General features: G+C 65.5%; 210 protein-coding genes, 3 tRNA genes, 1 other RNA gene and 2 pseudogenes (2 of these 216 only partly in view). 99 read left to right on the top strand and 117 right to left on the bottom strand.

What is annotated here, in order from left to right:
* Together CRO50_RS04320 and alaE are read left to right on the top strand one after the other, a co-directional pair.
* A protein-coding gene (locus CRO50_RS04320) for a universal stress protein (RefSeq protein ID WP_097144615.1) crosses the window boundary here: on the top strand, nucleotides 1-301 show its end. Its footprint begins 539 nt before the window's first position; only the last 301 of its 840 coding nucleotides appear in the window; its start codon lies beyond the left edge, outside the window; its stop codon occupies nucleotides 299-301.
* Between the two features lie 94 nt (nucleotides 302-395).
* A complete protein-coding gene (gene alaE / locus CRO50_RS04315; RefSeq protein ID WP_232617696.1) occupies nucleotides 396-854 on the top strand; it encodes an L-alanine exporter AlaE in 459 nt (152 codons plus the stop codon).
* A 7-nt stretch (nucleotides 855-861) separates the two neighbouring features.
* On the opposite strand, the gene fnrL is transcribed toward alaE, so the two are convergent.
* Nucleotides 862-1,608 (bottom strand): transcriptional regulator FnrL, encoded by a 747-nt coding sequence (gene fnrL, locus CRO50_RS04310; protein WP_097144613.1) that lies wholly within the window; start codon nucleotides 1,606-1,608, stop codon nucleotides 862-864.
* Between the two features lie 63 nt (nucleotides 1,609-1,671).
* On the opposite strand from fnrL, the gene hemN reads away from it, so the two are divergent.
* On the top strand, nucleotides 1,672-3,027 hold the full coding sequence (gene hemN, locus CRO50_RS04305) for an oxygen-independent coproporphyrinogen III oxidase (protein WP_097144612.1): 1,356 nt from the start codon (nucleotides 1,672-1,674) through the stop codon (nucleotides 3,025-3,027).
* A gap of 93 nt (nucleotides 3,028-3,120) precedes the next feature.
* On the opposite strand, the gene CRO50_RS04300 is transcribed toward hemN, so the two are convergent.
* From CRO50_RS04300 to CRO50_RS04280, 5 genes are all read right to left on the bottom strand, one after another.
* Nucleotides 3,121-4,977, bottom strand: a complete 1,857-nt coding sequence (locus CRO50_RS04300; RefSeq protein ID WP_097144611.1) for an ABC transporter ATP-binding protein — start codon at nucleotides 4,975-4,977, stop codon at nucleotides 3,121-3,123.
* A complete protein-coding gene (locus CRO50_RS04295; protein WP_179747202.1) occupies nucleotides 4,974-6,104 on the bottom strand; it encodes an ABC transporter permease in 1,131 nt (376 codons plus the stop codon). The genes CRO50_RS04300 and CRO50_RS04295 overlap by 4 nt, the downstream gene beginning before the upstream one ends.
* Nucleotides 6,105-6,161: 57 nt before the next feature.
* Nucleotides 6,162-7,250 (bottom strand): microcin C ABC transporter permease YejB, encoded by a 1,089-nt coding sequence (locus CRO50_RS04290; protein ID WP_097144610.1) that lies wholly within the window; start codon nucleotides 7,248-7,250, stop codon nucleotides 6,162-6,164.
* Nucleotides 7,251-7,256: 6 nt separating this feature from the next.
* Entirely contained in the window at nucleotides 7,257-9,149 is a 1,893-nt protein-coding gene (locus tag CRO50_RS04285) for an extracellular solute-binding protein (RefSeq protein WP_332835687.1), read from the bottom strand.
* Nucleotides 9,150-9,511: 362 nt separating this feature from the next.
* Nucleotides 9,512-10,033 carry a c-type cytochrome gene (locus CRO50_RS04280; protein WP_097144608.1) on the bottom strand — a complete coding sequence of 174 codons (522 nt, stop codon included), beginning with the start codon at nucleotides 10,031-10,033 and terminating at the stop codon, nucleotides 9,512-9,514.
* 140 nt (nucleotides 10,034-10,173) lie between these two features.
* Here CRO50_RS04280 and CRO50_RS04275 point away from each other — a divergent pair, with 140 nt between their 5' ends.
* A complete protein-coding gene (locus CRO50_RS04275; protein WP_097144607.1) occupies nucleotides 10,174-11,007 on the top strand; it encodes a prephenate dehydratase in 834 nt (277 codons plus the stop codon).
* Nucleotides 11,008-11,114: 107 nt separating this feature from the next.
* On the opposite strand, the gene CRO50_RS04270 is transcribed toward CRO50_RS04275, so the two are convergent.
* Both CRO50_RS04270 and nudC read right to left on the bottom strand, forming a co-directional pair.
* Nucleotides 11,115-11,582, bottom strand: a complete 468-nt coding sequence (locus tag CRO50_RS04270) for an SRPBCC family protein (protein ID WP_097144606.1) — start codon at nucleotides 11,580-11,582, stop codon at nucleotides 11,115-11,117.
* A gap of 49 nt (nucleotides 11,583-11,631) precedes the next feature.
* On the bottom strand, nucleotides 11,632-12,585 hold the full coding sequence (gene nudC, locus CRO50_RS04265; RefSeq protein WP_232617697.1) for an NAD(+) diphosphatase: 954 nt from the start codon (nucleotides 12,583-12,585) through the stop codon (nucleotides 11,632-11,634).
* Nucleotides 12,586-12,828: 243 nt separating this feature from the next.
* On the opposite strand from nudC, the gene CRO50_RS04260 reads away from it, so the two are divergent.
* The 6 genes from CRO50_RS04260 to recR all read left to right on the top strand — a co-directional run bounded on the left by CRO50_RS04260 (nucleotide 12,829) and on the right by recR (nucleotide 18,852).
* Nucleotides 12,829-14,805, top strand: coding sequence for a bifunctional 2',3'-cyclic-nucleotide 2'-phosphodiesterase/3'-nucleotidase (locus tag CRO50_RS04260; RefSeq protein ID WP_097144604.1), 1,977 nt, complete (start codon nucleotides 12,829-12,831; stop codon nucleotides 14,803-14,805).
* A 161-nt stretch (nucleotides 14,806-14,966) separates the two neighbouring features.
* Nucleotides 14,967-15,296, top strand: coding sequence for a hypothetical protein (locus CRO50_RS04255; protein WP_097144603.1), 330 nt, complete (start codon nucleotides 14,967-14,969; stop codon nucleotides 15,294-15,296).
* Nucleotides 15,297-15,640: 344 nt separating this feature from the next.
* Nucleotides 15,641-15,739, top strand: an RNA gene (gene ffs / locus CRO50_RS04245) — signal recognition particle sRNA small type.
* A gap of 247 nt (nucleotides 15,740-15,986) precedes the next feature.
* Nucleotides 15,987-17,798, top strand: coding sequence for a DNA polymerase III subunit gamma/tau (locus CRO50_RS04240; RefSeq protein ID WP_416061085.1), 1,812 nt, complete (start codon nucleotides 15,987-15,989; stop codon nucleotides 17,796-17,798).
* 102 nt (nucleotides 17,799-17,900) lie between these two features.
* Nucleotides 17,901-18,245 carry a YbaB/EbfC family nucleoid-associated protein gene (locus CRO50_RS04235; protein WP_097144601.1) on the top strand — a complete coding sequence of 115 codons (345 nt, stop codon included), beginning with the start codon at nucleotides 17,901-17,903 and terminating at the stop codon, nucleotides 18,243-18,245.
* A 13-nt stretch (nucleotides 18,246-18,258) separates the two neighbouring features.
* The gene (recR, locus tag CRO50_RS04230; protein WP_097144600.1) at nucleotides 18,259-18,852 is read left to right on the top strand and encodes a recombination mediator RecR; all 594 of its coding nucleotides are present in this window, start codon (nucleotides 18,259-18,261) and stop codon (nucleotides 18,850-18,852) included.
* A gap of 265 nt (nucleotides 18,853-19,117) precedes the next feature.
* Here recR and CRO50_RS04225 read toward each other — a convergent pair whose 3' ends face one another.
* Together CRO50_RS04225 and CRO50_RS04220 are read right to left on the bottom strand one after the other, a co-directional pair.
* Nucleotides 19,118-20,269, bottom strand: a complete 1,152-nt coding sequence (locus tag CRO50_RS04225; RefSeq protein WP_097144599.1) for an NAD(P)/FAD-dependent oxidoreductase — start codon at nucleotides 20,267-20,269, stop codon at nucleotides 19,118-19,120.
* A gap of 181 nt (nucleotides 20,270-20,450) precedes the next feature.
* A complete protein-coding gene (locus CRO50_RS04220) occupies nucleotides 20,451-21,203 on the bottom strand; it encodes a DUF1013 domain-containing protein (RefSeq protein WP_097144598.1) in 753 nt (250 codons plus the stop codon).
* A gap of 161 nt (nucleotides 21,204-21,364) precedes the next feature.
* Between CRO50_RS04220 and CRO50_RS04215 the strand changes: the two genes are divergently transcribed.
* The gene (locus CRO50_RS04215; protein ID WP_097144597.1) at nucleotides 21,365-22,021 is read left to right on the top strand and encodes a ribonuclease T2 family protein; all 657 of its coding nucleotides are present in this window, start codon (nucleotides 21,365-21,367) and stop codon (nucleotides 22,019-22,021) included.
* 10 nt (nucleotides 22,022-22,031) lie between these two features.
* Here CRO50_RS04215 and CRO50_RS04210 read toward each other — a convergent pair whose 3' ends face one another.
* Both CRO50_RS04210 and CRO50_RS04205 read right to left on the bottom strand, forming a co-directional pair.
* Nucleotides 22,032-23,009 carry an NAD(P)H-quinone oxidoreductase gene (locus CRO50_RS04210; RefSeq protein ID WP_097144596.1) on the bottom strand — a complete coding sequence of 326 codons (978 nt, stop codon included), beginning with the start codon at nucleotides 23,007-23,009 and terminating at the stop codon, nucleotides 22,032-22,034.
* A 123-nt stretch (nucleotides 23,010-23,132) separates the two neighbouring features.
* The gene (locus CRO50_RS04205) at nucleotides 23,133-23,846 is read right to left on the bottom strand and encodes a COQ9 family protein (protein ID WP_097144595.1); all 714 of its coding nucleotides are present in this window, start codon (nucleotides 23,844-23,846) and stop codon (nucleotides 23,133-23,135) included.
* A 190-nt stretch (nucleotides 23,847-24,036) separates the two neighbouring features.
* Here CRO50_RS04205 and rpsU point away from each other — a divergent pair, with 190 nt between their 5' ends.
* On the top strand, nucleotides 24,037-24,243 hold the full coding sequence (gene rpsU / locus CRO50_RS04200) for a 30S ribosomal protein S21 (protein ID WP_005614280.1): 207 nt from the start codon (nucleotides 24,037-24,039) through the stop codon (nucleotides 24,241-24,243).
* Between the two features lie 93 nt (nucleotides 24,244-24,336).
* Here rpsU and CRO50_RS04195 read toward each other — a convergent pair whose 3' ends face one another.
* From CRO50_RS04195 to mscL, 3 genes are all read right to left on the bottom strand, one after another.
* The gene (locus tag CRO50_RS04195) at nucleotides 24,337-24,885 is read right to left on the bottom strand and encodes a flavodoxin family protein (RefSeq protein ID WP_097144594.1); all 549 of its coding nucleotides are present in this window, start codon (nucleotides 24,883-24,885) and stop codon (nucleotides 24,337-24,339) included.
* A gap of 19 nt (nucleotides 24,886-24,904) precedes the next feature.
* Entirely contained in the window at nucleotides 24,905-25,363 is a 459-nt protein-coding gene (locus CRO50_RS04190) for an Lrp/AsnC family transcriptional regulator (RefSeq protein ID WP_097144593.1), read from the bottom strand.
* 281 nt (nucleotides 25,364-25,644) lie between these two features.
* Complete coding sequence (gene mscL / locus CRO50_RS04185) at nucleotides 25,645-26,085, bottom strand: large conductance mechanosensitive channel protein MscL (RefSeq protein ID WP_097144592.1); 441 nt, start codon at nucleotides 26,083-26,085, stop codon at nucleotides 25,645-25,647.
* 137 nt (nucleotides 26,086-26,222) lie between these two features.
* Here mscL and CRO50_RS04180 point away from each other — a divergent pair, with 137 nt between their 5' ends.
* Nucleotides 26,223-26,921, top strand: coding sequence for a glutathione S-transferase family protein (locus CRO50_RS04180; RefSeq protein WP_097144591.1), 699 nt, complete (start codon nucleotides 26,223-26,225; stop codon nucleotides 26,919-26,921).
* Between the two features lie 246 nt (nucleotides 26,922-27,167).
* On the opposite strand, the gene CRO50_RS04175 is transcribed toward CRO50_RS04180, so the two are convergent.
* From CRO50_RS04175 to pyk, 12 genes are all read right to left on the bottom strand, one after another.
* Nucleotides 27,168-27,614, bottom strand: coding sequence for a YtoQ family protein (locus CRO50_RS04175; RefSeq protein ID WP_097144590.1), 447 nt, complete (start codon nucleotides 27,612-27,614; stop codon nucleotides 27,168-27,170).
* Nucleotides 27,615-27,618: 4 nt separating this feature from the next.
* Entirely contained in the window at nucleotides 27,619-27,912 is a 294-nt protein-coding gene (locus tag CRO50_RS04170) for an alkylphosphonate utilization protein (RefSeq protein WP_097144589.1), read from the bottom strand.
* A gap of 79 nt (nucleotides 27,913-27,991) precedes the next feature.
* Nucleotides 27,992-30,391 carry a phenylalanine--tRNA ligase subunit beta gene (gene pheT, locus CRO50_RS04165; RefSeq protein ID WP_097144588.1) on the bottom strand — a complete coding sequence of 800 codons (2,400 nt, stop codon included), beginning with the start codon at nucleotides 30,389-30,391 and terminating at the stop codon, nucleotides 27,992-27,994.
* Nucleotides 30,392-30,515: 124 nt separating this feature from the next.
* The gene (locus CRO50_RS04160) at nucleotides 30,516-31,373 is read right to left on the bottom strand and encodes an ATP-grasp domain-containing protein (RefSeq protein ID WP_097144587.1); all 858 of its coding nucleotides are present in this window, start codon (nucleotides 31,371-31,373) and stop codon (nucleotides 30,516-30,518) included.
* Between the two features lie 196 nt (nucleotides 31,374-31,569).
* On the bottom strand, nucleotides 31,570-31,854 hold the full coding sequence (locus CRO50_RS04155) for a YrhK family protein (protein WP_097144586.1): 285 nt from the start codon (nucleotides 31,852-31,854) through the stop codon (nucleotides 31,570-31,572).
* Nucleotides 31,832-32,254 carry an ASCH domain-containing protein gene (locus tag CRO50_RS04150; protein ID WP_097144711.1) on the bottom strand — a complete coding sequence of 141 codons (423 nt, stop codon included), beginning with the start codon at nucleotides 32,252-32,254 and terminating at the stop codon, nucleotides 31,832-31,834. The genes CRO50_RS04155 and CRO50_RS04150 overlap by 23 nt, the downstream gene beginning before the upstream one ends.
* Nucleotides 32,255-32,483: 229 nt before the next feature.
* Nucleotides 32,484-33,104, bottom strand: coding sequence for a hypothetical protein (locus CRO50_RS04145; protein ID WP_097144585.1), 621 nt, complete (start codon nucleotides 33,102-33,104; stop codon nucleotides 32,484-32,486).
* A gap of 3 nt (nucleotides 33,105-33,107) precedes the next feature.
* On the bottom strand, nucleotides 33,108-34,172 hold the full coding sequence (gene pheS / locus CRO50_RS04140) for a phenylalanine--tRNA ligase subunit alpha (protein ID WP_097144584.1): 1,065 nt from the start codon (nucleotides 34,170-34,172) through the stop codon (nucleotides 33,108-33,110).
* A gap of 161 nt (nucleotides 34,173-34,333) precedes the next feature.
* Nucleotides 34,334-34,699: a 50S ribosomal protein L20 gene (gene rplT / locus CRO50_RS04135; RefSeq protein WP_097144583.1), complete on the bottom strand. Its 366-nt coding sequence runs from the start codon at nucleotides 34,697-34,699 to the stop codon at nucleotides 34,334-34,336.
* Nucleotides 34,700-34,711: 12 nt separating this feature from the next.
* Nucleotides 34,712-34,918 (bottom strand): 50S ribosomal protein L35, encoded by a 207-nt coding sequence (gene rpmI / locus CRO50_RS04130; protein ID WP_097144582.1) that lies wholly within the window; start codon nucleotides 34,916-34,918, stop codon nucleotides 34,712-34,714.
* Nucleotides 34,919-35,056: 138 nt separating this feature from the next.
* Nucleotides 35,057-35,287: a hypothetical protein gene (locus tag CRO50_RS04125; RefSeq protein WP_097144581.1), complete on the bottom strand. Its 231-nt coding sequence runs from the start codon at nucleotides 35,285-35,287 to the stop codon at nucleotides 35,057-35,059.
* A 50-nt stretch (nucleotides 35,288-35,337) separates the two neighbouring features.
* Nucleotides 35,338-36,792, bottom strand: coding sequence for a pyruvate kinase (gene pyk / locus CRO50_RS04120; RefSeq protein WP_097144580.1), 1,455 nt, complete (start codon nucleotides 36,790-36,792; stop codon nucleotides 35,338-35,340).
* Between the two features lie 122 nt (nucleotides 36,793-36,914).
* Here pyk and CRO50_RS04115 point away from each other — a divergent pair, with 122 nt between their 5' ends.
* From CRO50_RS04115 to nhaA, 5 genes are all read left to right on the top strand, one after another.
* Entirely contained in the window at nucleotides 36,915-37,655 is a 741-nt protein-coding gene (locus CRO50_RS04115; protein WP_097144579.1) for an N-formylglutamate amidohydrolase, read from the top strand.
* Nucleotides 37,652-37,951 carry a hypothetical protein gene (locus tag CRO50_RS04110; protein ID WP_097144578.1) on the top strand — a complete coding sequence of 100 codons (300 nt, stop codon included), beginning with the start codon at nucleotides 37,652-37,654 and terminating at the stop codon, nucleotides 37,949-37,951. Before CRO50_RS04115 ends, CRO50_RS04110 begins: the two co-directional genes overlap by 4 nt.
* Nucleotides 37,952-37,967: 16 nt before the next feature.
* Nucleotides 37,968-38,309, top strand: a complete 342-nt coding sequence (locus tag CRO50_RS04105; RefSeq protein ID WP_097144577.1) for a 5-carboxymethyl-2-hydroxymuconate Delta-isomerase — start codon at nucleotides 37,968-37,970, stop codon at nucleotides 38,307-38,309.
* Nucleotides 38,310-38,323: 14 nt separating this feature from the next.
* Nucleotides 38,324-38,635, top strand: a complete 312-nt coding sequence (locus tag CRO50_RS04100) for a DUF1244 domain-containing protein (RefSeq protein WP_097144576.1) — start codon at nucleotides 38,324-38,326, stop codon at nucleotides 38,633-38,635.
* Between the two features lie 132 nt (nucleotides 38,636-38,767).
* Nucleotides 38,768-39,973, top strand: a complete 1,206-nt coding sequence (gene nhaA, locus CRO50_RS04095; protein WP_097144575.1) for a Na+/H+ antiporter NhaA — start codon at nucleotides 38,768-38,770, stop codon at nucleotides 39,971-39,973.
* A gap of 82 nt (nucleotides 39,974-40,055) precedes the next feature.
* On the opposite strand, the gene CRO50_RS04090 is transcribed toward nhaA, so the two are convergent.
* The 4 genes from CRO50_RS04090 to dgcN all read right to left on the bottom strand — a co-directional run bounded on the left by CRO50_RS04090 (nucleotide 40,056) and on the right by dgcN (nucleotide 44,190).
* A complete protein-coding gene (locus CRO50_RS04090) occupies nucleotides 40,056-40,784 on the bottom strand; it encodes a hypothetical protein (RefSeq protein WP_097144574.1) in 729 nt (242 codons plus the stop codon).
* A 158-nt stretch (nucleotides 40,785-40,942) separates the two neighbouring features.
* A complete protein-coding gene (locus CRO50_RS04085) occupies nucleotides 40,943-41,806 on the bottom strand; it encodes a D-amino-acid transaminase (RefSeq protein ID WP_097144573.1) in 864 nt (287 codons plus the stop codon).
* Between the two features lie 341 nt (nucleotides 41,807-42,147).
* Nucleotides 42,148-43,113 (bottom strand): N-acetyl-D-Glu racemase DgcA, encoded by a 966-nt coding sequence (gene dgcA / locus CRO50_RS04080; RefSeq protein ID WP_097144710.1) that lies wholly within the window; start codon nucleotides 43,111-43,113, stop codon nucleotides 42,148-42,150.
* A gap of 72 nt (nucleotides 43,114-43,185) precedes the next feature.
* A complete protein-coding gene (gene dgcN, locus CRO50_RS04075; protein ID WP_097144572.1) occupies nucleotides 43,186-44,190 on the bottom strand; it encodes an N-acetyltransferase DgcN in 1,005 nt (334 codons plus the stop codon).
* 242 nt (nucleotides 44,191-44,432) lie between these two features.
* On the opposite strand from dgcN, the gene CRO50_RS04070 reads away from it, so the two are divergent.
* A complete protein-coding gene (locus tag CRO50_RS04070) occupies nucleotides 44,433-45,395 on the top strand; it encodes an L-malyl-CoA/beta-methylmalyl-CoA lyase (RefSeq protein WP_097144571.1) in 963 nt (320 codons plus the stop codon).
* A 262-nt stretch (nucleotides 45,396-45,657) separates the two neighbouring features.
* Entirely contained in the window at nucleotides 45,658-46,164 is a 507-nt protein-coding gene (locus tag CRO50_RS04065; RefSeq protein ID WP_097144570.1) for a hypothetical protein, read from the top strand.
* 7 nt (nucleotides 46,165-46,171) lie between these two features.
* Here the strand turns inward: CRO50_RS04065 and CRO50_RS04060 are convergent, their stop codons facing one another.
* Nucleotides 46,172-46,624, bottom strand: a complete 453-nt coding sequence (locus CRO50_RS04060; RefSeq protein ID WP_097144569.1) for an Lrp/AsnC family transcriptional regulator — start codon at nucleotides 46,622-46,624, stop codon at nucleotides 46,172-46,174.
* A 118-nt stretch (nucleotides 46,625-46,742) separates the two neighbouring features.
* On the opposite strand from CRO50_RS04060, the gene CRO50_RS04055 reads away from it, so the two are divergent.
* The 10 genes from CRO50_RS04055 (at nucleotide 46,743) to CRO50_RS04010 (ending at nucleotide 56,690) form a co-directional block, all read left to right on the top strand.
* On the top strand, nucleotides 46,743-47,339 hold the full coding sequence (locus tag CRO50_RS04055) for a LysE family translocator (RefSeq protein WP_097144568.1): 597 nt from the start codon (nucleotides 46,743-46,745) through the stop codon (nucleotides 47,337-47,339).
* 3 nt (nucleotides 47,340-47,342) lie between these two features.
* The gene (locus CRO50_RS04050; protein WP_097144567.1) at nucleotides 47,343-47,942 is read left to right on the top strand and encodes a hypothetical protein; all 600 of its coding nucleotides are present in this window, start codon (nucleotides 47,343-47,345) and stop codon (nucleotides 47,940-47,942) included.
* 166 nt (nucleotides 47,943-48,108) lie between these two features.
* Nucleotides 48,109-49,071: an acetyl-CoA carboxylase carboxyltransferase subunit alpha gene (locus CRO50_RS04045; protein WP_097144566.1), complete on the top strand. Its 963-nt coding sequence runs from the start codon at nucleotides 48,109-48,111 to the stop codon at nucleotides 49,069-49,071.
* Nucleotides 49,072-49,275: 204 nt separating this feature from the next.
* Nucleotides 49,276-50,289 carry a LacI family DNA-binding transcriptional regulator gene (locus CRO50_RS04040; RefSeq protein ID WP_097144565.1) on the top strand — a complete coding sequence of 338 codons (1,014 nt, stop codon included), beginning with the start codon at nucleotides 49,276-49,278 and terminating at the stop codon, nucleotides 50,287-50,289.
* On the top strand, nucleotides 50,289-51,314 hold the full coding sequence (locus CRO50_RS04035) for an ABC transporter substrate-binding protein (protein WP_097144564.1): 1,026 nt from the start codon (nucleotides 50,289-50,291) through the stop codon (nucleotides 51,312-51,314). The genes CRO50_RS04040 and CRO50_RS04035 overlap by 1 nt, the downstream gene beginning before the upstream one ends.
* 111 nt (nucleotides 51,315-51,425) lie before the next feature.
* The gene (locus CRO50_RS04030) at nucleotides 51,426-52,247 is read left to right on the top strand and encodes an ABC transporter permease (protein ID WP_097144563.1); all 822 of its coding nucleotides are present in this window, start codon (nucleotides 51,426-51,428) and stop codon (nucleotides 52,245-52,247) included.
* A 5-nt stretch (nucleotides 52,248-52,252) separates the two neighbouring features.
* Nucleotides 52,253-53,041, top strand: coding sequence for an ABC transporter permease (locus CRO50_RS04025; RefSeq protein WP_097144562.1), 789 nt, complete (start codon nucleotides 52,253-52,255; stop codon nucleotides 53,039-53,041).
* Nucleotides 53,034-54,047: an ABC transporter ATP-binding protein gene (locus CRO50_RS04020; protein WP_097144561.1), complete on the top strand. Its 1,014-nt coding sequence runs from the start codon at nucleotides 53,034-53,036 to the stop codon at nucleotides 54,045-54,047. Before CRO50_RS04025 ends, CRO50_RS04020 begins: the two co-directional genes overlap by 8 nt.
* Nucleotides 54,044-54,925, top strand: coding sequence for a nucleoside hydrolase (locus CRO50_RS04015; RefSeq protein ID WP_097144560.1), 882 nt, complete (start codon nucleotides 54,044-54,046; stop codon nucleotides 54,923-54,925). The genes CRO50_RS04020 and CRO50_RS04015 overlap by 4 nt, the downstream gene beginning before the upstream one ends.
* A gap of 1 nt (nucleotide 54,926) precedes the next feature.
* Nucleotides 54,927-56,690: an adenine deaminase gene (locus CRO50_RS04010; RefSeq protein ID WP_097144559.1), complete on the top strand. Its 1,764-nt coding sequence runs from the start codon at nucleotides 54,927-54,929 to the stop codon at nucleotides 56,688-56,690.
* A 77-nt stretch (nucleotides 56,691-56,767) separates the two neighbouring features.
* On the opposite strand, the gene CRO50_RS04005 is transcribed toward CRO50_RS04010, so the two are convergent.
* Genes CRO50_RS04005 through CRO50_RS03985 form a run of 5 tightly spaced genes read right to left on the bottom strand, consistent with a single transcriptional unit; the run spans nucleotide 56,768 to nucleotide 60,834 of the window.
* Nucleotides 56,768-57,268, bottom strand: coding sequence for a GAF domain-containing protein (locus CRO50_RS04005; RefSeq protein WP_097144558.1), 501 nt, complete (start codon nucleotides 57,266-57,268; stop codon nucleotides 56,768-56,770).
* Nucleotides 57,265-58,071: an ABC transporter ATP-binding protein gene (locus CRO50_RS04000; protein ID WP_097144557.1), complete on the bottom strand. Its 807-nt coding sequence runs from the start codon at nucleotides 58,069-58,071 to the stop codon at nucleotides 57,265-57,267. Before CRO50_RS04000 ends, CRO50_RS04005 begins: the two co-directional genes overlap by 4 nt.
* The gene (locus CRO50_RS03995; protein WP_097144556.1) at nucleotides 58,068-58,910 is read right to left on the bottom strand and encodes an ABC transporter ATP-binding protein; all 843 of its coding nucleotides are present in this window, start codon (nucleotides 58,908-58,910) and stop codon (nucleotides 58,068-58,070) included. Before CRO50_RS03995 ends, CRO50_RS04000 begins: the two co-directional genes overlap by 4 nt.
* Nucleotides 58,907-59,809: a nickel transporter permease gene (gene nikC / locus CRO50_RS03990; protein WP_198431776.1), complete on the bottom strand. Its 903-nt coding sequence runs from the start codon at nucleotides 59,807-59,809 to the stop codon at nucleotides 58,907-58,909. The genes CRO50_RS03995 and nikC overlap by 4 nt, the downstream gene beginning before the upstream one ends.
* Complete coding sequence (locus CRO50_RS03985) at nucleotides 59,809-60,834, bottom strand: ABC transporter permease (RefSeq protein ID WP_097144554.1); 1,026 nt, start codon at nucleotides 60,832-60,834, stop codon at nucleotides 59,809-59,811. Before CRO50_RS03985 ends, nikC begins: the two co-directional genes overlap by 1 nt.
* Before the next feature lie 136 nt (nucleotides 60,835-60,970).
* Here CRO50_RS03985 and CRO50_RS03980 point away from each other — a divergent pair, with 136 nt between their 5' ends.
* The 4 genes and pseudogenes from CRO50_RS03980 to CRO50_RS03960 all read left to right on the top strand — a co-directional run.
* Nucleotides 60,971-61,582: a helix-turn-helix domain-containing protein gene (locus CRO50_RS03980; protein ID WP_097144553.1), complete on the top strand. Its 612-nt coding sequence runs from the start codon at nucleotides 60,971-60,973 to the stop codon at nucleotides 61,580-61,582.
* Nucleotides 61,583-61,624: 42 nt separating this feature from the next.
* Nucleotides 61,625-63,214, top strand: coding sequence for an ABC transporter substrate-binding protein (locus tag CRO50_RS03975; protein WP_097144552.1), 1,590 nt, complete (start codon nucleotides 61,625-61,627; stop codon nucleotides 63,212-63,214).
* A gap of 70 nt (nucleotides 63,215-63,284) precedes the next feature.
* On the top strand, nucleotides 63,285-64,379 hold the full coding sequence (locus CRO50_RS03970; RefSeq protein ID WP_097144551.1) for a M24 family metallopeptidase: 1,095 nt from the start codon (nucleotides 63,285-63,287) through the stop codon (nucleotides 64,377-64,379).
* Nucleotides 64,380-65,150: 771 nt separating this feature from the next.
* Nucleotides 65,151-65,524 (top strand): annotated as a pseudogene (locus tag CRO50_RS03960) (transposase); the annotation flags it as partial.
* A 74-nt stretch (nucleotides 65,525-65,598) separates the two neighbouring features.
* On the opposite strand, the gene CRO50_RS03955 reads toward CRO50_RS03960, so the two are convergent.
* Entirely contained in the window at nucleotides 65,599-65,838 is a 240-nt protein-coding gene (locus tag CRO50_RS03955) for a hypothetical protein (RefSeq protein WP_097144550.1), read from the bottom strand.
* Between the two features lie 276 nt (nucleotides 65,839-66,114).
* Entirely contained in the window at nucleotides 66,115-67,221 is a 1,107-nt protein-coding gene (locus CRO50_RS03945; protein ID WP_097144548.1) for a tyrosine-type recombinase/integrase, read from the bottom strand.
* A gap of 538 nt (nucleotides 67,222-67,759) precedes the next feature.
* On the opposite strand from CRO50_RS03945, the gene CRO50_RS03940 reads away from it, so the two are divergent.
* The 3 genes from CRO50_RS03940 (at nucleotide 67,760) to CRO50_RS03930 (ending at nucleotide 70,411) form a co-directional block, all read left to right on the top strand.
* Complete coding sequence (locus CRO50_RS03940) at nucleotides 67,760-68,533, top strand: helix-turn-helix domain-containing protein (protein ID WP_097144547.1); 774 nt, start codon at nucleotides 67,760-67,762, stop codon at nucleotides 68,531-68,533.
* Between the two features lie 214 nt (nucleotides 68,534-68,747).
* On the top strand, nucleotides 68,748-69,338 hold the full coding sequence (locus tag CRO50_RS03935; RefSeq protein ID WP_097144546.1) for a hypothetical protein: 591 nt from the start codon (nucleotides 68,748-68,750) through the stop codon (nucleotides 69,336-69,338).
* A complete protein-coding gene (locus tag CRO50_RS03930; RefSeq protein WP_097144545.1) occupies nucleotides 69,338-70,411 on the top strand; it encodes a helix-turn-helix domain-containing protein in 1,074 nt (357 codons plus the stop codon). Before CRO50_RS03935 ends, CRO50_RS03930 begins: the two co-directional genes overlap by 1 nt.
* A gap of 51 nt (nucleotides 70,412-70,462) precedes the next feature.
* On the opposite strand, the gene CRO50_RS19875 is transcribed toward CRO50_RS03930, so the two are convergent.
* Nucleotides 70,463-71,002, bottom strand: a complete 540-nt coding sequence (locus tag CRO50_RS19875; protein ID WP_143516854.1) for a hypothetical protein — start codon at nucleotides 71,000-71,002, stop codon at nucleotides 70,463-70,465.
* Nucleotides 71,003-71,004: 2 nt separating this feature from the next.
* Entirely contained in the window at nucleotides 71,005-72,654 is a 1,650-nt protein-coding gene (locus CRO50_RS03925) for an anti-phage dCTP deaminase (RefSeq protein ID WP_097144544.1), read from the bottom strand.
* 454 nt (nucleotides 72,655-73,108) lie between these two features.
* Here CRO50_RS03925 and CRO50_RS03920 point away from each other — a divergent pair, with 454 nt between their 5' ends.
* A complete protein-coding gene (locus CRO50_RS03920; protein ID WP_232617699.1) occupies nucleotides 73,109-75,841 on the top strand; it encodes a DUF3427 domain-containing protein in 2,733 nt (910 codons plus the stop codon).
* Nucleotides 75,842-75,846: 5 nt separating this feature from the next.
* Here the strand turns inward: CRO50_RS03920 and CRO50_RS03915 are convergent, their stop codons facing one another.
* The 7 genes from CRO50_RS03915 to CRO50_RS03890 form a co-directional block, all read right to left on the bottom strand.
* On the bottom strand, nucleotides 75,847-76,413 hold the full coding sequence (locus tag CRO50_RS03915; protein ID WP_097144542.1) for a metallophosphoesterase: 567 nt from the start codon (nucleotides 76,411-76,413) through the stop codon (nucleotides 75,847-75,849).
* Entirely contained in the window at nucleotides 76,413-76,688 is a 276-nt protein-coding gene (locus CRO50_RS03910) for a hypothetical protein (protein WP_097144541.1), read from the bottom strand. The genes CRO50_RS03915 and CRO50_RS03910 overlap by 1 nt, the downstream gene beginning before the upstream one ends.
* A gap of 118 nt (nucleotides 76,689-76,806) precedes the next feature.
* Nucleotides 76,807-77,043, bottom strand: coding sequence for a hypothetical protein (locus tag CRO50_RS20355; protein ID WP_232617700.1), 237 nt, complete (start codon nucleotides 77,041-77,043; stop codon nucleotides 76,807-76,809).
* A gap of 6 nt (nucleotides 77,044-77,049) precedes the next feature.
* Nucleotides 77,050-77,604, bottom strand: coding sequence for a hypothetical protein (locus CRO50_RS20350; RefSeq protein ID WP_232617701.1), 555 nt, complete (start codon nucleotides 77,602-77,604; stop codon nucleotides 77,050-77,052).
* 750 nt (nucleotides 77,605-78,354) lie between these two features.
* Nucleotides 78,355-78,636 carry a hypothetical protein gene (locus CRO50_RS03900; protein WP_143516852.1) on the bottom strand — a complete coding sequence of 94 codons (282 nt, stop codon included), beginning with the start codon at nucleotides 78,634-78,636 and terminating at the stop codon, nucleotides 78,355-78,357.
* A 161-nt stretch (nucleotides 78,637-78,797) separates the two neighbouring features.
* Nucleotides 78,798-80,027, bottom strand: a complete 1,230-nt coding sequence (locus CRO50_RS03895; RefSeq protein WP_097144538.1) for a helix-turn-helix domain-containing protein — start codon at nucleotides 80,025-80,027, stop codon at nucleotides 78,798-78,800.
* A gap of 302 nt (nucleotides 80,028-80,329) precedes the next feature.
* Nucleotides 80,330-80,406, bottom strand: a tRNA-Arg gene (locus CRO50_RS03890).
* A gap of 316 nt (nucleotides 80,407-80,722) precedes the next feature.
* On the opposite strand from CRO50_RS03890, the gene CRO50_RS03885 reads away from it, so the two are divergent.
* The 3 genes from CRO50_RS03885 to CRO50_RS03875 all read left to right on the top strand — a co-directional run bounded on the left by CRO50_RS03885 (nucleotide 80,723) and on the right by CRO50_RS03875 (nucleotide 85,409).
* Entirely contained in the window at nucleotides 80,723-83,014 is a 2,292-nt protein-coding gene (locus tag CRO50_RS03885; RefSeq protein WP_179747194.1) for a methyl-accepting chemotaxis protein, read from the top strand.
* Between the two features lie 170 nt (nucleotides 83,015-83,184).
* On the top strand, nucleotides 83,185-84,210 hold the full coding sequence (locus CRO50_RS03880) for a LacI family DNA-binding transcriptional regulator (RefSeq protein WP_097144536.1): 1,026 nt from the start codon (nucleotides 83,185-83,187) through the stop codon (nucleotides 84,208-84,210).
* The gene (locus tag CRO50_RS03875) at nucleotides 84,210-85,409 is read left to right on the top strand and encodes a winged helix-turn-helix domain-containing protein (protein WP_097144709.1); all 1,200 of its coding nucleotides are present in this window, start codon (nucleotides 84,210-84,212) and stop codon (nucleotides 85,407-85,409) included. The genes CRO50_RS03880 and CRO50_RS03875 overlap by 1 nt, the downstream gene beginning before the upstream one ends.
* 45 nt (nucleotides 85,410-85,454) lie before the next feature.
* On the opposite strand, the gene CRO50_RS03870 is transcribed toward CRO50_RS03875, so the two are convergent.
* Nucleotides 85,455-86,240: an FAD binding domain-containing protein gene (locus CRO50_RS03870; protein ID WP_097144535.1), complete on the bottom strand. Its 786-nt coding sequence runs from the start codon at nucleotides 86,238-86,240 to the stop codon at nucleotides 85,455-85,457.
* Nucleotides 86,241-86,595: 355 nt separating this feature from the next.
* Here CRO50_RS03870 and CRO50_RS03865 point away from each other — a divergent pair, with 355 nt between their 5' ends.
* The 3 genes from CRO50_RS03865 to CRO50_RS03855 all read left to right on the top strand — a co-directional run bounded on the left by CRO50_RS03865 (nucleotide 86,596) and on the right by CRO50_RS03855 (nucleotide 90,311).
* Complete coding sequence (locus CRO50_RS03865; protein ID WP_097144534.1) at nucleotides 86,596-87,273, top strand: response regulator; 678 nt, start codon at nucleotides 86,596-86,598, stop codon at nucleotides 87,271-87,273.
* A 66-nt stretch (nucleotides 87,274-87,339) separates the two neighbouring features.
* Nucleotides 87,340-88,521: an FIST signal transduction protein gene (locus tag CRO50_RS03860; RefSeq protein ID WP_179747193.1), complete on the top strand. Its 1,182-nt coding sequence runs from the start codon at nucleotides 87,340-87,342 to the stop codon at nucleotides 88,519-88,521.
* Nucleotides 88,521-90,311 (top strand): sensor histidine kinase, encoded by a 1,791-nt coding sequence (locus CRO50_RS03855; RefSeq protein WP_097144532.1) that lies wholly within the window; start codon nucleotides 88,521-88,523, stop codon nucleotides 90,309-90,311. Before CRO50_RS03860 ends, CRO50_RS03855 begins: the two co-directional genes overlap by 1 nt.
* Before the next feature lie 16 nt (nucleotides 90,312-90,327).
* On the opposite strand, the gene CRO50_RS03850 is transcribed toward CRO50_RS03855, so the two are convergent.
* Together CRO50_RS03850 and CRO50_RS03845 are read right to left on the bottom strand one after the other, a co-directional pair.
* Entirely contained in the window at nucleotides 90,328-91,599 is a 1,272-nt protein-coding gene (locus CRO50_RS03850) for a glycosyltransferase family 4 protein (protein ID WP_097144531.1), read from the bottom strand.
* Between the two features lie 13 nt (nucleotides 91,600-91,612).
* Complete coding sequence (locus tag CRO50_RS03845) at nucleotides 91,613-92,533, bottom strand: glycosyltransferase (protein ID WP_157791707.1); 921 nt, start codon at nucleotides 92,531-92,533, stop codon at nucleotides 91,613-91,615.
* A gap of 166 nt (nucleotides 92,534-92,699) precedes the next feature.
* Here CRO50_RS03845 and CRO50_RS03840 point away from each other — a divergent pair, with 166 nt between their 5' ends.
* A complete protein-coding gene (locus tag CRO50_RS03840) occupies nucleotides 92,700-94,004 on the top strand; it encodes a glycosyltransferase (protein WP_097144529.1) in 1,305 nt (434 codons plus the stop codon).
* A 2-nt stretch (nucleotides 94,005-94,006) separates the two neighbouring features.
* Complete coding sequence (locus CRO50_RS03835) at nucleotides 94,007-95,263, top strand: glycosyltransferase (protein WP_143516851.1); 1,257 nt, start codon at nucleotides 94,007-94,009, stop codon at nucleotides 95,261-95,263.
* A 63-nt stretch (nucleotides 95,264-95,326) separates the two neighbouring features.
* On the opposite strand, the gene CRO50_RS03830 is transcribed toward CRO50_RS03835, so the two are convergent.
* Nucleotides 95,327-96,202: a sulfotransferase family protein gene (locus CRO50_RS03830; protein ID WP_097144527.1), complete on the bottom strand. Its 876-nt coding sequence runs from the start codon at nucleotides 96,200-96,202 to the stop codon at nucleotides 95,327-95,329.
* A 79-nt stretch (nucleotides 96,203-96,281) separates the two neighbouring features.
* Nucleotides 96,282-98,894, bottom strand: a complete 2,613-nt coding sequence (locus CRO50_RS03825; RefSeq protein WP_097144526.1) for a calcium-binding protein — start codon at nucleotides 98,892-98,894, stop codon at nucleotides 96,282-96,284.
* A 258-nt stretch (nucleotides 98,895-99,152) separates the two neighbouring features.
* On the opposite strand from CRO50_RS03825, the gene CRO50_RS03820 reads away from it, so the two are divergent.
* Nucleotides 99,153-102,107, top strand: a complete 2,955-nt coding sequence (locus tag CRO50_RS03820; RefSeq protein ID WP_097144525.1) for a S8 family serine peptidase — start codon at nucleotides 99,153-99,155, stop codon at nucleotides 102,105-102,107.
* Here CRO50_RS03820 and CRO50_RS03815 read toward each other — a convergent pair.
* Complete coding sequence (locus CRO50_RS03815; protein ID WP_097144524.1) at nucleotides 102,104-104,692, bottom strand: CheR family methyltransferase; 2,589 nt, start codon at nucleotides 104,690-104,692, stop codon at nucleotides 102,104-102,106. The two genes, CRO50_RS03820 and CRO50_RS03815, sit on opposite strands and share 4 nt — an antisense overlap.
* Before the next feature lie 87 nt (nucleotides 104,693-104,779).
* Here CRO50_RS03815 and CRO50_RS03810 point away from each other — a divergent pair, with 87 nt between their 5' ends.
* Entirely contained in the window at nucleotides 104,780-105,151 is a 372-nt protein-coding gene (locus CRO50_RS03810; RefSeq protein WP_097144523.1) for a response regulator, read from the top strand.
* Nucleotides 105,152-105,191: 40 nt separating this feature from the next.
* The gene (locus tag CRO50_RS03805; protein WP_097144522.1) at nucleotides 105,192-106,739 is read left to right on the top strand and encodes an ATP-binding protein; all 1,548 of its coding nucleotides are present in this window, start codon (nucleotides 105,192-105,194) and stop codon (nucleotides 106,737-106,739) included.
* Here the strand turns inward: CRO50_RS03805 and CRO50_RS03800 are convergent.
* The 3 genes from CRO50_RS03800 to CRO50_RS03790 all read right to left on the bottom strand — a co-directional run bounded on the left by CRO50_RS03800 (nucleotide 106,736) and on the right by CRO50_RS03790 (nucleotide 109,566).
* Nucleotides 106,736-108,664 carry a putative bifunctional diguanylate cyclase/phosphodiesterase gene (locus tag CRO50_RS03800; protein WP_097144521.1) on the bottom strand — a complete coding sequence of 643 codons (1,929 nt, stop codon included), beginning with the start codon at nucleotides 108,662-108,664 and terminating at the stop codon, nucleotides 106,736-106,738. The genes CRO50_RS03805 and CRO50_RS03800 overlap by 4 nt on opposite strands.
* A 329-nt stretch (nucleotides 108,665-108,993) precedes the next feature.
* A tRNA-Ala gene (locus CRO50_RS03795) sits at nucleotides 108,994-109,069 on the bottom strand.
* 173 nt (nucleotides 109,070-109,242) lie between these two features.
* Nucleotides 109,243-109,566 carry a TIGR02300 family protein gene (locus CRO50_RS03790; RefSeq protein WP_097144520.1) on the bottom strand — a complete coding sequence of 108 codons (324 nt, stop codon included), beginning with the start codon at nucleotides 109,564-109,566 and terminating at the stop codon, nucleotides 109,243-109,245.
* Between the two features lie 119 nt (nucleotides 109,567-109,685).
* On the opposite strand from CRO50_RS03790, the gene CRO50_RS03785 reads away from it, so the two are divergent.
* Nucleotides 109,686-110,372: a M48 family metallopeptidase gene (locus CRO50_RS03785; RefSeq protein ID WP_097144519.1), complete on the top strand. Its 687-nt coding sequence runs from the start codon at nucleotides 109,686-109,688 to the stop codon at nucleotides 110,370-110,372.
* Between the two features lie 105 nt (nucleotides 110,373-110,477).
* Complete coding sequence (locus CRO50_RS03780) at nucleotides 110,478-111,125, top strand: GntR family transcriptional regulator (RefSeq protein WP_097144518.1); 648 nt, start codon at nucleotides 110,478-110,480, stop codon at nucleotides 111,123-111,125.
* Between the two features lie 168 nt (nucleotides 111,126-111,293).
* Here the strand turns inward: CRO50_RS03780 and CRO50_RS03775 are convergent, their stop codons facing one another.
* The 11 genes from CRO50_RS03775 to CRO50_RS03730 form a co-directional block, all read right to left on the bottom strand.
* Nucleotides 111,294-112,568 carry a glycerate kinase type-2 family protein gene (locus tag CRO50_RS03775; protein WP_097144517.1) on the bottom strand — a complete coding sequence of 425 codons (1,275 nt, stop codon included), beginning with the start codon at nucleotides 112,566-112,568 and terminating at the stop codon, nucleotides 111,294-111,296.
* Between the two features lie 88 nt (nucleotides 112,569-112,656).
* Nucleotides 112,657-113,496 carry a metallophosphoesterase family protein gene (locus tag CRO50_RS03770; protein ID WP_097144516.1) on the bottom strand — a complete coding sequence of 280 codons (840 nt, stop codon included), beginning with the start codon at nucleotides 113,494-113,496 and terminating at the stop codon, nucleotides 112,657-112,659.
* Nucleotides 113,493-114,452, bottom strand: coding sequence for a diacylglycerol/lipid kinase family protein (locus tag CRO50_RS03765; protein ID WP_097144515.1), 960 nt, complete (start codon nucleotides 114,450-114,452; stop codon nucleotides 113,493-113,495). The genes CRO50_RS03770 and CRO50_RS03765 overlap by 4 nt, the downstream gene beginning before the upstream one ends.
* A 73-nt stretch (nucleotides 114,453-114,525) precedes the next feature.
* Nucleotides 114,526-115,152 carry a DUF1523 family protein gene (locus CRO50_RS03760; protein ID WP_097144514.1) on the bottom strand — a complete coding sequence of 209 codons (627 nt, stop codon included), beginning with the start codon at nucleotides 115,150-115,152 and terminating at the stop codon, nucleotides 114,526-114,528.
* A 10-nt stretch (nucleotides 115,153-115,162) separates the two neighbouring features.
* Nucleotides 115,163-115,432, bottom strand: coding sequence for a hypothetical protein (locus CRO50_RS03755; protein WP_232617703.1), 270 nt, complete (start codon nucleotides 115,430-115,432; stop codon nucleotides 115,163-115,165).
* Between the two features lies 1 nt (nucleotide 115,433).
* Nucleotides 115,434-116,813 carry a DUF6638 family protein gene (locus CRO50_RS03750; RefSeq protein WP_097144513.1) on the bottom strand — a complete coding sequence of 460 codons (1,380 nt, stop codon included), beginning with the start codon at nucleotides 116,811-116,813 and terminating at the stop codon, nucleotides 115,434-115,436.
* A complete protein-coding gene (locus CRO50_RS19870) occupies nucleotides 116,810-117,535 on the bottom strand; it encodes a hypothetical protein (RefSeq protein ID WP_143516850.1) in 726 nt (241 codons plus the stop codon). The genes CRO50_RS03750 and CRO50_RS19870 overlap by 4 nt, the downstream gene beginning before the upstream one ends.
* A gap of 334 nt (nucleotides 117,536-117,869) precedes the next feature.
* Nucleotides 117,870-119,816, bottom strand: coding sequence for an AAA family ATPase (locus tag CRO50_RS03745; protein WP_097144512.1), 1,947 nt, complete (start codon nucleotides 119,814-119,816; stop codon nucleotides 117,870-117,872).
* A gap of 59 nt (nucleotides 119,817-119,875) precedes the next feature.
* Nucleotides 119,876-120,997: a hypothetical protein gene (locus tag CRO50_RS03740; protein WP_097144511.1), complete on the bottom strand. Its 1,122-nt coding sequence runs from the start codon at nucleotides 120,995-120,997 to the stop codon at nucleotides 119,876-119,878.
* 14 nt (nucleotides 120,998-121,011) lie between these two features.
* Entirely contained in the window at nucleotides 121,012-121,275 is a 264-nt protein-coding gene (locus CRO50_RS03735) for a hypothetical protein (RefSeq protein ID WP_097144510.1), read from the bottom strand.
* Between the two features lie 2 nt (nucleotides 121,276-121,277).
* A complete protein-coding gene (locus CRO50_RS03730) occupies nucleotides 121,278-122,354 on the bottom strand; it encodes a hypothetical protein (protein WP_097144509.1) in 1,077 nt (358 codons plus the stop codon).
* Nucleotides 122,355-122,537: 183 nt separating this feature from the next.
* On the opposite strand from CRO50_RS03730, the gene CRO50_RS03725 reads away from it, so the two are divergent.
* Nucleotides 122,538-123,518: a P1 family peptidase gene (locus CRO50_RS03725; RefSeq protein WP_097144508.1), complete on the top strand. Its 981-nt coding sequence runs from the start codon at nucleotides 122,538-122,540 to the stop codon at nucleotides 123,516-123,518.
* Between the two features lie 157 nt (nucleotides 123,519-123,675).
* Here the strand turns inward: CRO50_RS03725 and rlmN are convergent, their stop codons facing one another.
* On the bottom strand, nucleotides 123,676-124,860 hold the full coding sequence (gene rlmN / locus CRO50_RS03720) for a dual-specificity RNA methyltransferase RlmN (RefSeq protein ID WP_097144507.1): 1,185 nt from the start codon (nucleotides 124,858-124,860) through the stop codon (nucleotides 123,676-123,678).
* A gap of 140 nt (nucleotides 124,861-125,000) precedes the next feature.
* Nucleotides 125,001-125,525: an invasion associated locus B family protein gene (locus CRO50_RS03715; RefSeq protein WP_097144506.1), complete on the bottom strand. Its 525-nt coding sequence runs from the start codon at nucleotides 125,523-125,525 to the stop codon at nucleotides 125,001-125,003.
* A 214-nt stretch (nucleotides 125,526-125,739) separates the two neighbouring features.
* Between CRO50_RS03715 and CRO50_RS03710 the strand changes: the two genes are divergently transcribed.
* Complete coding sequence (locus CRO50_RS03710) at nucleotides 125,740-126,750, top strand: asparaginase (RefSeq protein WP_232617706.1); 1,011 nt, start codon at nucleotides 125,740-125,742, stop codon at nucleotides 126,748-126,750.
* A gap of 155 nt (nucleotides 126,751-126,905) precedes the next feature.
* On the opposite strand, the gene polA is transcribed toward CRO50_RS03710, so the two are convergent.
* The 3 genes from polA to CRO50_RS03695 all read right to left on the bottom strand — a co-directional run bounded on the left by polA (nucleotide 126,906) and on the right by CRO50_RS03695 (nucleotide 137,295).
* Nucleotides 126,906-129,716 (bottom strand): DNA polymerase I, encoded by a 2,811-nt coding sequence (polA, locus tag CRO50_RS03705; RefSeq protein ID WP_097144504.1) that lies wholly within the window; start codon nucleotides 129,714-129,716, stop codon nucleotides 126,906-126,908.
* A 77-nt stretch (nucleotides 129,717-129,793) separates the two neighbouring features.
* Nucleotides 129,794-131,839 (bottom strand): penicillin-binding protein 1C, encoded by a 2,046-nt coding sequence (pbpC, locus tag CRO50_RS03700; protein ID WP_097144503.1) that lies wholly within the window; start codon nucleotides 131,837-131,839, stop codon nucleotides 129,794-129,796.
* Nucleotides 131,836-137,295 carry an alpha-2-macroglobulin family protein gene (locus CRO50_RS03695; protein ID WP_097144502.1) on the bottom strand — a complete coding sequence of 1,820 codons (5,460 nt, stop codon included), beginning with the start codon at nucleotides 137,293-137,295 and terminating at the stop codon, nucleotides 131,836-131,838. The genes pbpC and CRO50_RS03695 overlap by 4 nt, the downstream gene beginning before the upstream one ends.
* A 154-nt stretch (nucleotides 137,296-137,449) precedes the next feature.
* Here CRO50_RS03695 and CRO50_RS03690 point away from each other — a divergent pair, with 154 nt between their 5' ends.
* Nucleotides 137,450-139,690, top strand: a complete 2,241-nt coding sequence (locus CRO50_RS03690) for a response regulator (protein ID WP_097144501.1) — start codon at nucleotides 137,450-137,452, stop codon at nucleotides 139,688-139,690.
* Between the two features lie 142 nt (nucleotides 139,691-139,832).
* Here the strand turns inward: CRO50_RS03690 and yaaA are convergent, their stop codons facing one another.
* The 3 genes from yaaA to CRO50_RS03675 all read right to left on the bottom strand — a co-directional run bounded on the left by yaaA (nucleotide 139,833) and on the right by CRO50_RS03675 (nucleotide 143,110).
* Entirely contained in the window at nucleotides 139,833-140,612 is a 780-nt protein-coding gene (gene yaaA / locus CRO50_RS03685; RefSeq protein WP_097144500.1) for a peroxide stress protein YaaA, read from the bottom strand.
* Nucleotides 140,613-140,686: 74 nt separating this feature from the next.
* On the bottom strand, nucleotides 140,687-142,732 hold the full coding sequence (gene recQ / locus CRO50_RS03680; RefSeq protein ID WP_097144499.1) for a DNA helicase RecQ: 2,046 nt from the start codon (nucleotides 142,730-142,732) through the stop codon (nucleotides 140,687-140,689).
* A gap of 93 nt (nucleotides 142,733-142,825) precedes the next feature.
* Nucleotides 142,826-143,110: a YggT family protein gene (locus CRO50_RS03675; RefSeq protein ID WP_097144498.1), complete on the bottom strand. Its 285-nt coding sequence runs from the start codon at nucleotides 143,108-143,110 to the stop codon at nucleotides 142,826-142,828.
* A gap of 125 nt (nucleotides 143,111-143,235) precedes the next feature.
* Here CRO50_RS03675 and CRO50_RS03670 point away from each other — a divergent pair, with 125 nt between their 5' ends.
* On the top strand, nucleotides 143,236-143,766 hold the full coding sequence (locus tag CRO50_RS03670; protein ID WP_097144497.1) for an acyl-CoA thioesterase: 531 nt from the start codon (nucleotides 143,236-143,238) through the stop codon (nucleotides 143,764-143,766).
* Nucleotides 143,767-143,788: 22 nt separating this feature from the next.
* Here the strand turns inward: CRO50_RS03670 and CRO50_RS03665 are convergent, their stop codons facing one another.
* The 3 genes from CRO50_RS03665 to CRO50_RS03655 all read right to left on the bottom strand — a co-directional run bounded on the left by CRO50_RS03665 (nucleotide 143,789) and on the right by CRO50_RS03655 (nucleotide 146,027).
* On the bottom strand, nucleotides 143,789-143,968 hold the full coding sequence (locus tag CRO50_RS03665) for a zinc-finger domain-containing protein (RefSeq protein WP_097144496.1): 180 nt from the start codon (nucleotides 143,966-143,968) through the stop codon (nucleotides 143,789-143,791).
* Nucleotides 143,969-144,061: 93 nt separating this feature from the next.
* Nucleotides 144,062-144,442, bottom strand: a complete 381-nt coding sequence (locus tag CRO50_RS03660; protein WP_097144495.1) for an HIT domain-containing protein — start codon at nucleotides 144,440-144,442, stop codon at nucleotides 144,062-144,064.
* A 7-nt stretch (nucleotides 144,443-144,449) separates the two neighbouring features.
* Nucleotides 144,450-146,027, bottom strand: a complete 1,578-nt coding sequence (locus tag CRO50_RS03655; protein ID WP_097144494.1) for a DUF5928 domain-containing protein — start codon at nucleotides 146,025-146,027, stop codon at nucleotides 144,450-144,452.
* Nucleotides 146,028-146,185: 158 nt separating this feature from the next.
* On the opposite strand from CRO50_RS03655, the gene CRO50_RS03650 reads away from it, so the two are divergent.
* A complete protein-coding gene (locus CRO50_RS03650; RefSeq protein ID WP_097144493.1) occupies nucleotides 146,186-147,004 on the top strand; it encodes a sulfotransferase family protein in 819 nt (272 codons plus the stop codon).
* On the opposite strand, the gene CRO50_RS03645 is transcribed toward CRO50_RS03650, so the two are convergent.
* Nucleotides 147,005-147,604, bottom strand: a complete 600-nt coding sequence (locus tag CRO50_RS03645; protein WP_157791708.1) for a TetR/AcrR family transcriptional regulator — start codon at nucleotides 147,602-147,604, stop codon at nucleotides 147,005-147,007.
* Between the two features lie 84 nt (nucleotides 147,605-147,688).
* Here CRO50_RS03645 and CRO50_RS20060 point away from each other — a divergent pair, with 84 nt between their 5' ends.
* Nucleotides 147,689-148,000, top strand: coding sequence for a hypothetical protein (locus CRO50_RS20060; RefSeq protein ID WP_179747192.1), 312 nt, complete (start codon nucleotides 147,689-147,691; stop codon nucleotides 147,998-148,000).
* Nucleotides 148,000-148,707 (top strand): SDR family NAD(P)-dependent oxidoreductase, encoded by a 708-nt coding sequence (locus CRO50_RS03635; RefSeq protein WP_097144491.1) that lies wholly within the window; start codon nucleotides 148,000-148,002, stop codon nucleotides 148,705-148,707. Before CRO50_RS20060 ends, CRO50_RS03635 begins: the two co-directional genes overlap by 1 nt.
* Before the next feature lie 86 nt (nucleotides 148,708-148,793).
* On the opposite strand, the gene CRO50_RS03630 is transcribed toward CRO50_RS03635, so the two are convergent.
* From CRO50_RS03630 to CRO50_RS03620, 3 genes are all read right to left on the bottom strand, one after another.
* Nucleotides 148,794-149,897 carry a site-specific DNA-methyltransferase gene (locus CRO50_RS03630; RefSeq protein ID WP_416061086.1) on the bottom strand — a complete coding sequence of 368 codons (1,104 nt, stop codon included), beginning with the start codon at nucleotides 149,895-149,897 and terminating at the stop codon, nucleotides 148,794-148,796.
* Between the two features lie 100 nt (nucleotides 149,898-149,997).
* Nucleotides 149,998-150,618, bottom strand: coding sequence for a ribonuclease HII (locus CRO50_RS03625; protein ID WP_097144490.1), 621 nt, complete (start codon nucleotides 150,616-150,618; stop codon nucleotides 149,998-150,000).
* Nucleotides 150,619-150,739: 121 nt separating this feature from the next.
* The gene (locus tag CRO50_RS03620; protein ID WP_097144489.1) at nucleotides 150,740-151,198 is read right to left on the bottom strand and encodes a hypothetical protein; all 459 of its coding nucleotides are present in this window, start codon (nucleotides 151,196-151,198) and stop codon (nucleotides 150,740-150,742) included.
* Between the two features lie 271 nt (nucleotides 151,199-151,469).
* Here CRO50_RS03620 and CRO50_RS03615 point away from each other — a divergent pair, with 271 nt between their 5' ends.
* Genes CRO50_RS03615 through CRO50_RS03605 form a run of 3 tightly spaced genes read left to right on the top strand, consistent with a single transcriptional unit; the run spans nucleotide 151,470 to nucleotide 153,206 of the window.
* Complete coding sequence (locus CRO50_RS03615) at nucleotides 151,470-151,757, top strand: hypothetical protein (RefSeq protein WP_097144488.1); 288 nt, start codon at nucleotides 151,470-151,472, stop codon at nucleotides 151,755-151,757.
* Nucleotides 151,729-152,430, top strand: coding sequence for a hypothetical protein (locus CRO50_RS03610; RefSeq protein WP_097144487.1), 702 nt, complete (start codon nucleotides 151,729-151,731; stop codon nucleotides 152,428-152,430). Before CRO50_RS03615 ends, CRO50_RS03610 begins: the two co-directional genes overlap by 29 nt.
* Nucleotides 152,431-152,450: 20 nt before the next feature.
* A complete protein-coding gene (locus CRO50_RS03605) occupies nucleotides 152,451-153,206 on the top strand; it encodes a LamB/YcsF family protein (RefSeq protein WP_097144486.1) in 756 nt (251 codons plus the stop codon).
* A gap of 164 nt (nucleotides 153,207-153,370) precedes the next feature.
* Here the strand turns inward: CRO50_RS03605 and CRO50_RS03600 are convergent, their stop codons facing one another.
* The 4 genes from CRO50_RS03600 to CRO50_RS03585 all read right to left on the bottom strand — a co-directional run bounded on the left by CRO50_RS03600 (nucleotide 153,371) and on the right by CRO50_RS03585 (nucleotide 158,641).
* Nucleotides 153,371-154,549, bottom strand: coding sequence for an ABC transporter permease (locus tag CRO50_RS03600; RefSeq protein ID WP_097144485.1), 1,179 nt, complete (start codon nucleotides 154,547-154,549; stop codon nucleotides 153,371-153,373).
* Nucleotides 154,550-154,562: 13 nt separating this feature from the next.
* On the bottom strand, nucleotides 154,563-156,221 hold the full coding sequence (locus CRO50_RS03595; protein WP_097144705.1) for an ABC transporter permease: 1,659 nt from the start codon (nucleotides 156,219-156,221) through the stop codon (nucleotides 154,563-154,565).
* A gap of 103 nt (nucleotides 156,222-156,324) precedes the next feature.
* Nucleotides 156,325-157,425, bottom strand: coding sequence for an extracellular solute-binding protein (locus tag CRO50_RS03590; RefSeq protein WP_097144484.1), 1,101 nt, complete (start codon nucleotides 157,423-157,425; stop codon nucleotides 156,325-156,327).
* 115 nt (nucleotides 157,426-157,540) lie between these two features.
* Entirely contained in the window at nucleotides 157,541-158,641 is a 1,101-nt protein-coding gene (locus CRO50_RS03585) for an ABC transporter ATP-binding protein (RefSeq protein ID WP_097144483.1), read from the bottom strand.
* Nucleotides 158,642-159,040: 399 nt separating this feature from the next.
* Here CRO50_RS03585 and CRO50_RS03580 point away from each other — a divergent pair, with 399 nt between their 5' ends.
* Nucleotides 159,041-159,721, top strand: coding sequence for a TetR/AcrR family transcriptional regulator (locus tag CRO50_RS03580; protein ID WP_097144482.1), 681 nt, complete (start codon nucleotides 159,041-159,043; stop codon nucleotides 159,719-159,721).
* A 124-nt stretch (nucleotides 159,722-159,845) separates the two neighbouring features.
* On the opposite strand, the gene hglS is transcribed toward CRO50_RS03580, so the two are convergent.
* The 3 genes from hglS to amaB are packed head-to-tail and all read right to left on the bottom strand — an operon-like array spanning nucleotide 159,846 to nucleotide 164,034.
* On the bottom strand, nucleotides 159,846-161,237 hold the full coding sequence (gene hglS / locus CRO50_RS03575; RefSeq protein WP_097144481.1) for a 2-oxoadipate dioxygenase/decarboxylase HglS: 1,392 nt from the start codon (nucleotides 161,235-161,237) through the stop codon (nucleotides 159,846-159,848).
* A gap of 21 nt (nucleotides 161,238-161,258) precedes the next feature.
* On the bottom strand, nucleotides 161,259-162,551 hold the full coding sequence (locus CRO50_RS03570; RefSeq protein WP_097144480.1) for an NAD(P)/FAD-dependent oxidoreductase: 1,293 nt from the start codon (nucleotides 162,549-162,551) through the stop codon (nucleotides 161,259-161,261).
* Nucleotides 162,541-164,034, bottom strand: a complete 1,494-nt coding sequence (gene amaB, locus CRO50_RS03565) for an L-piperidine-6-carboxylate dehydrogenase (RefSeq protein ID WP_097144479.1) — start codon at nucleotides 164,032-164,034, stop codon at nucleotides 162,541-162,543. Before amaB ends, CRO50_RS03570 begins: the two co-directional genes overlap by 11 nt.
* 167 nt (nucleotides 164,035-164,201) lie before the next feature.
* Here amaB and CRO50_RS03560 point away from each other — a divergent pair, with 167 nt between their 5' ends.
* The gene (locus CRO50_RS03560) at nucleotides 164,202-165,092 is read left to right on the top strand and encodes a LysR substrate-binding domain-containing protein (protein ID WP_097144478.1); all 891 of its coding nucleotides are present in this window, start codon (nucleotides 164,202-164,204) and stop codon (nucleotides 165,090-165,092) included.
* Here the strand turns inward: CRO50_RS03560 and CRO50_RS03555 are convergent.
* The 7 genes from CRO50_RS03555 to CRO50_RS03525 all read right to left on the bottom strand — a co-directional run bounded on the left by CRO50_RS03555 (nucleotide 165,089) and on the right by CRO50_RS03525 (nucleotide 172,218).
* The gene (locus CRO50_RS03555) at nucleotides 165,089-166,444 is read right to left on the bottom strand and encodes an FGGY-family carbohydrate kinase (RefSeq protein WP_097144477.1); all 1,356 of its coding nucleotides are present in this window, start codon (nucleotides 166,442-166,444) and stop codon (nucleotides 165,089-165,091) included. The genes CRO50_RS03560 and CRO50_RS03555 overlap by 4 nt on opposite strands.
* Nucleotides 166,441-166,755 carry an L-rhamnose mutarotase gene (gene rhaM, locus CRO50_RS03550; protein WP_097144476.1) on the bottom strand — a complete coding sequence of 105 codons (315 nt, stop codon included), beginning with the start codon at nucleotides 166,753-166,755 and terminating at the stop codon, nucleotides 166,441-166,443. Before rhaM ends, CRO50_RS03555 begins: the two co-directional genes overlap by 4 nt.
* A gap of 23 nt (nucleotides 166,756-166,778) precedes the next feature.
* Nucleotides 166,779-167,798 (bottom strand): ABC transporter permease, encoded by a 1,020-nt coding sequence (locus CRO50_RS03545; RefSeq protein ID WP_097144475.1) that lies wholly within the window; start codon nucleotides 167,796-167,798, stop codon nucleotides 166,779-166,781.
* The gene (locus CRO50_RS03540; RefSeq protein ID WP_097144474.1) at nucleotides 167,795-168,772 is read right to left on the bottom strand and encodes an ABC transporter permease; all 978 of its coding nucleotides are present in this window, start codon (nucleotides 168,770-168,772) and stop codon (nucleotides 167,795-167,797) included. Before CRO50_RS03540 ends, CRO50_RS03545 begins: the two co-directional genes overlap by 4 nt.
* Nucleotides 168,769-170,304 carry a sugar ABC transporter ATP-binding protein gene (locus CRO50_RS03535; RefSeq protein WP_097144704.1) on the bottom strand — a complete coding sequence of 512 codons (1,536 nt, stop codon included), beginning with the start codon at nucleotides 170,302-170,304 and terminating at the stop codon, nucleotides 168,769-168,771. The genes CRO50_RS03540 and CRO50_RS03535 overlap by 4 nt, the downstream gene beginning before the upstream one ends.
* Nucleotides 170,305-170,381: 77 nt before the next feature.
* The gene (gene rhaS / locus CRO50_RS03530) at nucleotides 170,382-171,371 is read right to left on the bottom strand and encodes a rhamnose ABC transporter substrate-binding protein (protein ID WP_097144473.1); all 990 of its coding nucleotides are present in this window, start codon (nucleotides 171,369-171,371) and stop codon (nucleotides 170,382-170,384) included.
* A gap of 46 nt (nucleotides 171,372-171,417) precedes the next feature.
* Entirely contained in the window at nucleotides 171,418-172,218 is an 801-nt protein-coding gene (locus CRO50_RS03525; protein ID WP_097144472.1) for a DeoR/GlpR family DNA-binding transcription regulator, read from the bottom strand.
* Between the two features lie 192 nt (nucleotides 172,219-172,410).
* Here CRO50_RS03525 and CRO50_RS03520 point away from each other — a divergent pair, with 192 nt between their 5' ends.
* Nucleotides 172,411-174,507: a bifunctional rhamnulose-1-phosphate aldolase/short-chain dehydrogenase gene (locus CRO50_RS03520; protein ID WP_097144471.1), complete on the top strand. Its 2,097-nt coding sequence runs from the start codon at nucleotides 172,411-172,413 to the stop codon at nucleotides 174,505-174,507.
* A 130-nt stretch (nucleotides 174,508-174,637) separates the two neighbouring features.
* A complete protein-coding gene (gene rhaI / locus CRO50_RS03515) occupies nucleotides 174,638-175,912 on the top strand; it encodes an L-rhamnose catabolism isomerase (protein WP_097144470.1) in 1,275 nt (424 codons plus the stop codon).
* A gap of 50 nt (nucleotides 175,913-175,962) precedes the next feature.
* On the opposite strand, the gene CRO50_RS03510 is transcribed toward rhaI, so the two are convergent.
* The gene (locus tag CRO50_RS03510; protein ID WP_097144469.1) at nucleotides 175,963-176,799 is read right to left on the bottom strand and encodes a M48 family metalloprotease; all 837 of its coding nucleotides are present in this window, start codon (nucleotides 176,797-176,799) and stop codon (nucleotides 175,963-175,965) included.
* A gap of 462 nt (nucleotides 176,800-177,261) precedes the next feature.
* Between CRO50_RS03510 and CRO50_RS03505 the strand changes: the two genes are divergently transcribed.
* The 8 genes and pseudogenes from CRO50_RS03505 to CRO50_RS19865 all read left to right on the top strand — a co-directional run bounded on the left by CRO50_RS03505 (nucleotide 177,262) and on the right by CRO50_RS19865 (nucleotide 183,186).
* A complete protein-coding gene (locus CRO50_RS03505; RefSeq protein WP_097144468.1) occupies nucleotides 177,262-178,455 on the top strand; it encodes a site-specific integrase in 1,194 nt (397 codons plus the stop codon).
* 144 nt (nucleotides 178,456-178,599) lie between these two features.
* Nucleotides 178,600-179,337: a hypothetical protein gene (locus CRO50_RS03500; RefSeq protein WP_143516849.1), complete on the top strand. Its 738-nt coding sequence runs from the start codon at nucleotides 178,600-178,602 to the stop codon at nucleotides 179,335-179,337.
* A gap of 89 nt (nucleotides 179,338-179,426) precedes the next feature.
* Nucleotides 179,427-179,657 carry a helix-turn-helix domain-containing protein gene (locus CRO50_RS03495; RefSeq protein ID WP_097144703.1) on the top strand — a complete coding sequence of 77 codons (231 nt, stop codon included), beginning with the start codon at nucleotides 179,427-179,429 and terminating at the stop codon, nucleotides 179,655-179,657.
* A 134-nt stretch (nucleotides 179,658-179,791) separates the two neighbouring features.
* Entirely contained in the window at nucleotides 179,792-180,010 is a 219-nt protein-coding gene (locus CRO50_RS03490) for a hypothetical protein (protein ID WP_097144466.1), read from the top strand.
* Between the two features lie 220 nt (nucleotides 180,011-180,230).
* A complete protein-coding gene (locus CRO50_RS03485) occupies nucleotides 180,231-181,337 on the top strand; it encodes a hypothetical protein (RefSeq protein WP_143516848.1) in 1,107 nt (368 codons plus the stop codon).
* 787 nt (nucleotides 181,338-182,124) lie between these two features.
* Nucleotides 182,125-182,604 (top strand): RHS repeat-associated core domain-containing protein, encoded by a 480-nt coding sequence (locus tag CRO50_RS03480; RefSeq protein ID WP_097144464.1) that lies wholly within the window; start codon nucleotides 182,125-182,127, stop codon nucleotides 182,602-182,604.
* A gap of 12 nt (nucleotides 182,605-182,616) precedes the next feature.
* Nucleotides 182,617-182,940, top strand: a pseudogene (locus CRO50_RS20520) (toxin glutamine deamidase domain-containing protein); the annotation flags it as partial.
* A 9-nt stretch (nucleotides 182,941-182,949) separates the two neighbouring features.
* Nucleotides 182,950-183,186 (top strand): hypothetical protein, encoded by a 237-nt coding sequence (locus CRO50_RS19865; protein ID WP_143516847.1) that lies wholly within the window; start codon nucleotides 182,950-182,952, stop codon nucleotides 183,184-183,186.
* Nucleotides 183,187-183,585: 399 nt separating this feature from the next.
* Here the strand turns inward: CRO50_RS19865 and CRO50_RS19860 are convergent, their stop codons facing one another.
* Both CRO50_RS19860 and CRO50_RS03470 read right to left on the bottom strand, forming a co-directional pair.
* Nucleotides 183,586-184,092, bottom strand: a complete 507-nt coding sequence (locus CRO50_RS19860; protein WP_143516846.1) for a hypothetical protein — start codon at nucleotides 184,090-184,092, stop codon at nucleotides 183,586-183,588.
* Between the two features lie 244 nt (nucleotides 184,093-184,336).
* Nucleotides 184,337-184,412 (bottom strand) — tRNA-Lys (locus tag CRO50_RS03470).
* A gap of 139 nt (nucleotides 184,413-184,551) precedes the next feature.
* Between CRO50_RS03470 and dapF the strand changes: the two genes are divergently transcribed.
* The 4 genes from dapF to CRO50_RS03450 all read left to right on the top strand — a co-directional run bounded on the left by dapF (nucleotide 184,552) and on the right by CRO50_RS03450 (nucleotide 187,963).
* A complete protein-coding gene (dapF, locus tag CRO50_RS03465) occupies nucleotides 184,552-185,391 on the top strand; it encodes a diaminopimelate epimerase (RefSeq protein WP_097144462.1) in 840 nt (279 codons plus the stop codon).
* On the top strand, nucleotides 185,392-186,651 hold the full coding sequence (gene mtaB / locus CRO50_RS03460; RefSeq protein WP_097144461.1) for a tRNA (N(6)-L-threonylcarbamoyladenosine(37)-C(2))-methylthiotransferase MtaB: 1,260 nt from the start codon (nucleotides 185,392-185,394) through the stop codon (nucleotides 186,649-186,651).
* A gap of 79 nt (nucleotides 186,652-186,730) precedes the next feature.
* A complete protein-coding gene (locus CRO50_RS03455; RefSeq protein ID WP_097144460.1) occupies nucleotides 186,731-187,339 on the top strand; it encodes an FMN-binding negative transcriptional regulator in 609 nt (202 codons plus the stop codon).
* Between the two features lie 15 nt (nucleotides 187,340-187,354).
* Nucleotides 187,355-187,963, top strand: coding sequence for a glutathione S-transferase family protein (locus CRO50_RS03450; RefSeq protein ID WP_097144459.1), 609 nt, complete (start codon nucleotides 187,355-187,357; stop codon nucleotides 187,961-187,963).
* A 302-nt stretch (nucleotides 187,964-188,265) separates the two neighbouring features.
* Here the strand turns inward: CRO50_RS03450 and CRO50_RS03445 are convergent, their stop codons facing one another.
* On the bottom strand, nucleotides 188,266-188,952 hold the full coding sequence (locus CRO50_RS03445; protein WP_097144458.1) for an outer membrane protein: 687 nt from the start codon (nucleotides 188,950-188,952) through the stop codon (nucleotides 188,266-188,268).
* 219 nt (nucleotides 188,953-189,171) lie between these two features.
* On the opposite strand from CRO50_RS03445, the gene petA reads away from it, so the two are divergent.
* The 9 genes from petA (at nucleotide 189,172) to CRO50_RS03400 (ending at nucleotide 198,476) form a co-directional block, all read left to right on the top strand.
* Entirely contained in the window at nucleotides 189,172-189,756 is a 585-nt protein-coding gene (gene petA, locus CRO50_RS03440) for a ubiquinol-cytochrome c reductase iron-sulfur subunit (protein ID WP_097144457.1), read from the top strand.
* A 13-nt stretch (nucleotides 189,757-189,769) separates the two neighbouring features.
* The gene (gene petB / locus CRO50_RS03435) at nucleotides 189,770-191,092 is read left to right on the top strand and encodes a cytochrome b (protein ID WP_097144456.1); all 1,323 of its coding nucleotides are present in this window, start codon (nucleotides 189,770-189,772) and stop codon (nucleotides 191,090-191,092) included.
* 17 nt (nucleotides 191,093-191,109) lie between these two features.
* Nucleotides 191,110-191,910 carry a cytochrome c1 gene (locus tag CRO50_RS03430; RefSeq protein ID WP_097144455.1) on the top strand — a complete coding sequence of 267 codons (801 nt, stop codon included), beginning with the start codon at nucleotides 191,110-191,112 and terminating at the stop codon, nucleotides 191,908-191,910.
* Between the two features lie 185 nt (nucleotides 191,911-192,095).
* Nucleotides 192,096-193,439 carry an MFS transporter gene (locus CRO50_RS03425; RefSeq protein ID WP_097144454.1) on the top strand — a complete coding sequence of 448 codons (1,344 nt, stop codon included), beginning with the start codon at nucleotides 192,096-192,098 and terminating at the stop codon, nucleotides 193,437-193,439.
* Between the two features lie 29 nt (nucleotides 193,440-193,468).
* Nucleotides 193,469-194,317, top strand: coding sequence for a penicillin-insensitive murein endopeptidase (mepA, locus tag CRO50_RS03420; protein ID WP_097144702.1), 849 nt, complete (start codon nucleotides 193,469-193,471; stop codon nucleotides 194,315-194,317).
* The gene (locus tag CRO50_RS03415; RefSeq protein ID WP_097144453.1) at nucleotides 194,290-195,141 is read left to right on the top strand and encodes an esterase-like activity of phytase family protein; all 852 of its coding nucleotides are present in this window, start codon (nucleotides 194,290-194,292) and stop codon (nucleotides 195,139-195,141) included. The genes mepA and CRO50_RS03415 overlap by 28 nt, the downstream gene beginning before the upstream one ends.
* Before the next feature lie 69 nt (nucleotides 195,142-195,210).
* Nucleotides 195,211-195,855 carry a queuosine precursor transporter gene (locus tag CRO50_RS03410; protein WP_097144452.1) on the top strand — a complete coding sequence of 215 codons (645 nt, stop codon included), beginning with the start codon at nucleotides 195,211-195,213 and terminating at the stop codon, nucleotides 195,853-195,855.
* 457 nt (nucleotides 195,856-196,312) lie between these two features.
* Complete coding sequence (arfB, locus tag CRO50_RS03405) at nucleotides 196,313-196,726, top strand: alternative ribosome rescue aminoacyl-tRNA hydrolase ArfB (RefSeq protein ID WP_097144451.1); 414 nt, start codon at nucleotides 196,313-196,315, stop codon at nucleotides 196,724-196,726.
* A gap of 196 nt (nucleotides 196,727-196,922) precedes the next feature.
* The gene (locus tag CRO50_RS03400; RefSeq protein WP_097144450.1) at nucleotides 196,923-198,476 is read left to right on the top strand and encodes an RNA-directed DNA polymerase; all 1,554 of its coding nucleotides are present in this window, start codon (nucleotides 196,923-196,925) and stop codon (nucleotides 198,474-198,476) included.
* Here CRO50_RS03400 and pncB read toward each other — a convergent pair.
* Nucleotides 198,473-199,765, bottom strand: a complete 1,293-nt coding sequence (gene pncB, locus CRO50_RS03395) for a nicotinate phosphoribosyltransferase (protein WP_097144449.1) — start codon at nucleotides 199,763-199,765, stop codon at nucleotides 198,473-198,475. The two genes, CRO50_RS03400 and pncB, sit on opposite strands and share 4 nt — an antisense overlap.
* 266 nt (nucleotides 199,766-200,031) lie before the next feature.
* Between pncB and CRO50_RS03390 the strand changes: the two genes are divergently transcribed.
* The gene (locus CRO50_RS03390; protein WP_143516845.1) at nucleotides 200,032-200,622 is read left to right on the top strand and encodes a hypothetical protein; all 591 of its coding nucleotides are present in this window, start codon (nucleotides 200,032-200,034) and stop codon (nucleotides 200,620-200,622) included.
* Here CRO50_RS03390 and pncA read toward each other — a convergent pair.
* Entirely contained in the window at nucleotides 200,619-201,215 is a 597-nt protein-coding gene (gene pncA / locus CRO50_RS03385) for a bifunctional nicotinamidase/pyrazinamidase (protein ID WP_097144701.1), read from the bottom strand. The two genes, CRO50_RS03390 and pncA, sit on opposite strands and share 4 nt — an antisense overlap.
* Nucleotides 201,216-201,393: 178 nt before the next feature.
* Between pncA and CRO50_RS03380 the strand changes: the two genes are divergently transcribed.
* Together CRO50_RS03380 and trhO are read left to right on the top strand one after the other, a co-directional pair.
* Nucleotides 201,394-201,942, top strand: coding sequence for an NADPH-dependent FMN reductase (locus tag CRO50_RS03380; protein ID WP_157791741.1), 549 nt, complete (start codon nucleotides 201,394-201,396; stop codon nucleotides 201,940-201,942).
* A 65-nt stretch (nucleotides 201,943-202,007) separates the two neighbouring features.
* Nucleotides 202,008-202,919: an oxygen-dependent tRNA uridine(34) hydroxylase TrhO gene (trhO, locus tag CRO50_RS03375; RefSeq protein ID WP_097144447.1), complete on the top strand. Its 912-nt coding sequence runs from the start codon at nucleotides 202,008-202,010 to the stop codon at nucleotides 202,917-202,919.
* 411 nt (nucleotides 202,920-203,330) lie between these two features.
* Here the strand turns inward: trhO and fliP are convergent, their stop codons facing one another.
* The 4 genes from fliP to fliF are packed head-to-tail and all read right to left on the bottom strand — an operon-like array spanning nucleotide 203,331 to nucleotide 206,597.
* Nucleotides 203,331-204,074, bottom strand: a complete 744-nt coding sequence (fliP, locus tag CRO50_RS03370) for a flagellar type III secretion system pore protein FliP (RefSeq protein ID WP_097144446.1) — start codon at nucleotides 204,072-204,074, stop codon at nucleotides 203,331-203,333.
* Nucleotides 204,075-204,122: 48 nt separating this feature from the next.
* On the bottom strand, nucleotides 204,123-204,407 hold the full coding sequence (locus CRO50_RS03365; protein ID WP_097144445.1) for a FliM/FliN family flagellar motor switch protein: 285 nt from the start codon (nucleotides 204,405-204,407) through the stop codon (nucleotides 204,123-204,125).
* Nucleotides 204,400-204,996, bottom strand: a complete 597-nt coding sequence (locus tag CRO50_RS03360) for a FliH/SctL family protein (RefSeq protein WP_097144444.1) — start codon at nucleotides 204,994-204,996, stop codon at nucleotides 204,400-204,402. The genes CRO50_RS03365 and CRO50_RS03360 overlap by 8 nt, the downstream gene beginning before the upstream one ends.
* Nucleotides 204,993-206,597 carry a flagellar basal-body MS-ring/collar protein FliF gene (fliF, locus tag CRO50_RS03355; protein WP_097144443.1) on the bottom strand — a complete coding sequence of 535 codons (1,605 nt, stop codon included), beginning with the start codon at nucleotides 206,595-206,597 and terminating at the stop codon, nucleotides 204,993-204,995. Before fliF ends, CRO50_RS03360 begins: the two co-directional genes overlap by 4 nt.
* A gap of 131 nt (nucleotides 206,598-206,728) precedes the next feature.
* Between fliF and CRO50_RS03350 the strand changes: the two genes are divergently transcribed.
* From CRO50_RS03350 to CRO50_RS03310, 9 genes are all read left to right on the top strand, one after another.
* On the top strand, nucleotides 206,729-207,223 hold the full coding sequence (locus tag CRO50_RS03350) for a flagellar basal body-associated FliL family protein (RefSeq protein ID WP_097144442.1): 495 nt from the start codon (nucleotides 206,729-206,731) through the stop codon (nucleotides 207,221-207,223).
* A 12-nt stretch (nucleotides 207,224-207,235) separates the two neighbouring features.
* Nucleotides 207,236-207,592 (top strand): hypothetical protein, encoded by a 357-nt coding sequence (locus tag CRO50_RS03345; RefSeq protein WP_097144441.1) that lies wholly within the window; start codon nucleotides 207,236-207,238, stop codon nucleotides 207,590-207,592.
* Nucleotides 207,593-207,601: 9 nt separating this feature from the next.
* On the top strand, nucleotides 207,602-208,246 hold the full coding sequence (locus CRO50_RS03340; protein WP_097144440.1) for a MotE family protein: 645 nt from the start codon (nucleotides 207,602-207,604) through the stop codon (nucleotides 208,244-208,246).
* 43 nt (nucleotides 208,247-208,289) lie between these two features.
* On the top strand, nucleotides 208,290-209,162 hold the full coding sequence (motA, locus tag CRO50_RS03335; RefSeq protein WP_097144439.1) for a flagellar motor stator protein MotA: 873 nt from the start codon (nucleotides 208,290-208,292) through the stop codon (nucleotides 209,160-209,162).
* Nucleotides 209,162-211,690, top strand: a complete 2,529-nt coding sequence (locus CRO50_RS03330) for a hypothetical protein (protein WP_097144438.1) — start codon at nucleotides 209,162-209,164, stop codon at nucleotides 211,688-211,690. The genes motA and CRO50_RS03330 overlap by 1 nt, the downstream gene beginning before the upstream one ends.
* Before the next feature lie 88 nt (nucleotides 211,691-211,778).
* Nucleotides 211,779-213,863 (top strand): flagellar biosynthesis protein FlhA, encoded by a 2,085-nt coding sequence (gene flhA / locus CRO50_RS03325; RefSeq protein WP_097144437.1) that lies wholly within the window; start codon nucleotides 211,779-211,781, stop codon nucleotides 213,861-213,863.
* Nucleotides 213,856-214,620, top strand: coding sequence for a flagellar biosynthetic protein FliR (locus CRO50_RS03320; RefSeq protein WP_097144436.1), 765 nt, complete (start codon nucleotides 213,856-213,858; stop codon nucleotides 214,618-214,620). Before flhA ends, CRO50_RS03320 begins: the two co-directional genes overlap by 8 nt.
* Before the next feature lie 7 nt (nucleotides 214,621-214,627).
* Nucleotides 214,628-215,713: an EscU/YscU/HrcU family type III secretion system export apparatus switch protein gene (locus CRO50_RS03315; protein WP_097144435.1), complete on the top strand. Its 1,086-nt coding sequence runs from the start codon at nucleotides 214,628-214,630 to the stop codon at nucleotides 215,711-215,713.
* Entirely contained in the window at nucleotides 215,713-216,177 is a 465-nt protein-coding gene (locus CRO50_RS03310) for a hypothetical protein (RefSeq protein ID WP_143516844.1), read from the top strand. The genes CRO50_RS03315 and CRO50_RS03310 overlap by 1 nt, the downstream gene beginning before the upstream one ends.
* Nucleotides 216,178-216,290: 113 nt before the next feature.
* Here CRO50_RS03310 and CRO50_RS03305 read toward each other — a convergent pair whose 3' ends face one another.
* The 9 genes from CRO50_RS03305 to CRO50_RS03265 are packed head-to-tail and all read right to left on the bottom strand — an operon-like array spanning nucleotide 216,291 to nucleotide 220,807.
* Entirely contained in the window at nucleotides 216,291-216,803 is a 513-nt protein-coding gene (locus CRO50_RS03305) for a flagellar basal body-associated FliL family protein (protein WP_097144433.1), read from the bottom strand.
* A gap of 9 nt (nucleotides 216,804-216,812) precedes the next feature.
* Nucleotides 216,813-217,541 (bottom strand): flagellar basal body L-ring protein FlgH, encoded by a 729-nt coding sequence (gene flgH / locus CRO50_RS03300; RefSeq protein ID WP_097144432.1) that lies wholly within the window; start codon nucleotides 217,539-217,541, stop codon nucleotides 216,813-216,815.
* The gene (gene flgA, locus CRO50_RS03295; RefSeq protein WP_097144431.1) at nucleotides 217,538-217,951 is read right to left on the bottom strand and encodes a flagellar basal body P-ring formation chaperone FlgA; all 414 of its coding nucleotides are present in this window, start codon (nucleotides 217,949-217,951) and stop codon (nucleotides 217,538-217,540) included. The genes flgH and flgA overlap by 4 nt, the downstream gene beginning before the upstream one ends.
* Nucleotides 217,951-218,736, bottom strand: coding sequence for a flagellar basal-body rod protein FlgG (gene flgG, locus CRO50_RS03290; protein WP_097144430.1), 786 nt, complete (start codon nucleotides 218,734-218,736; stop codon nucleotides 217,951-217,953). The genes flgA and flgG overlap by 1 nt, the downstream gene beginning before the upstream one ends.
* Before the next feature lie 33 nt (nucleotides 218,737-218,769).
* On the bottom strand, nucleotides 218,770-219,477 hold the full coding sequence (locus CRO50_RS03285; protein ID WP_097144429.1) for a flagellar hook-basal body complex protein: 708 nt from the start codon (nucleotides 219,475-219,477) through the stop codon (nucleotides 218,770-218,772).
* A gap of 2 nt (nucleotides 219,478-219,479) precedes the next feature.
* A complete protein-coding gene (locus tag CRO50_RS03280; RefSeq protein ID WP_097144428.1) occupies nucleotides 219,480-219,746 on the bottom strand; it encodes a flagellar biosynthetic protein FliQ in 267 nt (88 codons plus the stop codon).
* 3 nt (nucleotides 219,747-219,749) lie between these two features.
* Nucleotides 219,750-220,052, bottom strand: coding sequence for a flagellar hook-basal body complex protein FliE (gene fliE / locus CRO50_RS03275; protein WP_097144427.1), 303 nt, complete (start codon nucleotides 220,050-220,052; stop codon nucleotides 219,750-219,752).
* Nucleotides 220,053-220,064: 12 nt separating this feature from the next.
* Complete coding sequence (gene flgC / locus CRO50_RS03270; RefSeq protein WP_097144426.1) at nucleotides 220,065-220,454, bottom strand: flagellar basal body rod protein FlgC; 390 nt, start codon at nucleotides 220,452-220,454, stop codon at nucleotides 220,065-220,067.
* A 2-nt stretch (nucleotides 220,455-220,456) separates the two neighbouring features.
* Nucleotides 220,457-220,807 (bottom strand): FlgB family protein, encoded by a 351-nt coding sequence (locus tag CRO50_RS03265; RefSeq protein ID WP_232617768.1) that lies wholly within the window; start codon nucleotides 220,805-220,807, stop codon nucleotides 220,457-220,459.
* 124 nt (nucleotides 220,808-220,931) lie between these two features.
* Here CRO50_RS03265 and CRO50_RS03260 point away from each other — a divergent pair, with 124 nt between their 5' ends.
* Nucleotides 220,932-222,341 carry a FliI/YscN family ATPase gene (locus tag CRO50_RS03260; protein ID WP_097144425.1) on the top strand — a complete coding sequence of 470 codons (1,410 nt, stop codon included), beginning with the start codon at nucleotides 220,932-220,934 and terminating at the stop codon, nucleotides 222,339-222,341.
* Here the strand turns inward: CRO50_RS03260 and CRO50_RS03255 are convergent.
* A protein-coding gene (locus tag CRO50_RS03255) for a DUF1217 domain-containing protein (protein WP_097144424.1) crosses the window boundary here: on the bottom strand, nucleotides 222,338-223,097 show its 3' portion. It continues 56 nt past the right edge of the window; 760 of the gene's 816 nt are visible here — the last part of the coding sequence; its start codon lies off the right edge, out of view; the stop codon is at nucleotides 222,338-222,340. The genes CRO50_RS03260 and CRO50_RS03255 overlap by 4 nt on opposite strands.

Raw genomic sequence — 223,097 nt, 5'->3', positions numbered from 1 at the left:
GAAGGCGGGCTCGGCCCATGTGGTCATCATCGACCCGCCGGTGCATGGCCCGAATCGCTCTGATCCGGGCGGCATGCTGGCCACCTGGCTGGCCCGCCACGGGGTCACCGCAGAGATCGACGTGATCTCGAAGACCCTGCCCCGCGTCTCCGAGGTGATCCGCCGCCACGCCACCGACATCGGCGCGGACATGATCATCATGGGCGCCTATGGCCATTCGCGCTTCCGCGAAGCGATCCTGGGCGGGGCCACGCGGCACATGCTGGAAGATACGGATCTGCCGATCTTCATGGCCCACTGAGCCACGCCCTGGCCGAAACCCGACGCCCGCCCTTGCTCTGCAAGCGGCGGGCGCTACGGTTTTGAGTCTCGCGTGTGATCAGGAAGGGCCTGCGGTGACCAACACAAACAGCAGCACGACGCGGGAATTCATCGCCGACACCCTGGCACTGGTCCTTTTCTTCACGCTGGCGGGCGCACTCAACGAACGGTTCATCGTCGGCATGTCCTGGGAAGAGGTCCTGCGGGCCCGGTTGATCGGAGCGCCGCTGATGGTGCTGACGGCGCGGCCCTACGGCATCTGGCGCAGCTGGCTGATGGCCCGTTTTGCAGGCGACGGGCGGGTCTCTCAGGGTCTCTGGGACTCGCTGGCCCTGCTGCTGTTCCAGGTGCCGATCTACGTGTCGATCATCTGGACCAGCGGCGCGCGCGGAGGCGAACTGCTGCTCGGCGCGCTCGGCGCCGTGGCCTACATGTTCCTGTTGGGGCGCCCCTACGGGATGTTCCTGGATTGGGTGCGGGCGCTCTTCTCTCTGCCGCCCGGCGGGCAGAAACCGATGTCACCCGGCGGCTGAGGTCCGTTTAGACCAGCAGACCGCCGTCCTGGTCGTCGCCCGCCTCTTCCAGCAGGCGCGAGAAATCGGGCACGGTCACATGGCGCTTGCCCTGCAGCTCGATCACCCCATCCTTCTTCAGCGCCGAGACCTGGCGGCTGACCGTTTCCAGCGTCAGGCCCAGGTAATCGGCCATGGCCTCGCGGGTCAGCGGCAGATCGAAGACCACCCTGTCGGCGACGCTCACCGATTGGATCGAGGCATTGCGCCGCCCGATGATCGCCAAGAGCGAGGCGATCTTTTCGCGCGCGGTCTTGCGGCCCAGCACCAGCATCCATTCGCGCGCGGCGTCGAGCTCGTCCAGGGTCATCTGCAGCAGGCGCTGCGCGATATGGGGCGTGGTCTCCATCATCTGCTCGAAGGGCTTCTTGCGGAAGCAGCACATCACCAGGTCAGAGGTCGCCACCACGTCATAGGCGGCCCCGTCCCGACCCGGACGGCCGACGAAATCGCTGGGCAGCAGCAGGCCCACCATCTGGGTGCGGCCGTCTTCCATGGTCTGGGTCAGCGTGGCGATCCCCGAGACCACAGAGCCCACGAAGTCCATCCGGTCACCGGACCAGATCACGGTCTGACCGGCCTCGAAGCTACGGTAATACTTGATTTCCTCCAGCCGGGCGAGCTCATCCCCGTCACAGCGAGCGCAAACGGCGCGGTGGCGGATCGGACAGCCGCTGCAGTCCGGGGTCGCGAAGGAGAGAGTGTCCTGAAGCATGAAGTCCGGCCAGGTTGATCTGCGTCAAAGCGCAGGGGAAAACTATGAATAAATCCTAGTCCCATGGTCACCAAAACGCAACTTGAAGCCCTGGGACTGTTTGACGCGAAAGTACCGCGCTACACCAGTTACCCGACGGCCCCGCATTTCTCCGATGCCGTCGGCTCGGAGCTTCATGGCAACTGGATCGAGGCGCTGCCCGAAGGCGCGCGGATCTCGCTATATGTGCACGTGCCCTTCTGCCGCAGGCTCTGCTGGTTCTGCGCCTGCCGCACCCAGGGCACCCAGAGCGAGGCGCCGGTGCGCGCCTACCTGGACACATTGCTGGCGGAACTCGACATGCTGGCGCAGCGCCTGCCGGCGGGTGTCCGCCTGTCGCGGCTGCACTGGGGCGGGGGCACGCCCACCCTGCTGGCCCCCGACATGATGGAGACCCTGGCCGGTCGAATCGCGGAGATCCTTCCCTTCGCCGAGGGGGCCGAGTTCTCGGTCGAGATCGACCCCAACGAGGTCGACGAGATGCGGCTGGCGATGCTGAAGGCCGCCGGCATGAACCGCGCCTCGATCGGGGTGCAGGACTTCGACCCCGAGATCCAGAAGTGCATCGGCCGTGACCAGAGCTACGAAGTCACCCGCGACGTGATTGCCGCGATCCGCGCCCATGGGGTGGAAAGCCTGAATGCCGATATCCTCTTCGGCCTGCCGCACCAGACCCGAGGCAAGATCACCGAGAGCGTGCAGAAGCTGCTCTCGCTCTCGCCCGACCGGGTGGCGCTTTACGGCTATGCCCATGTGCCCTGGATGGCACGGCGGCAGGGCATGCTGCCCTCGGACGCGCTGCCAACCCCCGCCGAGCGGCTCGAGCTCTTCGCCACCGCCCGCAAGCTCTTCCTCTGGGACGGCTATGCGGAGATCGGCATCGACCATTTCGCCCTGCCCGAGGATGGCCTGGCCCGCGCCCAGACCGAGGGGCGGCTGAAGCGCAATTTCCAGGGCTACACGGATGACCAGGCCGTGGCGCTGATCGGGATCGGCGCCTCGTCGATCTCGCGTTTCCCGCAGGGTTTCACCCAGAACGCCCCGGCCACCGGCGCCCATACCCAGGCGATCCGCGAGGGGCACTTCTCGACCGCCAAGGGCCATGCCTTCGCCGGAGAGGACCGCCTGCGCGCCCGGCTGATCGAGGCGGTGATGTGCGATTTCCGCATCCGCAGCGCCGAGATCCGGCAGGACTTCGGTCTCTCCGACGCCGCGCTTCAGGCCATGTTCCAGGAGGTCGCCGCCCGTTTCGACGGGTTGGTGCAGGTCACGGCAGAGGGGCTTTTCATCCCCGAGGAGGCCCGCCCCCTGACCCGCCTCGTGGCCCGTGCCTTCGACGCCTATGACGGCAGCCGGGCGCGGCATTCTTCGGCGATCTGAGCTTTCACGGCAGCCTTGCCCGCCTTCCTCCCCTGGGGGTCCGGCCCATCCGGGCCGGGCCTCCGGCGGGAGTATTTTCAGCCTGGTGATGGGCTAGTGGTCCATCGCGGCGGCGAAGAGCTCCTTCGTGTAGGCGGCTTGCGGGGCCTCGAAGATCTGCTCGGCCGCGCCTTCCTCGATCACGTCGCCATGGCGCATGACCATGACCCGGTGGGACATGGCGCGGACCACCTTCAGATCGTGGCTGATGAAGAGATAGGCCAGCCCGTACTTCTTCTGCAACTTGCGCAGCAGGTCGACGATCTGCACCTGCACGGTCATGTCCAGCGCCGAGGTCGGCTCGTCCAGCACCACCAGCTTGGGGCGCAGGATCATCGCGCGGGCGATGGCGATGCGCTGGCGCTGCCCGCCGGAGAATTCATGCGGGTAGCGGTCCATCATGGCGGGGTCGAGCCCCACCTCTGCCATGACCTCGGCCACCTGCTGGCGCACCGGGCGGTCGTCGTCGGTGCGGTGGATCGTCAGGCCTTCCGAGATGATCTGTTCGGCCGTCATGCGAGGCGAGAGAGAGCCGAAGGGATCCTGGAAGACGATCTGCATGTCCTTGCGCAGGCTGCGCAGCTCGCCGGTCGAGAGCGCATGGATATCCTGCCCCTCGAAGCGCACCACCCCTTCCGAGCCGATGAGCCGCATCAGCGCCAGCGCCAGGGTCGTCTTGCCCGAACCGGATTCGCCCACGATGCCAAGGGTTTCGCCCGCGTGCAGGGTCAGGTTCGCATCGTTGACCGCGCGCACGTGGCCGACGGTGCGTTTCATCAGCCCCTGCTGGATCGGGAACCAGATGCGCAGTTTCTCGGCCTCGAGCACGGCGGGCGCATCGCCGGCGGGCGCCTCGGGCTGACCCACCGTGGCCGCCGAGAGCAGCATCTTGGTGTAGAAATGTTGCGGATCGGAGAAGATGCGGTCGGTCGGCCCCTCTTCGACGATCAGCCCGTCCTTCATCACGCAGACCCGGTCGGCGATGCGGCGCACGATGCCCAGATCGTGGGTGATGAAGAGCAGCCCCATGCCGGTCTCATCCTTCAGCTTCGCCAGAAGCTCCAGGATCTGCGCCTGGATGGTGACATCCAGCGCCGTGGTCGGCTCATCCGCGATCAGCAGCTGAGGGCTGTTGGCCAGGGCCATGGCGATCATCACCCTCTGGCGCTGCCCGCCCGAAAGCTCGTGCGGATAGGCGGTCAGCCTTTCCTCTGCGTCGCGGATGCCCACCTGCTTCAGCAGCGCCAGCGAGCGTTCCCGCGTTTCGCTGGCCATGATCCAGTCCGAATAGCGGCTGTTCAGCACCATCTTCCCGAGCATCAGCAGCGCCGTCAGGCCAAGCGCCCAGAGCACAGCTCGGAAAAGCCTTTGCACAGCCTCGATGCCGAAGGCGCCCAGGAAATCGAAGGACGGCACATCGGGCGCCGTAGCCATGAAGGCGCCATAGGCGGCAAGGAAGGCGAAGAAGGCCAGCAGACCCACCAGCACCGGCGCGGGCTTCAGCCGCGACCAGCCCTCGAGCCAGCGCTTGACCCATCCGCGCCCGGCAAGCCCCTGGTGCAGGGCCATGCTCTCGGCCAGCTGCTTTTCGATGGTATGCAGCGGGTTGAGCGAGGTCATCGGCTCCTGGAAGATGAAGGAGATCTCGTTGCCGCGCAGCTGGCGCAGGCGCTTGGCGCTGGCGCCGACCATCTCCTGGCCCTCGAAGGTGACAGAGCCCGAGACCTCTGCGTTGTCGCCCAGGAGCGAAACGGTCGAAAGCGCCGAGACGGACTTGCCCGAACCCGATTCGCCGACCAGCGCCACGGTTTCTCCGCGTTCGACATGGAAGGAGACGCCCTTCACGGCTTCCACCTTCTGGCCGTCCTGGGCAAAGGCGACGCGCAGGTCGCTGACCTGTAACATACTCATTTGAAGGTCTTTCTGGGATCGAAGGCGTCGCGCACGCCTTCAAAGATGAAGACCAGCAGCGACAGCATCACCGCGAAGACGGTGAAGGAGGTGAAGCCCAGCCAGGGCGCCTGCAGGTTCTCTTTCGCCTGCAGCGTCATCTCGCCCAGCGAGGGCGAGGAGCTGGGCAGGCCGAAGCCGAGGAAGTCGAGGCTGGCCAGCGTCGAAATCGTGCCGGTGACGATGAAGGGCATCATGGTCAGGGTCGCCACCATGGCGTTCGGCAGCATGTGGCGGAACATGATGGTGCGGTTCGGCACGCCAAGCGCCTTGGCCGCGCGGACATATTCCAGGTTGCGGGCGCGCAGGAACTCGGCCCGGACCACACCCACCAGGGACATCCAGCCGAAGAGCACCGTCAGGATCACCAGCAGCCAGAAGCTGCGGCCGAGGATCGCGAAGAGGATGATGATGATGTAGAGCGAGGGGGTCGAGGCCCATATCTCGATAAGGCGTTGGAAGATAAGGTCTATCTTGCCGCCGAAGTAGCCCTGCACAGCACCCGCCGCGATCCCGATGGCCGAGGAGAGCGCGGTGACGATCAGGGTGAAGACGATCGAGAGCCGGAAGCCGTAGATCACACGCGCCAGCAGGTCGCGCTTGGTATCATCGGTGCCAAGCCAGTTCTGGCCATTGGGCGGCAGCGGCGCGGCGCCCGGGCGCTCGACCGGGCTGTCGTAGGAATAGGGGATGGGCGGCCAGAGGGTCCAACCCTTCTCGATCTGCTCGCCGCCGATCTCGCCGTCGGCGGCATCTTCGATCAGCCCTTCGGGATCGTCGAAGCAGGCGTCCAGGCCGCCGGTCTCGATCAGGCATTGCACCTCGGGGTCGCGGTAGACGGCCTCGGTGCGGAAGTCGCCGCCGAACTCGGTCTCGGGATAGAAGGAGAAGATCGGCGTGTAGTAGCTGCCCCGGTATTGCACCAGGATCGGGCGGTCATTGGCCAGGAACTCGGCAAAGAGCGACAGGCCGAAGAGCACGCAGAAGACCACAAGCGACCAGAAGGCGCGGCGGTTGCGGCGGAAATTGCGCCAGCGCCGCTGGTTGAGCGGCGACAGACAGCCACGCTTCTCGGGCGGGGCCGTCACGGCGGTCGGGGCGTCAGGGCCCTTTTCGGGCGGGTTCACGGCGGGATCAGCCAAGGCTCAGCCCTCGCGTTTTTCAAAGTCGATCCGGGGATCGACGAAGACATACATCAGGTCCGACAGGATGCCGACCACGAGGCCGATGAGGCCGAAGATGAAGAGCGTGCCGAAGATCACCGGATAGTCCCGTTGCAGCGCCGCCTCGAAGCCGAGCCGCCCGAGGCCGTCGAGCGAGAAGAGCGTCTCGATGATCAGCGAGCCCGAGAAGAAGACCCCGATGAAGACCGAGGGGAAGCCCGCGATGACGATCAGCATGGCATTGCGGAACACGTGGCCGTAGAGGACCTTGCGTTCCGTCTGGCCCTTGGCGCGGGCCGTGATCACGTATTGCTTCTTGATCTCGTCGAGGAAGGAATTCTTGGTCAGCAGGGTCAGCGTGGCAAAGGCCGAAATGGTCGATGCCAGCACCGGCAGGGTGATGTGCCAGAAGTAATCGGCGATCTTGCCGAGAATCGAAAGCTCTTCCCAGTTGTCCGAGACAAGGCCCCGCAGCGGGAAGATCTGCCAGTAGGAGCCGCCGGCGAAGAGCACCAGCAGCAGCACGGCAAAGAGGAAACCGGGGATCGCATAGGCGACGATGATGATGCCCGAGGTCACGTTGTCGAAGCGCGAGCCGTCGCGCACCGCCTTGCGGATGCCCAGCGGGATCGAGACCAGGTAGGCGATCAGCGTCGACCACAGCCCCAGCGTGATCGAGACCGGCATCTTGTCGATGACCAATTCGATCACCGTTCCGGCGCCAAAGTAGCTGTCTCCGAAATCCAGCCGCACGTAGTTCCACAGCATCAGCATGAAACGGGTCAGCGGCGGCTTGTCGAAGCCGAACTCCTTTTCCAGCTTCTCGATGAATTCAGGCGGCAGGCCACGGGCGCCGGCATAGTCCGAGTTGCTGGCCTCCTCGAACATGTTGGCGGTGTCGGGCCCGTTGCCGGTGAAGCCCGCGGTGACATCGCCCTGCCCCTGGAGGTTGGCGATGATCTGCTCGATCGGGCCACCGGGCACGAACTGGGTCAGGGCGAAGTTGATCACCATGATCCCAAGAAGGGTCGGGATGACCAGGGCCAGGCGGCGGAGAATATAGGCTCCCATCGGGGTTTACCGCAGTGCTCCGCTTGCTTTCAGCTGGGCCTCCGCCTCGGGGTCGACCCACCAGAAGTCCAGGTAGCCCAACCCGTAGGGCGGCATCTTGTCCGCCGTGGGGTGGCGGTACATGTCGTAATAGGCAACCCAGTAATCCGCGATGTAGCCGGTCGGCACGATGAAGAACTCGTAGCGCAGGGCGCGGTCCAGCGCGGTCAGCGCCACGTCGGTCTCTTCCTGGCTCTGCGCCTCGAAGGAGGCCTCGAGGATGGCATCGACCAGCGGGCTGGCAAGGCCTGCGGGGTTGAACAGGCTGAACTCGGATTCCTTGGAGCCATACATCTGCGTCAGCCCGCCACCCGTCGACAGGAAGGCGCCGTACTGCGTGGAATAGAGCATGTCGTAATCCCGCTCGCGCCGGCGCAGGGTGTATTGCGAGGGGTCGATCTTCTCGAAGGAGGCATCGACGCCGATCTGGCGCAGGTTCTGCACGAAGGTGTCCTGCATCCCCTCGACCGAGGACTGGATGTTGGAGGGGATCAGCATGTTGACCTTCAGCGTCTCGCCATCGGCATTGCGGCGGATACCGTCATCGCCCACTTCCCAGCCCGCTTCGGTCAGCAGCCCCGAGGCGCGACGCAGGTTGCCGCGGTCGTTCAGCCGCTCTGCATCCGAGACGTGCATCTGGTAGGGTTCGGTCGTCATCAGATCTTCCGGCACCACGTCGCCGAGCCCTTCCAGGAAGGCCTTTTCCGCGCCCTCGGGCAGGCCCATGGCCTCGACCGGGGTGCCTTCGACGAAGGAACTGCGCGGCGAATAGAGGCCGAAGAGCAGGGAATCGTTGGTCCATTCGAAATTGTAGGCCAGCGCGATGGCCTGGCGGACGCGCTTGTCGGCCAGCTGCGGGCGGGCCAGGTTGAAGACGAAGCCGGTGGGGTTCGGCGGGCTGCCATCCGGCACTTCCTCAAGCACCACGGCGCCGCTTTCAACCTTCGGGAAGCGGTAGCCGGTGGACCACTGCTTGGGATCGCTTTCGACCTTCAGGGTGTATTCGCCGGCCTTGAAGGCCTCGAAGGAGGTCGTCTGGTCCGAGAAATACTCGACCCGGATGGTGTCGTAGTTGTTGCGGCCCCGGTTGATCGGCAGGTCCTTGCCCCAGTAGTCGTCGCGGCGCTTGTAGACGATGCGGCGGTTCACCTCGAAGCTGTCGAGCTCATAGGGGCCCGAACCGGGGGCCACTTCCATGCGCGGCTCGTCGAGACGGCGGTTCTCGGGGTCTGCCTCGAACCAGGATTTCTGGAAGATCGGCGTATTGCCCACCGTCTCGATCCGCGAGCGCTTGGAAAGCTCGGGGTTGAAGGTGAATTTCACCGTATGCTCATCCAGCGCCTCGGCGCCGGTCACCATCTCGCCCACGGCCTGGGCGTAAGAGGGCAAGCCTTGCGTGATAAAGAGCTTGTGAGAGAACACCACGTCCTCGGCGGTGACGGGGCTGCCGTCGAAGAACTTCGCCTCGGGGCGCATGTGGAAGATCACCCAGTCGCGGCTTTCGGGGTATTCCAGGCTTTCGCAGACCACGCAGTAATACTGGCCGACGCTGTCATCGAGGCTGCTCAGCAGGCTGTCGTACTGGATCGAGGTCAGGACACCGGAGCGGCCCTTGCGGGAATAGGGGTTGAGGCTGTCGAAGGTGCCCGTGGCGCCGATGGCGATCTCACCGCCCTTCGGCGCATCGGGGTTCACGTAGTCGAGGCTTTCGTAATCCGCCGGGTAGTCGAGATTGCCGAAGTAGGAATAACCGTGGCTCACGGTGATCGCGTCTTCGGCCTCCTGGGCCGGGGCGGGGGAAACGAAGGCAAGGACGGCAATGCCCAGCCCTGCCAGCAGCGCCAGCGCGGCGCCCTGCATCCCGGATGACTGGGTTCGGACAGCGGTTCGAGCGACAGACCGGGGGGCGGCAGGGGAATCTGGACGATGCATCGGAAACTCCTCGACTTCCTTCTGGAACCTGGCCTTCAACATGGCACGAATGCGGGACAGGTCCACCGAAGTTTCCCGATGAAGAATGTCCACAGCCTGCGCGCCAAGCCAGCCTTCTTGTCGAGGACAGGCTAATCAGCGCGGTCAATCATGTTCAAGACGAGAATGCGTGAGAAGTGGTTACCAGCTGCTTACCAACGCAAAAGGTCGCCGGCATTTCCTGCCGACGACCCGAATTTCAGCCCGGTTTCCGGGCAGATGGCGCCTCTGCGCCCGGCGGTGCCGCTGCCTCAGCCGTCCAGCGAGGCGAGGTAGGCGATCACGTCCGCGCGGTCTTCCATGTCCTTGAGGCCCGAGAAGGACATCTTGGTGCCCGGCGCTGCGGAGCGCGGGTTTTCCAGGAAGGCCTGAAGGTTTTCCGGCGTCCAGACGTCGAAGTGCTCTTCCAGTGCGCCCGAGTAGGAGAAGCCGGCGACTGCGTCGACCTCGCGTCCCACCACACCATTCAGGTGCGGGCCGGTGCCGTCGGTCCCGTCGACCTTGTGGCAAGCCTTGCACTTGTTGAAGACGCGCTCACCCGCACCGGCATCGGCCTGGGCAAAGAGCTCTTCGAAGGAGGGACCCTCCTCCTCGACCGCGCCGCCTTCGGCTTCGTCGGTCTCAATAACATAACCGCGGGCATGTTCTTCGCCGCCATGGCCCCCGGCGCTCGTATCATAGAGCTCGTCCGCAGCCCAATTGGCCAGCAGGAAAATCAACAGCGTGCCGCAGAAGCCGCCAATGATCTTCGTTCCCGTCATCGTGTCAAACATATGCGCTGCGTCCCTGATGAATCCGTAGCCAGTTCTCGGCGGGTATGTATCCGCTTCCCCTCACCCAAGGCAAGGTGTAGTTACCGCGACCAAACGCCCTCCTGGGCGGATTTGTCGGAAACAACACGGAAATCCCCAGAATGACACGCCGAATTGCCTTCCAGGGAGAGCTGGGTGCCTATTCGCACCAGGCCTGTGTCGAAGCCTGCCCGGAACTGGAACCCCTCCCCTGCCGTACCTTCGAAGATGCCATCGCCGCGGTCAAGGACGGGCTGGCCGATAAAGCCATGCTTCCGGTCGATAATTCGACCTTCGGGCGGGTCGCCGACATTCACTACCTCCTGCCCGGCTCGGGGCTGCATATCGTGGGCGAGGCCTTCGTGCGCGTGCACATCAACCTGATGGGCCTGCCCGGCACCCAGCTTGCCGAGATCAAGACGGCCACCTCGCACTCGATGTTGCTGGGCCAGTGCCGCGGTTTCCTGGCCGAACATGGAATCGAGCGCATCACCGGCGCCGATACCGCCGGTTCGGCGCATCTGATCTCGCAGCAGAGCGACCGCACGCGCGGCGCCCTGGCAAGCGAGCTGGCGGCCGAGGTCTATGGCCTCGACGTGCTGGCCCGCCACATTGAGGACCAGGCCAACAACACCACCCGCTTCCTCGAGATGTCGACCTCTCCCGATTACACGCGGCGCGGCGACAGCGGCATGATCACCACGCTGATCTTCCAGGTCCGCAATATTCCGGCGGCGCTCTACAAGGCCATGGGCGGCTTTGCCACCAATGGCGTCAACATGACCAAGCTGGAAAGCTACATGGTGGGCGGCAGCTTCACCGCGACCCAGTTCTACGCCGATATCGAGGGCCACCCAGAGGACGACAACGTCAAGCTGGCGCTCGACGAGCTGAGCTATTTCTCTTCGATGATGGAGATCATCGGGGTCTATCCGGCCGACGCCCGGCGACATTGAGCCGCAGGTAGGCGCGCAGCGGCAACCCGCTGCGCGCCGAACGGCAGGGCGAAAGCCTGGCCGTATCGGGCCGGGTATGGTGGCTTGGCAGCCACCTTACGCGGGGCTCAGCCGTGGGAGCTTGGGGGTTTCTCGAGCGCTGCGGCGAACTCCGCCATACGCTCGGCCAGGCGTTTCTCGATGGTGCCCCGCGCCAGCCGCAGGGACTGGATCAGCAGGCGGGCCGAGAGGGTCTTGGGCTTGATCTCTGTCTCGATGCGGATGCGGGTGCGCGAGCGCGACAGCGCCACAAGATCCACCAGCACATGCCCCTTCACGCCCTCCGAACGCAGCTTCAGCTGCATCCGCTCGGGGCCGTCGAACTCGGTGACTTCCAAGCCGATGTCGCGGCGCTTGCCGCGCATGTCGAAACGCACGTCCCAGGCGGCGCCCTCACCGTTGACCGGAGGGCTGTCCCGCCGCGTCACCTCGGCCCCGCGCCGAATCGCCGAACGCTCGAACGCATGGAAATCGCTGACCTTCGAGAAAACCGCGTCGATCGGGGCCCCGATGTCTTCCTTGGTCACGAATTTCATGAAGTAACGACCACCGTTTCCGCCTTGGTTTACAGGGCCGACATTCGCGTCAATCCACCCGGTCCGCAAGCCAATTGCGCAGAAGATACTCTGCAATTGCCCCCCTGCGGGGGCGACGGATTGCCGGATGATCACCTGCAAAGACCTGCACCAGATCCTCGCGCGACAGCCAGAGCGCATCCTCCAGCTCGACGGGGTCCAGGGTGATCTCTTCCGAGAGCGCCTCGCCCTCACAGCCGAACATCAACGAGTTGGGGAAGGGCCAGGGCTGGCAGCCCAGGTAGCGCACCGGGCCGACTGCGACGCCGGTCTCTTCGCGGATCTCCCGGCGGGCGGCGGCCTCGATGGTCTCGCCCGGTTCGACGAAGCCCGCGGGCAGCGAATACATCCCCTCGGGCCAGGCCGGCGAGCGGCCCAGCAGGACCCTGTCGCCCGAGGTGATGAGCATGATGACCACCGGATCGGTGCGCGGGAAATGCTGCCCTCCGCAGGCGGGGCAGGAGCGCTGCCAGCCCGCCTGCACGATCTCGGAGGCCGCGCCGCAGCGGGCGCAGAACCCATGGGTATGATGCCAGGAAAAGAGCGCCCGCGCCGTGGCGGTCAGCTCTCCGTCTTCCGGGGTCAGCCCGAACATCACCGCTCGCAGGTCGGTCAGCGCCTGGGTCTCGGTGAAGGCGGGGTGGCGGGGCGGCTCCTCTGCGCCCTCTGGCGGCCGCCAGCCCGAGATATCCTGCGCGAAGACCGGCCCCGATGCGGCCTGGCCCAACAGGATCAACGGCTGGTCCGAGAGCGCCAGCAACGGGTGGTCCAGCCCGAGCCGCGCCGGGTGTTCGCCATCGACCAGCAGGGCGCCGCGCCAGAACAGCAGGCAGCGCGCGGCGGGATCGGCGGCCAGCGCCGAGATATCGCCCCGCGCCTCGGCCAGCCGGTCGATACCGCTGTCCCCGAAGGTCAGCCCGCGTGCCTTTTCCCGAATGATCCCGTCCATCTGCAGCCCTTTCATCGCTTGCCCCCAGCTTGCCCGCGCGCCCCGGCAAGCACAATGGCGCTTGCCACGCGGGCCTGGGCGGCGCCATGCTCGAATGGACGGACGCGATGCTCATTACGCTGGCAGCGCCGCAAGGTCAGCGGTGGCATATCGCCTGTCTGAAACCGGACATGACTTACCCGACGGCGCTAACAGACCGTAATGATACTGTTACGGGATAGCGAGATGTTGACGCCCGAACCCTGAAGGAGTCCAATTATGACCTTGAAACAATCCACCAGCCTGTCCCGCCGAGGCTTCCTCGCAGGGACCATCGCCGGAGCTTCCTTGCTCAGCCTGCATCCCTTCTCGGCGCGTGCCGCCGGCACCCAGGCGCATCTGCGCATCATGGAAACGACGGACCTGCACGTTCACGTCTTCCCCTACAATTATTACGCCGACAAGCCCGATGACACCGTTGGCCTGGCCCGTACCGCAGCCCGTATCGAGGCGCTGCGTGCCGAGGCTACCAACACCATGCTGATCGACAACGGCGACTTCCTTCAGGGCAACCCCATGGGCGATTACATCGCCTACGAGCGGGGCATGGCAGAGGGTGACATCCACCCGGTCATCGCCGCCATGAACACCCTGGGCTACGACGCCTCCACCCTGGGCAACCACGAATTCAACTACGGCCTCGACTTCCTGATGAAGTCCGTCGCCGGCGCCGAATTCCCCATCATCTCGGCCAACGTGGTCAAGGAGATGGCCGCCTCGCCAACGGGCGACACCACCCTGCTGCCCCCCTACGTGATCCTGGACCGCACCGTCACCCTGGGCGACGGCACCGAGGCGCCGATCAAGGTGGGCCTGATCGGCTTCGTGCCGCCGCAGATCATGACCTGGGACCGCAAGCACCTGGAAGGCTCGGTGCAGGCGCGCGACATCGTCGAGACCGCCCGCGCCTACGTGCCCGAGATGAAGGAAAAGGGCGCCGAGATCATCATCGCGCTCAGCCACTCGGGCATCGGTTCGGCCAACCACGAAGACGGCATGGAGAACGCCTCGGTTCCGCTGGCAGAGGTCGAGGGCATCGATGCGCTGATGACCGGCCACAGCCACCTGGTCTTCCCCTCTCCCACCTATGCCGACTACGCCGCCGTCGATGTCGAGAGCGGCAAGATCCACGGCAAGCCCGCCGTCATGGGCGGCTTCTGGGGATCGCACATGGGTCTCATCGACCTGCTGATCGAGCGCGAGGGCAACGAGTGGCGCGTCGTCGCCTCGGAAACCGAGGCCCGGCCGATCTACGAACGCGGCGAGGATCGCAAGATCGTCCCCCTGGTCGAGCCGGTCCCGGCCGTGCTGGCCGCCGTGCAGCAGGAGCATGACGAAACGCTCGCCTATGTCCGCCGCGCCGTCGGCAAGACCGCGGCACCGCTGCACTCCTACTTCGCACTGGTGGCCGATGACCCCTCGGTGCAGATCGTTTCGAATGCCCAGAAGTGGTACATGACCGAGATGCTGAAGGGCACCGAGTACGAGGCCCTGCCGCTGCTCTCGGCCGCCGCGCCCTTCAAGGCCGGTGGCCGTGGCGGACCGGAATACTACACCGAGGTGCCCGTGGGCGACGTGGCGATCAAGCATGTCGCCGACCTCTACCTCTACCCGAACACCATCCGGGCGGTGAAGATCAACGGCGCGCAGCTGCGGGGCTGGCTGAACCGCTCTGCGGGCATGTTCAACCAGGTCGAGCCGGGCTCTTCGGATGCGTTGCTGCTGAACCCCGACTTCCCCAGCTACAACTTCGACGTGATCGACGGCGTGAGCTACAAGATCGACCTGTCGAAGCCGATGATGTTCAACCGCGACGGAGAGGTCATCTCGGACGAGAACCGCATCGTCGACCTGACCTATGACGGCCAGCCGGTGACCGACGACATGGAATTCGTCGTGGCCACCAACAACTACCGCGCAGGCGGCGGCGGCCACTTCCCCGGCGCCGATGGCTCGACCGTGATCTTCGAGGGTCCGGACACCAACCGCGACATCATCGTGCGCTACATCGTCGAGAAGGGCACCGTCGATCCCAAGGCCGACGCCAACTGGACCTTCGCGCCCATGGACGGCACCACCGTGCTGTTCGAGACCGGCCCGGCAGCGGCGAAATACGCCGAAAGCGTCGAGGGCGTCTCGATCGAGGAAGCCGGTGCGGGTGAAGGCGGCTTCGCGCTGTTCCGCATCACGCTCTGACCGGGTGCAGATCGTCGGGAGGGGTCGCCGGTGGCGGCCCCTTCTGCTTTCCGGCCCTGGCCTGTCACACGACCGGACCTGCGCAGAGGCCACCCGGCGGGCTTGCCCTCAGAGGGGGCCGGGGCCAGACTGACGCCAGCCTCGACAGCACCGGACGCCGCATGTTCCTCGCCCACCTTCCCGCCGGATATCTTCTTGCCCGCCAGCTTGCGAAACTACGGCCCGAACGGCGGGCGCTGATCCTGACCGGCTGCGCCGCCTCGCTGCTGCACATGGTGCTTGATTCCCTTACCGGGGGCATCGCTTGGCTGGCCCCGCTTTCGGATCTCGAGCTGCGTCTGGTCGAGGTCCTTGCCCGCCACGGCTGGTGGGTCTGGAACTTCGTGCTGCACTGGACCATGCTGATCGAAGTGCTAATCCTTTCGGCCTTCGCCATCGCCCTGTGCCGGGACCTGCGCCGCCCGTCACCGGGCGCAGGTGTCGCGCCGTGACCATGCCTCCCGCCGCCTTCGAGTTGCGCCGCGCCCTCGACGGGCTGGTCTACCGGTTCGATCTTGCCCGCGATTCAAGGGGCCGCCCTGGCTACCGCCGGGCCGACCGCGACCTCTGGATCCGGCGCCATCCCCGCCTTGGCTGGATCGCCGGCAGTCCCGAGGCGGACGAGGTCTTCGGCCGTCCCTGGGACGTTCCACCGAAGACCAGGGAGAGGCCCCGCCCGAGGGCACCTGGGTCAGCCGCAAGGGGGACAAGTCCTATGTCTACGCGCTCGTCTGGCTGTAGCGGGGGTTTTGTCCCCGGGCTTGCAAAGCCCCGCCCCATTTCCTATATGCGGCCTTGAGAGGTTGGCGCGGGCAGGCGCCTCGCCAACCCGGTCAGGTCCGGAAGGAAGCAGCCGTAACGAGTCCCGCTTGGGTCGTTGTCCAATCTCTCACCCAAGCGCTTTTGCAAAGCAAAAGCGCGAAGCCCGGCAGCGTATTTCAAAGAAATGCGCGAGAGGGCCCCTCCCCCCAGGAAATTCCAGAAGAAACACGCCGATACGGCCCCCATTTCCGCCCCCATGCGGGACGGCGGGCGGGGCGATGCGCAAAGCGCGAGCGCCGATCCGTCCGGTCGCGCCCCTCCCGCTGGACGCTGCCCGCCCGGCCCTTTAGTCTGCCGCGCAGACGACCCCAGAAAGGCGCATGATGTCCGAGTCCGAGCAGACACAATCCGGCCCCTACCAGGTCCTGGCGCGGAAATACCGCCCCGAGACCTTCGCCGATCTCGTCGGCCAGGACGCCATGGTGCGCACCCTGAAGAACGCCTTCGCCGCCGATCGCATCGCCCAGGCCTTCATCATGACCGGCATCCGCGGCACGGGTAAGACCACCACGGCCCGGATCATCGCCAAGGGCATGAACTGCATCGGCCCCGATGGCGAGGGCGGCCCCACCACCGAACCCTGCGGCCAGTGCGAACATTGCCGCGCGATCATGGAAGGCCGCCACGTCGACGTGATGGAGATGGACGCGGCCTCCAACACCTCGGTCAATGACATCCGCGAGATCATCGACAGCGTGAACTACCGGGCCGCCTCGGCGCGCTACAAGATCTACATCATCGACGAGGTCCACATGCTCTCGACCAGCGCCTTCAACGCGCTGCTCAAGACGCTCGAGGAACCGCCGGCGCATGTGAAGTTCATCTTCGCCACCACCGAGATCCGCAAGGTCCCGGTGACGGTGCTGTCGCGCTGCCAGCGCTTCGACCTGCGCCGGATCGAACCCGAGGTGATGATCGCGCTCCTGCGCAAGATCGCCACCCGCGAGAACGCCGAGATCAACGATGACGCGCTGGCGCTGATCACCCGCGCCGCCGAGGGCTCGGCCCGTGACGCGACCTCGCTGCTGGACCAGGCCATCAGCCATGGCGCCGGAGAGACCACCGCCGAGCAGGTCCGCGCCATGCTGGGCCTGGCGGATCGCGGCCGGGTCATGGACCTCTACGAGATGATCATGAAGGGCGACGCGGCCGCGGCCCTGACCGAGCTTTCGGCCCAATACGCCGATGGCGCCGATCCGCTGGCGGTGCTGCGCGACCTGGCAGAGATCACCCACTGGATCTCGGTGGTGAAGATCACGCCCGATGCCGCCGAGGACCCGACCATCGCGCCCGACGAGCGCGCCCGCGGCATCTCACTGGCCGAACGGCTGCCGATGCGGGCGATGACCCGCATGTGGCAGATGCTGCTGAAGGCGCTGGAAGAGGTCTCTGCCGCGCCGAACGCGATGATGGCCGCCGAGATGGCGGTGATCCGCCTGACCCATGTGGCCGAACTGCCCTCGCCGGAAGAACTGGTGAAGCGGCTGAAAGATGCCCCGCGTCCGCCGGATGGTCCCGGCGCCGGACCCAATGGGGGACCCAATGGCGGCGGCGGGATGCCTGCGCGGGGCGCAGGCGCGCCTGCGGCGGGCGGAGGGGGGGCCTCGGCTTACGCCTCGGCCCCGCAGGGCGGCGGCGGCGGAGCGCCCTCAGGCGCCGGGCACTCCATGCTGGCCCAGGAGGTGGAGCAGGCCCTGGCCCGTTATCCCACCTTCGAGCACGTGGTCGAGCTGATCCGCGCCAACCGCGACGTGAAGCTTCTGGTCGAGGTCGAGACGGGCGTGCGGCTGATCTCCTACCGGCCCGGCCGGATCGAGTTCGCCCCCGCCTCCGGCACCCCCAAGGACCTCGCACAACGCCTTGGCGCGACGCTTCAGCGCTGGACGGGCAACCGCTGGGTAGTCACCATCGGCAACGAAGAGGGCGCCGAAACGGTCTCGGAGAAGCGCGACGCCAAGACCCGCGAGATGCATGAGGAAGCCTCGGCGCATCCGCTGGTACAGGCGGTGCTGCTGGCCTTCCCCAAGGCAAAGATCACCAAGGTCACCAGCCGCCAGGAGCTGGCCGCCCAGGCCGAGGCCGAGGCCCTGCCCGAGGTCGAAGACGAATGGGACCCCTTCGAGGACGAGTGACCCCTCGCGCCCCGCGCCAGGACGCACTATCTGACACGGCAGAGACCAGCCTACTTTAGTACAGGGGGCGCCCAGGGCGCCCGACACCACAGGAGAGACAAGATGTTCAAGGGCCTTGGCCAGATGGGCGACATGGCAAAGATGATGAAGACCGCCAAGGAGATGCAGGACAAGGTCCAGCAGCTCCAGGAGGATCTGCACGAGATCATGGTCACCGGCGAAAGCGGCGCGGGCCTGGTAAAGGCCGTGGCCTCGGCCAAGGGTGAGCTGAAGAGCCTGGATATCGACCCCTCGATCTTCGACCCGAACGAGAAGGAAGTGGTCGAGGACCTGATCCTTGCCGCGATCAAGGACGCCCAGGCCCGCGCCGCCGAGCGCAGCCAGCAGGAGATGTCCAAGATCACCGAGGGCCTCGGCCTGCCCGCCGACTTCAAGATGCCCTTCTGATCGGCCGCCGCGCATGTCCGGTGGCCGCGATATCGACGCGCTGATCGAGATGATGGCGAAGCTGCCCGGCCTGGGCCCCCGCTCGGCCCGCCGGGCGGTGCTGCAGCTCGTGCGCAAGCGCGAGCTGCTGCTGATGCCGCTGGCGGACCTGATGCAGCAGGTGGCGATCACCACCCGCGAATGCACCCGCTGCGGCAACCTGGGCGAAGGCCCGCTCTGCCTGATCTGCCTGGACATGAAGCGCAACGGCTCCGAGCTCTGCGTGGTCGAGGACGTGGCCGACCTCTGGGCCATGGAGCGCTCCGGCACCTTCAAGGGCCGCTACCACGTGCTGGGCGGCACGCTCTCGGCGCTGGATGCCATTGGCCCCGAGGAGCTGCGCATTCCCGAGCTGGTGAACCGCGTGGCGGAGGAAGGCACCGAAGAGGTGATCCTCGCGCTCAACGCCACGGTGGATGGGCAGACTACGGCCCATTACATCGCCGAGCAGCTGGAAGGCAGCGTGCGCCTGACCTCGCTGGCCCAGGGCGTGCCCATCGGGGGAGAGCTGGACTACCTCGACGACGGCACGATCACCGCCGCCCTGCGGGCGCGCAAGGATATCTGAAGCCCTCTGCCCGCAGCGCAGGCCAGCGCGCAAAGGGGGCCCTGCCCCCCTTGAGCCAGAGGCTCAATTCCCCCCGGAGTATTTCCAGCCTGGTGATGGAACAGGTTCCGAGCAGCAGGCTCCCTCCTTCTGGACTTGGAGCGTGCACCGGCTTGGTGGCCAAGGGCGGGTGCCAAGCCAGGCGATGTCCCGCATCATCACCAGGCTGGAAATACTCCGGGGGGAATCCGCGCAGCGGATGGGGGGCAGCGCCCCCCTCCCCCCTCTACGTCGCCGCGACAGCGGCTTCCGATGCCCACTCCGGCAGGGCCTCGCCCGCGACCCGCAGCGCCCCGAGGCGCCCCAGCTCATCCGAGTTCTTCGCCCCGCGTCCGCTATCGGCGAAGGCGGTGAAGACGTGCTCGGAGACCGCCTCGAAATGCGGGACGTTGCTGGGTGTATAGGTCGTCACGCAGGCACCCGAAGAGGTCGAGAGAATGTCGAGCGAGGGCATCCGCGCGCGCATCATGCTCTCGACATAACTCGCGACCTCGGGATCTCCGGTGGAGCGGAACCACTCGGTGAGCTCTTCCGGGGTGGTGACGGCGTTGTCGACACGGTCCCCGCCCATCTTCAGGTAGAGCTTGCCATCGGGATAGCGGACCGGCGGCAGCATGTAGGGGTCCTCGCCATTGGGCAGCAGGGTGATCAGCGTCGGCATGCCGGTGATCCGCTCAGCCTCGGCCTCGGAGATCTCGAAGAAGACCACGGTGCGGCGGTAGACCGAGAAGGGCAGCACATCGCCCAGAAGCTTGCGGGTGAAACCGCCGGTGGCCACCAGCGCCCGGTCAGCCGCGAGCGTCTCACCCGAACCTAGGCGCAGGGTGACACCCGAGGCGCCGTCGTCGATGCCCTCGACCGTATCGCGCACAAGCCGCGCCCCGCCAGCCGTCGCGCAGGTGATCTGGGCGCTGACCATTCCGCGGGGGTTCACCACCCCCGCCATGGCGGGCTCGTAGAGACCCAGCATGCCCGGCTCGAAGTCGAAGAAGGGGAAGCGTTCGGCAAGCGCCGCACCGCGCAGGGTCTCGCAGGGGACACCGTCGCGGTCGCGGGTCGCTTCCAGCCGGTTCATCTGCTCCGAGCCATCGGGCCCCGCCATGAGCGATCCGACTTCTGAGAAGAACTCCACGCCCGAGGCCTTTTCCAGCGCGCGGTAGCGCCCGATGGAGGCACGCGAGACGCGGGAATAGAAGAGATAGGGGTCGAGCTGGCGGGTGATCCGACCGGCGTCGTAGTGCGAGGCGTAGGGGCCCGTCCAGGTGGCGAGATCGGCGGGTTCGGCAGGGCCGACCAGGGTCACCTGGTGGCCCATGTCAGTCAGGTGACGGGCGGCGGCAGAGCCGATCATCCCGGCTCCGATTACGGCAATATGCATGTGGCGCAGTCCAATTCAAATAATGTCGGCGCCAGCTTTGCGACCCCATCTTCCGCATTGCAAGAAACAGCGGGACCTGAGTCGCCGCCCATGGAGAAGTGCTTAACTCGCAGGCGCAGGGCATTAAAAAACCCGCCCTGGACAGACCGGGGCGGGTTCAATTCTGCGCGTCTGGAGGGGATCAATCCTCGTCTTCGTCCTCGTCGCCGCCCTTGGGCAGGTTGAAGAAGCTGTCCGCGTCCGGCACATCGTCCGACACCAGGGTGTCCTCGTCGTCACCGGAGAGCGAGAAGGTCTCGAGCCCCTCGATGGCGGTCGGGATGCGCGGCTCGGCCTCCATGCCCAGGCTCTGCTCGGTCGAGAGCAGCTTGCGGCGCTCGTCGTCGGTCATCGCCTCGCCACGCTTGGCTTTCTCGGCAGCGGCCTTCTGCACGGCGGCGTCCAGCTCGGACTGCTTGCAGAGGCCCAGGGCAACCGGGTCGATCGGCTGCATGTTGGCGATGTTCCAGTGGGTGCGCTCGCGGATCGACTGGATCGTCGGCTTGGTGGTGCCGACCAGCTTCGAGATCTGGCTGTCGGAGAGCTCGGGGTGGAACTTCACCAGCCACAGGATCGAGTTCGGACGGTCCTGGCGCTTGGACAGGGGGGTGTAGCGCGGGCCACGGCGCTTTTCCTCGCCGACGGCGGCGGCGTTGAACTTCAGCTTCAGCTTGTGAAGCGGGTCCTTCTCGGCCTTGTCGATCTCTTCCTGGGTCAGCTGGTTGTTGGTGATCGGGTCGAAGCCCTTCACGCCCTGTGCCACTTCGCCATCGGCGATACCCTGGATCTCGAGCTCGTGCATGCCGGTGAAATCGGCGATCTGCTTGAACGAGAGAGTGGTGTTGTCCACCAGCCAGACGGCGGTGGCCTTGGCCATGATCGGTTTGCCCTGCATGTCTCAACTCCTGAACAAATGCGACAACGGGCCAGCCGGAAGATACGTCTCTACCGGGCCCTGGCCTTTCGGCCGGGGCGCATTGCCGGGGCAATGCAGGTTTCCGTTGTCGGGGAACTTGGCCGCTATATAGTCGGCCACGTGCGAAAATGGAAGAGCCTATGCGTCGCAGCCCACACCTGTTGAGTCAGGCCCTGCTGATCCTTGTCCTGCTGTGCCCGCTGCTGACGGCCCGCGCCCTGCGCGCCGAGGATCGTGCGGGCGTGTTCGACTACTACGTCATGGCGCTGAGCTGGTCGCCCTCCTATTGCGCCACCAACGAAAACCCCGAGCAATGCGCGCCCGAGCGGAAGCTGGGCTGGATCCTGCACGGGCTCTGGCCGCAGTACGAGACCGGCTATCCGCGCGACTGCCGCAGCAGCGCCGCCGCGCCCTCGCGGGCGCAGACCGGCGCCATGGCCGATATCATGGGCACCTCGGGGCTGGCCTGGCATGAGTGGAAGGCCCATGGCACCTGCTCGGGGCTGTCGTCAGAGCGCTATTTCGCGCTCTCGCGGCAGGCCTTTGAAAGCGTCACCCGCCCGCAGGTGCTGCGCCTTCTCGGTGAAGACGTGACCCTGCCCGCCTCGCTGATCGAGGAAGCCTTCCTGGAGGTAAACCCGGACCTGGACGCGCGCGGTCTGACCGTCACCTGCAAGGACAACCGCATCCGCGAGGTGCGCATCTGCCTGACCAAGGACCTGGAGCCCCGCGCCTGCGGTGCCGACGTGGCGCGCGATTGCAGCGCCACGCAGGCCCTTTTCGAGGCGATCGACTGACCGCTAGGGGCTAGCCCCCGGCGACTTCCAGAACGATCTTGCCGATATGCTCCGAGCTCTCCATCCGCGCGTGTGCCGCGGCAGCCTCGGCCAGCGGGAAGGCGCTGTCCATTACAGGCGCAATGCGGCCGGCGGAGAGCAGTGGCCAGACGTGTTCCCGCAGGCCCTCGGCGATCTCGGCCTTGGCCTGGTCCGACTGCGCCCGCAGGGTCGAGCCAGTCACCGACAGGCGCTTCATCATCAGCTGGGCAAAGTTGACCTCGGCCTTGGGGCCACCCAGGAAGGCGATCAGCACCAGCCTCCCTTCAATCTTCAACGCCTTGATATCACGCGGAATATAGCTGCCGCCCACCATGTCGAGGATCAAGTCCGCGCCGCCGGCCTCTTTCAGCACCTGGGCGAAATCCTCGGTCCGGTAGTTGATCGCCCGCTCGGCACCAAGATCCAGACAGGCCTGGCATTTGGCGTCGCTGCCGGCGGTGGCGAAGACCCGCGCGCCGAAGGCCCGCACCATCTGGATCGCCGTGGTGCCGATGCCGGAAGAGCCTCCATGCACCAGGAAGACCTCACCTGCCTTCAGCCGGCCGCGGCGGAACACGTTCTCCCAGACGGTAAAGTAGTTCTCGGGCAGGCAGGCGGCCTCTTTCAGGCTCATGCCATCGGGCACGGGCAGGCAATGGGCATAGGGGGTGACCACTTCTTCGGCGTAGCCGCCACCGGGCAGCAGGGCACAGACCCTGGCGCCAAGGGCGTCTTCCGGCACGCCTGCGCCGATGGCCACGATCTCGCCCGAGGCCTCGAGGCCGGGAAGGTCGGAGGCACCGGGGGGCGGATCGTAGCTGCCGGCGCGCTGCGCCACGTCGGGGCGATTCACCCCGGCCCAGGCCACGCGGATACGCACCGCACCCGGCCCCGGCTCGGGCAGGGCCCGCTCGGCCGTCACCAGCACCTCGGGCCCGCCGGGCCCCGCAATCTCGATCACCCGCATCTCAGGCGCTCCCCTTCATCGTCATTCTGTCGGGATACTCCCGCCGCAGGCCGCAAGCTGCAAGCCCAGCCTGAAAGGCCGCCGCAGCTACGGCGCACCTGCCGGGACTTGAGCCAAGGTGGCTCAGGCCTTCTGGTGGCCGGGCAGGTCCGCGTCCCGCTGCGGCGCGCGCACGCGTCCCAGCACCGACAGCGGCCCCTTCTCGAGCAGCTTGCCAAGCGGAGAGGCCAGCACCTGCCCCTTCACCTTCTCGAAGCGCATCACGTCGCCGATCCGGCGGTCGAGGAACTCCCAGCTGGCCTGGTGGCCCAGCGAATCATCGCCCAGCCAGAACAGCACCACCGCGCCATAGACGCCCGAGAGCGTGGCCCGCTTCGAGTACCAGTTGATATCGTCGGAGGTATCGCCGAGCGCATTCCAGATCGCATCGGCAGAGCCCCAGACCGCGCCGGCCCCGTCGCTGGCATGTTGCGGCAGCGAGAAGAGCGCGGCACCACGGCGCACCAGCTCCTTGTCCGCGATCTCGAGCCGCAGCTGCACGGCTCGGGCCACCTTTTCGGAATAGCGCAGCGCCTCGTGGGCACCGGACGCGGCCTCCTCGGCGAAGAGGCGGGCCATCTCGGCATCGCCCGCGCGGTGGTAGGCCAGCGCCAGGTCCACCGCACCGCGCGGATAGAGCGCGCGGGCCAGAGCGGGGGAAATACCGACCTCCTCTGCGGCGGCGCGCAGGGTGGTTTCGCTCCAGCCATCGAAGGGGACATGGGCGCAGGCCGCTTCCAGAAGCCGTTCGGCGGCGGACGGATCCGATTCGCCGGGGGACGCAAAAGTCTCTGTCATCGTGCTCTCCTTTCCAGGCGCCGGGGGCGCTTTGGGCCCCGGATCAGGCCCGATCTGACGAAACCGGGTCCGGGCACCAGTCTGGAGGACCGCTTCGGCCCTCTCCTTCTGGACAAATAGGGCGGGCCTTGCTAAGAGGCCACCTCCTGCAACTTATGCAACTTTAACTTAGGAAGGTGGTGACAACCACATGCAGGTTAGTGTTCGCGACAACAATGTCGATCAGGCGCTCCGTGCCCTGAAGAAGAAGCTGCAGCGCGAAGGCGTTTTCCGCGAAATGAAGCTCAAGCAACATTTCGAGAAGCCGTCCGAGAAAAAAGCGCGCGAGAAAGCTGAAGCTATCCGTCGTGCCCGCAAGCTGGCGCGTAAGAAAGCACAGCGCGAAGGCCTCCTCTGAGGACTTTGCCTTAGGCTTCGTCTTCCCACGGAAGACCCGACACGAGAATACGACCCCCGAGGCCCAGCCACGGGGGTTTTTCTTTGTCCCGGCTCAGCCCCAGCGGTTGAGCGCGCCCGCGACCCTTGCGCCGTAGAGCCGCGCCGAGGCGTCGCAGCCGGCGCTCAGCTGCCCGTCCAGGGCACGTTCGACCGCCAGCCCAAGGAAGGTGCCTGAGCTGTTCAGCCCGACGCGCTCGGGGAAGACCGGGGCGCCGATGGCCTCCTGCCCGACCCAGAGCATGGCGTGTTGCGCGGCAAAGACCGACAGCGCCTGCAGGGTGGCCAGCTTGTCGCCCGCCTGCTGAATGCCGCAGGTGAAGCCGCCCGCCAGCTTGTCCTTCCAGCGGCGCTCGGACCAGATGGTCTCTCCGCTGATGTCCATGAAGGCTTTGAAGCCCGCCGCCACGCCGCCCATGTAGGTCGGAGAGCCCATGAGGATCGCCCCCGCCTCTTCCAGCAGCGCCCAGTCCACCGCGCCCAGGTCCGAGACATCGACCAGGTAGGGTTCGGCCCCCGCCTCGGCGGCGCCACCGGCGATGGCACGGGCGACGAGGGTGATGGTGCCGGAGCCGCCCCAGTAGGTGATCGCTAGCTTGCTCATGAGGGGCCTCTCGGTGGGGTCAGACGGGAAGGGCGGTGGTCTTGAAGACCGTGCGCAGGGCGAAGGAGCTTTGCATCCGCTGCACGCCGGGCAGCCGGGCCAGGCTCTGGCGGTGGATGCGGGCGAAGTCCTCCGAGCTTTCGGCAACCACCTTCAGCAGGTAATCCGCCGTGCCGGCCATCAGGTGGCATTCCAGCACCTCGGGAACACGGCTGACGGCGGTCTCGAAGGCCTCGAGCAGCTCATCCGCCTGCCCCGACAGGCCGATTTCGACGAAGACCGTGGTGGCGAACTGCATCTTGCGGGCATTCAGCAGGGCCACGTAGTCGCGGATATAGCCCTCGGCCTCGAGCCGTTGCACCCGCCTGTGGCAGGCGGATTGCGACAGGCCGACCTTTTCGGCCAGCTCGGCATTGGAGACCCGGCCGCTTCGTTGAAGCACCCGCAAAATGGAACGGTCCAGCTGATCGAGCGCCATGGCTGCTCCCGGCTTGAAGACCCGCGCAGAGCCAATCCCCGGCAGGGCCGGCCCCCAAGAACCACAGGACGAGAGAAAGGAAAAGACCGGGGCTGCATTCGCGACCGAGGTTTCGCACGGGATTCGATCGTCCGACTGGCTGTCGGCGGCCTTCTGGGGGCCTGGAGGCGCGCCCAATCGGGGGGAGGCAAGGCCATGCGCCCTCGGCCCCGCACGCAAGAAAGGCCCGCCGGTCCGAAGGGCCTTTCCTTGAGCGAAGCTATCCGGCGGCTTGCGCCGCCTCAGCCGGTCTTCTTCAGCGTATCCCGGATCTCCAGCAGCACATCCAGCTGGGTGGGGCCGGCGGGCTTGGCCTCGGCGGGGGTCTCGGGCTCGGCCTCGCGGGTCAGGCGGTCCTTCACCCGGTTCACATAGCGCACCAGCATGAAGACCACGAAGGCCACGATGAGGAAATTGATCACCGCCGAGATGAAGGCGCCATAGGCGAAGACGGCGGCCCCGGCCTCGCGCGCGGCGGCCAGGCTGTCGTAGCTTCCCTCGCCCGAGAGGACGATGAAGTTGTTGGTAAAGTCGAGCCCGCCGACGATCAGCCCGAGCAACGGGTTGAGCAGGTCCTTGACCATGGATTGCACGATCGCGGTAAAGGCCGCGCCGATGATGATGCCGACGGCCATGTCCATGACATTGCCCTTGGCGATGAAGGCCTGAAACTCTTTTAACATCACTGTCCTCGCATTCTCACTACATGCGGGTTCATTCTGCGCTGATGCACAGGGAAATCCATGTTTTCCGGCGCCGTGGCGGTTCTTTGACCTCGGGTAGGCTCTATATCGGGGTAACTGCGCAACAGGAGAGAGACATGTTTCCCGAGGATTTCCCGATCAATACCCGCTGGCCCGCCGAAAACCCGGAGGTGATCCAGCTCTATTCCTTCCCCACACCGAACGGCGTGAAAGTGTCCATCGCGCTTGAAGAGCTGGGCCTGCCTTACGAGGCGCACAAGGTCACCCTCGCCGATGCCGACGTGAAGAGCCCCGAGTTCCTCTCGCTCAACCCCAACAACAAGATCCCGGCGATCATCGACCCGAACGGCCCCGACGGCAAACCCATCGGTCTTTTCGAAAGCGGTGCCATCCTGGTCTACCTGGCCGAGAAGACCGGCAAGCTGATGCCAGCGGAGGGCCCCGGCAAATACGAGGTCCAGAAGTGGCTGTTCTGGCAGATGGGTGGTCTCGGCCCGATGCTGGGTCAGCTCGGCTTCTTCTACAAGTTCGCCGGCGCCGAGATCGAGGACCCGCGCCCGCGTGAGCGCTACATCAACGAGGCCAAGCGCCTGCTCGGCGTGCTGAACGGTGCACTGGAAGGCCGCGACTGGGTGGCGGGGGATTATTCCATCGCCGATATCGCGATCGTTCCCTGGCTGAACGGGATCGAGTTCTACGGCGCCCGCGAGGTTCTGGAATGGGACAGCTTCCCGAACCTGCAGCCCTACCTCGACCGCTTCTATGCCCGTCCCGCGGTAGAGAAGGGCAAGAACATCCCGGCGCGCGACGGCTGAAACGTCACGCGGTGACGGAGAGCGGGGCGGAGGGGGCTCTGCCCCCTCTTGAGCCTTCGGCTCAATTCACCCCCGGAGTACTTTCAGCCTGGTGATGATAGTTGCGAGGGTGCCTGCAAGGCTCCCTCCTTCTCTATCAGGAGCGTGCCATGCCCTCGGCGGGAAAGGAGGGAGCCCCTCCGGGCACCGCCCCCAAGTTCATCACAAGGCCGGAAATACTCCCGCCGGAGGCGTTCGTCGGCTGCCTCAGGCGGGGAGCTTGCCGGTCAGCACGTAGCGCAGGATCTGCACGACCTGTTCAGGCGTCTCGGCCACGGCGAGGGCTGCACCGTCGACTTCCTTCAGCGCGTGACGATGCTCCGGCGCGTGCAGCACGATCAGGGACTTGCCGAGCGCCGCCGCATAGCCCGCGTCGAAAGCCGCGTTCCACTGCTTATACTTCTCGCCGAAGCGCACGACGACCACATCGGCCTGCTCGATCCCCATGCGGGTGCGGATCGCGTTGACCTTGGCCCCCTTGTGATCATGCCAGAAGGGGTTTTCTTCCGCGCCCAGGATCGCAACGCCGCAATCGTCCGAGGCGCCGTGGTCGGTGACCGGGCCGTCGAAGCTGATGGGCAGATCCGAGGCGCCCTCGGTAATCTGTTCGCGCCAGTCGGTGTGAATCTCGCCGGACAGGTAGACGTTCAGCATGGGCTTACCTCTTCTTCACGAACTCGGTCCGCAGCACGAGGCCGCGGATTTCGGGGTGGCGGCAGTCGATTTCCTCGGGGTTGTCGGTCAGGCGGATGGTCTTGATCAGGGTGCCCTGCTTCAGCGTCGTGCCCGCGCCCTTCACCTTGAGGTCCTTCACCAGCACCACCGCATCGCCATCGGCAAGCGGCGTGCCCTGGGCGTCCACCACCTGCACCGCGTCGCGGGCCGCCAGTTCCGAGGCCGGCATCCATTCACCGGACACTTCGTCGTAGACGTATTCTTCATCGGCGCTCATGGCGCGTCCCTTCTGATCAGTTGGACGGGACGGCGGGCGGGGCGTCTCTCCCCCGCAGGGGAGAGCGCGCCGCACACCGTCAGCCGCGCAGGGTGCCGCCGGTGGCCTTCTGGACCTTCTCGACGATCTTAGCAGAGATCGCCTCGATCTCCTTTTCCTTCAGAGTCGCGTCCTTCGGCTGGATGCGCACGGTCATCGCCAGGCTCTTCTTGCCCTCACCGAGGCTGCCGCCGATGAACTCGTCGAAGATCCGCACGTCCTCGATCAGCGCCTTGTCGGCACCGGAGGCGGCGTTGACCAGGGCCAGCGCCTCGACGCTTTCGTCAACGACGAAGGCGAAGTCACGCTCGACCGCCTGCAGGTCGTTGAGGATCAGCGCGCCCTTGGAGGCATCCGCATTGCGCGGCAGGGGCACTTCGGCGGGCCAGATAGTGAAGCCCACGACGGGGCCCTTCACGTCCATTGCGGCCAGCACCTTGGGGTGCAGCTCTCCGAAGACGGCCAGCATCTTCTTCGGGCCAAGGCAGATGCGGCCGTGGCGACCGGGGTGCCACCACTCACGCGCCTCGCGCAGGATCTGCACCTTGGCCGGGGCACCGATGGCCGACAGGATCGCCTCGCAATCGGCCTTGGCGTCGAAGACATCGACGGGACGGGACGCGCCATGGACATCCTTGGGGCCGGTCTGACCGACGAGGATGCCCGAGACCTGCAAATGCTGCTCGCCCGGCTCACCGCCGTGCCAGGCCGCGCCCACTTCAAAGAGCGCCATGTCGGTCATGCCGCGCGCCTGGTTGCGGGCCGCGGCCTGCAGCAGGCCGGGCAGCAGCGCGGGGCGCATGTGGCTCATCTCGGAGGAGATCGGGTTCGCCACCATGGTCGCGTCATCGCCGCCGTTGAAGAGTTCGGCCGAGGCCTTGTCGATGAAGCTGTAGGTCACGCATTCGTTGTATCCCAGGGCCGCCGCCGTGCGCCGTGCCACCTGCTCGCGCTTCTGCAAGGGCGTCAGGATCGGCTTCGGCACACCGGGGGCCACACGGGCCAGGGGCTTGGGCTCGAGCTTGGTCAGCGAGGCAATGCGGGCCACTTCTTCCACCAGGTCGGCCTCGCCCTGCACATCGGGGCGCCAGGAGGGCACATGGGCCATGTCGCCTTCCATCACGAAGCCCAGGCGCTCCAGCGTCGCGCGCTGCTCTTCCGCCGGGATATCCATGCCGACGAGGGACGAACACCGCGCGGTATCCAGCTTGTAGGCACGGGAGACGTCGGGGGCTTCGCCTGCCACCACGGCCTCGCAGGCTTCACCGCCGCAGAGCTCGAGGATCAGCGCCGTGGCGCGGTCCAGGGCTTCACGGTTGAAGGCCGGGTCGATGCCGCGTTCGTTGCGGTAGCGCGCGTCCGAATTGATCTTCAGCGCCCGGCCGCCCTCGGCGATCGAGATGAAGTCCCAGAAGGCCGCTTCCAGGAAGACATCGGTGGTTTCCTCGGTGCAGCCGCTCTCTTCACCGCCCATGATGCCGCCGATGCTCTCGACGCCCTTGTCGTCCGAGATCACCAGCACGCCGGCGGGGATGGTGTAGGTCTTTTCGTCCAGCGCCAGCAGCTCTTCTCCGCCCCTGGCGCGGTGAACCACCAGGTCGCCCGAGACCTTGGCCGCGTCGAAGACGTGCAGCGGGCGGTTCAGGTCGTAGGTGAAGTAATTGGTGATATCGACCAGGGTCGAGATCGGGCGCAGCCCGATGGCGCGCAGCTTGTCCTGCAGCCAGGCGGGCGAGGGCCCGTTCTTCACGCCCTTGATCAGGCGACCGGCGAAGGTGTGGCAGCCGTCCCTGGCGCTCTCGTCGATGGTGACCTTGATCGGCGACGGGCCGGCGGTTTCGGCCACCGAGACCTCGGCCAGGGGCTTCAGCGTGCCAAGGCCACGGGCCGCGAGGTCACGGGCCACGCCGTGCACGCCAAGCGCATCGGGACGGTTCGGGGTGATGGCGATCTCGATCACCGGATCGACCTTCACCGGATCGTTCTGGGCCAGCCAGTCGGCGAACTCCTGTCCGACTTCACCGCCCTCGAGCTCGATGATGCCGTTGTGCTCGTCCGAGAGCTCCAGCTCGCGCTCCGAGGCCATCATGCCGTGGCTTTCGACGCCGCGGATCTTGCCGACCGAGATGGTGATGTCGAGACCGGGGATATACATGCCCGGCTTGGCCAGCACGGCGGTGATGCCGGCGCGCGCATTGGGGGCGCCGCAGACGATCTGGGTTTCGCCCTCGTCGGTCTGCACGCGGCAGACGCGCAGCTTGTCGGCATCGGGATGCTGTTCGGCTTCCAGGACCTTGACCAGCTTGAAGCCCTTCAGCTTGGCGGCCGGATCCGCGACTTCTTCGACCTCGAGACCGAGGTCGGTGAGTGCCTCCAGGATCTCGTCCAGGGACGCCTGGGTGTCGAGGTGCTCCTTGAGCCAGGAGAGGGTGAATTTCATCGCGGGTCCCCTTTGTTCCTTGCGCTCAGCAGACTGAGCCGTCGGTGGGCTTGTTGCGCATCAGCGGGGATTTGTCGAGAGCCACGCGCCGGGAACGCCCGGCGCCGCGGCAATCGGGTGGCGCTCAGACCGGCTGCCCGGCGGGCTGGTGTCGGCGCAGCCGCGCAAGCCGGTCGCGCAGGCGAACATTCTGGCGGACCTGCGCGGGCCAGACCGGCGCCGGCCAGGCCGCGGTGGCTGCGGGATCGAGCGCCTGAAGGTAGGCTTGCGCCATGGGTCCCGCCATGCGCATCAGCGAAGCGCCGATGCGGCCGTTGATCTCCAGCACCAGCGGCGCACCCTCCTCGACGAAGTAGTCGATGCAGCAGAAACCGCGAAAGCCGATGTGGCGCAGCATGGCGGCGAAGACCGCCGCATGGGCCTGCGGCAGCGCCTGCACTTGGCCCTGGCCGTCGCGCAGGCCGCGGCGGATCAGTCCGGGCCGATGCGCATAGCGCACCTGGCGGGCCATGCGGATCTCGCCCGCGGCATCGACCAGCATATGCGCTGCATATTCACTGTCGGTCTCGACCCGGCGCTGCCAGGCCCATTGGTCGCCCTGCCCCACCTCGTCGAAGCTGCACTCCGTCGCGTGCTTCCCGCCAGTGCCGATCCGCGGCTTGCGCAGCACCGGCGCGTCCTCGCGCGGCAGGGGCAGGTAGGCGCCGAAGCCCGCCTCGGCCAGATGCTCGACCAGGGCGCGCTTGTCCTCGCAAAGCCGGTAGGTCGCGGGATCAGGGGCCAGGTACTTCTTGCCGGAGAGCTCGGGGTAGACCGTGTTCAGGTAGCAGATCTCGGCCCCCTCGGTGGGCAGCAGCGCATCGGCATCCGCCACCAGGTCCGAAGAGAACCCCCGCGCATCCAGCGTCACGCCGAGCGGCGCCAGGTGCCTTTGCATGTCAAGAGAGCGGCCGCGTCGCTGGCCGGAGGTCAGAAGGATCATGCCGCCCTCCACCCGGTGCCGAAGACCGGGATAGGCCCAGAGGCCGTGGCCCCGCCTGCAAGCCGCTCGAATATGCCCCGCGCCAGAGACTCCCTGCGCATTGCCGTCACCTGTCTTAAATACTTATCCGTAATAAGACGGTTTCTTCACCCATACAGGTACACAAGCAAGCGAAAAGCGCGCGCGGGTGCCGGCCTCACTCTCCGTGCAGCCGCTCCGCCAGGGTCTCTTGCTTGCCCATGCGCCAGAGCTTGATTTCCCGCGCCAGGCGCAGGGTGGGCTTGGCGGCAAAGAGGAAGGAGCCCACCAGGAAGAGCCAGGTGCCCGCCCTCATCAGGCTGTCGTAGAAGAACATCACAGAACCAATGATGAAGCAGATCGCGGCCATGAAATCGACCAGCGTGTAGACGATCTCGAAGAGCGCATAGATGCGCCGGGTCTCTGCATTACGTTCGCGGTTACTGTGGTGGAAGAGCGGCATCGGGGTCTCCTTCGGCAAGGTCGCGGACCACGCGGAAGCGTTCGCAGACCAGCATCATGTCGGGGGAGAACCCCCCGTTGCGGGTGAAATAAGCCTCATGCCCGGCGCGCCAACCCGCGAGGCTCTCGTCCTCGCCCTCGGCCAGGGCGAAATCCTCGCTCACCTCGTCGAAGCGGCAGGTGAAGACCTCGACGGTCTCGATCTCGAGCGCCGGGGTGCCATCCCAGTTGAGCGCGATGTCCCGCCGCCCGACCACGGGCATCGCCTCGCCACCCTCACCGAAGTCGCGCAATGCGCCGCAGGTCGCGGTCTTGGCGCCCGAGCGCACTAAGGCGATCAGTTCAGAACAGAGCGCTTCGCTGTCACCGAAGGTGAAGCTGATCTGGGGAGGGTTGGAAATGGGACGGCTCCCGGTTGTGTCGCGGTCAGATTGACCCGTTTGGCGGGGAGGGCGCAAGGTGGCGTGGTTTGTGGGGGTGTCTCCCGGAGTTCCCCCCTTGGGCAGAAGCGCGCAGGAACGGGGGCTCAGAGCAGGGAGAGTGGAACGTCGAACTTATGCCCCAGCCGGGACGCTTGAGGCCCGGCCAGCCCCCGACCGCCCCCCCGCGTTAGGAGGTTGGCCTTGGGAGTCATCGAGACGGCCTGTGCTGACTTAGGCCATATTCAGCTCTGACAGCTTCAATAAACCCGTCAAAATCGTCTCCCCAACCACTAAATGCTGAAGACGCGAGTGCTCTCATCAAGACCTGCGCCTCGACCTCGCTGGCTAGACTGAGCACCTTTTTGTTAGCCTGGAGCCCAATTGAAAACTTCCAGAAGCGGTCAAACAGGAGGCTCCCTGCTGCGACAACTCGAGCGGAAGCGACCACTTTCAGCTGGGAGAAAGCGAAGTCCGCCTCTATCTGAATTTCTTCCACGACACGTTCAACTTCCTGTCGAAGGTCGCGGAACTCTCCTGACTTATTGCCTAAAGGGCTCGAAGGGCGCCCTAAAAGGAAGATCCTCTTGTGCAGGTCATAGTAGCTTTGATGCACTAGCAGACAAACGGTGCGAGCCTCTCGCGCAGCTTCAAGCTTTTGATCCAGTGACTTCTGACGGGGATAGACGCAAATAGCGATGTAGAGAGCGGTAAGAGAAGCAATAAGCGCCGCAAGAAGCGTCAGCAGCGCCTGAAAGGGCTTGGGCTCTAAGAACCAAATCAGCGAGAAATCACGGCAGATGCTCTCGCAAACCGTGATTGCCTCGCCCATGGGTCAAACCCCGCCGCGGATCGTCGGCACCTGCAGCGCGCTGAACCCGTAGTGCCTCAGCCAGCGCAGGTCGCTGTCGAAGAACGCCCGCAGGTCCGGGATGCCGTATTTCAGCATGGCGATCCGGTCGATGCCCATGCCGAAGGCGAAGCCCTGCCACTCGTTCGGGTCGATCCCGCCTGCCTGAAGCACCTTGGGGTGCACCATGCCGGAGCCCAGGACTTCCAGCCAGCCGTCGCCCTCGCCCACCTTCACGGTGCCGTTCTCCCAGGAGCACTGGATGTCGACCTCGGCCGAAGGCTCGGTGAAGGGGAAGTGGGAGGCGCGGAAGCGGGTCTTCACCTTGGTGCCGAAATAGGCCGAGAAGAACTCCTCCAGCACCCATTTCAGGTTCGCCATCGAGATATCGCGGTCGATGGCCAGGCCCTCGACCTGGTGGAACATCGGCGTGTGGGTCTGGTCGTAATCGGCGCGGTAGACGCGGCCGGGGCAGATGATCCGCGTCGGCGCGCCAGTGGCCTCCAGCGAGCGGATCTGCACGGGCGAGGTATGGGTGCGCAGCACGTGGGGCGGACGGTCGTCGCCCTCTGCGCGGTGCATGTAGAAGGTGTCCATCTCGGCCCGCGCGGGGTGGTGGCCGGGGATGTTCAGGGCGTCGAAGTTGTACCAGTCGGTCTCGATCTGCGGCCCTTCGGCCACGGCAAAGCCCATGTCGGCGAAGATCGCGGTGCATTCTTCCCAGACCTGGCTGACCGGGTGGATCGAGCCCTGGCGCTGCGTCCGGGTCGGCAGGGTGACGTCCAGCCATTCGGCCTTCAGGCGCTCATCCAGCGCCGCATCGGCCAGGCCGGCCTTCTTGGCGGCAAGGGCGGAGTTGATCTCGTCCTTGAGGGCGTTGAGCTTCGGGCCCATCACCTGGCGCTCTTCCGGGGTCATCTTGCCCAGTTCGCGCATCTTGAGGGAAATCTCGCCCTTCTTGCCCACGGCCTGAACGCGCAGCTCTTCCAATGCGGATTCGCTCTCCGCGCCGGAAATGAGCCCAAGATATTTCGCCTTCAGATCGTCCATCACCGCCTCCGTTCGCAGACCGCGACGGGGTTACCACAGGTGGACGGGAATGCAAGGATCATGGGCCGGCGGCGCGGGCTGGGCAGAGGCCATGGCGCGGGCACGAAAAAACCCCGCTCCGATGGGAGCGGGGTTTCCTGTCTCTCGGAAGGTCCGGTCGCTTAGGCGGCCAGGGCTTCCTTGGCCTGGTCGACGATCGCGGCGAAAGCTGCGGGTTCGTTGACGGCCAGGTCGGCGAGAACCTTACGGTCCACTTCGATGCCGGCCAGGGTCAGACCGTTGATGAAACGCGAGTAGGTCATGGCTTCGTCATGCGCACGCACACCTGCGTTGATCCGCTGGATCCACAGGGCGCGGAAATTGCGCTTGCGGTTCTTGCGGTCACGGGTTGCGTACTGGTTGGCCTTGTCGACGGCCTGACGGGCGACCTTGAAGGTATTCTTGCGGCGGCCGTAGTAGCCTTTTGCTGCCTTGATGACCTTCTTGTGACGGGCGTGGGTCGTGGTACCACCTTTAACACGGGACATACTGCGACCTCCTTATTTCTTGCGGGCGTAGGGCATCATCGGCTTGATGATCTGCTCATCAGCCTTCGACAGGGTGGTCGTGCCGCGTGCGGTACGGATGAACTTGGTGGAGCGCTTGATCATGCCGTGGCGCTTGCCGGCCTGACCAGCCAGGATCTTGCCGGTCCCGGTCACCTTGAAGCGCTTCTTGGCGCTCGACTTGGTCTTCATCTTGGGCATTTTCGTCTCCTCTTATGAGAATTACACGCGACTCGGCATGCCTCGTCGGCCGGCCGCGCAGGTAGAGATCGGGCGTATATGGGCGGATTCGCCTTTTGGCAAGGGGTAAGCGGGGCAAATGGCCCGCTGCCCGCGACGTCAAATGGCGCGCAGCACCTCGGCCAGAACGCGGATGAAGACATCCGGCAGATTGCGCGGCGCATAGCGCTCGGGGTCGTCGAGGTAGGCCCAGGCCACCATTCCCGCGCCACAGCAGATGGAGAAGGCCGAGACCGAGGGCAGACGCCGGTCCGCCCAGGCCGAGACCAGGGCGGGGATGGCGAGCAGGCAGAGCAGGACTCCGCCTGCATAGATCATGTCGAAGTTCATGCCCCCGGCCTATCCCATCCGGGCGCCGGGGGGCAAAGCCTAATCCGCGCTTACTCGGGGTCGGCTGCGAAGATCAGGCGCTCTTCACAGGGGGCGACGCGCAGGATGTTGGTGGTGCCCGAGGTGTTGAAGGGCACACCGGCGGTCACGACGATCGAGTCGTTCTCTCCGGCCAGGCCGGTGGTGCGGGCGCCACGGGCGGCATTGACCACGGCCTGCTTGAAGCGCGACAACTCGCCGACGACCAGGTTCATAACGCCCCAGGACAGGGTCAGACGCCGCGCGGTGCCGCGCAGCGAGGTCAGCGCCAGGATCGGCACGCGGGGCTTTTCACGGCTGACCAGAAGCGCGGTGGTGCCGGACTGGGTGAAACAGCAGATGGCGCAGATGTTGGTCGTCTCGGCGATCTCGCGCGAGGCGGCCACGATGCCTTCTGCCACCGAGCCCACGCCCGAGATGGACGACCGCTGCGCCTCGATCACCTCGCGGTAGAGCTTGTCGCCCTCGACCTCCTGGGCCACGTTGTCCATCGTCTTGACCGCTTCGACCGGGTACTGACCGGCGGCCGATTCCGCCGAGAGCATCACGGCGTCGGTGCCCTCGTAGATGGCGGCGGCCACGTCCGAGACCTCGGCCCGCGTGGGCATCGGGCTCTCGATCATGGATTCCAGCATCTGGGTGGCGACGATCACCGGCTTGGCCGCGGCGCGGCACTTGCGGATCAGGCGCTTCTGGATCGGCGGCACCGCGTGGACGGGCAGTTCGACGCCCAGGTCACCACGGGCGACCATGATACCGTCGGACACCTCGAGGATCTCGTCGAAGCTCTTCACCGCGGCGGGTTTCTCGATCTTGGCCAGGACGGCGGCGCGGCCATCGACCAGCTTGCGGGCCTCGTGCATGTCCTCGGGGCGCTGCACGAAGCTGAGCGCGATCCAGTCGACACCCAGCTGACAGGTGAACTCCAGGTCCTTGCGGTCCTTCTCCGACAGCGCGGCCAGCGGCAGCACCACGTCGGGGACGTTCACGCCCTTGCGGTTGGAAATCGTGCCGCCGACGGTGACTTCGCAATCGGCGAAATCGGGGCCGCAGTCCTTCACCTTGAGGCGGATCTTGCCGTCGTTGACCAGCAGGGAGGAGCCGGGCTCGAGCGCCGCGAAGATCTCGGGGTGGGGCAGGTTCACCCGCTCGGAGGTGCCGGGCGTCGTGTCCAGGTCGAGGCGGAAGTCCTGGCCCTCGACCAGATCCTCACCGTCTTCCGAGGCGAAGGTGCCAACGCGCAGCTTCGGGCCCTGAAGGTCGGCGAGGATGCCGATCACCGAGTCCAGGTCCCGCTCGATGCGGCGGATGATGCGGTGGCGTTCGCGGATCTCGTCATGGCTGCCGTGGGACATGTTCAGACGGAAGACATCCGCCCCGGCTTCATGAAGCGCGCGGATCGTCTCGTAGTCCGAGGACGCCGGGCCCAGGGTGGCGACGATTTTCGTGTTGCGCTGACGTCTCATTAAGGTCATCCCCGTTGTCGCTTCCCGGCCCCGCCGGGAATGTTAGCGTTCACATCTACACTAAAGCGCGGCGTTGCGATTGCCAATGGCGCCTATATGTCTCGAATAGAGGTGACAGCCGGATGACATATGTCCCTTACCAAATCCTTGGACAGGAGCGTCCGTCCCGCTGGCTTGTCACCTGCGATCATGCTGCCAACACCGTACCGGGATTCGTCGGCGACGGTAGTCTTGGGCTGTCCCAAAGCGAGATGTCCCGCCATATCGCCTATGATCCGGGCGCGGCGGGGGTCACCGCGGCGCTTGGCGAAGTGCTTGATGCGCCTGCGATCCTGTCGAACTTCTCGCGCCTGGTGATCGACCCGAACCGCGGCGAGGACGATCCGACGCTGCTGATGAAGCTCTATGACGGTACGATCATCCCCGGCAACCGCCACGCCGGCCCGGCAGAGCTGGAGGCGCGGCTGGAGGCCTGCTACCGGCCCTACCACGCCGCCCTCGGTCAGCTGGTCGCCGCCCGCGCGGATCGCGTCTACCTGTCGATCCATTCCTTCACGCCGCAGCTGAAGGGCCGCCCGCCGCGCCCCTGGCAGATCGGCGTGCTCTATGCCGCCGACGAACGCCTCTCGGCGCCGCTGATCGCGCGCCTCGCGCAGGAGCCCGACCTCTGCGTCGGTGCCAACGAGCCCTATGGTGGCCACCTGCCCGGCGATGCGGTCGACCGCCACGCCATCGCCCATGGCTTGCCCAATGTGCTGATCGAGCTGCGCAACGACCTGATCGCCACGCCCGAGCAGCAGCGCGCCTGGGCCGAGCGCCTGGCGCCGATCCTGGAAGAGGTGCTGGCGGAGACCGGGCTATGAGCGAAGACGTTGCCAGCGGCACCCGCCTGATCATCGACTTCCACGGGCTGGAGGTGCCCTACCGGGCCCTCGTCGGCATCCTCTCGGGCCTTGCGCCCTACATGGAAGAGATGGACGACTTCGGCCTGCTGGCCGAAGAGCAGCCGCTGCCCGAAGACGGGTTGCCGCTGGTCGAGCTACGCCTCGACGGCCCTGTCGATGCCGATATCCTGCAACTGACCCATGCCGCGGGCGAGGCCCTGGCCGCCGAGCTGCCGCGCGGCACCCGCATCGCCCTGCCCGACTACCCAGCCTGACCAGACCGGAGGCCCCATGCCCCATATCGTGATCGAATTCGGCGGCCTCGCCCTGCCCCCGGCCCTGCCCGACGCGCTCTGCGCCGCCATGGCGGCCCACCCCGAGGTCCCCGAAAGCGCCGTGAAGCTGCGCGCCCACGAAGTCAGCGCCTTCCGCCTGCTCTCGGGCGAACCGGGCTTCGTCAATGTCTGCCTGCGCCTGATGGACTCGCGTCCTGAAAGCCAGCACGTCGAGCTGGCGGATGCGGTGATGACGGTGCTCGAGGCGCATCTGCCGCCCGAGATCGCCCTCGGCGTCGAGACCGCCCGCATCCCCAGGGCTTCCTTCCGCAAGCGCGGCGGCCTATCTCAGGGATGACACAGGAGGACATCATGGACGACCAGACCCGCATCGAACTGGAGGCAGCCGCCTTCCGCACCCTGCGCGCGCACCTGATGGAAAAGCGCACCGATGTGCAGAACATCGACCTGATGAACCTGGCCGGGTTCTGCCGCAACTGCCTCAGCCGCTGGTACATGGAAGCCGCGCAGGAGCGTGGCATCGACATGGACAAGGAAGAGGCGCGAGAGATCTTCTACGGCATGCCCTATGACCAGTGGAAGTCGCAGCACCAGTCCGAGGCCAGCGACGCGCAGCAGGAAGCTTTCAGCAAGGCTTTCAAAGAGAACGTCAACGAAAAGTAACCGATAGGGTCACTTTTCGGTTAACTGGCTCTTGAGCCGGGCACCGGAGACCCCATCTGCATCATGATGCCTTGAGGTTCGCCCCCGAGGCAAAAAGCATGTTCAAGACCTGGAATAGACGAGGAGACGGGAATGGGGCTACGGCGCGAGTTGGACAGATTTTTTTCGAGTGATGCTTCGGGCGGGATATTCCTGATCCTGGCAACTGCCCTGGCGCTGATCGTCGCCAATTCCTCTCTGGGGCCGGCCTATGACGACTGGCTGCACACCTATCTAAAGATCTCCTTCGGGGAGAGCGAGCTGAAGAACTCGCTGCTGCATTGGATCAACGACGGTCTGATGGCGATCTTCTTCTTCCTGGTCGGGCTCGAACTGAAATACGAGCTGCTGGAAGGCAAGCTGAAGAACCCGGCGGACGTGGTGATGCCCGGCGTGGCGGCGATTGCCGGCATGGCCTGCCCGGCGATCGTCTATGTCTCTCTGAACCTCGGCAATTCCGCGACCCTGGGTGGCTGGGCCATCCCGGCGGCGACCGACATTGCCTTCGCGCTCGGCGTGCTGGCGCTTGTCGGCCCCAAGGTGCCCTCGTCGCTTAAGATCTTCCTGCTGACGCTGGCGATCCTGGATGACATGGGCGCCATCGTGGTGATCGCGCTCTTCTACACGGCCGATCTGCAGATCGACTACCTGTTCCTGGCGCTGATCCCGCTGGCCGGCATGTACATCCAGCTGCGCCGCAAGGCGCACCGGATCGCGCCGACCCTGCTGCTGGCGGTGGTGCTGTGGTTCCTGGTGCTGAAGTCCGGCGTCCACGCGACCCTGGCGGGCGTGCTGGCGGCCTTCTTCATCCCGATCAAGGACCGCTACGGCAAGTCGCCCCTGCACGCGCTCGAGCATGGTCTCTCGCCCTATGTGCTGTTCTTCATCGTGCCGCTCTTTGCCTTCGGCAACGCGGGCGTGAACCTGACCGGGCTGACCTTCGCCGACCTGCTGGACCCGCTGGCGCTCGGCATCGCGGGTGGCCTTGTGCTGGGCAAGCAGGTGGGTGTCTTCGGCGTGGTCTGGGTGATGGTGAAGACCGGCATCGCCCGCATGCCCACGGGGGCCAACTGGGCGCATATCTACGGTGTCGCCTGCCTTGCCGGTATCGGCTTCACCATGTCGCTCTTCATCGGCACGCTCAGCTTCGCCGATCCCACGCTGATGAACTCGGTCCGCCTCGGCGTGCTGACCGGCTCTGCCATCTCGGCGGTGCTGGGCTTCACTGTGCTCAAGATCGCCTCCCGCGATGGCGACGTGCACAAGCACGAGCCTGAGCCCAAGACCGAGCTGGCCTGAACGCCACGCCCCTGAAACGCGAAAAGGCCCGAGCTCTGCTCGGGCCTTTTTCAGTTGCGGCTGCCGTCATTCCTGCCCGGCGTCAGTTCTGCATGGGCGGTGCGGGCTTCACCGTCTTGGGCCGCGCGACCGGTCCCTCGGGCAGCGGCGGCGGTCCCGGAGGCAGCGGCGCCACCGAGACATCGGGCAGCGGTGCCGGGCCCTCGGGCATCTCCAGGCGGTAGGGCTCATCGCCCAGTATCAGGGTTTCGGCGGGCATGCGGAAGGTGACCTTGCCCAGCACTCGGTTGCGACCGAGGCGGCGCTCGCGCAGCTCGCCGTCTACGATCTCGAGGTCGCTGACCGTGTAGTCCCGTGCCACGCCCTCGGGATCGATCAGGCGCAGCACCGCCGCCTCCGGCCCCCTGTCGGCGTCCAGCAGGACAAAGCGGGCGGGGTCGGCGTCTTCCGCCATGTAGAGCAGGACATCCAGCACCGCGGCGCTGTCGCTGCGCCGCGCCTCGCGCAGGGAACAGACGCCCTCGAAGGCCGAGATGCCGATGACCCCCGCGACCACCGAGACCGGGGCCGAGACCGCGGCGGCGACGACGCCCGTGACCTCGGCGATCCGGTTGCCGTCGGGGCTGGGGCTCAGCAGGTTGGCACCCGAGGCCACGTCAGACAGGTCGAAGCCCGCGCCGCTGCGGATCGCATCGCCCAGCATCGAGCCGCCGACATCCGACAGCACCTCGCCGGGACGATAGCGGCAAAGGTCCGCGGCGGCGGGGGTGGCAAGGCAAAGCAGCGGGGCTAGGAACAGGGCGGCGCGCATGGGGCTCTCTCGGACAATCGGCGCAGCCTTGGCACGGCGCGGGGGATTCGCACAGCCCCGCCACGTCCCGGCCCGCCAAACGGCAGAAAGGCGCGGGCTTTCGCCCGCGCCTCGCCAAATCCATAGGGTGGGAGCCATCCCACCTTCCACGTCCCGCCTCAGACGGCGGCCTTGCGCATTTCGTCCAGGTAGATCTCGCGCAGGCGCAGGGCGGTCTTGCCCGGCGTGCCGTCGCCCAGCTGGGTGCCGTCGATCTCGACCACCGGCATGACGAAGGCAGAGGCGGAGGTCGTGAAGGCCTCATCCGCCTGCTGGGCTTCCTCGATGGTGAAGTTGCGCTCTTCGACTTCCATCTGCGCCTCGGCGGCCAGCTTCAGCACCGCGGCGCGGGTGATGCCGTGCAGGATGTCGGTCGACAGCTCACGGGTGATGATCTTGTTGCCCTTGACGATATAGGCGTTGTTCGACGAGCCCTCGGTGACGAAACCGTCCTCGACCAGCCAGGCGTCGTCGCAGCCGGCCTTCTTGGCCATCATCTTGGCCATGGAGGGGTAGAGCAGCTGCACGGTCTTGATGTCGCGGCGGTGCCAGCGGATGTCCGGGACCGAGAGGATCTTGGCACCTTTCTTGGCCGCCGGGCTGTCGGCCAGGCCGGGTTTGTTCTGCGTGAACAGCACCAGGGTCGGCTTGGTGGTCTCGGGGTCGGGGAAGACGAAATCGCGGTCGCCGTCCGAGCCACGAGTGACCTGCAGGTAGACCAGGCCTTCGTCGATGTCGTTCTTCTCGACCAGCTGGCGGTGGATCTCCAGCAGCTCGTCCATGGTGCAGGGGGCGGGCATGTCGAGCTCGTTCAGCGAGCGCTCGAGGCGCTTGGCGTGGCCCGCGAAGTCGATCAGCTTGCCGCCCAGCACCGAGGTCACCTCGTAGACGCCATCGGCCATCAGGAAACCACGGTCGAAGATCGAAACCTTGGCCTCTGCCTCGGGGATATACTCACCATTCACGTAGACGATGCGGCTCATGGGCCTTTCTCCTGTCGCTGGCGGGGCTGGCCCGCGTCTCTCGTTGTCCTGTTAGCCCCCGGACTGCGTCGAGGCCAGAGATTTAGCTGGCAGACCGCCGGAAGGGAAATCAACGGTCTGCCGGATGCCGGTGGCGATAGGGCCTCCGGCATGTTCGATTGCGCGCGGGCGGGCGGTGAAAGCAGGGGGCGGAAGGTGGATTTGCATCCACCCTGCACCTGCCGGACAGGCCTGCGCCAAGGGCGCAGGGCGGGAGTGATCCCAACGTCCGGTCCACCGACCGTTCGCCACACGAGAGGTCCGCCGGACCTCACGCCGGGCGCAGGCGCCCGGACAGCGGCTCAGCCCCAGAGCACGGCCGTCGACGGATGCACTCCGGCCTCGTCGTATTGCAGCGCCGCATCGCGGTCCTTCGCCATCAGCAGCGGGCCATCCAGATCGGTGATCATCGCCCCCTGCGCCACCAGCACGGCGGGTGCCATGGCCAGAGAGGAGCCGACCATGCAGCCGACCATCACCTTGTAGCCCTCGGCCAGCGCGGCTTTCCGCAGCTCGAGCGCCTCGGTCAGGCCGCCGGTCTTGTCGAGCTTGATGTTCACCACGTCGTACTTGCCCTTCAGATCGGGCAGGCTGGCGCGGTCATGGCAGCTTTCGTCGGCGCAGACGGGCACCGGACGCTCCATGCCGATCAGCGCCTCGTCCAGCCCTGCCGGCAGCGGCTGCTCGACCAGCGCCACGCCAAGGCGCACCAGATGCGGCGCGAGATCAGCGTAGACCTCGGCGGACCAGCCTTCGTTGGCATCGACGATGATCGTCGACTTGGGCGCGCCGCGCCGCACGGCTTCCAGCCGGGGCATGTCGTCGGGGGTGCCGAGCTTGATCTTCAGCAGCGGCCGCCAGGCGTTCTTCGCGGCCTGGGCCTCCATCGCCGCCGGTTCGTCCAGCGACAGGGTATAGGCGGTGACCTCGGGCTTGGGCGCCTCGAGGCCGGCCAGTTCCCAGACGCGCTTGCCGGCGCGTTTGGCCTCGAGATCCCAGAGCGCGCAGTCCACGGCATTGCGCGCGGCACCGGCTTCCAGCAGATCCTGCAGGCCCTTGCGTGTGATGTCCGGCGGCAGCGCGGCGATCTGCGCCTCGACCGAAGCCAGGGTCTCGTTGTAGCGGGCATAGGGCACGCATTCGCCCCGGCCCTGGTGGGTGCCATCATCCAGCGTGACGGTCAGCACCTCCGCCTCGGTCCGGGCGCCGCGACTGATGCGGAACACCTGGGCCAGGGGAAAGGTATCGCGGGTCACCTCGATCTTCATCGAAAGCCCCTCCTTCATCTTGCCGAGAATTTGCCCGCCGGAGACATCCATGCCCCCGGCGGGTCGATCCGATCAGCCGAGCGCAGCCAGCGCGTCGACCAGCGGGCCGGCGCCGTAGCGGTAGGGGTCGGTTGCGGGCAGGCCCATCTCTTCCTCGACCTTCGCCAGGTAGGCGCGGGCGTCCTCTTCGGACATGTGCTGCGTGTTCACCGAGATGCCCACGACCTTAACGTCCGGGTTCACCCAGGAGGCCAGGCCCATGGCCATGTCCCGCACCTGCTGCAGCGAGGGCAGCTTGTAGTCGGGCAGGCCGCGCATGTGTTCGCGGGTCGGCTCGTGGCAGAGCACCAGCGCGTCCGGTTGGCCGCCGTGGATCAGCGCCATGGTCACGCCCGAGTAGGAGGCGTGGAAGAGCGAGCCCTGGCCCTCGATCATGTCCCAGTGGTCATCATCGTTGTCGGGCGTCAGGTACTCGATGGAGCCCGCCATGAAGTCGGCGATTACCGCGTCAAGCGGCACACCGTCGCCGGTGATCAGGATGCCGGTCTGGCCGGTGGCGCGGAAGCTGGACTTCAGCCCGCGTTCCTTCATTTCCTTGTCCATGCACAGGGCGGTGTACATCTTGCCGACCGAGCAGTCGGTGCCGACGGCCAGGCAACGCTTGCCCTTGCGCTTCACGCCGGTGGCGATCGGATACTGGACCGAGGGGATACGCACGTCGTGCAGGGTGCGGCCGCAGGCCTTGGCAACGGCGACGAGGTCTTCCTCGTTGCGCAGCAGGTTGTGCAGGCCAGAGGCGATGTCGAAGCCCTCTTCCAGCGCCGCGATCAGCACCTTCTTCCAGGCCGGAGAGATCACGCCGCCGCGGTTGGCGACACCGATCACCAGCGTCTTGGCGCCGGCGGCCTTGGCCTCGGCCAGGGTCATGTCGGTCAGCTTCATGTCGGCCTTGCAGCCTTCCATGCGGAACTGGCCAACGCAGTTGCCGGGGCGCCAGTCCTTGATGCCCTGAGCCACTTTCGCAGCCAGAGCGTCGGGGGCGTCGCCGAGGAACAGAAGATACGGGGTCTCGATCATGTCTATGGTCTCCCTGAGGATATTTGCCCCCAGCTTGCGTGGTTTTCCCATCAAGGTGCTTGCGAATTGCGCGCGCCTGGCGGGAATCCCGCCAGTATCTCCCGGATTCTGAGCGCTCTTTCGAAGATCCTGCCGCCGCGACGCAGAACCATGCTGCGGCGCAAAATCCGCCTTGCAATCCATCGCGCAACTTAATAACCCTACAAGCAGTCTATGTGTAATTTCCTTTCAAGGAGGCCGAAATGTCCTTCCGCGTTCAGCCCCAACCCCCGGCGCGGCCGAATCGCTGCCAGCTCTTCGGCCCCGGCTCCAACACCAAGCTCTTCGCCAAGATGGCGGCCTCGGCGGCCGATGTGATCAACCTGGACCTCGAGGACGCCGTGGCGCCCGACGACAAGGCACAGGCCCGCGCCAATGTGATCGAGGCCATCGGCGCGGTCGATTGGGGCAACAAGACGCTTTCGGTGCGAATCAACGGGCTGGATACGCCCTGGTGGTACCGCGACGTGGTCGACCTGCTGGAGCAATGCGGCGACCGGCTGGACCAGATCATGATCCCCAAGGTGGGCTGCGCCGCCGACATCTACGCCGTCGACGCGCTGGTCAGCGCCATCGAGACCGCGAAGGGCCGGAGCAAGCGCATCGGCTTAGAGGTGATCATCGAAAGCGCCGCCGGCCTGGCCCATGTGGAAGAAATCGCCGCCGCCTCACCCCGGATGCAGGCCATGAGCCTGGGCGCCGCGGATTTCGCCGCCTCCATGGGGATGCAGACCACAGGCATCGGCGGCACCCAGGAAGACTACTACATGCTGCGCGAGGGGCAGAAATACTGGGGCGATCCCTGGCACTGGGCACAGACCGCCATCGTCGCCGCCTGCCGCACCCACGGGCTGCTGCCGGTCGACGGCCCCTTCGGCGATTTCTCCGATGACGAGGGCTACCGGGCGCAGTCTCGCCGCTCTGCCACCCTGGGCATGGTCGGCAAATGGGCCATTCACCCGAAGCAGATCGCCCTGGCCAACGAGGTCTTCACCCCGTCCGAGGAGAAGGTCTCGGAGGCCCGCGCAATCCTTGCGGCCATGGAGGACGCCAAGCGCACCGGGGCGGGCGCGACGGTCTTCAAGGGAAGACTTGTTGACATTGCATCTATCAAACAGGCAGAAGTGATCGTGAAACAAGCCGAGCTGATTGCTTGCGGGGTCTGACCGCTGCTCGCTCGGTGGGGCGCCCGCGTGAGGAGGACTCGCGGGCGCTTCTTTTTTCCCAAGCCTGCAAGCGCCAAACATACCCGATCGCATGGTCAGACCGCGGCGCCGGCGCCGCAAGATGCGCTGACGTATGGGCGAATCACGTCTGCAAGCACATGGGCAGTCTCATGGGCAGGGGTTCGCCCAGATCCGACTCAGGCCTTGGCAGCGCGCGAATCCGGTATAGGTTGCCCCAAGCAGTACCTCCCGGAGATGACAGATGCGCGCCATTCGCACCGCCCTCAGCCTTGCCCTTCTCGCCAGCCCCCTGCCGCTCGCCGCGCAGGACGTGGTCGAAAACGACGTGGCGAAGATCTTTTCCGAGCACTGGCTGCAAAGCAAGGAAGCCGGCAAGAACGGCCTGCTGATGTACCTGAGCCAGGAACGCGCGGTCGAAGGTGACTACTTCTCGATCCGCTGCGAGGGCGATGGCCGCTCTGTCCGGCTGGGCTTCGGCACCGACCTCGAAGAGCCCAAGACGATCTTCCGCGTCGACGGCCGCGCCATGACCTTCCCGCTGGAAGCCACCGGCGTCACCCCCGACCCCGCGATCTCGCAGGGGGATATCCACGGCTACCGCATCGCCTTCTCGGGCGCGGATCAGCTGGAGGCCTTCCTCGGCGACCTGCGCCGCGGCTCCGAGCTGGTGATCGACGGCCAGGCCCTGCCCATCGACCTCTCGGGCTCGGCCCAGGCGATCCAGGAGCAGGCCGGCTACTGCAAGTGAGCCCGGCTCAGGCGCGCTCGTCCTTCGGAGAGCCCATGACCACATAGGTGGTCAGGGCCGAGACATGGGGCAGCGTGCCCAGCACATCCGTATGAAAACGCTTGTAGGCGGCGAGGCTCTCGGCCTCGATCCGCAGCAGGTATTCGCGCGACCCGGTGATGTTGTGGCATTCACGGCATTCCGGAGCGGCGGTCATGGCGGCCTCGAAGGCCTCCTGCGCGGCCTTGGTGTGCTCGGAGAGCCCGACCGAGGCATAGGCGATGAAGCCCGCTCCCATGGCCTCGGCATCCAGCACCGCGCGATACCCCAGGATCACGCCCGAACGCTCCAGCTCCTGCACCCGGCGCAGGCAGGCCGAGGGCGAGAGCCCCACGCGCTCTGCCAGGTCGAGATTCGAGATCCGCCCGTCGCGGGTCAATTCACGCAATATCTTTCGGTTGAGGTCATCCATCTTCGCCATGGATTGCAAAGTAGCACGTCTGACACGTCATTTTGCAACCTCATTCCGGCGAAGCCGCTCTAGGATTGCATCCAACAGACATTCCGGCGCCACCGCGCCCCGCCCCGGAGCCCCCCCGATGACCCTCCAGCTCTTCTCGGCGATCTTCGCCTTCTGCCTTGTCGGCACCATCACCCCCGGCCCCAACAACCTGATGGTCATGGCCTCGGGGGCCAACTACGGCTATCGTCGCACGGTGCCGCATATGCTGGGCATCGCGGTCGGCTTCTCTGTCATGGTGGCGCTGGTCGGGCTTGGCCTGATGCAGGTCTTCGACCTCTACCCGGTGGTACGCCAGGTGCTGATGGTCGCCTGCGGGGCCTACCTGCTCTATCTCGCCTGGAAGATCGCCCATGCCGCCCCGCCGGAAAGCAGCGATGCGCCCGAGGGCAAGCCGCTGACCTTCCTGCAGGCCGCCGCCTTCCAGTGGGTGAACCCCAAGGCCTGGGCCATGGGGATGAGCGCCATCACCCTCTACGCCCCCGAGAGAGAGCTCTCTTACGTGCTGCTCATCGCCGCCTGTTTCGCCCTGGTGGCGATCCCGTCGAACTCGGCCTGGATCCTGATGGGCCAGCAGCTGCGCCGCCTGCTGCACCGCCCGGCCCTGCTGCGCGGGTTCAACTGGACCATGGCGGGGCTGCTTGTGGCGTCCCTGGTGCTGGTGCTCTATCAGTAGCCCATGGCCCTGATGCTTCACACCGCCGAGGTCCACGTGGCGACCTTCGATGCCCTGCGCGACAGTCTCGCGCCGGGCCTGCCCTTGCGCCACGCCGTCCACCCGGACTGGCTCGAGGACGCCCGCGCGGGCCGGGCAGAGACGCTGCGGCCGAAGATCGCCCGACTGGCCGCCGAAGCTGATGGCCCCTTCATCTGCACCTGCACCACCCTTGGCCCGCTGGCCGAGGAACTGGGCGCGCTGCGCGTCGATCGCCCGATGATGGAGACCGCCGCCGGGATCGGCGGGCGCATCCTGATGGTCTACGTGCTGGAAAGCACCCGCGCGCCCAGCCTGGAGCTGCTGGAAAGCCTGACCGACGCAGGCACCACGTTGCGCCCCCTCGCCCTGCCCGAGGCCTGGCCGCTTTTCGAGACCGGCGAGACCGACCGTTTCCACGCCCATATCGCCCAGGCCATCCGCGCCGACCTGGCCCGCGAGGGCGCTGACGTGGTGGTTCTGGCACAGGCCTCCATGGCCGGTGCCGCGACGGCGTTGCAGGACCTGGGGCTGCCGGTGCTCAGCTCTCCGCGGCAGGCGATCCTGGCACTGGCGGCGGGCTAGCAGGTCCTGCGGCCGGGACATGCGCCGTGCAGAGGGGCCTCTGCCTGCCCCTGCGACGCCCATTCAAGCGGCCCTTCTCTGCCGGAAGCCGGTGGGGCAAATCTTGCCATATTGCACTTCGCCCCCATGGACTGCATATAACGTGCGACCGAAGCGGGAGCGCCAGATGACGAATTACCTCGATTTCGAACGTCCCCTTGCCGAGATCGAAGGCAAGGCCGAAGAGCTGCGGGCCATGGCCAGGCAGAGCGAGGAAATGGATATCGAATCCGAAGCTGCGGCCCTCGACAAGAAGGCCGCCGACATGCTGGTGGACCTCTACGCCAAGCTGACACCCTGGCGGAAGTGCCAGGTGGCGCGGCACCCCGACCGCCCGCATTGCAAGGATTACATCCAGGCGCTGTTCTCGGAATTCACGCCGCTGGCCGGTGACCGCAACTTCGCCGAAGACCTCGCCGTCATGGGCGGCCTCGCCCGCCTGGGCGACCGTCCGGTAATGGTGATCGGCCACGAGAAGGGCCATGACACCAAGTCCCGGATCGAGCGCAACTTCGGCATGGCCCGCCCCGAGGGCTACCGCAAGGCGATCCGCCTGATGGAGCTGGCCGACAAGTTCGGCCTGCCGGTGATCAGCCTCGTCGACACCGCCGGCGCCTATCCCGGCAAGGGTGCCGAAGAGCGCGGCCAGTCCGAGGCCATCGCGCGTTCGACCGAGAAATGCCTGCAGCTCGGCGTGCCGATGATCTCTGTCATCATCGGCGAGGGCGGCTCGGGGGGCGCGGTTGCCATTGCCGCCGCCAACAAGGTCGCCATGCTGGAACATTCGATCTACTCGGTGATCTCGCCCGAGGGCTGCGCCTCGATCCTGTGGAAGAACTCCGAGAAGATGCGCGAGGCCGCCGAGGCCATGCGCCTGACCGCGCAGGATCTTCACTACCTCGGCGTGATCGACCGCATCATCGGGGAACCCACCGGCGGCGCGCATCGCGCCCGCGAAGACGCCATCACCTCGGTTGGCAGTGCCCTGGAAGCGATGCTGAAAGAGATGGACGGGATGGACCGCAAGGCGCTGATCAAGGCGCGGCGCCAGAAGTTCCTCGACATGGGAGCGCGCGGCCTCGCGGCCTGAGCCCCCCTTCCGCGACCACGACATCTGAACGGCGCCCGGCACCCCCGCGGCGCCGTTTTCATTGGCCCCAGGCCCGCCACCCCCGCTGCCCAGAAAATGTGCAACGAGGGCCCTGCGGCTCTCCTCACGATGGTTAATCGTTAAATCAAACATTGACGCGAGGATTTCTGCTAGCTTAATCGTTTCACCAAGTGAGGTGAACGCATGGCCAGCCTGAAACAGATTGCCAGTGACCTGGGGGTTTCGACCGCCACCGTCTCCAATGCGCTCAGTGGCAAGGGCCGGGTCTCGGAAGAGCTGGCCGAGAAGATCCGCGACCATGCAAGCCGGCTGGGCTATCGTCCCAGCAGCGCGGCGCGGGCGCTGAAGACCGGCCAGAGCGGCATCCTGGGCCTGGTCATGCCGGACCTGACCAACCCGCTCTTTCCCCGTATCGCGCAGAACCTGTCGATTGCCGCCGAGGCGCGCGGTCTGGGCATCCTGATCGCCGACAGCCGTGGTGACGCGGCACGCCAGGACGAGGCGCTGGCGCAGCTCGTGGGGCGGGGCGTCGACGGGATCATCATCGTACCCCGGCTGGGCACCGCTCCGCCGCAGATGGATGTGCCGATGGTGGTGATCAACACCGCCTCGGACCCACGCAACACCGTGGCCGCCGATCACCGCGGCGGGGGCCGACAGCTGGGCGCCCACCTGGGCGAGCTGGGCCACCGCAACGTCGTCCTACTGGGCGGCAACCGGGCCTCGGAGGTGCAGCAGGACCGCATGCGCGGCATGACCGAAGGCCTCGGACCCGAAGCCCACACCTGCGCCGTCTGGGGCGAAGAGGGCATGAGCGCCCTGCCCGGTCTCGTGGCAGAGGGCGCCACCTGCGTCATGGCCACCTCGGACCTGCTGGCGCTCGGCGCGCATTCCCATCTCAGCCGGGCGGGCCTTTCGGTGCCGGGCGACGTCAGCCTGACCGGCTTCGACGATCTGCCCCTGGCCACCGCCATGCACCCCGAGCTGACCACCATTGCCCAGGATGTCGAGGCCATCGCCGATCAGGCGCTGGACGTGCTGACCCTGCGCATCGCCGGACGCCCCGACCCGGCGCCGGTCTCCGCCATCCCGATGCGGCTGGTGCTGCGCCAGTCCACCTGGCCGCCCCGCAGGCGGGATCTTTCCGTCACCCTCTCCTCCCACCACTCAGAAACCGACCCAACAGGAGCCAAATGATGAAAACCACTCTCTCCCGCCTCGCGCTCGGCTGTGCGGCTGCCGCCCTGGCCACCGCGGCCCAGGCCCAGGACAAGACCCTGACCATCTCGGTCTATTCCTTCGCCCAGGACCAGTACAAGGAAGCGCTCTACGATCCCTTTGAAGAGATCTGCGGTTGCGACGTCGTCGTCGAGACCGGCAACTCGGTCGAGCGCATGGCCAAGATCGAAGCCAACGCCGCCGATCCGGTGATCGACATGGCCGTGATCTCGACCCAGGATGCGCTGGCGCTGGCCCAGAAGGGCCTGCTGGCCGAGCTGGACACCGCAAAGCTGTCGAACTTCGACAAGCTCTATGACAGCGCCAAGGACCCGAACGGCGATGGCATGGCCGTGGGGTATACCTACTACGCCTCCTCCATCGTCTACCGCTCGGACCTGCTGGAAATCGAAAGCTGGGGCGACCTGCTGAGCGACGAGCTGGCCGGCCAGGTGGCCCTGCCCAACATCACCGGCACCCAGGGCCCGCTGACCCTGATGATGCTCGACCGCGCCATGGGCGGCAGCGGCGACTACGCCCCGGTGATCTCGACCATCGGCGAGCATGCCGACGACATCGTGACCTTCTACTCGCGTTCCTCCGAGCTGGTGCAGCTGATGAACCAGCAGGAAGTCATCGCCGCGCCCGTCGGCAAGTTCGCCTGGGGCAGCTTCAAGGAGGCCGCCCTGCCCTTCGCCTGGGCCGATCCCGTCGAGGGCCAGGCCGGTGGCATGAACGTCATGATCATGACCAAGGACAACGGCAACGAAGAGCTGGCCTACCAGTTCATGGACTACTGGCTCTCGACCGAGGTCCAGACCAAGGTCGCCGAGATGCAGGTGGACAGCCCCGCCAACAAGGAAGTCGTGGTCTCTGACGAGATCGCCGAGAACCTGACCTATGGCGCCGATGTCATCGACAACCTGAACATCATGCCCGCCGCCGACATCGTCGAGCAGCGCGAGGCATGGGTCGAACAGTGGAACACCGAGGTGATCCAGTAACCCGACAGGAGGCGGGCCTCCCATCCTGCCTCCTACCTGCCCCGGCGTGTGCGCTCCCCCCTTCCACGCCGGGGCCTTTTCCCGCCGCTGCCCGACGACAGGATTGTTCCCATGTTCCGCAACACGCGCGAAGGCCTGGCCCTTGCCCTTCCGGCCGCCATCTTCTCGACGCTGCTCTTTCTCGTGCCCGTTGGCATCCTGCTGTCCGAAGCCTTCCGCTTCGAGGGCGGCTGGTCGCTGCAGGGCTATATCGACTTCTTCGCTACACCGCTCAACCGCACCGTCTTCCTGCGTACGCTGAAGCTGGGCGCACTGGTGGCGCTGACCGCCGCCGTGATCGGCTATGCGGCGGCCTTCTGCATCGTGAACCTCGGGCCGAAAAGCCGGGGCACCATCTTCGGGATGGTCGTCCTGCCGCTGATGATCTCACCCGTGGCACGGACCTATGCCTGGATCGTCATCCTGGGCCGCACCGGCATCGTAAACGAGACGATCACCGGCCTCGGCCTTTCCGACACGCCGCTGCGGCTGCTGTTCACCGAAACCGCCGTCTTCCTCGGCCTGCTGCAGCTCTTCCTGCCGCTGATGATCATCTCGCTTGTCTCGGCGATGGAGAACATCCCCCGCGACGTGATCCCCGCCGCCCGCGTCCTCGGCGCCAGCTGGCTGGCCGTCTTCTTCAAGGTGATCCTGCCGCTGACCAAGGAGGGCCTCGTCATCGGTGGCACCCTGGTCTTCACCGGCTCGCTCACCGCCTACATCACGCCCGCGATCCTCGGTGGTTCCAAGGTGCTGATGCTGGAGACGCTGCTCTACCAGCGGGTGAACGTCAGCAATGACTTCGTCTCGGCCTCCGTGATCGCGATGATCCTGATCGTCATGTCCTTCTCGGCGAACCTTCTGCTGAAGAAGATCGCCTCGGCCCGGAGCTAGATCCCATGAACACCTCTTCCCGCCTGCTGGCCAACTGGATCATCCTCGGGCTGACGCTGACCTTCCTGATCGGCCCCTTCCTGATCATCATCCTCGCCGGTGCCTCGGACACCAGCTACCTGGCCTTCCCGCCCGAGGGGCTGACCCTGCGCTGGTATCTCAAGGTCTTCACCGTCGAGAGCTTCCGCGCCTCCTTCCTGCTGTCCATGGCGCTGGCGATCTTCGGCACCCTGGCCGCGCTGCTGCTCGGCGTGCCCGCCGCCTATGCGCTGAACCGCTATGACCTGCCCGGCGCGGAGACCGTCCGCACCATCGTCGCCGCCCCGATCATCGTGCCCGGCATCATCGTGGGCCTCGCGCTGCTGCGCTACCTTGTGGTGCCCACGGGCGTGACCGTCACGCTGGCGCTGTTCATGGCCCACACGGCGCTGGTGCTGCCCTATGCGGTGCGCGTCGTGTCGTCCTCGATGCACAACCTGCGCGCCGACATGGAGGAAGCCGCCGTCCTGCTGGGCTGCTCGCGCTTCCAGGCCTTCACCAAGGTGGTGTTGCCGAACATCCGAGGCGGCGTGCTGGCCGCCTTCATCCTGGGCTTCGTGACCTCCTTCAACCAGGTGCCCGTGTCGCTGTTCCTGTCGGGCCCCGGGGTCCGCACCCTGCCCATCGACATGCTGGCCTACATGGAGATCACCTTCGACCCCTCCGTCGCCGCGCTCTCGGCCCTTCTGGCCTTCATGTCGCTTGCCATTGTCTTCGTTGCCGAACGCCTGCTGGGATTCTCTCGCTATGTCTGACTCTTTCGTCCAACTCTCCGATGTCACCCTGATGTACGGCAAATCCACCGCCGTACCCGAGCTGAACCTGTCGATCCGCGAAGGCGAGCTGATCTGCCTGCTCGGCCCCTCGGGCTGCGGCAAGACCACCACCATGCGCGCCATTGCGGGGCTTCTGAACCCGGCCTCTGGCAGCATCCATATCGACGGGCGCGACGTGACCCGCGTGCCCGCGAACAAGCGCGGCATCGGGCTGGTGTTCCAGAGCTACGCCCTGTTCCCGCACCTCAACGCCTTCGAGAACGTGGCCTTCGGCCTGCGCCTGCAGAAGCTGCCCGCCTCCGAGATCAAGGCCCGCACCGAGGAAGGTCTGGCCACCGTCGGCCTGACGGGCTTCGAGACCCGCAAGCCCGCCGAGATGTCCGGCGGTCAGCAACAGCGCCTGGCGCTGGCCCGCTCGCTGGTCATGAAGCCCAAGGTGCTGCTGCTGGACGAGCCGCTGTCGAACCTCGATGCCCGCCTGCGCCTCGAGATGCGGACCGAGCTGCAGCGGGTGCAGAAGGAAACCGGCGTCACCATGGTCTTCGTCACCCACGACCAGGCCGAGGCGCTGGCCCTGGCGGACCGCATCGTGCTGATGCAATCGGGCAAGATCGAGCAGCTCGGCACCCCCGCCGACCTCTACGCCCGCCCAGAGACCGCCTTTGCCGCAGACTTCATGGGCTTCGAGAACATCTTCCGCACCGAGGGTGGCAAGGTCGTCACCGACCATGGCGCGCTCGAGCTGGGCTTCGTGCCGCAAAGCCCGATGCTGGCCTGGCGGCCGGATGGCGTGACCGTGGGCAGCGGCCCGCATCAGGGCCGCGTGCTGGCGACCTCCTTCGCAGGCGCGCACCGCGAATACGTGCTGGAGACCGCCCTTGGCCCCGTGAAGGCCGATGCCGACATCGCCCTGCCCGAGGCGGCGATCGGAGAGACGCTCTCCTTCGACCTGCCCGAAGCCACCGCCCGCCCGCTGGCCGCATGAGGCTCTGGGTCGATACCGACTACGGCTTCGATGACCTCTGGGCGCTCCTGGTGCTGCGGCACGGGGGCGTCGAGGTCGCGGGGATCTCGCTGGTGGCGGGCAATGCGCCGCTGCCGCAGGTCATCGCCAATGCCCAGGGCGCGGCACGGCACTACGGCTTCACGGCCCCGCTGCATACGGGCGCCGACCGGCCCCTGAAGCGCGCGCCCGAGACAGCAGAGCGCATCCTGGGACCACGCGGCATGCAGAGCCGCGGCGCCCATCTTCCGCAGGTTGACCTGCCCCCGCCCCCCTTTGATGCCGTCGCGGCGCTGGTCGCATGGCTGATGGCGGGCGGCGACCACGTCCTTGCCCTTGGCCCGCTGACCAACATCGCCCGGCTGGTGCAGGACCACCCCGAGGCCGCGGCGCGCATCCAGCGGCTGGTGTGGATGGGCGGCAGCGACGGGCCGGGCAACCACTCGGCCGCCGCCGAGTTCAACGCCCTGGCCGATCCCGAGGCCGCCGATATCGTCGCCCGCGCCGGGCTGCCGCTGGAGGTGGTGGACCTGATGGCCTGCCGCAAGGTCACCTTCACCCCCGACGATCTGCCACCCTCGCCCCCCCTTACCGCCGACCTGCTGGGCGGCTATCTGGACATCGGCCTCTCGCGCGGGCGCCCCGGCATGGCGATCTATGATCCGCTCGCCGCGCTAGCCATCACCCGGCCCGAGGCCCTGCGGTTTGAACCCCGCGCCATGGCGGTCTCGCTTGCGCAGGATGACAGCTACGGGGCCACGACATTCACCGCCGGAGGCGCGGGGCGCACCCGCCTTGCCACCGGCGTCGACGACAATGCCGCGCGGCTCTGCCTTGCCGCGCTGAAGACGGTGGACTGAGATGGGCTTTCCGCAAGACCTGAACGACCCTGAGCTGCGCGCCCGCGCGGTGCGCGCCGCCCGAGGGTTGGCGCCCTTCGACCTGCTGATCACCGGCGCGCAGGTGATGGACATGGTCACCGGGCGCATCCGCGCCGCCGACGTCGGGCTGATCGGCCCGCTGATCGCCTCTGTCCATGCGCCGGGCAGCCGCTCGGACGCGGGCGAGGTGCTGAAGGCCGAGGGCCAGACCCTGGTGCCCGGTTTCATCGACACGCATATGCATGTCGAAAGCTCCATGGTCGGCCCCGCCGCCTATGCCGAGGCCGTGGTGCCGCGCGGCGTGACCACGGCCCTCTGGGACCCGCATGAGCTGGCCAATGTGGCGGGCGAAGCGGGGCTGGCCCATGCCTGCGCCGAGGCCGCCGCCGTGCCGCTGCGGTTGATGCCGCTGATGCCGACCTGCGTGCCCTCTGCCCCCGGCTACGAGGCCTCGGGCGGCGACTTCGACGCCGGGGTGGTGGCCCGCTGGCTGGCCCGCGACGATATCCAAGGCGCCGCCGAGCTGATGACCATGCACCCGCTGCTGGATGGCGATCCGCGCGTCACCGGCATCGCCAATGCCGCGCTCGAGAGCGGCAAGAGGCTCTGCGGCCATGGCCGGGGCCTGACGGGCGGAGACCTTGCCGGTTTTGCCGCCGCGGGCGTCGAGACAGACCACGAGCTGACCTCGGCTGCCGATCTGATGGCCAAGCTCGAGGCCGGTTTCACCATCGAGCTGCGCGGCTCCCACGCGCATCTGCTGCCCGAGTTCGCCGAGGCGCTGCTGGCGCTTGGCGAGATGCCGCAGACCGTGACCCTGTGCACCGATGATGTCTTCCCCGACGACCTGCTGCACCGGGGCGGGCTGGACGCGGTGATCCGCATGCTGATCCAATGCGGGTTGCCGCCGCTCTGGGCCTACCGCGCCGCGACGCTGAACGCCGCCAGCCGTATCGGCCGCGGCGACCTGGGCCTCGTCGCACCGGGCCGCCGCGCCGACCTGGTGCTGCTCGCCGACGTGGCGGCGGTGAAGGCCGCAGCGGTGATCACCGATGGCAAGCTGGTGGCCGAGGGCGGCGCGATGCGCACGGCGCCATCCCCGCTGCCGCTGCCTGCCGCGCTGCGCGACACCATGAAGATGGCCCCGCTGACGGAGGCCGATTTCGAGATCGCCGCAGAGGGCAGCAGCGCCCGCATCGCCACCCTGTCGAAGCCCCGCTTCCCCGAGTGGGGCGAACGCGAAGTGGCGGTCGAGGAGGGGCGGCTCGTCCTGCCCGACGACATGATCCGCATGGCGGTGATCAACCGCCACGGCGCCGGTACGCCGCCTCGGGTGGCCTTCCTCGAGAACTGGGGCACCTGGCGCGGTGCCTTCGCCACCAGTGTCAGCCACGACAGCCACAACCTGACGATCTTCGGCCGCGATCCCGCCGACATGGCCGCCGCGGGCAATGCCCTGCGCGAGGCGGGCGGCGGGCTGGCGGTGGCGCAGGGGGGCGAGGTCTCTCACCTGCTGGCGCTGCCGATTGCCGGGCTCTACAGCGACGCGCCGCTGGAGGAGATCGCAGCCCAATTCGCCGCGATCCGTGCCGAGATGGACCGCCTCGTGGATTGGCAACCGCCCTACCTGGTCTTCAAGGCACTCTTCGGCGCTTCGCTCGTCTGCAACCCCGGCCCGCGCCTCAGCGACATGGGGTTGGTGGATGTCTTCGAGAAGAAGCGGCTGGAAAGTTGCCTGCTTTGACTGGCCCCTGAAAAGCAGGAAGCCGGCCACCCTTTCGGGCTGGCCGGCTTCCGATTTCTGGCAGTTGGCGGCCCTGATCAGGCGCGCAGCACCATTGCCACGGCACAGGCCGCCGTGGCCGGCAGGCGCAGCAGATCGTGGATCTGGGCCACGCGCTCGGGCGTGTAGTAGCCCTCTTCATGCAGGATGTTCATCGTCGCGATGACCTTGCCGCCGATGATCAGCGGCAGGTTCACAACCGAGCCGCAGCCCAGCTTGCCGATCAGCTCGGCATCGGGGAAGACGGTGTCGATATCGGCCAGGGAGTTCGAGACGAAGGCCTCCTGCTGGGTCAGCACCTGGTCGAACCAGCGGTTCAGGGTGATCGGCTTCTCGCCCGAGGTCGGGTAGTTCACCGCATCGTCGGTATAGGCGCGGCGCGCCACCATGGCCTCGGTGTCCGAGGTCATCACGGTGAACAGCTTCGCCCCCACCGTCGCCTTGGTCAGCGCGCAGAGCGCGTCGAAGGCGGCCTCTTCGGTCGTGGCAGCCGCGAGGGCGGTGGTGAAATCGGCGAGCGCCTTGGTCGTATCGGTCATGCGGGGTCCTTGCTTTCTGATGCCGCCGCAAGCGCGGGATCGGCATCGGGGTTGCCGCCCGAAGCGGCATAGAGGTCGCGCGTATAGGGATCGGCGAAGCTGCCGTCATAGAGCGCGGTCTTGGGGGCGATCTCGACGATGCGGCCCTTGTTCATCACTGCCATGCGGTCGCACATGAAGCTGACCACCGGCAGGTTGTGGGTGACCATCAGGTAGGTCAGCCCCTGTTCGCGGCGCAGCCGCTTCAGCAGGTTCAGGATCTCGGCCTGTACCGAGACATCCAGCGCCGAAGTCGGCTCGTCCAGCAGCATCACCTTGGGCTCAAGCATCAGGGCGCGGGCGATGGCGACACGCTGGCGCTGCCCGCCCGACAGCTGGTGCGGAAAGCGGAAGCGGAAGCGCTGGTCGAGGCCGACGGCGCCGAGCATCTCGACCACCTTCTCGCTGCGCTTGCCGATGCCGTGGATCGCCAGCGGCTCGGACAGGACAGTGTCGATGGTCTTGCGCGGGTGCAGCGAGGCATAGGGATCCTGGAACACCATCTGGCAGGTTTCCGAGAAGGCACGGTCGGTGCCATGGCCGCGCGGCTTGCCCAGCACGGAGATCTCTCCGGTCCAGTCCGGGGCCAGCCCGGCGATGGCCTTGAGCACGGTCGACTTGCCCGACCCGCTCTCGCCGACCAAGGCAAAGCTCTCGCCTTCCGCCACGTCGAAGGTGACATCGCGCACCACCTTGGTGTCGCCGTAGGAGATATCCAGATCCTTGAGGGAAATCGCGGCTTTGGGATTCTCGGGGCTGCTCATGTGCCTGCTCCTCCGCTGCGGTCCAGGACCGGCAGCTCGTCTCGGGTTTCCTGCATCCGCGGCTGTGCCGCCAGCAGGCCCTTGGTGTAGGGATGGCTGGCCTTGTGCAGATCCTTGGCCGCGCAGGCCTCGACCACCTCGCCGCCGTTCATCACCAGGATGCGGTCGCAGTAGCGCGCCACCAGGTTCAGGTCGTGGCTGATCAGGATCAGGCCCATGCCGTTGCCGGTCACCAGCTCTTCGATCAGGTCCAGCACCTGCGCCTGAACCGAGACATCCAGCGCCGAGGTCGGCTCATCCGCGATCAGCAGCTGCGGGCGCGGGATCAGCATCATGGCGATCATCACCCGCTGCCCCATGCCGCCCGAAACCTCGTGCGGATACATCTTCGCCACCCGCTCGGGCTCGTTGATGCGGACGGAGTTCAGCATCTCGATCACCCGCGCCTGCAGGTCGCGGCGGGGCAGTTTTTCATGCACCTGCAGCGCCTCGGCGATCTGGTGGCCAATGGTCATCACCGGGTTCAGCGAGAACTTCGGATCCTGCATGATCATCGAGATCCGCGCGCCACGGATCTGGCGCATCTCGCGGTTGCTCTGGCCCATCAGGTCCAGCCCGTCGAAACGCAGGGTCTTGGCGGTCTGCTTGCCCGGAGACCGGATCAGCCGCAGGATCGACCGGCCCGTCATCGACTTGCCCGACCCGCTTTCGCCGACGATGCCCAGGCGCTCTTCGCGGCCCAGGATCAGGTTCAGGCCCTTCACGACCTCCACCGGCCCCTTGGGGGTGGCGAAGCTGACCCGCAGGTCCTCGATTTCCAGAAGCGGTGCCTCGGTCATTTCTCGCCCCCCTGTTTCGGGTCCAGCACGTCGCGCAGCCCGTCGCCCAGGAAGCAGAAGCCCAGCGAGACGAGGATGATGGCGAAGCCCGGCATGGTGGCGACCCACCACTGGTCCAGGATGAAGGTCCGCCCGCGCGAGATCATGGCCCCCCATTCCGGCAGCGGCGGCTGCGCGCCGAGACCCAGGAAGCCCAGACCGGCGGCGGTCAGGATGATGCCCGCCATGTCCAGCGTCACCCGCACGATCATCGAAGAGGTGCAGAGCGGCAGCACGTGCCGGGTGATGATCCGGGTGTGGGAGCCGCCGACCAGCCGCACCGCCTGGATGTACTCGGCATTGCGGAAGGTCAGCGTCTCGGCCCGTGCGATACGGGCATAGGCGGGCCAAGCGGTGATGGCGATGGCGATGATCGCGTTCTCGATCCCCGGTCCCAGGGCGGCGACGAAAGCCAGCGCCAGGATCAGCTTGGGCAGCGACAGGAAGACGTCCGTCAGGCCCATCAGGATGCGGTCGACCCAGCCGCCGAAGTAGCCCGCAACCGCGCCGATGATCAGACCCAGCGGGGCCGAGATCACGGCGACCAGCGCCACGATCATCAGCGTGATACGAGAGCCATAGACCACGCGGCTGAAGATATCGCGTCCCAGCTCGTCGGTGCCCATCCAATGCTCTGCCGAGGGCGGCAGCAGGCGCGCCTGCAGGTTCTGCCCCACGGGGCTTTCCGGCGCGATCCAGGGCGCGAAGAGCGCCGTCGCCAGCAGCAGAAGGATGATCAGCAGACCCGCCACGGCCAGCGGATTGCGCATCAGCGCGCTCATCATCCGCCAGGCGCGGCCCAGGTTGGCCTGGGTCAGCGTGGCGGGACTGTCGTCAAGAAGCCAGTCTCTGGTGCTCATCATTTGCTCCTCGGGTCGAGGACGCGGTAGAGCACGTCCGAGATCTTGTTGATCAGGATGAAGACAGAGCCGATCACGAGCGTCGCGCCCAGAACGGCGTTCATGTCGGCATTCAGCAGCGCCGTGGTCAGGTAGTTGCCGATGCCGGGCCAGCTGAAGACGGTCTCGATCATCACGGACCCTTCCAGCAGCGCGGCGTAGCTGAGGCCGATGACGGTGATCAGCGGCACGCGGATCGGCTTGAAGCCATGCACCCAGATCACCCGCCATTCTGGCACGCCCTTGACGCGGGCGGTGGTGATGAACTCCTGGCCCAGCTGGTCCAGCATGAAGCTGCGGGTCATCCGCGCGATGAAGGCCAGCGAGAAGAAGCCCAGGATCGAGGCCGGCAGCACGAGATGCGAGAGCGCGTTCCAGAAGACATCCCAGTCGCCCGCCAGCGCGGCGTCGATCAGCATGACATTGGTGCGCGCGGGCACCAGGCCCTCATAGAAGATGTCCAGCCGCCCCGGCCCCGCGACCCAGCCCAGACCGGCATAGAAGATCGCCAGACCGACGAGGCCCAGCCAGAAGGCGGGCACCGAGTAGCCGAGCAGCGCGAAGACGCGCATCACCTGGTCGACCCATTCGCCGCGTCGCGTTGCGGCCCAGACTCCGGCGGGTACGCCGAGGACGACACCGATGAAGATGCCCAGGGTGGCCATCTCGAGCGTCGCCGGGAAGACCCGCAGCAGATCGTCGGCGACAGGCCGGTTGGTCGAGATCGATTTGCCAAGGTCGCCCTGCATCACCGACCAGACGTAGTCGAAGAACTGCACGACCATCGGCCGGTCCAGCCCCATGGCGATGCGCGCCGCGTCGTATTGCGCTTGCGTCGCGCGGTCCCCGACCACCGAGAGCACGGGGTCGATGGGCACCACGCGCCCGATGAAGAAGGTGATCGCCAGCAGGCCCAGGAAGGTCAGCGCGGTGACCACGACGAAACCGCCAATCCCCCTTACGCCGCGTCCGGCCCGGACGGCCATTGTTGCTTCTGTCGCCAAGGTCAGCGCCTCCTTTGGCATCGGTCGAGTGAAATCTCGCCACCAGTTCTACAAAAAATTTTTGCCATAGTAAAAAAATTTTTGTACCGTAGGGGAAATGATCTCGGAGGAACGTGCCATGGCACGGGAGAAGCAGAAAGCAGAGCGGCAGCTCGGACCGCTTATTCGCAAGCGCCGAAAGCAGCTTGGGCTGACTCTGCAGGCATTGTGCGACAGCGCGGGAGTTTCGGTCGGCTACCTCAGCCAGGTCGAGCGCGACAACGCCACGCCCTCTCTCGGCACCCTGGCGCAGATTGCCGCGGCGCTGGATGTCACTCTGGAGTATTTCATCGCCGCGCCGGGCCCCACCGAAAGCCTGACCCGCTCTGAAACGCGACCCCAGTTCTCGCTGAATGGCTCCTCCATCGGCTACGAGAACCTGGCCACCGATTTCCCCGGCGCCGAGCTGTCGAGCTACATCCTGCATGTGCCCGCCGGTTACACCTCGGAGGTGGTCAGCCACGAGGGCGAAGAGATCATCTATATCCTGGACGGCGAGATCGAGCAGACCCTCGACGGACAGGTCATCCGGATGAAGGCCGGTGACAGCCTGCATTACAGCGGGCTGCGGCCCCATTCCTGGACCAATCCCACCGACAAGCCTGTCCGGATTCTCTGGACCGGCACCCTGGCCGTGCTGAACCGCAAGGGCGGGATGAAACTACCGGAGATGGCGCAGCTGGAAAGCTGAGCAACGCCACCCCGCTCACTCAACCCCAACAAGGAGAGCCACATGAACATGCTGAAATCCGCGCTGTTTGCCTCGGCGCTCGCGCTGCCCCTGGCGGGCACCGCGGCCCTGGCCGACACGCCCGATGACGTCCTGGTCATCGCCCAGAACATCGACGACATCGTCGCGATCGACCCGGCGCAGGCCTATGAATTCACCTCCGGTGAGCTCGTGACCAACCTCTACGACCGCCTGGTCCAGTACGATGCGGAAGATCCCACCGTCCTGGCCCCCGGCATCGCCACCGACTGGGAGATGGACGCCGAGGCCAAGACCATCGCCTTCACCCTGCGCGATGACGCGGTCTTCAACTCCGGCAACCCGGTGACCGCCGAGGACGTGCTGTTCTCGCTGACCCGCGTGATCAAGCTGAACCTGACGCCCGCCTTCATCCTGGCCCAGCTCGGCTGGACCCCGGAGAACGTGGACGACTTGGTCACCGCCGACGGCAACGTCGTGACGGTGAAATACGAGGGCGACTTCTCGCCCGCCTTCGTTCTGAACGTGCTGGCCGCGCGCCCCGCCTCCATCGTCGACAAGGCGCTGGTGATGGAGCACGAGGAAGACGGCGACATGGGCAATGCCTGGCTGAACGCCAACTCGGCAGGCTCCGGTCCCTTCGAGCTGACCGCCTACACCCCCGGTCAGATGGTGCGCATGGCCGCCAACGAGGACTACTTCAAGGGCGCGCCCGAGATGTCCCAGGTGATCATCCGCCACGTGGCCGAAGCCGCCACCCAGCAGCTGCTGCTGGAACAGGGCGACATCGACATGGCCCGCAACCTGACCCCCGACCAGATCGCCTCGCTGTCCAGCGATGACATCAAGGTCGAGACCTTCCCGCAGGCCGCCGTGCACTTCCTGTCGTTCAACCAGAAGACCGACAGCCTGACCGACCCGGCCGTCTGGGAAGCCGCGCGCTACCTGGTCGACTACACCGGCATGACCGACACGATCATCAAGGGCCAGATGGAGGTCCACCAGGCCTTCTGGCCGAAGGGTTTCCCCGGCTCCTACGACGAGACGCCCTTCACCTATGATCCCGAGAAGGCCAAGCAGATCCTGGCAGACGCCGGCATCGAGACCCCCATCGAAGTGACGCTGGACGTGATCAACGCGGCCCCCTTCACCGACATGGCGCAATCGCTGCAGGCCAGCTTCGCCGACGCAGGCATCGAGTTCGAGATCCTGCCCGGCACCGGCGCCCAGGTGATCACCAAGTACCGTGAGCGGACCCACCAGGCGATGCTGCTGTACTGGGGCCCCGACTTCATGGACCCGCACTCCAACGCCAAGGCCTTCGCCTACAACTCGGACAACTCGGACGACAACTACCAGGCCACCACCACCTGGCGGAACGCCTGGGCCGTGCCGGACGAGCTGAACACCAAGACCATGGCCGCGCTGTCGGAAGCCGATCCCGAGAAGCGTCTCGACATGTACCGTGACCTGCAGGCCAAGGTGCAGGAGAGCTCTCCCATCGTGATCATGTTCCAGGCCTCCTACGAGGTTGCCATGGGCGGCAATGTCTCGGGTTACGTCAACGGCGCGACCTCCGACTTCGTCTACTACCGGCTGGTCGAGAAGGAGTAATCCTTCGACCGCCCGCAAGACCACAGGGTCGCCGGTTCTCCGGCGGCCCGTTTCGTTTCAGGAGTAAAGAATGTCCTATCTGATGCAGGCCGAAGAGCGCCTCTCGCGGCTGCGCGCCCGGATGGCGGAAACCGAAACCGACCTGGTGGTGCTGGGCCCCTCCAGCCACATGGCCTGGCTGACCGGGCTCAACCCCCATGGCGACGAACGCCCCGTGATGCTGCTGGTCAGCGCCGATCACGCGGGCTTCCTGATGCCCTCGCTCAACGCCGGCATGGCGAAGGAGGTCACCTCCCTGCCGCTCTTCACCTGGGCCGATGACGATGGCCCCCGCGCCGCGCTGGATGCGCTGCTGGACGCCAGCAACGCCCGCCGTCCCGGCCTGTCGGTTGTCATCGACGAGACCATGCGCGCCGATTTCGCCCTGCTGCTGCTCGACAGCCTCGAGAGCCCGCGCCGCCGCTTCACCGAGGATACCGTCGGCCTGCTGCGCACCCTGAAGGACGCGGATGAAGCCGCCCGCATCAAGGCCTCGCACCTGCTCAACGATGCCGCCGTCGAGGCCGCCTTCGCCGCCCTGAAGCCCGGCATGACCGAGGCCCAGGTGGTCGAGCTGATCGAGGCCCACTACAAGGCCAATGGCGCCGCCACCGCCTTCTGCTCTGTCTGCTTCGGCGGCAACGGCGCCTTCCCGCACCACCACCCCGGCGCCACGGCCCTGGGCGAGAACATGGCCGTGCTGATCGACACCGGCTGCGTGCTCGACGGCTATCCCTCGGACATGACCCGCTGCCGCTGGTTCGGCCCCGATCCCGACCCCGAGTTCCTGAAGGTCCGCGACGTGGTCGAGGCCGCCGTGCAGGCCGCCCTGGCCGCCGCCAAACCCGGCGCGCCCGCCAGCGCCGTGGACGCCGCCGCGCGCGGCGTGATCACCGAGGCAGGCTACGGCGACCGCTTCCTGCACCGCACCGGCCACGGCCTGGGCATCGACATCCACGAGCCGCCCTACATCACCGGCACGTCCCAGACGCCCCTGGCCACCGGCAATGTCTTCTCGATCGAGCCGGGCGTCTACCTTGAGGGCAAGTTCGGCCTGCGCCTGGAAGAGATCGTCATCCTGCGCGAGGACGGCCCCGAGATCTTCTCGGAACTGCCCCGCGTCTGAGCCCCTCCGGCCGCCGGAGAAGACCATCGCAAGACAGAACCGCGCGCCCCACCCGGCGCGCGTTTCGCGTTTCCGCGCCAAGTCTTTGTGTCAGGAGAAATGGTGACCCCGGCAGGATTCGAACCTGCAACCTGCCCCTTAGGAGGGGGGGGTAGTCGTCTGCTCGGTCGAACCAAAGGCGGCATGAACACCAGGCTCCGGTCGTCTACTGGTCAAGCATCCTGCCCCTAGGCAGACCAAATTCACTGCCGTCTATCGACAGTACTTCCTCGCCAAATCCTCAAGCACCAGTTTTCCCGACAGAACCCCATCGAAGTCCTCTTTAGAAATCTCGTAGGTATCAGTTCCTCCACCCTGCCGGGCGGCCCAAAATTCAAAGAGATACCTTTCTTCCTCCCGTCGGACACTCCAAGTCCGTTCCTGGAACAAATCCGGGATGCGTAAGATGGGGCGCGGTTTGAGGCCCTCGTACCGCCACCGCTTCACCTTCACACCACCAATCGTGTCATATCCAACAAAGACTTTTCTGGGCTTACTTTCTTCTGTCAAAGCCTGAGCTCCACGACACTGTACTTGTGCAGTTATCGAACTTAAATCCATAGCGGCCTCTGCCACTCCCCCACTTGCATAACCGCCCGGACTCCACTTGTCATTGGCGCCAGGCTCGCCTCCACCAGGTTCAGGATGCATTGATTGTCGCTATTCGGCGTGGCTCACGGCTCTGAAAACGGATCGATGACATGAGCGACCTTTCCGGCTGACCGACGAGCAGATGGCCAAGGGCGGCCGCTCAATCTGTTCGTCACGGCAAGACTGGTCAGCGACGACATCGCTGCGCGGGCGCTGCTGAGCAGCCTGCCGAAGGTCGACTGATTGCCCGGGGATCGCGGCCATGATGCCGACTGGTTCAGAGACGCGTTGAAAGACAAAGCGAGGCGCACCTGCATCGCGGGCCGAAAGCGGCGCAAGGCAAAGGTGAAACACCCCTCTCGGGACATTCCTTCGGAATGCCCTGTCGGGCAGCGATCGCGATCATGTTCGGCGGGCTCAAAGACTGGCGGCGTGTGGCGATCCGCTACAACCGCTGCCCCAAGGTCTTTCTCTCCACCATCGCTCTCGCTGCAGTCGTCATCTACTGGTTGTGAAGCCTGAACCTAGGTCAGCGTCAGAATTCGAGCGGAGCATGCAAATGCGGGCTATCTCTATCAGAGGTCTGAACTCAACGCCTGTTGAACATTTCGAAATCCCACTGAGCCAGGACTTTCGGTGAATTTGTTTCCCTTCTCAGGCACTCCTCACCTCGATCCCTGGCCACTATGGCGGCCTTGCCGGATGTTGATATTTCAATATACGGCGCACCAAATTCCTCAATGTCCGTACCTAGTGGAAAGTTCTTGTAAGGCTTCCCCTGCTGCAGCGCATACTCGAAGAAACAGCTCGTGATCTCATCAAGTGTCATGTCACCTCAGCTCGTTTACTTTCATGATGAAGCCTTCACTGACCAATTCATCAATGCGCTTAGGCAATTGATACTGAACGCCACCGCCAGGCTTTCCAAGGCGACATACGGCCAGTTTTCACCGCACTACCTGCGTCGCGCCGCCGGCTCGCTGGAGTTCGGTGGACCTTCCTTGGTTCAATGAACCAGAGAGAAACCCCTTAACTCCACCTGTGTCATTGATTTCATGGTGACCCCGGCAGGATTCGAACCTGCAACCTGCCCCTTAGGAGGGTGTTATCCATTGCCCATTTCTCCATTTTCTTTCTGTAGGTTATCATTATTCGACGAGTCCGTCTGTACGGACCGTGTACGAAAACGCGCCCGAATGTCGGCCTCATCGCTCTCCGGATGGGCGTAGATGCTCATCGGCAGATTGGCATCGGACCACCGACCCGCCCGCGCGGCAGTAACAGGGTCCACGCCCTGACGTATGACCAGCTCGGTGAAGAATCCGTGCCGTCCTGCGGCATGAGCCGAGAGGTACGGAATACCCGCGCGGCGGCAGATCGTCTTCCAGCGGTTGTTGTAGCCGGTCGAGCTCGCATACCCGAAGACCCGCGGCGGCAAGATCGCCCCAGTCCTGCGGTTGCGGGGACGCTTGGGACGCAACTCCTGCAGCTCCTCCATCATTTCCGATGAGACGGTTATCCAGCTTTCCGGATGTCCCTTCTGAGCTTTGACCCGGACCTGGGATTTCTCCGGGCGCAGATCGTCCGGGGTCAGAGAAACTGCCTGATCAATCCTGGCGGCCGTTTCGAACATGAAGCGCGCCATGGCTGCATTGTACGGATCGGCTTCTGCACAGAAGGCGTCGATCCAGGCCCGTGTTGCCGGAACCCGCTCAACACGGCTGGTCTTGCCGCGGCGCTTGTCCTGGGCGTTGCGCTCGAATTGGTCATAGCGACGCACGCGCAGCAGTGGCGTCCCCTTCAGCTCGTGCGCATTGTTGATGACCGCCCGCGCTGGCGTAACGATTTCCCGCCACCAAGTATCCGTGGACGCGTTCGGGCGTAGCTTCGGACCGAGGTTCTTCAGCAAGCGCCCGGTAATGGCCGCAAGGGGCAAACTGCCGATCTCATCGAGGATCGGTAGTAGTTGGCGGGCACTCCTACTGTCAGGCTGGTAGAGTTCGGTTGCATCCGCGAAGCGAAGCGCCCGCTCCTCGCCGACGATGTGCTTGCGGATCTGTAACTCGGTTTCTTCGCTTATCCAGTCCCGCGCGCCAGCTTCCGAAGTCGATCTCGTGCTTTGTCGATATGGGCCGGCGATCGGGCGACTGTTGTATTCGATCCAGCCTTTGACCCAATAGACCTTGCCTCTGAGGTACGGTTCGAGCGGCACTTCCAATCCTCCGTCAGAATTTCATCGATCTGTTCGGGGGTGATGATCATGGCATTGCCGATCCGAAAGCACGCCCCCAAGCGGTTCGCCTTCTCCCGCAACGTTCGCTCAGCGATGTTGATCTGGCGGTACTCCTGCAACCAGGAAACCCAATCTGCAGGTGACTTGCCTGCGTCCAGAATGGCCGAACCACATCGAGCCTCCTCCGGGCGTCTTGCCGCATCGTTCTCTCGATCGAAATCACTTCCCACGGGACCAAGTCCTGATAGCTTGCCCGCCTCTCCGAACCTGGGCTCCTTCGACGGATAGGATCGCCTCGACATGCTCCGCTGACAGCAGCATGACCCGGCCGAGGGCGTAGTAGTGGCCGCAGGAACGAGCTTTCGCCCGCAAAACGCGCGCTGAGACCTCTGCCCCCTGTGAGCGCAGACGCTCGCACCAAATCTCTGGCGTGACTGCGTTCTCAAATGTATCGTTCATCTGCGCCTCCAAACCGCTTTTCCGCTAAGATCATGGCCCGCGAAAATGGTCCAAGCAAATGAAATCATTATGTTTTCTCAGGAGACCAAAAAGCGGCAAGATCTGGCAGGTTTTCGATCTGATGAAGGAACGTTCAATGCCATTCCAGTTCAAGCCCGACCCGGACCAGGACAATTTGGTGATTCGCCCGGGCATGTCAGCGCAGCAAAAGGGCTGGATCAGGCGGAAGCAGATCGAGCGTTCTCAGAGCGCACGAGCCCAGGAAGCTGAAGAAGCTCGAACCTTTGAACGCATCCGCCGGCGAAGCGAAATGAGCCTCAGCCAAGGGCTTCGTAAATACCGCGGTCGTCGCGAGCTCACCCAAGATCAGTTGGCAGAAGAACTGGGCTGCTCCGTACGGGCCTATCGGGGCTACGAAAGTGGAGAGCGCGACATGCCGAGCTCTCTACTCCTGCAGATTCTGGCACGCGAAGACGTCGACATGCACGACCTGCTCAACGTTCGCCGCGATCCTGTTTGGGCTGAAACCCGCGATATGGTCATTGATCGCTACAACGAGGCCATGGCGCTTCTTTCCCAGCACGATCTCTACTTGGCCGTTGATGCCGAGGCTCCAGCACGTCGCATTGCGGGGGAAATCAACGAGTTAGGGGCCGAACAAACCACCTCGATAGCCATGCGAGTTGAGGAAGAATGGCTACACTTGGACCGCTGGTATCAAGCGGGTGGTTGGGGCTGGGACGGCGTTGAAGATCTCTGGAAAGAGCAACAAGAGGAAGAGCGTCGCGCCGAGCGCCGCGCACGTGATGCGAAAAGAAGAGACCACGGGTAGTCGCGGACGTTGAGGGTCACCCTATAAACCTCGTCAGCTTCAAACAGAGGTATACAGTGCTCGGCAAAGCATTCTTTAGAGCTTGAAGAGGGGCGGCGAGCGGCGCCCTGTACCATACCTTCGGGATGCCCACCTTGAATTATGATGTGAATAATTTGACGTTGCATTTGTAAAAAAATGGTCGTATCAGGGTGGCAACAAGCAAGGCGTGAGCATGTCAGTTCCTGTTGAAGTCACCGTACGTCCCATTCTGAATGAAATCCGCAGCGAGGTCATCTCTGCGATACAAGAGGCGTGGGCAGACTGGTTGGCCAGCGATTTCAACGGCGCGTGGCGGTGCAAGCGAAGCCGCGCGAATTTCGTATGGGAGCAGATCATTGAGCGTGCGAGTAGCGCCCTGTTTGACCATGATTTAGTTCATGTTATCGAAGGCCACGAAACGGTGAAGTTTCTCGTTCGGGACACAGTATTGTTTCGATTTAAAAAGGCAGACGAGATGGGCCGTTCGTCAAATGTCGCAACTCAACTGGCGTTAGCATTCCATGACCATGACTGCGACCTATTCGGGTTGCCGGAGGTTCAGCGCGTCGAGGTCGTATACAAGCTGAATAGTTTGGAAACAAAGATCTCCGATATTTGTGTCGTGGCTCGCAATGGCAATCAGGTTGCCTGGGAGTACAGCCTGCTGGATGCGGGTGAGGTCGCGGTTCCATTGCCCATGCCAGAGCCGAAACCCGAGCGGCCCGCCGCGGCCATTGTCAAGCTCAAGGATGCAGCGGACGACAGTAAGAAGCGTCAAGACTGATGCAGGCTGGTTTCAATCAGGACCTGCTGCGTATTGCGCGGCAGGCACGGGGGTGGAGTCAGACTGAGCTCTCCGCACGCTCAGGTGTGTCACAAGCCAATCTTTCTAAACTTGAAAACGGACTTATCGGGCCGACCGAAGATGTGTTGAAAAGTGTCGGAAAAGCTTTGGACTTCCCGACCGATTTCTTTTTCCAGAATGATCGGGTCATTGGCTTGCCGATGAGTGTGCAATACCGGAAGCGGGCAAGCGTCGGACAGAAGGCGATTGAGCGCCTGGAAGCCGAGCTCAATATCCGGATCTTGCATATCAGAAGATTACTCGATGCAGCCGAGTTGGAGCCAGAGCTGTCCCTTCCGCGAATGGATGTCGACGAATACGGCGGCAGCCCCGAGCGTATCGCTGATCTTATCAGGCGCACCTGGCTTGTTCCTTCGGGTCCAATTCGGGAGCTTGTCGCATGGGTGGAACGAGCGGGGTGTATCGTTGTTCATTGCGATTTCGCCGAACTCAAGGTCGATGGCTTCACCGTTCAGATAACAGATATGCCGCCATGCATTTTCCTGAATCGCCACATGCCAGCCGATCGGCAGCGGTTCAGCCTCGCGCATGAACTTGGGCATGTCGTAATGCACCAAGTCCCCTCACCCCAAATGGAAGATGAAGCGAACGCGTTCGCATCGGCGCTACTCATGCCTGCACGCGATATTCGTCCTCAACTTTCTGGACGGCGCCTGACAATCCAACGTCTCGCTGCATTGAAGCCCGTCTGGCGAACGTCGATGGCGGCGCTCCTTTACAGGGCCAAGGAGATCGGAGCAATTACCGATAGCCAGAGTCAGTATCTATGGAGGCAGATGAGCTCGATGGGCTACCGCAGAGCGGAACCGACCGAGCTTGATCTCGAGGTCGAGACTCCTACCGTCCTCCCTGAGATCGTTAGGCTTCATCTTGATGAACTGGGCTACGGCGTATCTGATCTCGCACGGGCTCTCCGTTCGACAGAAGACGACCTACGCGCTCTTCATCCACTCCCAGGTTCCACAGCGCGTTTTCTGCGAGTGGTAAAATAGGCATTTTTTGATGCGCGGACTTAACGTTCGTTAAGCGTCAAAACCGAAATATCAATTGATGGCCGTTATCTTCCATTGGCCATCTCCACGGTTCGAAAAAACCCGGTTCAGATACGAAGCGAGAAACCCTATGTGTTCCACTTTTGGAACGAATAGCATCACGGGAGACTGCTTTTGCTCGACAGTCTCGTGCTCAAGCCTTTGAGACAAGACTCTTTCGCCAGCGACGAAATCCTTCCTTTGCAAAGTATGCCATGGAAGAGGATCGCGCACATATAGAGTGTTTACAGCACGAAAATATCCGAGAACCTGTTCTCGGCTGGTCCCGGGCAAATCGAAGCGGATGACGGGACGTAAGTCCAAGGCTACTTTAGGCTTATTCGACATAATAAGCTCACACAGCCGCCTACCGTGCAATCCATCCATTGCAACGATTTCGACGCGATGGCCTTCGCAAGCGTCTACATCATCGAAGCAAAAGGAGAGCTGCTCACCCGATCGCACCCGCGGACGGTGCGCCTCAGATACCATCTGTGGCGCAGGAAGGTCGTAGCTTTCGTTGGTAACGAGACGTAAGATGGGGTGTGACATAGCTACTTCGTTAAGGCTGCTTCGAGGTCAGGATACCCTACGGTGAACGGGGACCACTCGTCCCCCCACTCTGGCGCTTCCATCTCGAAATTTCCAGTGACCTTATCCTTCAAGCGCCAGGTTTTCTCAAAGGCTCTTGTGTACATGCGCGGCGACACGCCGACAAACGGTCTAAAGAGCACCTTCCCTGGTTGGCTCGGCACCGCCCCAACGTCGCTTCGCTGCTGCTGCTCAGCATCTTTCTTCTGGGCTGCCATAGACTTACGCTCAGGCGGCTGCCATGTGAAGGGATTTGTTTCAATAGCATCGTTGTGCAACTCGAGGGCGAGGCTCTTCGGGTAGGGTTCAATGTACTGAACCTCGTACACTCCTGCGCCAACTATGTGGCGCGCGCAATAGTGACATGGGAAGGTGGTTACGAAAAGCCTTGTCCCTACAGTCGACACGCCCTCGCGCCCCGCAGACAGCAACGCGTCCATTTCCGCATGTACCGCACGGCTGAACTCGATGAGTCCGCCCAACCGCGTCTTCCTGATCCGAGCAGCAAGCCCGAGTTTGTCGTCGACACCATCAAGCTCCGGAAGCGCGGCGATCAGCTCGTCGACGATCTTGTTCTGCTGTTGGTTGCTACTGCAGAACCTTGTTTCACGAAAGGCACACCGATGGTCTTCATGTTCGTGTGGCTGTCCAAACCCTTCCCCATACACCCCACCGCCCGCGGCAGGTACCTCGTTTACGCCTGTCGCAACAACCGTGCCATCGCTATCGACTAGTGCAGCGCCCACTTGCCTCGAAAGACATGCGCTCCTCACGCGCGCAGAATGCGCATGGTGCATAGCCGTCTCTTCCATAGTTGGTCGAACGATCTGATCATGAGCGACAATATTTACTAGCCGGCCAAGAGGCTCATCCAGCGCGAACTTCTTTCCTTCGGGGTCATTTTCCGAGTTGTCGACAAAGTAGTCCGCCTCAAAGAAGGCCTCCGCTACATGTTGGCCACGCTTGTTTCCCGCATCATCAGAATCGCGTTGCATGAAGCGTTTCACTTGCTCCCTGACTAACTGCTCTCCATGTCGTGGCCTGCGAAAATACTTCTCAAGTATCCGTTGCTCCCGTCTGCTTTCTTCGCAAACGACACCGACAAGAGCAAAAGCGTTCCCATATGTGCGCCGAAGTAAGCTGACTTCCGCGGGATGCCTAATAGAATCAATAAGATAGGCGCGCCGCTCGCTATTTGGTCGTACCGGTTCACCTGGCACATAGTCAACTTCGGTCGCCGCGGCTCGACGTCGAGCAATCTCACGCATTACCGCCCGTGCCACCTCAGCAGCATCCCGCTCCCGCATTTTGTCGCCGGCGTCTTGATGTGCCTCGACAAGCTCCAGCGTCTTGTCAGTTGCTTCTGGAAGGGGCGTTCCAGCGTCCTCGTGCCACTTTCTGATCAGAGTGCTGGCTTTAATCCACTCAGCTTTATACCCAGACGCCTCACAGGCCCTAACTAGGGACTCGACTACCCGAGATCCACCTGCGCCAACCGGCCCGACCACTGCGAAAAACATTTCGCTGGACCTATTCTGGGAAATGACTTCTCTCGAATCCTTGGCACCCGGGATTTCACCCTTGCTAGACAGCTTTTCTGCAACCTTAGGCATTTTTCCCCGACCAAGCTATTTCGACGTTATTGTTAATCTTACGAATTTCACACCGATCGTCCTTGCCGTCAATCAGCCAGCACGCCTCGAAATTGTCATCTGCGCACATCGCACCGGAGCGACAGTGAGGTGCCGATTGTGCACCGAGCTGAAGTGCGTAAAGCAATAGCTTCCATCTGCCTCCATTGGTCTTTTGAGTACTCTCTTCATCCAGATACTAACCTGCGGCAAATTCCAAGTGCGAAGCAGATACGCACATTTCATGCGCTTCCTCTTCCATCCTGGACAGCTACAGCGACTTCGGCCAAGCTACCGGAACTCCTGAAGTTTCGGTTCCTGATTGTCCTCCACTAACGCTCTCTGCGCCATCTGCACCCAGAACGTCGCTGGTATCATTCCAGCGCCGCGGCACGTCCTGGAATGGGGTAGCCTGAGCTCAGCGGAGCAGATGCAAATGCTTGGCGCTCTTGCTGGCGCCTTATCGAGCGGCATGTCGCGGCTTCGGACGTCTACCGCCTTCGGTCATTTCCATTTCGTGTTGGATGACAGGGGCCGGCTGACGACTGGTGGCGCCGACCCACTCCTGCCGCTTCTTGGTGAACACATCGACAGGGCCACTTCGGTCGACTTGGCCGTGGCCTTCGCCATGGACAGCGGCGTCGCACTGCTCGAGCCTTGGTTGAGGGAGCTTCTGACCCGCAAAGGGCGCCTGCGCATCATCGTGGGCGACTATCTCGATACGACCGATCCCGCCGCCCTACGCCGGCTGCTGGATCTGGATGGCGCCGAGCTCTTTGTGTTCGAGACCCGAGGTCTGAGCTTCCACCCCAAGGCTTGGCTTTTCCGTGCGGCCGATGCCTCGGGCATGGCGGTTGTGGGCAGCTCAAACCTGTCGAAGTCCGCGCTGGAGGAGGGCGTGGAGTGGAACCTCCATTCTGAGGCCGCGACGGATCAGGTTGCCGATGCCTTCGAGGACCTACTGCGCAGGCCACAGGTTACGCCGCTCACCGAGGAATGGGTCGAGAGCTATGCACGCCGCCGTCGCGCGCAACCGTTGCCCGAGTTCTCCCGCAAAATGGTCGAAGATGAAGGCCCGCCTCCTGAGCCGCACCCGATCCAAGTCGAAGCTCTGGAGGCTTTGCGGGCCACGCGTCAGACGGGGCATCGGGCAGGGCTCGTCGTGCTTGCAACCGGGCTCGGGAAAACCTGGCTGGCGGCCTTTGATACCCAGCGGGCCAATGCCGGCCGTGTCTTGTTCGTCGCGCATCGGGACGAGATCCTGACACAGGCCATGTCTGCCTTCCGGAAGGTGCGTCCACAGGCCCGCATGGGCCGCTACAGCGGGACGGAGAAAGAGGCCGACGCCGATATTCTCTTTGCTTCGATCCAGACCCTTGGCCGGGCCCAGCACCTGAGGCGTTTTGCGTCGGACCACTTCGACTACATCGTCGTCGACGAATTCCACCATGCTGCCGCGCGAACATATCAGAACCTGATCGACCATTTCACGCCCCGCTTCCTGCTTGGGTTGACCGCCACACCGGACCGGACAGACGGTGGCGACCTGTTAGGGCTCTGCGGTGAAAACCTCGTGTACGAATGCGACCTCTTCCGCGGAATCGAGGCTGGGCGGCTGTCTCCCTTCCACTATTTCGGCGTGCCGGACGACATCGACTACGCGCAGATCCCATGGCGGTCCGGCCAGTTCGACCCAACCGAGCTTGAGGCGCAACTGGCGACCACCGCCCGCGCCGAGAATGCGCTGGAACAGTTCCGCAAACGGGCAAAGGGCCCTGCGATCGGCTTTTGCTGCTCGAAGCGACATGCTGACTACATGGCCCAGTTCTTCCGCGACGCGGGGCTGCGGGCCGTCGCCGTCCACTCAGGCGAGGATTCGGCGCCGCGTGCGTCTTCGCTGACCCAGCTGGGCGCAGGAGAGCTAGATATTCTCTTTGCCGTCGACATGTTCAACGAAGGCGTCGACGTGCCCGAGATTGGCACCGTGCTGATGCTGCGCCCGACCGAAAGCGCGATCATCTGGCTTCAGCAGCTGGGTCGCGGGTTGCGCAAGGTTGAGGGCAAGGTGCTCCAGGTCATCGACTATATCGGGAACCACAGGTCTTTCCTGACCAAGGTAGCGACCCTGACCGGCGCCGGGGCCGGTGACCGGTCCATCACCCGCAAGCTGGACGAATGGGAGCGTGGAGAACTGACCATACCGCCCGGCTGCGAAGTGACCTACGAGCTTAAAACCATCGACATCCTACGTACGCTTCTGAAGCCTAGGGAGGGCGCGGCCGAGCTTGAGGCCTTCTACCTGGACTTCCGCGACAGGCAGGGCGTACGACCAACGGCGATCGAGGTCTTCCGCAACGGCTTTGACCCAAGGGCGACTGGGCACGGCAGCTGGTTCAGCTTCATACGCGACATGGGAGACCCGCTGCCCGAAGAAGTCTTCGCCAGCCATGCGCGATTGCTGGCGGATATTGAGCGACCGAAGCGCTACACGGCTGAAGCACTCGCAGCCATCGAGGCAATCCTTGCAGGGCAGCAACCTCGGAGCGGCACTGAAGCCCTGGCGTTCGATCCGCATTTTAGCGATGGCCGCGACGGCTGGCAGCTTACACGCCCAAGTCGCGGAGCGGCTCTGCTCGAGCTCGCCCAAGAACTGATTGCCTGGCGAAAGGCTGAAACCCCTGGCACCGAGGTTGCAGAACCCGAAGCGCCGTTCGTTCATCGATCAAAGGGCCTGCAGCTTTGGCAGCGATACCTTGCCCCCGAAATCGCCGAAGCCTTTGGTGTCGAGTACAAGCAAAACGTCTGGCGCACCGGCATCCTACCGATCCGGGAGAAGAACGCTCTGATCTTGCTTGCCAACGTCTCGACCCAGGATCTGGTCTACGAGAATGGGTTCCTGGCGCCGAATCGCCTGCGTTGGTTCAGCCAGAACCGGACGACGCAGAACGGTCACCATGGCCGGATCATCTCAGGCAAGGAAGATGAGGAAGTCCACCTCTTCGTGCGCCGTGGCAACAAGGTGAACGGCAAGGTGAACCCCTTCATCTACTGCGGGAAACCCCGTTTCCTGTCCTGGGAGGGCGAGAAGCCGATTGCCGTGACCTGGCAACTTACCGAGCCAGTGCCGATGGCGCTGCAGCCAGAGCTCGGTGTGCCTGGCCCAGCCTGAGGCTTCTAGGCGCCGGCAGACCGCGGCTCGGCGTCTTTCCAATGTGAATTCACCGGAAGACTGCGCGCACGACGGCTGATCGCCTCGAGTTGCACCGGACAATAGTCCCAGACATCTACCCCAACGTTCACCGCGTTCCGCGTCCCTGCCCAATTCTCATGGACATGACCGAAGAGCTGCAGCGCGCCGCGCCGGGCGTGCTCCCAGGTGATCATAGGGTAATGGCAGAGGGTCAGAGGCGGCTCCTTTGGCGCGTCCTCCACTTGAACGAGATGGCCAATACTGTCCCAAGGCAACGAGCGCGTCGCAGCACCATCATGGTTCCCGATGACCAGATGACGCCGCGCACCTGGCAGCTGCTGAAAGATGCCGTTTAGCCAGGCCTCATCATCAGATCGCTTTCCCCAGGCAAAATCACCCACGATCCATAGATCGTCCTCTGGGCCGACCTTGGACCAAAGGTTCTCTAGCAGCGCGCCGTCCATATGGCTGGCGCTGCGGAACGGACGTTTGCAGAAACCGATGATCGCCTCATGTCCGAAATGCAGGTCCGCCGTGTACCAATGCGCCATCAGGCCCCTCCCCCTGCCGGACTGCGCGCGAAGATAAGGCAGGCCCGTCGCAACACGTCGTTCTCGGCGCGCAGCCGCTGGTTCTCCAGCTCAAGCTCGGTCTTCGACATCGCAGCGAGGCGCTTCCGGTTGTACAGAAGCACTGGATCAACAGTCTGCAGCAGACCGCTGTCCTGAACCCACTCCAGCAAGGTCTTGGGTGCACAGCCGACGCGTGGCGCCACCTCGGAGACGGCAGCCCAGAGGGACGGGTGATCATCCTGAATATCCAGCACGTCCTGGACCGCACGTGCCCGTGTATCGGCCGGGTACGAAGGTCTTGCTGCTCTCCCCCGCACAGTTTTTGCTGTCATATCTTTTTCCACTTTCACTGCTCTGGCTCGGAGCCTCCTATCAGGGGCGTCTGCGAATGAACCCGGTCCGGTTGCGCTCCTCTGGCTCGGTCTGCTCCAGCGGCCAGCGCCCGGCCTCCAAGGCGCCGTGCAAGGTCGACAACGAGGTGTTCAATTCGCTCCGCAAGTCGGCGAGCGCCTTCTCTTGCTCGAGTTGCCGCTGCATGCACGCGGAGACGCTCTTCTCCAATTCTTCGACGCAGGCGAGCAACTCTTTCTCGAGCGGTGTCAGGGGCATCGGGGATCACTCCATCGTCAGGCAGGTGCGGTTCGTTCCAGCGCCGATCGGGCAGCTTGCGGGCGGCAGTCCCGGCGGCAGGACGATCACCTGTCCCAGGCCGCCGACGCCACGGATAGTCCGGCTGCCTGTCAATTGCTCCGGGATCAGCTGGATCGGTGGTTCGGGCGGCGGCAGTGTCGCCACCTTCGCGCCTAGGAACGCGCTGAAGGCCGCCATCAATCCGGCGAGGGCGATCCCCGACAGGATCAGGGCCACCACCTTCCCTGTCACGATCTTGCCGTGGCTCAGGCGCTGCTGCTCCAACTCCCGCATCAGGCTCTCGATCTCGGCCCTTCGGTGCGCCACCTCGTCCTTCAGGTCCTGCGTGCTCTTGCGGGACAGGTCGCGAAGGCTCTCCAAATCGTCCGAGATTGTAAGCGCCGCGCTTTGCGCAGTCTTCTGCAACGCGGCGTTCGAGCTCTTCAATTGGGATTGCAGCGAGTCGAGCTGAGCCGCCAGCATCTGCTCCATGTTCTGTCGGATGCGGGGGCTGAGCTGCATCTGCGGTCCAGTCGTCATAGAAGTATCTTCCTCTCAAACGCCATTTATTCTTTGGCTGGTCTGGGTCTGCGACGGTCACGTAATCGCCCCCCGCTCTCGGGATGGCGAAGCCGACGCTCTTGAGCGCTTCGAGCAGCGTGTCGCGGTCAAGGATCGCCCCCAGACCGACCTGCTCCTTCACCCACTCGTGGACCGCTTCTCGTGTCTGCGCCCGTTCTGGCGCTTCGGTGATGGTCTTCACGTCGCGTGCCCGCGCCGGGTCCATGGGATCAGCCCAGCCATGCCGGCGGTTGTGCAAATCCATGAAAGCCAGGAACGACTGCTCGTGCCCCGGCGGCGCGATGTTGAGGGACTTTCCCGTCCTCAGCTCCATCCGCGGCATGAGGAAGTGCAGCTCCACGCGACCTGCATGAAGATGGCGCACCCAGAGCATCCGATAGCGGTCATGGTTCAAGCCCGGGCAAGCAAAGCCCTCAAACGCCTCCATCAGCTGCCGCTGCTGTGCTTCTGTCGGGGCATCCTCGGCCGCAAAGCTCAACACCCCGGACTTATAACGCCAGCGATGCGGCACGGCGTCCACCAGATCGATCATCCGCTCCGGGTGCCCCTTCAGAACCTCGGGAGCGATCGAGCGGCGCACACGCTTGATCCTGCCAGCCGCGTCGCGCTTGGGCTGGCGGTACTGGTCGTAGTTTACCACTACCTCCTCGATGAGGTATTTCACCGCCGGGGCAGCCTCCCCCTGACCATGGTCGAAGAACTTGACCATCATCGCCAGCTCCAATGCCGGTGCGCCAGCTTGCCCAGCTTCCGATCAATGGCGACCAGTAGACTCAGGATTGCCAGGCGGTCCAGGTAGCTGCCATCTGCCTCGGTGGCCCGCAGAGTGCTCATGACTTCATCCATGTCGGCCTCGAGGCGAGCGACGGCGCGCATCAGCTCCGGCGGCGCCATGGGGACGTTGGTGCGGTGGCCGGACGTCACCATCCCGAGGGCCTCCCTCAGCAGCTCCGCCAGCGGGCGGCGGGCCTGACGTGCGATGTCATCCAATGCGTCCTTCTCAAACTGGGACACCCGGAAGGTGATCGATCGGGACAACTGATCGGCATACTTGGCTCCTGAAACTGCTCGGGGGTTCGAAGGGGGCGCAGCCCCCTCGCCTGTTCCCGCGTCGCAAGACGTGGGTGAACTTGATTTCCGTCCCGTGACCATCACTCGGCCCCCTCTGCCATTTCGCGGAGATCCTGCCCCGTTGCCTCTGGAAGCCGCCGCTGGCGTCTGCGAAGCGGTGGCTCGCCTGCCGTGTGGAAGGCGATCTCACCACCACTCCGCGGCACCCGACCGGAAGCGTCGGACATGTTGCCGCTGGCGTGCAATTGGCGCCGCAAACCTTGGAGTTCTCCGATCAAACCGTGAAGTGCGGAACCACGCGCAGCGGTGTTGCGCGCCAAGCCCAGAAACGCGCGGCGCATGTCATCGACCTGATGCGCACTGCCGTTCCTCTCTGCATTTCGATCTGCGACGAGAAGACAGATGGCCGCCTTCTCCGGACCGAGGCAGTCGACCTGACGCTGCCAGAGACCAACCGGGATGCCCCGTACCTGCGCCCAATCCTTTGCCGCGGCAGGGATCGTGCGCCAATCCGGCGGGGCACCGGGGGGCGCGTACTGCTGAACCGCATCTTCGAAGCTTGGGTTGGCGAGAATGCAGAACTGCGCCGGGGTCAGCCGGGGTTCGGGATGCCCGCTGCTACATCTTTTTGAGTTTGTTTTTCTACCTTCCCTGGGTGCGACATCCGCGTCGCACCGGTCGGACATTTCTACTGCCACAGACGCGTCGGCAAACGTCTCGATCAACGCCTCCAGCGCGTGGGCGATCTCCTTCAGCCGCGCATAGCGCCAGATGCGGGAGGGGCGCCGAGATGGCAGGATCACTTCCGCGGCCTCTTCGGCGGAAGCATCCCCGGAGGTTCGGACCAGCTCTAACAGCTTTGGGATATGAAGGCGCAGACGCTTGGCCTCTTCCTTCTCAAAGCAAACCTTCCGCGCGGCGGCCTCGATCTCGCGGGCCCGATCCACAAGGGGAGCCAGGTTGATACCGAAAGCGTAGCGGATGACGTTTTCCGATCTGACGCCGTAGCGCCGACACCGTGCCGCACTGGATTTCACGATGAAGCCCAGCTCCGCCAAGCGCGCCTCGGCCCGGGCAATCTGGCGCGGGTCCGCCTCCAGCTGCGATGCGGTTTCCGAAACCGAGGGCCACAAGGCGCAGATCCTACCTGCGGCATAGTCCTGGTCCTGCGTCCGGGAGATCGCGAAGCGCAGGTACTTGAGCGTCGTATCGGTCAGGCCGAAATGCTTCGCCGCCTTCACCAAGAGGCCGTAGAGGTCCCATCGGGTCATCCCATCCGGCAGACCGCGGTGCGTCAACACATGCGTCATGCGAACCTCCCATCGGGACGGTCGGCCCGCAGGATTTTCGTTGTGACAGGGCGGCTCGATGCGCTATACTTGGGGAAGCAGAATTTCGTGCCTGCTTTTGAATTTGCCTCGGTTTCGGTTGCCGCCGGACCGAGGTTTTTCTTTGCCCATCTCCCAGCTGAATCAGAGCCAGACCGGTCCGATTGTACGGGTTTTGTACGGGATGCGCTCGATCCCGCACCGAAAACCGCCGGAAAATCTTGCAAGAAGCTGCAGGATACGCGCGCACGGATCGCGTAAGCATCTGATACAATAGTGAAAAGTGGTGACCCCGGCAGGATTCGAACCTGCAACCTGCCCCTTAGGAGGGGGCTGCTCTATCCAGTTGAGCCACGGGGCCGCGGGCCTCTCTTAGCGGCTCGTCCCGAGCTTGTCATCGCCTGAGTCGCGCTCGAACTGGTTTCAATGCGAAGCAAAAAGTCGCGCCATCCGGCCAAGAGCGCCCGGCGCTTAAGCCGTCCTTAAAAAGCCGGTGCCATAGCTTGCCACGATTTTCCGGAGGGATGGCCTGTGTCGTCCCGTGGGGGCGTTCTGGCGCCTCCGGCCCGGTGGACTTGGTCGAGAGGGTTCAAGACATGACGGCAATCGACGGCTCCGGCCTGAAGAGGGGCATGAAGACCGCATCATTTTCTCTGTTGGGGAACGTGCGGCTTGCCGTGAAACTGCCCCTGATCCTGACGCTGTTCGCGTTGATTGTCGCCTCTGTGCTGACGGCCACCGCCTACAGGGATACGCGCGACATCCTGCAGGCGCAGCTGAAGCTGCGCTTCACCGCCTTGCTGGATTCCCGTGTCGACCAGCTGAAGGATATCCTGCAGGACACCGACCAGCTGATGGTCGCGCAATCCCATGACCCGACGGTGCGCTCGGCGATGAACAGCTTCATGCTGGCCTGGGTCGCATTGGGAGAGAACCCGACCTTCCAGCTGCAGAAGAACTACATCCACGACAACCCGAACCCGCGCGGCGACCGCGACTTCATGATGTCTGCCCCGACCGCGCTGCAATACGACGTGGTTCATGGGCGCTATCACCCCTTCCTCGACGAATTCGCCTCGATCCGCGATCTGCAGGACCTCTATCTCGTCGACCGTGAAGGCAACGTGATCTACTCCGTCGAGAAAGAGGTCGATTTCGGCACCAACCTGCTGACCGGCCCCTACAGCCAGACCGGCCTGGGCGAGGCCTTCCGCTCGGCCATGGAGGCGGCGGATGGAGAGGTCTCCTTCGCGGATCTCGCAGCCTATGAGCCCGCCGATGGCGAACCTGCCTTCTTCACCTCGACCGTTGTCAGCGGACGCGATGGCAAACCCATGGGGGCGCTGATCTACAACCTGCCCAGGGATCGCATCAATGCGCTGATGAACGACCCGGCAGGCCTGGGCGAGACCGGCGATGCCTACGTCGTTGCCGGAGACCGCGTGCTGCGCAGCGACTCCCGCTTCGAGGACGGGCCGAAGATGCTGGAAACCATCCCCGAGAACCAGGCACTGCGCGAAATGCTCTCTGCCGAAGAGCCGGTCTTCATCTCGAGCACCAACTCCCGCGGCAATCCGACGATGATTCTCGGCGGGCTGATCACCTACCACGATGCGGTCTGGGCGGTGCTGGTCGAGCTGGAAGAGAAAGAGCTCTACGCGCCGGTGGTCGTCCTGCGAAACCAGCTGCTGACACAGGTTGGCGGGCTTCTGGCGGTGCTGACGGTGATCGGCGTGGTGATCGCGCAATCCATCTCGAGGCCCTTCGTTCGTATCGGCGAGGCGATTGCGCGCGTGGCGGATGGAAACATCTCGGCACCGGTGCCGATGGTGGAACGGCGCGACGACGTGGGTCAGCTGGCCACGCACCTGGAGGATCTGAGAGGCAAGCTCTCTGCCGCCGCGGACATGCGGCGCCAGCAAGAGCGCAAGGCGAAGGAGCAGCACCAGGTGGTGGAACATCTGACCGGCGCGATCTCGCAGCTCTCCGAAGGCAATCTGACCGGGGTCATCCAAAACGAGTTCGCCGAGGACTACGAAGCCCTCCGACAGGGTTTCAACACCGCCCTGCTGAAGCTCAACGAGTCGATCTCCGAGCTGGTCAATTCGGCCCGCGAAATCGACAACTCGGCCCATGACGTCGAGAACGCCTCCAATGATCTCAGCCAGCGGGCCATCGAACAGGCCGCAAGCCTGGAGGAAACCGCCGCCGCGATCACCCAGCTCTCGGCCTCGGTGAAATCCACCGCCGACAGCGCCTCGGAGGCCGACAACGTGATGACCCGCGCCAAGGAAGGCGCGAAGGAAAGCGGCGCGGTGGTGAACCAGGCCATGGTTGCGATGGACAAGATCGCCAACTCTTCGCAGAAGATCACCCAGGTCACCTCGGTGATCGAGGATCTGGCCTTCCAGACCAACCTGCTGGCGCTCAACGCCGGCGTCGAGGCCGCCCGTGCCGGTGAGGCCGGGCGTGGCTTCGCCGTGGTCGCCTCGGAAGTGCGGGCCCTGGCGCAGCGCAGCTCGGAGGCCGCGAAAGAGATCAACGGCCTGATCCAGGAAGCCGCCGAGAATGTCACCGGCGGGGTCGAACTGGTCGATCAGGCGGGACAGAGCTTTGAAAGCCTGATCGGCGAATTCGACAAGGTCTCGGCCTCGGTCTCTTCCATCGCGACAGCGGCGCGGGAGCAATCCGTCGGCCTGGAAGAGATCAACTCGGCCGTCGACCAGCTGGATCAGGTCACCCAGAAGAACGCCGCCGTGGCCTCTTCGGTGCACGGCACCGGCAAGATGATGGTCACCGAAGCGGCCAAGCTGAATCGGATCTCGGCCAGCTTCCGCTGCGACGACAGCAAGGTCCGGCGCGCCATGGCAAGCGGGACGCCAAAAACGGCGCCGCAGCAGGCGCGGGCAGTGGTCAACGCGCCGGTGGCCGCGGATTCCATCGCCGGTGACGACTGGGCCGAATTCTGAGCGTGATGACAGGCGCTTGCCTGACAAGGGGGAAAGCCAGGCTGGCCCCCCTTCAGGCGGGACAAGTTTACGCAGAGACGAATGCTGGCTTGATGAAAGGCACGGTCGCGGGATAGCATCTGTTAACTTTGCAGGTCCTCCGGGGACCGGCGCAGCAACAGGACCTTCCCGTGACCAAACCCCCGAACCGCCCGCTGACCCTTCGTGATGTCTCCGAGGCGTCGGGCGTGTCCGAGATGACCGTCAGCCGGGTCCTGCGCAACCGGGGCGATGTCTCGGAAGCGACGCGGCAGAAGGTGCTGCTGGCCGCCAAACGCATGGGCTACGTGCCCAACAAGATCGCCGGGGCCCTTGCCAGCCAGCGGGTCAACCTTGTCGCGGTGATCATCCCCTCGATGTCGAACATGGTCTTCCCTGAAGTGATGACCGGGATCAGCCGCGTGCTGGAGACCTCTCCGTTGCAACCGGTGGTCGGGGTCACCGATTACCAGCCTGAAAAGGAAGAGAAAGTTCTCTACGAGATGCTCTCCTGGCGGCCCTCCGGCGTGATCATCGCCGGGCTCGAGCATTCCGACGCATCGCGTGCCATGCTCGAAGCCTCGGGTATTCCCGTGGTCGAGATCATGGATACAGATGGCACGCCGATCGACTCGGCGGTCGGGATCTCTCATCGCCGGGCCGGGCGCGAAATGGGCCGGGCCATCCTGCGCGCAGGCTACCGCAAGATCGGCTTCCTCGGCACCAGGCTGGGCGCAGACCACCGCGCCCGCAAGCGCTTCGAGGGTTTCACCGAAGCCCTGGCAAAGAACGGCATCGAGATCGCGGACACCGAATTCTACACCTCAGGCTCGGCGCTCGGGAAGGGTCGAGAGATGACCGAGGCGATGATCAAGCGCCGCCCGGACCTGGATTGTCTCTATTATTCCAACGACATCGTCGGCGCGGGCGGGCTGCTTTGGCTGATGGAGCAGGGCTATGACATCCCCGGCAAGCTGGGCCTTGCCGGTTTCAACGACGTGGAACTGCTGAAGGGCCTGCCCAAGAAGCTGGCCACCATGGATTCCTGCCGGGTCGAGATCGGCAGCCGCGCCGCCGAGATCATCCTGGAACGGGTTGAAACCCCCGACATGCCGCCCGCCGGCAAGGTCGAGCTGAGCCCCAAGATCAACTTCGGCGACACGCTGCGGATGGGATGATGACCCGTCCGGCGCTCGACAATCGCGGCGCGCGGCGGCTGTTCCTGCATCGGCACGGGCTGGGGATCACCCCCACCGGGCCGGGCAAGGGTGCCGATCTTCTGGCGCTGATCCAAAGCCTTGGCTTCGTGCAGATCGACTCGGTGAACACCCTGGCGCGGGCCCATGACATGATCCTCTACGCCCGCCGCCCGGCCTATCGCCCAGGTCACCTGCAGCGGCTGATCGAAAAGGACCGCGCCCTTTTTGAACATTGGACCCACGACGCCTCGGTCATCCCGACGGACTACCTGCCCCACTGGCAATTGCGGTTTCGCCGCGATGCCGAGCGCCTGAGAAGTCGCTGGCCACGCTGGCAGGGAGAGAAATTCCTCAAGGAACTCCAACAGGTTCGTGATCACGTCACGGCGCATGGAGAGGTCTCTTCCGCCGAATTGAAGGCCGAGGAGGCGCCGACCTCGACCGGCTGGTGGGACTGGCACCCCTCGAAGGCCGCGCTGGAATATCTTTGGCGCAGCGGCGAATTGGCGATCTCTCGCAGGCAGTCATTTCGCAAGTATTACGACCTCAGCGGCCGGGTGCTGGGCAGTTGCCCGGTCCCGGAAGAAGCCGAGACCCTGGACTGGCTGATGCAGGGCGCGCTGGACCGGCTGGGCTTCGCAACCAGCGGAGAGCTGGCGGCCTTCTGGGACATCGCCTCGGCGCAGGAGGCGCGGGACTGGTGCGCCGCCGCCCTGGCCCGCGGCGAGATCGAAGAGGTCGAGATCCAAGGCGCCGATGGCGCCATGCGGCGTTGCTTTGCCCGGCCCGGCACCCTGGAGGGTGCCGCGGAGCTGCCGCCGGCACCGGCACGGATGCGGGTGCTCAGCCCCTTCGACCCCGCGTTGCGCGACCGCAAGCGGGCAGAGCGGCTCTTCGGCTTTCACTACCGGATAGAGATCTTTGTCCCGGCGCCGAAACGTATCTACGGATACTACGTCTTCCCGCTGCTGGAGGCAGAGCAACTGGTCGGGCGGATCGACATGAAGGCAGACCGCGACAGCGGCAACCTGCAGGTCACCCGGCTCTGGCCCGAACGCGGCATCAGCTTCGGCAAGGGGCGCCGGCAGCGGCTGGAAGCCGAACTTGACCGCGTGGCGCGGTTTGCCGGGCTCGACCGGGTGGTCTTCGGCCCGGACTGGCTGGCCGAGCCGAAATAGCGGGCGGCAGGTGGGTTCGCACCCACCCTACGCCAGCTTCAGCGCTCAGGCCGCAGCGGCGACCGCGCGCTTGGTCAGCACCTTGACCAGGTTGGCGCGATAGGCGGCCGAGCCATGCAGGTCGGACATCATCCCCTCGTCCGAGACCGTCAGCCCCTCCAGCGCCGCTTCCGAGAAATCGGCAGAGAGCGCGGTCTCGGCCTCGGTCCAGCGGTAGACCCCATCTTCGGAGACGCCGGTGACCGCGACGCGGACACCCTCGGCGAAGCGGGCCACGAAGACACCGCAGAGCGCGAAATGCGAGGCGGGCTGTTCAAACTTCTCGTAGGCCGCCGCCTGGGGGACGGGGAATTTCACCGCCGTGATGATCTCTCCCTCGTCCAGGGCCGTGGTGAACATGCCGTCGAAGAAATCGTCCGCCGCGATCTCGCGGGCATTGGTAATCACCGTCGCGCCCGAGGCGAGCGCCGCTGCCGGGTAGCAGGCCGCCGGGTCGTTGTTGGCCAGGCTGCCGCCGAGGGTGCCGCGATTGCGCACCGCCGGATCGCCGATCCGCAGGGCCAGGGCGGCGAGGGCCGGATAGGCCCCGGCGCCGCGAGCGACCTCGGCATGGGTGGCGGCCGCGCCGATCCGCAGTGTGTCGCCTTCCAGGCCGATGCCCTTCAGTGCCTCGATCCCCAGAAGGCTGACAAGAACCGACGGCTGGTTCAGCCGCTGCTTCATCGACGGGATCAGCGTCTGCCCACCCGAGAGCGGCTGAGCATCCTCTTCGGCCAGGGCGGCAATCGCCTCTTCTACCGTCGCGGGCTTCACGAAGTCGAAATTGTACATGTTCTTCTCTCCCGATCAGGGTCCGGGCCGCGGAGGGCGCGGCCGGCCGCCGGATCTACAGCTATTCGTCACCGCGCAGACTCTGGCGGCAAGGCCGCCCATGTCAATACGAAGCGCCGCTATTCCGCCACCTCCGCAGGTCCCGAGCCATCCAAGGAGCGCGCGCTTGACCACCCCGATCCCTGCGCGATGTTCCGCAATGCGGATGAAAGCCATGGGACTTAAGTCGTAAATACGCGCACTCTCATTGTCTGGGTACGGTTAGGTTGTAAGGTGACGCTTAATAGAGACGGTGACAATATACGAAGCATTAAGATTGAAGTAGAGTGTCAGTACACAGGCGAGGGGACGCGCCATGAACCACAATCGTATGGAGACCGCACTGGTGGTGGACGACCACCCGTTGTTCTGCGACGCCCTGGCGCTGACCTTGCGCAGCGTGGCAGGCATTTCCGAGATCCGGAAGGCGGCAACCCTGGCCGAAGCGCTGGAGGCGCTGCAACGGGACGGGGCGCCGGATATCGTCGTGCTCGACCTCAATCTGCCAGATGTCACCGGACTCGACGGGCTGATCCGACTGCGCAATGCGGCGGGGGTCCCGGTGGTGGTGGTCTCTTCCATGTCCGAAGAACGGCTGATCTCTTCCGCGATGCGCGCCGGTGCGGCGGGCTACGTGCCCAAGCATTCCGAACGCGAGGTGTTCCGCACCGCGTTCGACCGGCTCCGCCGTGGCGAAAGCTTCGTGCCGGACGAGTTTCTCGACAGCGCCAGCGGCGATGACGACGGCTCGGTCAAACGGGACGAGGTGCTGATCCGCATGGCCACCCTGACCCACCAGCAGGCCCGCATCCTGGACCTGATCAAGGCGGGGATGCTGAACAAGCAGATCGCCTATGAACTTTCGATCGCCGAGACCACTGTGAAAGCCCATGTGACGGCGATCATGCGCAAGCTGGGGGTGCAGAGCCGCACCCAGGCGGCCCTCCTGGCCAGCGAAACCAGCTTCAGCCACGTACTTCAGAGAGAGGCCTGAACCGGGAACGAGGCACCAACCTGAGACCTGTTCGAGGCAGCCATGGGAGCGCTACCGGGGGACAAAATGGACACCAACGCCAGCACCACAGCCTTCGCGCTGCCAGGCGGGCAGAGCATTCTCAGCTCCGCCTCGGTGGATATCCAGATGCCGATGGCGGCCCAGATCCTCGCCGAAAGGCTGGGGCGATCCGATCTCGACTGCACTTTGCTCTTTGCCTCTCCCGAGGCCGACACCAAGGCCTTTGCCGAGATGGCCAGCGGGGTCTTCCGGCCCGGCAAGGTGCTTGGTTGCACCAGCGCGGGCGAGATCGACAGCACCGGATATACCCACGGCAAGGTGCTGGGAGTCGGCCTGCCGCGCAGCCATTTCCGCACGGCCTCCATCGCCTTTACCGAAGGAGAGGCCCATTCCACCGGCGCCCTGGTCCGCAAGATCCTGACCGCGCGATCCCGGCTGAACCGCGAAGCCCCTGACTGGCCTCATGAATTTGCGATCCTGCTGATCGACGGCACGAAGCTGCGCGAGGATGAGATGATGGCACGGGTGGCCTCCGCGCTTGGTCCGGTGCCGCTGGTCGGCGCCTCGATCGGATGCGCCGAGGCTGAAGAGCCGGCCATGGTCTTCGGCAGCGATGGCACGGGCCACGGGGCGGTGCTGCTGCAGGTCCGCACCCGCTGCCCCGTCCGCACCTTCCGCACCGATCACTTCCACCCCACCAGCCGCCGCATGGTGGTGACCCGCGCAGACCCCGAACGCCGCCTGGCACTCGAGATCAACGGCGTCCCGGCGGCACGGGAATATGCCCGCCTTCTACGGCTCGACCCCGAGACCCTGACCGAGGCCGATTTCACCGCCAATCCGCTGGTCGTGCGCGTCGGCACCGACCACCACGTCCGCGCCATTCGCTGCGCGACCCCCGAGGGAGCGCTGCAGTTCCACTCGGCCCTTGGCGAGGGCATGGTCCTGACCGTCGCCGCCGGGGAAGAGATGGTCATGCACCTGGAAAGAGAGCTGGCCGCGCTGTCCCTGCCCGTCGCCCCCGAGATGATCCTGACCTTCGATTCTCTGCTGCGCCGCCTGGAGGCGACGCGCAGCAACCGTCTGGCCTCGCTCTCCCGCATCCTGACGCGCCGCCGGGTGCGGGGCCTTTCGACCACCGGAGAGCAGCAGGGCGGCATGCACATGAACCACACGATGACCGGGCTCGCCATCTATGCGCCTGGCACCACGCGGGGCCCGCGTTGATGTCGATCGAAGATCTGGTCGATACCAGCGAACCGGCTGACGCCCAGATCGCCCGCCTGCTGCGGATCGCCGAAGCCCTGATGCGGCGTGTCGAGCAGAAGGTCGACACCTCGGACGTGGCCTATGCCCAGTTCCAGCGCGCCTCGCTGCTGGAACAGGAGGTGCAGAAGCGCACCCGCGAGCTGGAAGATACGCTCGACCTGCTCAACACCTCGAACGAACGCCTCGCCGCCGCCTACCGCGAAAAGGAGGCCGCGCGGGCCAACCTGATCAATGCGATCGAGGCCGTGCAGGGGGGCTTTGCCCTGTTCAGCCAGGACGAGCGGCTGATTCTGTCGAACTCGCGCTTCGGCATGCATATGCCCGATGTGCGCGCCGCCCTGACGCCGGGCCTGAACTACGCCGACTACATCGAGATCGTCAGCCGCTCGCCTCACCTCACCCTGCCGCCCGGCGAAACCCGCGAGGATTGGCAGCGGCGGCGCATGGCGCGGCACAAGGACCGCAACGTGTTGCTCAACGTGCGGCTCAACTGGAACCGATGGGTCCAGGTCAGCGAGCACCGCACCCCCGATGGCGGCTCGGTGATCCTGCAGACCGATGTCACCGACATCATGCGGATCGAGCGCCAGGAACGCGAGCGGATGCTGGACGACCAGGCGCGGCTGATCCGCGCCACGCTCGAGCACCTGGACCAGGGGATCTGCATCTTCGACCGCCAGTCGCGGCTGGTCGGCTGGAACCGGCGGGTCGGAGAGCTCCTCGCCTTCCCGCTGCGCATGTTCTACATGGGCATTCACGCCGAGAAGCTGGTCGACTGGATGGAGGGCAGCTTCACCTTTGCCGATGGCATCAAGGCCGAGCTGATCCGCAACTGGACCCGGCGCCAGGACGGTCGGCCACCTCTGTCCTTCGAGATCATCCGCGAAGGCGATTTCACCCTCGGCGTCTTCGCTCAGGAGATGCCCGACCGCGGCTTCGTCATCAGCTTCACCGATCTGACCAATGAACGAGAGGCCGTCCGCGCGTTGAGTTTCCTCAACGAAGCGCTGGAGGCCCGCGTTTCGGAGCGCACCGAGGAACTTGAGGCCGCGTTGGAAGAGGCCGCGCTGGCCAATGAAACCAAGTCGCGTTTTGTCGCCGCCGCCAGCCATGACCTGCTGCAACCCCTTTCGGCGGCCAAGCTTTTTCTTGCCTCGGCCGAAGACGAGGCCTCGGTCGAGGCGGCACCGATCCTTGGCAAGGCGCGCCGCGCCCTGGAAAGCGTCGAGCACCTTATGGATGCGCTGGTGGATATCTCGCGCCTCGATTCCGGCCGCACCGAGGTCCATGTGGGCAATGTCTCTCTCTCGCGGCTGATGCGGCAGCTTGGCGACGAACTGGCGCCCGAGGCCCGCGCCAAGGGGCTGCGGCTGCGCGTCGTGCCCTCCTCCGCCATCGTCGCCAGCGACCCCACCTACCTGCGGCGGGTCTTGCAGAACCTGCTGACCAATGCGGTGCGCTACACCCGCGAAGGGACCGTCCTGATGGGCGCGCGGCGGCGGGGCGATGAGGTCAGCGTCGAGGTGATCGACACCGGCCCCGGCATTCCTGCCGACCGGACCCGCGATATCTTCCGCGAGTTCCAGCGCCTCGATTCCGCCGCCAGCGCTTCCGAGGGCATGGGTCTGGGCCTTGCCATCGTCGAACGCGCCTGCGCGCTGCTGGACCACGAGCTTTCTCTCGATTCGGAGGTGGGCCGAGGCACCCGCTTCGCCGTCACCCTGCCGGTGCTGCGCTACGACACCTGAAAGCATCGGCCCGCTCCTAGCTTCCCGACCGGGGCCGGCCCCCCGGCGCATCCTGATTGCGGGGCGGGAAGGGCAAAATCCGTGGATCAGGCCGCGCGACCTCCTGCGTCTCTTCGCGTCTGGCGGCCTCGGGATCGCGGATCTCGGGCACCAGGGCCGCCAACAAGCTGCGCATGTCCTCGGCCCATCGAGAGAGCCCGAATTGCCGCGCCCAGGCCGCGCGGGTCTCCGCCCGGTGGCGGAAGGGCGACCGGCCGTGCGCCTCTGCGAGGGCAACGATCCGCAAGGCATCCTCTACCGGATTCTCCGCCTCCCGCCGGGTCAGCGCCACCGCGTGCGGATGCGCCGAGAGCAGAGCCTGGCAACCCGGAATATCCGGAAGTGCCAATGGCAACCCCGCCTCGAAGGCTTCGAGCGCGCCGATCGGCTGGCCTTCGTAGAGCGAGGTCAGCAGGTAACAGCCCGAAATCGCCAGGTAGGGCCTGACATCCTCGACCACGCCGGCAAAGTCGATCCGCCGCAACGCATGGGCCCCGACGATTCTGCGGGCGCGTTTGCGGAAGGCGAAGCTGTCGGTCCCCTCGCCGCAGAGCACCAGACGGTAACTCCCTGGCAATGCGGTGAATATCCGCAACGCCCGTTCCAGGCATTTCTGCCGCGACACCCGTCCGGTGACCAGAATGCGCCGTTGCCCGTCGGCCGGGGGCAGCTCCGGCAGGGGGCCAACATCCGAGGTATTCCCCAGCGCCGCCAACCTGTGCCTTACACAGAGTGCCGGGCCGACGGCTTTTCGATACTCCGACAGCGCGGCGGTAGAGAGGAAAATCAAACAGCGTGGTGGCCCGCGCCTGAGAGAGAGCCGCTCCAACCGCAGCGAAAGCGCCGAGAGCAGCCTGCGGTGCCCCGGACCGAAAGGGAGCCCGTGGTAGGTGATTGCCAGGTGCATCTCGGGCCGCCCGCGGAAAAACCCCGCAATCACAAGCAGGTGCAGTAGCAGCACCCCCATCCTGGCATGCGCCCAGACGAGCTGTGGCTGTTCACGGCGCAGCAATCGCACCAGCAGATGCGCCGTCCTCAAGATCTGCCGCGGCGATAGGGTGCTGCGTAGCCCCTGCAGGGAAATATGCCGCGCCGCGCCGCGTCTGAGAAAGCCATACCCGCCCCGGTCTCGTTCCGACAGGACGATGAAACGTGCCTGTCCTTCACAGGCCTGCAACAGGTGCTGCAAGTGGCGCGGTACACCACTGCGCCCGCCTTCGCCGCCGATCAGCAGCACTTTCGGTATCATGGGCGCTCCGGCCTCAGATCTTTCCAAGGATCGCGGCCCCCCAGAACCCCAGGTTGCCCGGCCAATTCTGGCGATAGAGTCCCGCCTGCCAAAGCTTCTGCAACCGTCGCGCCATGCCGACGCGCCGCGCCCGTGCCAGCAGCAGAAGGATGGCGCGATTCTCTGGCAGCAACAGGTGTTGACAGCGCTCAAGAGCCCCAAGTTGCGCCCCGATGCGCAGGGCGTAAAGCCCCTGCAGCACGGCAATCTTCCGCCCGCTCCACTCTCGCGGCCCGCCCGGAGCGCCAATCGCGTTGTGCGGGTGCTGTCGGTAGAGCAGCGCCGGGCTGCGCTCGGCCAGACAGAGCGCCCCGGCACCGGTCAGCAGCTGGTAGAGGAACCAATCATGGGCGTAGATCCCACCCGCATGGGGCGCAGCGGCGCGGGCAATCCGCGCGGCGGCGCCGTTCATCACGATGGTATTGCCGAAGGCGACATTCTCGATCAGCGCATTGGCGAAGGAGGGTCGGCGCCGCAACGTGGCTGAGGGCGCCATCCAACCGGTCGATGCCTCCCAGTCGATCCGCCGCGCGCAGGTGAAGGCAGGCAAGCGCCCCGGCACCCGGTTGAGCATCTGCATCGCATGGGCCAACCGGTCGGGCAGCCAGATATCGTCCTGGTCCGCCAGCGCCACGGGTCCCGGAAACTCGGGCAAATTCGCCAGCATGGACATGTAGTTGGCTGCAAAGCCCCGCTGAGGTCCATCGCTGACGACGACCCGGTTCGGCCCCTCTGCCAGGCTCCTCGAGAACCGCGCCAGAATCGCGCGCCCCGCGTCGGTCGAACCGTCGTCGCTGACCCGCAGTTCCCAGCCCTCAAGCCCGCAGGACATGAGGCTGGCCAGCTGCGGCTCAAGATGGCGGGCCCCGTTCCGCAGGCCCATCAGGATCAACATCGCCGTTCCCTCCTCGCACGGGCCTGGCGACCCGATTCCTCCTGATCCTGCCCCCGCTGCGGTTAACAAGCGGTATGCGGTCTTCCGAAAGAAATTCATGCCCGTACACGCTTCCTTCACCGCCCCGCCCCTATGACTCGGAAAGACACCAGAAGGGACGGCGCTGATGAGACGGATCGACTATGCCCTGCGCCTTGCGCGGCGCTTCCTGCAGTGCCTGCGGGACGAGGGATGGTCTGCGACCTGGGCCCGCACACGGCGCTGGTGGCGGATGGCGCGCAGCGGGCAATTGCCCTCGATCGCACCCGAGGTGACCGGCACCCTGACCTTCCAGGGCGGTTGGGACGTGCATGGCTTCTGGCTGGAAAGCGCCGAGAAATCCAGCTTCCGGATCAGCGCTCCACCGATGCTGCGGCAACGAAGAAAAGTGGCGCTGATCGGCGATCTGAACCTGCCCCAATGCCGGAAATACCGGGTAGAGCAACTGTCGGAAATCTTCCACGAGGCCGGAGTGGAATACATATTCGCTCACTACGAAGATCTGCCACGTTCCATGGATATCCTTCAGGATTCCAGTCACCTGGTGCTCTACCGACTGCGCAGTTCGGCCCTGGTCACCCGCCATCTCTACGAGGCGCGGCGGCTGCGGTTGCCCGTGCTTTATGACATCGACGACCCGCTATTCTCGATCCCCGCATATACCGATTATCGGAACATGTCGGCGCTGCCGCCTGAGATGGTGAAGGGTTTCCTTGCGGATGCGCCCTTCTACGCAGAGGTCATGAACCTTGCCGATGCGGTCAGCGTCTCGACCCCCGCGCTGCAGGACCATGCGCGCGACTTCACCGCACGCCCGGTCTACCTGCGCCGCAACTTCGCGGATCGCGGCTCCCTCTCCGCCAAGGTGCAGCAGGGCACGTCGGAAACTGACGCGTTCCGGCTCTGCTTCGCCAGCGGCTCACAGGGGCATGAGGTTGATTTCGCAGAGATTTCCGGACAGATCGCGCGTTTTCTCGCGCAGAACAGGAACCGTCGGCTGGTGGTTCTCGGCCACTTCGACCGCAGCCACTTGCCTCAGGCATTGCGGGGCCAAATCGAATGCCACCCATTCTCTGGCTACGCCGCCTACCTGGAGCATCTGTCGCGCTGTGACGCGGCGATCATGCCCCTGACTGATGACCTCTTCAATCGCTGCAAGAGCGGTGTCCGGGTCATCGACGCCGCCTCGGTCGGGGTGCCCAGCCTCGTGGGGCGGGTTTCGGACATGCAGGCGATGGTCGAGGATGGCGTGACGGGACGCGTCCTTGGCGACGGCGCCGATTGGGCCGCAGCATTGGAGGACCTGGCGACGGAGAAGGGTCTTGCGCAAGAGCTTGGGCAACAGGCCCGAAAAGCCCTCGAAACGCGTTGGTCAGCACGTCTGGACGACCCCGTGATAGATCCGGAGCTGGTCCGTTGGGTGGCAGCCTGAACATGCCTCATATCCTTGTCGGCAATGTCTTTTTCGCGCCCTACACCTATGGCGGCGCGACCATCGTCGCCGAAGAGGTGGCACGCGCCCTGCATCGGGACCACGGCTGGCAGGTCTCTGCGCTCTCGGCGGTCAGCCGGGCCGATCTGCCCCCCTATGCGCTGCGCAAGCTGCAAACCGGCGCGATCGCCAGCTATTTGATCAACCTGCCGCCCGAACGCGCCTATGCAGAGATGTACTCGAACCCTGTTGTGACCGAGATCGCGGCGCGGCTGATACAATCCCTCTGCCCGGACCTGGTGCATCTGCATTGCCTGCAAGAGCTGGGCGCGGGCCCGATCCGCGCCGCACGTGAGGCCGGCGTGCCGGTGGTGGTCTCGACACATGACTTCTGGTGGCTCTGCGAACGGCAGTTCATGATCGACCCCGAAGGGCGGTATTGCGCCCAGACCCCGGTCCGGGTGGAGAACTGCCGCGGCTGCGTGCTGGATCATGGCCGTGCGCAGACGCGCTCCCGGCATCTTGCCGCGGCGCTGGAACAGGCGGATCTGGTCACCTACCCTTCTGAATTTGCAAGGAATCTTTCCAGATCCTCCGGGCTCAGGGGGAAGCGAGATGCGGTTTGGCAGAATGGGGTGACCCTGCCCTGCCCCGGCTTCTCCGAGGCCCAGGCAGAACGGCGGCGCAAAGGCGGGCCGCATGTCTTCGCCTTCTGCGGCGGCCCTTCGCAATTGAAGGGCTGGCCGCTGATCCGCGATGCCTTCCTCACACTCGAACGCGGCGATTTCCGCGTCCTGCTGGTGGATGGCGCCCCCGGTGGCGGCTGGTGGGACAAGGTGCAATTGTCTCGGCTCCCCGGCCAGTGGGAGGTCGTCCCCCGCTACGAGCAGGATGCGATGGATGCCTTCTGGGCCCGCGTCGACACGCTGCTCTTCCCCTCTCAGTGGAAAGAGACCTTCGGCCTTACGGTGCGCGAAGCGCTCTGTCGTGGGGTCCGCGTGATCCAGACCGACAGTGGCGGCACGGTGGAACATCAGGGCCCTGACCGGGACCGTATGCTAACCATCGGCGGCGGCGCAGCAGAGCTGCAAGCCGAGCTGCGTCATGCGCTGGACCGGCCCGATCCCCATCCCGCCCCCGTCCCGGTGGCGGGGTTCGCAGATCAGGCGGCGGAGTTCGTCCGGCTGACCCAGGGGTTGATCGAACCCCAGGGTGCCTGGTCGCGGAAACACCCTATCCCAAAGCGCAAGAGCGCCTGACCCCCGGGGCCAGGCTGCAGAATGATCGCAGGCGTCGCCCCGGCACCGCCAGGACTTCTCGCTCTAGCGGGTCCAGCTTTCAGGCACCTCGAGGCCCTCGGCACGGACCTCTGCAATGATCCGGGCCACGTCCTTTGCGACCAGCGCCGGGAAGAAATCGGGCATCGGGATCGAGGCCGAGGCATTGACCTGCCGGTTGATCAGCGCCTCGGGGTAGCTGGCCGGGTCGAGCCCCAGGAAGCTTTCGATCCGGCGCAGAACCGCGAGCGGCTCGCTCCGCATATCCTCGTAGAAGAGCGGCAGGAAACACTCTTCGGGCAGCCCCGCCCGCATGCGACGCAGGGCGGCGCCATATTCGGCATTGGGCCAGAGAAAATCCCGCCGCATGAAACGGTTGAGCTCTTCCGGGCTCCATTGATCCAGCTTTTCCAGCTGGCCGGTGACCTGCAGGTGGAATTTCACGTGGCTCCACAGGCGTTTGACCGGGTGCCGCATGGTGTAGATGACGCGCAGCCGACTGCAGCCGGCGCGGATACGTGGCCAGGCCTCTTTCGGCAGATGCGCATAGAGGTTGGAGAAATCGCAGGCGTAGAGCTCCCCCCTGGGGCGGGTGAAGAGGCCGCGATACCAGAGGTCGTCGACCGGCCGCGACAGGTAGGCGGCGACCCAGTGCAGGTTGGCGCGGACACGGTCCGGGTTGGCGCGCTCGGGATCGAACCGCTCAAGATAGCGCTCCTTCGCCAGTCGCAGGCGCGCCGGGTCGGACAATTGCCGGTCGTCGACGTAGCGGTGGTAGAAGTAATGCAGCTCCTTCTCGGGGGTGAAATGCAGCTCGGGGTGTTGTTCCAGCACCGAGTAGAGCCAGGTCGTGCCCGCCTTCATCGCCCCCGCGCTGAGAAAGAGGTGCCCGAACACCGTCGGCGCGTTCTGCGCGGTCATCTGCTGCCCTCCTGGCCTGCTGTCCGGGGCAGGCTAGGGCCGAAGGTTGAACCAAAGGTTTACCACGCCGGGCAGCAGCTCAGAACAGGAAGTCCCCGGCGTCAAGTTCGCCGAGCGAGACACCTTGCAGCAGGATCTGGTCTCCATCCGCGCCGGCGATCAGCACCGAGCCGCCGATCTCGAAGACATGGTTCTGCATCAGGTCAGCGAAGTCACGGATCGCCGAGACACCGGAAAGGTCGATCTTTTCCAGGGCGTTGTTCGCGTCGAAGTCGCCTATGGTGTCGTCTCCGTGGCCATCGCCGAAGACGAAGATATCCGCGTTGAAGTTGCCCCGGATCAGGTCATCTCCGGCCCCGCTGTCGATCACGTCGAACCCGGCCCCGCCGGCCAGCTGGTCATCCCCCGATCCGCCATGCAGCGTGTCATTGCCGCCGCCCGCCCAGATCCGGTCCCGGTCGGCACCGCCAAGGAGCAGGTCGTTGCCCGCCTCTCCGAAAAGCGCATCGGTGCCGGCGCCGCCAAGGGCGGTGTCATCGCCCTCTCCGGTGAAGAGACGGTCGAACCCCTGGTCCCCGGACAGCAGGTCATTGCCGCTGCCGCCATAGAGATTGTCGGCCTGGTTGCCGCCATAGAGGCTGTCCTCGCCGGAGCCGCCCGAGAGGAAATCGAAGCCGCCGTCACCGAAAAGAAGATCCGCTCCGCCGTCGCCATGAAGGCGGTCCTCGTGGATGCCGCCGCGCAGCAGGTCTTCCCCCTCGCCGCCATAGAGACGGTCATTCTGATCGCCGCCGATCAGCCGGTCCGTGCCGGTGCCGCCATAGAGGTTGTCCTGCCCGGTCTCGCCCAGCATGCGGTCGTCGCCCGCCTCGCCGTAAAGCCTGTCGGCCTGGCCGCCACCGTTCATGAAATCTCCGCCCGCGCCGCCGTGCAGCGTGTCGAAGCCCGCGTCTCCGGTCAGCACGTCCATGCCGTCGCCGCCCTCGACAAGGTCGTTGCCATTGCCGGCATGGATGCGGTCGTTGCCCAGGTCCCCATAGATGCGGTCGTCCCCGGCGCCGCCGTAAAGCTCATCGGCGGCGCCCATGCCGCGGATCGTATCGGCGGCGTCATTGCCCAACATGCGGTCGGTGCGCTCGCTACCCTGCATGTAGCGACCGACCTCGCTTTCCACGTAGCTGTCCAAAGACAGGCGCGAGAGCATGTAGAGCAGATCCGAACCGAAGTCCGAGGCCTCCAGCGGGGCGCCATCCGCAGTGCGGATCTGGATCACCTCGTCGCCGATATGGAACTCTCCGCCCCATTCGCGGCTGACGAAAAGCAGGCGCGAGGGGTCGGTCTGATTGGTGATGCGCGAGAGATCCAGCCGGTCCACGCCGAGCTCGAAGTCGGCGATGACATCGGTCTCGCCATCCGCGGAGAGGGCAAAGATATCGGCCCCCGCACCGCCCGTCAGCGTGTCGGCCCCGCTGCCGTCGACCAGGATATCGTCCCCGCCGCCGCCATCGAGCTGGTCATCGCCGCCACCGCCGGTCAGCGCGTCATCGCGGGAGGTGCCGGAAAGCTGGTCCGCCCCGGCTCCGCCGCCCCGCGCCACGCCCTGCCCGCCAAGATCCACCTGGGTTGAGGTGATGCCCGCCTCTCCCTCGCCCGCCGCATAGATCGTCAGCACATCGCCCGAGACCGCCGTGGCGATGGCAGAGACATTGGACAGGCTGAGGTCGGTGCGATCGGCCAGGGTGCAATGGTGGAAGAGCTCTCCGTTCGGCAGCAGCTCGAAGAGACTGAGCCCGTCATCCGCGCCGCCCACAAGGACATAGGCACGGCCGCCGACCTCGACGGTTTCCAGCGTGGTGACATTCTGGAAGCGGGTCGAAAGGTCGTCGATCACGTGATCCGTGGGGGTGAGAGAGCCGTCGCTCCCCAGCCGCATGACGGTCAGGGAATCCGACCCGGCAGAGGCCAGCACCAGGTAGCTTTGCCCGCCGCTGGTGACATCGGCCACGGCGGTCGGCGCGTCGATCCAGATGCCGTTCTCGGCGCCGATATCGGCGGTGCGGCTGAGGTCTCCGTCTGCTTCGACGCGGTAGACGCTCATCATGTCGCCGGTGGCATAGGTGGCGACGACGAAGTCATGGCCGCCCGCGCGGGTCAGCAGCAGATCGCTTTCCGCATGCGAGGCCCCCGCCCCGCTTCTGGTGATCACGCTGGCGCTGGCAGAGCCCAGCGACAGGTCGAGCCGCACCAGCCCGCCCCCCGCCAGCGCGCCATAGCCCCAGGAGCCGCCATCCCCATCAGCGCGCACCTCGAGCTCGGTCAGCTGGCCCAGGTCCAGCCCGTCGCTGACGAAGTCATTGCCCCAGCTCAGCTCTCCGGTATCGCGCTGCTGCCAGGTCTCCAGCCGGGCGCTGTCCAGGCCGACGACCCCCAGCAGGGACTTGCCGCCGACCTCGATCAGCTCCAGCTCGGGCACGGTCAATTGCAGCAGATTTTCCGACAGTTCTTCGCTGTCGACCAGTTGCGGGGCCCCCTCGCCCAGGGCGTAGACAGAGATCCCGCCGCCCGCACGGGTCAGCGAATACAGATGGGTCCCGCCCTCGGTCTCGCTGACCATCAGGTCGGTGATCCCCCAGCTGCGCCCGTTCCCCGCCAGGGGCAGCAGGCCACTGTTCTCGAAGCTTAATTCCGACATTCCGCACCCCACGGCGTGCCCCCGACAGGGCCGCGCAACCACTCGGGGGCACCCTGCGCGCGGAATGCGGAGACAGACCGGCGGAACTGATGGCGAAAACTGGGCCCTTATCGGCGTTTCGGCTCAAATGCCTTCAGAAGTTCTCGGAAAGTTAACCAAGCATCTAAAGGGCGAGGGATTGCGGCGGCAGGTCTTAACCCGCCCGTTTACCGCTTTGCCCCTATCCCGTGGTCACCCAGAAGCGTGACGGAGACCACGATGCCCCAACAGCCTGTCAGCCAGCCGAAACAGATACCGCCGCTTGCGCCGCGCGATACCGGCCCGCGCAACATCGGGCTGAACGGCACCGGGCCGGACAGCAGCCCCGGCACGGGCGGTGGCGGCGCCGTGCCGGTGGCGCCGCATCCGGTCGCCGCAGGCGCCAACCCGCTTTACGGCTCGCAATGGCACTTCGGGCTGATCGGCGACATCGACAGGGTCTGGGAAGACTATACCGGCAGCGGCGTGGCGGTCGGCGTCTATGACGACGGGGTCGAGGCCGCCCATCCCGACCTGGCGGGCAACTACGACGCCTCGCTCGAGCTGAGCCTGATCGACGCCGCCCCCAATGCCGATAGCGACGGGCATGGCACCTCGGTGGCCGGGATCATCGCCGCCTCCGAGAATGCCGTCGGCGGGATCGGCGTGGCTTATGGGGCCAGCATCACCGGGGTCGACTACCTGAACGATGCCTTCTCGCTGAACTACTCCGATTACCTGACCGTGCTGCAAGAGACCGCCCGCTTCGACGTGGTGAACAACTCCTGGGGGTCACTGCCCAGCTATTCCGAGTACACGGATATCGGCGAGCCCGGCCAGCAGGCGGGCCTTGAAAGAGAGGCCCTCGGCACGGCACTCAGCGAGGGGCGCGGCGGGCTGGGCACGATCCTGACCAAGGCCGCGGGCAATTACGCCAATGACAGCGAGGCCGAGGCGCTTGGCGTCTGGGGCAATGCCCATGCGGACGGGCTGAACAACCTGCATGAGATCATCACCGTCGCCGCCACCGGCTCCACCGGCCATGTCACCTCCTATTCCAACTTCGGCCATGCGGTGCTGATCGCCGCCCCCGCCGCTTCGGTCACCACCGACCGCACGGGCAGCGCGGGCTACAGCAGCGGCGATTATACGACCAGCTTCGGCGGCACCTCGGCGGCGACGCCGGTGATCTCGGGCGTGGTCGCCCTGATGCTAGAAGCCAATCCCGACCTGCACTGGACCGATGTGCAGAATATCCTGGCGGCCTCGGCCAGCCAGACCGGCTCTGCCTTCGGGTCGCCCGGCAGCGGCTACGAGCGCGCGGCCTGGAGCGCCAATGGCGCAGAGACCTGGAACGGTGGCGGGATGACCTATTCCCCGAGCTACGGCTACGGCATGGCCGACACCCATGCCGCGGTGCGCATGGCCGAGGTCTGGACGCAGATCTCTCCGGCGACCCGCGACACGCTGATCACCCGCAGCGCCAGCAATACCCAGAGCGTCGAAATCCGGGACCTCGCCACCACCGAAATCAGCATCACCCTGCCCGATGACCAGATGCTCATCGACCACCTCTATGTCACGGTCGACTACCAGCATTCCTGGGAGAACGACCTGAACCTGTCGCTGATCACCCCCGATGGCGATGAGTTGATCCTGAAGCAGCAAGAGGGCTACGGCAGCTATGACGCGGACTGGACCTTCGGCATCAGCTCGCTGCGCGGCATGACGGATGGTGGCACCTGGACGGTGCGGGTGGTGGACAGCGTGAGCGGCGACAGCGGCACCCTGCGCGGGATCACCCTGGACTTCGAGGGCCGTCAGCCCGCCAACGGCGATGTCTATACCTTCACCGACGACTTCCTCGACCTCGCTGCGGCAGAGGCCGGGCGCAGGGATATCTCGATGGCCGACGGCGCCAGCGACTGGATCAACGCGGCGGCGGTGAGCGGCGACACCCAGATCACACTGGGCGACAGCGCGGGTTCTCTGCGCGTGGCGGGCAGCCTCTGGGCCGGGCTCGCCGGTAGGGTCGAGCATCTGGCCACCGGCGACGGCAACGACAGCCTGGCGGGCAATGCGGCCGACAACAGGATGCTCGCGGGTCGAGGCGATGACACGCTTGAGGGCGGCGCGGGCGCGGATACGCTGTCTGGCGCCCGCGGCGCGGATCTGCTGACCGGCGGCAGCGGAGACGACCAGCTGACAGGCGGCAGCGGTGACGACATCCTCCATGGCGGCGCAGGCGCGGATACGCTCTCGGGCAGCTTCGGCGATGACGAGCTCAGAGGCGGCGCGGGCGATGACCTGCTGACCGCCGATGCCGGCTTCGACACGATCTACGGCGAGGCCGGGCATGACACGCTGAACGGCGGCTCGACCGCAGACGAGATCCACGGCGGCAGCGGAGACGACCTGCTGATCGGAGAGCTGGGCACGGACCACCTTCTTGGCGACCGGGGCGATGACCTGCTGCGCAGCAATGCCGGCAACGACTACCTCTATGGCGGCGCGGGGGCCGATACGCTGCTGGCCGGCACGCAGGAGGACCGGGCCTACGGCGGCGCCGGGGCGGATCTTCTCTTTGGTGAGGGCGGCTTTGACCGGCTGGAAGGGGGGTCGGGCGACGACAGGCTCTATGGCGGGTTACAGGCGGACAACCTGCTGGGCGATGCGGGCAATGACCTGCTGGAAGGCGGGCAGGGCCTGGACCGACTGTTCGGCGGGGCCGGGAACGACACGCTCAACGCCGGCACCACGGGCGATGGCCTCTTCGGCGGGTCGGGGGATGACATCCTCTATTCCGGCAGCGGCGACGACAGGATCTTTGGCGGCAGCGGCAATGACCTGGTCAACCACGGGGCCGGGAACGACACGGTCTTTGCCAACGCCGGCTTCGATACCATCCTGAGCAGCTCCGGCGACGACGAGCTATACGGAGGGTTCAACGCCGACACCTTCCTGTTCTCGGGACACTTCGGCAACGACACGATCCGCGACTTCGACGCGACCAACGACCTGGAGCAGATCCAGTTCGCCAATGCATCGCCGATCAGCGATTTCACCGACCTCATGACCAGCCATGCCAGCCAGCAGGGCAGCGATGTGCTGATAGAGGATGGCCACGGCAACAGCATCCTGCTGGAGGGGGTCAGTCTTGCCAGCCTGGACGAAGCCGATTTCGTCTGGGCCTAGGCCGCGAACAGCTCGTCGCCGGTGAAGATCAGCAGCACGCCACGCAGCTGGCGGCCATCCAGCATGCGGTCGAAGGGGAAGCAGCGGATCTCCAGCCGGGCCCCTTCGTAGTCGCCGCTGCGGCTGACATAGCGGTCGCTGTCCAGCACCTCTCGCGCCAGCTCGGCCAGGTCGACGAAGCCGGGGCGCGGGCCGACCACGCCAAGGCTGCGGTCGACATCGTGCTCTTCCATGTGGAAGACCTCTCCGATCAGGCGCGAGAAGCGGCGAATGCGCAGCCCCTCGTCCAGCACGATCACCCCCAGCTTCATGAAGCCCAGCACCAGCTCCATGTCGCGGCTCAGTTCCGAGAGCATCTCGATCTTGCGCTCGTGCTCCGCCGAGACCGACACAAGTTCCTCGTTCACCGCGTGCAGCTCTTCGTTCGAGCTCTGCAACTCCTCGTTCGAGGCCTGGAGTTCCTCGTTGGAAGCCTGAAGCTCCTCGTTGGAGGCCTGAAGCTCTTCGCCGCTGGCCTCCAGCCGCTCGGTCACATGTTGCAGGGTCTCTTCGGTCAGGCGCAGATCACGCTCCAGCTCCTGGATGCGCCGGCTGAGCATGGTCTCGTCATCGACGGCCAGCGGGAGGGTGCCCGTGCCGGTCTCGTCACCAGGAAGCGAGCCATCGGCCTCCACCCGCGTCAGCCCGACCAGGATGCAGTGGAACTGGCCCTTCGACTGCAGCGCTTCCATCTTGACCGCCAGGTTGTGGGTCTCGCCCTCGACGACATTGACCTGGACCTGGCGCAGGTATTCGCCCTCCTCGCCCTTGCGCAGGCGCTCGATGCCGACGTTGATGACGAAATGAAGATCGGGATGGACGATCTCTTCGACCGTCCAGTCCGCCAGGTTGTTCAGCGTGTCGATATAGGTGGCCGCGATCCCGAACCAGGCCAGGACCCCGCCCTCGGCCGTGATGATGATGGAGCTTGGCGCATAGCGCTTGAGCAGGCTGTCATAGGTGCGCACCAGGCGCTCGCGGTCGGCATGCAGGGCCTGATGCGGCCGCGGGATGGAGGGGCGCATCGCGGGGACGGCAAGACGGCGGGAATCAGGCATGTCCAAGTCGTTCCTGGTAAATTTCGGGCGGGCACCAACCGAAAGGAAACGATCGTGGGAGGACCGCTTCGAGGTGTTGCGATAGATGCGCCATCGCCCGTTCAACTGCTCAAAATCACTGACGAAACGGCCAAGGCTCTCTGATGGGCCAAGCATCAGGAAGCCATTCTGCCGCAGGCCGAAGAGGAACATGGAGATCACCCGGATCTGCGCCTCTTCATTAAGGTATATCAACAGGTTGCGGCATGTAATCAGGTCGATCTGCAAGAACGGCGGATCGCTGAGCACATCGTGTATCGAGAAGATCAGCTTCTGCCGCAGCACCGGGTCGATCACGTAGTGGTCGTCGACCTTGTTGAAGTAGCGGTCACGCAGCACCGGGTCGATCTTCTCCATCGACTGGGCCGAGTAGATCCCCATCGAGGCGCGCTCGATCGAGCCGCGATGCAGATCGGTGGCGATGATGCGAAACTTGCGGTCGATCCCCGCCTCGCGCAGCACCTCGGAAAGCTCGATGGCGATCGTATAGGCCTCTTCTCCGGAGGCGCAGCCGGGCACCCAGATGCGCAGCGAGCTGTCCTCTCTGGTGCGCGCCACCAGGGGCTCCAGCACGTGCTCGCGCAGCTTCCGGAAGGAATCGCGATCGCGGTAGAACTCGGTCACCCCGATCAGCAGATCGTGGTAGAGCTCTTCCAGCGCAGTGGGACTTTGCTCCAGCAGCTCGAAGTATTCGGCCATGCGAGAGATCCCGCGCAAGTGCTGGCGCCGCTCGATCCGGCGATGCACGTTCGGAGACTTGTAGGCCGAGAAATCCACCTGGTGATGGCGCTGCAACAACGAGACGACGGCCTGCACATCAGGGGCGCTCTCGTCCTCTGCCCGCTCGTGTTTGATACCGCTGAGCATTTCGCGCACCGCGGTCGGGATATCCGCCACTGACAGCACGCGGTCCGCCGCTCCCACGGTCAGCGCCGAGCGCGGCATCGAGGCAAAGGCGGCCTCCTGCGGGGATTGCACGAAGACCGAACGGCCAGCGGTGCGCATCGCCTGCGCCCCGCGTGTCCCGTCCGAGCCGGAGCCAGACAGGATCACCGCGCAGCTTTGCACCACCGAATTCTGCGACAGGGACTTCAGGAAAGCGTCGATGGGCAGATGCGGCAGCGCCGCGTCGGGCTCGAACCGGGTGACCTTGAACTTCCGCCCGACCAGCTCGACCTGCACATTGGGGCGATTGAGGTAGATCGTGTTCGGCTCGGGTATCATCCCGTCGTCCACATGCAGGATCGGCATCGACGAGCGCCGGGCCAGGAGCTCGTCCATCATCGAGCGGTAGTCGGGAGAGAGGTGCTGGATCACGACATAGCACCAGCCTTCATTGCGCGGCGCGAAGTCGAAGAAGGTTTCGAGAGGGTCGAGCCCGCCCGCAGAGGCTCCGATGGCAACAAGCGGCATGCCGCCGGTTTCGCCGCTGGGTTCACTCTCTCCCATTATCACTCGCCTACCCGTGTTCCAATTGGCATTTAATTCTGATTAAGCTTTCAATGCAACCATCACACGAGAAATCGGGGGGACAAATTGGCACGTATACTTATTGCAGACGATGATCCCGACTACCTTTCCGCATTCCGGGAAGGGATGGCGGCGCTTGGCCATGAAGTCGTTGGCGTCGGCACCGGTGCCGAGGCGGTCGAAGCCCTTTCAGACGGGGTGTTCGACATTGTTTTTCTTGACGTTTTCATGAATGGCGGCGGGGCCATCAGCGTCATACATACGGTCAAGAACATTGATCCTGACGTATCGGTAGTAATTATTACCGGTAAGACAACAATCCTTAATTCCCCAATACTTGAAGATGGGTTGCGACTGGCAAAGGCGAAGATATCGAAATCCGCGTCTCTTGCCGAATTGGACAGGCTCGTCCGCAACAATGGCCGGAGGACATCATGAAGAAAGGGGTCCCGCATGCTGACTTGAACGGGTCGCGCTGATGTCTCTGCGCGCCCTGCTGCGCCGGCTGACCGCGCGCAGACCCCTGCCCCGCCGCCAGTTGCGCATCCTCGACGGCCTGGAAACCGCGGTCTTCATCATCGACCCCTATGGCCAGCCGGCCTTCGGCAACCGCGCGGCGCGCGACCTTGCCGGGGGCAGTGACAGCCTGGCCGCCTGGCTCTACGACGCCCCCTTCCACGACCCCGGAGACCGCCGCATCCTGCGTCCCTCGGATCGCCCGCTGGCCAGACTGCGCGCTGACCCGGAACTGACCGAGGCCTTTTCGGCCCTGATCGACGCCGAGGGGGGCGAGGCGGTCTGGCGCTTCACCCGCACCCGCCTGCCCAGGTGGCCCGGCTGGCAGATGATCCACGTCGAGGACGGTTCCGCACGCCTGCACCTGCGGCGCAGCAGCGACCACGCGAACCGGCTGGAATCCATCGGCCAGATGTCGGGGGGCATCGCCCATGACATGTCCAACCTGCTGGGGGTGATCCGTCTCTCTGCCGACACCCTCTGGCTGGAAGATACCAGGGCCAGGACTGCGGTCAGCGCGATCCAATCGGCCTGTGACAGGGGGACGACGCTGGTCGACCACCTGCTCTCAATCGCCCGGCGCGAGGATGGGCAGGTCACCCGCATCGAGCTTGGCCCCTTCCTCTCGTCCCTGCGCGAGCTGATGCGCAGAACCATCCCTGCGCATATCCGCATCGAGCTGGTGCTGGAGAGCCCCGATCTGTGGATCATCTCGGACCTGGGGGCGCTCGAGAGCGCCTTTCTGAACCTTGCGATCAACGCCCAGAATGCAATCCTGGACAGCAGCGCCAGCGAAGGGCGCATCAGTCTCGGCGCGGATGGTGAAGGGGACCGGATCACCCTCTGGGTCGAGGATGACGGGCCGGGGATGGAACCCGCGGTGCTGGCGCGCGCCGCCGAACCCTTCTTCAGCACGAGGCATCAGGACGGCGGCAGCGGGCTGGGGCTTTCCATGGTGGCCAACTTCGCCGAGGTCTCGGGCGGGGAGATCGCCATCGACAGCACGCCCGGCAACGGAACAAGGGTCTCGATGACCCTGCCGCAGATCTCCCGCCAGGACCCGTCCAGCCCAGAGGCCCAGGCAGAGCAGGCGGAGGAAGAGCAGATCGACCTGACGGGGGCCAGGCTGCTCATCGTCGAGGATGACCCCCTCTTCGGAGAAGTCCTGACCCAGGCCCTGCGGGCGCTCGGCGCAGAGGTCAACCTGGCGACCAGCGCAGAGCCCGCCCAGGCGGCGGTGGCCGCCCGGCCTCCGGATCTGCTGATCACCGATATCGTCCTGCCGGGACCAATGAACGGCCACCAGCTGGCGCAGCATCTGCGCGGGCTCGTGCCGGAGCTGCGGGTGATCTATGTCTCGGGCTACGCCGCGCCAAGCGCCTACCCCGGCGACTACGTGCCCGGTGCCTTCCTGCGCAAACCCGTCTCGGCGCGGACCATGGCCAATACCATCGCCCTAAGCCTCGCCCCAGGGCCCCAGGACGGCCGCAAGGGACACGGAGGGCGTTAGCCCTGCCGCCGGGCCGCGTCGCCACCCATGGGCAGCAGGATGCGCTCTGCGCCCCCCTCCGCCGCCGCATCGGGTGAGGCCGCGGCCTCTGCGCCGAAGATCACCCCGGCGCGCATCGGGCGCCCGAAGCCATAGCCCTGCCCCAGGTCACACCCCATCTCGAGCAGCAGCTGCGCCTGTTCCTCGCTTTCGACCCCTTCGGCCACCACGCGGAAGCCAAGCTCTTGCGACAACTGCAGGATAGAGCCGACGATGGCCCGGTCGCGGTGGTTGAGGCAGATCATCTGCACGAAGGATCGGTCGATTTTCAGCATGTCCACCGGCCAGGTCCGCAGGTGCTTCAACCCCCCATAGCCGGTGCCAAAGTCATCCAGCGCGATCTCGGCACCGCGGTGGCGCATCTCGGTGAGCGAGCGGAAGACCTGCCCGTTGGCACCATCCATGACCACGGTCTCCTGCACCTCGACCACCAGGTCGGACCAGTCCAGCCCGTTCTCGTTCAGCATGACCTGCAGATCGAAGACGAATTCCCGGTCCATCAGGTCGAAATAGGTCAGGTTGAGCGACAGCTTGGTGCCCGGCGCCATCTGCGGCCAGGCGTTTCCGAATTCGGCGAAGGACTCGCGCGCCATGTGGCGGGTCAGGTGGGTGGCCAGCTCGTGATCGGTGAAGACCGAAGGGAAGCTCTCGGGTGCCATCAGCCCATGGCGCGGGTTGTTCCAGCGGCAGAGCACCTCGTAGACCTGTGGCCGCCCGCTGCGCAGGTCGACCATGGGCTGGAAGTAGGGCACCACCTGCCCCTCGTCGCAGGCCGCGCGCAGGTTCTTGGCCAGGGCCGCGTAGTCGTAGCGATTGCCGATCTCTTCGGAATAGATCAGCGCTGCCCCGCGCCGCTTGGCCTTGGCGGCATAGAGCGCCAGGTCGGCGCAGCTATAGAGCGCGTCATAGTCCCGCGCGTCCTGGGGATAGCGCGCGGCGCCGATGCTGACACGCCCAAGGTCAGGCTTGTTGAGCAGGGCGGTGGCGCGCAGGATCATGTTGTTGCAGCGGGTCAGCAGGTCGCGCAGGGCCTCCGTGCATTGCATCTCGGGGCCGAGCGGCAGCACCATGCCGAATTCGTCGCCGCCAAGCCGCCCGGCCACGGCCCCCTCGGGGGCGCAATCGCGCACCGCCCCGGCAACACTGCGCAGGTACTTGTCACCGAACTGGTGCCCGTAGAGGTCATTGATCGACTTGAAGTGGTCGATATCCAGCAACACCAGCAGACCGGGTTTCATCGGGTCCGAGAGCAGCCGGCGGCTGTATTTCGCAAAGGCGGCGACATTGCACAATCCGGTCAGCGGATCGCCCTCGCTGACACGCAGCAGCCCCTGCATCCGCGCCTGGTGATCCGCCAGCTGCTGGTGCAGCTCGATCTGTCGCATGCGGCTGTTCAGCAGCGACTCGACGGTTGTGCCCAGCATGTCCAGCGTCTGCGACAGCCGCGAGCCCCCGATCACCGCCGTCGCCGTTTCCGTCTCGTCGTCAACAAGCGAAAAGGCCAGCACACCGATACAGGTCCCGTCCTTCAGGAAGAGCGCCCGCGCCGCGGCCTGCTGGCGCCGGTTGCGCCCGATGCGCGCCACCGAGATCGGCTGCGCGGCCACCGGCACGGTGCCGCCCTCTGCCACGTCCTGGTAGACCCGCAGCAGGTTGCGGGACATGACCTGCAAGGGTCCGACATCCTCAAACTGGCCGATCATGCAGTCGCGCAGATCCATCTGCCTTGCGCGCTCGCTGCCAAGGTAGAGCACGACCGAGCTGGCACCGACCATCTTCTGGGTCAGCAGCGCCAGGTTGCGCAGCGCCCGGCTGAGGCGGCGAATCTCATCGTCAGATCCCTCGGACTCGGCGGGAATCAGGTCGGGCAGCTCGAAAGAGGTCATGCGCGGCGCGCTCCTGCCTCTTGCTCCGGTCCGGCGACCGTGCCGCTGCCTTTCCCCAATGCCCGCATCGCAATCCCGTCCGGGCCAGGGTGGCCCTACATGAAACCTTGTCGCGGGCCCGCACCACCCAGCCTGACGCAACCCGCCCCGGGAGCATCTGCAGGATTGATTAACAACTAATTAAGATTTCGCTAAGTCGGGTAACGATTGCCGCATGGCCCGCCGTCTGCATCTCAACGGCAGCGCCCAAGCGGAACATCCCCTCGGGACGTGGCAAAGCCACCATCCCCGGTGGTGTCAGTCTGATTTATTCAGGTCTGAGGGGGATTTGGTGGAGCCTAGCGGGATCGAACCGCTGACCTCCTGCATGCCATGCAGGCGCTCTCCCAGCTGAGCTAAGGCCCCATTCCACAAGGTCGTTCGACCCTGTGCGGCGCTATCTATGGGAAGCCCGAGGCGGGATCAAGCGAAAAAATCGCGCCTCGAGTTTTTTTCCTGACAGGGCCGTTTGCGCCCGTTTTCCCTGTCCGGAAGTGACCCTGCGAGAGGGTCGGCCGGGGCCCCATGGGGCCACCGGATCAGCTTTCGTCGTCGTCGCCGGGCACGTCGGCCAGGTCATCGAGCGAGACGTTGTCGTCATCGTCGTCGTCATCCAGCAGATCATCATCCAGATCCACGTCGACATCGTCTTCCAGCACGTCATCCCCCGAGGCGTTCTCGCGGGTGGTGGCCTTCTTCGAGGCGGCGTCTTCGGCGTCGGCAGCGATCATGCGGCTCTTGCCGGTCTCGACTTCGACGATCTCGCCGGTGTAGGGGCTGACGATCGGATTCTTGTTCAGATCGTAGAACCGCTTGCCGGTCGTCGGGCATACGCGCTTCGTGCCCCATTCTTCCTTGGGCATTTCGGGGTCCTTCCTGGCTGACATCACTTGTCCGGGATCAGCGCCACCTGCCATAACGGACCCGAGGTATCAAGTCCTTTAAGGCCCGAAGACGGGCACATCCCTCATCGAGGAGCCATATGGGCCAGCATCATCTTCCCGGCAACCCCCCGATCCCGCTGATTCTGCGCCGTTCGGCCCAGGCCAGGCGGATCTCGCTGCGGGTCTCTTCGCTGGACGGGCGGGTGACCCTGACCCTGCCCCGCCGCGTGCCCGAGCACGAGGCCCTGGCCTTCGCGGCCGAGAAAGAGAGCTGGCTAAGGCGTCACCTGGCACGGCAGGAGGCCCCGGTCGCGGTCGCTCCGGGCACCACGCTCCCCGTGGAAGGCAAGCCGCGTCAGATCGTTGCGAGGCCCCAGCGGGGGATCAGGCTCTTTGCGGACCAGGTCGAGGTGCCCGACCGCGCGCCCGCCACTCGGCTTGCCGCCTGGCTGCGCGAGCTGGCGCGGGATCGCCTGAGCGAGGCCTGTGACCGCCACGCCGCGGCGCTTGGCCTGCCCTACAGCCGGATCACCCTGCGCGACACCCGCTCCCGCTGGGGGTCCTGCACCGAGGCCGGGGCGCTGATGTTCTCCTGGCGGCTGATCATGGCCCCGCCCGAGATCCTGGATTACGTCGCGGCGCATGAGGTCGCGCATCTGGCCGAGATGAACCATTCGCCCGCCTTCTGGGCCGTGGTCAACCGGCTCTACGGCGATTACGCCCCCGCCCGCGCCTGGCTGCGCAGCGATGGCAATGCGCTGCACCGCTATCGCTTCACCGATTGAGCCCCGAATGCAGGTCGCGGGATCTTCTCCTGGAAGTGCCTCCTGGGCCCGGCCTGCCGCTCGGGGCATCTTGACGCTGCGCGGCTTTGTGATCACAAGAAATCCATGCTGATCCAGACCCGCCCCGATCCCTCGCCCTCCGCCCATGACCGCGTCTATCGCGGGCTTCGGACGCGGATCATGCATGGCGAGATCGAGCCGGGCCAGGCGTTGACCCTGCGCGGCATCGGGAAGGAGTTCGGCGTCTCCATGACCCCCGCCCGCGAAGCCGTGCGGCGGCTGGTCGCCGAGGGGGCGCTGCTGCTGTCCTCGTCGGGCCGGGTCTCGACTCCCGACCTCTCCAACGAGCGGATCGAAGAGCTGGCCGCGCTGCGCGCCCTGATCGAGGTCGAGCTCTCGTCCCGCGCCCTGCCGCGGGCCCACATGGCGCTCATCGACCGGCTGCAGCTGATCAACGGCACCATCTCGGATGCGGTGCGGGCGCATGATCCCGTGGGCTATATCCGCACCAACCTCGAGTTCCACCGCACGCTCTACCTGCGCGCCCAGGCACCGGCCATGCTGGCCATGGCCGAGACGGTCTGGCTGCAGCTCGGCCCCACCATGTGCAAGCTCTACGGCCGGATGAACCGTACCGAGGCCCCGCATTTCCACCGCCATATCATCGCCGCGCTGAAGGCAGGCGACGAGCCGGGGCTGCGCCTGGCCGTGCGGTCGGACGTGACCCAGGGTCTGCGGATGCTGACCACCTGAAAGCGTGCTGGGGGGCTCTGCCCCCGTCTCCGTCGGAGACTCCCCCGGAGTATTTCCAGCCCGGTGATGGGCAAAGGGGCTCTTACCTCCATTCGACGGCTGAAATACCCTGCGGGAGGCCCGCAGGGCCGGGTCAAAACCCCTGTGGGATCAGGCCCCCAGCCGGGGCTACTTCACCCAGATCGCGCGGAAGTCGTTGACATTGGTGCCCGTGGGGCCCGGGGCGAAGATCTCTCCGGCGGCCTCGAAGGCGGTATAGGCATCATTGCCCGACAGCGCCTCGGCCGGGTCGACACCACCCGCGCGGATCGCCTCGACCGTGCCGCCATCGGCAAAGGCGCCGGCGTTGTCCTCGGAACCGTCGATGCCGTCGGTATCGGCGGCCAGCGCCAGGATGTCGCGGCACCCCTCGATCTCCATCGCAAGCGACAGCAGGAACTCGCTGTTGCGCCCGCCGCGACCGCGACCGCGCAGGGTCACCGTGGTCTCGCCGCCCGAGAGCATCAGCACGGGCGCCTTGAAGGGACGGTCCCGGCGGCGCACCTCGCGGGCCATGGCCGCCTGCACCCGCGCCACTTCGCGCGCCTCGCCCTCCATGGCGTCCGACAGGATCACAGTGGGCACGCCCTCGGCCTCGGCCAGGGCGGCGGCGGCTTCCAGCGAGCGGGCGGCGGAGGCGATCACATGGACCTCGTTGCGCTCGAAACAGGCATCATCCGGCGAAGGCGCGTCTTCGGGGGCTTCCTCCAGGAAACGGCTGATCCGGCCCGGCAGGCGGATGTCATAGGCGCGGATCGCCGCCAGCGCCTCGGCCCGGCCCTTGGTGCAGGGCACCGTGGGCCCCGAGGCAACCTCGGCCGGGTCATCGCCCGGCACATCCGAGACGATCAGGCTGACCACCCGCGCGGGCGCTGCCGCCGCTGCCAGCCGCCCGCCCTTGACGCAGGAGACCTGCTTTCGGATCGCGTTCATCGCCGAGATCGGCGCGCCGGAGGCCAGCAGCGCGGTATTCAGCGCCTGTTCATCCTCGAGGCTGAGCCCCTCGGGCGGGGCCGCCAGCAGGGCCGAACCGCCCCCCGTGACCAGCGCCACCACCAGGTCGTCCTCGCTGAGCCCTTCGAGCAGCGCCAGCATCCGCTCGGTCGCCGCAGCGCCCGCAGAATCGGGTACCGGATGGGCGGCCTCCAGGACCTCGAGCGAGCGGCAGGGCGCCGCGTAGCCGTAGCGGGTGACGATCAGACCCTCGACGGGTCCATTGCCGGCGGCCTCCCAGGCATCCTCGAAGGCCTGCGCCAGCTGCGCCGCACCCTTGCCCGCGCCGATGACCAGTGTGCGGCCACGGGGGCGGGCAGGCAGGACGCCCTGCAGCGCCTTCGCCGGGTCGGCTGCCGCAACGGCGGCCTTGAAGAGGCGGGTGAGGAAGGCGCGGTCCTGGTCGTTCATGAAGCTCTCCGGCTGGCTTTCCCGCAGTCTAGCGACCAGAGGCCGGCCCGCAATGGCGCAGGCCGCTCCGCCCGCCGGGGAATGGGCCCTAGGTGCCCGTGATCGCCTCACGATCCCGCAAACCTTCGGCGCGGGGCGCGGGTTCGGCGCGCAGCCAACCGCCCTCGGCACGGTGAAAGAGCGAAACCGACGCGGGCGCAAAACCGTTCTGCCCCGCCGCGTAAGTGGTCACCCGCAACGCGCCGCCCGCTTCCCAATCGAGCAGGTTGAAGGAGTTGTCCTCGCCACGTTGCCGGGTCGAAAGCCCGGTGCCCGCCTCGATCAGCAAGAGCCCCGGCGCGGCGCGCACCGGCCCCGAGGCAGAGCGGTGCAGGTGCCCCGAGAGCACGATCTGCGCGCCGCTCTCGGCCAGACCGGCCAGCGCGGCACTGGCGCCGCGCATCGGGCGCTTGCCCGCGTCGGGGCCGTGCTCCAGCGGATGGTGCAGCGCCACGAGGCGCAGGGGGGCGGGGTGGTCCCGGAACACCCGCGCCACCCGCGCACGGGCCGAGGCGCGGAAACGGCCCTGCTGCCAGGCCAGCGGGTTCACCGTGTTCACCCCCACGACCGTCAGCGCCTCGGAGGTAAAGACCGGCTCGGTCTCGCGGTTGATATGGCGGCGGTAGCGCCGGAAGGGTGTCATAAGGCGCTGAAACAGGTTGTCCAGCGGCGTATCATGGTTGCCCGGCACCGAGAGCACCGGCGCCGAGATCCGGTCGAGGAACGCGCGCGCATGGCGGAACTGCTCGACCCGCGCCCGCTGGGTCAGGTCGCCCGAGACGACGACCAGATCCGGCGCCAGCTCGGCGATCATTGCCAGCAGCGGGGCTTCCAGCGCCGGGTGGGAGCGGCCGAAGTGCAGATCCGAAAGGTGCAGGACACGGGTCATTGCTGCGCCTCCTCCGGGCTTGGCAGCAGCACCTGCAGCGGCACCTCGTCCATGGCGAAGTCCAGCGGCGGACGGGTGCGGCGTTTCTCTCCGTCGAAGGCCAGCAGCGGCCGCGAGGAGGCGGTCTCGACCCGGATCGCCTCGGCCTCGATCAGCTCGTAGTCGCGGCCCTCTTCCATGCGCCGCGTGATCAGCCGCCAGCAGAGGCGGAAGAGCGCCGCCCGGCTGTTGCCGCGACCCAGCAGCACGGCGAGGCGGTCGCGGTGGATGGCGGACTGCCCGGCCAGGTGGAAACGCTCCAGCTGGTAGGAGGAGCGGGCGACGAAGAGAAGCGGTGTGCGCAGGCTGCGCGTGGTGCCATCCTTCTCTGTCAGCGTCAGCCGCATCGGGTTCTGGAAGCGCCAGAAGGTGCGCACCACGGACCAATGCGCCATCAGGCGGCGGCGGCCGAAGCGCCGGTAGACATCCTCGCGCTCTTTCAGGATCGCAGGGTAGATCCCCAGCGAGGCATTGTTCAGGAAGACCCGCCCGTTGACCGTCGCCACGCGGATCTCGCGCGGGCGGGCCTCCAGCAGGGCGCGGGCCGCCGCCTCCGGGTCCTCGGGCAGGCCCAGGCCGCGGGTGAAATAGTTGAAGGTGCCGAGCGGCAGTGCGGCCAGCGCCGCATCCTGACCGTGCAGCGCATCGGCCACCGCCATGACGGTGCCGTCTCCACCCGCCGCGACGACGGTGCGGGCGCCACGCCGGATCTCTTCGGCAATGAGCGCCCTCAGGTCCTCTCCCGGCGCCCAATGGCGCAGCCGGGCGTCCTCGTCAGAGAGCACCTCGAGGGCGCGGGTCAGCGCCTCCCCGTCGCGGGCATTGGTGCCCGAGCCTTTGTTGGCGATGACCAGGAAGGGTCCGTTGCCGGTGTGCGGCGCCGGTTGCGGGTCCTGAGGATAGGCGATCTGGGCCATGGGGCTTCCCTTGTGTGACCGGGCTCAACGCCCGAGGCCGCGAAAGGTTGCCCCGCCCGAAAGATGCGCGCCCCTACTTGCGCTTGCGCCAGGAGTTCAGCCAGCCGCCGACCCGGCCCCGGCCCTCGTCCCAGCTGTCCTCTGCGCCCTCGACAAGCGGGTCGATGCGGCGTTCGCGGAAGCGGATCCAGCGCACCCGGATGGCCCAGAAGATCGCCGCGACGAAGAGCAGGATGACGATGTTCAGCCAGGGGATGAGGCGCACGTCGGGCCCCTCGACCGGCTTCATCGCCACCGCATTGGGGAAGATCGACAGGAACTCGTTGCGCCAGCCGTAGTGGGTCACGGCGACCCATTGCGGCGCGGCCGAGGTCGAGCGCAGGTCGGCGGCCTCGGTCTGCAGGTTCGAGGTGTCGAACTTGAAGTAGGGCGGCCAGCCCCAGCCGGTGTCCTCGTTGCGATAGACCATGGGCTTGCCGTTCTTGCGGATGGTCTGGATGAAGAAGACATCCCGGTTGATCGAGGCGGCGGCATTGCCGGTGTCGGCCTTGGCCCAGAAGATCGAGTTCTCGCCGAAGTCGATCCGGCGCTCGTAGGTGTCCGAGATCCGCACGATATCCCGTTGCGGCAGGGTATAGTGGAAGAAGGCCGCCACCAGCAGCCAGAAGAGCCCCCACAGGGTCCATTTCACGTAGCGCATGGCTGTCTCCTTACATGAAGTTCACGGCGTAGACGATGAAGGCGACGACCAGCACCGGTACGATGTAGATAAGAAGGATGAGCTTGCGGCGAAAGCTGTCGTCGTACTCATCCAGGCCCTTTTCGACATAATCCCGCCGGTCGCCGGGTCGACCCTCGGCCTCCCATTCCTTGCGCAATTTGCGTCGCCGCATCTGGCGCGACCAGAGCGAGACGATGCCATAGGCGATGGTCAGCAGGACGAAGGCCACCAGGGCCAGTCGGAGGAAGGCGAAGATCATCTCAGTCCCTCTCTCGGATCACGGCGCCCCAGGGGCCGACGAAGGCCACCGGGTCGCGTTTCGGGCGGGCCTTGGCGCGGGACCAGGGACCGGGGCGGGCGATATCCTGCGGCGGCTGCGCGGCACCATGGCCGAAGAGCTCTTCGCGCAGGCGGGTCTTGTCCGCCAGGTAGTCGCGCGCCAGCATGTCGGCGGCATAGGATTTCTTCGCCTCCGACCAGCCGCGGTAGAGCTGGTAGAAGAGCTCCTTGTGGCAGATGAAGAGCTGCAGGATATCCAGCGGGCAGAGCTCGGCCAGCAGGCGGTTGACCAGCTCGGCCTCGGGGCAGTCCGAGGCGCGCAGCACGTAGAAATAGGCCGGGTCATCGGGCGAGAGGCGCGGCTTGCGGCCGCCCTCCTCCAGCGCCTGCACGATGTGGCGCAGCTGGTGGTAGGCCTCGGGCAGCTCTGCGGCGTGGCGGCGCGCGATCTGGCGCAGGTCGTGGCGGGTGGCACCCGAGAGGTCGCCCCCGTGATCCGTCGCGGTATCGACGACGATGAAATCCATCTTGCGCCGCAGGATCGCCGCCGCATCCACGCCCGAGGCCTGGGTCAGCGGCTGCACCAGCCCGTTGCCGTGCAGCCAGGCCGCCAGGTCGCGCCGGGCGTCGAAGCCGATCACCGGCAGGTTGCTGCCCGTCAGCCGCGACGGGTCCCGCGCCACGATCCCGCGCGAGGCGACACCCGAGAACAGATAGGTCCCGCCCAGGTGCGAGGTCCAGAAGTTGTCCTGCGTGTAGGAGGTCTGGCGCAGCGTCACCGGGTTGCGGGTGACATCGCCGGTACGATGCGCCAGCTCGATCATCTCGGCGATCAGCACGTCGTCGAACCAGGCGTCCTCTTCTTCCAGGAAGCGATCCGCCCGCTGGCTGAGCGCCTCGGCATCGCGCAGCGTGCCGCCGGCCGTATCGGCCTCGACGGTGACGCGGCGCACGTCCAGGAGCTTGGCGGGGCTGTCCATCAGGAAGACCCCGTTGACCAGCTCCCCCGCCACCGCATCTCGGGCGGTCAGCGCGAAGAGCGCGGCCTCGTTGGCGTCGATGAAGCGGCGCAGGATGGCGCGGGTGGTCGAGAAGGAGGCCTCGAGCAGCGGCGCGGTCTTCTGGCGGGTGGAGAGCAGGATGAACTGCCGGTTGACCCCGTTGTGGTTGAGGTACTGCGTATCGCCCAGTTCATCCGCCACCTCGGGGGAATAGCCCGAGATGTCGACGTGGAAGTCGGTGAGTTCCGTGCGCTTGCCGGTCAGGTGGAGGAGCGCACGGTTATAGCGCTCGACCAGCGCGGGCGTGTCGACCGGAGTGAGGTTGCCGTAGATGAGGCCGGTGCGGATGAGGCGGTTCATTGGGGGGCTCCTTTCCGTCCTAGCTTAGACCTAAGGTAGCCGTCTCGGATTCTGGAGATGGCAGCCTTCAGGTCATTCCCGAACGAATCAATGTCAGCACTGTATTCTTCAAGCAGAACTGCACGACGGGATGAGCGGTCCAAGCTACCGGTACCAGTCTCCACCGGTTCCTGATCTGGGCGCAAAGCGTGAAACTTCCCCACCAACGCCTCCATTAGCTCTTTCTCAAGAGGATCTATGCTTCCGACAACTGAACTGAACTCGGCACCCCATAGAAGAAGCCCCTCACTTAGCTCATTCCGAAGATCATGTCTGATACGGACCATGCGAGGTAGGCACCTTTTTAAGGCTTCTGCCTTCTGCCGGCATTGGTCCTCCGCAAGCCTTCCATCGTGGGCACTACCGCCTTCTGAGTGCTCAGAAGGTAAATCTCGCCACTGATAGGTTCGGATGCGATTTAGCTTCTCTTGGTACGTATCCAAGGCCTGAATTGCTCGTTTCGCCGCAGCAAAATCCTGCTCCCAAACCTTCTGCTTCTTCCAGGCATCGACGCCCGCGAAAGCGACAACGCCCCCTGCGCAGGCGGCTACCGCAACCACAAGATTTGTCACCGTACCAATTGCTTCAAGCTGCACGACGGAGAGGCCCGAAAGAAACAGCAGCAGAGAAAGACAAGCAAATAGCGCGGTTGCAGGTATCCAGAACACGCTAGCTGAACGCATACTTAGCCCTCCTATTCTCTCCTCCCTCAACCGTCTCACCCGCCCGGCACCGCCGGGCAGCGCCCGACCCGCCCCGTTTCGCCGAAGGCGAACCTGCGGTTCGACGGGCGGGCGCAACACGCCCACCCTCGGGTCCGGCGCTGCCCTGAGCGCTCATACCCGGACGTTGCAGCTTATTCGTCATAGGGCGACCTCCCTTCGGGCAGCCGGCCGCCAGAGGTGGATTGCATCCACCCTACGCAAGCGGCTCCGTCCGCGCGCAAGGCCCGGAGGCCGGCCAGGGCCGTAGGGTGGGTGCCAACCCACCTTCCCCCGGCATCCGGACAAAGCACCATCAGTCGCGCCCTTTCAGGTATCGCCGCTTGGCCTCTTCCGTGCGGCCCATGTCGCGGACCATGCTCTCGATGGCGGCCTCGTCGGACTTGTCGGCGTAGCGGAATTCGCTGTCGGCGTAGCGGTTGATCTCCTGCACCACCATCTCGACGGTGATCGGCTGACGCAGCTCCTCGATCATCCCGCGCTTGGTGTCGTAGTCGCGGAACAGGAAGAGCTCGGGCTCTTCCATCCATTCGTCCGGCAGCTCGAAGTCCATGGCGCGGACCTTCACCGCGTCGGTGATGTTCTTGATCGCCCGGCCGGTGAAGCGCGGGTCGGCCTCCTGGATCGCCTTCAGGTAGGTCCCCAGCTTGGCGATGGTATCCAGCGGACCCAGCCGCTGCTGCACCGCGTCGTAGACCGTGACCAGACCGGCCTCGGAGGGGCGGGCGTGGGAGGCAAAGCTCTCGGCCACGGCGCGCTTGATCTCCTGCGCGGCGTAAAGCTCGTGATCGCCGAGCGGGATGTCGTGACGCTTGCCCAGAAGCAGGGCCAGGATGTCCACGTAGTCCTCGCGGGTGCGCGGGCCGTCGACCAGGAAGCGGGCCCCGGCGCGCTGGCGCAGGGCATCGTCGACGTTCTCGGGGTAGTTCGAGAACATGCCGAAGGTGCAATTGCCGCGCACCACCGTATTCGCGCCCGCGAAGCTTTCCATCAGCACGGCGGTGATTTCCTGCTGACCGGCCGAGGACTGGCGGTCGCCGCGCTTGCCGGCGATCTGGTCGATATCGTCGACGGTGCCGAAGCCGATGACGGCGGGGTCCATGATCTCGGAAATGAAGGCCTTGGCGTTCTGGCCGGACTTGCCCTGGTAGCTGTCGATATTCTCGGTCGAGAGGTTGCGGTAGCGGAAGGGATAGCCCGCGACCTGGCAGTAGTCGTTCAGCAGCCCGGCCATCATCTGAATCAGGGTGGTCTTGCCCGTGCCGGGCATCCCGTCGCCCATGAAGGTGAAGATGAAGCCGCCGAGTTCCGCGAAGGGGTTCAGCTTGCGGTCGAAGTCATAGGCCATCAGCATCTTGGCGAGTTTCATCGCCTGGTACTTGGCGATATGGTTGCCCACCACCTCGTGCGGCTTCTTGAAGCTCATCACCAGAGTCGAGGACTTGGCATGGCTGGCGGGAGAGAAGCCACGGATGGTCAGGTCATCGGCCTCGATCCGCCAGGTGGCGGCGGTGAAGGCGCCCAGGTGGGGATGGCTGTCGGCGCGCCTGGAGACCTTCTCCATCACCAGCTCGCACCAGGCGGCGATGGTGGGCACCAGCCGTTCCTCGTCGCCCAGGGCAAAGCCGGCCAGCTTCTGGTCCAGCTCCCACAACGCGCCCTGCAGGGCGAGCGGGGCGTTGTCGGTCAGCACCTCTTCGGCATCGCCGGGGTCGACCGTCACTTCGCCAAGCTGGGCCGACAGCAGGTAGGACAGCCCATTGGCCAGTACGTACAATTGCAGCAGCGCCTCGGCGGCCAGCAGCTCCGAGAACTCGCCCGCGCGGTCGCGCGGCAGGGTATTGTCGAGGTTGGCGCGTTTCAGCTCGGCCAGGGCGGTGGTTTCCGAGAAGGTATCGCCCAGGGCCATGGCGATGGAGAGCGCCCGGCGCAGGGCGCGCGCCACCGCGGCCTGGCGCGGCGAGGTCAGGGGGTCATCGGCGTCGCATTCGGCAATTCGCGCCAGCAGATGCACGCCCGAGGCCGCCTCGGTGCGCCGTGTCGCCAGCCCGACGGTGGTCGAACGGAAGCGCCGCCGGGTGCCGATGCCGGGAGAGCGCTCTTCGCGCTGCACAGGGGCCGAGACCGTGGCCCGCGCGATGCGCGGCGCATGGTCGAAGCCGTCCAGCAATGCCTCGGCGGCGGCGTAGTGCTTGCGGATGTCCTCTTCCCGCAACTCCATCTGGTCGCCCGTCAAACTCATCGCGTCAAACCTTCATCTTGCTGCAAATATGCCCGCCAGAGCCCCGGCGGTGGCAATTCTCAATAGCTGAGCACCCGGTCCCCGGCGCCCACCACGTATTTCTTCACCCGCGCGAAGCCGGGCGGGTTCATCTCGGAAAGCACCTGGAAGGGCCGGGCGGGCAGGATCAGCGCCCGCTCGCGCGTCGTGGCGCCCAGCTCGGCGCCCTCGTAGGGGGCCAGTTCGAAGACCTCGCGCTCGACCGCGCCGAACCAGCCGGTCTTCTCGGTCTGGACCTCTTTCGACACCAGCTCTTCCGAGGTCCAGGCCAGGGCCCAGTCCTCGGTCTCTTCGCCGGCGGCCTGGGCCAGCACGTCGCGGATCGGGCCGGACTGCTGGGTATAGCCGTGGGAATACATCGGGCCCAGGTGGATGCGCCGCAGCCGCTTGGGGTGCAGGCTTTCGAAATCCTGGTCGAACCCCTTGGCGATGGTCAGCAGCTTCAGCCCGCCCAGGCTCTGCGCCATCAGATGCGCCTGCACCTGCGGCCAGCGGTTGGCATCACCGGGCAGGCCATGGCGGCCCGTGTCCTCGACCTCCATCAGGTACAGCACCGGGATGTTCGCCTGCGTGTCGTAGACCGACCAATGCAGCAGGTAGCTGCGCCGCTTGCCGTCGGGGGAATTCTTCAGCCAGATCGCCTCGGGATCGTTGCGCGGCCAGAAGAGATCCCCGCGCGACAGCTCTTCGTAGTAAAGACGCTGCGACATGGCGAACTGGGTCCGGGTGGGCACCTGCCGCTCCGAGATGATCTCGTCCAGCATTTGCCGCTTGAGTCCGTCCGCCGAGGGCATCGAGGCCAGGTGCCGCCCGGCCTGGCCCGCGTCATTGGCCATGACCATCAGCTCCTGCGCCGTCGGAAACCCGCTTTCGTGGTTGTCGATGGTCAGCGAGCCGAAGAAGCGGCCCGTGTCACGCCCGGCCAGAAGGTACTTCATCGACAGGGCGCGGAAGGTGAAGGTCAGCATGGCGACGTGGCGCGCCAGCACCTCGGTCTCTCGATCGTCAAGATGCTTCTCGGCGCGCATCACCCCAGCCACATGGGCAAGATGACCCATGATTGCCTCGAACTTGCGGAAGTACCGCCGCGAGACATGGGATTCGGTCAGGCCGACCCTATCGCTGACATTGGTCTCGTTCATTCCCTCGTCCCGTCTCAATCTCCGCCGCCGTCGCTGCCATCACCCGCATCGCTTCCGTCGTGACCGCCCCGGAGGGTGGCCTCGCTCTCGCCATCGTCACCGCGTCCCAGGGTGGCGAAGAAGAGCAGGATGATACCGACGGTGAAGGCCACCCCCGGCCCGCGCCCGCCGGGCACCAGCTCGGGGCGCAGCAGCTGCGCCAGCCCCCAGGCACCGGCCAGGGCCATCAGGCTGAAACCAACCTGCTGTCCCAGCCGGGGGAGGGGCGCGCCCGCCATGTTCAGCTGCCGTAAAGGTTCTTGTCGTGCTTCTCGACGATCTTCTGGAAGCGGCGGGCGAAACGCTCATCCGCCTTGGCCTTGGCCTCCAGCACCTCGCGGGCAAAGACCATCTGGCCTTCGTGGGCCTCCATCATGTCGGCCATCCGCGCGTTGGTGGCCGCGCCGATCTGCGCCATGGCCTGCTGCGCCTGCTTGTCGGTCTCGACGCCGATCTCGTTGATCCGGTGCGCCACTTCCTGCTGCTGCGCGGTCTTCAGCGACTTGGTCAGCGCATCATAGAGCACGACCCGCTGGCTGGTGTCGGTCTTCAGCTTGTTGATCAGCACCATCTGCGTCGCCGCCTGGTTCTGCAGGCTGTCGACCCAGGACTTGCCCTTCTCGATGTAGCGCTCAAGGGTCTGGCTCTTCGCCAGCTTGACCTGCTCGTCCTGCACCAGCGCGTTGTAGCGGGTGTTCATCTCGGCCAGCTTGGTTTCAAGCTGGGTCCGCGCGGCGGCGTCCTGCTCGACCGCGATCTTGTTCTCAAGCTCGATGATCTCGGGGTCCATGTCGGTGATCTCGGAACGCACGTCCTCGAGCCCCGAAACGGTCGCCTCGCGCTCGGCCAGGGTCTCGGTCAGCTTGGCCTCGACCTTGTCCTTCTGCTCGTTCAGCACCGACAGCTGGCCCTCCAGCAGCTGGATGATCACGTCGGACTTGGCGATCAGGTCCTGCAGCTTGTCGTCGATCGAAGCGGTCCGGATGCGCTCCTGGCGCAGGTTGTCGGACTTCGCCTTCGAGAAGATGCCGATGAAGCTCTCCCAGCCGGTCTTGCCGCGCATCTCGTCGAAATCCTTCGAGAACTGCGCCGTGACATCGTCCAGCCCCATGATCAGCTCGGCGATATTCGCATTCATCTGCTCGGTATGGGCGTGGACATCATCCAGCGTCGCATTCTCGATCTCGGCCGAGACATCCTGGCCCGTGGCCATCTTCTCGCGCGCGGTCTCGATGCGGGCGGTCAGCTCCGAAATCTTCGACTGGGCGTCGGACACCTGTTTCTGGCTCTCCGCCAGCTGGACCTCGAATTGCGACATCTGTCCCTCCGTTTTCAAATTCCATGATCACAATATGGGGAGTGTTAATGCGTTTTACATCACCCCCCTGCGCCTTACCCAATTTCATGAGGGGGCCGTGGCGTCTTTACAAGTGTCTTGACCGTTGCACCCGGCCCGAGGGCGCGGTTTAGTGCCGCCGGAACGACACTTAAGGAGCGCCCGATGCAAAACGTGATCACTGACGTGGAGGGGCTGCTGGTCGGCCAGGCGCAGGATGACAAGGTGAAGACGGGGGTGACGGTCCTGACCTCGGACCGGCCCTTCACCGCGGCCGTGCATGTCATGGGCGGAGCCCCCGGCACCCGAGAGACCGACCTCCTGGCCCCCGACAAGACCGTGCAGAAGGTGGATGCGCTGGTGCTTTCGGGCGGTTCGGCCTTTGGTCTGGACGCGGCGGGCGGCGTGGCCGATGCCCTGCGCGAGGAAGGCCGCGGCTTTGTCGCGGGGCCGGTGCGCGTGCCCATCGTGCCCTCGGCGATCCTCTTCGACCTGGTCAACGGAGGTGACAAGGACTGGACCCGGAACCCCTACAAGGCGCTTGGCCGCGAAGCCTATGCCGCGCGCGGCACCGAGGTGGCGCTCGGCTCTCACGGCGCCGGCACGGGCGCGATGACGGCAGGGCTCAAGGGCGGGCTGGGGTCGGCCTCGGTCCGGCTGCCCACGGGCCATGTGGTGGCGGCGCTGGTGGCGGTGAACGCGCTCGGTACGGCGACCGTCGGCGCCGGCCGGCACTTCTGGGCGGCCCCCTGGGAAGACGGAGCGGAATTCGGCGGCCTCGGCCTGCCCGCCAGCTTCCCAGACCCGCACCACCCGGTCACCAAGGCAGAGCTCATGGGCATTTCCAAGGGCAATACCACCATCGGCATCATCGCCACGGATGCCGATATCGACCAGGCCCAGCTGACCCGGCTGGCCACCGCCGGCCACGACGGTTTCGCCCGCGCCCTGGTGCCCTCGCATACCCCCGCGGACGGAGACCTGATCTTCGGCGCCGCCACCGGCGCGAAGCCACTGTCCGGAGAATTCGACATGCTGGCGCTCTGCCACGCGGCCTCGGTCGTCATGACCCGCGCCATCGCGCGCGGCGTCCACGCGGCCACCCCTGCGGCAGGCGATCCCTTCCCCTGCTGGTCCGAGGTCTGAAACGGCGCTATCGGCCTGAAGGCCGATGCCTCCGGCGGCAGTATTTCTGGCCGTCGGATAGAGGTAAGAGGCTCTTACTTCCATCCGGCGGCTGAAAATACTGTGGGGGAGTCGGCGCAGCCGACGGGGGCAAAGCCCCCTGCCCGCTGTCAGCCGTTCAGACGCCGGCTTCCTTGGCGATCTCAGCGCGGGACTTGCGCGCACGCTCGGTGGCCGACTTCAGCTGACCGCAGGCGGCCATGATATCCTCGCCACGCGGGGTGCGGATCGGAGAGGCATAGCCGGCCTTGTGGACGATATCCGCGAAGGCCTCGATCCGCGACCAGTCCGAGCGCTCGTAGGGCGAGCCCGGCCATTCGTTGAAGGGGATCAGGTTGATCTTCGCCGGAATGCCCTTGATCAGGCGCACCAGGCGGCGGGCGTCCTCGTCGCTGTCGTTCACACCCTTCAGCATCACGTATTCAAACGTGATCCGTTCCGAGTTCGACAGGCGGGGATACTCGCGCAGCGCGTCCAGCAGGGTCTCGATGTTCCAACGCTTGTTGATCGGCACAAGCTTGTCGCGCACCTCGTCGGTGGTGGCGTGGAAGGAGACCGCCAGCAGGCAGCCGATCTCTTCGGCGGCGCGGGCGATCTCGGGCACCACGCCCGAAGTCGACAGGGTGATGCGGCGGCGCGACAGGGCGATGCCCTCGCCATCCATGGCGATCTTCATCGCGTCGCGGACGCCCTCGAAGTTGTAGAGCGGCTCGCCCATCCCCATCAGCACGATGTTGGACAGCAGGCGCGGCCCGTTCTCTCCGGTGCCGGTGCCCGGCTCGGGCCATTCGCCCAGGTCGTCGCGCACCAGCATGATCTGGCCCACGATCTCGCCCGGCGTCAGGTTGCGCACCAGCTTCTGGGTGCCGGTATGGCAGAACGAACAGGTCAGCGTGCAGCCCACCTGGGAGCTGACGCAGAGCGTGCCGCGGTCGGTCTCGGGGATATAGACCACCTCGACCTCATGGCCGCCGGCGATCTTCACCAGGTACTTGCGGGTGCCATCGGCCGAGACGTTCTTCGAGACGATCTCGGGCAGCTCGATGGTGAAATTCTCGGCCAGGTTGGCGCGGAAGTCCTTGGCCAGGTTGGTCATCTGGGCGAAATCACGCACCCCCCAGTGGTAGATCCACTGCCAGAGCTGGTTGACCCGCATCTTGGCCTGCTTCTCGGGCGTGCCGATCTCGATCAGCGCCTCGCGCAGCAGCGGGCGGGTCAGACCGACGAGATTGCGCGCGCCCTCGGGCAGCTTGCGCGGGATCGTCAGGACGTCTTGCGTGATCGGAGCTTGGATCTGGCTCATGGCGGACTCGGTACATTCGGGGGGCGGAAGCCGGGTCTATAACGGATTCCCTCGCCCGTGAAAACCCATGCCGAAAAGGGCGCCCTGCGCCCTGCCGGTCACGTCATCGAGAGGGATCGCCCAGCCCCGAAGGGCCCGGCTTACTGGCAGCGGCGCGCGCTGTCTTCCACCGCCGCGGTGAACCCCATGAGAGAGAAGGTGTCCTTGGTCACCGTGCCGCGGCCCGACCGTCCGGTCAGCACGGCTTCGGAGCCCGCCTTCATCGAGGCCAGGATCTTGCCGTCGTCCTCGGTGCTCGCCGGCCAGGCCCATTCGCCCTCGGTATAGAGGTCGTAGCTGGTGCCATCGACGTCGATGGTGACCACGGAGCCCTCGGCGAAGGGATAGCCGCCGGTGAAGGCCAGCTGCCCGCCGACCGAAGCGTCGGGGCGGTAGAAGGCCATCAGCTGGATCTCGCTGCGACGGACCGAGACGACCTCGCCGTCGCGGGTGTTCACGGTCTCTTTCGGCACCGAGACCGCCCAGCATTCGCGCGGGTCATTGTCCTCGAATACCGACCAGTCGGTCACCGCCGCGACCTGGTTCTCGCTCACGTCCTGTTGGGCCGATGCGGCACCCGCCGCGCAGGCGATAATCGCCGCAGCTACGCTACCCCGAAATGTCATCTGTCCAGCCTCCAAGCCGTCCTTGCCTCTGTCTTGCCCCTTGCTGCCTTGGCGGCGTCTTGCGGGGCGCGTTCACTCGACATTGCAATACTAGCCGAGATACTGCCACAAGCGAAAGACCGATTGGCGAGATTTCGCACATGGATCGGGCACATCACGGTGAACGTCGAAAGGACATCCCATGCAGGCTTCGGGCGCAGAGAGCCATGGCAACATGATCGGGGCACAGGACAGGGGCGCCGTGCCCATGGTCGAGCTCTGGCGCGGCAACCTTTGTGAATCGCTGCACTACGGGCATGCGGTGGTGGTCGACACCACGGGCCAGATCGTCGAGGCCTGGGGCAACCCGCAGGCGGTGATCTACCCGCGCTCGTCGTGCAAGATGGTGCAGGCCCTGCCGCTGCTGGAAAGCGGCGCCGCCGATGCCGCCGGGCTCAGCCCGAAGCAACTGGCGCTGGCCTGCGCCTCGCACAACGGCGCGGCGATCCACTCCGAGGCCGTGACCTCCTGGCTGGGCGAGATGGGCATGGGCGAGGCCGATCTGCGCTGCGGCCCGCAGGAGCCCGCCGACATCCCCGCCCGCGATGCGCTGATCCGCGCCGGGGAAAGCCCCTGCCAGATCCACAACAATTGCTCGGGCAAACATGCGGGTTTCCTGACCCTGAACCGCCACCTCGGCGGCGGCTCAGAGTACACCGAGTTCGATCACCCCGTGCAGCAGGCCTCGCTGCAGGCCTTTGAAGAGGTGACCGGAGAGGCAATCCGGGGCTGGGGCGTGGACGGCTGCTCGGCGCCCAATTTCTCGACCTCTCTGCTGGGTCTGGCGCGCGCCATGGGCCGCTTCGCCGGGGCACGTGAAGGCCAGGGCCTGCGCGAAAGCGCCCAGGCCCGGCTGACCCAGGCAATGATGACCTACCCCGAGATGGTCGCCGGAGAGACCCGCGCCTGCACCGATCTGATGCGGGCAATGAACGGCCAGGCGGCGATCAAGACCGGCGCCGAGGCGGTCTTCGTGGCGATCCTGCCCGGCAAGGGGCTGGGCATCGCGCTGAAGGTGCTCGACGGCACCACCCGTGCCAGCGAGGCGGCCATCGCGGCGCTGCTGGTGAAGTATGGTGTGCTGGACCCGGCCCATCCGGCGGCGAAGGAACGGCTGAACCCCGAGCTGCGCTCGCGCCGCGGCTTGCTGGCCGGCGAGATCCGGGTGGCGGACGGGTTCGCCTGACACGTAGGGAAGCTGGATTGGCATCCACATTACGCGACGATTGCGTAGGGCGGGGTTCACCCCGCCGCGCACGCCCTCGCCGCTGCGCCCAGTGCCAATCGAACTCTCGGCCCCATCAACTGGCGTAGGGTGGGCGCGAACCCACCCCGCCAACATCAGTGCGCCTCGGCCCAGTTGGCCCCGCGCCCGGCATCCACGACCAGCGGCACGTCCAGCTTCACCGCCGGATCGGCGGCACCTTCCATGATCGCGCGAGCGGCCTTGATGACGTCCTCTTCCGCGCCGGCTTCGACCTCGAAGACCAATTCATCGTGGACCTGCAGCAGCATCTTGGCGGGCAGCTTGGCAATCGCTTCGGGCATCCGGATCATCGCCCGGCGGATGATATCCGCCGCCGTGCCCTGGATCGGCGCGTTGATCGCGGCGCGCTTGGCGAAACCGGCGCGGGGGCCCTTGGCGGCGATCTCGGGCGTGTGGATCTTCCGACCGAACAGCGTCTGGACGTATAGGTTTTCCTTCGCGAAAGCCGTGGTCTCGTCCATGTATTCGCGGATACCGGGGAAGCGCTCGAAATAGCGGTCGATGAAGCCCTGCGCCTCGGCCCGCGGGATGCGCAGGTTGCGTGCGAGGCCAAAGCCCGAGATGCCGTAGATCACGCCGAAGTTGATCGCCTTGGCCTGACGGCGCACCTCCGAGGTCATCTCGTCCAGCGGCACGCCGAACATCTCGGAGGCGGTGGCGGCGTGAATGTCCTGCCCCTCGTGGAAGGCCTGTTTCAGCGCGTCGATCCCCGCCACATGAGCGAGGATGCGCAACTCGATCTGCGAATAGTCGAGCGACAGCAGAACCTTGCCCTCGGGTGCCACGAAGGCCTCCCGGATGCGGCGGCCCTCTTCCGAGCGCACGGGGATGTTCTGCAGGTTCGGATCGGTCGAGGCCATGCGGCCCGTGTTCGCCCCCGTCTGCACGTAAGAGGTATGCACCCGCCCGGTCTCGGGGTTGATGTGCTCCTGCAGGGCATCCGTATAGGTCGATTTCAGCTTGGACAGCTGCCGCCAGTCCAGCACCCGCGCGGGCAGCTCATGCTCGGTCGCCAGATCCTCAAGGATATCCGCCCCGGTGGCATAGGCGCCGGTCTTGCCCTTCTTGCCGCCGGGCAGGGACATCTTGTCGAACAGGATCTCGCCCAGCTGCTTCGGGCTGCCCACGTTGAAGCTCTCCCCCGCCAACTCGTGGATCTCGGCCTCGAGCTGCGCCATCTTCTGGGAAAAGGCGTTGGACATGCGCGAGAGCGTGTCGCGGTCGACCTGCACGCCATGCATCTCCATCTCGGCCAGCACGGGCGAGAGGGGGCGTTCCAGCGTCTCGTAGACGGTCGTCACCTTCTCGCGGTGCAGGCGCGGCTTCAGCACCTGCCAGAGACGCAGGGTGATGTCGGCATCCTCGGCGGCATAGCGGGTAGCCTTGTCGATCGGCACCCGGTCGAAGGTGATCATCGACTTGCCTGAACCCAGAAGCTCCTTGATCGGGATCGGCACGTGATCGAGATAGCGCTCCGAGAGCGTATCCATCCCGTGCCCGTGCAGACCCGCGTTCAACGCGTAGGAGATCAGCATCGTGTCATCGAAGGGCGCCACGTTGATCCCGTAACGCTTCAGGATCTTGGCGTCGTACTTCATGTTCTGGCCGATCTTCAGGACGGCGTCGTCCTCAAGCACCGGCTTCAGCATGTCGAGCGCCTGGTTCAGCGGCATCTGCCCCTCGGCCAGCTCGTCGTTGCCGAAAAGGCCCCCGGACTCGCCCTCGGCCTTGTGGGTCAGGGGAACGTAGCAGGCCGTGCCCGCATCGACGCAGAGGCAGATGCCGACGAGGTCGACGCGCATCTCGTCGAGGCCGGTTGTCTCGGTATCCACGGCGACATGGCCGACCTCGCGGATGCGGTCGATCCAATTCTGCAAAGCCTCGGCGTCGCGGACGGTCTCATAAGCCTCGGGGTTGATCGCCGGCGCGTCGGGCACGCTGTCCTCGATCGCGCCGGTGCCGGCGGAAACCTCGGGCTCGGGCACGCTCGGTGCCTCGACGCCCAGGCCCTCGGCGATGCGCTTGGTCAGGGTGCGGAACTCCATCTGCGCCAGGAAGGGCAGCAGGACATCGGGGTCCGGCTCCTTCACCTCGAGATCGTCCAGGGTGAAACCCAGCGGCGTGTTGCAATCCAGCGTGACCAGCTTCTTCGACAGCTCGATCTGCTCGCGTTTCTCGATCAGGGTCTGGCGGCGCTTGGGCTGCTTGATCTCTTCGGCGCGGTCCAGCAGCTCTTCCAGAGAGCCATATTCGTTGATCAGCAGCGCCGCCGTCTTGATCCCAATGCCCGGTGCGCCGGGCACGTTGTCGACCGAGTCGCCCGCCAGCGCCTGCACGTCGATCACCTTGTCGGGCGTGACGCCGAACTTGGCCTCGACCCCCTCGACGTCAATGCGGAGGTTCTTCATCGCGTCCAGCATCTCGACCCCGTCGCCGACCAGCTGCATCAGGTCCTTGTCCGAGCTGATAATGGTCACGCGCCCGCCCGCATCGCGCGCCTGGCAAGAAAGCGTGGCGATGATGTCATCGGCCTCGTAGCCCTCGATCTCTTCGCAGGCGATGTTGAAGGCGCGGGTGGCCTCGCGGGTCAGCGGCATCTGCGGGCGCAGATCCTCGGGCATGGCCTCTCGGTTGGCCTTGTAGAGGTCATAGAGGTCGTTGCGGAAGGTATGGCTGCCCTTGTCGAAGATCACGGCGACATGGGTCGGCGCGTCGGGGCCGGTGTTCCCCTCGACGTAGCGGTGCAGCATGTTGCAGAAGCCCGAGACGGCGCCAATGGGCAGCCCGTCCGACTTCCGGGTGAGCGGCGGCAGCGCGTGGTAGGCGCGGAAGATGAAGGCCGATCCGTCGATCAGGTGAAGGTGGCAGCCCTTGCCGAAACTCATGTGTCTATCCCCGGTTGCTTGGGGCTCAGATGTGCCATGAAGCGGGGGCCGGGGAAAGCCGGTTTAGCCGCCCTGCCCTAGTTCAGGCGGATCGAGGCGCGGGAAGAGCGGCCGTCTGCATCAACCACCGTCACATCCGCGAAACCGGGTCCGGGTCCGGGCAGGAGGGCCTCGGCCCGGCGCTGGCCGGTCAGCACCGGGGCACCATTCAGCAGCCAGGTGAATGGCGGGCGGCCGCGGTCGACACGCACCGGCAGATCGGCGGCGCCGAGTTCCAGCATGGCGCCATCCGGCGGGAAGGCCAGCTTCGGCGCATCCGGGTCGTGCCGTGCGGCCCCCCGGCGGCGGAACTCACGCAGGGGCTGTGGCAGTTCGGCATTGCTGACCAGCAGCACTTCGCGCGGCGGCGCGGGCAGCTCCTCGGTTTGCGGAGAGATCCTCTGGAACACGCGGAAAAGCAGCGGCGCGGCCAGGTCGGCACCGAAGGCCCCCGGCACCGGGGTGCCGTCCGGGCGACCGATCCAGACCCCCACCACATGCGCGCCATCATAGCCGATGGCCCAGGCATCGCGGTGCCCGTAGGAGGTGCCGGTCTTCCAGGCCACCCGCCCCCGCGGCCCGCCATCGGGCGGCACCAGCTCGCTCAGGATATGCCCGACCTGCCACGCGGCAGCCGGAGAGGTGATGCGACCGGACGCCTCCGCCCGGTCACCCATACGCCAGTGCAGGTTCATCGCCGCGCCCCCCTGCGCCAAACCGCCATAGAGCCGTACAAGATCCTCGAGCGAGACCCCGAGCCCGCCAAGCGAGATCGCCAGCCCCGGCACGCCCCCCGGCAGTTCGGCCTCGACACCCGCGCGGCGCAGGCCGGCCATGACATTGGCCGGGCCAAGCGCCTCGGTCAGCGAGACCACGGGCAGGTTGAGCGAGGATTGCAGGGCCTCGCGCACCGAGACCGGCCCCCGGAAGCGCCCGTCGAAATTCACCGGGCGGTAGCCTGCGAAATCCGTCGCACGGTCCTCGATCATGGTCTCGGGATGGGCCAGCCCGCGGTCGAAGGCCAGCGCGTAGACCAGCGGTTTCAGCGTGGAGCCAGGCGAGCGCAGGGCCCGCGTCATATCGACAAACCCTTGCGCCTGCGCGGAAAATCCACGCGACCCCACCGAGGCGAGCATCTCTCCGCTGCGGTGATCGGCGACCAGAATGGCGATCGAGAGATCCTGTTGCCGCCCCTGCAAGGCGTCCGAGGCCAGCGCCTCGAGCTTGGCCTGAAGGCTGGCGTCCAGCGTCAGGTCGTGGCGGATCAGGGTGGGCGCGTCGGCCCGCGCGCGGTCGGTCAGATGCGGGGCCAGCGCCGGGAAAGGTCGCCTTGCGCGCGGGACGGTGTCGACCCTCGCGGCCTCGGCGGTCTCGGCGTCGATCACTCCGGCGTCGACCATGCGCGCCAGGACCCGATCCCGCGCAGCCTGCGCGGCCAGGGGATCGCGGTCCGGGCGGCGCGCCTCGGGGGATTGCGGCAGAGAGACCAGCAGCGCGGCCTCGGCGGGGGTCAGCCGGGCGGGTTCCTTGCCGAAATAGGCCAGCGTCGCGGCGCGCAGCCCCTCCAGGTTGCCCCCCATCGGGGCCAGGGTGAGGTAGAGCGACAGGATCTGCGCCTTGCTCAACCGCCGCTCCAGCGCCAGCGCCAGCCGTGCCTGCCGCAGCTTGCCGGACCAGCGCCCCGTGCCACTGTGTTCCAGCAATCGCGCCACCTGCATGGTCAGGGTCGAGCCGCCCGAGACGACCTCTCCATGCTGCACCGCTTGCAGCGCGGCGCGCAGCAGGGCCACGCCATCCACCCCCGCATGGTCATCGAAGCGGCGGTCCTCGTAGGCGCGCAGCATCGCCAGGTAGAGCGGGTCCACCTCGTCGAGCGCCAGCTGCAACCGCCAGCGGCCATCCTCGACCGTATAGGCCCGCAGCAGGGCACCGTCGGCCGCGCGCATCTCGACCGAGTGGGCCGGTGCGAGCGGTGGCAGCTCGGTCGCCCCGACCCAGGCGTCGAAGCGATCCCGCGCCAGCCCCCCGCCCCAGAGGCAAAGCCCCAGGGCAAGCAGCGAGAGGGCGGCGCGGCGCGGCTTCATTCGACGACCCTGATCCGGGTCTCAGAGGTATTGGCGCGGTAGCGCGGGCGGTACATGTCCTCGACCGAGGCGGCCGGCAGAAGGTAGTCACCCGGCGTCACCGCGCGGACCACATAGGCCAGGGTGAAGCTGTCATCGCTGCTCCAGTCCACCGCTGCAAGAAAGCGGTCCAAGCGGAATTCGCTCATCTCCGGCGAGGCGCGTTCGACCCATTCCAGCGCCCCCAGATCGCCCGAACGCAGCAGGCGCGGGTTGTCGATCTCGAAGCCGGCGGGCAGCGGGTCGTTGACCATCAGCCGGGCGCCGGTTTCCTCGAAGGGGGTGACCTTCAGCATGACCACCAACCGTGTGCCCATGCGGACCCCATCGGGAGAGACCTCTTCGCCATCGGTGGAGTAGTATTTCCGTTCGATTGCGTATCCATAGCCGCCTTCCGAGAGCATCCCCTCGGGCACGCCGATGGTGGTCAGGGTCAGGTCGGTGACCTTCGCGCCCTCGTTGCGGATCGCCACCGGGGTGGGGGCGGTGCCACGCAGGGTGCGGATCATCGGGCCATCGACAGGGGCCCCGTCCACCGACAGCCCCGCGGTCGCCGGATCGCTGATCAACGCCTCGGCGGCCATCAGTGTCCAGGCGCTTTCCTGTGTCGAAAGCGGCCCCTCGACCGAGGAGAGATCAGCCAGAAGCGCTTGCCGATCAAGCACATCCGAGCCCGCCTCGACGGCCAACGTCAGCAGCCCGGCGGCATCGCGCATGGAGGTGCCGAAGTCGCTGCGGATCACCCGCGCGCCCTCCTGCCGCAGCGGCGTCAGCAGCTGCTGCGCCCGTGCGAACATCGCATCGGCGCGCGGCTGGTCACCGTAGAGCGCCAGTGCCGCACCCAGTTGCGCCGCCGCCATGGGAGAGCCGAAGTCCCCACCCTTCACATCCGCATAATAGCGCAGATCGCCCATCGAGGCCTCACCCTCGCGCGCCAGGACCATCAGCTGATAGGCCAGCGCCTCGCCGCCGCCGTTGATCTCGGCGGTGAAATCGGGGGCGTAGTTGACCATGTTGCGCAGGTTTTCCAGCGCGCGGGTGAAGGCCTGGTCGGGAACCTCGTAGCCGGCCAGGCGGGCCTGCGACAGGAAGTCGGTGACATAGGCGTCCAGCCAGGAGGTGCCGCCGCCCCCGGACCACAGCCGGAAGGCGCCATCTGCGCGCTGGCGCGAGAGCACCCGGTCGATGGCCTGATCCATACGGGTCCGGATCTCTGCCTGGCTGGCCAGCCCCATGCTCTCGGCCACCGTCCCGAGAGAGAGCAGCGGCATGGCCTTCGAGGTGATCTGCTCGGTGCAGCCGTAGGGGTACTGGTTGAGGACCGAGAGCACGCCGGGCACATCCAGCCGCGCCAGCGGACCGGCAGAGATCACCGCATGGGCGGTGTCGATATCGAAGCCGTCGAAGGCCTCGGCATCCAGGGTGAATGTCGCGCCCGAGGCCAGGTCGAAGCGCTGCGTGCGCGAGACCTCCGGCGTGTTGCGCCGCACCGGCAAGGTCAGCTCCCGCGTCAGTACGGAGCCGTCCGGCGTGGTCAGCGAGACCAGCAGCGGATAATCCCCGACCGCCCCGGCAGAGAGCGGCACGCGGAAACGTGCGGTCTCTTCGGCACCCAGTTCGAAGCCGCCGGGCAGCGCGCCCAGCTCCAGCCCCGGAGCCTCGATCGCCAGCTGCATCCGCCCCGTGGGCCCTTCGGTATGGACCACCTCCAGCAGCAGGCTGGAACGGTCGCCGGGGGCCAGGAAGTTGGGCAGAGAGGCGGTGACGACGACCGGATCGCGGACCAGAAGATCCTGGCTGGCCGCGCCGACGCCGGTGGCGCTCCAGGCGATGGCGACAAGGCGCAGGGTGCCGTTGAAGGCGGGAATATCGAAGCTGGCAGAGACCGTGCCATCGGCTTCGACCGGCAGCGGGCCCGAGAACCAGGTTACCAGATCCTCGGTCGGCGGCGGCGAGGCCGTGCCCGCGCTGGCGGCGGAATCGCCGCCCGAACGGATGCGCCCCATCTCACCTTGGCCGGGGTCGATCAGACGGCCGTAGAGGTCGCGGATCTCCATCCCGAGGCGGCGCTGGCCGAAGTAATGCCCATGGGGATCAGGCACTTCAAAGCCGGTGAGGTTGAGGATGCCAAGATCCACCGCGGCGAAGGTCACATAGGCCTGCTCGCCCTCGGTCACGCCCGAAACCCGCATCTCGGCGCTGAAACTGCCGCGCGGATCGGCTTCGGCCGGGCTGGTGAACTCGACCGCCAGCGCCTTCGGGCCGGGGTCGACCGAAGTATAGTCGAGGCCAAGGGCCCTAGCCGGGTTGCGACCCGAGGCCAGGTCCATCGGGCGCAGGAGGGTGGCGGTGACATAGGCGCCGGCGCCCCAGTCCTCGGTCACCTCAAGGGGCACGATGCTCTCGCCCTCGGGGACCTCGACCACCTGCATGTCGATCAGCCGGTTCGACATGACCGAGATCAGCGCGGTGCCCGCGTAGCGCGGCACGATGCGCAGCTCTGCCACGTCGCCGGGCCGGTAGCTTTCGGCATCCAGCGAGAGCTCGAGCGTGTCGGGGGTCGAGGTGGTGTCGGCCGGCACATACCAGCCCGCGTAGAATTCGACCGACGCCGCAGTGCGGTCATCGCGCGCACCCTCGACGACCAGCTCGTAGCGACCCCATTCCACCGGTGCCGAGACCTCGACCGGGCCGCTGCCAAGCGCGGCGCTGCCCGAGGCGACCTCGGTGCGGGTGGTGAAGCTCTCCCATTCCCAGTTGCCCCACTGGTTGTACCATTGGTAGCGGGTGGTCACACGGTTGAGGCGCCAGATGACTTCCATCTCGGCGGGGGCCGCGTCGGGGCCCAGGGCAATCAGGTTGAAGCTGGCCTCGCTGCCTTCCGACACCACGCCGTCGAAGGCGGGCCTGATGCCCAGGAAGGGTTCCGCCGGCAGGACGGTTTCGGCCAGGCGGCGCTCGATTGGACGGCCCGAGCCTTCCAGCACCTGCACCTGCAGGCTGACTTCGGCAGGGGCCGGGATCTGCTGCTGGAAGCCCTCGAAGTCGACCCGCAGATCGGCCAGGCCCTGCGCATCCGTATCCACATCGTCGAAATAGAAACGCTCGCGCTCGGTGGCGGCGTCGTAACGGCCGAACTGGTAGCCCGGATAGGCCTCGAGGCTGGGCACGGATTGCAGCAGGTAGCTGCCCGAGACGCCAAGATCCGCCGCCGGGGCGCCGAAGAGATAGCGCGCCTCGACCGAGAGGTCGCGCGCCTCGGCAAGCGACATCGGGCCATCGCCCGAGAGTGAAAGCTCGGCGTCGATGCGTTCGGGCAGGAAATCCTCGACCAGCACGGTCGTGCTGGCCAGCGCCGGAGCATCGAGATCGGATTTCAGCGCGATCCCCCAGGAGCCGCGCGGCACCGTCACCCCCACGGGGAAAGAGAAGACATAGCCACCTGCCATCTCGGATGTCATTGTCTTGCGGGCATACTCCACCCCATCCGGACGGGTCAGGATGGCGGTGACCGGCAGCTCCTCGGTGGCATGGGCGACGCCGTCGCGGGCCAAAGCGGTGATGTGGATCACCTCGCCCGCGCGGTAGGCGCCACGGTCGGTGGCCAGGAACATGTCGATGGCGCCGGCGGGCTCACGCCCGGCCACGCCGCGGTCGGTCAGGTCGAAGGCCGGGTCCTTGAGCGAGAGGAAGGACATGTCGCCCTCGCCCCGACGCGCGACCAGCAGGGCGGGGGCTGCGGCGCCGGTGCCTCGGGTCAGGCCGGGGGCGAAACGGGCATAACCCCGCGCATCGGTCTGCGCCGTGCCCAGCACCGCGTTGGCGGTGGACAGCAACGTCAGCTCGACGCCCTCGCGCGCCCCGGCATCGCCCAGGCCGCGCACCACCGCATGCAGACCATCCGCGCCCGTGTAGCTGGACATGCCGAGATCGGTCAGCACGAACCACTGGGTCGCGGCGGGGAAGTCGTATTCTTCCTTGTCGGGCACGCGGGCGCGCAGGGCGTAGACGCCGGGGGCCTCACCGGCCAGGGCCTCTTCCAGCGGCAGGCGAGTGGTGACCTCGAGGTTGCGATCCTTGCGCACCACGCCCTCGCCCTGCCAGATCCGCGTGGCGATCTCGGACGAGAAGTCGCGCAGCTCCCATTCCGAGATCTGGCGGTTGAACATGCTTTCCTGGATGGCCCGGATCAGGTTGCGGTCGGTGACCTTGTAGAGCTCAAGATCCACCCGGTCGATGTTCACCGTCTCGACCGGCAGCGCGGCCCCGGCGCCGGAGGCCAGCACGTAGCCGCGACCGGGGAAACGCACCTGCGGATCGCGGTCGGGGATCGAGATGCGCAGCTCGACATCGCGGGCCAGCACCTCGCCCATGCGTGAGGGCAGGCCCTTGCGGAAGGTCACCTGGTAGCCCTCGCCATGGGTGCCGCCGATGATGCAGAGATCCGCGCCCTCGGCCTCGACCGCCATCGAACTGTCGGGCAGGCGCAGGTAATCGGCGTAGGTCACACCCTTCGCCAGAGGCTCCGAGAAGGTGACGCAGGCGCGCGGCAGGGCGTTGTTGTGCTGCACCTCGTGCTCGGCGATGCGGAAACCGTAGAGAGAGCGGGCGTGGTCCAGCAGCCCCGAGATTTCGCTGCGGGACGAAAGCTGCCTTGCCAGAACCAGCGCCGGGATCATCGCATTGCCGCGGTCGTTCTCCTCGTAGGTGAGGGCCAGCATGTAAAGCGCATCAGCCCGGTCCCGGTCGCTTGCGGCGCGCAGGTAGGCGTTGAGCGCCGCCGACATGGCGCGGCGACGCAGGCGCGTGGTCTCGCTGGAATCATCCGTGGTGACCTGGCGCAGCATGTCCGCGTAGAGCGCCCAGTCGGTGTTCTCGTCCGAGGCCGCCGCCGCGGCGCCCGCGTAGCGCGCCGCGCGTTCATAGCTGCCGGAGGCGCCCAGCTCCCAGGCCCGGCTGCGCAGGACCGCTGCCTCGGTATGGCCCGCCGTGTGGAAATAGGAGATCCGCAGCGCCAGGTCCCTGGCATCGCTGAAGAGACCGCCAGAGACGAAGGGGTCGACCTCTGCGGCACGCAGGGCGGCAAGGTCACGCGCCGCCTGCGGGATCTCGACCACCCGCGCCGAGAAGGCGCCGTCGAAGGGCACCTCTTCGCGGATCGAGGACTTGGGGAAACAGGAGTTGTTCTGGCGGTTGAAGGTCAGCCCGACGCAATTGTCATCCGCCAGGCAGGCATTGCGGCAGGCAGAGACCGAACTGTCGAAGAGCTGCTGCAGGTCGGCCCCGGCGAAGTCCATGTCAGAGATCACCCGCAGCCTCTTTTCCGGCAGATAGGCCCTGTCCTGTGCCCCGGCGGGTAGGATGGCGGAGCTCAGGGCGATCAGACCTGCTGCGAAGAGCGCCAAAATTCGGGTCATGGGAAATCTCCTGCAATATGGGCCCAGACTGCCCCGCAGTCCCGCGCCGGGGCAAGGATTCCTTGACCGGGCCAATGGTTCTAAACGGATTTTTCACGAATGCGCGGCCAGTCTTCGACGGGGCCGGAGGACCGGCAGCAACGGAGAACCGGCAATGAGCCTGGCAGGCAAACTGGCGGAAGAGCGCCGCGCGCGCCTTGCCGCCGAACGATTGCTCGAGCTGAAACAGGCCGAGCTGCATGCCGCCAATCGCAAGCTTGGGCGGCACGCCAAGCTGCTGTCCGAACAGATCCACGAAAAGCGCGCCGAGGTCGAAACGGTGCTGAGCGCCCATGAGAAGGTGAAGTCCGACCTGGACGTGGCGCAACAGCGCATCGCGGTGGCCGAGCGGCGGCTCTGGCTGTCGATCGAGACCATCCCCGACGGCTTCGCCTTCTGGGATGCCGATAGCCGGATGATCGCCGCCAACCGCGCCTGGATAAAGGTCTTCGACGGGCTGGAAGAGATCGCGCCGGGCGTCACCTACATGCGCACCCTGCAGCTGGCGACCGAGGAAGGCGTGATCGACATCGGAGACACCCGCCCCGCCGACTGGCGCCATGAGATGCTGGAGCGCTGGCAAAGCTCCTCCCCCGATCCCTGCGTGATCCGGTTGTGGAACGGCCAATACGTGCGCCTCATGGACCAGCGCGGGCACGAGGGCGACATGGTCAGCCTGGCGCTCAACATCACCTCGACGGTGCATTATGAACGAAGGCTGCGCGAAGCCCGCCAGCGCGCCGAGGCCGCCAATCGCGCCAAGTCCGCCTTCCTCGCCAACATGAGCCACGAGATCCGCACCCCGATGAACGGCGTCGTCGGCATGGCCGACCTGCTGCACGACACCGATCTGACCGAGGAACAGCGCCTTTATACCGAAACGATCCGCAGCTCTGGCGAGGCGCTTCTGGTGATCATCAACGACGTGCTCGACTACTCCAAGATCGAGGCCGAGCGGCTGGAGCTGCACCCGGTGCCCTTCGACCTGGAACGCTGCATCCACGAGGTGCTGCTGCTGATGCGCCCGACCGCCAAGGAGAAGGGGCTGTCGCTGCTGATCGACTACGATCTCTTCACGCCGACGGGGTTCATCGGCGATCCCGGCCGCATCCGCCAGGTGCTGACCAACCTGGTGGGCAACGCGGTGAAATTCACCTCTCATGGCCATGTGCTGATCCGGGTCGTGGGCCTGCCGCAGGGTGAGGGCGACGAGGTCAACGTCACGGTCTCGGTCGAGGATACCGGCATCGGCATCGCCCCCGACAAGGCGCAGCTGATCTTCGGAGAGTTCAACCAGGCCGACACCGAAAGCTCCCGTCAGTTCGAGGGCACCGGGCTGGGGCTGGCGATCTCGGAACGGCTGATCCGGCTCATGGGCGGGCGGATCTGGGTCGACAGCGAGCTGGGAGAGGGCTCTGCCTTCGGCTTCCGGGTCGGGCTGCCGGTGGCGCGCGGCGTGGGCTACCACGGGGCGCCGGAGCCGGTGCAGGACCTGGGCCGGGTGCTGCTGGTCGACGACAACGAGCTGCAGCTGGACATCCTGCAAAGGCAGCTCGAGGTGCTGGGGGCCGAGGTGATCAGCTGCGACGGCGGAGCGGCGGCGCTTGGGTTGCTCGACGGTGTGGACCTGGTGATCACGGATCACAACATGGCCGGCATGGACGGCATGGAACTGGCCGAGGCGATCCGCGAGGCGGGGCATGGGGTGCCGATCATCCTGCTCACCCCGGCGGTGCATTTCGCCGAGCTCGACCCGGCGCGGCGCCATCTGCATGCGGTGCTGCAAAGCCCCACCCTGCGCGACGACTTCTTCGATGTGCTGCGCTCTCTCGCGGCCCCCGCCGAGGTGGCCGATGCGACCGACACGTCCCCGCCCCCGCCGCTGCCCGCACCTGAACCCGCCTTCGAGGCCCCCGGCACGCAGCGTTGCGCCCGCGTGCTGGCGGCAGAGGACAACAAGACCAACCGGCTGGTCTTCTCGAAGATCCTTTCGGCCGCGGATATCGAGCTGCGCTTTGCAGAGAACGGCGCGGAAGCGGTTCGCATGCATACCGAGTTCGACCCGGACCTGATCTTCATGGATATCTCGATGCCCGGCATGGACGGCAAGGAGGCGACCCGCCGCATCCGCGCTACCGAAGTGGTGACCGGCCGCCACGTGCCGATCATCGCCATGACCGCCCATGCGCTGGACGGTGACGAGGCGCGTTTCCTGGCCGCGGGCATGGATCACTACCTGTCGAAGCCGCTGCGCAAGGCGGATGTGCTGGACAAGCTGGCCAGCCTCACCCCTTCGGAGTTGCGCGCGCCCTTCCATGCGCCGCCCGACGCAGAAAAACGCAGCGAGAGCGGATAGGGGGTGGGGGGCGCTGCCCCCATCGGCTGCGCCTCCCCCCCGGAGTATTTTCAGCCTGGTGATGCGTGCAAGGGGCGCTGGTCGCGCCGTCCTGCTTCCATTCTGAGGCCGTGAATGCTCATGACCCGGCGGCGGAAAGAGCCTAGGCGGCCATGGCCTCGGCGTTGCGCAGGAAGACCAGTTCGGTCTCGGAGGACCGGTCGGGCTGGAAGTGGTAGCCGCCAAGGTCGAAGTCGGCGAGACCGGCGCTGTCGGTGATCCGCCGGGTGATGGCGAAGCGGGCCATGGCGCCACGGGCGCGCTTGGCGTTGAATGAAATCACCTTCTCGGCGCCGTTCTTCACGTCGAGGAAGACCGGCGTGACGATCTTCAGGCCAAGCGCCTTGCGGTCCACCGCGCCGAAGTATTCCTGGCTGGCGCAGTTCAGCAGCGTCTCGGTGCCAAGCGCCTCGGCCTGGGCCTTGAGCTGCAGCGCGATCCTGTCACCCCAGAACTGGTAGAGGTTGGTACCGCGATCCGTCTTCAGGCGCGTGCCCATTTCCAGCCGGTAGGGCTGCATTCCGTCGAGCGGCCGCAGCAGGCCGTAAAGGCCAGAGAGGATGCGCAGGTGATCCTGCGCGAAGGCCACTTCCTCGGCCTCCAGGCTCTGGGCGTCGAGGCCCTGGTAGGTGTCGCCCGCGAAGGCGAAAATGGCCGGACGCAGCGCCTCGGGCGCCGGATCGTCCTGGTAGTCGCGGTAGCGGTCGTAGTTCAGCTTCGACAGGTTTTCCGACAGGTCCATCAGCTTCGAGATCTCGGCCACCGACTTCCGGCGCATCACCGAGATCAGCTCGGCGCTGTCTTCGGGGAAGGGCGGCGCGGTCAGCGCGTGCTCTCTCTCGCTCCAGTCCAGTTTCTTCGCCGGTGAGACCACGATCAGCATGTAGTTACCCTTTCTTGCTCAACCCCGACTTATCGCGCGAGGCAGAGATGTCCACCCCGGTGCCGGGGCGGGTTTCACGCGGTTTCGCGCAATGCATCCAGGAAGGCCGCGCCGAAGCGTTCGGCCCGGCGCTCTCCCAGCAAGCGCTCGAGCTGCGCCGCGTCCGAGGGCCGTGCCTCGGCCACCTTGGCGATCAGCGAGGCAGAGCAGGAGAGCGGTTTCTCGTTGCCCTCTTCGCCGCGGGCCAGCGCCTGCTGGATCTCCATCAGCCGGTCATAGAGCGTGCCCGCCTCGCGGCCCGCCAGCCGGGCGCGCTTGGGGTGCAGCTCTTCCACGGCGCCGGTGATCACCTCGAGGAAGGTGGCGCCATAGGCCTGCAGCTTCTTGGCCCCGATGCCGGTGATCCCCGCCATCTGGTCGAGCGTCGCGGGCTTCTGCTCGGCCATCTCGATCAGGGTGCGGTCGTTGAAGATGACATATGCCGGCACGCGCTGTTCCTCGGCCAGCGCGCGGCGCTTGGCCTTCAGGGCAGAGAGCAGCGGTTCGTCCTCTTCCGAGACCAGCGTCTTTGCCGCCGGGCGGCGGGCGGTCCGGGCGGCGGCGATGCTGTCGCGGCGCAGGCGTATGCTTTCCTCTCCGCGCAGGATCGGACGTGCGGCCTCGGTCATGAAGAGCGCGCCGTGGCGTTCACCATTGGGGCGGATCAGGTCGTGCCCCTGCATCTGCCGGAAGATCGCCTGCCATTCGGCCTTCTTGAACTCGGTCCCCACGCCGTAGGTGGGCAGGCTGTCATGGCCGCGCTCGCGGATCTTGTCGGTCTCGGTCCCCGTGAGGATGTCGATCAGGTGGCCCGCGCCGAACCATTCCTCGGTCCGCAGCATGGCCGAAAGCGCCTTGCGCACCGCCTCGGTGCCATCGAAGACCTCGGGCGGGCGGTCACAGAGATCGCAATTGCCGCAGCTTTCGCAGGTCTCTCCGAAGTAGCGCAACAGGTTGGCGCGGCGGCATTCCAGCGCCTCGGCCAGGCCCAGCAGGGCGTTCAGGCGGCCATGGTCGGCGGCGCGGCGTTCGGGCGGCGCCAGCCCCTCGTCGATCTGCGAGCGGCGCAGGCGGATGTCGTCGGGACCGAAGAGGGTCAGCGTCTCGGCCGGTGCCCCGTCGCGGCCGGCGCGGCCGATCTCCTGGTAGTAGGCCTCAATGGACTTGGGCAGATCCGCATGGGCAACCCAGCGGATATCCGGCTTGTCGACGCCCATGCCGAAGGCCACCGTGGCGACGACCACCAGCCCGTCCTCCTGCTGGAAGCGCAGCTCGGCTTCGCGGCGGGCGTCGGGCTCCATCCCGCCGTGGTAGTGGATTGCCGAGAGCCCCACTTCGCGCAGGGCCTGGGCGATGCCCTCGGTCCGGGCGCGGGTGCCGCAGTAGACGATGCCCGACTGCCCCTTGCGGGCGGTGGCGAAGTCCAGGATCTGGCGGCGCGGAGAGTTCTTGGCGGCAAAGGCGAGGTGGATGTTGGGCCGGTCGAAGCCACGCAGGAAGCACTGCGGTTGCTGGCCGGCGAAGAGGCGGCGGATGATTTCCTGCTGCGTCTCTTCATCGGCGGTGGCGGTGAAGGCGGCCAGGGGCACGTCCAGCATCTCGCGCAATTCGCCGATACGCAGGTAATCGGGGCGGAAGTCATGGCCCCACTGGCTGACGCAATGGGCCTCGTCGACGGCGATCAGGCTGACATTGATGCGGCGCAGCATCTGCATGGCACCGCCCGAGGCCAGCCGCTCTGGCGCCAGGTAGAGCAGCTTGAGAGAGCCCTCTTCCAGCGCCGTCCAGACCGCCTCTGTCTCTTCTTCCGTATTGCCCGAGGTCAGCGCCCCGGCGGCCACGCCGGCCTCGCGCAGCGCGCGCACCTGGTCGCGCATCAGGGCGATCAGCGGTGAAATCACCACGGTGACTCCGTGGCGCATCAGCGCGGGAAGCTGGAAACAGAGGGACTTGCCGCCCCCCGTGGGCATGATGGCGAGCGTGTTCTGCCCCGAGGCGACGGCCTCGACGATCTCGCCCTGACCCGGGCGGAAGGCGTCGAAGCCAAATACGTCGCGCAGCAGCTTCTCTGCCTCGGCCATCCTGTCATCCCCTGTCTGCAAACAGGGGACACCATCCCATATTAACAAGGGGTGAACAAGGCAGGGACCGCCAGATGCGGGGGTCTTGTCGGGTTACATATACCCGATGTTGTTGGACACGACGATGCGGATCACCATGATGCCCAGCAGGACGATCAGCGGCGCCAGGTCGAGACCACCCATGGGCGGCAGGATGCGACGGATCGGCGCATACATCGGCTCCAGCAGGCGATTCAACGCGTACCAGATCTGGGCGACGAACTGCTGGCGCACGTTCAGCACCTGGAACGAGATCAGCCAGGACATGATCACATGGGCGATGACGAAGAACCACACGACGCTGAGCACGAGGTCGAGGATCATCAGCAGGGATTGCATTGGCATACTCCGGGTTTCAGGGCCGAACACAGGTAAGCAAACCGGGCCGAAAGAACAAGGAGAACGCAGGGTTTCGGTTGACGTTCGGGACAAGCCGCCGCAGCAGAGGGCCGAAGGAGAGCCCAATGTATCCCTATATTCGCCTGGCCAAGGAATTCCTCAAGTACCGGAACGCGCCCAAGCTGGCACCGGGCGAGGTGCATGTGTCGCATCACATCGTCTGGCCCTGGGATATCGACCCCTGGATGGAGCTCAACAACGGCCGCACCCTGACGCTCTTTGACCTTGGCCGCATTCCCTATGCCGCGCGCACGGGGCTCGTCGACATGATGAAGCGCGAGAAGTGGGGGCTGACGGTGGCCGGTACGGCAATCCGCTACCGCAAGCGGCTGACCGCCTTCACCCGCGTCGAGATGCGCACCCGCCTGATGGGTGTCGACGAGCGTTTCATCTACATGGAGCAGAGCATGTGGGTGGGGGACGAATGTGCCAACCACGCGACCCTGCGCACCGGCGTGATCAAGAATCGCAAACTGGTGCCAGTGTCGGAGGTGGCGGCTGCCCTCGGGTCGGATGTGGCGCTGCCCGCCCTGCCCGCCTGGGCAGAGGCGCTCTTCAAGGCCGAGAACGAACGTCCCTGGCCGCCCGAGATGTGAGCCCGAAGCGTGAGCCGGCGGCTCAGGTGTCGGCCACGGAGCCCTTCAGGATGTACTTGGCATCGCAATAGCCGCATTCGACGAACCCGGTCTCTTCCGGGATGACCAGCCAGACGCGGGGATGGCCCAGTGCGCCCTCGCCGCCATCACAGGCGACCTTGGCGGTTTCGACGATCTTGGTTTCCGGGGCTTCGATCGGCATTTGGGTCCCTCGCATGAGCTGCCTATGGCGTTGCAATTAGCGTGAAAGCGCGGGCGCGTGCAAGTCGCGCCGCGCGCAAGTCTGAAGCGGATCTTACTCGGCCGGGTCCAGCATACGGCCCAGCATCCGGCCACCCAGCACATGCAGGTGGAAATGCGGCACTTCCTGCACGCCGTGTTCCCCCGCGTTGGAGATGAAGCGCGCGCCTGGTCCCGCGTCGGCACCCACGCCGGTCATCTCGACCACCTTGGCCACGGCACGGGTGAAATCGACGATCTCCGCGTCCGAGGCCTCGGCTGCAAAATGGTCATAGGTGACATAGGCGCCCTTGGGGATCACCAGCACATGAGTCGGTGCCTGGGGCCGGATATCGGCGAAGGCCAGCGTGTGCTCGGTTTCCAGCACGGTGTCGTTGGGGATCTCGCCGCGCAGGATCTTGGCGAAGATGTTCTGATCGTCGTAGGCGTAGGCCATGGGAACCTCAGTCTGTGAAGAGATGGGGGTGAGAGAGGATCTCCTCTGCCGTGCTTTCGCTGACAGAGAGGAATTGCGCCAGCGCGGCGGCGTTCTGCGCCAGGCTGTCGGATTGGCGGATGGTGGCCATGTTGTCGAAACCCGCATCGCGGATGCGGTCGCTTTCATGGGCGATGTCATGGCGGATCGTCGGCAGCAAGCGTTCGAGCGAGGCGCGCGCGGTCTCTTCGCCCGCCAAGCCGACCCGGCGAGCATGGCCGATCAGGTAATCGTCAGAGAAATCGCATTCCACCTCGAGCAGCCTCGTCCGTGCCCGGTCGCTGCAGAAGTCCTGCAACAGGTGCAGCCCCTCGGGGTCCAGGCAGACCACCATGCGGTCGGTGCCGTGGTAGTCGAAGAGCATCCGCATCAGCGCCCGCCGGTGCCGCATGCGCTTTTCCAGCGTCGACTGGATGCCACCCAGATCCGGCAGCGGGGTCGAGCCCTCGTGGAAGAGGTATTCGATCACCCTGATATCGGTCAGCGCCGCGATCCGCTCGACCAGCCTTTTTGCCACGTGCCACTTCTTGCAGATCACGATCATCAGCTCGCGTTCGCGGCCAAGCGAGCTTTCGGTCTCCCAGAAGCGTGTCGCAAAGCGGCGGCCCAGCCGGCCCCGGTCGGTGAGGAAGCGGAAGAGCGAGCTGCCCTCGTTGGAGATCTGGAAACGGACCCCCTGGGCGGCATAGAGCTGCCCCAGGCGGCGCTTGATCTCATGCGCTTCGGGGCTGATCTTGCGCGCGAAGAGGTAATCCTGGCTGAGCAGCAGATCGTAGTGGTCGTTGTAGAAGGTCACCGGCATGCCGTAGTCGGTGAACATGAGGAAGGTCAGGGTGCGCGAGCGGATCTCGGTCTCGGGCACGAGGTGACGCACCAGGGTCTGGAAGAAGGTCTCGTCGGGAATCCAGGTGGTGCGGAAGAAGCGCATCACGTCGCGGCGCTGGCGGGTGAAATCCAGGATCGCCTCGATGGTCCGCCTGCGCAGGCACCACCACTGAGAGCCGATCATCACCTGGATATCCTCGGGGATCTTGCGCTCCAGCCCCAGTTTCTTCTGCCATTCCATCAGCTTGTAGAACCAGAACTTGTGCTTCCGCTCATTCAGGTAATGGCGGTAGATCAGGCGTTCTTCCTTGATCCCGGTCTTGATCCAGCCGGATGAGAAGAAGTCGAAGCTCTCGATATAGTCGACCTCTTCGCGGTCGAGCAGCTCATGGGCATATTCGGCCGACTTGATCGCCATGCAGTCGCCCGAGAGCATGTAGAAATGGGTGGCGCGCGGGAAGGCCTCGACCGCCGCTTCGACGGCGTGCAGCGTGGCCTCGACCAGCGACCACTCTCCCCAGCCGCATTTGCAGCGCTTGCGGGCGAAGGTGACACGCGGGTTGTCCTTCAGCGCTTCGCGGATCTGGTCGTAATCGGCGGGCTTGGCGCGGGCGTCGAAATGGATCGCCATGTAATCGCCGACCGCCGTCAGCCGGTTGGCCTGGTCGATGATCCCCTGCGGGTCCTTGTGACAGAGCAATATGAAAGCGATCGTCGCCATTGTCGCCTGCGGCCCTTCCACGGCTTGCGGTCCGATCAGTGATACGCGCCATGCAGGATTGATAAAACAGGGTTTCTTTGCTTTTTTGTGCGACAAGCGCGCCGGTCCCGAAAATCGGGCAATGATAACAGAGCGGCGCCACGCGGAGGGCGGGCAGAATGGGGTTTCCCGGAACCTGGATGACGGAAAGCGAAAGCGTGGTCTATCGCGTGGTGCCGAAGTGCGCCTGCTCGACCATCGGGCAGATCATGTTCTACTCGGACCATGGGCGCTTCTTCGATGGCGACATCCACGACTCGACCGAGGGTCTGCACAAGTGGTCGCAGGAGCATAGCCAGCCGCTGATCCAGGCGAATGCGAAGGCGCATGGCTCCTACGCCTTCACCTGCGTGCGCAATCCCTACACCCGCGTGCTGTCCAGCTTCTTCGACAAGATCTGCGGCATCCAGCGCAATGGCCGCCGCTACCGGGGCAACCTGGTGCCGCTGCTGGTCCAGAAATACGGCATCGAGGTCGGCGGCGAGGACGGCAAGGAAGAGTTCGACCAGATCGCCAGCTTCCGCCGCTTCCTGCTGTTTGCCCGCGACACCATCCGCTGGCGCCGCCCGATGGAGCCCGACATCCATTGGTCCGCCATGTCCGGCCATGTCTCGACCTTCATCGTCAACGGCGGGCGCTACGACAAGATCTTCTGGACGGAAAGCTTCAACGAGGGGATGCAGGAGGTGCTCGATGCCATCGAGACACCGCACCAGGTCGACCTCTCGACCATCCCCCGCTTCAACGAGAGCGAGGGCCACGGGCCCAAGCGCGCCCATCCGGTGGAAGACTACTTCGACGATCTCTCGATGCACCTGGTGCGCGAGATCTATCACCGCGATTTCAAGCTGTTCAAATACGACTTCGACAACCCGGCCAACAAGATGCCCGTCGGAGAGATCGACCTGGACGAGGTTCACGCCAAGCTGGGCGAGTGATCACACCCCGAGGTAGCCGCGCGCCGCGCGTTCCAGCCGGGGCAGGATCGCATCCACGTCCCGCTCTCCCGCAAGGCAGGCCGCATCGGCCATGGCATTGGTCATCGCGGCCAGGTCACGGGCGGCCCGCTCGGGCTCGGGCACGTCATGGGCGCGCAGCACGGCGATGACCAGCGCGGTGATCTCGGCCTTCAGCGCCAGGGTCTCGGCATCCAGCGGCAGGTGGCGCTCTGCCTCCTCGATGGCGGCGGCGCGGGCCGGGTCGGCGCGGTGATGCTCCAGCGAGGCCGCCAGCAGCAGGTGGACCGCACGGGTGATCTCCTGGCCCTCGCAGGCGCGGGCGGCACGGCGCAAATCTTCCAGCATCTCGGCGCGCATGGCGCGGACCAGTTCGGCCAGGATCGCCTCCTTGCCGGGATAGTACTGGTAGAGCGAGCCGATGGAGACCCCCGCCAGCTCCGCCACCGCATTGGTACTGACCGCCGCCACCCCGCCACGCTGCAAAATGCGAGCCGCCGCCTCGAGCACCGCCTCGCAGGTCGCCCGCGCCCGCGCCTGGCGCGGAGATTTCCTAAGGGTGACAGGGGGTTCTCTTGTCATCTGCGGGGCACCTCGGGATGCGAGTATGAAACCTGAGCCTTTGCTCGGATTCTGCATGTGTCCGCTTTTCTTGCAAGGTGCCCGATGACCCAGACCTACTTCCTGCTTCTCACCGCCCTGCCCGCCTTCCTGCAGATCCCCCGCGCCGAGCGCGATGCCCGCGCCGCCGAGGCGCTGGCGCAGGCCGGCCTGTCGCAGATGCGCTTCTTCGATGCCGAGGCCTTCTCGGCCCAATGCTCCGACATCGCCATGGTCGAGGGGATGTCCCCGAAGGCCTTCCACCGCGCCATGGAGGTGCTGCGGGACGGCCCTGTCTTCAGCACCCCCTGGTTCCGGCTCGAGGCGGTGATCCCGACGCTCGAGAACGGCCACCAGATGATGCGGGAGGACGCGTGATGGCCCGGACCATGCTTGTCACCGGCGCAACGCGGGGCGTCGGCCGGGCGCTGGCGCTGCAATTGCAACAGACCGGCTGCCGCGTGATCTCGGTGGCGCGGTCTCTCGATGCCCTGCCCGCAGGGGTCGAGGGGCTGGCGCTGGATCTCGCCACCCCCGATGCCGCCACGCGCATCGCCAGCTGGGTGCGTACCGAGCATCCCTCCTGCGCCGGGCTGATCAACAACGCGGCGATCATGGTGCATTCTCTGCTGACCGAGGACCCCCAGCCCGAGCAGATCGCCCGCGAGATCGCCATCAACCTTATCACGCCGATGCAGCTTTCGGCGCAGCTGCTGCCGGTGATCGCGGCGCAGGAGGGGTTCATCTGCAACGTGACCTCGGGGCTGGCCCTGGCGCCGAAACCCGATGCCGCCGCCTATTCGGCGTCGAAATCCGGGCTGCGCGCCTTCACCCGCGCGCTGCGCGACCAGGTGCGCCTGGCGGCTCTGCCGGTGCAGGTGCATGAGGCCCTGTTGCCGCTGGTCGACACCAGCCTGTCGCAGGGGGCGCCCGCGGGGAAGATGCCGCCCAAGGAGGCCGCGCGGCAGATCCTTGCCGGTATCCGGCGCGGCGAGGAAGAGATCGACGTGGGCAAGGTCCGGCTGCTGCGGCTGCTGCTCAGGCTCGCGCCGGCGCTGGCCTATGGGATCATCCGACGGTCCTGAAATGCAAAAAGCCCCGCCGCAAGCGGCAGGGCAAGGTGGCGGCGCCGCGTCCCCCAGGATGCGGCGCCCGCGGATAACTGTTTGGCTCAGCGCATTTCCTGGCGGATCTGCTGGCGCATGGCGTCGATCGGGATCTGCTTGCCGTCCCGCTTGATGCACCAGTAGGTCCAGCCGTTGCACGACGGCGCACCCTCGAGCTTGGCGCCGACCTGGTGGATCGAGCCCTTGATGTCGTCCTCGTTGGTCAGCGTGCCATCGGCGCGCACCTTGGCCTTGTGACGCCCATTCGAGGACCACAGCTCTTCACCCGGACGCAGCATGCCGCGCTCGACCAGCTGGCCGAAGGGCACACGCGGCTCGGCGCGCTTGGCGCGGGTCACTTCCAGCGCCTCGTTGTCGAACTTGCGGATCTTGGCGATGCGCGCCTCGGCGACCTTGCGGTAGCTCTCTTCGCGCTCGATGCCGATGAAGTCGCGGCCCAGCATCTTGGCCACGGCGCCGGTGGTGCCGGTGCCGAAGAAGGGATCAAGCACAACGTCGCCGGGGTTGGTCGAGCCGACCAGCAGGCGATGCAGCAGGCTTTGCGGCTTCTGCGTCGGATGCGCCTTGTCACCATTGGCATCCTTCAGACGCTCATGGCCGTTGCAGATCGGCAGAACCCAGTCCGAGCGCATCTGCACGCCCTCGTTCAGCTCTTTCAGCGCCTCGTAGTTGAAGGTGTACTTGGCCTTCTCGGATTTCGACGCCCAGATCATCGTCTCATGGGCATTGGTGAAGCGCTTGCCACGGAAGTTCGGCATCGGGTTGGCCTTGCGCCACACCACGTCGTTCAGGATCCAGAAGCCCTCGTTCTGCAGGGCCGCGCCGACGCGGAAGATGTTGTGGTAGCTGCCGATCACCCAGATCGCCCCATTGGGCTTCAGGATGCGCCGCGCCGCCTTCAGCCAATCCTTGGTGAAACGGTCATAGGCCTCGAAGCTGGCGAACTGGTCCCAGTGATCGTCGACCGCATCGACCTTGGAGTTGTCGGGCCGGTGCAGATCGCCGCGAAGCTGCAGGTTGTAGGGGGGATCGGCGAAGATAAGGTCAACGGAGTTCTCGGGAAGCGAGTTCATCACCTCCACGCAATCGCCGGACAAAATGGTATTGAGAGGGAGCTCGGGAGCCCCTTTTGCTTTGGTTTTCATCATGTACTGCCTCAATGCACGGCGCTATTTTCGCGCTCGTTGTTGTGGACAAATGATGAGTCAGACCGGAGTCCGCGTCAATTTATTAATTTGAATCAGCTGGTTAGTTTTCGTCTCGACACAAGATATTGCGCACAGGTCCGAAAGAACGCCTATGATGTGGTGTTACCCCTAGGTCGTGTAAAGCGGATCTATGTGCCTTCGTCGGGTAGCCCGCATTCGATTCCCAACCGTAGCCGGGGAACTGTTGCGCCAAATCCTCCATGATCGCGTCGCGGGCGATCTTGGCCACGATCGAGGCCGCCCCGATCGACAGGGAACGCGCGTCCCCCTTCACCACGGCGGTCGCCGGCAGGTTGAGTCCCTTGGGGATCTTGTTGCCGTCGATCAGCACGTGGTCGGGCCGCACCGGCAGGGCACTGATGGCGCGCATCATCGCCAGGTGGCTGGCCTGCAGGATGTTGATCTGGTCGATCTCTTCCACGCTGGCATGGGCAACCGAGACCTGGGCGCTGGCGGTCAGGGCCTCTTCCAGCATCCGCCGCCGCTTCACACCCAGCTTCTTGGAATCGTTGATGCCCTCGGGGATCGCCTCTGGGTCGAGGATCACTGCCGCCGCCGTCACCGGCCCGGCCAAGGGGCCACGCCCCACCTCGTCCACCCCGGCAATCAGCCGGGCACCGCGCGCCATCAGCGCCTGTTCCAAAGAGTAATCGGGTCCCATCCCCGCGTTTGAGCAGGCCCTGAGGCGCAAGACAAGCCGCCCCGGCGTGGCAGGCAGCAAAAACCCCGCCCCGGATGATCCGGGACGGGGCAGGTGGCTGCTCGATCTTGGTTTCTTCTTATCAGGCGGTGGTCCAGCCTTTGCGCTTCATGCAGGCCTTGCGGTAGATGAATTTCACGCCCCGCTGGCCGCGCGGCACATCGGTGCGCTGACGGCAGTTCTCGGGCAGGGCCTGGGGCCGCGAGGCGTTGTTCTTGGTGCAGGCGGCGGCGTAGCCGACGGCGCGGTAGCCGTTCACCCAGGTGCGCACTTCGCAGAACTGCGGCACGGTCTTTGCGGGACGCGGGCGGGGCTGCGGCTTGGGCTGCCAGCCGCCGTTGTGGTGGTGGTTGTTGTTGTTTGCCTTCGACTCGTTGGCGATGGCGGTACCGATGATCGCCAGGGCGCCGATGCCGATCAGGGCGCGGGCGAGCTCGTCATTGCCGGCGCGGGCCGGGGTTGCGGCGACGGACGTCAGCGCAACGGCGCCGGCGATGGTCGAGATGATGGCCTTGCGGGAGATCTGGAAGAAGCGGGTCATGTCGTGGTCCTTTCGGTCGGATACATGTGGCGTCGTGGCGCCTGATGGGTGGGGCCCGAGCAAGGGGCCCGGAAGCGATGAAACGAACATGGCCCTCCTCCCGACTGCCGGACAATATCACCCCGCCGCTATCCGATAGCCCCGCGAAAACCTTCGCTGCTATCCGATAACAAGCCGCGAAAACCGCGCGGGATCAGCTTGTTATGGGATATCAACCGAAGCGGGCCTCTCTGTCATTGAATAGCGCCGGGCGATGACCCAGAGTGGCGGCATGACACGTTTCATCGCCTCTCTCACACTGGTCTTCATGACCCTGGCCCTGCCGGTCTCGGCACAGGCCGCCTGCTACGCCGACTACAAGGCCAAGCGGGACCAGCCCTACGAACTGCACTACGGCGTCATGCAGGTTTCTGCCTGCGACAAGGGTGCGGCGACAGAGGAAGTCCGCGGAAGGCTTGCACAAGCGGGCTGGGTGCTGCTCAATGTCGTCTCCGTATTCGACGACGGCGGGCTGGCCGACAGGAAGGCAAATGCAGGACCCTATTATCTTCGCTTCTGATCTCAGGAAGTCCGGGACGCGCGCCGTGGTCATTGGCCTCGGCGCCGTCGTTGCGATTCTGGCCCTGGCGGCCGTCTTCCTGTTCCTGAACCTGCCCGATGCCGGCGCCTTCAACGCCCGAGTCGAGCGGATCTTCATCGAGAACGACCTGACCAGCCAGGCCGAGGTCAAGCTGCTGAACATCCTGGCGCTCTCGGGCACGGCGTTTTCCGAGACTCTGACCTCCTACCGGATGGTGATCTTCGTGCTGCTGGTCTTCTCGGCGGCGCTCTTGCTGGCGGCGCTCGGCTTCCTGATCATGCTGGTCTCGATGAACCGCCGCATGGCGCAGATCGAACGCGCCGGGATCGAGGTCAACTCGCTGATGATCTCGCGCGATGAGAAGATGGTCTACCTGAACAACCTGGGCTTCAAGCTGACCGATGCGGCGCTCGAGACGCTCTCGGTGCTGGCAGAGGCACGGATGGATGACGACGTGCTCTCGGGCGTGCAGATCGAGGCGATGATCTCGGGCCGCGAGGAAGCCGATTGCGAGGAAGCCGCCGGCGCGACCCGCATCAAGCGGCTGCGCGACACCCTGGGCAACCAGATCGTCAGCGAGTTGCTGATCAAGAACATTGCGCGGCGTGGCTATGTTCTTTCGGTGGGCAAGGATGTTATCCGGATGCTGTAAGCCAGCGACCGGAGGCCCAAGTGACCCGCACCATCGACATCAACTCGGATCTCGGCGAGGCCTATGGCCCCTGGCCCATGGGCGATGACGCCGCGATGCTGGATATCGTCACCTCGGCCAACGTGGCCTGCGGTGGCCATGCCTCGGACCCCGAAACCATGTACCGCACGCTGGTCATGTGCCGCGAAAAGGGCGTGACCGCGGGGGCGCACCCCGGTTACGCCGACCGCGAGGGCTTCGGCCGCCGGGTGATCCCGATGAAGCCCGCCGAGATCACCAACATGGTCGCCGCCCAGATCGGTGCGCTGCGCGGGATCGCCACGCTGGCGAACTGCCCGGTGACCTACGTGAAGCCCCATGGCGCGCTGAACAACTTCGCCTCCGCCAACCGCGAGGCCGCCGATGCGATTGCCGTCGCGGTGAAGGCCTCGGGCCTGGCCATGCTGGCGATCTCGGGCACCGAGCTCGAGAAGGCCTCCCGCGCTGCCGGGATCGAGACCATCTCGGAAATCTTCGCCGACCGTGGCTACCAAGAGAACGGCCTGCTGGTCCCCCGCAGCGAACCGGGCGCGATGATCCACGATCCGCAGGCCGCCGCCGAACGCATCCTGCACCTGCTGAAGACCGGCAAGATGCAGACCGTCTCGGGCGCAGAGATCCCCCTGGCCGCCCAGTCGATCTGCGTCCACGGCGACGAGGCCAGCGCCGTGGCCCTTGCCGCCGAACTGCGCGCGCGGCTGGAATCCGAAGGCGTCTCGATCACGGCCTTCGCCTGATCCATCTATCCGATGGCTGAAAATACTGTCGGGGGGTCTGAGCGGCGTTCAGGAAATCGTCCGGGGGACGATTTCAGCCGCGAAGGGGCGGAGCCCTGCGTTGCCCCGCAACGCAAGAGGGGGGCTGAAAGCCCCCCTCCTCTGTTTCAAGAACCCTCTGAAGATCAGCTCGGCGACATGCCCCGCAGACGCTCGGAGCGACGGCGCAGCAGTTCGACCGTGGTCAGCAGGCCGATCGAGATGATCACCAGGATCGTCGCCACCGCAAGGATGGTGGGCGAAATCTGCTCTCGCAGACCGATGAACATCTGCCATGGCAGCGTCTTCTGACCGGCCGAGCCGACGAAGAGCACCACGACCACCTCGTCGAAGGAGGTGATGAAGGCAAACAGGCCCCCCGAGATCACGCCGGGCAGGATCAGCGGCATCTGCACGCGGAAGAAGGTCGTCACCGGGTCCGCCCCCATGTTGGCCGCCGCCCGTGTCAGCGAGTTGTCGAAGCCGACGAGCGTCGCCGTCACCGTGATGATGACGAAGGGAATGCCAAGGGCGGCATGGGCCAGCACCACGCCCAGGTAGGTGCCCTGAAGCCCGATGCGCGAGTAGAAGAAGTACATGCCCGCAGCCGAGATGATCAGCGGCACGATCATCGGAGAGATCAGGATCGCCATGATCGCCTGGCGGAAGGGCACATGCGGCTGGCTCAGGCCGATGGCTGCAAGGGTGCCGAAGCCCACGGCCAGGATCGTCGCCACCGGCGCGATACGGACCGAGTTCCAGAGCGCACCCTGCCAGTCGGAGTTGGTGAAGAAGTCACGATAGTGCTTCAGCGAGTAGCCCTCGGGATCGAAGGAGAGCATCTCGGGGGTGAAGGTGAAGAAGTCCTCGGCGTTGAACGACAGCGGCATCACCACCAGGATCGGCGTGATCAGGAAGACCAGGATCAGCCCCGCGATGGTGCGGAAGGCGAAGTGCCACAGCACCTGGCGCGGCGTGGAATAGGGCGGCAGCCCCGTCCGGTAGCGCCCCGATGCGACGTAGAAGGTCAGCCAGCCGAAGAAGGTGCCGAAGATCAGCCCCAACACCAGGCCCGGCACGCCCGAGAACAGGAAGCCCCCGGCCGTGAAGAGCACGATGAAGCCCCAGCGGGCGGCCTTTTCCTGACCGCGCAGGAAGGTGGCCGCCGCCCAGGACAGGGCGAAGATCACCGCCGCGCCGCCGACCAGCCCCAAGAGGGTGCTGCCCGTGGCGGTGCCGACGAAGATGCCGAAGAAGGCGCCGAAGAGGGCCGCAACCCCTGCGGCGAAGACGGCGGATGTGGGTTTTGCGATTGTAAGTGCCATGATCTCGCCCTCCTCAGCCCAGTTTCACGTTATCGATGCCGACGATCTTGTCGTAGGCCCAGTAGAGCAACAGCACCACCGCCAGAAGGATCGCGCCGAGCGCCGCACCCAGGCCCCAGTTCAGCGAGCTGGAGATATGGTAGGCAATCCGGTTCGAGATGAACGTACCCGTCGTACCACCCACGATTTCAGGCGTGATGTAGTAGCCGATGGCCAGGATGAAGACGAGGATCGAGCCCGCGCCGATGCCCGGCACCGACTGCGGGAAGTAGACCCGCCAGAAGGCCGTCCAGTTGGTGGCGCCCAGGGATTTCGCCGCGCGCAGGTAGCTGGGCGGGATGCCCTGCATCACCGAGTAGAGCGGCAGGATCATGAAGGGCAGCAGGATGTGGGTCATCGCCACGATCGTGCCGAACTGGTTGTTGATCATCACCAGGCGCGCCGCATCGTCGACAAGGCCCAGCCAGACCAGCACGTCGTTGATCACGCCCTGCTGTTGCAGCATCACCTTCCAGGCAGAGGTCCGCACCAGCAGCGAGGTCCAGAAGGGCAGCAGCACCAGGATCATCAGCAGGTTCGCCTTCGAGGCCGGCAGGTTGGCCAGCAGCCAGGCCACCGGGTAGCCGAGCGCGATGCAGGAGAAGGTGATCGCCAGCGACATGAACATCGTGCGCTTGAACAGCATGATGTAGATCTGCTGGTTCTCGGGCCGCGCCTCGATCCCGTCGGGGGTCAGCTGCAGGTCCACCGCGTTCAGGAAGTAGCCCGAGGTATACTTGCTGGAGTAGGTCTGCACCGTGGCCCAGATATCGACGTTCAGCCAGTCCTCGTCCTCTTCGGCGAAGAAGGTCTTCAGCGGGATGTATTCGATGCCTTGCGCGGCCTCGGCGGCAGTTTGCAGGGCCTCGGCCTCGGGGCCGGAATAGCTTGCGACATCCGCGGTTTGCAGGTCCGTCATCAGACCGACATAGACGCTTTCCCAGGGGTCTTCCTCGGCCACGACGTCCCCGTCCACGAGCGCCGTGTAGACCGCGAAATCGGCATAGGCGGCGGTGGTCTTGGGCAGCAGGGCGGCGATCTCGGTGGAGGGCGCGAAGCCCACATCGCCCGAAAGCTTGTCGCCGGTGAGCTGCTCGAGCCGCTTGGCATGGGCCGCGACCAGGTCTTCGTCGGTGCTGCCGGTGCCGGTCATCAGGTCGTACCAGAAGGCGCCCTCGCCCCAGCGGTCATCGACCTCTTCCAGCTCGTCCAGGTAGTCGTCACCCAGGTCGTCCAGCCCCCGCCCGGTCGAGCGGAAGAGCGACGAGACGCCGGTGTATTCGTAGTTCAGCCGCGTGCCGAGCTTGGTGTGCTCCTTGGCTTCGGCGGCGATGAAAAGATCGTAGTAGAGAGCCTCGTATACGGGCTCGGCCGGGGGTTCGCCGGCGGAGTGGTCCCATTCGCCCAGCACCTGCGTGGTGGTCGGCAGCGTTTCCGAGACCATCTGGTTCTCGACCGAGCGGAACAGCATGTCCGCGATCGGCGCGATGAAGGTAACGAGCACGAAGATAAGCAGCGGCGAAATCAGCATCAGCGCGCGCATTTTCTGGCGCCGCAAGGCGCGGGCGAGGCTGCGTTTCAGAGGCGTGCCATCGGCGGCCAGCATGGGGCCGTTCTGGGTCGTATCGCTCATGTCGTCCCTGTCGGTTTTGATGTCCCGGCCCACTCGCGGGGCCTTCGGGGGTCAGGGACGGGCCGCATGGGCCCGCCCCTCTCTTCACACGGTTGCCCGTGGATTACTTGGCCAGCCAGGACTGGAACTTCGCGTCGATGTCGTCGCGGTAGTCAGCCCAGAACTCGTAGTTGTAGAGCAGCGTGTTCTTGGCGTTTTCCGGGTCGGTCGGCATATGCGGGGCCATCTCGACGCCCAGGTCGGCGTGAGTGGAAACCAGCGGAGCCGAGGACAGACGTGCCGGGCCGTAGGAGATGTACTTGGACTGATCCGCCAGACGGGTGGTGTCGGTGGCGAACTTCACGAAGTCCTCGACAGCCGCCTGCGATTCTTCGTCCAGACCGGCGGGAATGATCCAGCCGTCCAGGTCGAAGACCTGCATGTCCCAGAGCATGCCCACGGGCTGGTCCTGCTCGACGATGACCGAGAACAGGCGACCGTTGTAGGTGGAGCCCATGAAGATCTCGCCGTCAGCCAGCAGCTGCGGGGTGTCCGCACCGGCGGACCACCAGATCACTTCGTCCTTGATGGTGTCGAGCTTGGCCAGAGCCTGGTCCTGACCTTCGGGGGTCGCCAGGACGTCGTAGATCTCGTCCTTGGCAACGCCGTCACAGTACAGCGCCCATTCCATGTTGTTGATCGGACGCTTTTCCAGCGAACGCTTGCCCGGATAGGTCTCCAGGTCGAAGACCGAGCAGACATCGGTCGGCGCTTCGACGCCCTCGGGCACCAGGTCGGTACGGTAGCCGAAGGTGGTCGAGTAGACGATCTGCGGAATGAAGCAATCCGAGACGATCAGATCGCCGAAGTCATCTTCCGCGGAGGAACCGTCGTCACCGGGAGCCAGCAGCTCGTCGGGATCGTATTCCATTGCCAGGCCTTCGTCGCACAGACGGATGGCGTCGGCAGCGACGACATCAACCAGGTCCCAGGTGATGTTGCCAGCTTCGTTCATCGCACGCAGCTTGGCCACGGCCTCGGCCGAGCTTTCGTCCCAGGTCACGGAGACACCGGGATTGGCTTCGACGTAGGGCTCGACATATGCCTTCTGCTGGGACGACTGGTATGCGCCACCCCAGGAAACCAGCGTCAGGTCCTGGGCAGAGGCGGCGCCAGCCACCAGTGCCAGGGCCGAACCGGCGAGAAGGGTATGAGTGAGTTTCATTTCATAACTCCCATTTTCAACCCGTCATGTTTCGTTATGGGCCCGCCGCTACGGGTGGAGCGTCAAGGCCTCGACAGGCCGTCCCCGCGTAAGGCGCGAGGACGGATGCTTCGGGTCAGGCGTCAAGCGCCCGGCAATCGTCGGGCAGCCAACCGATCTCGATCTGCTGTCCCTTCTTCAGGCGCACCTGGTCGGGTGCGTTCCTGGTTTTCATCACGAATTCAGTGTTCCCGGCGACCCGCAGGCGGGTGCGGAAGATGTCGCCCATGTAGACGAACTCCAGCACTTCGGCCTTGAGGGTGTGGGCGCCTTCCTGAAGACGCGACTTGTCCATTTCGACCCGCTCGGGGCGGATCGACACGCGGGTCTTCTGCCCCACCTCGGTCACGTTCACCGGGCGCGCGACGATCACTTCGCCGTCGTCCAGCTGGACTTCGCAGGTATTGCCGCTGATCGACTTGATGGTGCCTTCCAGCGTGTTGTTCTCGCCGATGAACTGGGCCACGAAGCTGTTTTCGGGCTCTTCGTACAGGCGATCCGGCGGCGCCAGCTGCTGGATGCGGCCATCGTTGAAGACGGCGACGCGGTCCGACATGGTCAGTGCTTCGGTCTGGTCGTGGGTCACGTAGACCGTGGTAATGCCCAGCTCATGCGCCAGTCGGGTGATCTCGAACTGCATGTGCTCGCGCAGCTGCTTGTCGAGCGCGCCCAGCGGTTCGTCCATCAGCACCAGCTCGGGTTCAAAGACCAGGGCACGTGCCAGGGCGATCCGCTGCTGCTGACCACCGGAAAGCTGCGACGGACGGCGACCGGCAAAGCTGCCCATCTGCACCATGTCCAGCGCCCGCTTGATCTTTTCCTCGCGCACCGACTTGCCCATCTTCCGCACTTCCAGCGGGAACGAGAGGTTCTCGGCCACCGTCATGTGGGGGAACAGGGCGTAGTTCTGGAACACCATGCCGATGCCACGCTTGTGCGGCGGGATGTTGTTGATCGGCATACCGTCCAGCTTGATCTCGCCGTAGGTCGCCGTCTCGAACCCGGCCAGCATCATCAGGCAAGTGGTCTTGCCCGAGCCGGACGGTCCGAGCATCGTCAGGAACTCGCCTTGCGGCATGGTCAGGTTCAGGTCTTTCACGACGAGCGTTTCGCCGTCGTAGCTCTTCTGCACTCGTTCGAATGCGACGAATGCCCCGCTGTCTGATGTCTCTGCCAATTCAGGCTCCCCGTTTCGTTTTTTCTTCGCCAACGTGCGCGGTCAGCGTTAGGCTTGGGTGTGCGCATCTTTCCGTGTGCACGATCCGGTCTTGCCGGGCAGTCCTTCGCCACCCTCTGGCCACGACCAGCAGCCGCGACGTGATGGACCGGAATGCAATCTTCTCACCCATGAACGTCATTCATTTTGAGTCTTAGATCATTTCTGATCCGGATTCACATCATCGTTTCCGCAGAAATCCGCTCAAAAGCCCCAAGTTTGTAGGATTTCTACGCAAGCCTACCCACATGCACAGCAATTAGGCAACCCCCTCCTCCGCGTTGAGCAAGCCTGAGATTGCAACTACCTCACTTGCGAGTGCCTTCGGAGTTGAATATCGTTCATCTATAAGAGGGCTACATGAAGCATGAAGAGACTGTCAGTGGAGTGAAGGAGGGACGGGTTGCGCGTCGTCAAAGGCGCAACCGTGAGGCCCTGATTCGTGCTGCGAGCGATGTCATGTCCGAGAAGGGCATCGACGCGGCCACCATGCTCGAGATCGCCGATCGCGCCGACGTGGGGGCCGGGACGGTCTACAACTACTTCAGATCCAAGGACGATCTTGCGATTGCCGTGCTCGAGGAGGTCATGCAGGGCCTGGCCCTGCGGGTTGAAAGCGCCACGGCGGGTTACGAGGATGCGGCGCGCATTTACGCAATCACGCTGATGACCATGCTCGAAACCGCGACCAGCGACCCCCGTTGGCAGCAATTGCTGAATCGCTCCGGCATCGTCGCGGACGTGATGTTCCGCCGGATGGGGCCCTTCACCATCGACCTGCTGTCCCGCGCGAAGGCCAGCGGACGCCTGCAAGCCGGCGACCCGGAGCTGACCTGGCGACTCAGCACCCATGCCATCGTCGGCTTCGGCCTCGCGGTGATCCGCAAGGAAGTGGCGCCGGTTTCGCTTCCCACCGCCGCCATCCGCCTGATGAGCCTCGCCGGTCTCGACGCGAGCGAGGCCGAGAGCCTGCTGTCGAAGCCGCGCCCGACGCTGCCGCCCGAAGTGGCGCTGCAGCCGCTGAGCCTGGACGAACAATAGCCGGAGTCGGGGGCTTGCCGGTCGGCGGCAGCATCTCTGCCGGGGGGCCGTCCAGCCCATGGGCGCCACCCACGCGGCGCCCCTTCCCGACAGTATTCCCAAATCCGGCCCGTTTGATCCCGGATCAGGCCGGCGTCACCTCGCCAGCGGCCAGCGCGGCCAGGGCCTGGGACAGGCTCTCGCGCTCGATCTCCTCGTAGAGCGCCATTTCCGAGACCACCTCGCGGCCAAGCGCGGCCTCGAAGACCTCTCGGTTGGCGCTTTCGCCGAAGTTGGATTGTTCGTCGGTGCCCAGGTTCGACTGGAAGATCCCGGCGGCAGAGACCGGCAGGAAGTCCTCGTAGACCTGCGGATCGGCGACCAGGGCCCCCGATGCCAAGAGCTGCTCGACCGCCTCCGGGCTGGCCTGTAGCCCCGCGGGCAGCGGGGCGGCGGCGCGGTAGCGGTAGAAGGCCAGGCCGTCCCGGCGCAGGCTGTCGTGGTCGTCGGGGAAGCTTTCAAAGGCCGCGTCCAATGCCGCGACATAGCCCCCCGCGCCCTCGCCGGAGGCACCGACAGCCGCGGCAGCCCGCGTCTCGGCCAGGCAACGATCGTAAAGCGCTCGCCCGGCGGGGGTGAGCGCCACACCACGCTGCTCGATCTCTCCGAACCGTGCCGTATGGGTCCCCTCCTCTGTGCCGGTCTCGGCGGGGAAGAGGATGGGTTCCTCGAGGGCCTTGAACGAGGTCTGGCGCAGCAGGATGTCGGCGCGGCGGCGCGGCGGGCCTTCGATCACGGCCTTGGGGGCGATGCCGCGCTCGGGCATCTTCTTCTGCACCGCGTCGATGTCCAGGGTCCGGGGGGTCAGGTGGTTGATGTGCGGGCCGCGGAAGCTGACCACATCGGCAATCAGGCGATGCGCGGCGCAGAGACGCTCGTAGGTCTCGGCGGGCACGGTGGCCTCGGAATGCCAGCGGAAGGTCTCCAGCGCCTGCGCCACGAAAGCCTCGGCGTCAGAGGCGCCGAGACCACCCTGCGCCTCGGCCTTCTCGATCAGCGAAAGGCAATCGTCGGTCACGATCTTGCGGCGTGACAGGATCTCTTCCGCCTCGGCCGCCAATGCGCGATCTTCCAGCAATTCCAGACGAATAAGAGAGGTGAAGACGCGGAAGGGATTGATCTGCAGCGCCTCGGTCGAGACCGGGCGGAAAGCCGTGGAATGGACCGGCAGACCGGCCACCGAGAGATCGTAGTAGCCGACCGGGGACATCCCCATCACCGCGAACATGCGGCGGATGTTGAACAGCTCCGACGCCGTACCAAGCCGAATGGCTCCATGGCGCTCGACGTCGAGGCGGGCGATCTCTCCGGCGGAATCCATACGCGCGCGCAGGTCGCTGTCAGCCGCGAGCATCTCGCGGTTCACGTCGCGGACCAGCTCGATCAGGGTGCCGTATTGGGGCACCTCCTTGCGGTACATGTCGGACATGGCGCGCGAAAAGAGGCTGCGGATCTCGTCGGCGGGCAGATGGGTCATCGGGGTCTCCTCCTTTGTCGCTCAGCCGGCCCTGCGCGGGGCGGGACGGCGGGCGGCGGTGGCATGGGTCAATGTGGCGCCGAGCTCGAACCAGGCGCCCTGAAGGGCGGTGAAACGCTCGGCGTAGCTGTGCTGGACGGGGGCGGGGTAGGCCTCGGGCCGGTCCTCCAGCAGGGCCTCGGCGGCGGCGGTGCCGAAGACGGTGCCCGGAGAGATCCCGCGCCCGGAATAGCCGAAGATCGCATGGGCTCCGCGCCCGAAGGCCAGCACCTTGGGCACGTGGTCAGAGGTCATGGCGATGCGGCCATGCCAGTGATGCTCGAAGGGCAGATCGCCCAGGTCGGGATAAAGCGCACGCAACTTGCGGCGCGCCCAGGCCGCATGCACGGGCCCGCCGGGGCCGGCCTCGTTGCCCATGCCGCCGACGATCAGCCGCCCCGCCGCATCGGTGCGGATCGAGGACATGACCAGCGCCGTATCCCAGCAGCCCTCGCCCCCCGGCAACACGCGGGCGCGCTGCGTCTCAGAGAGGGGCGCGGTGGCGAACTGGCTGTAGTTCACCACCGTGTGGGGCGGTGCCTCGGCCCCCTGGATTGGCAGGTGGTAGGCATTGGTGGCCAGCAGCAGATGCGGCGCCGTGAGGGTCTGGCCGTTGGCCCACACCCGCCAGAGGTCGCCCGCATCCTGGATGGCCGTCACCGGCGAGTTCTCGTGCAATTGCACCCCGGCGGCCATGGCCGCGCGGGCCAGGCCGGTGCAATAGGCCAGCGGCTGCACCGTGCCCGCGCGAGGGTCCAGAAGGGCGCCGTGGAAGGCCGCGCTGCCGGTACGGCGGCGGGTCTCTGCGGCGTCCAGAAGCTCCAACGGTGCGCCGTGGCGGTTGCCCTGGCGGAAGCGCTCCTGCAGGTCGCGCAGCCCCGCAGGCGAATGCGCCAGGTGCAGGGTGCCGGCGCGCCGCGCCTCGCAGTCGATGCCATGGGCGGCGATCAGGTCAAAGACCTTCTGCGGACCCTGGCCAAGGGCCGAGACCAACCGCGTGCCGGCCTCTTCGCCCATCTGGGAGAGCACCTCGTCGGGCGGCAGCCAGAGCCCGGCATTGACCAGCCCGACGTTGCGGCCAGAGCCGCCATGGGCCACCGTCGCGGCCTCCAGCAGCAGCACCTTCGCGCCCCGCCGGGCGGCCTCGAGCGCCGCCGAACAGCCGGTGAAACCTGCGCCGATGACGATCAGGTCGGCCTCGGCAGAGGCGGAAAGCGGCGCGGTTGCGATCACTTCCGTGCTGCTGGCGCGCCAGAGGTTGGGCTCAGATGTCAAACTTGACCCCCTGCGCCAGGGGCAGCTCGGACGAATAGTTCACGGTGTTGGTCTGCCGACGCATGTATCCCTTCCAGGCATCAGAACCGCTCTCGCGGCCGCCGCCCGTCTCCTTCTCTCCGCCGAAGGCGCCGCCGATCTCGGCGCCCGAGGGGCCGATGTTCACATTGGCAATGCCACAGTCCGACCCGGAAGCCGAGAGGAAGGTCTCGGCCTCGCGCAGGTCGAGGGTGAAGATGCAGGAGGACAGCCCCTGCGGCACGTCGTTCTGCAGCGCAATGGCCTGATCGAGGGTCTCGTAGCCCATGACATAGAGAATCGGGGCGAAGGTCTCTTCGCGGACGATCTCGGTCTGGGCGGGCATCTCGACCACGGCGGGGGCAGCATAGGCACCGCCGGTGACGCCAGCGGCAATCGCGCCGCCATGGATCTTGCCGCCCTGCGCCTGCGCGGCCTCAAGCGCGGCCTGCATGCCCTTCAGCGCGGCCTTGTCGATCAGCGGGCCGATCAGCGTGCCCTCGGCGCGCGGATCGCCGATAGCGAGAGAGCTGTAGGCGGCGGTGATCTTCGCCACCAGCTCTTCGCGGATGCTTTCATGCACGATCAGGCGGCGCAGCGAGGTGCAGCGCTGACCGGCGGTGCCGACCGCCGAGAAGACGATGGCGCGCAGGGCCATGTCGAGATCCGCCGAGGGCGCCACGATCATCGCGTTGTTGCCGCCAAGCTCCAGGATGGCACGGCCGAAGCGTTCGGCCACCTTCGGACCCACGGCCCGGCCCATGCGGGTCGAGCCGGTGGCCGACAGCACCGGCACATCGCGCGAGGCGACCAGCGCCTCGCCCAGCTCGGCACCGCCGACGACGACCTGCAGCAGCCCCTCGGGCGCATCGCCGAACCTGATCAGGGCGCGCTCGAAGATCTTCAGCGTCGCCAGGGCGCAAAGCGGTGTCTTCTCAGAGGGTTTCCAGATCACCGGATCGCCGCAGACCAGCGCCAGCGCGGCGTTCCAGGCCCAGGGGGCGACGGGGAAGTTGAAGGCCGTGATCACGCCGACCGGGCCGATAGGGTGCCAGGTCTCGGCCATGCGGTGGCCCGGGCGCTCGGAGGCGATGGTCAGGCCATAGAGCTGACGCGAGAGACCGACGGCGAAGTCGCAGATGTCGATCATCTCCTGCACCTCGCCCAGGCCTTCCGAGGTGATCTTGCCGGCCTCCAGCGTGACCAGCGCGCCCAGCTCGTCCTTGGCGGCGCGCAGCTCTTCGCCCAGCAGGCGCACCAGCTCTCCGCGGCGCGGAGCGGGGACCTTGCGCCAGGCAGTGAAGGCCGATTTCGCGCGGGCGATCACGGCGAGCATCTCGGCGGCGGGGGTCTCGACCAGCTGCGCCACTTCGGCGCCGTCGATGGGAGAGCGGACGGTCAGCGTGCCTCCGGTCAGCTCGGCGTCGGTGAAACCTGCGGCGGAGAGGGCGGCGGAATGGGTCATGGAAGCTCCTGGGGGCATGATGTCACCGGCGCGGGCGATCTGGCAAGGATCGTGGGGGAGGACGCCGGGGAGGGTCGTTGGGGGACTTGGTCGATTTGCGCAAGGCTAGCGCTGGATGCTTTGCGCGAGAAGCGATAGAAACTCGCAATGCTTGGAGTATTACTTACATGATCGCCCCGCGCCGCTTCCTGCCCTCGATCCCCTCGCTGCTGGCGTTGGAGGCCGTGGACCGGCTGGGTTCCGCCGTGGCCGCCGCCGAGGACCTGTCGCTGACCCATTCCGCCGTCAGCCGCCAGTTGAAGGTGCTGGAAGATCAACTGGGCGTGACCCTGCTGGTGCGCGAGGGCAAGGGCCTGGCCCTGACCCCGGCGGGGGCACGCTATGCCGCCTCGGTGCGCGATGTGCTGGAGGATCTGGCGCAGGCCAGCCTGCGGCTGAGGGCGCGAGGGTCGCGGGGATCACTGAACCTGGCACTGCCGCCCAGCTTCGGGCTTTACTGGATGGGGCCGAAGCTACACGCCTTCATGGCAGAGCATCCGCAAATCCTGGTCAACCAGTCGACCCGCCTGGCCCGCTTCGACTTCGGGCGCGAGAAGTTCGATGCCGCCGTGCATTTCGGCCCCGAGGACTGGCCGGGCACCGAGGCGCTGCCGCTGGCCCGCGACCGGGTGATCCCGGTCTGCGCGCCCTCCCTCGCCGAAGGTCTGCCGCCGGGCGATCCCGCCGCCTTGCGCGCCCTGCCGCTTCTGCATCTGGAAAGCCGCGCCGGTGCCTGGGAAAGCTGGTTCGACGCCCATGGCGTGACGCCCGGAGAGCTGCGCGGGCTGCTCTTCGACCAGTTCTTCGCCATGGCCGAGGCCGCCGCCGCGGGCTTCGGGCTGGCGCTTCTGCCCGAGTTCCTGGCCCGCCCCGAGATCGACCGGGGCCGCCTTGTCGCCGCCTGGCCCGATTACCTGGACCAGGGCGGGATCTATTCGCTGGTCTGGCCGAAGAACCAGGCACCCGAGCCAGCGCTGCAGCGTTTCATCGACTGGATGCGCGAACGGGCCGAGCTCTAGAGCGCTGCCTGCCAGCGCGCGGCATAGGCCGCCATCGCCGCCGTCCCGCCGCCGACGCGCTGCGGCGCGGGCGGGTTCCGGGCATGATCGAAAAGCAGCGCCGCCCCGATCGAGGTACCGGTGGCCGAGGCGCTGATCTCGACCCCATCGGGTGAGAGCGCATCCAGCATCGCCAGGAAATCCGGGTTGCGGGCAAAGGGGCCTTCGACGACCACAGGCCCCGCCGCGCCGATCAGGTCGAGGCAGGTGCGGGTCATCAGCGCGAGATAGAGAGAGAGGGCGAAGATGCGCTCTCCGTCCGTTGCGGGCTCGGCGGTCCAGCGATGCGCGCGGCCTGCGAAGGGGCCGCTGTCGGTCACCACGGCGGGCAGCAGCATCAGGCCCTCGTCCAGCACGCGGGCACGGTCGGCGTCGGTGGGCCGGGCCTCGCTGCCGTCGCGGATCAGCTCGAATTCCCGCCCGCCCATGAAGCGCGCCGAGGGCACCGCATCGCCATGGGCCGAGACATTGACCAGCACGTCGCGGGCCGGGTCCAGCGGCACGTCGCGGCCCGCGACGGCCATGCAGACCACCCAGGTCCCGGTCGAGACCACCGAGAAGGCTCCGCCATGCCCCTGCAGGTGCGGCAGCAGCGAGGCGTTGCTGTCATGGATGCCGCAGAGCACCGGGGTTGCCGGGTCGAGCCCGGTCAGCACCGCGACCTCCTCCGACACCGTGCCCAGCACGTCCGAGGCCTTGTGCGCCGGCGCCATGGCATCGGCGATGCCAAGCGCCCCCGGCAGGTCCGACAGGCGCCCCTTCCACGGGTTCCAAAGGTCGGTATGGCAGCCCAGCGAGGAGACATCCGTGGCAAAGCGCCCGGTCAGCCGATAGCCCCAGTACTGCGGATAGGTCACCACATGGGCGAGGCGCTCGCGCAGGCCCTCTTGCGTTTCCAGCAGCCAGTGCAGCTGTGCGCCCAGGTTCAGCCCCATGGGCAAGCGGGCCGAGCCCGTCTGCGCGAAGGGCGGACGCAGGGCGTCATAGGCCCGGGCCAGGTCGTCGGGGCCGCTGTGCTCGTAGTCCAGCATCGGACAGGCCAGCGCGCCCCCGGCGTCCAGCAGCACCGCCGAGGCACCATGGGTGGTGATGGAAATTCCGTCGATCCCATGGCTTTCGTGGAAGGCGCGCAGGTGCGTCAGGAAGAAGTCCCAATGCCCCTCAAGGTCGAAATGCGGATAGGGCGGGCCGGGGCGGACGGTATTGGGACGGGTGACCACCGCGATCTCTTCCAGCGCCTGCGTATCGACCAGCGCCAGCTTGGCATTGGTCTTGCCCACGTCGATCACGGCCACATGGCGGGCGTTACTCATGGCAGGTGAAACACCGTTTCCAGCGAGACCTCGACAGGGCGATTGTCGGGGTGGGTCTCCATGATGTCGGCCATATGGGCCCACCACCGCTTCATCACCGGGTGTTCCGGCAGGGCGGCCATGCCGTGATCCTCGCGCCGCCAGAGCACGCCGAACAACGCCCGCGTCTCGGGGTCGTAGTGGATCGAGTAATCCTCGACGCCCGCCTCCTTCAGCAGGGCCGAAAGCTCGGGCCAGATCTCGTCATGGCGGCGACGGTATTCCTCGAGCTTGCCCTCGTGCAGCGTCATGCGGAAGGCGATCTTTTCCATGCCGGGCACTTTCCTTGCAGGCATCATGCTTTCCCCCTCAGCTTCGCCCAGAGCCGCGGCAAGGCGATGACCCCGATCAGCAGCAGGCCGATGAAGATCGACATCACGATACCCGGCACGTTCAGCAGGCCAAGGCCGAAGGTCACCAGGCCCATGACGAAGGCGGCGATCACCACCCCGGGGATCGAGCCCGAGCCGCCGAGGATGTTGACCCCGCCGAGGACGACCATGGTGACCACCTCCAGCTCCATGCCGGAGGCGATGGAGGGCCGGGTGGAGCCGAGGCGCGAGGTCAGGCAGACCGCCGCGACGCCCGACATCAGGCCGGTCAGCAGGAAGAGGATCATCTTCACCCGCGCCACCCGGATGCCCGAGAACAGCGCGCCGGTGGCATTGTTGCCGATGGCATAGACCGCACGGCCGAAGTTGGTCTTGTGCAGCACCACGCCGTAGATCACCGCCAGCACGGCGAAGATCACCAGCTCGACCGAGATCACCCAGAAGGCATATCCCTGCCCGAAGAAGGCGAAATCCGAGGGGTAGCCACGGAAGGCGCCGTCGCCCAGCACGATATAGCTGATGCCGCGGAAGAGGCTCATGGTGCCGATGGTGACGACGATGGAGGGCAGGCCGAGACGGGTCACCAGCACCCCGTTGAAGGCGCCGCAGATGAGGCCGGTGGCAAGGCCTGTGGCCACGATGGCCGGCGTGCCAAAGCCGGCCTCCATCACCAGCCCCATGGCCGTGGATGCCAGCGCGATGATCGAGGCGACGGAAAGGTCGATCTCGCCCGCGATGATCAGCAGGGCCATGGCGAAGGCGATCATCGCCTTCTCGGTGAAGTTGAAGGTCGCGTCGGAGAGGTTCCAGGCGTTCAGGAAGTAGGGCGAGGCGAAGGAGTTCAGGATGAAGATCCCGATGGCCACTACCAGCAGCAGGCTTTCCCAGCTTTTCAGCTTTGCTTCCCAGGGCGCGCGCAGGCGGTCCGGGACCGGGCCACGGGCGCGGGCTTCGGGGGCGGATGTGGTTTCGGCGAGGCTCATTGCGCGTGCTCCGCGGATTTCAGGATGACCCGGCCCTTGCTGCGGCCGGAGCGGGCGTTGAAGGTGACGGCGATCAGGATCGCGGCGCCAGAGATCGCCAGCTGCCAGAAGGGCGAGATATCGACCACCGGCAGGGCGTTCTTGACGATGCCAAGGAACATGGCCCCCAGCACCGTGCCCAGCACCGAGCCGACGCCGCCGGCAATCGAGATGCCGCCGATGACGCAGGCCGCCACGACCTCAAGCTCGAAACCGCCGGCGATATCGACATAGGCCACGGCGTAGCGCGCGATCCAGAGGTAGCCTGCCAGCCCGGCCAGCGCGCCCGAGATGACGAAGGCCAGGAACTGGGCCCGACCGACGTTGAGGCCGGTGTAGACCGCCGCATGGGGGTTGCCGCCGACGGCGAAGAAGCTGCGCCCAAGCGCGGTGCGCGCCATTAGCAGGGCCATGAGCAGGGCAACGGCTAGGCCGATCCAGCCCATGACGGTGACGCCCAGGATGACCTGGCGCGGGAAGCCGGTGAAATTGGCGCTCATCTCATGCGCGTTGATCCACTGGCCGTCGGACAGCAGGAAGATCACGCCCCGGAAGATGGTCATCGTGCCAAGGGTCACCACGATGGGCGGGATCGCCAACTTCCAGACCAGCAGCCCGTTGATGGCGCCAAGGGCGGCGCCCATGGTCAGGGCGATCAGGATGGTCAGTCCCACCGGCAGATCCGGCGCGGCCACGTTGATCATCGCGCAGACCATGCCGGTCAGCGCCAGGTTGGCGGCGACGGACAGGTCGATGCAGCGGGTCAGGATGACCACCATCTGACCCAGGGCCAGGATCATCAGCGGCGTGGTGTCGGAATAGACCGAGGCCAGGTTGTGCGGCGTGATGAAAGCGGGGAAGCGAGTGGCGATCAGACCCAGCAGCAGCACGATGGCCGCCAGCAGGATCGCCTCGCGCGATTTGACGAAACTCATGCGGCTTCTCCTTTGACGCCGATGCCTGCGGCGTGGCGGACAAGGGTTTCCGGGGTCAGATCCTCGCCCTCCAGCTCGGCGGCGATGCGGCCTTCGCGCATCACGATGACCCGGTCGGACATGCCCAGGATCTCGGGGATCTCGGAGCTGACCATGATCACCGACAGCCCCTCTGCAGCCAGTTCGGACATGAACTCATGCACGGCCGCCTTGGAGCCGATGTCGATACCCTTTGTGGGCTCGTCGAGGATGATGACCTTGGGCCGCGTCGCCAGCCACTTGGCGATCACCACCTTCTGCTGGTTGCCGCCCGACAGGCTGCCGACGGTGGTATCGAGGGAAGCCGCCCGCAGGTCCAGCCGCTCGGTATACTGGCGGGTCAGGGCGAATTCCTCTGCCATGCGGATGAAGCCGCGATTGGAGGTCTCGCCGAGGCTGGGCAGGGTGACGTTCTGGAAGATCGGCAGGTCGAGGATGGCCCCCTGCTTGCCGCGATCCTCGGGGACATAGACGATGCCGGCCTCGATGGCCTCGGCCGGAGAGCGGATGATCGTCACATGATCCTCCAGCTTCACCGCGCCCTTGGAGGGCTTGGTGATGCCAATCAGGCTTTGCATGAACTCGGACCGGCCCGCGCCGACGAGGCCGTAGAACCCCAGGATCTCGCCCCGGCGCAGGGTGAAGTTGATGTCCTCGAACTCGGTGGGGTGGGAATAGCCCACCACCTTCAGCACCTCTTCGCCGACCTGCGCCTCGCGCTTGGGGAAGATCTGGTCGACCGAGCGGCCCACCATCATCTTCACCAGGTCGCTTTCACTGATCTCGTCGATACGGCCCGCGCCGACGAACTGGCCATCGCGGAAGACGGTGTAACGGTCCGAGATGCGGAAGATCTCGTCGAACTTGTGGCTGATGAAGAGGATCGCCTTGCCCTGCGCCTTCAGCGTCTCGACCAGCTCGTAAAGCTCTTCGATCTCTTTCTGCGACAGGGCGGCGGTCGGCTCGTCCATGATCACCACGCGGGCCTCGACCGACAGCGCCCGGCCGATGGCCACCAGGTGGCGCGAGGCGATGCCCAGATCCTTCAGCTTCACGCCGGGGTCGATCTCGGCACCGATGGAGGACAGGATCTGGCCTGCGCGGCGGCGCATCTCGGCGGTGTCGATCAGGCCGAAACGGGTGCGGGGCGCATGGCCGATGAAGATGTTCTCGGCCACGGTCAGCTCTTCAAAGAGCACCGTTTCCTGGTGGATCGCCGTGACACCGGCACCGGATGCCGCCTGGGCGGTCGGGAAGCTGACCGGCTGGCCGTCCAGCAGGATCTGCCCGCCGTCGGGCTGGTAGATCCCCGTCAGGATCTTCACCACGGTCGATTTGCCCGCGCCGTTCTCGCCGATCAGCGAGGTGACTTCGCCCGCGTGCAGCTCGAGCTGCACCTGGTCGAGCGCCGTGACGCCCGGAAATGTCTTGATGATGCGGTCCAGCGCAAGGACAGCCCCCTGCGCCGCGACCGGCCCTTGGCCAGTGCCCATGATCGGCCCCGTCTTGATTTGGGGTGGGTAGGACCGGGCGGCGGTCACGCGCCGCCCGGCATCGCGCATTCAGAGGATCAGAAGATGCTCTTGAAGTCGTCGATGTTGCTCTCGTCGTAGACGAAGGGATCGGCCATGGCGGCAGAGCCCGTCTCGTCCAGCGTGATGGTGCCCATGCGGCCGATCTCGATCTCGGCGCCCGGCGCGGCTTCGGCGTCACCCTTGGCCAGGTGATAGGCCATCATGGTGGCCGAGTAGCCCAGGTCGATCGGGTTCCAGATGGCGAAGGACTTCGACGCGCCGCTCTCGATGGCACCGGCCATCTCGGAGGGCAGGCCCAGGCCGGTCACGTTGACCTCGCCCACCTTGCCGGCATCGACCACGGCCTGAGCGGCGGCCACGATGCCGACGGAGGTCGGCGCGATGATCGCATCCAGATCCGGGTAGGACTGCATCAGGCCCTGCGCTTCGCGGTAGGACTTGTCGGCCAGGTCGTCGCCATAGACGGTGCCCACGACATTGATGCCCGGATAGTTCGGCAGCACCTTGGTCATTTCCTCGATCCAGATGTTCTGGTTGGTCGAGGTGGTGGTGGCCGAGAGCACGGCCACATCGCCGCCCTCGGGCAGCTCATCGGCGGCCAGCTTGACGATCATGTTGCCGATCAGCGCGTTGGACGAGGGGTTCAGGTGGGCCTGGCGGCCATCCTCGGCAACGCCCGAGTCCCAAGAGATCACGGTGATGCCGCGCTGCATGGCCTTCTTCAGGGTCGGCACCAGCGCATCGGTGTCATTGGCCGAAACGGCAATGGCGTCGACCTGCTGGGCGATCAGGGCGTTGATCACCTCGATCTGGCCTTCGGCAGTGGTGTCGGTGGGGCCGGTGTAGATGATTTCCACGTCCCCCAGCTCTCCGGCGGCCTCTTCGGCGCCCTTGGCGGCGGCCTCGAAGAAGCCGATGCCCAGGGCCTTGACGACCAGCGCGATGCGCATGTCCTCGGCGGCCGCAGGCCCGGCGAAAAGTCCCGCCGCGACGGCGGCGCTGGTCAGCAGTTTTGCAAGTTTCATGATGGATCTCCTCCCTAAAGTTACCATCGGTGTCGCGGCCCCTCCTCTATGAAGCCGCCTCCTCTCGCGCGCCGCTCGCGGGCGCCACGATAAGCTTGATGTCCGCGCCTTCCACCATGGCGGCGGCACGGTCGCTGATCCCCTCGTCGGTGATCAACACGTCGATCTCTTCAAGCGGGCAGAGCACGAGGCTCGACCGGCTCTCGAACTTGCTGGAATCGACCAGCAGCACCAGCTCATCGGCCTGGCCGATCAGCTTCTGCTCGGCCTGGATGATCAGCGGATCGGCCTCCATCACCCCCAGCGGACCGACGCCCTGCGCGCCCATGAACAGACGGCGGGCGCAGAAGTTGCGCGTCACGTCGTTCTCGAAGGGCGAGAGCACGATGTTCTGCTCGCGGTAGATGACCCCGCCCGAGATCAGCACCGAGTTCTTCGAATGCTTCAGCAGGTGTTCGGCAATGGGGAAGGAGTTGGTGAAGACCTGGCAGCGCCGCGTGGCCAGCGGATGCACCATCTGGAAGGTGGTCGTGCCCCCGTTGATGATGATCGCATCGCCCTCGTCGCAGAGCTCGACCGCCGCGCGGGCGATGGCCTGCTTCTGGCGCGCATGCAGGGTCTGGTTGACCGAGAACGGACGGCCCGCAAGGCCCGGAAACTGGTTCGGCGCCAGGGCCTCGGCCCCGCCGCGCACCCGGCGCAGCTTCTTGGCGACATGCAGCGCGGCGATATCGCGCCGCACCGTCGCCTCGGAGGCCCCGGTCAGCCCGCAGAGATCCGCCACGGTCACGACCGGCCGGTCCTGTACCGCTGACAGAATGATCCCGTGGCGTTCCTTCTCGTGCATGTCTTCCTCCCGTTCCGATCAGCTTGCCGCGCATATTCGATCATTGTCAATCATGAAATCACGTTTCAATCATTATGCAGTCGCAGCATGATCGAAGTTGATCATTGTTGATTGACAATTAGCTGCCACCTGCGCAATCTCGCCCCGAAAAGGGCAGGAGGTCCAGCCCTGGTGGAAAGTGGAGGAGACACCATGACAACCGCATCGACGCGGCTCGTTTCGCTGTGGGATGACGCCAAGGCCGAAGGCATGAGCGAACCCGAGAAGCTGCTCTATCGCTCGAACCTGCTGGGCTCGGACAAGCGGGTCACCAACTATGGCGGCGGCAATACCTCGTGCAAATGCCAGGAAGTCGATCCGCTGACCGGCACCGAGGCCGAGGTGCTTTGGGTCAAGGGCTCGGGCGGGGATGTCGGCACCATCAAGATGGACGGTTTCGCCACCCTCTACATGGACAAGATGCGCGCCCTGAAGGGCAAGTATCGCGGGGTGGAGTTCGAGGACGAGATGGTCGGCTACCTGCCCCATTGCACCTTCAACCTGAACCCCCGCGCCGCCTCCATCGACACGCCGCTGCACGCCTATGTGCCGAAGGCCCACGTTGATCACATGCACCCCGATGCGATCATCGCCATCGCCGCCTCGAAGAACTCGAAGGAGCTGACCGCCGAGATCTTCGGCGACGAGATCGGCTGGCTGCCCTGGAAGAAACCGGGCTACGAGCTGGGCCTCTGGCTGGAGGACTTCTGCCTGAAGAACCCCGACGCCAAGGGCGTGGTGCTGGAAAGCCACGGGTTGTTCACCTGGGATGACGACGCCAAGGCCTGCTACGAGCTGACGCTCGAGATCATCAACAAGGCCATCGCCTACTTCGAGGAGAAGACGGCAGACGTTCCGGCCTTCGGCGGCCCGGTCCACGAAAGCCTCGCCCCCGCCGCCCGCCGTGAAATCGCGGCCAAGCTGATGCCCGCCATCCGCGGCTTCGTTTCCGGCAAGCAGCACATGGTCGGCAACTTCGAGGACAGCGAGACGGTGCTGGACTTCGTGAATGCCAAGGACATGCCCGCGCTGGCCGCGCTTGGCACCTCCTGCCCCGACCACTTCCTACGCACCAAGATCCGCCCGCTGGTGATCGACTTCGACCCGGCGCAGAACAACATCGACGCCGTTCTGGAAGGTCTGGAAGCCCAGATTGCCGCCTACCGCGAGGATTACGCCGCCTATTACGAGCGCTGCAAGCATGACGACAGCCCGGCCCTGCGCGACCCCAACGCGGTGGTCTACCTGGTCCCCGGCGTCGGCATGATCACCTTCGCCAAGGACAAGGCCACGGCGCGGATCTCGGGCGAATTCTACGTCAACGCGATCAACGTGATGCGCGGCGCCTCCTCGGTCAGCGAATACGTCGGCCTGCCAGAGCAGGAGGCCTTCGATATCGAGTACTGGCTCCTGGAAGAAGCCAAGCTGCAGCGCATGCCCAAGCCCAAGTCGCTTGCCGGTCGCGTCGCCATGGTCACCGGCGGCGCCGGTGGCATCGGCACGGCCACGGCGGAACGCTACCTGGCCGAAGGCGCCTGCGTGGTGCTGGCCGATATCAGCGAAGACAGCCTGAACGCCACAAAGGACGCCCTGACCGCCAGCTACGGCCGCGACGTGATCCGATCGGTGATCATGGACGTCACCGACGAAGCCGCCGTGGCCCGCGCCTATGCGGATGCGGCCGTGGAATTCGGCGGCGTCGACATCCTGGTCTCCAACGCCGGTATCGCCTCCTCGGCGCCGGTCGAAGAGACCACGCTGGCGCTCTGGAACAAGAACATGGAGATCCTCTCCACCGGCTACTTCCTGGTCTCCCGCGAAGCCTTCAAGCTGATGCGCGTGCAGGGCATGGGCGGTTCGATCGTCTTCGTGGCCTCGAAGAACGGCCTCGCGGCCTCGCCCAATGCCTCGGCCTATTGCACCGCCAAGGCCTCCGAGATCCACCTGGCCCGCTGCCTGGCGCTGGAAGGCGCCGAGGCCGGGATCCGCGTCAACGTGGTCAACCCCGACGCGGTGCTGCGCGGCTCGAAGATCTGGGAAGGCGAATGGCTGGACCAGCGCGCCTCGACCTACGGCACCGACAAGGCGGGGCTGGAAGAGATGTACCGCAACCGTTCGATGCTGAAGCGCTCGGTCCTGCCCGAGGACATCGCCGAGGCCGCCTATTTCTTCGCATCCGAGAAATCGGCCAAATCGACCGGCAACATCATCAACGTCGACGCCGGCAACGTGCAGGCCTTCACGCGCTGACACCGGACGGGGGCACCCCTTGCCCCCATCCGATGGCTGAAAATACTGCGGGGGAGTCAGGCATGGCCTGACGGGGGCAGCGCCCCCACCCCCGGCCAGCAACAGGCGGCACCCCCGCCCGGGAGGACACATGATCACCAAGGACATTATCGAGGCCCGGAACGCCCCCCGCGCGGCGGACCTGGAGGCCGACTACGCCGCCCTCGGCGCGCGTCTCGCCCGCAACGGCATCGCAATCGACGACCTGCTGGCCCGCGCAAAGGCCTTCGAGGTCGCCGTGCCTTCCTGGGGCACCGGCACCGGCGGCACCCGCTTCGCCCGCTTCCCCGGTGGCGGCGAACCGGCCAACATCTTCGACAAGCTGGATGACTGCGGCGTCATCCACGGGTTGACCCAGGCCACCCCCCGCGTCTCGCTGCATATCCCCTGGGACAAGGCCGCGCCCGCCGACCTTCTGGCCAAGGCCGAAGAGCACGGCCTGGGCTTCGACGCGATGAACTCCAACACCTTCCAGGACCAGCCTGACCAGGCGCACAGCTACAAGTTCGGCTCGCTGTCGCATGTCGATGCGGCCACCCGCGCGCAGGCCATCGAGCACAACCTGGAATGCATCGAGATCGGAAAGACCATCGGTTCCAAGGCGCTGACCGTCTGGATCGGCGACGGCGCCAACTTCCCCGGCCAGACCCACATGGGCCGCCAGTTCGACCGCTACCTGTCCTCTATGAAAGAGATCTACGCCGGCCTGCCCGAGGACTGGCGCATCTTCTCGGAACACAAGATCTACGAGCCCGCCTTCTATTCCACCGTGGTGCAGGACTGGGGCACCTCGCTGCTGACCGCGCAGGAGCTGGGCGAAAAGGCCATGTGCCTCGTCGACCTGGGCCACCACGCGCCCAACGTGAACATCGAGATGATCGTCTCGCGCCTGATCCGCGCCGGCAAGCTGGGCGGTTTCCACTTCAACGACAGCAAGTATGGCGACGATGACCTCGATTCGGGCACCATCGAACCCTACCGCCTGTTCCTGGTCTGGAACGAGCTGGTGGATGCCGAAGCCACCCCCGGCCTCGACCTGGCCCACATGATCGACCAGAGCCACAACGTGACGGACCCGATCGAGAGCCTGATGATCTCGGCCATGGAGATCCAGCGCGCCTTCGTGCAGGCCTCCCTCGTCGACCGGGTGGCGCTGGCGGGCTACCAGGAAGAGAACGACGCGCTGATGGCCTCGGCCACCCTGCGCGCGGCCTTCCGCACGGATGTGGAACCGATCCTGGCCATGGCCCGGATGCAAACCGGCGGCGCCATCGACCCCATCGCCACCTACCGCGCCTCGGGCTACCGGGCCGCGGTCAGCGAAACCCGCCCCGTGGTCAAAGGCGCCGGCGGCGGCATCGTTTGACGAAACGGGCCGCGCCTTGCCCGGCGCGGCCCCTCTTCTTCCTAGACCCGTTACTGGCTCGCCTTGCGCGTCAACGCCTGCTGCCCCTGAATCTGCTCCATGGTTGCCAGAACCATGGCCATGCGTTTCTCGTCCGGCGGATGCGTCCCCCAGAAGCTGAGCTGGCCTCCGCCCGAGCGCGCGGCCTCGTCACGGGCAAAGAACTGCGCGCCCTTCACCGGATCATAACCTGCCGCATGGGAGATCCGTGTGCCCAGCATGTCGCTCTCCAGCTCGTAGGTCTGGGAATAGGCACGCTGGCCGACCATGGCCCCCAGCTCCATGCTGTTCTCCACCGCGGTCTGATCATAGTACCCGCCACCCTGAGCGCTTGCCGCAGCCGTGATCACCCCGAGAATCAGCGCCCCGGCAATTGCCTGCTGCTGCCCTTTCTGAATGTGACGCCCGATCAGGTGGCCGTATTCATGGCCCATGATGAAGGCCACCTCGTCATCGTTGCCGGTGTCCTGCAGAAGCGGCACCGAGAATCGGATGACAGGCGACCTGTTGCCTGCCTCGGCATAGGTGAAATAGGCATTGCGCTGCTGCATCTCGCGATCCAGCTCCAGCTTCACGTCACAATCCACGGCCTTGCCCTGCGCAAGCTCAGTCTCACAAAGCTGCCGCGCCACGGGCTCGATCCGGCGGGCGACGCGGGCAAAGCGGTTCACCCCGGCACTTTCGCTGATCGGGCTGCGCGGAGCCGCTGTCTTGGCCTCAGCGAACATGGTGCTGGCCCGGCTGTTCGTCTCATCGGCGATACCGGGCATCGAATAGGTCGTGCCACATGAAGCCAGGGCAAGCGAAAGCGCAGCCCCCGCCAGCAAGCGGATTGGTCGTAACGTCATCTGGAATTCGGTCCTGTCTTGAGCCCCCGGCGCCCAAGGGCACCCCTATCCGTACATTCGGAAACGTAGGTTCATTCAGGCAAGGCAGACGTGCTGTAGCGTCACAGGTTCCCGCCCGCTGTTGCAGACTTCCCGCACCCTCGGTGCCAAGGCGAACCCCATGTGCTGAAACAAAAAAAGCCCCGTGATCCAGGCTTTACCGAAGATCACGAGGCTTCTTTGATACAGTGGTGAGCCGTGATGGGTTCGAACCATCGACCTACTGATTAAAAGCCGCCCCCAGGCCTTTTACATGGGGTTCGCCTACCTACTCTCAACGACCATAAATGCATGATCGTAAACGTTTTTCCTTGAAGCGCGTTACTCTCACGTTGCATCCAATTCCCTGTAGTTCGCCGCCTCATGTTTCCGCCAGACTTCCGGATCTTGGGGCAATTCCGATACCGATCCAGGGGGTGCCCGATGCCAAAGCTAACCAAACGCTCCGTAGAAGCTCTGCCCGTCGATGGGCGGGACTACATCGTCTTTGACTGCGACGTGATTGGCTTTGGCGTGCGCGTGTCCCCAACCGGGCGGAAGTCGTACCTGATACAGTATCGCGTCGGAGGACGCACCCGGCGGTTCACCCTGGGCAAGCACGGCACCCTGACCGCTGAGGCCGCCCGTAAGCTCGCCGTGCAGCGCCTTGGGGAAGTCGCCCATGGGGAAGATCCCTCTGCGACCCGAAGCGAGCATCACCGCTCCCCAACAGTGGCTCAGCTCTGCGACCGCTTCCTGGAGGAACACGCCGCGATCCGCTGCAAGCCCAACACCCAGTTTGACTATAGGCGGAACATTGAACGTCACATCCTCCCTGCCTTCGGCACCTTCAAGGCGATGGATGTGCGCCGCGCGGACGTGGCCGCTCTGCACCAGAAGCTAAGCCCGACACCGCATCAGGCCAACCGCGTTCTGGCGCTGCTGTCGAAGCTCTTCAACATGGCCGAGCTCTGGGAGATCCGGCCCGATGGCTCCAACCCCTGCCGCCTCGTTCCGCGCTACAAGGAGAAGCCCAAAGAGCGCTTTCTGGGAGAGCCTGAGCTGATGCGCCTGGGCGATGTGCTGACCGAAGCAGAACAGACCGGCCAGGAGAGTGTCTTTGTCGTGGCCGCCTTCCGGCTGCTGCTGATGACGGGCTGCCGCCTCTCCGAGATCCAGACCCTGCAATGGTCCTTCGTCTCCATGCACCACCTGCTGCTGCCCGACAGTAAGACCGGCGCCCGGCGTATTCCCCTCTCGCCCGATGCAAAGGCCGTGCTGCACCGCCTGCCCCGTGACTCCGGAAACCCGTACGTGATCCAGGGCAAATTGCCGGGCAGCCACCTGACGGACCTGCAACATCCCTGGCGGCGCATCCGTAAGGCGGCAGGCCTTGAGGACGTACGCATTCACGACTTGCGGCACACATACGCCTCTTACGCGGCTATGAACGGGGTGGACCTGCTGACCCTGGGCAAGATCCTGGGCCACTCGAATTACCAGACGACCCAGCGATATGCGCACCTGGCGGATAAGGGCGTCTGCGAAGCGGCTAATGCGGTCTCGGGCATGATGGCCGGAGCCCTGGGCACCGCGCGACAGCAACCTGGCCCGGCGCGGCTTAGTTTGGTTCGGTAATGTTAGGGAGCAGGCTGCCCGTTACATAAAGAGCCGCGCGCTCCTTATGTAACGTAACGGGTACGCCACCAGTGTTTTGGTGTGTTGGCATGGCGCTCACGTCGTCAGCGCCTAAAGTAACACCCCGAGAAGATGGAGGGACACGTGAAGCAAACCCATAGTGAGATGCTGCGCGATCTGTGGAAGCGAGGCATATGGATGCGGGACGCATGGCGCTCATATGCCTCCGAGGAAAAGTACAACCGGCACCGCGAGCTCTACGCGAAATCCGCAGCTGAACTGCTCACCACAGCGCCGCCAGCCGCCGCCGACGACGACGCGTCGCCCATGTCAAAGTTGGAGGCGCTCTTCAAAGGCCCCCAAGCCCTGCTGGCCGAGCGCGGCGAGGTGGACAAAGAGATGCAGGAGGATCTGCGCCGTTGGCTTCGGACCGGTCAGCTTGTCGCCCTTGGCTTCGAACCTCCCCGTAAAGAGGCCTCACCGCCCCTAACGATCCCAGCTGAGTATTGGCCCCAAACCCACACCCCCAGCCTCACAAGATGGCAGGCGAACACCCTCAAGCACGCGTCGCTGGCTTTTGTAGATGTGCGCATCGTCTCCAAGGCTCAGTTTGACGCGGTGCTAGCCCCTGCCGCACTTCAACAAGCTCCTGTAGGCCGCCCCGCCGTAAACACCGCGATCAAGCAGATTTGCCAGGACCTGATCGACGCCGGGAAGATCAAGACGGACCTTTCAATGAAAGCGCACTACCCGATGATCCGTGAGCACCTCGCTCAGCGTGATCTCGACCTGCCCATCCCCCCGGAGGCGATCAACGACGAGACGATCAGAAAGACTTTCTCGCCGCTTTTCAGAGACTTGAAGAAAACCAAAAAACAATAAAATCTGCGGGACTTTATTGTCCTATTTGTTGGATTGCAGCCTGGGCATGTTCGGTCGCAAGGCAGACAACGAAAGGACAGCCCGTGCAGATGACGACCGAAAGCCCCTCCCCGATCACCCCGCCTGCGGAGTACTGGGAGGGCTTCATTCCCGAAGGCGACGCCGCCGACTACCTGTGCCAAAGCGTGCGCACCATCCAGAAATGGCGTGTCACTGGCGGAGGCCCGGAATTCTACAAGTTCGGGCGCTCCGTGCGCTACCGCCGCCGCGATCTTCGCCAATGGGTCGAAGAACGCCGCCGGGCGCACACCTCTCAATAATCCAGTTTTGCCCGCGCTGAGTTGGCAGCGCAGCGCGGGATTTTGGGGCCGGATGGCTTCTTCAGGGGCGCGAGGTCTGCGTGAGCTCGCGCCCTTTCCACGTCTGCTGCCCAGCCAATGAGAAGGAAATCACCATGGCAAACCAACCCGCAAAGAAGTTCCGCCTGGGGCTCATCACCGCCACCATCTGGGACAATGACGGCTTCTATTCCATCGACCTGTCCCGCTCGTACCGCGACGACACGGGCACCTGGAAGAATACCACCAGCTTCCACCATTCCGACCTACTCAATCTGGCAAAGTGCTCTGAACGCGCGGAAGCCTGGATCGGACGGCAAGTCAATGACCGCTGATGCAACTGGCCGGGCCACAGCCCGGCCCCAAAACAAAAGCTGCCCCGCCGGAGGCACCTTCAAGGGCGCACAGCGCCCGCCCCTCCCCACCGGAAACGAAGCGCCCCGCCTGGGGAAAAGGGGGGTGATTGTAGCACCCCCCTCTAGAAATACAGACGACACAAGAGAGACCCAGATGCAATTAGTTCATGCTGGCTTCGACAAGTTGGACCTATCGGTTATGGCCAACGTATCCCCCGCCCTCTTCGCCGCCCTGGAAGCCGCCCGAGACGAGGCTGAGGACAAACGCACAGATGTGCCCTTCAGCTACGGCGGCACCGACTTTGATATCCTGCCCCATGGCGGCAATGGCTACCGCTTCATCCTGCGTATGGGGGCCGCTGACGCCCATTGGTTCATCAAGAAGCCCAATGCGAAAGACCCCTGGGGCATCCGTATCTCTGTCGGTTCGACCATGCTGGCGACCCAGGGCCTAAGTGTGGTGCGCGACCACCTGGACAAAACCCTGGCCCGCCTGGGCATCCTCTATGAGCCGCATCAGATCAGCATCGCCCGCGCGGACTTCTGCGTCGATATCCTGGCCCCTGGCTTTGAGCTGTCCCCCGAGCGCTTCGTGATACACAGCCACACCAACAGGGCCGACTACCACGCAGAGCCAGAGGACAAGCGCAGCAACGGCAAGTCCGGTCTCTATACCTCGGTCACTGTCGGCAAGTCCCCTGGGCGGCAGGTCATCATCTATGACAAACGGCGCGAAGTGATCGAGCGCAAGAAGCCGATCTGGTGGGATATCTGGAACGCTAACCGGATGCGCCAGGACATGCCACAGCTCGACCCAGAGGACCGCAGCCTGGACCTCTACCGCATCGAAGTTCGGGCCGGGAAAGACCTGCTCAAGGACCGCTGGCAGATCCGCACCTGGGAGCAGTTCGACGCCCAGTTCGGCGATGTGGTGGCGGAGGCCTTTGACAAGATTCGTTACTGTGAGCCTGACCCCGCCGACAGCAACCGCGCCCGCTGGCCGCTGCATCCGATCTGGGCGCTTGCCGCGTCTATATGCGAAGAGAACCTACTAGGGATGCGCACCTATCTCGACCCGGAGCACGTGAAATACGTCCACCGCGAAGAACACATGCGGCTCATCCTGGCCCAGATCATCGGCAATTCTATCACCCTCGCCGCCCTGGACGGCATCCAGGAGGACGGGTTGGAGGACTACCTTGGATTTACACTCGCAGACCGCATGGCGAACGCAATCCGAGCGGAACCCGAGCGCTTCGGGGCCAAACTGGAAGCGGCGGCGGGGCGATACAGGTTCGAAGCTTGAGCGGAGGAAGAGCGGAGCCGCCTCACAGGGACTGCGGGGCGGTTTTGCGTTTTGGGCGGCGCGAGTGCGAAGGAGCTGCGCGTCAGTTGCGGGGGAGTGCGTACCAGTTACGCCCTGGGGACGCTCCTAGGACAGGTCTCTTCTGCGACCTAAACGGCAACTCGACGCAGGTAGAGTACGTGGCTGCAGTAAGGCCTGTGATGTGGCTTCCCGGCTCTTCCGGCCAATCACCGCCATTCGCCTGAAGGGTTAACGTTGCGGCTCCGCTTCCCCGACCGGCGATCAGGGGCCTCGTACAGCATAATCTGGCGAGCCAAGGTCAGAAGAGCGGACGAAGCAGACATCCAACGAACGGCAGCTTTCGCCCAAAGACAAAAAACGGTAGATTTCGCCTAGGTCATGGTCGCGGCGGGGCGGATCCTCAATCCGCGCCTTCGCCTACGATCCGGACAATCCTTATGGGCTGGTGTTCGAGAACCGGGTGTTCCTCGCCATCCTGAGCAACGAAGAAACTGTCGCGGTGATTGCCGTTGTGGCTGTGGAGTACCTCCTCAAGGAAGCGCGGCATCGCGACGCTAGGGCTGTGGCCTATTGCCTACTCAAGACTAGGTTCTATGATTAATCTTCCACCGCCCAAGACGTGCCAGAGGACGAACATTACTATCTCGCTTGCCTTCAGCGGGTCGATCAGAGCACCTTCGACTGGGAGGAATCTTTGGGTTGGAGGCAAGCCAATAGATAGGATAACGTCATCCAAAAAACTTAGCGTTAAGGGGGGGGGAATTTGATGCTCCGGCTTTTTAAGAAATTCGTTCTGACAACAGTTTTTGCCGTGCTCGCCTCGCAAGCCAGTGCACTGTTCATTCAGCCGGACTGGTTCGACCCTACACAACCGGGCATTGGGACTAACAGATATTCGTATTCCCACAGTGACCCCGTGAACCGCCTTGACCCGGGCGGGAATCAGGACTTCGGGATCGGCCTTTGGAGCATGACAAAGGACATGACCCCGGAGGAGCAGGAACAGTTTTGGGAGGGACACAACTCCGCTGGGGAAACCGCCTTATCTTTCGTGTTGCCAGACATAGGTGAGCTTACCGACGGCGACATATCGGTGAGTGATGGTATCGAAATCATTGGTATTATCCCGTGGGCGAAGGCTGCGAAGGCTCTTGGCCCAATTGGAGATCTGCTCGGAATGGGGCGAAGGACCTCGAACGAAGCGGCCGGCAGTATACGCAATGTTAATCCAACGGGCGGAACCTAAAACTGTGTAAACTGCTCTATTGCAACAGATAATACTCTTGGAGGTTTTCCGACCTCCGCTCTACCAGGTGATCCGACAAGTGTCCGCGTCTTGGAAGAACACTTTGGGGCAAGCTTCCGTTCCGTGGCCGGTCCACAGAATATTTCAGACATTATGGCAGGCGCTGGCGATGGCGCTCGTGGGATTGTGTTTGGATCGCGCGGCCCAGACCAAGTTGGACACGTCTTTAACGTTGTAAATCAAGGTGGAACAATACGTTTCCTAGATGGACAAACAGGTGGGGCGGCAAATCTGAATGGTGGGTACCAACAGTTCTTCTTCCTTCCGACGAACTAGGAGGTAGTGATGGATATTCGCGAAGCTGAATTGCTTGCTCAGGAAAAGCTTGCTGAGATTCAAAAAATAATTGGAGAGGATCTCGAATTTTCCCCCGGAGGACCACGTTTTGAATCGGGAGAATGGTGTTTCTACTACAACACCAAGGAAGCCATCGAGACGGGCAATCCGCTTGCAGGATTGGCAGGGAACGGCCCTATCTGCATCGATGCTGAAGGAACCGTACGGCTTGGAGCGTCCGCTTGATCACCTAGGCTTATTGCGTACCTTTCTCCTAAGGTCCTCCCATTCCCGCTATTAGAGAAAACTGGAGTGTCCCTGGCAAGAAACGGTCGTTTGCGCCCCTCGCAAGATGGAAAGATTAGCATGGACAGAATCCCAGGGCAAAACCGGCGAGATTTGCGACGTTTGTGTTCAGATCCAGCCGCCGCCTCCACAAGTTGGAACGCGCTCTCTGATGACTGCATTCTGCGCGTTGGAGCCGTCCGTCCAAGGTGCATCAAAGATGCAGCTCTCGCACCTCTCGTCAGGTAGAAAAGTCACGCTGCACCTGGCACGACCGTCCGAGCTGGGCTAGGCGCCAACGCACAACTCGCCGGTCTTGTTCCTTCATCGAAACCGCTCCGGCCGCTTGAGCGACTCGCCTTACCACTGCCGCCAACTGAGGCCCATAGTTGCGGCAATGCTCTCCGGACAGCCCCCTCTCACACGGGATCGATATGCCTGCACCGAAATGCCATTCTTTAGCGCCTCCGCTTCCCACTCATCATCGGGGTTGCGCTTCAATTCTCGTGCGCCTTCGGTTGCAGCCCTTTGACCAGACCAACCGCGCTGCAGGCGCCTTTTGAAAGTTTGAAACGCTATCTCATTTTCTTCAGCCACTGGCCAAGCTGGCAGGCCATTGCCCAACGTCGCAAGCTTGTCGCGTCGACGATTTTCGAAGGCACCGCGATCATAGGGATACTCAGTATGCTTGCATTGAACACGCCACACACACGATCCACCATCAGAAGCCACCAGCTCGACTACGCCAGCATCGGTAAGCGAATGCGGCACAAGTCCGTATCGGTGGCAGAGCATCCACGCATCTTCACGGCTAGCTGCTCTACCAATAATATCTCCGCCCATGGGCGCGACATCGTAGATCGTCATTCGTATCCCTCCCCACCAACGCAGCCTTGCTGCCGCTCTGGTCGATGTAGGATCGGCACCAAACCCTCCCAAGAACTGTGAGATTCGCCGTTGCTCGCCTGTTGCGCACCCGCATCACCTGGAATCGCCGCCCCACTGCTTCCGCAGTGCTTCCACGCCGCGCCCCAGGGCCAAGCCCTAGAATCGAGAAAAGCCCCGCGCCTTCAGTAACATACTGAAAGCACGAGGCTTTTTCGGAATACAGTGGTGAGCCGTGATGGGTTCGAACCATCGACCTACTGATTAAAAGTCAGTTGCTCTACCAGCTGAGCTAACGGCCCACTGTGGGCGCGTCTCTAAGGGGGGTGCGGGGGATGGTCAAGCGGGAATCCGAAAAAAGATAACAGAAATGTAGCACGCGCATGGCCCGACCCGCGGGCGCGCCTTTTCAACAAGGGGCCGAAGGTCTATATCGCCGCAATGCAGATGCAGGACATCCCCTCCGGCCTGCCCTTCATGAAGATGCATGGGCTGGGCAACGACTTCGTCGTCATCGACTCGCGCGGGCGCGGGGCGGTGACAACCGCTGCGCTGGCGCAGGCCATCGGCGACCGGCACCGGGGCGTGGGATTCGACCAGCTGGCCGAGATCCTCGATGGCGTCGGCACCGATATCTGCCTCGACTTCTGGAACAGTGACGGCTCGCGCGCGGGCGCCTGCGGCAACGCCACCCGCTGCGTCGCCGCCCATGTCATGGCCGAGACCGGCCGCGACCGGCTGACCATCCGCACCGTGCGCGGCGTGCTGGAAGCGCGCAGCGTGGCGGGTGTCACCTGGGTGAACATGGGCCCGCCGCAGCTGGACTGGAACGAGGTGCCCCTGGCCCGCGCCATGGAGGTGACCGGGCTGCCGCTGCCCGGCGCCCCGACGGCGGTCGGCATGGGCAACCCCCATTGCGTCTTCGTCGTCCCCGATGCCGAGGCCGTGGCCCTGACCGAAGAGGGCCCCAGGGTCGAGACCGACCCGCTCTTCCCGGAAAAGACCAACGTGGAATATGTCGAGGTGCGCAACCGCTCCGAGGTGCGCATGCGGGTCTGGGAACGCGGCACCGGCGTGACGCTGGCCTGCGGCTCGGGTGCCTGCGCCACCGTGGTTGCCACGGCGTTGCGCGGACTGACCGAACGGCAGGTGAAGATGGAACTGGACGGCGGCTGGCTGGAGCTCGACTGGCGCGAGGACGGCGTCTGGATGGGCGGGCCGGTGGCGCATGTCTTCGACGGCCATTTCTCGGCCTCTTTCCTTGCACTGGTGGAGGGCTGAATGGCACCCCAGCCCCCGAAATTCGCCACCCTCGGCTGCCGCCTGAACGCCTATGAGACCGAGGCCATGAAAGCCATGGCCGCCGAGGCGGGCCTGGGCGATGCGGTGATCGTCAACACCTGCGCCGTCACCGCCGAGGCCGTGCGCAAGGCACGCCAGGACATCCGCCGCCTGCGCCGCGAGAACCCCGAGGCGCGCCTGATCGTCACCGGCTGCGCCGCCCAGACCGAGCCCGAGACCTTCTCGGCCATGTCCGAGGTCGACATGGTGATCGGCAACTCCGAGAAGATGCAGCCCGAGACCTGGGCGAAGCTGGGTCCCGATTTCATCGGCCAGACCGAGCGCGTGCAAGTCGATGACATCATGTCGGTGCAAGAGACCGCCGGTCACCTGATCGACGGATTCGGCACCCGCTCCCGCGCCTATGTCCAAGTGCAGAACGGCTGCGACCACCGCTGCACCTTCTGCATCATCCCCTACGGCCGGGGCAATTCGCGCTCGGTGCCTGCCGGCGTGGTGGTCGACCAGATCAAGCGCCTGGTGCAGCAGGGCTACAACGAGGTGGTGCTGACCGGGGTCGACCTGACCTCCTGGGGGGCCGACCTGCCCGCCGCGCCGCGCCTCGGCGACCTGGTGATGCGCATCCTGCGGCTGACCGACGTGCCGCGGCTGCGAATCTCGTCCATCGATTCGATCGAGGCGGACGAGGCGCTGATGCAGGCCATCGCCACCGAGCCGCGCCTGATGCCGCACCTGCACTTGTCCCTGCAGGCCGGTGACGACATGATCCTGAAGCGGATGAAGCGCCGCCATCTGCGCGACGACGCGATCCGGTTCTGCGAAGACGCCCGCAAGCTGCGCCCCGAGATGACCTTCGGCGCCGACATCATCGCCGGCTTCCCGACCGAGACCGAAGAGATGTTCGTCAATTCGCTGAAACTGGTCGAGGATTGCGACCTGACCTGGCTGCATGTCTTCCCCTACTCGAAGCGCGAAGGCACGCCTGCGGCGAAGATCCCGACCCAGGTCAACGGCAAGGTGATCAAGGACCGCGCCGCGCGCCTGCGCGCTGCGGGGGATGCCCAGGTCGCCCGCCACCTCGCCGCCCAGCAGGGCCGCGACCACCGGGTGCTGATGGAAAGCCCGCGCATGGGCCGGACCGAGCAGTTCACCGAGGTGCATTTCAGCGCCGACCAGCCCGAGGGGCAGGTCGTGCCGGTGACCATCATCGGACAAGAGGGCGGCCACCTGATCGCCTGAAGCGGGCGCGGCGCACCCGAGAGGTCTTGCGCCCCCCGCAGCCCCGCCGCATCCTGCGCCCAAACCACCCGAGGCGCCAATGCATCCCAATCCGATCTACCGCCAGGCCGACGATGCCCTGAACCTGGCCTTCGCGGCACGGCAGGGCGCGGGGCTGCTCTGCCTCTCCGCCGATGGCGCTCCGCTGGCCGCCCAGACCCCCTTCGTGATCCGCGACGGCCATGCCTTCCTGCATCTCGTCCGCTCGAATCCGGTCGCCCGTGCCGCCCCCGGCCCCGCAAGGCTGATCGTCACCGGGCCGCAGGGCTATGTCTCTCCCGACTGGTACGGGATGGAGCATCAGGTGCCGACCTGGAACTATGTCTCGGTCCACCTCCTGGGCCAGCTGGAGCCCCTGCCGCAGGGCGAGCTGCGCCATGTGCTCGACATGCTCTCGGAGGAATTCGAGACCCGGCTGCTGCCGAAGCCCGCCTGGACCGCCGACAAGATGCCGGCCGAGGCCATGGAGCGGCTGATGCGCATGATCCAACCCTTCCGCTTGCACATCGACAGTATCGAGGGCACGTGGAAACTTGCACAGAACAAGCCCGAGGAGGCCCGCCTTGCCGCCGCAGAGGGGCTGGCCGCCGGCCACACCGGGCTCGACCTCGCAGAACTGGCCGCGCTGATGCGCGACCCGCCCGCCTGACCCGGAAGGAAGACCATGGACCATACTCTCTTCAGCTCCCCCGCATCGCCCTATGTGCGCAAGACCCGCGTCTTCCTGCGCGAGCTCGACCTGGGCGACCGCGTGGCCGAACGCATGGTCAGCACCAATGCGCTGGACACCGACCCCGACCTCGCCGCCGCCAACCCCCTGGGCCGAATCCCGGCGCTGGCCCGCACCGAGGGCCCGACGCTCTGCGACAGCCGGGTCATCACCCGCTACCTGAACGACCTGGCCGGCGGGGATCTCTATCCCGCCGCCCGGCTCTGGGACGTGCTGACCCTGGAGGCGCTCTGCGACGGCATGCTCGATAGCGCCGTGTCGATGGTCTACGAACGCCGCCTGCGGAAGGCCGACAAGGTCGACGAAGGCTGGCTGGACGCGCAATGGCGCAAGGTCTCGCGCACGCTGGACAGTCTCGAGGCCGACTGGACCGAGGCGCTCTCGGGCCCCCTCGACGCGGGCCAGATCGCCCTGGCCTGCGCCCTGGGATACCTGGACCTGCGCCACGACGACCGCGGCTGGCGCGACACGCACCCCGCGCTCGTGGCCTGGCTGGCCGAGATCTCGACCCGCCCCAGCCTCGCCGAGACCGCGCCCGCCTGACCGCGGGGCCCGGCAGGGGCCGTGCAAACGAGTATCTACGGCCTCGGAATGAAAGCAGGACGGCGCGACAAGCGCCCCTTGCACGCATCACCAAGCTGAAAATACTCCGGGGGAGGAGGCGCAGCCGACGGGGGCAGAGCCCCCTTCCTCTCGACATGTCGCCCTCCGGCGACGGGGACAGAGCCCCCTCCCTCTCCACATGTCGCCCTCCGGCGACGGGGCAGAGCCCCCTCCCCCCGCAAAAAGCAGAAGGGCCCGCCGATCCGGCGAGCCCTCTTTCTATATATATGTCGTGTCCTGCGTCAGAACTTGAAGCCGACACCCACGTTCAGCGCATTGGTGATCAGCCGGGTGTTCAGCTCACCGCCGCCTTCCAGCTCGGCGGTGTTGTCGGACCAGGTGAACTGGTATTCGCCGAAGACCGACCAGCGCTCGGACAGCGGGTAGTTCACACCGGCGGTCAGCCGCGCGGCGGGGCCGGTGACCTGGTAGCCGAAGGTGTGGTCGCCGCCCGTGGGCGTCACGTCGACATGGGGCATGGCAAAGCCCAGGCCGGCCGAGACATAGGGCGTCATCGCCCCCCAGCCGTCGACCCAGCGACGCGAGACATTGGCCGTGATGATATTGTGCCCGTCGGTGAACTCCAGCCGCTCGAAGCCCGCGGCGGTCATTTCGCCTTCCGGCGCATAGGCCTTGTCATGCGAGAACTCGAGCCCGAGGCCCCAGCTGTCGTCACGCCACCAGGTGGCACGCATGCCGTAATAGGGCGGCATCGAGAAGCTCTTGCCGTCCCAGCCGATGAGCGCGTTGAAGTCCGGATCGATGTTGGTGCCAGAGCCATAGGTGCCCGTGGCCCGCGAATGCGGCGAGGTCTGCCAGCCGCCGTAGAAGGAAAGTTCGATCTCGGCGGCGGCAGGCGCGGCGAGACCCGCGGCCAGAATCGCCGCGATCGAGACGGTGGCAAGCCGTGTGAAGGAATGGGCAGGCATAAACGAACTCCGCGCGTTTAATCTTTGTTTATTGACTTACACCCGCAGGCGCAGCGCCTCAAGCGCGACACTTCCGCACCCTCTTCGAGGAATGAACACGAGATGCTGGACCTGCGGAAAAACGGAAGCTAAACAACCGCGAGGTAACAGTTGCGCGATGCGCGCCGCGACGACACCAAATGCGACTGCCCAGGCGGGCCTAGGAATGGAGCTAAGTTCGTGTCCCACGCAGAAGATCACGAAGGCACCCGGAGAGATTTCCTCTATTACGCCACCGCCGGTGCCGGCGCCGTCGCCGCGGGCGCGGCTGTCTGGCCGCTGGTCAACCAGATGAATGCCTCTGCCGATGTGCAGGCCCTTGCGTCGATCCGTGTCGACGTCTCGGGCGTTGAGGAAGGCACCCAGATCACCGTCAAATGGCGCGGCAAGCCGGTTTTCATCCGCCGCCGCACCCAGGACGAGATCGACGCCGCCAACGAGGTCGACCCTTCGGGGCTGCCCGACCCGCTGGCACGTAACGAAAATATCGATGCCGGCGCTCCGGCGACCGACAACAATCGTGCGCTTGCCCCGGCCGGCGCCGAGGGCAAGGCCGCCGAGGAATGGCTGGTCATGATGGGTGTCTGCACCCACCTCGGCTGTGTGCCGCTCGGCGATGGTGCCGGTGACTTCGGCGGTTGGTTCTGCCCCTGCCACGGCTCGCACTACGACACTGCCGGTCGGATTCGTAAGGGCCCCGCGCCCCAGAACCTGCCCGTCCCCACGGCCGCCTTCGATGGCGAGACCGAAATCGTCCTGGGCTGAGGGAGGAGAACACATGTCCGGTATTCCGCACGACCATTATGAACCGAAGACCAAGGCCGAAAAGTGGGTCAACAGCCGTCTTCCGGTGATCGGTCTGATCTACGACACGATCATGATCCCGACCCCCAAGAACCTCAACTGGATGTGGATCTGGGGCATCGTCCTGGCCTTCTGCCTGGCGCTTCAGATCGTCACCGGCATCGTCCTGGTGATGCACTACACGCCCCATGTCGACCTGGCCTTCGCCAGCGTCGAGCACATCATGCGTGACGTGAATGGTGGCCACTTCCTGCGCTACCTGCACATGAACGGCGCCTCGCTGTTCTTCTTTGCCGTCTACCTGCACATCTTCCGCGGCCTCTACTACGGCTCTTACAAGGCCCCGCGTGAGATCACCTGGATCATCGGCATGATCATCTACCTGCTGATGATGGCCACCGGCTTCATGGGCTACGTTCTGCCCTGGGGTCAGATGTCCTTCTGGGGCGCGACCGTGATCACCGGCCTCTTCGGCGCCATCCCCTTCATCGGCGAGCCGCTTCAGGCCTGGCTGCTGGGTGGACCGGCCGTCGACAACGCCACGCTGAACCGCTTCTTCTCGCTGCACTATCTGCTGCCCTTCGTCATCGCGGGCCTGGTCATCGTGCACATCTGGGCCTTCCACACCACGGGCAACAACAACCCGACCGGCGTGGATGTCCGCAAGAGCTCGAAGGCGGAAGCCGAGAAGGACACCCTGCCCTTCTGGCCCTACTTCGTGATCAAGGACGTCTTCGCCCTGGCGGTTGTCCTGGCGGTCTTCTTCGCCATCGTCGGCTTCATGCCGAACTTCCTGGGCCACCCCGACAACTACATCGAGGCCAACCCGCTGGCGACGCCCGCGCACATCGTGCCGGAATGGTACTTCCTGCCCTTCTACGCCATCCTGCGGGCCTTCACCGCGGATGTCTGGGTGGTGATGTTCGCCGACTGGATCACCGGCGGCATCGTCGACGCCAAGTTCTTCGGCGTGCTGGCCATGTTCGGCGCCATCGTCGCCATGGCCCTGGTGCCCTGGCTGGATACCTCGCGGGTGCGTTCGGGCCGCTACCGCCCGATGTTCAAGTGGTGGTTCGCCCTGCTGTGCCTCGACTTCATCGTGCTGATGTGGGCCGGCGCCATGCCTGCGGAACCGCCCTACTCGACGATCTCGCTGATCGGGGCCACCTACTGGTTCGCCTACTTCCTGGTCATCCTGCCCCTGCTGGGCGTGATCGAGAAGCCGAACACTCCGCCGGCGACGATCGAAGAAGATTTCGACGCCCATTACAGCAAGCCGGCAGAACCTGCCGAGTAAGCGAAAGGACAGAGAACATGTTCAAGAAACTCTCCCTCTCTGCCCTGGCGGCGCTGGCTCTGACCGCCGGCGCAGCCACCGCAGCCGGTGATGACAGCGGGCACAAGACCCACAACGTGCGCTTCTCCTTCGACGGGCCCTTCGGCAAGTTCGACGAGAACCAGCTGCAGCGCGGTCTGAAGGTCTACACCGAGGTCTGCTCGGCCTGCCACGGTCTGCGCTATGTGCCGATCCGCACGCTGGCCGACGAGGGCGGCCCGCATATGCCGGAAGACGAGGTGCGTGCCTACGCCAGCCAGTTCGAAGTCTATGACGACGAGCTGGACGACTTCCGCACCGCCACGCCGAACGACCACTTCCCCGAAAGCGGTCTTGAGAACGCGCCGGACCTCAGCCTGATGGCCAAGGCCCGTGCCGGTTTCCACGGCCCCTACGGCACCGGGATCAACCAGTTCTTCAAGGGCATCGGCGGACCTGAGCACATCGTCGCCATCCTCACCGGCTACACCGGCGAAGAGCGTGTGCAGGCCGGCGTGACCTACTACGAGAACACCGCCTTCGACGGCGGCTGGATCGCCATGGCCCCGCCGCTCTCCGGCGAGGACGTGGAGTTCGACGACGGTCACTCGAACGAGCTGCACCACGAAGCGGAAGACGTTGCCGCCTTCCTGATGTGGACCGCGGAACCGAAGCTGATGGCCCGCAAGCACGCAGGCTTCGTCGGCGTCGCCTTCCTGATCCTGCTCAGCTCGCTGCTCTACCTGACCAACAAGCGTCTGTGGAAGCCGGTCAAGGACAAGGCAAAGGGCAAGGCCTGAGCCTTCCCCGCGTCTGAATGATCAGCCCCCGGCAGCCCCGCTGCCGGGGGTTTTCCTTTGCCGGCCCTCCCCGAGCGGGTCGGCGGGGCCACTATCCCCAGCTTTTCGCTTCCGGCCTGCGCGCGGCTCTTGTCCCTACGTCAAAGCGCGGCTCATATCGCCGCAATCGACAGAGGGAGATCACGATGGCCGAGACAGCCCTGCGCAAGCGCATCTGGGGATGGTTCTTCTTCGACTGGGCCAGCCAGCCCTACAACACGCTCCTGATCACCTTCATCTTCGCACCCTACGTGAAGGAGCTGATGGGAGACGGCGCAGCCGCGCAAGCCGCCTGGGGCTTCGGCATCGGGACGGCGGGCATCATCATCGCCCTGCTAGCGCCGGTGCTGGGCGCGGTCTCGGATGTATCGGGCAATCGCATGCGCTGGATTTGGGGCTTCTCGGCGCTCTATGTCATCGGCTCCTGGATGCTCTGGTATGCCGCGCCCGAGAACTTCAACCTGCTGCTGACGCTCTTCTTCTTCGCCGTCGGCATGATCGGCATGGAATTCGCCACCATCTTCACCAACGCCATGCTGCCCGACCTGGGCAGCCGGGAAGAGATCGGGCGCATCTCGGGCAATGGCTGGGCCTTCGGCTATGCCGGCGGCCTGGTTTCACTGGTGCTGATGCTCACCCTGCTGGGCGAGGACCCGGACACCGGGCGCACCATGATCGGCATCCCGCCCATCCTGGGCCTTGATCCCGAGACCCGCGAAGGCACCCGCGCCGTCGGGCCGCTGACCGCGCTCTGGTACGCGGTCTTCATGGTGCCCTTCTTCTTCTACGTCCGCGATCCCAAGGCCCGGAAGGCGCCCAAGGGCTCACTGAAGGTGGCGCTGAGCAATCTGCGGCACACGATTCGCGGCCTGCCCAGGACGCCGTCGCTCTTTGCCTTCCTGGCGGGGTCGCTCTGCTACCGCGATGCGCTGGCGGGGATCTATGCCTTCGGCGGCATCTATGCCTCGGGCATCCTGGGCTGGTCGGTGACCGAGATCGGCATCTTCGGCATCATCGCCATCGTCGCAGGCGCAATCTTCGCCGTCATCGGTGGCCGTGCGGACGAGAGATTCGGACCGAAGCCGGTGCTAATGACCTGCATCCTGCTGCTGACCGCCATCACGGTCCTGCTGGTGACGATCACCCCGACCTCCGTCCTGGGGCTTCCCGTGGCCGAGGGCAGCATGCTGCCCGATATCGCGCTCTTCGTTGCCGGGGCGGTGATCGGTGCCGCCGGGGGCGTGCTGCAGGCCGCAAGCCGTACCATGATGGTCCGCCAGGCCCGGCCCGGACGCGTGGCCGAGGGCTTTGGCCTCTATGCGCTCGCCGGCAAGGCCACCGCCTTCCTGGCCCCCTTGCTGATCGGCGTCGTCACCGCCGTCAGCGGGTCTCAGCAGATAGGCTTCCTGCCCCTGGTTTTCCTTTTGCTGGGCGGCGCCCTGTTGCTACGCTGGGTCAAACCCGACGGAGACCCCCAGGACCCCGCTTGAGACAGATCCTTGCCCTACTCGCCGCGCTGATGCTCGGCACCCCGGCCCTTGCCCAGGGCCTGCCCGCCAATATGCAGGGCGTCGAAGCCCGCGCCCTGTTCGGAGCCGAGAGCCGCGGTTCACGGCAGAAGCCCGAGGCCATCGGCTCTTACGCCAAGGGCTGCGCGGCGGGCTCGGTGCAACTGCCCGAGACCGGCCGCACCTGGCAGGCCATGCGGCTGAGCCGCAACCGCAACTGGGGCACGTCCGAGCTGGTGGACTTCCTGCAGGACCTCTCGAAGGACGCCGCCCGACTTCCGGGCTGGAACGGCATCTACGTGGGCGACATGTCCCAGCCACGCGGGGGCCCGATGACCTCGGGCCACGCCAGCCACCAGATCGGCCTGGATGCCGATATCTGGATGCTGCCGGCCCGTGACCTGCGCCTCAGCCGCCCGGCCCGAGAGAGCCTTTCGTCGATCTCCCTGCGCCGCAACGGTGGCGCATATGTGAACGACAGCTGGACGCCGCAGCACATGGCGCTGCTGAAGGCCGCCGCCAGTGACCGCCGCGTGGCGCGGATCTTCGTCTTTCCCGGCGCCAAGGTCTGGATGTGCCAGAACGCCAAGGGCAACCGGCGCTGGCTGCGCAAGATCCGGCCCTGGTGGGGCCATCACTACCATTTCCACGTCCGCCTCTCCTGCCCGCGCGGCATGAAGGGCTGCGTCGACCAGGCCCCGCCGCCGCCCGGAGACGGCTGCGCCGATGCGCAGAAGTGGGTCAACGACATCCTGAACCCGCCGCCGCCGGACCCGAACGCCCCGCCGCCGAAACCGCGCCGGCAACTCACCATGGCGGACCTGCCCCGGCAATGCGTCTCTGTCCTGCAGTCGCGCTGAGCGCGGCCCTCGCCGGGCTCCTTCACCCTGCGCCCCTCGCAGCCCAGGACATCCTGCTGACCGGGCCCGGCATCGGCGGGCTCTCGGCCATCGAGATGCGCGAGGACGGCGCCTCGGCGCTGGTGCTCAGCGACCGCGGGCAGCTGCATGAGGTGACATTCGAGCGCGAGGGCGGCGCGCTTGGCAAGGCCCGTGTCACCGCCAGCTACCTGCTCTCGGGCGAGGGCCTCGATCCCGAGGGGCTGGCGCTTTTTCCCGGCGGCGACCTGGCGGTCTCGTTCGAGGGCAACGCCCCGCTGCGACTCTACCGCGGGGGGGCCGGAGCCGGTCAGGTGCCGCAGCGCATCCCCCTGCCCATCCACCCGGCCCTGCCGCCAAACGCCATGTACGAGGCCCTGGCCGTCGACGCCCGGGGTCGGCTTCTCATGCTGCCCGAGGACCCCGGTCAGAGCGGGCCCGGCTATCCGCTCTGGCGGCTGGAGGCGGGCGAATGGCGGCAGATCGCCCAGCTCTACGCGCCGCGCGGCTACCGCCCGGTCGGAGCGGACTTCGGCCCCGACGGGCAGCTCTACCTGCTGCTGCGCGCCCTCGGCCTGGGGTTCCGCAACATGATCCTGCGCTTCGATCCCGACCATCCCGAGATCCCGGCCCGGCGCCTGTTGCATCTCACCGGCTACCCGCGCAGCAATTTCGAGGGGCTCTCGGTCTGGCAGGATGACAGCGGTCAACTGCGCCTGACCCTGGTGTCCGACGACAACTTCAGCGCCAGCCTGAAGAGCCGGTTCCTTGAGATCACCCTTGATTTGCAGGGGACGAGCCGTTAGAGCCCGCTGATCCTGGCGCAGGCCAGGGCTCACAAGTCTCCGCGACCTTGTCTAAAAAACGGATCTGACATGCAACGCACTTATCTTCCTGGCATTCTTGCCATGGCCGCGATCGTCGTGGCCTCGAACATCCTCGTCCAGTTCCTGATCCTGGACGGGCTCCTCACCTGGGGCGCCTTCACCTACCCCCTCGCCTTCCTCGTCACCGACGTGATGAACCGCATCTACGGCGCCGCCGCCGCGCGCCGGGTGATCCTTGCCGGCTTCGTCACCGGCATCCTGTGCTCGCTGATCGGCACGCAGGTGATGCTGCAAGGGGATGGCTATACCTATGCCGCCGTCGCCCTGCGCATCGCCGTCGCCTCGGCGCTGGCCTTCCTGGTCGCGCAACTGGTCGACGTGGCGATCTTCGACCGCCTCCGCCAGGGCAGCTGGTGGCGCGCGCCGCTGGTCTCTTCGCTGATCGGATCGGCCCTGGATACGGCGATCTTCTTCACCGTCGGCTTCGCGCAATTCATTGCTTTCTTTGGCGAAAACGCCGACGCAGAGGTTTCCTGGGCCTGGGAGGCCGTGCCCTTCATGATGGTCGGTCCGGCAGTCCCGCTGTGGATCTCACTGGCCGTCGCGGACTGGGGCGTGAAGCTGACGCTGGCGCTGATCGCGCTGCTGCCTTTCCGGGCGATCACGGCAAAATTCTCGGTCCGGGCCGCATAAACTTCTTTGTCCGTAAAGATTTCCGTGTCACGATTCTCGTATCGGAAACATTCAGAAAGGAGGTGCTCTAGTGTCTATTGAGGTATTGGAGAAAGGGTTCGGAACAGTCTGGAGGGAACGCGTCTGAGGCAGCCCTTGGGCGCTAACCAACAGGTTGGTTCACTACCTAACTGAACCACCTCCTGATCTCGAGAAGGGTCGTTCCAGACAATGGGGCGACCCTTTCCATTTGCCGCAGGCGGCCCCCGATGGCCCCGCCGCCCGGCGCGTTAACCAGCGACCGGAGGCAACGCACGCCACGTCGGTATCACGTCGGTATGGCGTCGGTATCACGTCGGTGCCTTGTCGGTGCGGCTCTGGACGGCGAAATCTCAACCTTTCCCTTACAAAGGGTTAATATCCCCCGGACCCCGAGGCGGGGCCCCCGCGTTTTGCCCGGGTAGGAACGAGGAACGACATGCTGCGGATCACGGATCAGATCACGATCGAGGAATGGGAGCTGGTGGAGCAATTCATCCGCGCCTCGGGCCCCGGCGGGCAGAACGTGAACAAGGTCTCCTCGGCGGTGGAGCTGCGGTTCGAGGCCGAACGCTCTCCTTCCCTGCCCGAGCCGGTGAAGCGGCGGCTGCGACGGCTGGCGGGCCGCCGCTGGACCAAGGACGGCGCGCTGGTGATCCAGGTGCAGGAGGAACGCAGCCAGGCCCGCAACCGCGAGGTCGCGCGGGAGAGGCTGGCCGAGCTGATCGCCAAGGCCCTTGTGGCGCCCAAGCGGCGCATCCCGACGAAGGTGTCGAAGAACCAGAAGCGGAAAAGGGTGGAGGCGAAGAAGCAGCGCGCCGAGGTGAAGGAGAAGCGGGGGTGGGAGAGGTAGGTTCCCGCGCGATGGTGCCCGTGGCGTAGGGTGGGTGTGAACCCAAGTTCTTTTGGGTGGAGGCAGAGTACTATCTTTGCCTCACGCATACAAAAACGAACTTCCATGACCACTAAACACGGTCACTGCCTTATAGACAGGTGAGCCTGTATGCATCAAAATAAAATTCCATCCCAATATTTGCACGGACAACAGAATGCCTGGCCTATCCGGTGAAGTTATCGACAGACTTGCCCCTGACCGGGCAATCAAGAACATTCAGCTCGACATCCGCAGCGATTTCATACTGGCGCCTCATTTCAACGCGATCTTCAACAGAGCATCCGACGATCTATGGAGTGAACTAGAAGGTCAGCTTCGATCCGGAAACTATAATCCGGTCATCCCCCTTACCATGAATGTGCCAAAGGAAGGGTGGTTTTCTAGACCAGGAAGTATTCTCGCGCCGTTAGATCGCCTAGCCTACCAGCTCATTTCGGACGATTTGATGCCGAAGCTGGAAGAGGCTTTGGACCGCAATCGTACCTTCAGTCACTTTCCGTCCCCGCACGCGGACGAGTACTTCATTTCGAATAGCGAAACATGGGAGAAATTCCAAGAAAGAGTGCAAGCGATATGCTCCGAGAACAGATATGTTATTAAAGCCGACATATCGCACTACTTCGAAAGGCTTCCACAGCACCATTTAATAAACCTAATGAACGCGGCCGGAGCAAAGCCAGAGACAACCAAGCTGCTTGAGGAAATTCTTCTGGCATTCCAACAGAGAAATTCATTCGGAATCATACAAGGTGTATACCCATCAGACCTGTTCGGAAACTTCTATCTGTCTGAACTAGATGCGCATTGCGAGCTAATGGGTTTGGACTCTGCACGATATGTCGATGACTTCTACATTGGGCTGGACAGCCTGCAGGCCGCTCGCTTCGGCATGGTACAATTAGTCGAGCACCTTAGAAAAGATGGGCTGCACCTAAATGAGGGGAAATCAAAAATATTTCAGTCAGAACATTTGCTAAAAGAAGAAACTGAAATAGACCGGGCGTTTGATGAAATAAGAATGTCCATATGGGGCGATCTTAATTCAAACAGCATTCACCCGTATGGCTTCGAGGCAGACTGGGAGGCAGAAGAAGACGAAAGTAAAGATGAGATGCGTGACAAAGATATTGATACTACTGCAGCAATAAACCTGTTGCACGAAATTAATAGATTTTCGTCAAAATCAGACCAAATAGAAAGATTCGTCCTTCCTCTGCTGGGCGCGGCTGGCTCGGATGCAGGCTTGGACCACGTCCTAACTGAGCTTGCGAATAAACCCCACAACTCTCGTATATACTTTTCTTACATTAAGAAATTTGCACCTAACGACAGTAGCTTACGCAACAAGCTCGAGAAACTGGCAACATCCGACAAACTAACATCGGACTATCAAAAAATGTTCTTGCTTGCTGCAATGATGACCTGCCCAACCGTCGACAGATCCATGGTCAACAAAGCCCTTACCTGGATGCGTGACCCGCAAATTGCGAAAGAGACGCGAGCTATGTGTGCAATTTTTTGCGCGCGGAAAGGTTCAGCAAATCAAAAGCGAACAGTACGAACACAGTATGAGAACGAGGCATCAGATTACGTACGGAGCGCCATCCTCTATGCATCACGCCATTTCAAGGGTGCAGAACGGCGCACTTGCAAAATTGCTTGGGGAGGCCACAGCACGGTCAATAGCCTGATCGCAAAGACGATTTAAACCACAACCGCCATCCGCTCCTGCTCCCCAACCCCGAACACCCGCTTGTACCGGGCGATCTCGCTCTCCGGCCCCATGGCCTTCTCGGGGTTGTCCGACAGCTTGACGGTCGGTCTCCCGTCCGCCGCGACTGCCTTGCAGACAAGGGAAAACGGCGCCAGCGCATCGTTATTCGCCAGCCCGCGGAAGTCGTTCGTCAGCAGCGTGCCCCAGCCGAAGCTGACCTTTACGCGGCCGTGGAACTGGGCGTAGAGCTCCTCGATCTTCGCCTCGTCGAGGCCGTCCGAGAAGATGACCAGCTTGGTGGTCGGGTCCTCTCCGCGGGATTGCCACCAGGCGATGGCGGTCTCGGCGCCGCGGGCGGGGTCTCCGCTGTCGATGCGGATGCCGGTCCAGCCGGCCAGCCAGTCGGGGGCGTTCCGCAGGAAGCCCTCGGTGCCGTAGGTGTCGGGCAGGATGATGCGCAGGTTGCCGGAATGCTCTTCGTGCCAGTCGGCCAGCACGTCGTAGGGGGCGCGGGCCAGGGCCTCGTCGCCCTGGGCCAGGGCGGAATAGACCATGGGCAGCTCATGGGCGTTGGTGCCGACGGCCTCGAGGTCGCGCTTCATGGCGATCAGGCAGTTGGAGGTGCCGGTGAACTTGCTGCCCAGCCCCTCGATCATCGCCTGCACGCACCAGTCCTGCCAGAGGTAGCTGTGCCGCCGGCGGGTGCCGAAATCGGCGATCTTGAGATCAGGCAGGCGGCGCAGGTGCTCGATCTTCTCCCAGAGCTTGGTCATGGCGCGGGCATAGAGCACCTCGAGCTCGAACTTGCCCATCTGGTGCAGCACGGCGCGGCCGCGCAGCTCCATCAGGATCGACAGGGCCGGGATCTCCCACAGCATGACCTCGGGCCAGGCGCCCTCGAAGGTCAGCTCGTACTGATCGCCGCGGCGCTCCAGGGTGTAGGGCGGCAGGCGCAGGTTCTCGAACCACTCCATGAAGTCGGGGCGGAACATCTGGCGCTGGCCGTAGAAGGTATTGCCGCGCAGCCAGGTGGATTCGCCGCGGGTCAGCGAGAGAGAGCGCACGTGGTCGAGCTGTTCGCGCAGCTCGCCCTCGTCGATCATCTTGGCCAAAGGCACCGAGGCGGTGCGGTTGATCAGCGAGAAGGTGACCGTGGTGTCGGGCTTGTTGCGGAAGACCGACTGGCACATCAGCAGCTTGTAGAAATCCGTGTCGATGAGCGAGCGGACGATCGGGTCGATCTTCCACTTGTGGTTATGGACGCGGGTGGCGATGTCGACCATGCGGGGTCTCCCTGGATATCAGGCTGATAAAGCAGGGCCGGGGGGTGGAATGCAAGCTGCCTGCGGCGGCAGGGGCCGGGGGCGCTGCCCGATTTCCGCCGCAAGCCTGCCCGAGACCGGCCCCCTTCCCGTCCGCAAAGCGCCCCGCATCGGCCCAAGGCCAGCCCGTACCGCGCCGTATTTTCGCCCCAAGCGAGACCCAAGGTCAGCGCCGTGTGTGTGACACTTTTGAATAGGCAGATCCTGCCATGAATTATGATTTTGATATGCATTCCATTCTGCCGCTGGCCGCGCAGAGGAAGGCCCGCCTGGCGGGCCGCGGGGGCGATCTGTCGGGACAACAGATCGCCCTCTTTCGAGACCCCCGCGTGGTCGAGGCGCTGCGGCGTGCCGATCCCGAGGTGCAGGAATTGTTTCTAGAGTCGGGCTTCGGCCTGACCAGCTGGCTCAGCAATGTGCCCGAGGGCAGCTTCCGCAGCTCCGAAAGCCGCGCCCGCAACCGGGTCATCACCCGCTTTGCCGCCAACCTGCGCAGGTCTTCGGGCAACCTGAGAAACAGCGACTGGGGCGGCTTCGAGCTGAGCGCCTTTACCGACAGCTACCTCTCGGCGCAGCCGATTGCCGCCCAGGCCCTGGACCGCGACAAGCCGGAGCCGGTGCCGCAGCCGCGCCGTTCGCCCCGCCCCGAACCCCGCGCCCGTCGACGGCGTTTCGGGGGCGTGGACGGCCTGCACAAGCTCTCGGCCATCGGGCTGATCGCCGTGGCCTACCTGCTGCTGCTGACCGTCTGGTACAGCGCCGGCAACGACCGGGACCGCCAGGCGGCGGAGCTTGGTCACATGGTGCAGATGTTCTAGGCCAGGCGGACGCCCGCGTCCTGCATCGCCGCCTCTGCCGCCGCCAGGGAGCCATCCATGTCGATGCCACGGCAGAGATCGCGCCGCACCGTGACCTCGAAGCCCAGCTTGGCCGCGTCCACGGCGCTGTAGTTGACGCAGAAGTCCGTGGCGATGCCGACCATGACCAGCTTCGAGATCCCGCGGGTGCGCAGGTAGCCCTCAAGCCCGGTCGGGGTCTTGTGGTCGTTCTCGAAGAAGGCCGAGTAGCTGTCGATCGCCGGATTGTAGCCCTTGCGGATGATCAGGTCGGCGCGGTCGGTGGCCAGGTCCGGGTGGAAATGCGCCCCGTCCGAGCCCTGGATGCAATGATCAGGCCAGAGCACCTGTGGGCCATAGGGCATTTCGGTCAGCGACATGACCTCGGCGCCGGGATGCGACGAGGCGAAGGAGGAATGGCCCGCCGGGTGCCAGTCCTGGGTCAGCACCACGGCATCGAATTCGGCCATCAGCGCATTGACGCCGGGCACGATCTCGTCGCCGCCGGCCACGGCGAGCGCGCCTCCGGGGCAGAAATCCTTCTGGAGGTCGATGACGATCAGCGCTTCGGACATGGTGGGCTCCCCTTCGTTTTGGCAGACCATCGGCGCTTCGCGCCGGGGCGTCAATCTTTGCGCCGGGTCGGCGGGCGGATGCGCGCGGCGGGTGCCTGCGAATGATGCGCAGGCACCGGACCGCCATTGGCGCAGGCGCGCGGCACCGCTAGGCTGGCGCAAACCCAAGGAGGCCCCGATGTCCCAGATCACCTTTGTCGCGCTCTGCGGCTCTTTGCGCCGCGCCTCGATGACCCGCATGCTGCGCGCCACCCTGCCCGAGCTGGCACCCGAAGGCGTGCGGATCGTCGATGTTGAGATCGACGACTTGCCGCTCTTCAACGAGGATATCCGCGCCGAGAGCGGCACGCCCGCGCCGGTGAAGGCGCTCTGCGAGACGATTGCCGCGGCGGATGCGGTGGTGCTCTGCTCGCCGGAGTACAACCGCATGGTGCCGGGGGCGCTGAAGAACGCCATGGACTGGATTTCGACCGAACCGGGCTATCCGATGTCGGGCAAGCCCGTCTCGGTGATGACGCAAAGCCCCGGCCCGCGTGGCGGCAACATGTCGAACTACGCCTGGCGGCAGGTGCTTTCGGTGATCGGTGCCGAGGTGGTGCCGGGGCCCGATGTCTCCATCGGGTTGATGGAAGACAAGGTGGCGGATGGCAAGCTGGTGGACGAGGCCGCGCGCAAGCTGGTCTCGCGCCAGTTGGGCCAGCTGGCCGCCTGGGCGAGCGCGGGCTGATTGCCGCAGCGCCCGAGGGCGCGCGGGCCTTGCCTGCAAGGCCCTTCAGGAGTAATCCGCGCGCCATGTACACCGTTTGCGCCCTCTACCACTTCACCCGTTTCGACGATCCCGCCGCCCTGAAGGCGCCGCTGCTGGCGCTTTGCGAGGCGCAGAAGATCTGCGGCTCGCTGCTGCTGGCGCGGGAAGGGATCAACGGCACGGTGGCCGGTCCCGCCGCCGGGATCGAGGCTGTGCTGGCGCATATCCGCGCGCTGCCCGGCTGCGAGGGGCTGGAGTGGAAGCTCTCCACCGCCTCGGAACGGCCCTTCGCCCGGATGAAGGTGCGGCTGAAGAAAGAGATCGTCACCATGGGGCAGCCGGATGTCGATCCGCTGGCCCGCGTCGGCCATTACGTGGAGCCTGCCGAGTGGAATGCGCTCATCCGCTCCGAGGATGTGGCGGTGATCGACACCCGCAACGATTACGAGGTGGCCATCGGCACCTTCGAGGGCGCTGTCGATCCGCAGACCGAGAGCTTCCGCGACTTCCCCGCCTGGTGGGAAGAGAACAAGCACCGCTTCCACAACAAGCGTATCGCCATGTTCTGCACCGGCGGCATCCGCTGCGAGAAGTCGACCAATTACCTTATTGGTCAAGGGGTTGAGGATGTCTATCACCTGAAGGGCGGCATCCTGAAGTACCTGGAGGAAGTCCCGGCGGAGGATAGCGCCTGGCAGGGCGACTGCTTCGTTTTCGACCGTCGCGTCTCGGTCGGGCATGGGCTGGCGGAGGGGCCGCACGAGCTTTGCCACGCCTGCCGCCGTCCGATCCTGCCCGCCGACCGCGCCCGGCCCGAATACGAGGAGGGGGTCTCTTGCCACCTTTGCGTCGAGGAGACCTCGGACAGCGACAAGGCGCGTTTCCGCGAGCGGCAGAAGCAGATCGCCCTGTCGAAAGCCCGCGGAGAGCGGCACCTGGGTGATTTCGAGGCCTGACAGGCCGATGCGGCTCTTCTTCGGCCAGAGGCGACAGGGCCTTCCGCCATGGTTAATCGTCTCCTGAGCCTGTAGGCGCGGTAAGGCAACCGGCCCTGCCTCACGGCCCGGTGACGACAGAAGCGGCCAGCGGAGCTTTGAACCCCGAGGTGGCAGGGGGGGGCTCTGCCCCCGTCCGCCAGGGCGGACTCCCCCGGAGTATTTTCAGCCTGGTGATGTGCGAAAGGGGCACTCTTGACCATCCGGCGGGCATGGACAGGCTGCCGGAGGCGCCCGGACCCGGCCGCTGGGATTACGTCGAGACTGCGCGGCCGGGCCGTCCCGCGGGCAAAGGGGAGCGCCGAGGCCTGCGCGGCCGGGAACCTTCCGGCTTTGGAGGCCGCCCGCCGCAGCTGCAGGCCCCGCCGGGCATCAGAAGTAGCTTCGCACCAGGCTGCCCGCGAGCAGGCTCCAGCCGTCGGCGACGACGAAGAAGGAGAGCTTGAAGGGCAGCGAGACGATGGCGGGCGGCACCATCATCATGCCCATGGACATCAGGATGGCCGCGACAACGAGGTCAATGATCAGGAAGGGCAGGAAGACCAGGAAGCCGATCTGGAACGCGCGGGAGATCTCGGACAGCATGAAGCCGGGGATCAGCACCGAGAGCGGCGCCTCGGGGCCGGTGACGATCTCTGCAGCGTCGGGCCGCAGCGCCGCCAGGGCCTCGAAGGTTTCGACATCCATGCGGTTCGCCATGAAGCCACGGAAGGGTTCCATCGCCAGGGGCAGCGCCTCTTCCAGGGTCAGCTCTTCTTCGATCAGGGGAGAGATGCCGCGGCTCCAGGCCTCCTGCACCACCGGGTCCATGATGTACCAGGTCAGGAAGAGCGCCAGGCTGACGATTAGCATGTTCGGCGGCGCCTGTTGCAGGCCAAGGGCTTGCCGCAGGATCGAGAGCACCGTGACGAGGAAGGGGAAGCAGGTGATGGTGATCAGGATGCCCGGCGCCACGCTGAGCAGGGTGATCAGGGCGATCAGCTGCAGGCCCCGTGCCGAAAGCGACTGGCCCTCGCCCAGCTCCAGGGTCAGGTCCTGCGCCAGGGCCGGCAGCGGGGCCAGCAGCGCTATCGCGCAGAGCATCGCCAGGAGCCCCCAGGCCCGGCGCCGTGTCATGAGAGGTCTTGCCTGCACCGGCATCTGTCAGCGCCCCGCGCCCATGGATCAGAGCTCTCCCGAGAGGTCGGTGACCTCGGTCAGCCGCACCGCCAGCTGGCCGGCATTGTCGCCCTCCATCTCTTCCAGCTCTCCGCGCGCGATCAGGCGGTCGCCGACGTAGAGTTCCACCGGGTCCTCGACCCGGCGGTCCAGCGGCAGGACGGAATCGCGGGTCAGTTTAAGCAGGTCGCGGATCAGCGGTCGCGCCTTGCCGACCGAGATGGTGATCTCGATCGGGACCACGGTGAAGGGATTGGCCTTGCCGGTATTTTCCTGCGGTGCGTCATCCATGGTCCTCTTTCCTTTCCTGTTCGGCGAAGAAGCCGGCGAGGGCTCCGCGAATGCCTTCCGTGACCTCGCCGAGGTCGATCTCTGTCTCTTCCGTTCCGAAACGCAGGAAGACCTGCCCCTCGGAGAGCGTGTCGTCGCCCTGCATCACCACCGGGAAGCCGAAGTCCTGGTCTGCCAGCCCCTCGACGAGTCTCAGGTTGTCGGGCGCCACCGATATCTCGACCGCGACGGTGGATTTCTCGCGCGCCAGGGCTTCGAGCTGGTCCACGACCCGCAGGCCCAGGGTCTCGCGGGCGGCATCGGGCAGGAGCTTTTCGACGATGTCCTCCAGCAGGGGCTTCACCGCCGAAAGCACGTGCCCATGAGCCTCGTGATAGGTGAAGGAAAGGTCCTGCAGGTTGCGGGCGAAATCGGCGGCGATATGGCCCTGCTCATCCCGCGCCGCCTTGGCCGCATCGTCCCAGCCGGCCTTGTAGCCGTTCTCGAATGCCTCGAGGCGAATCGTCTCGAGCTCCTCCTCCGACAGGCCGGGCGCATGGGTCGGGCGGGGCGCGCCGAAGTCTTCCAGGATGCGGGCGATGGACTTCATGCGGTCTCCTCGCCTTCTTCGAGCCAGCTGCGCAGGATCTCCATGGTTTCGTCCTTGCGGTCCTCGATCAGCGCCTGGAGCTTGCTGACCGGGTCATCGCCGGCGGTGCCATCGGTGTCGAAGTCGGCCATCATCGGGAAGCCGCCCCCGTCGTCATCGCCGCCGAACCCACCGAGCGAGGGCAGTTCGGGGAGCTCGTAGTCATCCTCGATCTCGCCATCCAGCGCCTCCGCGCTGCCATCGGCCAGCAGGGGCACCTGTGCCGCCTCCCGCGTCAGCACCGGGCGGACCACGAAGAGGCCCAGCACCAGCGCTACCAGCGCCAGGACCGCCATCTGGATGAGCGACATGACATCGAGGTGGATCTGGTCGAAGACGCCCGGCGCCGCGGTGGTACCCAGCTCCGTCACCGGCTCGAACTGCATCGACTTGATGGTGATCACATCGCCCCGCGCCTCGTCGAACCCCACCGCCGAGGCGACAAGTTCGCGCAGGTTTTCAAGCTCTTCCGCGCTGCGATCCTGGAAGACCTCGGCGCCGTCGTCGCCCGGCACCAGGGTGCCGTTGACCAGCACCGCGACGCTGAGACGGCTGATCGCACCGGCGGCGCGCAGCACCTCGCGGTTGATCTCGGAGACCTCGTAGTTGACGCGCTCCCGGGTGCCGGAATTGGCGGAGGAGGAATTGCCGCCACCGCCCGCCTCGCCGTCGGGCAGGTTGGAGGCCACGGTGACATCGCCACCCGTCGCATTCTGGGAGGTCTCGGAGGTCTCCTCCGAGTCGGTGGAAATCGCCACCCGCCCCTCGGGATCAAAGCGCCGCTCGCGGATCGATTCGCTTTCGTTGTTGGTCTCGACCGCCACCTCGACCACGGCATTGCCGAAGCCCACGCGCGCCTCGAGCAGGCGCTGCACCTTCTCTTTCAGCTCTTCCGCGCGGTCCTGGCCGGACGGGGTGCCGCCACTGTCTTCGGTCAGGCCGATCAGCTCTCCGTTCTCGTCGATCACCGCCACGTCATCGGCGTTGAGCCCCGCCACGGCAGAGGCGACCAGGTAGCGCAAAGCCTTGGCCTGGCTGGCAGAAATGTCGCCAGAGGCGGTCAGGGCGACCGAGGCGGTCGGGCGCAGGTCGCGCTGGAAGGGCGAGGCGCCCTGGTGCGCGATATGCACCCGCGCCGAGGTGACCTGCGGCGAGGCCGCGATGGTGCGCGCCAACTCGCCCTCCTTGGCACGCCAATAGGCCGCGTCGAACATCTGGCTGGTGGTCCCGAAGCCCGAAAGATTGTCCAGCAATTCATAGCCTTGCGAGGAATTGCGCGGCAGCCCTTCGGAGGCCAGCGTCATCCGCAGCTCATCCCGCCGGGCCCCTTCGACATAGATCGAACCGCCCTGCACCTCGTAGGTCACGCCACGCTGATCCAGCGCGCGCACGATTTCCCCGGCCTGGCCATTTTCCAGCCCGGAATAGAGCAGCGACAGCGAAGGCTGAGACGCCAGGCGCGCCAGCCCCAGAATCGCGGCGAACATCGCCAGAGAGGCCACGATGGCGATCGTCCGGCGCCTTGGGTCCAGATTGCTCCACAGGGTGAAAAGCTGTTGCAAACCATGTCTCCCGTCCATCCGGCGTTCTGCCGGTGATGACCCCTAATTGGCCGAACGGGCTTAATAATCGGTTAGTGCCTGCCCGCTTATAACGCTGATGCAGAGACTTTCTGGAAGAGTGTCCGACATAGATGGCCGAAGCTGCGACCGAGATAGAGGAGGAGCCCAAGAAGCCCTCCAAACTGCCGTTGATCATCGCCCTGGTGGTCGCGCTGGCCGGGGGCGGCGGGGCGTTCTTCGCCATCTACAGCGGCATGATCCTGGGCAGCGGCGAGGCTGGCGCAGAGGCCCATGCGGAAGAGGAATCAGAGCCCTTCACCGCGCCCGACGTGGTCTATGTGCCGATCGACCCGATGGTGATCTCACTCGGCAAGGCCTCCGAGGGGCGGCACCTGCGTTTCACCGCCAACATCGAGGTGCCGACCAACCAGGAGGGCGCCGTCACCAAGGTGATTCCGCGGATCGTCGACGTGCTGAACGGCTACATGCGGGCGCTGCGCATGGAAGACCTGGAAGACCCGGCCGCGCTGGTGCGCATCCGGGCGCAGATGCTGCGACGGATACAGGTGGTGACCGGGCCGGATGCCGTAAGTGACCTGCTGATCGTGGAATTCGTGCTGAACTGAGGGGGACCCAGAATGGAACTCATTGCCGACATCCTACTTGTCGCCGGCGCCCTGGGGGCCGGCTTCTACTGCTATATCCTTGCCCGCCGCCTGTCGCGCTTCAACGACCTGGAAAACGGCGTCGGCGGGGCCGTGGCCGTGCTTTCGGCGCAGGTGGACGACTTGTCGAAGACACTGCAGGCGGCACAGGGCAGCGCGGCGGAGTCGAGCAGCTCCCTGGAGCAGCTGACCGACCGCGCCGAACAGGTGGCCAAGCGTCTGGAATTGCTGGTGGCTTCCCTGCACGACCTCGAGGGGGCTCCTCAGCAGCCCGCCCCGCCGGAAGACAGCGCTCCGGCGGTCTTCGCGCGCCACAGCGGATCTCACTAGGGGGCGGTGATGGGGAAGAACAAGACGACCAGGGCCGCCGGCACCCCCGCGACGCCAAGGCGCAGGCGGCGCGGGCGTCCGCGGCGCGGTACCCTTGCGTTGATCGCGGGGCTGCTCATGGCCTCGGCCGGGCTGCGGGTCGCCCTGCATTCGGACCAGGTCTTCGCCCTCGACAGCACCCCGTCCGAGGCACCCTTACAGGCTTCCATGGCATCCGCCGACGCCGGAATGAGTTGCGAACAACCGCCCGAGATCGAAGCCATGCTCGAGGCCTTCGACGCCCGCGAAGCACGTCTGAACCAGCGCGAGGCACAGGTGCGCGACCGGATGAATGCGCTCGCCATCGCCGATGAGGAGATCGACAAGAAGCTCGCCCAGCTCGAGACCGCCGAGGCCGCGCTGAAGGCCACCCTCGCGCTGGCCGACAATGCCGCAGAGAACGACATCACCCAGCTGACCGCCGTCTACGAGAACATGAAGCCCAAGGATGCCGCCGCGCTCTTCGAGCAGATGGCGCCCGAGTTCTCAGCCGGCTTCCTTGGCCGCATGCGCCCCGAGGCGGCCGCCCAGGTCATGGCCGGACTCTCGGCCGAGCGGGCCTATGCGATAAGCGTCATCCTGGCGGGCCGAAATTCATCTGTTCCAAAGGAATGATGCTTAGCGTGGGAAGCGGAGTGTTGGAATCGGGGCGGCCCAGATGATCGGTTTCGTAGGTATCGGCGTCATTTTCGTGATGGTCTTCGGCGGCTACATCCTGGCTGGCGGCAAGCTTGGTATCATCCTGAAGTCCCTGCCTTTCGAGATGATGATGATCGGCGGTGCCGCGGTCGGTGCCTTCCTGATCTCCAACGACATGGCGGCGGTGAAACATACCGCCAAGGACGTGGGCAAGGTCTTCAAGGGGCCGAAGTGGAAGCACGACGACTACCGCGATCTGCTCTGCCTGCTGTTCGAGCTGATCCGCCTCGCGCGGCAGAACCCCGTCGCCATCGAGGAACATATCGAAGACCCTGAAAACTCGTCCATTTTCTCGAAGTACCCGAAGATTCTCGGCGATGGAGAGGCGATTGCGCTGATCTGCGACACCATGCGTTCGGCCTCGATGAACTACGACGACCCGCACCAGGTGGAAGAGGTGCTGGACAAGCGCATGGAAGCGAACCTGAACCACGCGCAGCATTCCAGCCATGCGCTGCAGACCATGGCCGATGGCCTGCCCGCCCTCGGGATCGTGGCCGCCGTGCTGGGGGTGATCAAGACCATGGCCTCGATCGACCAGCCGCCGGAAGTGCTGGGCAAGATGATCGGCGGCGCGCTGGTCGGCACCTTCCTGGGGGTCTTCCTGGCCTATGGCCTCGTCGGCCCCTTCGCCTCCAAGCTGAAGACCGTGCTGGACGAGGATGGCCATTTCTACCAGCTGATCCGCGAGGTGCTGGTGGCAAACCTGCACAATCACGCGACGAATATCTGTATCGAGGTCGGGCGGCAGAACACGCCCTCGCACTGCCGCCCCAGCTTCTCTGAGCTGGAAGAGGCGCTGAAGGAAGTGAAGAGCAGCGGGGCCGCGTGATGAGATGTCTCCTTGCCCTCCTGCTGCTGATTTCGCCACTGCCCGCCCTCGCGCAAACCGCCCTGGTACGGTCCGGGGATCATGCAGAGTTCACGCGGCTGACCCTGCCGCTGCCGGACGGTGCGGGATTTACCCTGACCGAGGACAGGGGGCAGGCCACGCTCGGCTTCACGGGCCCGCTCGAGGCAATCGATCTCAGCCGCGTCTACGACAGGATCGGACGTAACCGGCTGAGCGATATCACGGTGGAAGAGGGCCCGACGCTGCAACTCTCTCTGGCTTGCGGCTGCCCGATCGAGACGACACTGGCCGCAAGCAACCTGCTCATCATAGATACCCTGGATGGCCCTGCCCTGCCGGACAATGCCCCCGATGTGGCAGAAAACGATCTGGACGCCGCGCCCCCGGCCTCGCCGGAGACCGCCTTCGAGGCTCCCCCGCAGGCGGGCCAGATAGCCGCGCGACCCGCCCCAATCCTGCTGCGTGGACAAGTGCTTAGCCTTGGCCTGCCAAACCTGGATCCTCTGCGCCCAGCCCTGCCCGTGCCGCGCGCAGTTGCGCGCGAAGCCAGCGCGCCGGCTGACGCCCCCCCTGCAGAACCCGGGGTCCCGCCCACGCCACAGCCAGCGACGGCACCTGCCCTGACCCCCGGCCCTGAAGACCGCCCGGCGCAGGCCGAGGACCGGAATACAGATATGTCGCAAGTGCCCGCAGCCGACCTGGCAGCCGACGTCACCTTGCCCCCGGTTCCCCTGCCCGCTCGCACACCGCGCCCACAGGCCGAAGAGCTCGTTTCGGTGATCCCAGGGGTAACCACGCTCAGCCCCGCGGAGGCACAGCTGACCCGCGAGCTGGAACAAAGCCTTCTGGCCGCCATCGGAAATGCCGCGACCGAGGGGCTGCTGACCCCCGGCGCCGGGGCCAACCCGCTGTCGGAAGAGCAACGCCAGATCAGCGAGGCTCATTCCGATGGCACCCATCCCGATCCGGGACTTGCCGCCACCCCCAGCACCTTCCAGTCTGACGAGCCCGACGGCTCTGGCAGGGTCGTTCTGTCGGGCAACCCCTGCGCCCTGAACATGCCCCCCCTTGTCGAGGTCGAACGCCCGGACTTCGTCACCGAGCTGACCGAAAAGCGCGCCCGCCTGAGCGGAGAATTCGACCGCGACGACGTTAGCGCCTATCACGATCTTGCTCATTTCTACCTGATCTACGGCTTTGGCCCCGAAGCCGGCAGCGTTCTTGCCTCAGTGCAGCAACCCCCTCGGGAAGCAGCGGAAATGGGCTCCGTCGCGCGCATCCTGGAATATGGTCACGACCCCGAGCAGAGCCCCTTCACCGGCCGCATGACCTGCGACACCGATGTCGCGCTCTGGGCCGCGCTGGCGCCCAGCCGGATCCCTCCGGGCAGCGACTTCGACGGCGATGCGATCAAGCGCGCCCTCCTGGCCATGCCAAATACGCTGAAAGCCATCGTCGGCCCCCTGCTGGCAGAGCGCTTTTTCGACGCCAGGGAAGAGGACTTCGCCCGCGACATGCTGCGCATCGTTGACCGAAATGTCCCCGGTCTCTCGGAACGGCAGGCGCTCGCGGCGGCGAAACTCGCCAGCAAGGACAGCCCCCCGGACCCCGACGCCTTCCATGACATCATCGCGAAGAACAGTGATGTCTCTCCAGAGGCTCTGCTGCACTTTACCAATGCGGCGCTGGATCATGACCAGTCTGTCGACGCCGAAACCATCGGGCTGCTGGGAAGCTACCGGACGCAGTACCGCGAAACACCCATGGCGGCCCAGTTCGCGCGGGCCGAGATCCTGGCCCATTCCGCCTCCGGCAACTTTCCCGCAGGCTTCGAGCTTTATGACAGTGAAAGCGCCAATCTCATGCCCGAGGTGCGTGAGGAGGTTGTAGACACGCTTGCCCGGGACTTGGCCAGCCATGGCACGGCCCCGGTTTTCACCCGGCTCTACTTTTCTCATGCAACGGAAATTGCAGAGAAATCCGGCGGAGAGGCCATGAATGCCGTGGCCAGGCGGTTGCTCAACCTCGGCCTGCCCGAGGTGGCCGAAAAGGTCCTGGCCGCAGGCGCAGATGGAGAGATCGGTCGTGCCCGGCGACTTCTGCGCGCCCGCGCCGCCCTGGACATGAACCTGCCACGTCGCGCCGAGGCTGAGCTTTCAGGCCTTGAGGGCGAAGACGTCGCCGCGCTGCGTGCCGAGGCTCACCTGGCCACAGCCGATTATGCCGAGGCCGAGGCCCTGTTTACCAAAGCCGGGCAGGCCGAGCGCGCGGCCACCGCTGCCTGGATGGCGCGCAACTGGGACAGCCTGCGCTCTGATGAAGAGGCCACCCGCGCCCGCCTCGCCGATGTGGTGGCAAGTCACGCGGCCCAGCCGATCGAGATCCCTCTCATAGGCCCGCCGACCCTTGCCGCCAGCCGCGAAGCGCTGAGCCAGAGCGGCGAGACCCGCGGCGCCCTGAGGGACCTTCTGTCGACTCTTCAGGTCGATACGGCGCTGGGCCAATAGGCCATTTGCGAAGCCTCAACCATTTTCCGACATAAGACTCGGGCGACGAAGGAAATGGGGCCGCACCCCCAACAGGATTGGGTCCAGAATGGACAACGCCCAGGCACAACCGCTCTTTCAGCCGACTATCCTGTTGGCGCTGGCTCTGATGGCGATCATCGTCATGATGATCCTGCCGGTGCCCGCCTTCGTGTTGGACATTGGCCTGGCCGCCAGTTTCGCATTGGCGATCCTCATCTTCACCGTGACGCTCTTCGTCGAGAAACCCCTTGATTTCTCGGCCTTTCCGACGGTCCTCCTGGCCTCCTTGATGTTGCGGCTGTCGCTGAACATCTCTTCGACCAAGCTGATCATCGGCGAGGGGCACACGGGCACCAATGCCGCGGGCGACGTGATCCAGGGTTTTGCCGATTTCGTCATGTCGGGCTCGGTCTTCCTCGGCCTCGTGGTCTTTGGCGTCTTGCTGATCGTCAACTTCATGGTCATCACCAAGGGTGCCGCCCGCATGGCCGAAGTTGGCGCCCGCTTCGCTCTGGACGGCATGCCGGGCAAGCAGCTGGCCATCGACAGCGACATGTCCGCAGGCGCCATCGACCACATGCAGGCCAGGGAAAGGCGCGAACGCGAACAGCAGGAGACGACCTTCTTCGGCTCGCTCGACGGGGCCTCGAAATTCGTCAAGGGCGATGCGGTGGCCGGGCTGCTGATCACCCTGCTGAACCTGGTTGTCGGGCTCTTGATGGGCGTCATCGTCCACGGCATGCCGCTTGGCGATGCCTTTGAAACCTATGCAATCCTGACGGTCGGCGACGGATTGGTCACGCAAATCCCGGCCGTCATCATTTCCATCGCCTCGGCCCTTCTGCTGGCCCGCGGCGGCGCGATCGGCGCCACCGACCTCGCCCTGATCAGCCAGTTGGGCCGCCACCCCGCGGCGCTGGCGACCGTCGGGGTGCTGATGCTGCTCTTCGGATTGGTGCCGGGAATGCCCTTCCTGCCCTTCGTGCTGGGCGGTCTGGTGCTGGGCGGCGCGGCGATCAGCGTGCGGCGCAAACAGCAGAAGACCCGCGACGAGGATGCGCAATCGCAGTCGGAAGCTCCGCCACAGCACCGAAAATCCCTCGGCGATACGTTGGACCTGGACGATATCCATGTCGAATTTGCCCCCGACCTGGTCCAGATGGTCCTGGACCCGGGCACCGGCCTCGACGCCCGGATCGAGAACATGCGCCTGCATGTGGCCGAAAGCTTCGGCCTGATCCTGCCCGAGATCCGGCTGACCGATGACCCCTCGCTGCCGTCCGGCAGCTACGTGATCCGCATCCAGGGGGTCGAACAGGCCCGCGCGATCCTGCGACCGAACCACGTTCTGGCCCTGACCCAGGGCGAAAACGCCCCTGGTGGCGAGGACGTGAAGGAGCCGGTCTATGGGGCCCCCGCCCGCTGGATCGACGAATCCGCGCAGGACAATGCCGCGCTGTCCGGCCTGACGCTCGTCACCCCGACCGAGGTCCTGGCAACCCACCTGCTGGAGACGATCAAGCGCAATTTCCCACGGCTGCTGACGCTGAAGTCCCTGCGCAGGCTTCTGGAAGAGCTGACAAATCTCTCGGACAGCCGCCGGGCCGAGGCCAATCGCAAGCTGCTGGACGAACTCATTCCCGAGAAGGTGCCGCTGGATCTCCTGCACCAGGTGCTGCGACTGCTGGTCGGAGAGCAGGTCTCGATCCGCAATCTGCCGCTGATCCTCGAGGCGGTCGGCGAATTGCGCGGCCAGAACCAGCAACCAGAGACGATCTGCGAACATGTCCGCCACCGGCTGGGCTTCCAGCTGATTGCCGACCTGAAACGCGAAGACGGGACGGTGCCCCTGATCCAGCTGGCCCCCGAGTGGGAGGACATCTTCAGCACCTACCAGATCGAACGCGACCGCGGCATTGCCGATGTCGCCCTGCCACCGGACATCTTCAATCGGCTGATCGGCAATATTTCCGCAGCGATTTCGGATGCTTCCGATCAAGGTATCTACCCCGCGCTGATCACCTCGACGCTGCGCCGCCGCTTCCTGCGCATGGCGCTTTCGGCGCGCGGCATCCCCAACCCGGTGCTGTCGTTTGAAGAGATCGGCGTCGATGCCCGCCCCGCGCTGATCGCCATGGTGCACGATGAATGAAGCCGCGGCAGAGGCGCTGGCGCTGTTGCGCAGCGAAGGATGGCAAGCACTGCTGATCTTCCTGCGCGTCGGCGCCTTCGCCTCTTTCATGCCCGGCTTCGGAGAGCAATCAGTGCCCCTCCGGGTCAAGCTCATGGCCGCGCTCTGCCTGACCGCCGTGACCTTCGCGGCCCTCCCTTCGCCCCCGCAACCCCCTGCCACAGCAGAGGTTTTCGCGCTCTACATGGGGACAGAGACCGTGGCGGGCCTTGCGCTTGGCATCGGGTTGCGACTCTTCGTGCTGGGACTGCAAACCACGGGCTCGATGATCGCCCAGGCGACCTCGCTCAGCCAGATCCTGGGCCCGCTGGTAATCGAACCGATGCCCGCCATCGGCAATATCTTGGTGATCGGCGGGCTGGCGCTGGCCATGGTCCTGGGCCTGCACGTCCACGCGGTGCTCTATTTGCTGATCTCATACGAGGCGATGCCGGCAGGCCAATGGCCGGCTGCGGCGGATCTCTCGGAATGGGGGTTGGCGCTGGTGACGCGCAGCTTCCGCCTGGCCTATTCCCTGGCCGCCCCCTTCATCATCATCTCGTTGATCTACAACCTCACCCTCGGGGTCATCAACCGGGCCATGCCGCAACTCATGGTCGCCTTCGTCGGCGCGCCGGTCATCACCTTCGGCGGCATGGCGCTGCTCTTCCTGCTGGCAGCGCAGATCCTGGCCACCTGGTCGGAGGCGCTCCTTGCCTTCCTGACCTCTCCGTTCTGAGGGCACCATGGCCGAAACCGAACAGAGCGGCGAAAAACCCCATGAACCGACACAGCGCAAGCTCGAGAAGGCGCGTGAAAAGGGCGAGGTGCCGCGCTCGGCGGACCTGTCGACGGCTGCGGCCTATGGCGGGCTTTGCCTTGCCGGCATAGCCCTTGGCCCCGGCGCGCTGATCTCTCTCGGCGCCGCAATGCAGGTGATGATCGACCAACCGGCGCGGCTGGCACCGCTGGTCTTCGAGGGCGACGCCAGGGCCATCTTCGGCGGCCTGATGCTGGCCGTGATCACCGCCATCCTCCCTTTCTTCCTGGTCCCGGCCGCCGCCGCGCTTGGTGCGGTGATTGCCCAGCAGGCCTTCGTGGTCTCTGGCCAGAAACTGCAGCCGAAAGCCGATCGGATCTCGATTCTGAAGAACGCGAAGAACAAGTTCGGCCGCAATGGGCTCTTTGAATTCTTCAAGAGTTTCATAAAGTTGCTGATCTACTCGACGGTGCTCTTCCTCTTTGTCTCGGCACGCCTGCCCGAGATGGCCAATACGCTGTTCCTTGAGCCGGGCATCGCCGCGGCAAGGCTTATGCGGCTTTGCATAGACTTCCTGGCCATCGTCTTCGTCATCGCCGCCTGCCTCGGCGGGGTCGATTTCCTTTGGCAACGGGCCGAGCATCTTCGGCGTAACCGTATGACCGACAAGGAAATTCGGGACGAGATGAAAGAGAGTGAAGGCGATCCCTACATCAAGCAACAGCGCCGCATGCGGGCGGAACGGATCGCCAAGGCGCAGATGATGGCCGAGGTCCCCAAGGCCGACGTGGTGATCGTCAACCCAAGCCACTACGCCGTGGCGCTGAAGTGGGATCGCAAGCCGGGCACTGCGCCGATCTGCATCGCCAAGGGCGTGGATGAGATCGCCGCCCGCATCCGCGAGCTCGCCGCCGAACACGGGGTACCGCTGCACAGCGACCCGCCGACGGCCCGCCGGCTTCATGCAGAGATCGACATCGGAGAGCAGATCTCTCCGGCGGATTACCGCGCCGTCGCCGCGGCCATCCGCTTTGCAGACGACATGCGGCGCAGAGCGAAAGGAAGGGTCTGATGAGCAGAGCGCCAAGAAGCGAACGGGTCGAACCTGTTGCAAAGGCGACGGAAATGGTCTTCGAGGCCGAGCTGATGCAGCTCCGTCGCGTCGCCGCGCGGGAACGCCAGCTGCGGCTCTCGCTGGAGGCGCTGGAGCGACGTGCCTCGGAACGCTTCCTGCAATCCGTCGACAAGGCGGAGGGAGAGGACCTGGCCTATGCCGAGGGTCAGGACCGGGCCTGGCGCGACTGGATCTCGGTCCGGCGGAGCAATCTTCAGGCCGAGCTGGCGACCATCCTGGCCGAGAAGTCCGACCGCATGGCCGCCCTGTCGCAGAGCCTTGGCCGCAAGGATATCGCCGGACGCATGCACCGCTCCAGCCTCTCGGAGGAGCGCCGCGCGGCGCTGGCCCGTGACCTGGCGAACCTGCAGGAGCTGGCCGTGCTGCTGAATGGCGGCAAGAGGAAGCCCCCGCTGCAATGACGACAAGACACCGAAATCCCGTGCGAATTCCGCCCCGCAGAGAGGCTGCGGTGCGGAACTTGCACGGCCAGGGATTCCGATCCGGAGGGCTTGGGTCTGGCCTGAAGCCCGGGTCAGGCGTCCTGGCGCGCGATATCGGTGATCAGCACATCCGAGACCATGGGCCCCAGCACCTTCTTCGCCACGTTCAGCAGCCCCGAACGCAGCACGTCCAGATTGTTTGAATTTGTAAAGGCTCCCTGGAAGCCGCCAACATTGGCATGGTCGAACATCACCTGCAGGAAAGCGTCGCGCAGCTTCGGCTCACGGGCATAGACCTGTTGCTGGCCGCCGATATCGACCTCGAGGCTGATCGACATCACCACCAGCGCGCCGATCTTCTCATCGGTGACCACGGGGATGATGAACTGGTTGTTCATCTTCACGTATTCCCGCTCGACCGGCTCGGCGTCTTCCTCTGGCGGATGCGCCTCCTCGGAGGCATGCCCGGCATCGGCCACGGCGGTGCCGTCGCCACAGGGGTCGATCGAGACCATGTCCTGCGGCGCGGGGCGCAGCATCAGGCCGGCGCCGGCACCGCCGCCGATGCCCAGCACGATCAGGAGAATTGGAAGCAGTTTCTTCATCACCGGACCTCAGAAGGGCAGCACGCGGTCCAGCACCTGCTGGCCGATGCGCGGTTGCTGCATGTCGCTGATCTGACCACGGCCGCCATAGCTGACACGGGCCGAGGCGATCTTGTCATAGGTGATCTCGTTCTGTCGCGAGATATCCTCTGGCCGGACATAGCCGGACACCAGAAGCTCGCGCAGTTCAAAGTTCACCCGGACCTCCTGGTTGCCAGAGATCGCCAGCACCCCGTTGGGGAGCACATCGACCACGGTCGCCGCCACGCGCAGGGTCAGCTGTTCGTTCCGGCTGACCGAGCCATCGCCCGATGCCGAAGAGGAGCTGTCGATGGAGACCGCCGAATCGAGCGTTGCATCGTTCTGCAGGATACGGTTGATCCGTTGCGGAATTCCAAAGAGCTGCGGCACCGCGAGACTGTCCGAACCACTGCGTGAACGATCGGAGGAATTGGAGATCGCGGCGCTTTCGTCGATCTCGATCACCACGGTGAGGATATCGCCCTCGTTCATCGCACGCCGATCTCCCAGCAGCGAGCGCCGGCCACCACGCCAGAGCGAGCTTTCAGGAGCTTCGGCGGCATAGGGCAGCGTCGCGCCCTTCTCTGATCCGTGCATCATGGCGCGGTATTCCGGCGTATGGACATCGGGAGAGAACTTCGGCGGCTCGCCGAGGTGGGCCCGGTCGATACAGCCGGAGAGGCCAAGGATGGCCAGGATCAGGGCGGCGCGCTTCATTGGACCTTCACACTTCCGTCTGGTTGGATGATTCCGCTGATCGTGCTGCGCGAAGACAGGTTCATCACGCGCAGCTGCTCTCCTTCGCCACCCCGCCCCAGGGCGCGCCCCTCGGCCGTGATCACGAGCCCGCCGTGGTCGTAGATCAGCGTCACGATGGCATTGCGCTCGACCAGCGCGGGGGGGCCGATATCGCCGGGCCGAATGGGCCGACCGATGTAGATCGCCACGCGGGTCTCCATCCCGACGAGCCCCTTGTCGGAGCTGAGCGCACCGGCCACGGAGATATCCCGGATCGAGAAATCCTGAGCCGTCAGAATGGTTTGCGCCCGCAGGTTCCGCGCGGCCACGACTGTCTCGGCCTCTGCCAGCAGCGGCCAGACCAGCGGTATGAGCGCCAGCAGCCGCATCAGCGCACCTGGGCCGTGGCGCCCAGCATCTGGTCGGCGGCCGAGATCACCTTGGCGTTCAACTCGTATCCCCGCTGCGCCTCGATCAGCTCGGTCACTTCGCGGACGGGATCGACGGAGCTGTCCTCGAGATAGCCCTGGCGCAGGGTGCCCAGCCCGTCGAGGCCGGGGGTGGTCACGATGGCCGCGCCAGAGGCCTCGGTCTCGACGAAAAGGTTCGAGCCGATGGCCTCCAACCCCTTGGGATTGGCGAACCCGGCCAGCGAGAACTGACCCAGGAGCTGCGCCTGGGCGCTGTCGGCGAAATAGGCGTAGACCTCGCCATCGGCATTGATCGAGATCGAGCGGGCGTCGTCGGGGATGGTGATATCGGGGGCGACCGGGAAGCCGTCGGAGGTGACGATCAACCCGTCGCCGGTGCGTTTCAGCCCGCCGTCGCGGGTATAGGCGGCCTGGCCGTTCGGCAGCGTGACCTCCAGGTAGCCCCGCCCCTCGATGGCCAGGTCCAGGTCGCCGCCGGTCTGACCCAGGGAGCCCTGCGCCAGCTGCATGGTCACCGCCGTCGGACGCACGCCGAGGCCAAGCTGGATACCCGTCGGCAGGACCGTGCCATCAGAGGCATTGACCGTGCCGGCGCGGGCATATTGCTGGTAGTGCAGGTCGGCGAACTCGGCGCGGCGGGCGTTGTAGCCCGTGGTCGACATGTTGGCGAGGTTGTTCGAGATGGTCTCGACCCGCATCTGCTGGGCGGCCATCCCGGTGGCGGCAATCTTCAGCGCTCTCATGTTCGGCTCCTTTCCCTGTCTCGACAGGGGCTATCAGGCGAGGGTTTTCAGCAGGTTGCGTATCCGGTCGTCTTCCCGTTCCAGGAAGCTCTGACCTAGCTCATAGGCCCGTTGCACGGTGATCATCCGCGAGATTTCGGCCACGGGGCTGACATTGGAGGCCTCGAGGAAGCCCTGCACGACGCGGGGATTTTCCACCGGATCGAAGCCCGCCTCAGCCAGGAACATGGTGCCGCCCTGGCGCTGCATCTCATCGGGCGCGACGGGCATGACGACGCCGATCTGTCCGATGGGGGCGCCATCGGCAGAGATCGTGCCATCGGCGGCCACCCCGATCTGGGTCGCGGGCGGAATGAAGAGCGGCGCGCCGCCGGCATCCAGCACCGGGTAGCCATCATTGGTCACCAGATCGCCCGCATTCGAGGTTGCAAAGCTGCCCGCGCGGGTCAGCCGCTCGCCCTGCGGCGTCTGGACGAGGAAGAAACCGTCGCCCTCGATGGCAAAGTCCAGTTCTCCGCCCGTCGGGCCAAGTGTGCCCTGTGCATAGGAAATCCAGCGGATATTGCCCTGGGCCATCGACAGGGAGGGCCCGTCTTCCACCCCCTGCACATATTCGGAAAAGATCATCTCTTCGGTGCGGTAGCCGGTGGTCGAGGCATTGGCGATGTTGTTGGCGATCACGTCCATCTCGCGGGCAAGGCCCGAGAGGCGGGTCAGGGTCGTATAGCCGGTGCTTTCCATGGTCAGCCTCCGATGATCAGCGGGATGAGGTGGTTCTGAAAGAAGGCCACCAGGGTGCGGGACATGAAGCTCATCGACAGCCAGAAGACGACGACGATGGCACCGAGTTTCGGCACGAAGGTCAGCGTCATTTCCTGGATGGAGGTCAGGGCCTGGAACAGCCCGACCACCAGCCCCGTGACCAGCGCCACTGCAAGGATCGGTGTCGCGGTGATCACCGCCACCCAAAGCCCCTGCCTGAGGGCATCGAAGAACTGCGCTTCAGTCACGGATCAGACCGGCATCCGCAGGATTTCCTGGTAGGCTTCGACGACCTTGTCCCGCACGGTCACCGCGGCTTCGACCGCCAGCTCGGTCTGCGCCAGCGCCTGGACCAGGGTGGTGCTGTCGGCCCGGCCCGCCATGGCGGCCTTCGCGGTCTCTTCGCCGCTGCGGAAGGTCTCGGCGAAGTCGGAGGTGACCTCGCCGAGGGTTTCGCCAAGCCCCTTGCCGGGGGTTTCCTGACCCGGCACCGGCTGCATCGCCGGTCGGGCAGCCGCGTATTTCTGCGCGGCGTTCAATGCACGAATGTCCATTCTGGACCTCCTTTATCGACGTAGCAGTTCAAGCAGTCCGGCGGACATCTGCCGGGCCTGATCGAAGATCTTGAGGTTCGCCTCGTAGCTGCGCTGCGCTTCGCGCGCGTCGGCAATCTCGACCACCAGATCGACATTCGATCCATCGTAGTGGCCGCTGTCATCGGCGAGGGGATGGTTCGGGTCGTAGATGCGCACCGGATCGCTTCGATCCAGCTGCACCCGGCCCGTTCGGACCCCGCCAATCTCTCCGGCACCAGCAACGTCCTTGAAGGAGACGGTTTTTCGCCGGTAGCCGGGGGTATCTGTATTGGCGATATTTTCGGAAGTATGGCGCAGGCGCTGCGCCTGGGCCCTGAGGCCGCTGGCCGAAATCTCGAGAGAGGCAGACAGGTCACCCATGCTCACCTCCGTCCGATGGCGGTGCGCATCATCTTCAGGCCCGAGCGATAGATCGCCAGCGCCTGATCATGTTGCTTCTTCACCGCGACCGCCTTGAGCATCTCGAGCTCGACCGAGACGGAATTGCCATTGGGTTCACCAGAACCTGCGTGATCTTCCTGCACGATCCGCGCCGCGACACCGTCAGAGCCGTTCAAATGGCGCAGGCGGGTCTTTCGCAGCCCGATTCCAGGCGCCCCTCCCTCTACCAGTTCGGCAAAAGGGATCACGTCACGCGCCCTGAAACCGGGCGTATCGGAATTGGCCGTATTCTGGGCCACGACCGCCTGCCGCATCTCTGCGTGGCGCGTCATGGCATCGGCCATCCTGAATACCTCTATGGACTCGAACACCGGGGCTTCTCCCTCGATTGGCTTCAATCAAGGCTTAACCCCGATTCCTTTAGAAATGGTTCGCAGCAAATGAAGGATCAGGACGATGTCACAGAAGGTGCTGCAGGGGGTCCGGGCCGAGATCGGCAATCTCTCGGCGATCCGCCATGTCGGGCGGATCGAGCGGGTGGATGCCGAGGTTCTGACCGTCACCGGGCTGGGCCGCTACGCGCGCCTGGGCGATATTCTGAAGGTGACACGGGGGGATGGCTCGGTCCTGCATGGGGAGGTCGTGCAGCTGCAGCGCGACACGCTGACCCTCATGCCCGACCAACGGACCGAGGGGGTCTCGCTCGGGGACCGGGTGGTGCTGCGCGGGCCGCTGCGAATCGCCCCGGATGACGGCTGGATCGGGCGGGTGATCGACCCGCACGGGCAGCCCCTGGACGACAAGCCGATCCTGCCGGGGCGGGTGGCGCGTGGCCTGCGCGGTGATCCGCCCCCCCCGGCCAAGCGGCGCGCCCTTGGTGCCCGGCTCGAGACCGCGACGACGGTGCTGAACACGCTTCTGCCCATCGTCGAAGGGCAGCGGATCGGGCTCTTTGCCGGCTCGGGCGTGGGGAAGTCCCGGCTGATGGGGCATCTCGCCGCGCGGATGCAGGCCGATGTCGCCGTCATCGCCCTGGTCGGCGAACGCGGGCGCGAGTTGCGGGAGTTTACCGACAAGGTACTGGGGCCCGAGGGGATGAAACGCGCGGTCGTCGTGGCCGCGACCTCGGACCGTTCCGCGTTGGTGCGCCGCCGTTGCGCCTGGACGGCCATGGCCGTGGCCGAACACTTCCGCGACCAGGGTAAGCATGTGCTTTTCCTGGCAGATTCCATCACCCGCTTCGCCGAGGCGCATCGAGAGGTGGCGGTGGCGAGCGGTGAGCTGCCCGCCTTGCGGGGCTATCCGCCTTCGACCGCCTACCAGATCATGCAGCTCTGCGAACGGGCCGGACCCGGAGCCGACCCTTCGGGGACGATCACCGCCGTGCTCTCGGTCCTCGTGGCCGGGTCCGACATGGAGGAGCCGGTGGCCGATATTCTTCGCGGCGTGCTCGACGGGCATATCGTGATGGACCGCCAGATCGCCGAACGCGGGCGCTATCCGGCGATTGATCTTCTGCGCTCGGTCTCGCGGTCCCTGCCCGAAGCCGCCACCGAGGAAGAGAACAAGATGATCGCGGAGGCGCGACACTTGCTGTCGGCCTATGCGCGGTCCGAGATGATGATCCAGGCCGGGCTCTACGTGCAGGGCAGTGATCCGGTTCTGGACCAGGCGATCCGGGCATGGCCTGACCTGGATACCTTCCTGGCCGAGGATGAAGAGAATGGAATTACCAATTCCTTCAATCGTTTGCAGCTGATCCTGCGACGCTCCGCAGCGGCGGCGAGGTCAGTATCCACGCCGAAGTCCCGGCGGGACGCGCGACCGGCACCCAAGGGATTGCCGAATGGCACCGGTCGGGGCTAGCGCTCTCTCAGGCTGTCGAGGAAGGAAACCGCCCCGGCCAGAAGCGTCTGGGCGATCAGCCCGGAGCTGGCCACGGTGATATCCTGCAACTGGTCGCGGAGCATGTAGCTGCGCACCAGTTTCTCCTGCAGCTCTGTATCACCGAAATCCGCCGGGTCATCGGTGCCAAGGATCTGCTCGGAGCGATCCTTGAAGACCTCGAGCTGCTGGTCCAGGTCGATCTGCCCGAAGCTGGCGGGCAGGCCGAAGGCGGTCTGGAACACTTCGCGCAACGGCGGATTGCCCATGATGCGGAACCACTTGGTGTCCGTGCCGCTTTCCGAACCGGCGATCTCGCCCAGCGCCCGTTGCGCGTTGAGGGCGAAACGCATGGTCTCGTCCTGATCGCCAACCGCGATCTCGAACTCCTGGCGACGGAATTGCTCGGCGATCTCGGCGCCGAAGGTCGAGATCTTGGTCGAGGGCGTGCCCCGGTCAAATCCGAAGGCCTCGGCGAACTCGCGGTAGCGTTCATCCGAAATCCGCAGCGCCAAGGCGTCTTCCTCAAGCGTGCCCTCTTCCAGCACCTTCTGGATGAAGTAGCGGTTGTTGATGTCATCGCCGAGGCCGAAAGCCCCCAGGGCCACCCGCAGCAACCGCCTGTCCGACACCAGGTCTTCGGGCGTGTCAACATTGCCGATATTGGCCTCGAAGTACTCGGTATCGCGGGTGATGAGGGGGGACTTGTCGAAGGTCTCGCGCTGCGCCTCGTAGGTT

This window comes from Pseudooceanicola antarcticus (assembly GCF_900215355.1).
GTDB lineage: Bacteria > Pseudomonadota > Alphaproteobacteria > Rhodobacterales > Rhodobacteraceae > Pseudooceanicola > Pseudooceanicola antarcticus.
Note: the sequence above shows the minus strand (reverse complement) of the source record. Positions and strands in the feature narration are given on the sequence as shown.

Bases quoted from the DNA above. Each gene is read 5' to 3' on its own strand.
- fnrL (WP_097144613.1), bottom strand. From the start codon at position 1,608: ATGCTTCAGGACACTCTCTCCTTCGCGACCCCGGACTGCAGCGGCTGT.
- hemN (WP_097144612.1), top strand. From the start codon at position 1,672: ATGGTCACCAAAACGCAACTTGAAGCCCTGGGACTGTTTGACGCGAAA.
- CRO50_RS04300 (WP_097144611.1), bottom strand. From the start codon at position 4,977: ATGAGTATGTTACAGGTCAGCGACCTGCGCGTCGCCTTTGCCCAGGAC.
- CRO50_RS04290 (WP_097144610.1), bottom strand. From the start codon at position 7,250: ATGGGAGCCTATATTCTCCGCCGCCTGGCCCTGGTCATCCCGACCCTT.
- CRO50_RS04285 (WP_332835687.1), bottom strand. From the start codon at position 9,149: ATGCAGGGCGCCGCGCTGGCGCTGCTGGCAGGGCTGGGCATTGCCGTC.
- CRO50_RS04280 (WP_097144608.1), bottom strand. From the start codon at position 10,033: ATGTTTGACACGATGACGGGAACGAAGATCATTGGCGGCTTCTGCGGC.
- CRO50_RS04275 (WP_097144607.1), top strand. From the start codon at position 10,174: ATGACACGCCGAATTGCCTTCCAGGGAGAGCTGGGTGCCTATTCGCAC.
- CRO50_RS04270 (WP_097144606.1), bottom strand. From the start codon at position 11,582: ATGAAATTCGTGACCAAGGAAGACATCGGGGCCCCGATCGACGCGGTT.
- nudC (WP_232617697.1), bottom strand. From the start codon at position 12,585: ATGAAAGGGCTGCAGATGGACGGGATCATTCGGGAAAAGGCACGCGGG.
- CRO50_RS04260 (WP_097144604.1), top strand. From the start codon at position 12,829: ATGACCTTGAAACAATCCACCAGCCTGTCCCGCCGAGGCTTCCTCGCA.
- CRO50_RS04255 (WP_097144603.1), top strand. From the start codon at position 14,967: ATGTTCCTCGCCCACCTTCCCGCCGGATATCTTCTTGCCCGCCAGCTT.
- CRO50_RS04240 (WP_416061085.1), top strand. From the start codon at position 15,987: ATGATGTCCGAGTCCGAGCAGACACAATCCGGCCCCTACCAGGTCCTG.
- CRO50_RS04235 (WP_097144601.1), top strand. From the start codon at position 17,901: ATGTTCAAGGGCCTTGGCCAGATGGGCGACATGGCAAAGATGATGAAG.
- recR (WP_097144600.1), top strand. From the start codon at position 18,259: ATGTCCGGTGGCCGCGATATCGACGCGCTGATCGAGATGATGGCGAAG.
- CRO50_RS04225 (WP_097144599.1), bottom strand. From the start codon at position 20,269: ATGCATATTGCCGTAATCGGAGCCGGGATGATCGGCTCTGCCGCCGCC.
- CRO50_RS04220 (WP_097144598.1), bottom strand. From the start codon at position 21,203: ATGCAGGGCAAACCGATCATGGCCAAGGCCACCGCCGTCTGGCTGGTG.
- CRO50_RS04215 (WP_097144597.1), top strand. From the start codon at position 21,365: ATGCGTCGCAGCCCACACCTGTTGAGTCAGGCCCTGCTGATCCTTGTC.
- CRO50_RS04210 (WP_097144596.1), bottom strand. From the start codon at position 23,009: ATGCGGGTGATCGAGATTGCGGGGCCCGGCGGGCCCGAGGTGCTGGTG.
- CRO50_RS04205 (WP_097144595.1), bottom strand. From the start codon at position 23,846: ATGACAGAGACTTTTGCGTCCCCCGGCGAATCGGATCCGTCCGCCGCC.
- rpsU (WP_005614280.1), top strand. From the start codon at position 24,037: ATGCAGGTTAGTGTTCGCGACAACAATGTCGATCAGGCGCTCCGTGCC.
- CRO50_RS04195 (WP_097144594.1), bottom strand. From the start codon at position 24,885: ATGAGCAAGCTAGCGATCACCTACTGGGGCGGCTCCGGCACCATCACC.
- CRO50_RS04190 (WP_097144593.1), bottom strand. From the start codon at position 25,363: ATGGCGCTCGATCAGCTGGACCGTTCCATTTTGCGGGTGCTTCAACGA.
- mscL (WP_097144592.1), bottom strand. From the start codon at position 26,085: ATGTTAAAAGAGTTTCAGGCCTTCATCGCCAAGGGCAATGTCATGGAC.
- CRO50_RS04180 (WP_097144591.1), top strand. From the start codon at position 26,223: ATGTTTCCCGAGGATTTCCCGATCAATACCCGCTGGCCCGCCGAAAAC.
- CRO50_RS04175 (WP_097144590.1), bottom strand. From the start codon at position 27,614: ATGCTGAACGTCTACCTGTCCGGCGAGATTCACACCGACTGGCGCGAA.
- CRO50_RS04170 (WP_097144589.1), bottom strand. From the start codon at position 27,912: ATGAGCGCCGATGAAGAATACGTCTACGACGAAGTGTCCGGTGAATGG.
- pheT (WP_097144588.1), bottom strand. From the start codon at position 30,391: ATGAAATTCACCCTCTCCTGGCTCAAGGAGCACCTCGACACCCAGGCG.
- CRO50_RS04160 (WP_097144587.1), bottom strand. From the start codon at position 31,373: ATGATCCTTCTGACCTCCGGCCAGCGACGCGGCCGCTCTCTTGACATG.
- CRO50_RS04155 (WP_097144586.1), bottom strand. From the start codon at position 31,854: ATGCCGCTCTTCCACCACAGTAACCGCGAACGTAATGCAGAGACCCGG.
- CRO50_RS04145 (WP_097144585.1), bottom strand. From the start codon at position 33,104: ATGGGCGAGGCAATCACGGTTTGCGAGAGCATCTGCCGTGATTTCTCG.
- pheS (WP_097144584.1), bottom strand. From the start codon at position 34,172: ATGGACGATCTGAAGGCGAAATATCTTGGGCTCATTTCCGGCGCGGAG.
- rplT (WP_097144583.1), bottom strand. From the start codon at position 34,699: ATGTCCCGTGTTAAAGGTGGTACCACGACCCACGCCCGTCACAAGAAG.
- rpmI (WP_097144582.1), bottom strand. From the start codon at position 34,918: ATGCCCAAGATGAAGACCAAGTCGAGCGCCAAGAAGCGCTTCAAGGTG.
- CRO50_RS04125 (WP_097144581.1), bottom strand. From the start codon at position 35,287: ATGAACTTCGACATGATCTATGCAGGCGGAGTCCTGCTCTGCCTGCTC.
- pyk (WP_097144580.1), bottom strand. From the start codon at position 36,792: ATGAGACGTCAGCGCAACACGAAAATCGTCGCCACCCTGGGCCCGGCG.
- CRO50_RS04115 (WP_097144579.1), top strand. From the start codon at position 36,915: ATGACATATGTCCCTTACCAAATCCTTGGACAGGAGCGTCCGTCCCGC.
- CRO50_RS04110 (WP_097144578.1), top strand. From the start codon at position 37,652: ATGAGCGAAGACGTTGCCAGCGGCACCCGCCTGATCATCGACTTCCAC.
- CRO50_RS04105 (WP_097144577.1), top strand. From the start codon at position 37,968: ATGCCCCATATCGTGATCGAATTCGGCGGCCTCGCCCTGCCCCCGGCC.
- CRO50_RS04100 (WP_097144576.1), top strand. From the start codon at position 38,324: ATGGACGACCAGACCCGCATCGAACTGGAGGCAGCCGCCTTCCGCACC.
- nhaA (WP_097144575.1), top strand. From the start codon at position 38,768: ATGGGGCTACGGCGCGAGTTGGACAGATTTTTTTCGAGTGATGCTTCG.
- CRO50_RS04090 (WP_097144574.1), bottom strand. From the start codon at position 40,784: ATGCGCGCCGCCCTGTTCCTAGCCCCGCTGCTTTGCCTTGCCACCCCC.
- CRO50_RS04085 (WP_097144573.1), bottom strand. From the start codon at position 41,806: ATGAGCCGCATCGTCTACGTGAATGGTGAGTATATCCCCGAGGCAGAG.
- dgcA (WP_097144710.1), bottom strand. From the start codon at position 43,113: ATGAAGATCGAGGTGACCCGCGATACCTTTCCCCTGGCCCAGGTGTTC.
- dgcN (WP_097144572.1), bottom strand. From the start codon at position 44,190: ATGATCGAGACCCCGTATCTTCTGTTCCTCGGCGACGCCCCCGACGCT.
- CRO50_RS04070 (WP_097144571.1), top strand. From the start codon at position 44,433: ATGTCCTTCCGCGTTCAGCCCCAACCCCCGGCGCGGCCGAATCGCTGC.
- CRO50_RS04065 (WP_097144570.1), top strand. From the start codon at position 45,658: ATGCGCGCCATTCGCACCGCCCTCAGCCTTGCCCTTCTCGCCAGCCCC.
- CRO50_RS04060 (WP_097144569.1), bottom strand. From the start codon at position 46,624: ATGGCGAAGATGGATGACCTCAACCGAAAGATATTGCGTGAATTGACC.
- CRO50_RS04055 (WP_097144568.1), top strand. From the start codon at position 46,743: ATGACCCTCCAGCTCTTCTCGGCGATCTTCGCCTTCTGCCTTGTCGGC.
- CRO50_RS04050 (WP_097144567.1), top strand. From the start codon at position 47,343: ATGGCCCTGATGCTTCACACCGCCGAGGTCCACGTGGCGACCTTCGAT.
- CRO50_RS04045 (WP_097144566.1), top strand. From the start codon at position 48,109: ATGACGAATTACCTCGATTTCGAACGTCCCCTTGCCGAGATCGAAGGC.
- CRO50_RS04040 (WP_097144565.1), top strand. From the start codon at position 49,276: ATGGCCAGCCTGAAACAGATTGCCAGTGACCTGGGGGTTTCGACCGCC.
- CRO50_RS04035 (WP_097144564.1), top strand. From the start codon at position 50,289: ATGAAAACCACTCTCTCCCGCCTCGCGCTCGGCTGTGCGGCTGCCGCC.
- CRO50_RS04030 (WP_097144563.1), top strand. From the start codon at position 51,426: ATGTTCCGCAACACGCGCGAAGGCCTGGCCCTTGCCCTTCCGGCCGCC.
- CRO50_RS04025 (WP_097144562.1), top strand. From the start codon at position 52,253: ATGAACACCTCTTCCCGCCTGCTGGCCAACTGGATCATCCTCGGGCTG.
- CRO50_RS04020 (WP_097144561.1), top strand. From the start codon at position 53,034: ATGTCTGACTCTTTCGTCCAACTCTCCGATGTCACCCTGATGTACGGC.
- CRO50_RS04015 (WP_097144560.1), top strand. From the start codon at position 54,044: ATGAGGCTCTGGGTCGATACCGACTACGGCTTCGATGACCTCTGGGCG.
- CRO50_RS04010 (WP_097144559.1), top strand. From the start codon at position 54,927: ATGGGCTTTCCGCAAGACCTGAACGACCCTGAGCTGCGCGCCCGCGCG.
- CRO50_RS04005 (WP_097144558.1), bottom strand. From the start codon at position 57,268: ATGACCGATACGACCAAGGCGCTCGCCGATTTCACCACCGCCCTCGCG.
- CRO50_RS04000 (WP_097144557.1), bottom strand. From the start codon at position 58,071: ATGAGCAGCCCCGAGAATCCCAAAGCCGCGATTTCCCTCAAGGATCTG.
- CRO50_RS03995 (WP_097144556.1), bottom strand. From the start codon at position 58,910: ATGACCGAGGCACCGCTTCTGGAAATCGAGGACCTGCGGGTCAGCTTC.
- nikC (WP_198431776.1), bottom strand. From the start codon at position 59,809: ATGAGCACCAGAGACTGGCTTCTTGACGACAGTCCCGCCACGCTGACC.
- CRO50_RS03985 (WP_097144554.1), bottom strand. From the start codon at position 60,834: ATGGCCGTCCGGGCCGGACGCGGCGTAAGGGGGATTGGCGGTTTCGTC.
- CRO50_RS03980 (WP_097144553.1), top strand. From the start codon at position 60,971: ATGGCACGGGAGAAGCAGAAAGCAGAGCGGCAGCTCGGACCGCTTATT.
- CRO50_RS03975 (WP_097144552.1), top strand. From the start codon at position 61,625: ATGAACATGCTGAAATCCGCGCTGTTTGCCTCGGCGCTCGCGCTGCCC.
- CRO50_RS03970 (WP_097144551.1), top strand. From the start codon at position 63,285: ATGTCCTATCTGATGCAGGCCGAAGAGCGCCTCTCGCGGCTGCGCGCC.
- CRO50_RS03955 (WP_097144550.1), bottom strand. From the start codon at position 65,838: ATGACACTTGATGAGATCACGAGCTGTTTCTTCGAGTATGCGCTGCAG.
- CRO50_RS03940 (WP_097144547.1), top strand. From the start codon at position 67,760: ATGAAATCATTATGTTTTCTCAGGAGACCAAAAAGCGGCAAGATCTGG.
- CRO50_RS03935 (WP_097144546.1), top strand. From the start codon at position 68,748: ATGTCAGTTCCTGTTGAAGTCACCGTACGTCCCATTCTGAATGAAATC.
- CRO50_RS03930 (WP_097144545.1), top strand. From the start codon at position 69,338: ATGCAGGCTGGTTTCAATCAGGACCTGCTGCGTATTGCGCGGCAGGCA.
- CRO50_RS19875 (WP_143516854.1), bottom strand. From the start codon at position 71,002: ATGTCACACCCCATCTTACGTCTCGTTACCAACGAAAGCTACGACCTT.
- CRO50_RS03925 (WP_097144544.1), bottom strand. From the start codon at position 72,654: ATGCCTAAGGTTGCAGAAAAGCTGTCTAGCAAGGGTGAAATCCCGGGT.
- CRO50_RS03920 (WP_232617699.1), top strand. From the start codon at position 73,109: ATGCTTGGCGCTCTTGCTGGCGCCTTATCGAGCGGCATGTCGCGGCTT.
- CRO50_RS03915 (WP_097144542.1), bottom strand. From the start codon at position 76,413: ATGGCGCATTGGTACACGGCGGACCTGCATTTCGGACATGAGGCGATC.
- CRO50_RS20355 (WP_232617700.1), bottom strand. From the start codon at position 77,043: ATGCCCCTGACACCGCTCGAGAAAGAGTTGCTCGCCTGCGTCGAAGAA.
- CRO50_RS20350 (WP_232617701.1), bottom strand. From the start codon at position 77,604: ATGACGACTGGACCGCAGATGCAGCTCAGCCCCCGCATCCGACAGAAC.
- CRO50_RS03895 (WP_097144538.1), bottom strand. From the start codon at position 80,027: ATGACGCATGTGTTGACGCACCGCGGTCTGCCGGATGGGATGACCCGA.
- CRO50_RS03875 (WP_097144709.1), top strand. From the start codon at position 84,210: ATGACCCGTCCGGCGCTCGACAATCGCGGCGCGCGGCGGCTGTTCCTG.
- CRO50_RS03870 (WP_097144535.1), bottom strand. From the start codon at position 86,240: ATGTACAATTTCGACTTCGTGAAGCCCGCGACGGTAGAAGAGGCGATT.
- CRO50_RS03865 (WP_097144534.1), top strand. From the start codon at position 86,596: ATGAACCACAATCGTATGGAGACCGCACTGGTGGTGGACGACCACCCG.
- CRO50_RS03860 (WP_179747193.1), top strand. From the start codon at position 87,340: ATGGACACCAACGCCAGCACCACAGCCTTCGCGCTGCCAGGCGGGCAG.
- CRO50_RS03855 (WP_097144532.1), top strand. From the start codon at position 88,521: ATGTCGATCGAAGATCTGGTCGATACCAGCGAACCGGCTGACGCCCAG.
- CRO50_RS03850 (WP_097144531.1), bottom strand. From the start codon at position 91,599: ATGATACCGAAAGTGCTGCTGATCGGCGGCGAAGGCGGGCGCAGTGGT.
- CRO50_RS03845 (WP_157791707.1), bottom strand. From the start codon at position 92,533: ATGTTGATCCTGATGGGCCTGCGGAACGGGGCCCGCCATCTTGAGCCG.
- CRO50_RS03840 (WP_097144529.1), top strand. From the start codon at position 92,700: ATGAGACGGATCGACTATGCCCTGCGCCTTGCGCGGCGCTTCCTGCAG.
- CRO50_RS03835 (WP_143516851.1), top strand. From the start codon at position 94,007: ATGCCTCATATCCTTGTCGGCAATGTCTTTTTCGCGCCCTACACCTAT.
- CRO50_RS03830 (WP_097144527.1), bottom strand. From the start codon at position 96,202: ATGACCGCGCAGAACGCGCCGACGGTGTTCGGGCACCTCTTTCTCAGC.
- CRO50_RS03825 (WP_097144526.1), bottom strand. From the start codon at position 98,894: ATGTCGGAATTAAGCTTCGAGAACAGTGGCCTGCTGCCCCTGGCGGGG.
- CRO50_RS03820 (WP_097144525.1), top strand. From the start codon at position 99,153: ATGCCCCAACAGCCTGTCAGCCAGCCGAAACAGATACCGCCGCTTGCG.
- CRO50_RS03815 (WP_097144524.1), bottom strand. From the start codon at position 104,692: ATGGGAGAGAGTGAACCCAGCGGCGAAACCGGCGGCATGCCGCTTGTT.
- CRO50_RS03805 (WP_097144522.1), top strand. From the start codon at position 105,192: ATGTCTCTGCGCGCCCTGCTGCGCCGGCTGACCGCGCGCAGACCCCTG.
- CRO50_RS03800 (WP_097144521.1), bottom strand. From the start codon at position 108,664: ATGACCTCTTTCGAGCTGCCCGACCTGATTCCCGCCGAGTCCGAGGGA.
- CRO50_RS03790 (WP_097144520.1), bottom strand. From the start codon at position 109,566: ATGCCCAAGGAAGAATGGGGCACGAAGCGCGTATGCCCGACGACCGGC.
- CRO50_RS03785 (WP_097144519.1), top strand. From the start codon at position 109,686: ATGGGCCAGCATCATCTTCCCGGCAACCCCCCGATCCCGCTGATTCTG.
- CRO50_RS03780 (WP_097144518.1), top strand. From the start codon at position 110,478: ATGCTGATCCAGACCCGCCCCGATCCCTCGCCCTCCGCCCATGACCGC.
- CRO50_RS03775 (WP_097144517.1), bottom strand. From the start codon at position 112,568: ATGAACGACCAGGACCGCGCCTTCCTCACCCGCCTCTTCAAGGCCGCC.
- CRO50_RS03770 (WP_097144516.1), bottom strand. From the start codon at position 113,496: ATGACCCGTGTCCTGCACCTTTCGGATCTGCACTTCGGCCGCTCCCAC.
- CRO50_RS03765 (WP_097144515.1), bottom strand. From the start codon at position 114,452: ATGGCCCAGATCGCCTATCCTCAGGACCCGCAACCGGCGCCGCACACC.
- CRO50_RS03760 (WP_097144514.1), bottom strand. From the start codon at position 115,152: ATGCGCTACGTGAAATGGACCCTGTGGGGGCTCTTCTGGCTGCTGGTG.
- CRO50_RS03755 (WP_232617703.1), bottom strand. From the start codon at position 115,432: ATGATCTTCGCCTTCCTCCGACTGGCCCTGGTGGCCTTCGTCCTGCTG.
- CRO50_RS03750 (WP_097144513.1), bottom strand. From the start codon at position 116,813: ATGAACCGCCTCATCCGCACCGGCCTCATCTACGGCAACCTCACTCCG.
- CRO50_RS19870 (WP_143516850.1), bottom strand. From the start codon at position 117,535: ATGCGTTCAGCTAGCGTGTTCTGGATACCTGCAACCGCGCTATTTGCT.
- CRO50_RS03745 (WP_097144512.1), bottom strand. From the start codon at position 119,816: ATGAGTTTGACGGGCGACCAGATGGAGTTGCGGGAAGAGGACATCCGC.
- CRO50_RS03740 (WP_097144511.1), bottom strand. From the start codon at position 120,997: ATGAACGAGACCAATGTCAGCGATAGGGTCGGCCTGACCGAATCCCAT.
- CRO50_RS03735 (WP_097144510.1), bottom strand. From the start codon at position 121,275: ATGGCGGGCGCGCCCCTCCCCCGGCTGGGACAGCAGGTTGGTTTCAGC.
- CRO50_RS03730 (WP_097144509.1), bottom strand. From the start codon at position 122,354: ATGTCGCAATTCGAGGTCCAGCTGGCGGAGAGCCAGAAACAGGTGTCC.
- CRO50_RS03725 (WP_097144508.1), top strand. From the start codon at position 122,538: ATGCAAAACGTGATCACTGACGTGGAGGGGCTGCTGGTCGGCCAGGCG.
- rlmN (WP_097144507.1), bottom strand. From the start codon at position 124,860: ATGAGCCAGATCCAAGCTCCGATCACGCAAGACGTCCTGACGATCCCG.
- CRO50_RS03715 (WP_097144506.1), bottom strand. From the start codon at position 125,525: ATGACATTTCGGGGTAGCGTAGCTGCGGCGATTATCGCCTGCGCGGCG.
- CRO50_RS03710 (WP_232617706.1), top strand. From the start codon at position 125,740: ATGATCGGGGCACAGGACAGGGGCGCCGTGCCCATGGTCGAGCTCTGG.
- polA (WP_097144504.1), bottom strand. From the start codon at position 129,716: ATGAGTTTCGGCAAGGGCTGCCACCTTCACCTGATCGACGGATCGGCC.
- pbpC (WP_097144503.1), bottom strand. From the start codon at position 131,839: ATGAAGCCGCGCCGCGCCGCCCTCTCGCTGCTTGCCCTGGGGCTTTGC.
- CRO50_RS03695 (WP_097144502.1), bottom strand. From the start codon at position 137,295: ATGACCCGAATTTTGGCGCTCTTCGCAGCAGGTCTGATCGCCCTGAGC.
- CRO50_RS03690 (WP_097144501.1), top strand. From the start codon at position 137,450: ATGAGCCTGGCAGGCAAACTGGCGGAAGAGCGCCGCGCGCGCCTTGCC.
- yaaA (WP_097144500.1), bottom strand. From the start codon at position 140,612: ATGCTGATCGTGGTCTCACCGGCGAAGAAACTGGACTGGAGCGAGAGA.
- recQ (WP_097144499.1), bottom strand. From the start codon at position 142,732: ATGGCCGAGGCAGAGAAGCTGCTGCGCGACGTATTTGGCTTCGACGCC.
- CRO50_RS03675 (WP_097144498.1), bottom strand. From the start codon at position 143,110: ATGCAATCCCTGCTGATGATCCTCGACCTCGTGCTCAGCGTCGTGTGG.
- CRO50_RS03670 (WP_097144497.1), top strand. From the start codon at position 143,236: ATGTATCCCTATATTCGCCTGGCCAAGGAATTCCTCAAGTACCGGAAC.
- CRO50_RS03665 (WP_097144496.1), bottom strand. From the start codon at position 143,968: ATGCCGATCGAAGCCCCGGAAACCAAGATCGTCGAAACCGCCAAGGTC.
- CRO50_RS03660 (WP_097144495.1), bottom strand. From the start codon at position 144,442: ATGGCCTACGCCTACGACGATCAGAACATCTTCGCCAAGATCCTGCGC.
- CRO50_RS03655 (WP_097144494.1), bottom strand. From the start codon at position 146,027: ATGGCGACGATCGCTTTCATATTGCTCTGTCACAAGGACCCGCAGGGG.
- CRO50_RS03650 (WP_097144493.1), top strand. From the start codon at position 146,186: ATGGGGTTTCCCGGAACCTGGATGACGGAAAGCGAAAGCGTGGTCTAT.
- CRO50_RS03645 (WP_157791708.1), bottom strand. From the start codon at position 147,604: ATGACAAGAGAACCCCCTGTCACCCTTAGGAAATCTCCGCGCCAGGCG.
- CRO50_RS20060 (WP_179747192.1), top strand. From the start codon at position 147,689: ATGACCCAGACCTACTTCCTGCTTCTCACCGCCCTGCCCGCCTTCCTG.
- CRO50_RS03635 (WP_097144491.1), top strand. From the start codon at position 148,000: ATGGCCCGGACCATGCTTGTCACCGGCGCAACGCGGGGCGTCGGCCGG.
- CRO50_RS03630 (WP_416061086.1), bottom strand. From the start codon at position 149,897: ATGATGAAAACCAAAGCAAAAGGGGCTCCCGAGCTCCCTCTCAATACC.
- CRO50_RS03625 (WP_097144490.1), bottom strand. From the start codon at position 150,618: ATGGGACCCGATTACTCTTTGGAACAGGCGCTGATGGCGCGCGGTGCC.
- CRO50_RS03620 (WP_097144489.1), bottom strand. From the start codon at position 151,198: ATGACCCGCTTCTTCCAGATCTCCCGCAAGGCCATCATCTCGACCATC.
- CRO50_RS03615 (WP_097144488.1), top strand. From the start codon at position 151,470: ATGACACGTTTCATCGCCTCTCTCACACTGGTCTTCATGACCCTGGCC.
- CRO50_RS03610 (WP_097144487.1), top strand. From the start codon at position 151,729: ATGCAGGACCCTATTATCTTCGCTTCTGATCTCAGGAAGTCCGGGACG.
- CRO50_RS03600 (WP_097144485.1), bottom strand. From the start codon at position 154,549: ATGGCACTTACAATCGCAAAACCCACATCCGCCGTCTTCGCCGCAGGG.
- CRO50_RS03595 (WP_097144705.1), bottom strand. From the start codon at position 156,221: ATGAGCGATACGACCCAGAACGGCCCCATGCTGGCCGCCGATGGCACG.
- CRO50_RS03590 (WP_097144484.1), bottom strand. From the start codon at position 157,425: ATGAAACTCACTCATACCCTTCTCGCCGGTTCGGCCCTGGCACTGGTG.
- CRO50_RS03580 (WP_097144482.1), top strand. From the start codon at position 159,041: ATGAAGCATGAAGAGACTGTCAGTGGAGTGAAGGAGGGACGGGTTGCG.
- hglS (WP_097144481.1), bottom strand. From the start codon at position 161,237: ATGACCCATCTGCCCGCCGACGAGATCCGCAGCCTCTTTTCGCGCGCC.
- amaB (WP_097144479.1), bottom strand. From the start codon at position 164,034: ATGACCCATTCCGCCGCCCTCTCCGCCGCAGGTTTCACCGACGCCGAG.
- CRO50_RS03560 (WP_097144478.1), top strand. From the start codon at position 164,202: ATGATCGCCCCGCGCCGCTTCCTGCCCTCGATCCCCTCGCTGCTGGCG.
- CRO50_RS03555 (WP_097144477.1), bottom strand. From the start codon at position 166,444: ATGAGTAACGCCCGCCATGTGGCCGTGATCGACGTGGGCAAGACCAAT.
- rhaM (WP_097144476.1), bottom strand. From the start codon at position 166,755: ATGGAAAAGATCGCCTTCCGCATGACGCTGCACGAGGGCAAGCTCGAG.
- CRO50_RS03545 (WP_097144475.1), bottom strand. From the start codon at position 167,798: ATGAGCCTCGCCGAAACCACATCCGCCCCCGAAGCCCGCGCCCGTGGC.
- CRO50_RS03540 (WP_097144474.1), bottom strand. From the start codon at position 168,772: ATGAGTTTCGTCAAATCGCGCGAGGCGATCCTGCTGGCGGCCATCGTG.
- CRO50_RS03535 (WP_097144704.1), bottom strand. From the start codon at position 170,304: ATGGGCACTGGCCAAGGGCCGGTCGCGGCGCAGGGGGCTGTCCTTGCG.
- rhaS (WP_097144473.1), bottom strand. From the start codon at position 171,371: ATGAAACTTGCAAAACTGCTGACCAGCGCCGCCGTCGCGGCGGGACTT.
- CRO50_RS03525 (WP_097144472.1), bottom strand. From the start codon at position 172,218: ATGCACGAGAAGGAACGCCACGGGATCATTCTGTCAGCGGTACAGGAC.
- CRO50_RS03520 (WP_097144471.1), top strand. From the start codon at position 172,411: ATGACAACCGCATCGACGCGGCTCGTTTCGCTGTGGGATGACGCCAAG.
- rhaI (WP_097144470.1), top strand. From the start codon at position 174,638: ATGATCACCAAGGACATTATCGAGGCCCGGAACGCCCCCCGCGCGGCG.
- CRO50_RS03510 (WP_097144469.1), bottom strand. From the start codon at position 176,799: ATGACGTTACGACCAATCCGCTTGCTGGCGGGGGCTGCGCTTTCGCTT.
- CRO50_RS03505 (WP_097144468.1), top strand. From the start codon at position 177,262: ATGCCAAAGCTAACCAAACGCTCCGTAGAAGCTCTGCCCGTCGATGGG.
- CRO50_RS03495 (WP_097144703.1), top strand. From the start codon at position 179,427: ATGACGACCGAAAGCCCCTCCCCGATCACCCCGCCTGCGGAGTACTGG.
- CRO50_RS03490 (WP_097144466.1), top strand. From the start codon at position 179,792: ATGGCAAACCAACCCGCAAAGAAGTTCCGCCTGGGGCTCATCACCGCC.
- CRO50_RS03485 (WP_143516848.1), top strand. From the start codon at position 180,231: ATGGCCAACGTATCCCCCGCCCTCTTCGCCGCCCTGGAAGCCGCCCGA.
- CRO50_RS03480 (WP_097144464.1), top strand. From the start codon at position 182,125: ATGCTCCGGCTTTTTAAGAAATTCGTTCTGACAACAGTTTTTGCCGTG.
- CRO50_RS19865 (WP_143516847.1), top strand. From the start codon at position 182,950: ATGGATATTCGCGAAGCTGAATTGCTTGCTCAGGAAAAGCTTGCTGAG.
- CRO50_RS19860 (WP_143516846.1), bottom strand. From the start codon at position 184,092: ATGACGATCTACGATGTCGCGCCCATGGGCGGAGATATTATTGGTAGA.
- dapF (WP_097144462.1), top strand. From the start codon at position 184,552: ATGCAGATGCAGGACATCCCCTCCGGCCTGCCCTTCATGAAGATGCAT.
- mtaB (WP_097144461.1), top strand. From the start codon at position 185,392: ATGGCACCCCAGCCCCCGAAATTCGCCACCCTCGGCTGCCGCCTGAAC.
- CRO50_RS03455 (WP_097144460.1), top strand. From the start codon at position 186,731: ATGCATCCCAATCCGATCTACCGCCAGGCCGACGATGCCCTGAACCTG.
- CRO50_RS03450 (WP_097144459.1), top strand. From the start codon at position 187,355: ATGGACCATACTCTCTTCAGCTCCCCCGCATCGCCCTATGTGCGCAAG.
- CRO50_RS03445 (WP_097144458.1), bottom strand. From the start codon at position 188,952: ATGCCTGCCCATTCCTTCACACGGCTTGCCACCGTCTCGATCGCGGCG.
- petB (WP_097144456.1), top strand. From the start codon at position 189,770: ATGTCCGGTATTCCGCACGACCATTATGAACCGAAGACCAAGGCCGAA.
- CRO50_RS03430 (WP_097144455.1), top strand. From the start codon at position 191,110: ATGTTCAAGAAACTCTCCCTCTCTGCCCTGGCGGCGCTGGCTCTGACC.
- CRO50_RS03425 (WP_097144454.1), top strand. From the start codon at position 192,096: ATGGCCGAGACAGCCCTGCGCAAGCGCATCTGGGGATGGTTCTTCTTC.
- mepA (WP_097144702.1), top strand. From the start codon at position 193,469: ATGCTCGGCACCCCGGCCCTTGCCCAGGGCCTGCCCGCCAATATGCAG.
- CRO50_RS03415 (WP_097144453.1), top strand. From the start codon at position 194,290: ATGCGTCTCTGTCCTGCAGTCGCGCTGAGCGCGGCCCTCGCCGGGCTC.
- CRO50_RS03410 (WP_097144452.1), top strand. From the start codon at position 195,211: ATGCAACGCACTTATCTTCCTGGCATTCTTGCCATGGCCGCGATCGTC.
- arfB (WP_097144451.1), top strand. From the start codon at position 196,313: ATGCTGCGGATCACGGATCAGATCACGATCGAGGAATGGGAGCTGGTG.
- CRO50_RS03400 (WP_097144450.1), top strand. From the start codon at position 196,923: ATGCCTGGCCTATCCGGTGAAGTTATCGACAGACTTGCCCCTGACCGG.
- pncB (WP_097144449.1), bottom strand. From the start codon at position 199,765: ATGGTCGACATCGCCACCCGCGTCCATAACCACAAGTGGAAGATCGAC.
- CRO50_RS03390 (WP_143516845.1), top strand. From the start codon at position 200,032: ATGCATTCCATTCTGCCGCTGGCCGCGCAGAGGAAGGCCCGCCTGGCG.
- pncA (WP_097144701.1), bottom strand. From the start codon at position 201,215: ATGTCCGAAGCGCTGATCGTCATCGACCTCCAGAAGGATTTCTGCCCC.
- CRO50_RS03380 (WP_157791741.1), top strand. From the start codon at position 201,394: ATGTCCCAGATCACCTTTGTCGCGCTCTGCGGCTCTTTGCGCCGCGCC.
- trhO (WP_097144447.1), top strand. From the start codon at position 202,008: ATGTACACCGTTTGCGCCCTCTACCACTTCACCCGTTTCGACGATCCC.
- fliP (WP_097144446.1), bottom strand. From the start codon at position 204,074: ATGACACGGCGCCGGGCCTGGGGGCTCCTGGCGATGCTCTGCGCGATA.
- CRO50_RS03365 (WP_097144445.1), bottom strand. From the start codon at position 204,407: ATGGATGACGCACCGCAGGAAAATACCGGCAAGGCCAATCCCTTCACC.
- CRO50_RS03360 (WP_097144444.1), bottom strand. From the start codon at position 204,996: ATGAAGTCCATCGCCCGCATCCTGGAAGACTTCGGCGCGCCCCGCCCG.
- CRO50_RS03350 (WP_097144442.1), top strand. From the start codon at position 206,729: ATGGCCGAAGCTGCGACCGAGATAGAGGAGGAGCCCAAGAAGCCCTCC.
- CRO50_RS03345 (WP_097144441.1), top strand. From the start codon at position 207,236: ATGGAACTCATTGCCGACATCCTACTTGTCGCCGGCGCCCTGGGGGCC.
- CRO50_RS03340 (WP_097144440.1), top strand. From the start codon at position 207,602: ATGGGGAAGAACAAGACGACCAGGGCCGCCGGCACCCCCGCGACGCCA.
- motA (WP_097144439.1), top strand. From the start codon at position 208,290: ATGATCGGTTTCGTAGGTATCGGCGTCATTTTCGTGATGGTCTTCGGC.
- CRO50_RS03330 (WP_097144438.1), top strand. From the start codon at position 209,162: ATGAGATGTCTCCTTGCCCTCCTGCTGCTGATTTCGCCACTGCCCGCC.
- flhA (WP_097144437.1), top strand. From the start codon at position 211,779: ATGGACAACGCCCAGGCACAACCGCTCTTTCAGCCGACTATCCTGTTG.
- CRO50_RS03320 (WP_097144436.1), top strand. From the start codon at position 213,856: ATGAATGAAGCCGCGGCAGAGGCGCTGGCGCTGTTGCGCAGCGAAGGA.
- CRO50_RS03315 (WP_097144435.1), top strand. From the start codon at position 214,628: ATGGCCGAAACCGAACAGAGCGGCGAAAAACCCCATGAACCGACACAG.
- CRO50_RS03310 (WP_143516844.1), top strand. From the start codon at position 215,713: ATGAGCAGAGCGCCAAGAAGCGAACGGGTCGAACCTGTTGCAAAGGCG.
- CRO50_RS03305 (WP_097144433.1), bottom strand. From the start codon at position 216,803: ATGAAGAAACTGCTTCCAATTCTCCTGATCGTGCTGGGCATCGGCGGC.
- flgH (WP_097144432.1), bottom strand. From the start codon at position 217,541: ATGAAGCGCGCCGCCCTGATCCTGGCCATCCTTGGCCTCTCCGGCTGT.
- flgA (WP_097144431.1), bottom strand. From the start codon at position 217,951: ATGCGGCTGCTGGCGCTCATACCGCTGGTCTGGCCGCTGCTGGCAGAG.
- flgG (WP_097144430.1), bottom strand. From the start codon at position 218,736: ATGAGAGCGCTGAAGATTGCCGCCACCGGGATGGCCGCCCAGCAGATG.
- CRO50_RS03285 (WP_097144429.1), bottom strand. From the start codon at position 219,477: ATGGAAAGCACCGGCTATACGACCCTGACCCGCCTCTCGGGCCTTGCC.
- fliE (WP_097144427.1), bottom strand. From the start codon at position 220,052: ATGGACATTCGTGCATTGAACGCCGCGCAGAAATACGCGGCTGCCCGA.
- flgC (WP_097144426.1), bottom strand. From the start codon at position 220,454: ATGGGTGACCTGTCTGCCTCTCTCGAGATTTCGGCCAGCGGCCTCAGG.
- CRO50_RS03265 (WP_232617768.1), bottom strand. From the start codon at position 220,807: ATGACGCGCCACGCAGAGATGCGGCAGGCGGTCGTGGCCCAGAATACG.
- CRO50_RS03260 (WP_097144425.1), top strand. From the start codon at position 220,932: ATGTCACAGAAGGTGCTGCAGGGGGTCCGGGCCGAGATCGGCAATCTC.